This is a genomic window from Cellulomonas sp. HD19AZ1 (assembly GCF_004535805.1).
In the GTDB taxonomy this organism is placed as follows: Bacteria; Actinomycetota; Actinomycetes; order Actinomycetales; family Cellulomonadaceae; genus Cellulomonas; species Cellulomonas iranensis.
Genome location: NZ_SPHX01000005.1, coordinates 57,672 through 288,357, shown reverse-complemented (window position 1 = coordinate 288,357; position 230,686 = coordinate 57,672). Strand labels below are relative to the sequence as shown.

198 protein-coding genes, 3 tRNA genes and 1 pseudogene (2 of these 202 only partly in view) are annotated in these 230,686 nt (G+C 75.1%); 130 read left to right on the top strand and 72 right to left on the bottom strand.

All coding sequences use genetic code 11. The annotated features are described in order from the left end of the window. From E4A51_RS12420 to E4A51_RS12395, 7 genes and pseudogenes are all read left to right on the top strand, one after another. Positions 1-852, top strand: partial view of a 4-(cytidine 5'-diphospho)-2-C-methyl-D-erythritol kinase gene (locus tag E4A51_RS12420; protein ID WP_070320547.1) — the 3' portion only. Its footprint begins 81 nt before the window's first position; 852 of the gene's 933 nt are visible here — the last part of the coding sequence; its start codon lies beyond the left edge, outside the window; it ends in the stop codon at positions 850-852. Further along, positions 849-2,297, top strand: coding sequence for a sensor histidine kinase (locus E4A51_RS12415; protein WP_087510539.1), 1,449 nt, complete (start codon positions 849-851; stop codon positions 2,295-2,297). Before E4A51_RS12420 ends, E4A51_RS12415 begins: the two co-directional genes overlap by 4 nt. After that, a complete protein-coding gene (locus E4A51_RS12410) occupies positions 2,294-2,953 on the top strand; it encodes a response regulator transcription factor (RefSeq protein WP_046530232.1) in 660 nt (219 codons plus the stop codon). Before E4A51_RS12415 ends, E4A51_RS12410 begins: the two co-directional genes overlap by 4 nt. A gap of 142 nt (positions 2,954-3,095) precedes the next feature. Further along, on the top strand, positions 3,096-4,013 hold the full coding sequence (locus E4A51_RS12405) for an ABC transporter ATP-binding protein (RefSeq protein ID WP_134851916.1): 918 nt from the start codon (positions 3,096-3,098) through the stop codon (positions 4,011-4,013). Beyond that, on the top strand, positions 4,010-5,122 hold the full coding sequence (locus E4A51_RS12400; protein ID WP_046530234.1) for an ABC transporter permease: 1,113 nt from the start codon (positions 4,010-4,012) through the stop codon (positions 5,120-5,122). Before E4A51_RS12405 ends, E4A51_RS12400 begins: the two co-directional genes overlap by 4 nt. Before the next feature lie 132 nt (positions 5,123-5,254). Continuing rightward, positions 5,255-5,737: pseudogene (locus tag E4A51_RS18980) on the top strand (ATP-binding cassette domain-containing protein); the annotation flags it as partial. Positions 5,738-5,779: 42 nt separating this feature from the next. After that, entirely contained in the window at positions 5,780-7,069 is a 1,290-nt protein-coding gene (locus E4A51_RS12395) for an ABC-F family ATP-binding cassette domain-containing protein (protein WP_370297503.1), read from the top strand. A gap of 16 nt (positions 7,070-7,085) precedes the next feature. On the opposite strand, the gene E4A51_RS12390 is transcribed toward E4A51_RS12395, so the two are convergent. From E4A51_RS12390 to E4A51_RS12380, 3 genes are all read right to left on the bottom strand, one after another. Then, a complete protein-coding gene (locus E4A51_RS12390; protein WP_134851915.1) occupies positions 7,086-8,330 on the bottom strand; it encodes a CynX/NimT family MFS transporter in 1,245 nt (414 codons plus the stop codon). 70 nt (positions 8,331-8,400) lie between these two features. Further along, complete coding sequence (locus E4A51_RS12385; RefSeq protein WP_046530237.1) at positions 8,401-8,919, bottom strand: MarR family winged helix-turn-helix transcriptional regulator; 519 nt, start codon at positions 8,917-8,919, stop codon at positions 8,401-8,403. Positions 8,920-8,979: 60 nt separating this feature from the next. Beyond that, the gene (locus E4A51_RS12380; protein ID WP_046530238.1) at positions 8,980-9,579 is read right to left on the bottom strand and encodes a TetR/AcrR family transcriptional regulator; all 600 of its coding nucleotides are present in this window, start codon (positions 9,577-9,579) and stop codon (positions 8,980-8,982) included. A gap of 144 nt (positions 9,580-9,723) precedes the next feature. Here E4A51_RS12380 and E4A51_RS12375 point away from each other — a divergent pair. Together E4A51_RS12375 and E4A51_RS12370 are read left to right on the top strand one after the other, a co-directional pair. Next, positions 9,724-9,795 (top strand) — tRNA-Gln (locus tag E4A51_RS12375). A 113-nt stretch (positions 9,796-9,908) separates the two neighbouring features. Next, complete coding sequence (locus tag E4A51_RS12370) at positions 9,909-10,532, top strand: nitroreductase/quinone reductase family protein (protein ID WP_134851914.1); 624 nt, start codon at positions 9,909-9,911, stop codon at positions 10,530-10,532. 28 nt (positions 10,533-10,560) lie between these two features. On the opposite strand, the gene E4A51_RS12365 is transcribed toward E4A51_RS12370, so the two are convergent. Then, on the bottom strand, positions 10,561-11,391 hold the full coding sequence (locus E4A51_RS12365) for a cyclopropane-fatty-acyl-phospholipid synthase family protein (protein ID WP_240696461.1): 831 nt from the start codon (positions 11,389-11,391) through the stop codon (positions 10,561-10,563). A 172-nt stretch (positions 11,392-11,563) separates the two neighbouring features. Here E4A51_RS12365 and E4A51_RS12360 point away from each other — a divergent pair, with 172 nt between their 5' ends. From E4A51_RS12360 to E4A51_RS12350, 3 genes are read left to right on the top strand one after another with little or no spacing between them, the layout of a single operon-like run. Continuing rightward, positions 11,564-12,007, top strand: coding sequence for a GntR family transcriptional regulator (locus E4A51_RS12360; RefSeq protein ID WP_070319695.1), 444 nt, complete (start codon positions 11,564-11,566; stop codon positions 12,005-12,007). Continuing rightward, positions 12,004-12,960, top strand: coding sequence for an ABC transporter ATP-binding protein (locus tag E4A51_RS12355; RefSeq protein WP_134851913.1), 957 nt, complete (start codon positions 12,004-12,006; stop codon positions 12,958-12,960). The genes E4A51_RS12360 and E4A51_RS12355 overlap by 4 nt, the downstream gene beginning before the upstream one ends. Continuing rightward, positions 12,957-13,637, top strand: a complete 681-nt coding sequence (locus E4A51_RS12350; RefSeq protein WP_134851912.1) for an ABC-2 transporter permease — start codon at positions 12,957-12,959, stop codon at positions 13,635-13,637. The genes E4A51_RS12355 and E4A51_RS12350 overlap by 4 nt, the downstream gene beginning before the upstream one ends. Here the strand turns inward: E4A51_RS12350 and E4A51_RS12345 are convergent. Continuing rightward, a complete protein-coding gene (locus E4A51_RS12345; RefSeq protein ID WP_134851911.1) occupies positions 13,625-14,878 on the bottom strand; it encodes a sugar MFS transporter in 1,254 nt (417 codons plus the stop codon). The genes E4A51_RS12350 and E4A51_RS12345 overlap by 13 nt on opposite strands. A gap of 149 nt (positions 14,879-15,027) precedes the next feature. Between E4A51_RS12345 and glmU the strand changes: the two genes are divergently transcribed. The 7 genes from glmU (at position 15,028) to E4A51_RS12310 (ending at position 22,666) form a co-directional block, all read left to right on the top strand. After that, positions 15,028-16,695, top strand: a complete 1,668-nt coding sequence (gene glmU / locus E4A51_RS12340) for a bifunctional UDP-N-acetylglucosamine diphosphorylase/glucosamine-1-phosphate N-acetyltransferase GlmU (RefSeq protein WP_134851910.1) — start codon at positions 15,028-15,030, stop codon at positions 16,693-16,695. Continuing rightward, on the top strand, positions 16,692-17,675 hold the full coding sequence (locus E4A51_RS12335; protein WP_046530244.1) for a ribose-phosphate diphosphokinase: 984 nt from the start codon (positions 16,692-16,694) through the stop codon (positions 17,673-17,675). The genes glmU and E4A51_RS12335 overlap by 4 nt, the downstream gene beginning before the upstream one ends. Position 17,676: 1 nt before the next feature. After that, positions 17,677-18,327 (top strand): SIMPL domain-containing protein, encoded by a 651-nt coding sequence (locus E4A51_RS12330; RefSeq protein WP_134851909.1) that lies wholly within the window; start codon positions 17,677-17,679, stop codon positions 18,325-18,327. A 359-nt stretch (positions 18,328-18,686) separates the two neighbouring features. Further along, complete coding sequence (locus E4A51_RS12325) at positions 18,687-19,304, top strand: 50S ribosomal protein L25/general stress protein Ctc (RefSeq protein WP_087510087.1); 618 nt, start codon at positions 18,687-18,689, stop codon at positions 19,302-19,304. A gap of 88 nt (positions 19,305-19,392) precedes the next feature. Continuing rightward, positions 19,393-20,010: an aminoacyl-tRNA hydrolase gene (gene pth / locus E4A51_RS12320; RefSeq protein ID WP_070319689.1), complete on the top strand. Its 618-nt coding sequence runs from the start codon at positions 19,393-19,395 to the stop codon at positions 20,008-20,010. Between the two features lie 147 nt (positions 20,011-20,157). Next, complete coding sequence (locus E4A51_RS12315; protein ID WP_134851908.1) at positions 20,158-21,684, top strand: sugar transferase; 1,527 nt, start codon at positions 20,158-20,160, stop codon at positions 21,682-21,684. A 16-nt stretch (positions 21,685-21,700) separates the two neighbouring features. Next, positions 21,701-22,666 (top strand): GDP-L-fucose synthase, encoded by a 966-nt coding sequence (locus E4A51_RS12310; RefSeq protein WP_070319687.1) that lies wholly within the window; start codon positions 21,701-21,703, stop codon positions 22,664-22,666. Between the two features lie 18 nt (positions 22,667-22,684). Here the strand turns inward: E4A51_RS12310 and E4A51_RS12305 are convergent, their stop codons facing one another. Beyond that, positions 22,685-23,236, bottom strand: a complete 552-nt coding sequence (locus tag E4A51_RS12305; protein WP_070319686.1) for an acetyltransferase — start codon at positions 23,234-23,236, stop codon at positions 22,685-22,687. Positions 23,237-23,380: 144 nt separating this feature from the next. On the opposite strand from E4A51_RS12305, the gene E4A51_RS12300 reads away from it, so the two are divergent. Beyond that, positions 23,381-27,439: a LamG-like jellyroll fold domain-containing protein gene (locus E4A51_RS12300; protein WP_134851907.1), complete on the top strand. Its 4,059-nt coding sequence runs from the start codon at positions 23,381-23,383 to the stop codon at positions 27,437-27,439. Then, positions 27,436-27,912, top strand: a complete 477-nt coding sequence (locus tag E4A51_RS12295; protein ID WP_134851906.1) for a hypothetical protein — start codon at positions 27,436-27,438, stop codon at positions 27,910-27,912. Before E4A51_RS12300 ends, E4A51_RS12295 begins: the two co-directional genes overlap by 4 nt. A 157-nt stretch (positions 27,913-28,069) precedes the next feature. Here the strand turns inward: E4A51_RS12295 and E4A51_RS12290 are convergent, their stop codons facing one another. Together E4A51_RS12290 and E4A51_RS12285 are read right to left on the bottom strand one after the other, a co-directional pair. Then, complete coding sequence (locus E4A51_RS12290; RefSeq protein WP_134851905.1) at positions 28,070-28,720, bottom strand: hypothetical protein; 651 nt, start codon at positions 28,718-28,720, stop codon at positions 28,070-28,072. Continuing rightward, on the bottom strand, positions 28,717-30,351 hold the full coding sequence (locus tag E4A51_RS12285; protein WP_167748905.1) for a polysaccharide biosynthesis tyrosine autokinase: 1,635 nt from the start codon (positions 30,349-30,351) through the stop codon (positions 28,717-28,719). The genes E4A51_RS12290 and E4A51_RS12285 overlap by 4 nt, the downstream gene beginning before the upstream one ends. 175 nt (positions 30,352-30,526) lie before the next feature. Here E4A51_RS12285 and E4A51_RS12280 point away from each other — a divergent pair, with 175 nt between their 5' ends. After that, on the top strand, positions 30,527-31,384 hold the full coding sequence (locus tag E4A51_RS12280) for a glycosyltransferase family 2 protein (protein ID WP_070319702.1): 858 nt from the start codon (positions 30,527-30,529) through the stop codon (positions 31,382-31,384). Here E4A51_RS12280 and E4A51_RS12275 read toward each other — a convergent pair. Continuing rightward, positions 31,357-32,538, bottom strand: a complete 1,182-nt coding sequence (locus E4A51_RS12275; protein ID WP_206120044.1) for a glycosyltransferase — start codon at positions 32,536-32,538, stop codon at positions 31,357-31,359. The genes E4A51_RS12280 and E4A51_RS12275 overlap by 28 nt on opposite strands. A 110-nt stretch (positions 32,539-32,648) precedes the next feature. Between E4A51_RS12275 and E4A51_RS12270 the strand changes: the two genes are divergently transcribed. Continuing rightward, entirely contained in the window at positions 32,649-34,349 is a 1,701-nt protein-coding gene (locus E4A51_RS12270; RefSeq protein WP_206120042.1) for a hypothetical protein, read from the top strand. 1,096 nt (positions 34,350-35,445) lie between these two features. On the opposite strand, the gene E4A51_RS12260 is transcribed toward E4A51_RS12270, so the two are convergent. Beyond that, positions 35,446-36,171, bottom strand: a complete 726-nt coding sequence (locus E4A51_RS12260) for a CDP-alcohol phosphatidyltransferase family protein (RefSeq protein WP_070319681.1) — start codon at positions 36,169-36,171, stop codon at positions 35,446-35,448. 171 nt (positions 36,172-36,342) lie between these two features. Between E4A51_RS12260 and gmd the strand changes: the two genes are divergently transcribed. The 9 genes from gmd (at position 36,343) to E4A51_RS12215 (ending at position 49,810) form a co-directional block, all read left to right on the top strand. Next, positions 36,343-37,326, top strand: a complete 984-nt coding sequence (gmd, locus tag E4A51_RS12255; RefSeq protein WP_134851903.1) for a GDP-mannose 4,6-dehydratase — start codon at positions 36,343-36,345, stop codon at positions 37,324-37,326. A 1-nt stretch (position 37,327) separates the two neighbouring features. Further along, entirely contained in the window at positions 37,328-38,623 is a 1,296-nt protein-coding gene (locus E4A51_RS12250) for a glycosyltransferase family 4 protein (RefSeq protein ID WP_240696459.1), read from the top strand. Beyond that, on the top strand, positions 38,620-39,063 hold the full coding sequence (locus tag E4A51_RS12245; RefSeq protein WP_087508932.1) for an adenylyltransferase/cytidyltransferase family protein: 444 nt from the start codon (positions 38,620-38,622) through the stop codon (positions 39,061-39,063). Before E4A51_RS12250 ends, E4A51_RS12245 begins: the two co-directional genes overlap by 4 nt. Positions 39,064-39,241: 178 nt before the next feature. Next, on the top strand, positions 39,242-42,904 hold the full coding sequence (gene mfd / locus E4A51_RS12240; protein WP_134851902.1) for a transcription-repair coupling factor: 3,663 nt from the start codon (positions 39,242-39,244) through the stop codon (positions 42,902-42,904). Positions 42,905-43,028: 124 nt separating this feature from the next. Continuing rightward, positions 43,029-43,595, top strand: coding sequence for a hypothetical protein (locus tag E4A51_RS12235; RefSeq protein ID WP_134851901.1), 567 nt, complete (start codon positions 43,029-43,031; stop codon positions 43,593-43,595). Continuing rightward, entirely contained in the window at positions 43,592-44,356 is a 765-nt protein-coding gene (locus E4A51_RS12230; RefSeq protein ID WP_240696458.1) for a MazG nucleotide pyrophosphohydrolase domain-containing protein, read from the top strand. The genes E4A51_RS12235 and E4A51_RS12230 overlap by 4 nt, the downstream gene beginning before the upstream one ends. Positions 44,357-44,578: 222 nt before the next feature. Then, positions 44,579-46,135 (top strand): Re/Si-specific NAD(P)(+) transhydrogenase subunit alpha, encoded by a 1,557-nt coding sequence (locus E4A51_RS12225; protein WP_134851900.1) that lies wholly within the window; start codon positions 44,579-44,581, stop codon positions 46,133-46,135. Positions 46,136-46,140: 5 nt separating this feature from the next. Beyond that, on the top strand, positions 46,141-47,532 hold the full coding sequence (gene pntB / locus E4A51_RS12220) for a Re/Si-specific NAD(P)(+) transhydrogenase subunit beta (RefSeq protein WP_070319699.1): 1,392 nt from the start codon (positions 46,141-46,143) through the stop codon (positions 47,530-47,532). Positions 47,533-47,671: 139 nt separating this feature from the next. Next, entirely contained in the window at positions 47,672-49,810 is a 2,139-nt protein-coding gene (locus E4A51_RS12215) for an endo-1,4-beta-xylanase (protein ID WP_134851899.1), read from the top strand. Positions 49,811-49,906: 96 nt separating this feature from the next. Here the strand turns inward: E4A51_RS12215 and E4A51_RS12210 are convergent, their stop codons facing one another. Next, entirely contained in the window at positions 49,907-50,740 is an 834-nt protein-coding gene (locus tag E4A51_RS12210; RefSeq protein WP_370297499.1) for a putative protein N(5)-glutamine methyltransferase, read from the bottom strand. Between the two features lie 163 nt (positions 50,741-50,903). Here E4A51_RS12210 and eno point away from each other — a divergent pair, with 163 nt between their 5' ends. Further along, positions 50,904-52,184 carry a phosphopyruvate hydratase gene (gene eno / locus E4A51_RS12205; protein WP_134851897.1) on the top strand — a complete coding sequence of 427 codons (1,281 nt, stop codon included), beginning with the start codon at positions 50,904-50,906 and terminating at the stop codon, positions 52,182-52,184. A 71-nt stretch (positions 52,185-52,255) separates the two neighbouring features. On the opposite strand, the gene E4A51_RS12200 is transcribed toward eno, so the two are convergent. Beyond that, on the bottom strand, positions 52,256-52,870 hold the full coding sequence (locus E4A51_RS12200) for a hypothetical protein (RefSeq protein WP_134851896.1): 615 nt from the start codon (positions 52,868-52,870) through the stop codon (positions 52,256-52,258). Further along, a complete protein-coding gene (locus E4A51_RS12195; protein WP_134851895.1) occupies positions 52,867-53,211 on the bottom strand; it encodes a PadR family transcriptional regulator in 345 nt (114 codons plus the stop codon). The genes E4A51_RS12200 and E4A51_RS12195 overlap by 4 nt, the downstream gene beginning before the upstream one ends. 95 nt (positions 53,212-53,306) lie before the next feature. Between E4A51_RS12195 and E4A51_RS18725 the strand changes: the two genes are divergently transcribed. The 10 genes from E4A51_RS18725 (at position 53,307) to E4A51_RS12145 (ending at position 61,984) form a co-directional block, all read left to right on the top strand. Then, complete coding sequence (locus tag E4A51_RS18725; protein ID WP_240696457.1) at positions 53,307-54,092, top strand: septum formation initiator family protein; 786 nt, start codon at positions 53,307-53,309, stop codon at positions 54,090-54,092. A gap of 132 nt (positions 54,093-54,224) precedes the next feature. Then, positions 54,225-54,728: a DUF501 domain-containing protein gene (locus tag E4A51_RS12185; protein ID WP_046531202.1), complete on the top strand. Its 504-nt coding sequence runs from the start codon at positions 54,225-54,227 to the stop codon at positions 54,726-54,728. 59 nt (positions 54,729-54,787) lie between these two features. Then, positions 54,788-55,741, top strand: coding sequence for an exopolyphosphatase (locus E4A51_RS12180; protein WP_134851894.1), 954 nt, complete (start codon positions 54,788-54,790; stop codon positions 55,739-55,741). 256 nt (positions 55,742-55,997) lie between these two features. Then, the gene (locus E4A51_RS12175; RefSeq protein WP_046530264.1) at positions 55,998-56,327 is read left to right on the top strand and encodes a PadR family transcriptional regulator; all 330 of its coding nucleotides are present in this window, start codon (positions 55,998-56,000) and stop codon (positions 56,325-56,327) included. Further along, positions 56,324-57,586: a hypothetical protein gene (locus E4A51_RS12170; protein WP_134851893.1), complete on the top strand. Its 1,263-nt coding sequence runs from the start codon at positions 56,324-56,326 to the stop codon at positions 57,584-57,586. The genes E4A51_RS12175 and E4A51_RS12170 overlap by 4 nt, the downstream gene beginning before the upstream one ends. A gap of 171 nt (positions 57,587-57,757) precedes the next feature. After that, positions 57,758-59,212: a hemolysin family protein gene (locus tag E4A51_RS12165; protein WP_070319590.1), complete on the top strand. Its 1,455-nt coding sequence runs from the start codon at positions 57,758-57,760 to the stop codon at positions 59,210-59,212. Between the two features lie 95 nt (positions 59,213-59,307). Then, entirely contained in the window at positions 59,308-60,831 is a 1,524-nt protein-coding gene (locus E4A51_RS12160; protein ID WP_070319589.1) for an NAD(P)/FAD-dependent oxidoreductase, read from the top strand. 109 nt (positions 60,832-60,940) lie between these two features. Next, a tRNA-Leu gene (locus E4A51_RS12155) sits at positions 60,941-61,014 on the top strand. Between the two features lie 132 nt (positions 61,015-61,146). Next, a complete protein-coding gene (locus E4A51_RS12150) occupies positions 61,147-61,809 on the top strand; it encodes a DsbA family oxidoreductase (RefSeq protein ID WP_134851892.1) in 663 nt (220 codons plus the stop codon). After that, positions 61,802-61,984: a hypothetical protein gene (locus E4A51_RS12145; RefSeq protein ID WP_134851891.1), complete on the top strand. Its 183-nt coding sequence runs from the start codon at positions 61,802-61,804 to the stop codon at positions 61,982-61,984. The genes E4A51_RS12150 and E4A51_RS12145 overlap by 8 nt, the downstream gene beginning before the upstream one ends. On the opposite strand, the gene E4A51_RS12140 is transcribed toward E4A51_RS12145, so the two are convergent. Further along, the gene (locus E4A51_RS12140) at positions 61,968-62,378 is read right to left on the bottom strand and encodes a helix-turn-helix domain-containing protein (RefSeq protein WP_134851890.1); all 411 of its coding nucleotides are present in this window, start codon (positions 62,376-62,378) and stop codon (positions 61,968-61,970) included. The two genes, E4A51_RS12145 and E4A51_RS12140, sit on opposite strands and share 17 nt — an antisense overlap. Positions 62,379-62,453: 75 nt before the next feature. On the opposite strand from E4A51_RS12140, the gene E4A51_RS12135 reads away from it, so the two are divergent. From E4A51_RS12135 to E4A51_RS12125, 3 genes are all read left to right on the top strand, one after another. After that, the gene (locus E4A51_RS12135) at positions 62,454-63,116 is read left to right on the top strand and encodes an NAD(P)-dependent oxidoreductase (RefSeq protein ID WP_134851889.1); all 663 of its coding nucleotides are present in this window, start codon (positions 62,454-62,456) and stop codon (positions 63,114-63,116) included. Positions 63,117-63,213: 97 nt separating this feature from the next. Then, positions 63,214-63,726 carry a helix-turn-helix transcriptional regulator gene (locus E4A51_RS12130; protein WP_134851888.1) on the top strand — a complete coding sequence of 171 codons (513 nt, stop codon included), beginning with the start codon at positions 63,214-63,216 and terminating at the stop codon, positions 63,724-63,726. Continuing rightward, positions 63,723-64,631 carry a M23 family metallopeptidase gene (locus E4A51_RS12125; protein WP_070319584.1) on the top strand — a complete coding sequence of 303 codons (909 nt, stop codon included), beginning with the start codon at positions 63,723-63,725 and terminating at the stop codon, positions 64,629-64,631. The genes E4A51_RS12130 and E4A51_RS12125 overlap by 4 nt, the downstream gene beginning before the upstream one ends. 109 nt (positions 64,632-64,740) lie before the next feature. Here the strand turns inward: E4A51_RS12125 and E4A51_RS12120 are convergent, their stop codons facing one another. Further along, complete coding sequence (locus E4A51_RS12120) at positions 64,741-65,202, bottom strand: PLD nuclease N-terminal domain-containing protein (RefSeq protein ID WP_134851887.1); 462 nt, start codon at positions 65,200-65,202, stop codon at positions 64,741-64,743. Positions 65,203-65,472: 270 nt separating this feature from the next. Beyond that, positions 65,473-66,360, bottom strand: coding sequence for a siderophore-interacting protein (locus E4A51_RS12115; RefSeq protein ID WP_134851886.1), 888 nt, complete (start codon positions 66,358-66,360; stop codon positions 65,473-65,475). A 199-nt stretch (positions 66,361-66,559) separates the two neighbouring features. Between E4A51_RS12115 and E4A51_RS12110 the strand changes: the two genes are divergently transcribed. After that, a complete protein-coding gene (locus E4A51_RS12110; protein WP_134851885.1) occupies positions 66,560-69,709 on the top strand; it encodes an efflux RND transporter permease subunit in 3,150 nt (1,049 codons plus the stop codon). A 106-nt stretch (positions 69,710-69,815) separates the two neighbouring features. Here the strand turns inward: E4A51_RS12110 and E4A51_RS12105 are convergent, their stop codons facing one another. Both E4A51_RS12105 and E4A51_RS12100 read right to left on the bottom strand, forming a co-directional pair. Then, the gene (locus E4A51_RS12105; RefSeq protein WP_134851884.1) at positions 69,816-70,673 is read right to left on the bottom strand and encodes an ABC transporter permease subunit; all 858 of its coding nucleotides are present in this window, start codon (positions 70,671-70,673) and stop codon (positions 69,816-69,818) included. Continuing rightward, a complete protein-coding gene (locus E4A51_RS12100) occupies positions 70,670-71,635 on the bottom strand; it encodes an ABC transporter ATP-binding protein (protein ID WP_134851883.1) in 966 nt (321 codons plus the stop codon). The genes E4A51_RS12105 and E4A51_RS12100 overlap by 4 nt, the downstream gene beginning before the upstream one ends. Positions 71,636-71,883: 248 nt before the next feature. Here E4A51_RS12100 and E4A51_RS12095 point away from each other — a divergent pair, with 248 nt between their 5' ends. Continuing rightward, the gene (locus tag E4A51_RS12095; RefSeq protein ID WP_134851882.1) at positions 71,884-72,714 is read left to right on the top strand and encodes a Bax inhibitor-1/YccA family protein; all 831 of its coding nucleotides are present in this window, start codon (positions 71,884-71,886) and stop codon (positions 72,712-72,714) included. Positions 72,715-72,823: 109 nt separating this feature from the next. Here the strand turns inward: E4A51_RS12095 and E4A51_RS12090 are convergent, their stop codons facing one another. After that, positions 72,824-73,465, bottom strand: coding sequence for a zinc ribbon domain-containing protein (locus E4A51_RS12090; RefSeq protein WP_206120040.1), 642 nt, complete (start codon positions 73,463-73,465; stop codon positions 72,824-72,826). A 121-nt stretch (positions 73,466-73,586) separates the two neighbouring features. Between E4A51_RS12090 and E4A51_RS12085 the strand changes: the two genes are divergently transcribed. From E4A51_RS12085 to E4A51_RS12075, 3 genes are all read left to right on the top strand, one after another. Beyond that, on the top strand, positions 73,587-74,423 hold the full coding sequence (locus E4A51_RS12085; RefSeq protein ID WP_134851881.1) for a hypothetical protein: 837 nt from the start codon (positions 73,587-73,589) through the stop codon (positions 74,421-74,423). Between the two features lie 13 nt (positions 74,424-74,436). After that, positions 74,437-75,843 (top strand): cystathionine beta-synthase, encoded by a 1,407-nt coding sequence (locus tag E4A51_RS12080; RefSeq protein ID WP_134851880.1) that lies wholly within the window; start codon positions 74,437-74,439, stop codon positions 75,841-75,843. A 175-nt stretch (positions 75,844-76,018) separates the two neighbouring features. Next, positions 76,019-77,017: an acetylxylan esterase gene (locus E4A51_RS12075; protein WP_134851879.1), complete on the top strand. Its 999-nt coding sequence runs from the start codon at positions 76,019-76,021 to the stop codon at positions 77,015-77,017. Between the two features lie 22 nt (positions 77,018-77,039). Here the strand turns inward: E4A51_RS12075 and E4A51_RS12070 are convergent, their stop codons facing one another. Together E4A51_RS12070 and E4A51_RS12065 are read right to left on the bottom strand one after the other, a co-directional pair. Beyond that, the gene (locus E4A51_RS12070) at positions 77,040-77,633 is read right to left on the bottom strand and encodes a TetR-like C-terminal domain-containing protein (protein ID WP_206120038.1); all 594 of its coding nucleotides are present in this window, start codon (positions 77,631-77,633) and stop codon (positions 77,040-77,042) included. Beyond that, positions 77,630-78,490, bottom strand: a complete 861-nt coding sequence (locus E4A51_RS12065) for an alpha/beta fold hydrolase (protein ID WP_070319574.1) — start codon at positions 78,488-78,490, stop codon at positions 77,630-77,632. The genes E4A51_RS12070 and E4A51_RS12065 overlap by 4 nt, the downstream gene beginning before the upstream one ends. Before the next feature lie 122 nt (positions 78,491-78,612). On the opposite strand from E4A51_RS12065, the gene E4A51_RS12060 reads away from it, so the two are divergent. Beyond that, on the top strand, positions 78,613-79,017 hold the full coding sequence (locus E4A51_RS12060; protein WP_046530277.1) for an FKBP-type peptidyl-prolyl cis-trans isomerase: 405 nt from the start codon (positions 78,613-78,615) through the stop codon (positions 79,015-79,017). Positions 79,018-79,165: 148 nt separating this feature from the next. Beyond that, positions 79,166-80,101 carry a transglutaminase-like domain-containing protein gene (locus E4A51_RS12055; RefSeq protein WP_134851878.1) on the top strand — a complete coding sequence of 312 codons (936 nt, stop codon included), beginning with the start codon at positions 79,166-79,168 and terminating at the stop codon, positions 80,099-80,101. Positions 80,102-80,111: 10 nt separating this feature from the next. Here E4A51_RS12055 and E4A51_RS12050 read toward each other — a convergent pair whose 3' ends face one another. The 8 genes from E4A51_RS12050 to msrA all read right to left on the bottom strand — a co-directional run bounded on the left by E4A51_RS12050 (position 80,112) and on the right by msrA (position 89,120). Continuing rightward, the gene (locus E4A51_RS12050; RefSeq protein WP_134851877.1) at positions 80,112-80,996 is read right to left on the bottom strand and encodes an FAD:protein FMN transferase; all 885 of its coding nucleotides are present in this window, start codon (positions 80,994-80,996) and stop codon (positions 80,112-80,114) included. Further along, a complete protein-coding gene (locus E4A51_RS12045) occupies positions 80,993-81,550 on the bottom strand; it encodes an FMN-binding protein (RefSeq protein WP_134851876.1) in 558 nt (185 codons plus the stop codon). Before E4A51_RS12045 ends, E4A51_RS12050 begins: the two co-directional genes overlap by 4 nt. A 6-nt stretch (positions 81,551-81,556) precedes the next feature. Beyond that, positions 81,557-83,071 (bottom strand): ferric reductase-like transmembrane domain-containing protein, encoded by a 1,515-nt coding sequence (locus tag E4A51_RS12040; protein ID WP_082739968.1) that lies wholly within the window; start codon positions 83,069-83,071, stop codon positions 81,557-81,559. An 88-nt stretch (positions 83,072-83,159) separates the two neighbouring features. Beyond that, positions 83,160-84,422, bottom strand: a complete 1,263-nt coding sequence (locus tag E4A51_RS12035; RefSeq protein WP_134851875.1) for an FAD-binding protein — start codon at positions 84,420-84,422, stop codon at positions 83,160-83,162. A gap of 36 nt (positions 84,423-84,458) precedes the next feature. Further along, complete coding sequence (locus tag E4A51_RS12030) at positions 84,459-85,202, bottom strand: CPBP family intramembrane metalloprotease (RefSeq protein WP_240696478.1); 744 nt, start codon at positions 85,200-85,202, stop codon at positions 84,459-84,461. A 184-nt stretch (positions 85,203-85,386) separates the two neighbouring features. Continuing rightward, complete coding sequence (locus tag E4A51_RS12025) at positions 85,387-86,433, bottom strand: DUF2776 family protein (RefSeq protein WP_134851874.1); 1,047 nt, start codon at positions 86,431-86,433, stop codon at positions 85,387-85,389. Positions 86,434-86,548: 115 nt separating this feature from the next. After that, on the bottom strand, positions 86,549-88,123 hold the full coding sequence (locus tag E4A51_RS12020; RefSeq protein ID WP_070319570.1) for an ATP-dependent DNA ligase: 1,575 nt from the start codon (positions 88,121-88,123) through the stop codon (positions 86,549-86,551). Between the two features lie 319 nt (positions 88,124-88,442). Further along, positions 88,443-89,120: a peptide-methionine (S)-S-oxide reductase MsrA gene (msrA, locus tag E4A51_RS12015; RefSeq protein WP_070319569.1), complete on the bottom strand. Its 678-nt coding sequence runs from the start codon at positions 89,118-89,120 to the stop codon at positions 88,443-88,445. 127 nt (positions 89,121-89,247) lie between these two features. Between msrA and E4A51_RS12010 the strand changes: the two genes are divergently transcribed. From E4A51_RS12010 to ilvA, 3 genes are read left to right on the top strand one after another with little or no spacing between them, the layout of a single operon-like run. Next, a complete protein-coding gene (locus E4A51_RS12010) occupies positions 89,248-90,483 on the top strand; it encodes a cystathionine gamma-synthase (RefSeq protein ID WP_046530283.1) in 1,236 nt (411 codons plus the stop codon). After that, a complete protein-coding gene (locus E4A51_RS12005; protein ID WP_134851873.1) occupies positions 90,480-91,820 on the top strand; it encodes an AI-2E family transporter in 1,341 nt (446 codons plus the stop codon). The genes E4A51_RS12010 and E4A51_RS12005 overlap by 4 nt, the downstream gene beginning before the upstream one ends. Continuing rightward, positions 91,817-93,028, top strand: a complete 1,212-nt coding sequence (gene ilvA, locus E4A51_RS12000; protein ID WP_134851872.1) for a threonine ammonia-lyase — start codon at positions 91,817-91,819, stop codon at positions 93,026-93,028. The genes E4A51_RS12005 and ilvA overlap by 4 nt, the downstream gene beginning before the upstream one ends. A gap of 61 nt (positions 93,029-93,089) precedes the next feature. On the opposite strand, the gene greA is transcribed toward ilvA, so the two are convergent. Both greA and E4A51_RS11990 read right to left on the bottom strand, forming a co-directional pair. Beyond that, entirely contained in the window at positions 93,090-93,575 is a 486-nt protein-coding gene (gene greA, locus E4A51_RS11995; protein ID WP_046530285.1) for a transcription elongation factor GreA, read from the bottom strand. Positions 93,576-93,791: 216 nt separating this feature from the next. After that, positions 93,792-94,196, bottom strand: coding sequence for a DUF4307 domain-containing protein (locus tag E4A51_RS11990; RefSeq protein WP_070319567.1), 405 nt, complete (start codon positions 94,194-94,196; stop codon positions 93,792-93,794). 129 nt (positions 94,197-94,325) lie between these two features. Here E4A51_RS11990 and mca point away from each other — a divergent pair, with 129 nt between their 5' ends. Genes mca through E4A51_RS11975 form a run of 3 tightly spaced genes read left to right on the top strand, consistent with a single transcriptional unit; the run spans position 94,326 to position 96,378 of the window. Beyond that, entirely contained in the window at positions 94,326-95,213 is an 888-nt protein-coding gene (gene mca / locus E4A51_RS11985; RefSeq protein WP_046530287.1) for a mycothiol conjugate amidase Mca, read from the top strand. Then, on the top strand, positions 95,210-95,536 hold the full coding sequence (locus E4A51_RS11980; RefSeq protein WP_134851871.1) for a hypothetical protein: 327 nt from the start codon (positions 95,210-95,212) through the stop codon (positions 95,534-95,536). Before mca ends, E4A51_RS11980 begins: the two co-directional genes overlap by 4 nt. Continuing rightward, complete coding sequence (locus E4A51_RS11975; RefSeq protein WP_070320787.1) at positions 95,533-96,378, top strand: carbon-nitrogen hydrolase family protein; 846 nt, start codon at positions 95,533-95,535, stop codon at positions 96,376-96,378. Before E4A51_RS11980 ends, E4A51_RS11975 begins: the two co-directional genes overlap by 4 nt. A gap of 27 nt (positions 96,379-96,405) precedes the next feature. Here E4A51_RS11975 and E4A51_RS11970 read toward each other — a convergent pair whose 3' ends face one another. After that, a complete protein-coding gene (locus tag E4A51_RS11970; protein WP_134851870.1) occupies positions 96,406-97,167 on the bottom strand; it encodes a hemolysin III family protein in 762 nt (253 codons plus the stop codon). A gap of 148 nt (positions 97,168-97,315) precedes the next feature. On the opposite strand from E4A51_RS11970, the gene E4A51_RS11965 reads away from it, so the two are divergent. The 4 genes from E4A51_RS11965 to E4A51_RS11950 all read left to right on the top strand — a co-directional run bounded on the left by E4A51_RS11965 (position 97,316) and on the right by E4A51_RS11950 (position 102,234). Next, positions 97,316-98,077, top strand: a complete 762-nt coding sequence (locus tag E4A51_RS11965) for an isoprenyl transferase (protein ID WP_046530288.1) — start codon at positions 97,316-97,318, stop codon at positions 98,075-98,077. A 333-nt stretch (positions 98,078-98,410) separates the two neighbouring features. Further along, a complete protein-coding gene (locus E4A51_RS11960) occupies positions 98,411-99,799 on the top strand; it encodes a PhoH family protein (protein ID WP_046531216.1) in 1,389 nt (462 codons plus the stop codon). Positions 99,800-99,973: 174 nt separating this feature from the next. Further along, complete coding sequence (locus E4A51_RS11955; protein WP_070320789.1) at positions 99,974-100,606, top strand: PadR family transcriptional regulator; 633 nt, start codon at positions 99,974-99,976, stop codon at positions 100,604-100,606. After that, positions 100,603-102,234 carry an MDR family MFS transporter gene (locus E4A51_RS11950; RefSeq protein WP_070320790.1) on the top strand — a complete coding sequence of 544 codons (1,632 nt, stop codon included), beginning with the start codon at positions 100,603-100,605 and terminating at the stop codon, positions 102,232-102,234. The genes E4A51_RS11955 and E4A51_RS11950 overlap by 4 nt, the downstream gene beginning before the upstream one ends. 43 nt (positions 102,235-102,277) lie before the next feature. Here E4A51_RS11950 and E4A51_RS11945 read toward each other — a convergent pair whose 3' ends face one another. From E4A51_RS11945 to E4A51_RS11925, 5 genes are all read right to left on the bottom strand, one after another. Further along, positions 102,278-102,994, bottom strand: coding sequence for an ABC transporter ATP-binding protein (locus E4A51_RS11945; protein WP_070320791.1), 717 nt, complete (start codon positions 102,992-102,994; stop codon positions 102,278-102,280). Continuing rightward, positions 102,991-103,959 carry an ABC transporter ATP-binding protein gene (locus E4A51_RS11940; RefSeq protein ID WP_201775289.1) on the bottom strand — a complete coding sequence of 323 codons (969 nt, stop codon included), beginning with the start codon at positions 103,957-103,959 and terminating at the stop codon, positions 102,991-102,993. The genes E4A51_RS11945 and E4A51_RS11940 overlap by 4 nt, the downstream gene beginning before the upstream one ends. A 20-nt stretch (positions 103,960-103,979) precedes the next feature. Further along, a complete protein-coding gene (locus E4A51_RS11935) occupies positions 103,980-106,745 on the bottom strand; it encodes an FtsX-like permease family protein (protein ID WP_134851869.1) in 2,766 nt (921 codons plus the stop codon). After that, positions 106,742-110,065 (bottom strand): ABC transporter permease, encoded by a 3,324-nt coding sequence (locus E4A51_RS11930; RefSeq protein WP_134851868.1) that lies wholly within the window; start codon positions 110,063-110,065, stop codon positions 106,742-106,744. Before E4A51_RS11930 ends, E4A51_RS11935 begins: the two co-directional genes overlap by 4 nt. A gap of 179 nt (positions 110,066-110,244) precedes the next feature. Next, on the bottom strand, positions 110,245-111,678 hold the full coding sequence (locus E4A51_RS11925; RefSeq protein WP_134851867.1) for a class II fumarate hydratase: 1,434 nt from the start codon (positions 111,676-111,678) through the stop codon (positions 110,245-110,247). Between the two features lie 134 nt (positions 111,679-111,812). Between E4A51_RS11925 and E4A51_RS11920 the strand changes: the two genes are divergently transcribed. Genes E4A51_RS11920 through E4A51_RS11905 form a run of 4 tightly spaced genes read left to right on the top strand, consistent with a single transcriptional unit; the run spans position 111,813 to position 116,194 of the window. Next, complete coding sequence (locus E4A51_RS11920) at positions 111,813-113,069, top strand: extracellular solute-binding protein (protein ID WP_240696456.1); 1,257 nt, start codon at positions 111,813-111,815, stop codon at positions 113,067-113,069. Next, positions 113,066-114,025: a carbohydrate ABC transporter permease gene (locus E4A51_RS11915; protein WP_206120036.1), complete on the top strand. Its 960-nt coding sequence runs from the start codon at positions 113,066-113,068 to the stop codon at positions 114,023-114,025. The genes E4A51_RS11920 and E4A51_RS11915 overlap by 4 nt, the downstream gene beginning before the upstream one ends. Beyond that, a complete protein-coding gene (locus E4A51_RS11910) occupies positions 114,022-114,855 on the top strand; it encodes a carbohydrate ABC transporter permease (protein WP_134851866.1) in 834 nt (277 codons plus the stop codon). The genes E4A51_RS11915 and E4A51_RS11910 overlap by 4 nt, the downstream gene beginning before the upstream one ends. Before the next feature lie 22 nt (positions 114,856-114,877). Continuing rightward, the gene (locus tag E4A51_RS11905; protein ID WP_134851865.1) at positions 114,878-116,194 is read left to right on the top strand and encodes an ABC transporter ATP-binding protein; all 1,317 of its coding nucleotides are present in this window, start codon (positions 114,878-114,880) and stop codon (positions 116,192-116,194) included. A 110-nt stretch (positions 116,195-116,304) separates the two neighbouring features. Here E4A51_RS11905 and E4A51_RS11900 read toward each other — a convergent pair whose 3' ends face one another. The 4 genes from E4A51_RS11900 to xseA all read right to left on the bottom strand — a co-directional run bounded on the left by E4A51_RS11900 (position 116,305) and on the right by xseA (position 119,627). Further along, entirely contained in the window at positions 116,305-116,970 is a 666-nt protein-coding gene (locus E4A51_RS11900) for a carbonic anhydrase (protein WP_134851864.1), read from the bottom strand. Then, positions 116,967-117,917 carry a carbohydrate kinase gene (locus E4A51_RS11895; RefSeq protein WP_070319328.1) on the bottom strand — a complete coding sequence of 317 codons (951 nt, stop codon included), beginning with the start codon at positions 117,915-117,917 and terminating at the stop codon, positions 116,967-116,969. Before E4A51_RS11895 ends, E4A51_RS11900 begins: the two co-directional genes overlap by 4 nt. Further along, on the bottom strand, positions 117,914-118,249 hold the full coding sequence (locus E4A51_RS11890) for an exodeoxyribonuclease VII small subunit (protein ID WP_370297498.1): 336 nt from the start codon (positions 118,247-118,249) through the stop codon (positions 117,914-117,916). The genes E4A51_RS11895 and E4A51_RS11890 overlap by 4 nt, the downstream gene beginning before the upstream one ends. A gap of 124 nt (positions 118,250-118,373) precedes the next feature. Then, positions 118,374-119,627, bottom strand: coding sequence for an exodeoxyribonuclease VII large subunit (gene xseA / locus E4A51_RS11885; RefSeq protein ID WP_134851863.1), 1,254 nt, complete (start codon positions 119,625-119,627; stop codon positions 118,374-118,376). A 226-nt stretch (positions 119,628-119,853) separates the two neighbouring features. Between xseA and E4A51_RS11880 the strand changes: the two genes are divergently transcribed. After that, positions 119,854-120,909 (top strand): 4-hydroxy-3-methylbut-2-enyl diphosphate reductase, encoded by a 1,056-nt coding sequence (locus E4A51_RS11880; RefSeq protein WP_046530300.1) that lies wholly within the window; start codon positions 119,854-119,856, stop codon positions 120,907-120,909. Between the two features lie 43 nt (positions 120,910-120,952). On the opposite strand, the gene E4A51_RS11875 is transcribed toward E4A51_RS11880, so the two are convergent. Further along, a complete protein-coding gene (locus tag E4A51_RS11875) occupies positions 120,953-122,332 on the bottom strand; it encodes a DNA recombination protein RmuC (protein WP_134851862.1) in 1,380 nt (459 codons plus the stop codon). A gap of 137 nt (positions 122,333-122,469) precedes the next feature. Here E4A51_RS11875 and E4A51_RS11870 point away from each other — a divergent pair, with 137 nt between their 5' ends. From E4A51_RS11870 to E4A51_RS11840, 7 genes are all read left to right on the top strand, one after another. Next, complete coding sequence (locus E4A51_RS11870; protein ID WP_370297497.1) at positions 122,470-123,342, top strand: ABC transporter ATP-binding protein; 873 nt, start codon at positions 122,470-122,472, stop codon at positions 123,340-123,342. Beyond that, positions 123,318-124,874, top strand: coding sequence for a hypothetical protein (locus tag E4A51_RS11865; RefSeq protein WP_134851861.1), 1,557 nt, complete (start codon positions 123,318-123,320; stop codon positions 124,872-124,874). Before E4A51_RS11870 ends, E4A51_RS11865 begins: the two co-directional genes overlap by 25 nt. Before the next feature lie 77 nt (positions 124,875-124,951). Then, positions 124,952-126,037: a redox-regulated ATPase YchF gene (gene ychF / locus E4A51_RS11860; RefSeq protein WP_046530303.1), complete on the top strand. Its 1,086-nt coding sequence runs from the start codon at positions 124,952-124,954 to the stop codon at positions 126,035-126,037. 54 nt (positions 126,038-126,091) lie between these two features. Further along, entirely contained in the window at positions 126,092-126,742 is a 651-nt protein-coding gene (locus E4A51_RS11855; protein WP_134851860.1) for a VOC family protein, read from the top strand. Positions 126,743-127,052: 310 nt separating this feature from the next. Continuing rightward, the gene (locus E4A51_RS11850) at positions 127,053-128,849 is read left to right on the top strand and encodes an ABC transporter family substrate-binding protein (protein ID WP_233421087.1); all 1,797 of its coding nucleotides are present in this window, start codon (positions 127,053-127,055) and stop codon (positions 128,847-128,849) included. 212 nt (positions 128,850-129,061) lie between these two features. Then, on the top strand, positions 129,062-130,591 hold the full coding sequence (locus E4A51_RS11845; protein ID WP_046530306.1) for an ABC transporter permease: 1,530 nt from the start codon (positions 129,062-129,064) through the stop codon (positions 130,589-130,591). Then, positions 130,588-131,664, top strand: coding sequence for an ABC transporter permease (locus tag E4A51_RS11840; RefSeq protein ID WP_070319336.1), 1,077 nt, complete (start codon positions 130,588-130,590; stop codon positions 131,662-131,664). Before E4A51_RS11845 ends, E4A51_RS11840 begins: the two co-directional genes overlap by 4 nt. Positions 131,665-131,693: 29 nt before the next feature. Here the strand turns inward: E4A51_RS11840 and E4A51_RS11835 are convergent, their stop codons facing one another. Beyond that, positions 131,694-132,305 carry a PH domain-containing protein gene (locus E4A51_RS11835; RefSeq protein ID WP_070319337.1) on the bottom strand — a complete coding sequence of 204 codons (612 nt, stop codon included), beginning with the start codon at positions 132,303-132,305 and terminating at the stop codon, positions 131,694-131,696. Between the two features lie 26 nt (positions 132,306-132,331). Between E4A51_RS11835 and E4A51_RS11830 the strand changes: the two genes are divergently transcribed. The 8 genes from E4A51_RS11830 to E4A51_RS11795 all read left to right on the top strand — a co-directional run bounded on the left by E4A51_RS11830 (position 132,332) and on the right by E4A51_RS11795 (position 145,042). Next, a complete protein-coding gene (locus E4A51_RS11830; protein WP_070319338.1) occupies positions 132,332-134,122 on the top strand; it encodes an ABC transporter ATP-binding protein in 1,791 nt (596 codons plus the stop codon). Positions 134,123-134,264: 142 nt separating this feature from the next. Continuing rightward, positions 134,265-136,301, top strand: a complete 2,037-nt coding sequence (locus E4A51_RS11825; protein ID WP_167748904.1) for an ABC transporter substrate-binding protein — start codon at positions 134,265-134,267, stop codon at positions 136,299-136,301. A gap of 52 nt (positions 136,302-136,353) precedes the next feature. Further along, positions 136,354-138,291 (top strand): translational GTPase TypA, encoded by a 1,938-nt coding sequence (gene typA / locus E4A51_RS11820; protein ID WP_070319340.1) that lies wholly within the window; start codon positions 136,354-136,356, stop codon positions 138,289-138,291. A gap of 23 nt (positions 138,292-138,314) precedes the next feature. Continuing rightward, positions 138,315-140,069 carry a BCCT family transporter gene (locus E4A51_RS11815; protein ID WP_070319341.1) on the top strand — a complete coding sequence of 585 codons (1,755 nt, stop codon included), beginning with the start codon at positions 138,315-138,317 and terminating at the stop codon, positions 140,067-140,069. Further along, complete coding sequence (locus E4A51_RS11810; protein ID WP_134851858.1) at positions 140,066-141,022, top strand: PIG-L family deacetylase; 957 nt, start codon at positions 140,066-140,068, stop codon at positions 141,020-141,022. The genes E4A51_RS11815 and E4A51_RS11810 overlap by 4 nt, the downstream gene beginning before the upstream one ends. A 5-nt stretch (positions 141,023-141,027) precedes the next feature. After that, on the top strand, positions 141,028-141,399 hold the full coding sequence (locus tag E4A51_RS11805) for a hypothetical protein (protein WP_134851857.1): 372 nt from the start codon (positions 141,028-141,030) through the stop codon (positions 141,397-141,399). After that, positions 141,396-141,887, top strand: coding sequence for a flavin reductase family protein (locus tag E4A51_RS11800; RefSeq protein ID WP_240696455.1), 492 nt, complete (start codon positions 141,396-141,398; stop codon positions 141,885-141,887). The genes E4A51_RS11805 and E4A51_RS11800 overlap by 4 nt, the downstream gene beginning before the upstream one ends. A gap of 140 nt (positions 141,888-142,027) precedes the next feature. Beyond that, positions 142,028-145,042 (top strand): VanW family protein, encoded by a 3,015-nt coding sequence (locus E4A51_RS11795; RefSeq protein ID WP_134851855.1) that lies wholly within the window; start codon positions 142,028-142,030, stop codon positions 145,040-145,042. A gap of 25 nt (positions 145,043-145,067) precedes the next feature. On the opposite strand, the gene E4A51_RS11790 is transcribed toward E4A51_RS11795, so the two are convergent. Then, positions 145,068-145,442: a hypothetical protein gene (locus E4A51_RS11790; RefSeq protein ID WP_233421088.1), complete on the bottom strand. Its 375-nt coding sequence runs from the start codon at positions 145,440-145,442 to the stop codon at positions 145,068-145,070. Between the two features lie 94 nt (positions 145,443-145,536). Between E4A51_RS11790 and fdxA the strand changes: the two genes are divergently transcribed. The 3 genes from fdxA to E4A51_RS11775 all read left to right on the top strand — a co-directional run bounded on the left by fdxA (position 145,537) and on the right by E4A51_RS11775 (position 148,578). Next, the gene (gene fdxA, locus E4A51_RS11785) at positions 145,537-145,863 is read left to right on the top strand and encodes a ferredoxin (protein WP_046530317.1); all 327 of its coding nucleotides are present in this window, start codon (positions 145,537-145,539) and stop codon (positions 145,861-145,863) included. Positions 145,864-145,889: 26 nt separating this feature from the next. After that, a complete protein-coding gene (gene dapC / locus E4A51_RS11780) occupies positions 145,890-147,038 on the top strand; it encodes a succinyldiaminopimelate transaminase (RefSeq protein WP_175578568.1) in 1,149 nt (382 codons plus the stop codon). 229 nt (positions 147,039-147,267) lie between these two features. Next, entirely contained in the window at positions 147,268-148,578 is a 1,311-nt protein-coding gene (locus E4A51_RS11775) for a citrate synthase (protein ID WP_082131647.1), read from the top strand. A 34-nt stretch (positions 148,579-148,612) separates the two neighbouring features. On the opposite strand, the gene E4A51_RS11770 is transcribed toward E4A51_RS11775, so the two are convergent. Both E4A51_RS11770 and dapD read right to left on the bottom strand, forming a co-directional pair. After that, entirely contained in the window at positions 148,613-149,524 is a 912-nt protein-coding gene (locus E4A51_RS11770) for a hypothetical protein (RefSeq protein WP_240696454.1), read from the bottom strand. 4 nt (positions 149,525-149,528) lie between these two features. Beyond that, the gene (dapD, locus tag E4A51_RS11765; RefSeq protein ID WP_046530318.1) at positions 149,529-150,524 is read right to left on the bottom strand and encodes a 2,3,4,5-tetrahydropyridine-2,6-dicarboxylate N-succinyltransferase; all 996 of its coding nucleotides are present in this window, start codon (positions 150,522-150,524) and stop codon (positions 149,529-149,531) included. 81 nt (positions 150,525-150,605) lie between these two features. Between dapD and dapE the strand changes: the two genes are divergently transcribed. The 6 genes from dapE to E4A51_RS11735 all read left to right on the top strand — a co-directional run bounded on the left by dapE (position 150,606) and on the right by E4A51_RS11735 (position 156,798). Continuing rightward, positions 150,606-151,715, top strand: a complete 1,110-nt coding sequence (gene dapE / locus E4A51_RS11760) for a succinyl-diaminopimelate desuccinylase (protein WP_134851854.1) — start codon at positions 150,606-150,608, stop codon at positions 151,713-151,715. Between the two features lie 76 nt (positions 151,716-151,791). Further along, on the top strand, positions 151,792-152,673 hold the full coding sequence (locus tag E4A51_RS11755) for a TIGR00730 family Rossman fold protein (protein WP_134851853.1): 882 nt from the start codon (positions 151,792-151,794) through the stop codon (positions 152,671-152,673). Then, positions 152,670-153,596, top strand: a complete 927-nt coding sequence (gene folP, locus E4A51_RS11750) for a dihydropteroate synthase (RefSeq protein ID WP_134851852.1) — start codon at positions 152,670-152,672, stop codon at positions 153,594-153,596. The genes E4A51_RS11755 and folP overlap by 4 nt, the downstream gene beginning before the upstream one ends. After that, positions 153,593-154,891, top strand: a complete 1,299-nt coding sequence (locus E4A51_RS11745) for a hypothetical protein (protein WP_233421089.1) — start codon at positions 153,593-153,595, stop codon at positions 154,889-154,891. The genes folP and E4A51_RS11745 overlap by 4 nt, the downstream gene beginning before the upstream one ends. Positions 154,892-155,030: 139 nt before the next feature. Beyond that, the gene (locus E4A51_RS11740) at positions 155,031-155,198 is read left to right on the top strand and encodes a DUF3117 domain-containing protein (protein WP_082131650.1); all 168 of its coding nucleotides are present in this window, start codon (positions 155,031-155,033) and stop codon (positions 155,196-155,198) included. 10 nt (positions 155,199-155,208) lie between these two features. Beyond that, entirely contained in the window at positions 155,209-156,798 is a 1,590-nt protein-coding gene (locus tag E4A51_RS11735; protein WP_134851851.1) for a M17 family metallopeptidase, read from the top strand. Between the two features lie 34 nt (positions 156,799-156,832). Here the strand turns inward: E4A51_RS11735 and E4A51_RS11730 are convergent, their stop codons facing one another. After that, a complete protein-coding gene (locus E4A51_RS11730; protein WP_046530321.1) occupies positions 156,833-157,465 on the bottom strand; it encodes an O-methyltransferase in 633 nt (210 codons plus the stop codon). Positions 157,466-157,663: 198 nt separating this feature from the next. On the opposite strand from E4A51_RS11730, the gene sigE reads away from it, so the two are divergent. The 7 genes from sigE (at position 157,664) to E4A51_RS11695 (ending at position 163,932) form a co-directional block, all read left to right on the top strand. Then, a complete protein-coding gene (gene sigE, locus E4A51_RS11725; RefSeq protein ID WP_070319349.1) occupies positions 157,664-158,278 on the top strand; it encodes an RNA polymerase sigma factor SigE in 615 nt (204 codons plus the stop codon). Next, a complete protein-coding gene (locus E4A51_RS11720; protein WP_046530323.1) occupies positions 158,275-159,186 on the top strand; it encodes a zf-HC2 domain-containing protein in 912 nt (303 codons plus the stop codon). Before sigE ends, E4A51_RS11720 begins: the two co-directional genes overlap by 4 nt. Continuing rightward, positions 159,183-160,568, top strand: a complete 1,386-nt coding sequence (locus tag E4A51_RS11715; RefSeq protein WP_240696453.1) for a S1C family serine protease — start codon at positions 159,183-159,185, stop codon at positions 160,566-160,568. The genes E4A51_RS11720 and E4A51_RS11715 overlap by 4 nt, the downstream gene beginning before the upstream one ends. Positions 160,569-160,661: 93 nt before the next feature. Continuing rightward, a complete protein-coding gene (locus E4A51_RS11710) occupies positions 160,662-161,018 on the top strand; it encodes a translocase (protein ID WP_046530324.1) in 357 nt (118 codons plus the stop codon). Between the two features lie 92 nt (positions 161,019-161,110). After that, on the top strand, positions 161,111-162,172 hold the full coding sequence (trpS, locus tag E4A51_RS11705; protein WP_070320356.1) for a tryptophan--tRNA ligase: 1,062 nt from the start codon (positions 161,111-161,113) through the stop codon (positions 162,170-162,172). After that, positions 162,169-162,756, top strand: coding sequence for a 2'-5' RNA ligase family protein (locus E4A51_RS11700; RefSeq protein WP_046530326.1), 588 nt, complete (start codon positions 162,169-162,171; stop codon positions 162,754-162,756). Before trpS ends, E4A51_RS11700 begins: the two co-directional genes overlap by 4 nt. Before the next feature lie 117 nt (positions 162,757-162,873). Beyond that, on the top strand, positions 162,874-163,932 hold the full coding sequence (locus E4A51_RS11695) for a YihY/virulence factor BrkB family protein (protein WP_134851850.1): 1,059 nt from the start codon (positions 162,874-162,876) through the stop codon (positions 163,930-163,932). Between the two features lie 75 nt (positions 163,933-164,007). Here the strand turns inward: E4A51_RS11695 and E4A51_RS11690 are convergent, their stop codons facing one another. Genes E4A51_RS11690 through sdhC form a run of 4 tightly spaced genes read right to left on the bottom strand, consistent with a single transcriptional unit; the run spans position 164,008 to position 167,537 of the window. Continuing rightward, positions 164,008-164,793, bottom strand: a complete 786-nt coding sequence (locus E4A51_RS11690; protein WP_046530327.1) for a succinate dehydrogenase iron-sulfur subunit — start codon at positions 164,791-164,793, stop codon at positions 164,008-164,010. Further along, positions 164,793-166,625, bottom strand: a complete 1,833-nt coding sequence (gene sdhA / locus E4A51_RS11685) for a succinate dehydrogenase flavoprotein subunit (RefSeq protein WP_046530328.1) — start codon at positions 166,623-166,625, stop codon at positions 164,793-164,795. The genes E4A51_RS11690 and sdhA overlap by 1 nt, the downstream gene beginning before the upstream one ends. Before the next feature lie 53 nt (positions 166,626-166,678). Next, positions 166,679-167,137, bottom strand: a complete 459-nt coding sequence (locus E4A51_RS11680; RefSeq protein WP_046530329.1) for a succinate dehydrogenase hydrophobic membrane anchor subunit — start codon at positions 167,135-167,137, stop codon at positions 166,679-166,681. 1 nt (position 167,138) lies between these two features. Next, positions 167,139-167,537 carry a succinate dehydrogenase, cytochrome b556 subunit gene (gene sdhC / locus E4A51_RS11675; RefSeq protein WP_082131651.1) on the bottom strand — a complete coding sequence of 133 codons (399 nt, stop codon included), beginning with the start codon at positions 167,535-167,537 and terminating at the stop codon, positions 167,139-167,141. A 258-nt stretch (positions 167,538-167,795) separates the two neighbouring features. Between sdhC and E4A51_RS11670 the strand changes: the two genes are divergently transcribed. The 12 genes from E4A51_RS11670 (at position 167,796) to E4A51_RS11615 (ending at position 182,397) form a co-directional block, all read left to right on the top strand. After that, complete coding sequence (locus E4A51_RS11670; protein WP_134851849.1) at positions 167,796-168,908, top strand: mannose-1-phosphate guanylyltransferase; 1,113 nt, start codon at positions 167,796-167,798, stop codon at positions 168,906-168,908. A gap of 65 nt (positions 168,909-168,973) precedes the next feature. Then, a complete protein-coding gene (locus tag E4A51_RS11665; protein ID WP_134851848.1) occupies positions 168,974-170,272 on the top strand; it encodes an amidohydrolase in 1,299 nt (432 codons plus the stop codon). A 225-nt stretch (positions 170,273-170,497) separates the two neighbouring features. After that, positions 170,498-171,601: a BMP family protein gene (locus tag E4A51_RS11660; RefSeq protein ID WP_046530332.1), complete on the top strand. Its 1,104-nt coding sequence runs from the start codon at positions 170,498-170,500 to the stop codon at positions 171,599-171,601. 155 nt (positions 171,602-171,756) lie between these two features. Beyond that, entirely contained in the window at positions 171,757-173,274 is a 1,518-nt protein-coding gene (locus tag E4A51_RS11655; protein ID WP_134851847.1) for an ABC transporter ATP-binding protein, read from the top strand. Next, positions 173,271-174,593 carry an ABC transporter permease gene (locus E4A51_RS11650; RefSeq protein ID WP_134851846.1) on the top strand — a complete coding sequence of 441 codons (1,323 nt, stop codon included), beginning with the start codon at positions 173,271-173,273 and terminating at the stop codon, positions 174,591-174,593. Before E4A51_RS11655 ends, E4A51_RS11650 begins: the two co-directional genes overlap by 4 nt. Next, positions 174,590-175,885: an ABC transporter permease gene (locus tag E4A51_RS11645; RefSeq protein WP_046530334.1), complete on the top strand. Its 1,296-nt coding sequence runs from the start codon at positions 174,590-174,592 to the stop codon at positions 175,883-175,885. The genes E4A51_RS11650 and E4A51_RS11645 overlap by 4 nt, the downstream gene beginning before the upstream one ends. Positions 175,886-175,899: 14 nt before the next feature. Next, the gene (locus tag E4A51_RS11640) at positions 175,900-176,337 is read left to right on the top strand and encodes a cytidine deaminase (protein ID WP_070320353.1); all 438 of its coding nucleotides are present in this window, start codon (positions 175,900-175,902) and stop codon (positions 176,335-176,337) included. After that, on the top strand, positions 176,334-177,629 hold the full coding sequence (locus E4A51_RS11635) for a thymidine phosphorylase (RefSeq protein WP_134851845.1): 1,296 nt from the start codon (positions 176,334-176,336) through the stop codon (positions 177,627-177,629). The genes E4A51_RS11640 and E4A51_RS11635 overlap by 4 nt, the downstream gene beginning before the upstream one ends. 133 nt (positions 177,630-177,762) lie before the next feature. Continuing rightward, positions 177,763-177,999 carry a hypothetical protein gene (locus tag E4A51_RS11630; RefSeq protein ID WP_070320351.1) on the top strand — a complete coding sequence of 79 codons (237 nt, stop codon included), beginning with the start codon at positions 177,763-177,765 and terminating at the stop codon, positions 177,997-177,999. Next, a complete protein-coding gene (locus E4A51_RS11625) occupies positions 177,996-179,126 on the top strand; it encodes an adenosine deaminase (RefSeq protein ID WP_370297496.1) in 1,131 nt (376 codons plus the stop codon). The genes E4A51_RS11630 and E4A51_RS11625 overlap by 4 nt, the downstream gene beginning before the upstream one ends. Next, positions 179,123-179,851: a deoxyribose-phosphate aldolase gene (gene deoC / locus E4A51_RS11620; RefSeq protein ID WP_046530339.1), complete on the top strand. Its 729-nt coding sequence runs from the start codon at positions 179,123-179,125 to the stop codon at positions 179,849-179,851. Before E4A51_RS11625 ends, deoC begins: the two co-directional genes overlap by 4 nt. Positions 179,852-180,078: 227 nt before the next feature. Then, entirely contained in the window at positions 180,079-182,397 is a 2,319-nt protein-coding gene (locus tag E4A51_RS11615) for a DUF6055 domain-containing protein (RefSeq protein ID WP_134851844.1), read from the top strand. Positions 182,398-182,451: 54 nt separating this feature from the next. Here the strand turns inward: E4A51_RS11615 and E4A51_RS11610 are convergent, their stop codons facing one another. Further along, positions 182,452-184,272: a phospho-sugar mutase gene (locus E4A51_RS11610; protein ID WP_134852021.1), complete on the bottom strand. Its 1,821-nt coding sequence runs from the start codon at positions 184,270-184,272 to the stop codon at positions 182,452-182,454. 166 nt (positions 184,273-184,438) lie between these two features. Beyond that, a complete protein-coding gene (locus E4A51_RS11605; protein ID WP_046530340.1) occupies positions 184,439-185,314 on the bottom strand; it encodes a purine-nucleoside phosphorylase in 876 nt (291 codons plus the stop codon). A gap of 122 nt (positions 185,315-185,436) precedes the next feature. Between E4A51_RS11605 and E4A51_RS11600 the strand changes: the two genes are divergently transcribed. Then, a complete protein-coding gene (locus E4A51_RS11600) occupies positions 185,437-186,873 on the top strand; it encodes an NAD(P)H-quinone dehydrogenase (protein WP_134852020.1) in 1,437 nt (478 codons plus the stop codon). Between the two features lie 47 nt (positions 186,874-186,920). Here the strand turns inward: E4A51_RS11600 and efeB are convergent, their stop codons facing one another. The 6 genes from efeB to E4A51_RS11570 form a co-directional block, all read right to left on the bottom strand. Next, complete coding sequence (gene efeB / locus E4A51_RS11595) at positions 186,921-188,327, bottom strand: iron uptake transporter deferrochelatase/peroxidase subunit (protein WP_070318797.1); 1,407 nt, start codon at positions 188,325-188,327, stop codon at positions 186,921-186,923. Between the two features lie 4 nt (positions 188,328-188,331). Next, entirely contained in the window at positions 188,332-189,561 is a 1,230-nt protein-coding gene (efeO, locus tag E4A51_RS11590) for an iron uptake system protein EfeO (RefSeq protein ID WP_134852019.1), read from the bottom strand. A gap of 120 nt (positions 189,562-189,681) precedes the next feature. Then, positions 189,682-190,539, bottom strand: a complete 858-nt coding sequence (efeU, locus tag E4A51_RS11585; protein WP_070318798.1) for an iron uptake transporter permease EfeU — start codon at positions 190,537-190,539, stop codon at positions 189,682-189,684. A gap of 131 nt (positions 190,540-190,670) precedes the next feature. After that, positions 190,671-191,159: an NUDIX domain-containing protein gene (locus tag E4A51_RS11580; RefSeq protein ID WP_046527751.1), complete on the bottom strand. Its 489-nt coding sequence runs from the start codon at positions 191,157-191,159 to the stop codon at positions 190,671-190,673. A gap of 7 nt (positions 191,160-191,166) precedes the next feature. Further along, positions 191,167-192,969 carry a biotin carboxylase N-terminal domain-containing protein gene (locus E4A51_RS11575; RefSeq protein ID WP_205601518.1) on the bottom strand — a complete coding sequence of 601 codons (1,803 nt, stop codon included), beginning with the start codon at positions 192,967-192,969 and terminating at the stop codon, positions 191,167-191,169. Positions 192,970-193,203: 234 nt separating this feature from the next. Further along, the gene (locus E4A51_RS11570) at positions 193,204-193,869 is read right to left on the bottom strand and encodes a nucleoside triphosphate pyrophosphatase (RefSeq protein WP_134851843.1); all 666 of its coding nucleotides are present in this window, start codon (positions 193,867-193,869) and stop codon (positions 193,204-193,206) included. A 180-nt stretch (positions 193,870-194,049) separates the two neighbouring features. Here E4A51_RS11570 and E4A51_RS11565 point away from each other — a divergent pair, with 180 nt between their 5' ends. Beyond that, complete coding sequence (locus E4A51_RS11565; protein WP_205601517.1) at positions 194,050-194,733, top strand: vitamin K epoxide reductase family protein; 684 nt, start codon at positions 194,050-194,052, stop codon at positions 194,731-194,733. A gap of 286 nt (positions 194,734-195,019) precedes the next feature. Further along, on the top strand, positions 195,020-196,912 hold the full coding sequence (locus E4A51_RS11560) for a carbohydrate-binding module family 20 domain-containing protein (protein WP_240696452.1): 1,893 nt from the start codon (positions 195,020-195,022) through the stop codon (positions 196,910-196,912). A gap of 135 nt (positions 196,913-197,047) precedes the next feature. On the opposite strand, the gene E4A51_RS11555 is transcribed toward E4A51_RS11560, so the two are convergent. From E4A51_RS11555 to E4A51_RS11545, 4 genes are all read right to left on the bottom strand, one after another. Continuing rightward, on the bottom strand, positions 197,048-198,760 hold the full coding sequence (locus E4A51_RS11555) for a DUF885 domain-containing protein (protein WP_370297495.1): 1,713 nt from the start codon (positions 198,758-198,760) through the stop codon (positions 197,048-197,050). 190 nt (positions 198,761-198,950) lie between these two features. After that, complete coding sequence (locus E4A51_RS18375; protein ID WP_160309381.1) at positions 198,951-199,220, bottom strand: acyl-CoA carboxylase epsilon subunit; 270 nt, start codon at positions 199,218-199,220, stop codon at positions 198,951-198,953. Continuing rightward, positions 199,217-199,783, bottom strand: a complete 567-nt coding sequence (locus tag E4A51_RS18370) for a hypothetical protein (RefSeq protein WP_167748903.1) — start codon at positions 199,781-199,783, stop codon at positions 199,217-199,219. The genes E4A51_RS18375 and E4A51_RS18370 overlap by 4 nt, the downstream gene beginning before the upstream one ends. 31 nt (positions 199,784-199,814) lie before the next feature. Further along, a complete protein-coding gene (locus E4A51_RS11545; RefSeq protein WP_134851841.1) occupies positions 199,815-201,443 on the bottom strand; it encodes an acyl-CoA carboxylase subunit beta in 1,629 nt (542 codons plus the stop codon). Between the two features lie 128 nt (positions 201,444-201,571). Between E4A51_RS11545 and E4A51_RS11540 the strand changes: the two genes are divergently transcribed. Both E4A51_RS11540 and E4A51_RS11535 read left to right on the top strand, forming a co-directional pair. Continuing rightward, positions 201,572-202,444, top strand: coding sequence for a biotin--[acetyl-CoA-carboxylase] ligase (locus tag E4A51_RS11540; RefSeq protein WP_134851840.1), 873 nt, complete (start codon positions 201,572-201,574; stop codon positions 202,442-202,444). A gap of 15 nt (positions 202,445-202,459) precedes the next feature. Continuing rightward, entirely contained in the window at positions 202,460-203,587 is a 1,128-nt protein-coding gene (locus E4A51_RS11535; protein ID WP_240696451.1) for an adenylate/guanylate cyclase domain-containing protein, read from the top strand. Positions 203,588-203,600: 13 nt separating this feature from the next. Here E4A51_RS11535 and E4A51_RS11530 read toward each other — a convergent pair whose 3' ends face one another. After that, positions 203,601-204,365, bottom strand: a complete 765-nt coding sequence (locus E4A51_RS11530) for an SOS response-associated peptidase (RefSeq protein WP_134851839.1) — start codon at positions 204,363-204,365, stop codon at positions 203,601-203,603. A 213-nt stretch (positions 204,366-204,578) separates the two neighbouring features. Here E4A51_RS11530 and E4A51_RS11525 point away from each other — a divergent pair, with 213 nt between their 5' ends. After that, positions 204,579-206,021, top strand: a complete 1,443-nt coding sequence (locus E4A51_RS11525; RefSeq protein ID WP_134851838.1) for a multidrug effflux MFS transporter — start codon at positions 204,579-204,581, stop codon at positions 206,019-206,021. A 21-nt stretch (positions 206,022-206,042) separates the two neighbouring features. Here E4A51_RS11525 and E4A51_RS11520 read toward each other — a convergent pair whose 3' ends face one another. From E4A51_RS11520 to adhE, 4 genes are all read right to left on the bottom strand, one after another. Then, positions 206,043-207,266: a pyridoxal phosphate-dependent aminotransferase gene (locus E4A51_RS11520; protein ID WP_134851837.1), complete on the bottom strand. Its 1,224-nt coding sequence runs from the start codon at positions 207,264-207,266 to the stop codon at positions 206,043-206,045. A gap of 49 nt (positions 207,267-207,315) precedes the next feature. Further along, positions 207,316-207,441, bottom strand: a complete 126-nt coding sequence (locus E4A51_RS11515; RefSeq protein ID WP_046527761.1) for a hypothetical protein — start codon at positions 207,439-207,441, stop codon at positions 207,316-207,318. Between the two features lie 110 nt (positions 207,442-207,551). Next, positions 207,552-208,100 (bottom strand): hypothetical protein, encoded by a 549-nt coding sequence (locus tag E4A51_RS11510; RefSeq protein ID WP_134851836.1) that lies wholly within the window; start codon positions 208,098-208,100, stop codon positions 207,552-207,554. Positions 208,101-208,342: 242 nt separating this feature from the next. Beyond that, on the bottom strand, positions 208,343-211,108 hold the full coding sequence (gene adhE, locus E4A51_RS11505; protein WP_134851835.1) for a bifunctional acetaldehyde-CoA/alcohol dehydrogenase: 2,766 nt from the start codon (positions 211,106-211,108) through the stop codon (positions 208,343-208,345). Between the two features lie 358 nt (positions 211,109-211,466). Between adhE and E4A51_RS11500 the strand changes: the two genes are divergently transcribed. Both E4A51_RS11500 and E4A51_RS11495 read left to right on the top strand, forming a co-directional pair. Beyond that, entirely contained in the window at positions 211,467-212,183 is a 717-nt protein-coding gene (locus tag E4A51_RS11500; protein ID WP_070318808.1) for a LytTR family DNA-binding domain-containing protein, read from the top strand. Then, the gene (locus E4A51_RS11495) at positions 212,180-213,577 is read left to right on the top strand and encodes an ATP-binding protein (RefSeq protein ID WP_070318809.1); all 1,398 of its coding nucleotides are present in this window, start codon (positions 212,180-212,182) and stop codon (positions 213,575-213,577) included. Before E4A51_RS11500 ends, E4A51_RS11495 begins: the two co-directional genes overlap by 4 nt. 11 nt (positions 213,578-213,588) lie before the next feature. Here the strand turns inward: E4A51_RS11495 and glf are convergent, their stop codons facing one another. Continuing rightward, positions 213,589-214,737, bottom strand: coding sequence for a UDP-galactopyranose mutase (gene glf, locus E4A51_RS11490; RefSeq protein ID WP_046527764.1), 1,149 nt, complete (start codon positions 214,735-214,737; stop codon positions 213,589-213,591). 257 nt (positions 214,738-214,994) lie between these two features. On the opposite strand from glf, the gene E4A51_RS11485 reads away from it, so the two are divergent. The 7 genes from E4A51_RS11485 (at position 214,995) to E4A51_RS11455 (ending at position 226,314) form a co-directional block, all read left to right on the top strand. Then, entirely contained in the window at positions 214,995-215,717 is a 723-nt protein-coding gene (locus E4A51_RS11485) for a LytTR family DNA-binding domain-containing protein (RefSeq protein WP_226236571.1), read from the top strand. Between the two features lie 234 nt (positions 215,718-215,951). Then, positions 215,952-218,351 (top strand): glycoside hydrolase family 3 N-terminal domain-containing protein, encoded by a 2,400-nt coding sequence (locus E4A51_RS11480; protein WP_134851834.1) that lies wholly within the window; start codon positions 215,952-215,954, stop codon positions 218,349-218,351. 140 nt (positions 218,352-218,491) lie between these two features. Then, entirely contained in the window at positions 218,492-218,908 is a 417-nt protein-coding gene (locus E4A51_RS11475; protein WP_134851833.1) for a hypothetical protein, read from the top strand. Between the two features lie 199 nt (positions 218,909-219,107). After that, positions 219,108-222,056 carry a glycoside hydrolase family 3 C-terminal domain-containing protein gene (locus E4A51_RS11470; protein ID WP_240696449.1) on the top strand — a complete coding sequence of 983 codons (2,949 nt, stop codon included), beginning with the start codon at positions 219,108-219,110 and terminating at the stop codon, positions 222,054-222,056. Between the two features lie 142 nt (positions 222,057-222,198). Then, a complete protein-coding gene (locus tag E4A51_RS11465) occupies positions 222,199-224,643 on the top strand; it encodes a glycoside hydrolase family 3 C-terminal domain-containing protein (RefSeq protein ID WP_240696448.1) in 2,445 nt (814 codons plus the stop codon). Positions 224,644-224,659: 16 nt separating this feature from the next. Further along, positions 224,660-225,298, top strand: coding sequence for a hypothetical protein (locus tag E4A51_RS11460; protein ID WP_134851832.1), 639 nt, complete (start codon positions 224,660-224,662; stop codon positions 225,296-225,298). Next, a complete protein-coding gene (locus E4A51_RS11455) occupies positions 225,295-226,314 on the top strand; it encodes a glycosyltransferase family 2 protein (RefSeq protein WP_134851831.1) in 1,020 nt (339 codons plus the stop codon). Before E4A51_RS11460 ends, E4A51_RS11455 begins: the two co-directional genes overlap by 4 nt. Before the next feature lie 45 nt (positions 226,315-226,359). On the opposite strand, the gene E4A51_RS11450 is transcribed toward E4A51_RS11455, so the two are convergent. Continuing rightward, positions 226,360-226,839, bottom strand: a complete 480-nt coding sequence (locus tag E4A51_RS11450) for a hypothetical protein (protein WP_134851830.1) — start codon at positions 226,837-226,839, stop codon at positions 226,360-226,362. Between the two features lie 285 nt (positions 226,840-227,124). Here E4A51_RS11450 and E4A51_RS11445 point away from each other — a divergent pair, with 285 nt between their 5' ends. From E4A51_RS11445 to E4A51_RS11435, 3 genes are all read left to right on the top strand, one after another. Then, entirely contained in the window at positions 227,125-227,616 is a 492-nt protein-coding gene (locus E4A51_RS11445; RefSeq protein WP_134851829.1) for a hypothetical protein, read from the top strand. Between the two features lie 69 nt (positions 227,617-227,685). Next, entirely contained in the window at positions 227,686-228,159 is a 474-nt protein-coding gene (locus E4A51_RS11440; RefSeq protein WP_167748902.1) for a papain-like cysteine protease family protein, read from the top strand. Between the two features lie 8 nt (positions 228,160-228,167). Then, complete coding sequence (locus E4A51_RS11435) at positions 228,168-228,959, top strand: hypothetical protein (protein WP_134851827.1); 792 nt, start codon at positions 228,168-228,170, stop codon at positions 228,957-228,959. Positions 228,960-229,073: 114 nt separating this feature from the next. On the opposite strand, the gene E4A51_RS11430 is transcribed toward E4A51_RS11435, so the two are convergent. Together E4A51_RS11430 and E4A51_RS11425 are read right to left on the bottom strand one after the other, a co-directional pair. Next, positions 229,074-229,149 (bottom strand) — tRNA-Arg (locus E4A51_RS11430). Between the two features lie 63 nt (positions 229,150-229,212). After that, positions 229,213-229,866: a FadR/GntR family transcriptional regulator gene (locus E4A51_RS11425; RefSeq protein WP_046527772.1), complete on the bottom strand. Its 654-nt coding sequence runs from the start codon at positions 229,864-229,866 to the stop codon at positions 229,213-229,215. Positions 229,867-230,056: 190 nt separating this feature from the next. Between E4A51_RS11425 and argS the strand changes: the two genes are divergently transcribed. Beyond that, on the top strand, positions 230,057-230,686 hold the 5' portion of the coding sequence (gene argS / locus E4A51_RS11420; protein ID WP_134851826.1) for an arginine--tRNA ligase. Its footprint extends 1,053 nt past the window's final position; the window shows 630 of its 1,683 coding nt (coding positions 1-630); its start codon is at positions 230,057-230,059; its stop codon lies off the right edge, out of view.

The following is a 230,686-nucleotide window of genomic DNA, read 5'->3' as shown; positions in this document are numbered from 1 at the left end:
GTCGGCGGGCGGCAGGCCGACGGCTACCACCCCGTGTCGACCGTGTTCCAGGCGGTGTCGGTGTACGAGGAGGTCGTCGCGACGGCGGCCGAGGACTACACCGTGACGGCCAGCGGTCCGCAGTCCGAGCTCGTGCCGACCGACGGCTCCAACCTCGCGCTGCGCGCCGCGCGCGCCGTCGCCGAGCGCGCGGGTGTCGACGAGGGCGTGCACCTGCACCTGGTCAAGGGCGTGCCGGTCGCGGGCGGCATGGCGGGCGGGTCGGCCGACGCGGCCGCCGCGCTCGTCGCGTGCGACGCGCTGTGGAGCACCGGCCTGTCGCGCGACGAGCTGCTCGAGCTCGCGGCGGACCTGGGCTCGGACGTGCCGTTCTCGCTCGTGGGGCACACCGCCGTGGGGCAGGGGCGCGGTCACCTGCTGACGCCCGCGCTGAGCCGCGGCGAGTTCCACTGGGCGTTCGCCGTGCAGGACCGCGGGCTGTCGACGGCCGCCGTGTACGCCGCGTTCGACGAGCTGCACGCGGGCGCGCAGGACCTCGAGGACCGGGACGTCCCGCTCATGCAGGCCCTGCTCGCGGGCGACGCGACGGCCCTGGGTGCCGCGCTGCACAACGACCTCGAGGCGGCCGCGCTCGAGCTCGACCCGGGCCTGGCCGAGCCGCTCGCGATCGCGACCGACGCGGGGGCGCTGGGCGTCGTCGTGTCCGGGTCCGGGCCGACGGTCGCGGCGCTCGCGCGCAGCCGGCAGCACGCGCTGGCGATCGCCGCGGCGTTCACGGCGTCGGGCGTCGCCGACCGCGTGCTGACCGCGACGGGACCCGTGGCGGGTGCGCGCGTCGTGGCGGGCGAGTGACCGCGCGACCGGACGCGGCGCGCGGCGGCACCGAGACGGCCCTGGTCCGTCCCGCCACCGCGGGCGCCGTCGCACCCGTGCCGCCCGCCGACCCCGACGCCGGGGGGTGGGTCCGTCCCGCACCCGACGCCGACGCGCTGCGCGGCGACGCGCTGCTCGCCGTGGCGCTGTTCTTCGGCGCGCTGCTGTCGATGGTGCTGTTCCGCGTCGCGGGCATGTACGAGCACGTCGCCGACGGCTGGCTCGCGGCCCTGCTGCTCGCGGCGACGACGCTGCCGCTCGCGGTGCGGCGCCGGTGGCCGAGCGCGGTGCTGCTGGTCGTCGCGGCGGCGTTCATCACGGGTCAGGCGCTCTCGGTGCCCGAGACGCTGCTGTCGAACATCGCCCTGTTCTGCGCGATGTACACGGTCGGCGCGTGGGAGACCCACCGCCGCCGCGGCGTGCTCGTGCGCGCGTTCGTCGTGGTCGCGATGATGGTCTGGCTGCTGACGTCGCTGTTCGTCGCCGCGACCGATCCCGAGATGTCCGAGCAGCTGCCGGACCAGGTGGGCGTGTTCTCGCCGTTCGTGTCGTTCACGCTGCTGCAGCTGCTCACGAACGTGCTCTACTTCGCGGGCGCCTGGTGGTTCGGCGAGCACTCGTGGCGGTCGGCGCGCGAGCGTGCGCGCACGCAGTGGCGCACGCACCTGCTCGTGCTCGAGCGGCGGCGCGGCGAGGAGCAGGCGGTCGCGCTGGAGCGGCTGCGGCTCGCGCGCGAGCTGCACGACGCGGTCGCGCACCACGTGTCGCTCATGGGTGTGCAGGCCGCGGCGGCGCGCACGGTGCTGACGTCGGACCCGGACCGCGCGACGGCGGCGCTCGGGCACGTCGAGGAGGCCGCGCGCGACGCGGTGCGCGAGCTGCACGGCATCCTCGGGATGCTGCGCGACAGCGGTGCCCCCGAGCCCGTCGCGGACGACGGGTCGGCGGCCGCGCTCGGGTCCGGCGAGGCGCTCGCGTCGCTCGACGTCGCGCGCGTGCCCGAGCTCGTCGAGCGTGCGCGGGAGGCCGGGCTCGCGGTGACCTTCCAGGAGATCGGCGAACGGCGGCGCCTGCGGCCGCTCGCGTCGCTCAACCTCTACCGCATCGCGCAGGAGGCGCTGACGAACACGCGCAAGCACGCCGGCGACGGCGTGCGCGCGGACGTGCGGCTGCGGTGGCTCGCGGACGAGGTCGAGCTCGAGGTGTCCGACGACGGCGGCACCGGGCGGCGGCTGCGCACCGTGCCGTCGACCGGCATGGGCCTGGTCGGGATGCGTGAGCGGGTCGCCGCCGACGGCGGGACGTTCGAGGCGTCGCGCCGCCGCGGGGGCGGGTTCGTGGTGCGGGTGCGGCTGCCGCTGGGCACGCCGCTGGACGACGTCGTGGCGGGTGCCGCGGCGAGGACGACGGAGGCTGACCGATGACCGGACCCGTGCGGGTCGTGCTCGTGGACGACCAGGCCCTGCTGCGCGCGGGGATCGGGACGATCCTGTCGGCGCACCCCGGCATCGAGGTCGTCGGCGAGGCCGGGACGGGTGCCGAGGCCGTCGACCTCGTGCGGGCCGCGCGCCCCGACGTGGTGTGCATGGACGTGCAGATGCCGGACATGGACGGGCTCGAGGCGACGCGCCGGCTGGTCGCCGACCCGGCCGTGCACGCGGCAGTCGTGGTGCTCACGACGTTCAACCGCGAGGACTACCTCGTCGAGGCGCTGCGCGCGGGCGCCGTGGGGTACCTGCTCAAGACGTCACGGCCCGAGCAGCTCACGGACGCCGTGCTGCGCGCCGCCGCCGGCGAGGGGCTGCTGGCCCCCGAGGTGACGCGCGCGGTGATCGCGCGCGCGGTGCAGGAGCGCCCCGCGGCGCGGCCCGCGCCCGAGCCGGTCGTGCCGCTGACCGAGCGTGAGGGCGAGGTGCTCACGCTCGTCGCCCGCGGGCTGAACAACGACGAGATCGCCGCCGAGCTGGTCGTCAGCCGCGCGACGGTCAAGACGCACGTGTCGAACGTGCTGGCCAAGCTGGGTCTGCGCGACCGCGTGCAGGCCGTCGTGTACGCGCACGAGCACGGCCTGGTGGGCTGAGGGCCGCTCGTCCGCGCGGCGTCTCCGTCCCGGGACGGAGACGCAGGATCGGCCGCCCGCCCGAGGTGCCGGCACCGCCGTCCCGCCTACCGTCGTGCCAGGACGTCCGGGACCGCCGGACGCGTGGACGGCAGGAGGCACGATGCTCGAGCTGCACGGGGTCAGCCGATCGTTCGGCGACCGGCTCGTGCTCGACGACGTGAGCTTCACGGTCGGGCGGGGTCGGCTCACGGGGTTCGTGGGCGGCAACGGGGCCGGCAAGACGACGACGATGCGCATCATCCTGGGCGTGCTCGCACCGCACGCGGGCACGGTGACGCTCGACGGTGCGCCGCTCGCGGGCGCCGCGCGCTCGCGGTTCGGCTACATGCCGGAGGAGCGCGGCCTGTACCCGAAGATGCAGCTCGTCGAGCACCTGACGTACCTCGCACGGCTGCACGGGTTCGACAGGGCCGGCGCGGCGTCCCGCGCGCACGCGCTGGTCGAGCAGCTGGGCCTCGCCGAGCGCGCGAAGGACCCGGTCGAGAGCCTGTCGCTCGGCAACCAGCAGCGCGCGCAGGTCGCGGCCGCGCTCGTGCACGACCCCGAGGTGCTCGTGCTCGACGAGCCGTTCTCGGGCCTGGACCCCATGGCCGTCGACGTCGTGCAGGGCGTGCTCGCCGAGCGTGCCGCGCAGGGCGTGCCGGTGCTGTTCTCGTCGCACCAGCTCGACGTGGTCGAGCGGCTGTGCGACGACCTCGTCATCATCGCCGGCGGGCGCGTGCGGGCCGCCGGCGGCCGCGAGGAGCTGCGCGCGCAGCACGGCACCGCGCGGTTCGAGATCGTCGCCGACGGCGACGTCGCGTGGCTGCGGGACGTCCCCGGCGTGCTGGTCGACGAGCTCGCCGCCGCCACGGCCGTCTTCCGCGCGGACGACGACGTCGCGCAGCAGGTGCTGCGCACGGCGCTCGCCCGGGGCCCGGTGCACGCGTTCACGCCGCTGCGCCCGTCGCTCGCCGAGATCTTCCGCGACGTCGTCATCGACGCGCCCGAGCCCGACCTGCAGGAGGCGGCCCGATGAGCACGACCCCGACCCCCGACCGTCCGTCGCTCGTGCGCGCGAGCATGCTGGTCGCCGAGCGCGAGATCACGTCGCAGGTGCGTTCGAAGTCGTTCCTGGTCTCGACGGCGATCCTGCTGGTCGGGATCCTCGCGGCCATCGTCGTGAGCTCGGTCATGTCGGGCCGCGCGCAGGACGACGTGCCGGTCGCGGTCGTGACGTCCGTCGCGGGCGAGGTCCCGACGACCGACGGCCTGGCCGTCACCGACGTCGCCGACCGGGCCGCGGCCGAGCGGGCCGTGCGGGACGGCGACGTCGAGGCGGCGGTCGTGCCGGCCGACGGCCCGCTGGGCGTCGAGGTGCTCGCGATGGAGTCCGCGCCGGACGCGCTCCTCGACGCGCTCACCCAGCGGCCCGAGGTCGAGCTGCTCGCCCCCGCGAACGCCGACGGCCCCGTGCGCTACGTCGTGACGTTCGGCTTCGGTCTGATCTTCATGATGTCGGCGATCAGCTTCGGCTCGACGATCGCGCAGAACACCGTGACGGAGAAGCAGACCCGCATCGTCGAGATCCTGCTGTCCGCCGTGCCGGCGCGCGCGCTGCTGGCCGGCAAGATCCTCGGGAACTCCGCCCTGGCGCTCGGGCAGACCGCGGCGATCGCGGCGGTGTCGGTGCTCGCGCTGGTCGTCACCGGGCAGGACGACCTGCTGACGCTCATCGGCACGCCCGTGGTGTGGTTCGTCGTGTTCTTCGCGGTCGGGTTCGTGCTGCTGGCGTCGGTGTTCGCGGCGAGCGCGTCGCTCGTGTCGCGCATCGAGGACACCGGCGTCGTGCTGCAGCCCGCGATGTGGCTGGTCATGGCGCCGTACTTCCTCGTGGTGTTCTTCAACGACAACGCGACCGTGCTGTCCGTGATGTCCTACGTGCCGTTCAGCGCTCCCGTGGGCATGCCGGTGCGGCTGTTCCTCGGCGACGCGGCCTGGTGGGAGCCGCTGCTGTCGCTCGCGGTGCTCGCGGCCTCGTGCGTCGTGGTGATCGGCATCGCGGCGCGCATCTACGAGCGGTCGGTGCTGCGGATGGGTGCGCGCGTGCGCGTGCGCGAGGTGCTCGGCAGCCGCGCCGCGCGCTGAGCGCACCCGGAGCGCCGCGGGGCGCCGGACCACCGACCGAGCCGGGCTCGGGGCGCGGTCCGGCGCCCCGCGGCGTGCGCCCGGGTGCCGCGTCGACACCCCGCCCGCGGACCTGGCAGGCTGGACGACCTCATGCCTCACCTGCTCGGCGCTGACCGCGTCCACCTCACCCTCGGCACCCGCACGCTCCTCGACGGCGTGAGCCTCGGCGTCGACGACGGCCAGCGCATCGGCGTCGTCGGGCCCAACGGCGCCGGCAAGTCCACGCTGCTGCGCGTGCTCGCGGGCAGCCAGGCCCCGGACGACGGCCGCGTCACGCGCGCGGGCGGCACCCGGGTCGCGCTGCTCGACCAGCGCGACGACCTGGGCGACGGCACCGTGCGCGACGTCGTGCACGGCGACGCCGACGCGCACGAGTGGGCGTCGGACGCGCGCGTGCGCGCCGTGCACACGGGCCTGCTCGCGGACGTCGCGCTCGACGCGCGCGTCGCACAGCTGTCCGGCGGGCAGCGGCGCCGCGTCGCGCTCGCGGCGCTGCTCGTGCGCGACGACGAGGTGCTGGTGCTCGACGAGCCGACCAACCACCTCGACGTCGAGGGCGTCGCGTGGCTCGCCGGCTACCTGGTCGAGCGCTACGCGCGCGGCAGCGGCGCGCTCGTGGTCGTGACGCACGACCGGTGGTTCCTCGACGCGGTGTGCACGCGCACGTGGGAGGTCCACGACGGCGTCGTCGACCAGTACGACGGCGGGTACGCGGCGTACGTGCTGGCGCGCGCCGAGCGTGCGCAGCAGGCGGCGACGGTCGAGGCGAAGCGGCAGAACCTGCTGCGCAAGGAGCTCGCGTGGCTGCGCCGCGGGGCGCCCGCGCGCACGTCGAAGCCGAAGTTCCGGATCGACGCCGCGACCGCGCTCATCGCGGACGAGCCGCCGCCGCGCGACTCGCTCGCGCTCGCGCGCACCGCGACCGCGCGGCTCGGCAAGGACGTCCTCGACCTGGAGGACGTGACGTTCACGCTGCCCGACGGCCGCGTGCTGCTCGACGACGTGACGTGGCGGCTGGGCCCGGGGGACCGGTACGGCGTGGTCGGGGTCAACGGCGCGGGCAAGACGACGCTGCTGCGGCTGCTCACCGGCCGCGCGCAGCCCACGTCGGGGCGCGTGCGGCGCGGCAAGACCGTGCAGGTCGCCGAGCTGCGGCAGGACGTCGAGGACCTCGACGAGGTCGCGGACCTGCGGGTCGTCGAGGCGGTCGAGCGCGAGAAGCGCTCGGTGGTGGTCGGCGGCAAGGAGCTCACCGCGAGCCAGCTGGTCGAGCGGCTCGGGTTCACGCGCGAGCGCGCCCGCACGCCCGTGCGCGACCTGTCGGGCGGTGAGCGGCGCCGGCTGCAGCTGCTGCGCCTGCTGGTCGCCGAGCCGAACGTGCTGCTGCTCGACGAGCCGACCAACGACCTGGACACCGACACGCTCGCGGCGGTCGAGGACCTGCTCGACGGGTGGCCCGGCACGCTGATCGTGGTGTCGCACGACCGGTACCTGCTCGAGCGCGTGTGCGACCGGCAGGTCGCGCTGCTCGGGGACGGGAAGGTCCGGGACCTGCCGGGCGGGGTCGAGCAGTACCTCGAGCTGCGGGCCGCCGCGCTGGGGGGTGCGCGGTTCGCGCTGCCCGACGACGCGGCCGCGGCCCCCGGGGGCGCGCCCGCGGCGGACGGCCCGTCGGCGCCCGCGCCGTCGGCCGCGGAGGTCCGCGCCGCCCGCAAGGAGGTGCAGCGCATCGAGCGCCGCCTCGAGCGGATCGCGACGCTCGAGGCGGGCCTGCACGCGCGCATGGCCGAGCAGGCCACCGACCACGAGGCGGTCACGGCGCTCGACGCCGAGCTGCGCGCGCTCGCGGCCGAGCGCGACGAGCTCGAGGCCGCGTGGCTCGAGGCCGCCGAGACCGCGGGCTGACCGCGCCGACGCGCCGTCAGCGGTGCGGGAGCCGCCCCGCGGCGAGGGTGTGCGTCGTGGCCGCGAGCCCGAGCAGGCCGACGACCGCGACGAGCGGCGCCGTCCACCCGGCGGTCGCCTCGTGCAGCGCGCCGAGCACGCTGGGCGTCGCCGCGGCGACCGCGTAACCCACGGTCTGGACCGTGGCCGAGAGGCGGCGGACCTCGGCGGGGGAGTCGGCCACGGCGGCGACGACCGTGAACAGCACGACGAAGTTCGCGCCCTGCGCGAGGCCGCCGAGCACCGCCCACGCGACCCAGGCGCCGGGCGCGAGCAGCAGCCCGAGCGGCAGCGACAGCCAGCAGGCCGCGATGCCGAGCACCACCGCGCGCGGCGGCACGCGCCGCGCGAGCGCCGCGGGGGCCAGGACGCTGCCGAGCACGCCGAAGAGCTGGAACAACGACGCCGCGGCCCCGGCGCCGCCGCGGCCGAGCCCCGACGCGTCGTGCAGCACGGACGGCAGCCACGCCGTGACGCCCATGTACGACGAGGCCTGCCCGACGAACGTGAGGCACAGCAGCCAGGTCACCGGACGGTGCACCAGCGGCACGCGGGGCGGCTCCGCCGTCGGCGCGGTCGGCGCCGGGAGCGCGGCGCCCGCCGCGCCGGGCGCGGCGGCCACGGCGGCCGCCCGTGTCGCGGCCCGGCCGGTCGCGCGCCACGGGCCGTCGCCCGCCACGCGCAGCCACACGACGAGCGCGAGCAGCGCCAGCAGGCCCCACGCCGTGAGCGCCCAGCGCCACCCGACGAGCCCGGCGAGGGGTGCCGTGCCGAGCGTCGTGAGCCACGCGCCCGCGTTCATGACGGCCGAGTACAGGCCCATGACGCGCGGCACGCGGGTCGGGAAGTCGCGCGCGACGACCACGGGCACCCCGACGTTCCCCACGGTGATCGCCGCGCCGACGACGACGGTCCCCACGAACGCGCCGGGCACGCCGCCGAACGAGCGCAGCAGCGTGCCGCCGAGGATCGCGAGCAGCGCGAGCGCGAGCATCCGGGTCGTGCCCGCGCGCCCGAGCGCGAGCGCGGCGAGCGGCGTGAGCGTCGCGAAGCACAGCACGCCGAGCCCCGTGAGCAGCCCCGCGGCCGACGACGTGAGGCCGAGCGTCCCGGCGACCTGGTCGATCACGGGGGCGGGCGCCACGAGCGGTCCGCGCAGCGTCAGGGCGACGAGCAGCAGCGCCCCGAGCAGCGCACCGCCCGCGCGGGCGCGGGCGCTCACGGTCGCGGCGCCGCGACGGGCGTGCTCGTGGCGGGGCGGGTCGTGACGCGCGGGCGGCGGCCCTGCGCCGTCACGACGCGTCGAAGAGCGTGAGGACGTCGCGCAGCAGCGACGCGAGCCGCTCGCGGTCCGCCTCGGGCAGGTCGCCGATGAGGCCGCGCTCGACGTCGAGCAGGTCGGCGAACGCCTCGTCGACGCGCCGCAGCCCGGCGGGCGTGAGCTGCACGAGCACGCCGCGCCGGTCGTCGGGCGACGGCTGGCGCTCGACCAGCCCGTGCTGCACGAGCCGGTCGATCCGGTTGGTCATGGTGCCGCTCGTGACGAGCGTCTGCGTGAGCAGCGCCCCCGGCGACAGGCGGTAGGGCGCACCGGCGCGCCGCAGTGCGGCGAGCACGTCGAACTCCCACGTCTCGAGGCCGTGCCGCGCGAACGCGCCGCGCCGCGCGAGGTCGAGGTGCCGCGCGAGGCGGCTGACGCGCGACAGCACGGTGAGGGGCCGCACGTCGAGGTCCGGCCGCTCGTGCTGCCACGCGAGCACGATGCGGTCGACCTCGTCGCGCGGGGTCCCGTCGTCGTGCGGCTCGGCCATGGTCGGAAGATTAGTCGTCGTCGAGAGACCTGCGTCGCGTGCCGCGCCGGGGCGGTCGCGTCAGGGCTGGCGCGTCAGCGCGGGGCGGCGCTCGAGGCCCTCGAGGCCGTTCCACGCGAGGTTGACCAGGTGCGCCGCGACCTCGGCCTTCTTGGGGCTGCGGGCGTCGAGCCACCACTGCCCGGTGAGCGCGACCATGCCGACGAGCATCTGCGCGTACATCGGTGCGGTGCGCGGGTCGAGCGCCTGCTTCTTGAACTGCGCCGCGAGCAGGTGCTCGACCTGGGACGCGACGTCGCCGATGAGCGACGAGAACGTGCCGGTGGCCTGCGCGACGGGCGAGTCGCGCACGAGGATCCGGAACCCGTCCTCGGACTCCTCGATGTACGTCAGCAGCGCGAGCGCGGTGCGCTCGACCATGACCTTGGGGTGGCCGCCCTCCTCGAGCGCGTCCGTGAGCGCGCCGGTGAGCGCCTGGATCTCGCGGTCGACGACGACCGCGTAGATGCCCTCCTTGCCGCCGAAGTGCTCGTACACGACGGGCTTGGAGACCTCGGCGCGGGCCGCGATCTCCTCGACGCTCGTGTTGTCGAACCCCTTCTCGGCGAAGAGCCGCCGTGACACGTCGAGCAGCTGCGCGCGGCGCTGGGTCCCGGTCATGCGCGCGCGTGTCGCTCGCTTGGAGTCGGAGGCCATCGGGCCAGTGTGCCGTGCCGCGCGCCCGCGCGGGGGGACGTCCGTGCGCCACGGTCGCGTCGGGTCCGGCGCACCGGGGCGACCGCGCCTGGCAGACTGGGCCGCCGGTCCGCCCTGGTGTAACGGCAGCACGCAGGCCTTTGGAGCCTTGCGGTCCAGGTTCGAATCCTGGGGGCGGAGCCCGACCCGCAGCGCCGTGCGCGGCTCGGCCCGACCCGTCGGTCCGGACGGGCTCCTGACGGTCGCGACCTTCGTCTCTGCCGCGGTGCCGCACCGGTCCCTAGCGTGGTCGCATGAGCGACCCGCTGCCGTACGGTCCCGTCCTCACCCGCCTGGCCGAGCCGATGCGTCGCGCGTTCCTCGTGGTGAACCGCCGCGTCGCGGCGCCCGCGCTGCGACGCGGCGGCGGCGTGCTGCTCGCGACGCCGCTGGCCGGGTCGATCCTGCTGCTGACCACGACGGGGCGGGTGAGCGGCGAGCGCCGCGAGGTGCCGCTCTGCTACGCCGTGGTCGACGGCGCCGTGGTGGTCGTGGCCGGGTACGGGCACGCGGCGCAGTGGTACCGGAACGCCGTCGCGCACCCCGAGGTCGAGGTCACGCTGCCGGGTGCGGCGTTCGCGGGGCGCGCGGTCGAGGTGGTCGACGACGACGCGCGCGTGCGCGCGATGCGCGTGGTCGCGGCGTCGATGGGCGTGGCGGGCCGCTCGACGCTCGGCGACGTGGCCGCGATGCCGGACGACGAGGTGCTGGCGCTCGCGCGCACGCTGCCGATGCTCGCGATCACGCCGACCGCGGTGCTGCCCGGACCGTTCGACCCGGGCGGCGCGGCGACGCGTGCGGTGCTCGCGGCGTGGCTCGCGCTGCCGCTGGTGCCGCTCGTGGGGCGGGCGGTGCGGGCGTGGCGCCGCCGGGGCTGACGTCACGGCCGCACCGCGAGGAGAGCCGTCAGGCGCGCCGCGCGAGCACGGCGAACGTGGGGGACGTCGGGTCGTGGGGCGCACCCGCGACGTCGCCCAGCACGTCGTGCGCGACGAAGCCGGCGGCCCGCAGCTCGTCGCCGACCTCGTGCGGCGTGAGGCACTGCATCCAGTTCCAGAACACGCGCGTCGTGCGTGCGGCGCGGATCGTGTACCGGTCGAGCACGAGCCGCAGCCCGGGGTACGTGAACGTCTCGTGCGTCCCGTCGTAGGGCTCGGCGGACCAGAAGCCGCCCATGAGCCCGGGCGCGGTGGTGCTGCCCTCGCGCACGGTCGCGAAGCGGGCCGCGCTCGTGACGTCGAGCAGCAGCCGACCGCCGGGCCGCAGCGCGCCGTGGACGCGCGCGAGGAGGGTGGCGCGCTGGTCGGGGCTCAGCACGCTGTAGTCCTCGAAGACCAGGATCGCTGCGTCGTGGCCGTCGCCCAGGTCGGTCCCGGGGTCGAGGTAGCTGCCGTGCCGGAGCTCGACGGGCAGGTCGTCGCGGCGGGCGACGGCGCGCGCGTGCGCGAGCGACCGGGGCGCGACGTCGACGCCGAGCACGCGCACGCCGGCACGGGCGACGCGCTCGGCGTACAGCCCCGGCCCGCAGCCGAGGTCGAGCAGCCGGTCGCCGGGCGAGAGGCCCAGCGCGGGGACGAGCCATGCGGCGGACCGGTCGACGAACGCGTGCGGGCGCGACGCGAGCGGGGACAGCGGGTCGAGGTGCGCGGCGAGCATCTGCGCCGAGACGTGGGGGTCGTCCCACAGCGCGGGGGCGGTGTAGGCGCAGAAGGGGGTGGGGCGGGCAGGGGTGGTCACAGGTGCTCCTGGGGTCGACGACGGTCGCCGCAGCGGGCGGCGGGGCGGGAGGGTCGTCAGGAGCGCACGACGACGACGCTAGCGCGCGGCGGGGGCCGTCGGCCGGGACCGTCCGGCTTGACGCACCACCTCCTACTGTTCATAGTGTCTATACACAGTAGGAGGTGGTGGCGTGCGGATCGTCGTCTCGAACAACGCGGACGTGCCCCTGTACGAGCAGGTCGCGCAGCAGGTCAAGGCCGCGATCCTGCGCGGCGAGCTCGAGGACGGCGCCGCGCTGCCCTCGGTGCGCGGCCTCGCGCGGGACCTGCGGATCTCGGTCATCACGACCACGCGGGCGTACGCCGAGCTCGCCGCCGAGGGGTTCATCACCAACGTGCCCGGCAAGGGCGCGTTCGTGCTCCCCGTCGACTCCGACCTCGTGCGCGAGCAGCTGCTGCGACGCGTCGAGGACGGCCTGGCCACCGCGATCGACGCCGCGCGGCTCGCGCGGCTCGGCCGCGACGACCTCGTCGAGATGCTCGACGCGCTGCTCGCGGGCGACACCGACGCCGCGGGCCCGCCCGCCGGGACCGGGCGACCTGCCGGTGCCGCACGGACGGCGGCCCACCGGTGACCGGCCCCGCGGCGACCCCGGCCCCCGCCGGTGCCGCGCCGCTCGCGCTCGCGCTGCGCGGCGTCACCGTCGACCTCGGCGGCTTCGCGCTGCGCGACGTCGACCTCGCGCTCCCCACCGGCTACGTCATGGGCCTCGTCGGCCCCAACGGCGCCGGCAAGACCACCCTCATCCGCACGCTGCTGGGCATGTGGACCGCGTCCGCCGGCACGGTCGAGGTGCTGGGGCACGCGCTGCCCGCGCCCGTCGCGCTGCGCCAGGAGATCGGCATCGTGCTCGACCGCCCCGCGCTCGTCGAGGACTGGCGCCTCGACGACGTCGCGACGGCGCTGCGCCCGTTCTACGCGCGCTGGGACGACGACCGGTTCGCGACGCTGCTGCGCACGTTCCGGCTCGACCGCCGCGCGCGCGTCAAGGAGCTGTCGCGCGGCATGACGATGAAGCTGCAGATCGCCGTCGCGCTGTCGCACGACGCGCGTCTGCTGCTGCTGGACGAGCCGACCAGCGGCCTCGACCCCGTCGCGCGCGACGAGCTCGTCGGCATCCTCGGCGACTACCTCGTCGACGACGCGCGCAGCGTGCTGTTCTCGACGCACATCACGGCCGACCTCGAGCGGATCGCCGACCACCTCACGGTGCTCAGCGGCGGGCGCGTCGTGCGCAGCGGCACGCGTGACGACGTGCTCGACGCGTACTGCCTGGTCCGCGGCGACGACGACGAGCTCCCGGCCGACGGGATCGTGCCGCTGCACGGCGCGCGCCGCACGGCCGTGGGGGTCGAGGCCCTCGTCGCGACCGACGACGTGCCGCTGCTCGGCCCGGGCGTGCTGGTCGAGCGGCCCACGCTCGACCAGATCGTCGTGCACCTCGGCGGCACGCCGCCGCCCGTCGACCCCGACCCGCCCGCACCCGCCCGCCGCCGCGGCCTGCTCACCTCGCGGGGCCGGTCGTGAGCGCCACGGCCGCCGCGCTGCGGCTCGACGTCATGACGGTGCGCCCCTACACCCGCCAGCTGCTCATGGTGCTGGGCGCGATGGGCGTGCTGGTGGTCATCGGCCCACCGGCGGTCGGCCTCATGGCGGGCGCCGTGTTCGCCGCGGTCGTCGCGGCGTACCCGTTCGCGGTCGAGGACAAGAACGACCTCGGCACGCTGCACGCGTCGCTGCCCGTGCAGCGCGGCACCCTCGTGCTCGCGCGCTACGTGCTGTCGCTGCTGACGTACCTGGTCGCGACGGCGGCGGCCACGGTCCTCGCGGTCGCGTGGTCGACCACGGGGGACGCGGTCGTCACGGCCGGCGAGCTCGGGCTCGTCGCCACGGCGGGGTTCGTCACGTACGCGCTGCTCGTCGGGATCCAGCTGCCCGTCTACTACGCGGTCGGCTACACGCGCGGGCGGCTGCTGGGCTACGTCCCGATCATGCTCCTGTCGGCCGGCGGCGCCGCGCTGGGGGCGTCGGGCGAGCTCGACCTGGGTGGGCTCGTCGAGCCGCTCGAGCGGCAACCCGGCCTCGTCGCCGGCCTCGCGGTCCTGGGCGGCGCGACGGCGCTCGTGCTCTCGGCGCTCGCGTCGTGGCGGCTCGACCGGCGGCGCACCGCGCGCGTGTCCGCGGGCGCGCGTCAGGCCGGCTGACCCTGCCGGTCGCCCGCGGCGGCGCGGCCCGACACCAGCACGGTGACGGCGAACGCCGCGGGCACGACGGCCATGAGCAGCAGACCCGCGCGCAGCCCGCTGCCGGAGTCGGGCGGCAGGGCCGCCGCGAGCCCGCCCAGCGGTCCGTCGGTCAGGCCCGCGAGCACGCCCGCGCCCAGCGGCCCGAGCATGCCGCCCGCGTCGCCCGCGAGCGCGAGCAGCGCGAACATCGCGGCACCGCCGAGCGGGAACCGCGCGGACGTCAGCGAGAACGTGCCGGGCCACAGCAGCGCGACCGCGAGGCCGCACAGCGCGCACGCGACCAGGCTGACGACCGGCACGGTCGCGGTCGCCGCGACGACGTAGCAGACGGCGGCGCCCGCACCCGAGGCGGCGAGCAGCGGGCGCAGCGGCACGCCGTGGCCCCACATCCCGTACGCGAACCGCCCCAGGCCCATCAGCAGCGCGAACAGGCCCGGCCCCAGCAGGTCGCCGACCTCCTTGGGCACGCCCGTGCCCTGCTCGGCGAAGAACGACGACCACTGCGCGATCGTCAGCTCGGCCGCGCCGCCCGTCGTCATGAGCACGAGCGCCGCGAGGAACAGCGGCGTCCCGAGCAGGCGGCGCACGGGCGTGCGGTGCTCGTCGGGGACCGTGGCCGGCATCGGCACGCGCAGCAGCACCACGAGGTTCGCGAGCGGCACGAGCGCCCACAGCACGGGCAGCAGCGCCCACCGGTCCGTGCCCAGCGCGGCGAGCAGCACCGTGGTGCCCACCACGACCGCGAGCTGACCCCAGCAGTAGAACGAGTGCAGCAGCGCCATGCCCGCGGCCTTCGACCCCGGCGGCGACGGCAGGTGCTCGACGACGGGCGACACCAGCACCTCCAGCAGCCCGCCGCCGACGCCGTACACGACGACGGCGACACACAGCCCGAGGAACGGCGACGGCAGCGCCGCCGGCAGCACCGCGAGCAGCACGAGCCCCGCCGCCGCGAGCACGTGCGCGAGGACCAGCGGACGGCGGTACCCGATCCGGTCGACCACCCGCATCGCGACGAGGTCGGTGGCGAGCTGCACGCCGAAGTTCAGCGCCGCGAGCGCCCCCAGCTGCGCGACCGGCACGTCGAACGCGGTGTGGAACACGACGAACAGCAGGGGCGCCAGGTTGTTGACGACCGCCTGCACGACGTACCCCGCGTAGGCGGAGCGGCGGGTGGCGGTGAACGTGAGGGACGGCACGCGGGTCCTCGCAGGCGGCGGCGGCACGGGGCGGGCGTCACTCTGCCACGCGTCGCGAACGGTCGGGTCGCGCACCGCGGCGGCGGTAGAGTCGCTCCACGGCAGACCAAGTGCCCGTCCACCGGGCAGACCCGCGAGGAGCACCCCTGGTGACCGTCCCCCGCCCAGCCGCCGTCGTCGTCCTCGCAGCGGGTGAAGGAACCCGCATGCGGTCCGCGACCCCCAAGGTCCTGCACGAGCTGGGCGGTCGCAGCATGGTCGGGCACGCGCTCGCCGCCGCGCGCGCGCTCGAGCCGGGCCGCGTCGCCGTGGTCGTGCGGCACGAGCGCGAGCGGGTCGCGGCGCACGTGCTCGAGGTCGACGCGGACGCGCTGCTCGTCGACCAGGACGACGTGCCGGGCACGGGTCGTGCGGTGCAGGTCGCGATGACCGCGCTGGACGCGGCCGCGCAGGCCGCGACCGCCGACGTCGTCGCCGCGGGGCACGACGTGGGCGGTGCCGCGGCGGGCTCGGTGCTCGACGGCGCGGTCGTCGTCGTCGCGGGCGACGTGCCGCTGCTGGACGCGGGCACGCTCGAGCAGATGCTCGCGGCGCACGCGGCCGACGGCAACGCGGTCACGGTCCTGACGACCGAGGTGCCGGACCCGACGGGCTACGGCCGGATCCTGCGCGAGCCGGGCACGGGCGACGTGCTCGGGATCGTCGAGGAGAAGGACGCGACCGACGAGCAGCGCGCGGTCGCCGAGATCAACACGTCGGTCTACGTGTTCGACGCGGCCGTGCTGCGCAGCGCGCTCGCGCGGCTGGGCCGCGACAACGCGCAGGGCGAGGTGTACCTGACCGACGTGCTCGCGATCGCGCGCGGCGACGGCGGGCGCGTGCGCGCGCTGCGGACCGACGACCGGCTGAGCGTCGAGGGCGTCAACGACCGCGTGCAGCTCGCGGTGCTGCGGGCCGAGCTCAACCGCCGCCTCCTCGAGGACTGGATGCGTGCGGGCGTCACGGTCGTCGACCCGGCGACCACGTGGGTCGACGTCGACGTCGACCTCGCGCGGGACGTCACGCTGCTGCCCAACGTGCAGCTGCACGGCGCGACGAGCATCGGCGAGGGCGCCACGATCGGCCCCGACACGACGCTCACGGACGTCGAGGTGCGCGCCGGTGCGACCGTCGTGCGCACGCACGGCTCGCTCTCGGTGATCGGCGAGGGCGCCACCGTCGGCCCGTTCGCCTACCTGCGGCCCGGCACCGAGCTCGGCGCCGACGGCAAGATCGGCACGTTCGTCGAGACCAAGAACACGCAGATCGGCACGGGCTCGAAGATCCCGCACCTGTCGTACGTGGGCGACGCGACGATCGGCGAGCACTCCAACATCGGCGCCGCGTCGGTGACGGTCAACTACGACGGCGTCAACAAGCACCGCACGGTGATCGGCTCGCACGCCCGCACCGGCTCGGACAACATGTTCGTCGCGCCCGTGGTCGTGGGCGACGGCGCGTACACGGGCGCAGGCACGGTCGTCCGGCGCGACGTGCCGCCGGGCGCGCTCGCGGTGAGCGCGGGCTCGCAGCGCAACATCGAGGGCTGGGTGCAGCGCTCGCGCGCCGGCACCGCCGCCGCCGAGGCCGCCGCGAAGGCGCGCGGCACGCGCGACGTCGCGGGCCTGTCGCCCCAGGCGCGCGCCGAGCGCGAGCGCGCCGCGACCGCGGCGATCCCCGTGACGCCGCCCCCGCACCTGCCCGGGCAGCCGGCGCAGCTGGACGACCCGACCGACGCACCGGCGGGCGGCACGACGAACGAGGACGGGACGCGATGACCGGCATCATCAGCCACGACGGGGAGAAGCGCCTGGTCCTGGCGTCGGGGCGCGCGCACCCGGAGCTCGCGAAGGACGTGGCCGACCACCTCGGCATCGAGCTGCTCCCGACCGACGCGTACGACTTCGCGAACGGCGAGATCTACGTGCGGTTCGGGGAGTCGGTGCGTGGCGCCGACGCGTTCGTGCTGCAGTCGCACTGCTCGCCGATCAACCAGTGGCTCATGGAGCAGCTGCTCATGATCGACGCGATGAAGCGTGCGTCGGCCAAGACCATCACCGTGATCGCGCCGTTCTACCCGTACGCACGGCAGGACAAGAAGCATCGCGGGCGCGAGCCGATCTCGGCGCGCCTGGTCAGCGACCTGTTCAAGACCGCCGGCGCCGACCGGATCATGAGCGTCGACCTGCACGCCGCGCAGACGCAGGGCTTCTTCGACGGGCCGGTCGACCACCTGTGGGCGCAGCCGATCCTCGTGGAGTACGTGCGCACGCGCGTCGACACCTCGAACGTCACGGTCGTGTCGCCCGACGCCGGGCGCATCCGCGTCGCCGAGCAGTGGGCCGCCAAGCTCGGCGGGGGACCGCTCGCGTTCGTGCACAAGACGCGCGACATCCGCAGCCCCAACAAGGCCGTCGCCAACCGCGTGGTCGGCGACGTCGAGGGCAAGAGCTGCGTGATCGTCGACGACCTCATCGACACCGCGGGCACCATCGCGGGCGCCGTGCGCGTGGTCCTCGAGGCCGGTGCGAAGGACGTCATCGTGGCCGCGACGCACGGCGTGCTGTCCGACCCGGCGGTCGAGCGGCTGCAGGAGTGCGGCGCGCGCGAGGTGATCATCACCGACACGCTGCCGGTCGCCGAGGAGCGCCGCTTCCCGCAGCTCACGGTGCTGTCGATCGCGCCGCTGCTGGCGCGCGCGATCCGCGAGGTCTTCGACGACGGCTCGGTGACGTCGCTGTTCGACGGGAACGCCTGACATGACGGGCCCCGCGCACGGCACCGACGCCCCCGGCGGCGTGACCGTGCGCGGGTCCGGCGCGGCCGACGCCGTGCCGGACGTGGTCCTCGCGGACCTCGCGACCGAGGTCCGCGACCGGGACGTGGCGGTCGCGCTGCGCGACGCGACGACCGCGCTCGCGGCCGTCCGCGCCGCGCTGCGTGCCGCGGGCGTCGACGACCGCGCGGTGCGGACGGGCGACGTCGCGACCTGGACCGAGCAGGACGGTCCGGACGGCGACCTGCGGGTCGTGGCACGGATGGGGGTCGTCGTGACGCTGCGCGACACCGCGACCGCGGGCGACGTCGTGGGTGCGGCGCTGGCCGCGGGCGGACCGGCGGTGCGCCTGGGGGGCCTGCGGCTCGTGGTGGCCGACCCGGCGCCCGCGCACGCCCGCGCGCGCGAGGCCGCGTGGCAGGACGCGCACGAGAAGGCGACGCACCTCGCGGCCCTCGCCGGCCGGCCGCTGGGGGACGTGCGCTGGGTGCACGAGGGCGACCCGGCCGGGGGAGAGGTGCCGCGGTTCGCGCGCGCGCTCGGCGCCGACGCGTTCGCGCTCCCGGTGGACCCCGGCGAGCAGTCCGTGCGCGCCACGGTCACCGTGCGCTGGGACTGGGGCGACGGCACCTGACGGCACGTGGCGGCCCCTGAGGGCACCTGACGGCACCGCTCGGGTGACGGGGCGCACGTCCGCGACCGCCCCGGCGGGGTTCGAGGTCCCGGCCCGCGTCCGCTAGGATCGTCCGGTTGCCTCGGCGAGGGACGACGGACGGTCGACCCGGAAGCACCATCTCCGGAACGGCCCCCGGCTCCGTGATCGACTGGGTGGTCGCCTCCGTGTGCGTCCAGGTCCCCGTCCTGCGCCCCGCGTCGAGGCCACCGGGCCCCGTGCCCGACCACCCGAGGAGCCTCGCTCCTGCGGGTCCACCGACTGCCAGACCCCGCGCCCGCGGCACTCCGCGGCGCCACCGGAACGCCTGAGGAGCAGCAGTGTCCGAGATCAAGCTCGTCGCCACCGCCCGTACCGAGTTCGGCAAGGGTGCGGCGCGCCGCATCCGCCGTGCGCACCAGATCCCCGCGGTGCTCTACGGGCACGGCACCAAGCCGCTGCACGTGACGCTGCCGGGCCACGAGACGATGCTCTCGCTCAAGAACTCGAACGCGCTGTACTCGATCGAGCTCGACGGCAAGGAGACCCTCGCGATCGTCAAGGACGTCCAGCGCGACGTCGTGCGTCAGGTCATCGAGCACGTCGACCTGCTCATCGTGAAGAAGGGCGAGAAGGTCGCCGTCGACGTGCCCGTCACGATCGTCGGCGAGTCGGCGCCCGGCACGATCCACGTCGTCGAGACGCAGAACCTGTCGCTCGAGGCCGAGGCCACCCACCTGCCGCAGCACGTCGAGGTCTCGATCGAGGGCCTCGAGGGTGGCTCGGCCGTCACGGCCGGCGAGGTCACGCTGCCGAAGGGCACGACGCTCGTCACCGACGCCGAGATCGTCGTCGTCACGGTCACCGTGCCGCAGGCGTCGGCCGCCGACGTGGCCGCCGAGGAGGCCGCCGCCGAGCTCGCCGCCGAGCAGTCGGCCGCGTCCGCCAGCGAGGCCTGAGCACCGCAGCTCCCCGCGACGCCCGGCACCGTGCACGGTGCCGGGCGTCGTCGTACCCCCACCACCGGCACCCCTGGAGGACCCCACCGTGAGCGACGGACCCTGGCTCGTCGTCGGCCTCGGCAACCCCGGCGCGCAGTACGCGGGCAACCGGCACAACGTGGGCCAGATGGTGCTCGACGAGCTCGCGCGCCGCACGGGGGCCTCGTTCTCCTCGCGCGGCGGCCTGCTGGGCCGGCGCCCGCAGGCCGTGTCGGCCGACGTGCGCCTCGGCACCCTGCCGGGCGGTGCGCCCGGCCCGCGCGTCGTCCTCGCCAAGCCCACGACGTACATGAACGTGTCGGGCGGCCCCGTGGCGGCGCTCGCGCGCTACCACGACGTGCCGGTCGAGCGGGTCGTCATGGTGCACGACGAGCTCGACATCCCGTTCGCGGACGTCCGCCTCAAGCGCGGCGGCGGTGAGGGCGGCCACAACGGCCTGCGCGACACGTCCAAGGCGCTCGGCTCGAAGGACTACGTGCGCGTGCGGGTGGGCGTCGGGCGCCCTCCGGGCCGGCAGGACCCGGCGGACTTCGTGCTCAAGGACTTCTCCGGCCCCGAGAAGAAGGACCTGCCGTGGCTCGTGGACCGCGCGGCCGACGCCGTCGAGGCGGTCGTGCTCGAGGGCCTCGAGGCGGCGCAGCTGCGGTTCCACACGAAGGTCTGACGGTCGTTCGCCTGCCGGTCACCCGATGCACACCCGCACAAGGGTGACATCACCGCCCGAAGAGGGTGAAATCGGACGTTAACCCCCAATCACCCCGAAAGGGGCGATTAGCCTCTCGTCATCACGCGAGCGGACCACGGGGGAGCCATGACACTGACGGCGGGCGAACGGGTCTGGGGCGACCAGGGGGACGAGCGGCGCGGCCGGGCTCTCGAGCCCCGTCGGTCGTGGGCGTCCTCCGAGCCCTTCGTCCGGCGCCGCACCGTGCTCAACTCCGACCCGCTCGCGCAGGCCGACGGCTGGCGCGCCGTGCGACTGCGGCACGCGCTCGCCGTCGCGGGCGGCGACGCGACCGTCGTCGGTGCGACGACCGCCGTCGTGTACCGCGTGCACTCCGGGCTGCTGGAGTCGCTCGTCGTCGCCGGCGTCGCCGCGGCGGCGTTCGTCCTCCTGGTCGCGGTCGGCGGCGGCTACGGCCGCCGGCAGACGGGCGACGGCCCGGGCGAGTTCCAGGTCGCGCTGCGCGCCGCTCTCGCGTTCGTCGTCGCGCTCATCCTGCTCGGGTACGTGTTCCGGCTCGACGTACCCCGCAGCTACGTGCTCGTCGGCGTGCCGGTCGCGCTCGCGCTCACGTGGAGCGTGCGCCTCGTCGCGCAGCGCCGGCTGCGCCGCCGCCGCGCGCTCGGCCACGCGATGCAGCGCACCGTGGTCGTCGGCGACCCGTTCGCGGCCGGCAGGCTCGTGCGCGACCTCTCGCGCGCGCCGCACCACGGGTACCGCATCGACGGCGTGTGCCTGCCGTCGGTGGACCTCGCGCACCAGGTCGCCGGGGTGCCGGTGCTCGGTGCGGTCGCGGACGTGGTCCAGGTCGTCGCGGACCGCGGCGCCGAGGTCGTGCTCGTGACGGGCTCGTGCCTCTCGGGCGAGGCGCTGCGGCGGCTGTCCTGGGCGCTGTCGCGTGCCGGTGCGCGGCTCGTGGTCGTGCCCGACCTCGTCGAGGTCGCGGGCCCGCGGCTCACGGTCCGCCCGGCCGTCGGGCTCTCGCTGCTCGAGGTCGAGGTCGGTGCGCCCCGCGGGCGGCTGCTGCTCAAGCAGGCCATGGACGCCACGATGGCCGGTGCCGCGCTCGTCGTGCTGTCGCCCGTGCTGCTCGTCGCCGCGGCCGCGGTCGCGCTGACGTCGCCCGGCGGGGCGGTCTACCGTCAGACCCGTGTGGGCCGCGACGGCACGACGTTCACGATGTACAAGCTGCGCACGATGTACCGCGACGCCGACGAGCGGCGCGCCGCGCTGCTCGCGTCGGGCCACCGCGACGGCGTGCTGTTCAAGATGGCCGACGACCCGCGCGTGACCCCGGTGGGGCGCGTGCTGCGCCGGTTCTCGATCGACGAGCTGCCCCAGCTGCTCAACATCGTGCGCGGCGAGATGGCGGTCGTGGGGCCGCGTCCGCCGCTGCTCGAGGAGGTCGCGGTGTACCCCGACGAGGTGCAGCGCCGTCTGCACGTCAAGCCCGGCCTCACGGGGCTGTGGCAGGTCAGCGGGCGCTCCGACCTGTCGTGGGAGGAGTCCGTGCGGCTCGACCTGCGGTACGTCGACAACTGGTCCGTCGCGATGGACATGCTGATCATCTGGAAGACCGCGCGTGCCGTGCTCACGGGCGCCGGCGCGTACTGACACCGACAGGAGCACCATGACGACCTTCACCCCCGGACCGCTCGACCGTGACGACCGGGTGTGGGTCGCGGGTCACCGCGGCCTCGTCGGGTCCGCCGTCTGGCGTCGGCTGCGCGCGGCCGGCTTCACCGACCTCGTCGGTCTGCCCTCCGGCCAGCTCGACCTGCGCGACGCCGCGCGCGTCGAGGAGTTCGTCGACGCGACGCGCCCGCGGCACGTGGTGCTCGCGGCCGCGCGCGTCGGCGGCATCTGGGCCAACGCGCAGCAGCCGGTCGACTTCCTGTCGGACAACGTGCGCATCCAGGTGAACGTGCTCGACGCCGCGCGGCGAGCGGGCGTCGAGCGGCTGCTGCTGCTCGGGTCGTCGTGCATCTACCCGCGGCTCGCGCCGCAGCCGATCCCCGAGGAGGCGCTGCTCACGGGGCCCCTCGAGCGCACCAACGACGCGTACGCCATCGCGAAGATCACGGGGATCCTGCACGTGCAGGCCGTGCGTCGGCAGTACGGCCTGCCGTGGATCAGCGCCATGCCGTCGAACCTGTACGGCCCGGGCGACAACTTCTCGCCGACGGGCTCGCACGTGCTGCCCGCGCTCGTGCGCCGGTACGACGAGGCCGCGCGCACGGGGGCGCCGACGGTCACCAACTGGGGGACGGGCGAACCGCGCCGGGAGATGCTGCACGTCGACGACCTCGCGGACGCCGTCCTGCACCTGCTCGAGCACTACGACGACGACCTGCACGTGAACGTCGGCACGGGGACCGACGTGACGATCCGCGAGCTCGCCGGCCTGGTCGCGAGCAGCACGGGCTTCACCGGCGAGACCCGGTGGGACGACTCGAAGCCCGACGGCACGCCGCGCAAGGTGCTCGACGTGGGTCGGCTGCACGCGACGGGCTGGCGTGCGCGCATCGGCCTCGCCGAGGGCGTCGAGAGCACCGTCGCGTGGTACCGCGAGCAGGCCGGGGCCGTGCGCGTCTGACGTCTCTCGGGTGCCGCGTCAGGGCACCACGTGCCCCCGCGGCGCCAGCACGCGCGCCCCGGGCGGCACGTCCGTCGTCACGAGCGCCGTCGCGCCGACGACCGCGTCGGCGCCGATCGTCACGCCCCGCAGCACCGTCGCGCGCGCGGCGACCCAGGCGCCGTCCTGCACGACGACGGGCGCGTTGTCGTACTCGAACGTGGCCGACCGGGCGTCGTGGCTCCCGGTGCACAGCAGCACGTCCTGCGAGATGCAGACGTCGGAGCCGATCGTCACGGGCTCCAGGTTGAGGATCCAGGCGCCCTCGCCGATCCAGGTGTCGTCGCCGACCGTGAGCTTCCAGGGCCAGTGCACGCGGACCCGGTGGCGGATCACCGTGCCGGTGCCGATGCGCGCGCCGAACGCGCGCAGCAGAGCGGCCCGCAGCGACGCCGGGCACCACCACCGCACGACCACGAGCCCGGAGACGGCGAGCCACAGCGCCTGCACGGCGGCCGGGCGACCCTTGTCGTACCCCGTGCCGCGGAACCCGGCCAGGTGGCGGCGGGCCGGTGGCGGTGCGATCGGCATCGGCCCACGGTAGCGGCGCGTGCTGCTCCCCGCGGGTGGTCATCCGGGTGAAAAGCCCCCAGGAGAGGGCAAAACGGGACATACGCGTCTTAGAGTCGCCACGCCCGGCCGGACCGGGATGGCGCGTTCGTTGCGAGGTGGCCCGTGGTCAGGAAGTCGAAGATCGTCGCCGCCGTGGCGACGGTGGTGCTCGGTGCGGCGGCGCTCGTCGCCGCACCCGTGGGGGCGGCGCCCGCGCAGGCGCTCACGCCCGGGGTCGCCTTCAGCGCCGACAGCCTGCCCACGTGGCAGACCAACGGCGTGGTGTGGTCGCTCGCGGCCGCCGGCGACAAGGTGTTCGCCGGCGGCACGTTCTCGCAGCTGCGCCCGCCGTCCGGCGGGTCCGGCTCCGCGATCCCGGTGACCGGGCTCGTGGCGCTCGACACGACGACGGGCCAGCCCACGTCGTGCCGCCCCCAGCTGAGCGTCGGCAGCGGCATCACGGTCCGTGCCCTCGCGACCTCGCCCGACGGCGCGACGCTCTACGTGGGCGGCCTGTTCGGACGCGTCGACTCGACCTACGCGAACAAGATCGCGGCCGTCGACGTCGCGACCTGCACGGTCCGGTCGACGTTCACCGCGCCGTCGGTCTCCGCGACGGTCCGCGCGCTGGCCGCCACGCCCGACGTGCTGTACGTCGGCGGCGACTTCCGCACCGTCGGCGGCGAGCGGCGCGACTACTTCGCGGCGCTCGACGCCCGGACCGGTGCGCTCCTGCCGTGGCGGGCCGACGCCGACGCGGTCGGCCGCGCGATCGCGGTCTCGCCCGACGGCGGCACGGTCATGCTCGGCGGCGACTTCTTCACGGTCGGGGGCGCCAACTCCCACTCGCTGGCCGCCGTCGACGCGGGCACGGGCGCGGTGACGCGCACCTACCCGCGCGGGTTCATCCCGGACACGTCCGTCACCAAGGCGGTCGACGCCGGCCAGGCGGGCTTCTACGTCGGCAACGAGGGCACGGGCGGCGGCGTGTTCGACGGCCGCCTCGCGCTCGCCTACGGCTCGCTCGACCAGGTGTGGCGCGACACGTGCCTCGGGGCGACGCAGGCCGTGCTCGAGCACGACGGCCTGCTGTACGCGGGCCACCACGCGCACGACTGCGAGTCGATGGGCTGGTTCACCGAGGGCAAGCGGACCCACCTGACGGCGCAGCGCGTGGACGACGCGCAGCTCGCCGGCTGGTACCCCGACACGAACGACGGCATCGGCGAGAGCATCGGGCCGCGCGCGCTGGCCGTCGCCACCGCGGGCTCCCAGCAGTACCTGTGGGTGGGCGGCGAGTTCACGACGACCAACGGCAGCGCGCAGCAGGGCCTCACGCGGTTCGGGCAGGTCGACACGGGCGCCCCGCCGGTCCCCACCGTGACCGTCGAGTCCACCACCACCGGCGCCGTGCACGTGCGCTGGCGCAGCGTCGTCGACCCGGACGACTCCGAGCTCGCCTACGAGGTCTTCCGCAACGGCGGCGCGACGCCGATCGCGACCGTGCGGGTCGCCTCGTCCTTCTGGACGCGCCCCCAGGGCTCGTTCGTCGACACGTCGGTGACCCCCGGGCAGACGTACTCCTACCGCGTCCGCGCGACCGACGGCACGAACGTGAGCGCGCTGTCCGGCGCGGCGTCGGTCGCGGCCCGCTCGTCCGACGTCGCCTACCCGGCGGCGGTCCTCGCCGACCAGCCGTCCCTGTACTGGCGCTACGAGGAGGGCTCCGGCGGCGTCGCGTGGGACTCGGCCGGGCAGGGCCGCAACGGCGTGCTCACCGGCACGCCCGCGTTCCGGTCGACGACGAGCCCCGTCGGCGACGGCGGCTGGGCGATGGGCTTCGGCGACGGGCGGACCGCCCACAGCGACTGGATCGAGCAGGGCCCGTCGACGTACTCGGTCGAGACCTGGTTCCGGACCACGTCCACGCAGGGCGGCAAGATCGTCGGGTTCGGCAACGGCCAGTCCAACCGGATGTCGCCCGCCGCGCTGCGCACGTCGGGGAGCTACGACCGGCACGTCTACATGACCGACGCCGGCAAGCTCGTGTTCGGCGTGTACACCGGCTCGACGCAGACCGTCACGAGCCCGCGCTCGTACAACGACGGCGAGTGGCACCACGTCGTCGCCACGCAGGGCGCCTCCGGCATGACGATGTACGTCGACGGCGTGCCCGTGGGCCGCAACGGGACCACGACGGCGCAGTCCTACAAGGGGAGCTGGCGGGTCGGCGGCGACAACCTCGACGGGTGGCCGTCGCAGCCGTCGTCGCGGTACTTCGGCGGGGACGTCGACGAGACGGCGGTGTACCCGACCGCGCTGACCGCGGCGCAGGTCCAGGCGCATTACACCGCGTCCGGGCGCACGCTGCCCGGGCAGACCCCGCCCCCCGACGCGTACGGCCAGGCCGTGCACGCGCTCGGCCCCGACCTGTTCTGGCGGCTCGGCGAGACCGGCGGCACCACCGCCGCCGACTCCGGGCCGTACGGCGCGACGGGCAGCTACCAGGGCGCGGTCACGCTCGGCGCGGACAGCCCCGTGGTGGGCACCGACGGCCGTGGCGTGCGGTTCCGCAACGGCGGCGGCAACGTCGTGAGCGACCTCAGCACGACGAACCCGTCGACGTACTCCCTCGAGCTGTGGTTCAGCAGCACGACGAACCGCGGCGGCAAGCTCATCGGGTTCGGCGACAACCGCACGGGGCTGTCGGGCAACTACGACCGCCACGTGTACCTGCAGGACGACGGGCGGCTGGTGTTCGGCGTCTGGACGGGGTCCGCGAACACCATCACGACGCCCGCGCCGTACAACGACGGCGCGTGGCACCACGTGGTCGCGACGCAGTCGCCTGCCGACGGCATGCGCCTGTACGTCGACGGCGCGCTCGTGGGCACCAACCCGCAGGGCGCCGCGCAGGCCTACACCGGGTACTGGAAGGTCGGCGGGGACCCGACGTGGGGGTCCACCTCGCCGTACCTGGTGGGCTCGGTCGACGAGGTCGCGGTGTACCCCGCCGTGCTGACGGCCGCGCAGGTCGCGCAGCACCACGCGCTCGGCACCGGCACGCCGCCGCCCGACCTCACGGCGCCCTCGGCGCCGGGGGACCTGGCGGCGACCGCCGGCGAGAGCGACGTGGCCCTCACGTGGTCCGCGGCGACCGACGACGTCGGCGTCGTGTCCTACGAGGTGCACCGGTCGACCGACCCGGCGTTCACGCCCTCGGCCGAGACGCACCTGGGCGACGTCGCGGCACCCGGGTACGCCGACGCCGCGCTCGCGCCGGGCACCTACACCTACCGCGTGCTCGCCCGGGACGCCGCCGGCAACGTCGGCGCCGCGAGCGCACCGGTCACGGTGACGGTGACGGGCCCGGACGCCGCGGCGCCCTCGGCCCCCACGGCCCTGACGGCGGGCGTCACGGGCACGACCGTGCAGCTGTCCTGGACGGCGGCGACCGACGACCGCGGGGTCACCGGGTACGACGTGCACCGCTCGACCGACCCGGGGTTCGTCCCGTCGGAGGCGACGCGCGTCGCCCAGGTCACCGCGACGACGTGGACCGACACCGGGCTCGCGATCGGGTCGTACACGTACCGCGTCGTCGCGCGCGACGCCGCCGGCAACACGGGCCCGCCGTCGGACCCGGCCACGGCCACCGTCGCACCGTCGACGGACCCCGTGACGGTGGTGCTCGCGCCCACCGAGGACACGTGGGTCAACCAGAGCGCGCCCACGACGCCGCAGGGCACCTTCAACCAGCTCAGCGCGCGCGGCGGGACGCCGTTCCAGGCGACCTACCTCAAGTTCGACCTGCCGCCGGCACCCGCCGGGCTGCGCCTGACGGGCGCCGCGCTGCGGGTCCGGACGACCACGGCGGCGAGCGCGGGGTCCGTCGACCCGTACACCTGGCAGTGGGCGGAGTCCGGGTGGTCGCAGGCCACGCTCGTGTACGCCGGGCGGCCGGCGCTCTCGGGCGTCGTCGTGGGGACGTGGCCCGGCGGGTCGGTGCCCAGCACGGTGTACACGACGCCGCTGGACCCGCTCGTGTTCGACGGCCGGCTCGGGGCGACGCAGACGCTCGCGCTGACGTCCACGAGCACGGACAACGTGTGGCTGTGGTCCTCCGAGCACACGACGGCGTCGTACCGTCCGCAGCTCACGCTCACGTTCGAGGCGTCGTGAGCGCCCGGACGCGCCGCGCGCTCGGCGCACCGGTGGCGGTCCTCGCGCTCGCGGGCGGTCTGCTCGCCGGGTGCACCGCGGCCACGCCCGCACCCGGTGCCGGGGGTGCCGGGGACGCGGCGGACGGCGCGTCGGCGTCGGCCGCGCCCTCGGCGTCGCCCACGAGACCGGCCGCCGCACCGTCGGTGGACCCGTCGGCCCCGCCGCCCGACCTCACGTCCGTCGAGCCGCCCGCGCCCGACGACGACCAGGCGGACGCGTACCTCGAGGGGCGCGTGCCCGACGGCGTCGACCCGGCGGCCGTGCTCGAGGCGGGCGTCGAGGTGTGCGCCCGCATGCGCTACCTCGCGGCGGTCGACGCCGACGTGCTCGTCGAGGCGCTGCGCGACGACCCGGACGCGGCGCAGTGGCCGGACGCGGTCGAGCACCTGTGCCCCGACCTGTCGACGTACGTCGACCAGGCCGGCCGCTGACGGACGCGCGCCCGGCGGGCGGGGTCGCGACGGCCCCGCCCGCCGGGCGTCGTCGTGCCGCGGGTCGGCCGGGGACGCGTGCCGGGCCGGGCGCGTGAGGGCAGCGCAGGCCGGGCAGGGCGCGCACGGCGACCGAGGCGCTCGAGGAGGACCCAGGTCAGCTCCGCGCCGCGCTCTCCTCGTCGAGCACGCGGGCGAGGACGTCGACCAGGTCGTGGCACGCCGCGACCACGGCGTCGATCGTGCGCTCGTGGGCGGCGAGGTCCTCGAGGTGCCCGTCGGCCACGTCCCAGCGCGCGCCCTCGGGCTGCGTCGTTCCCGCGCCGCGCCGCCGCCGGCCCGTCGCGCCGGCGACGTCCGCGTGCCAGGCGATCGCGCGTGCCGCGGGCATGCGGCGCACGAGCTCGCGGGCACCCACGGGTCGCGTGGCGTCGCGGGTCGTCCCCAGCGCGATGCGGGCCACGGGGCCGGCCTCGCGCAGCGTGAACACGCGCGGGCGCGCGGCGGGCAGCAGCGCGATGACGTCGGCGCACACGGTCCGGTCGGCTCCCAGCACGAGGTCCGCCGACCGCAGCTCGGCCGCGGTCACGGCGCGCGCGCCGGTGGTGGGCGGGATCCAGGCCTCGGCCTCGACCCGCGCGCGGACCAGGGAGCACGCGGGGCTGCCGACGGGTGCGTGCGTGCCCGCGGCGACCACCTCGACCCCGTCCCCGAGCGTCGACCGGAGCACCGCGCGCGCGAGCGGCGAGCGGCACACGTTGGCACGGCACACCACCAGGACGCGCAGGGGGCCGTCGGCGCGCGTCACGGCCGGGCGGCGCCGGCGGCGGCGCGAGCGGTGCGGTCCGTCGTCGTCGCGGCCCGGGGGGCCTGCTCCTGCTCGGGGTCGTCCGGTGCGTCCGGTGCGGGACCGTCGGCCGCGTCGGTCCGTGCGCGCCGGTCGTCGGCGTCGGTCGGCGCGGGCTGGTCGCTCACGTCGGTCGGCGCCGGGGAGTCGGCCACGTCGGACGTCGAGCCCGCCGCCGCCTGGTCCGTGGCACGGGGCGCGGCGCCGTCGGCCGCGTCGTCGTCCGCGCGTGCGCCGTCCGCGTGCCGTGCGGGGCCGGGGCCCGTCCGCGTGCGCGGCACGTACGAGTACTCGGCGCGGCGCCGCCGCGTGCGCGGCACGCGGTTGAGGACCGTGCCCAGCAGCCGCGCGCCCGCGTCGTCGAGGGTCTCGGCGGCACGCGCGACGGCCGCGGCGTCGGTGCTGCCGTGCCGCACCACCAGGATCGTGCCGTCGGCGAGGGCGCCGAGCACCGCGCCGTCGACGACGGGCGTGAGGGGCGGCGTGTCGAGGATGACGAAGTCGAAGCGCTCGTGCAGCGCGGCGACCGTCGCCGTCATCGCCTGCGAGCCGAGCAGCGCCGCGGGGTCGGGCGGCAGCGTGCCGGCGGGCAGCACCGTGACGCCGTCCTCCCAGTCGACCAGCACGTCGTCCAGCGGGTACTCCCCGATGAGTGTGTCGGAGAGCCCCACGGAGTCGAGGATGCCGATGTGCTGCGACACCCCCGGCCGGCGCAGGTCGGCGTCGACCAGGCACACCGTGCTGCCGCTCGCGGCGAGCGACGCGGCGAGGTTCACCGCCGTCGAGGTCTTGCCCTCGGCGACCACCGCTGACGAGACCGCGATGACGCGGGGCGGGTGGTCGACGTCGACGAAGCGCAGGCTCGCGCGCAGCGTGCGGAACGACTCCGTGACGGACAGCGAGCGCGTCACGCCCGCGATCGACGGGTCGAGGGGCACCTCGGTCAGGACGCCGGCGCCCGTGACCTGCTTGAGGTGCTCGGCGGTGCGCACGGAACGGTCGAGCTGCTGGCGCGCCGCCGCGAGCCCGAGCCCGACGGCGAGCCCGGCCAGCAGCCCCAGCGCGAGCGCGAGCTTGCGCCGCGGCGACGTCGGCGAGGCGGGCGGCTCGGCCTCCCGCACCACCTGCGCCGAGACCTGCGCACCCGCGGACGACGCCTCGAGGTCCTCGATCGCGGTGCCCAGACGCTCGGACACGGCGTTCGCGATCGCGGCGGACGTCGCCGGGTCCCCGGACTGCGCGGTCACCGAGATGATGAACGAGCCGCTGGGGTTGCTCGCCGTGACGGCGTCCCGCAGCGTCGCGACGTCCGTGCCGAGCCCCAGGTCGGCGATGACGGGCCCCAGCACCCCCGGGCTCCCGACGAGCATCGTGTAGGACTTGAGCCGGCTCATGGTGAACTGCGACGACGCGAAGAGCGACGCGTCGGGCGCGGACGCGTCCGCGAGCGTGATGAACGTCTGCGCGCGGGCCTCGTACACGGGGGTCATGGTCAGCGGCAGGGCGAGCCCGGCGCCGGTGCCCAGCGCGACGCACGCGAGGACGGCGAGCCACCGCGCGCGCAGCAGCTGGACGAAGCGTGCGATCTCCACGAGGGTGTCCGTTCTCGTCGGGTTTCGGAGGTTTTGACTGTACAGGCGGCCTCCCGCGGCGTCCGGGTGATGTCGCTCCGCAGGGCCCCGGCGAGCGGGTGATTCTGTCCGCTTTGCGCCGTATGGGGGCCCGCGTCGGGCACGATGGGCGCGCGACGAGAGGCGGGTGGTGGGCATGAGCGGGGACGTCCCGGTGAGCGTGATCGTGCTGACGCGCAACGAGGAGGCGACGCTCGGCAACAGCCTGCGCCGGCTCGAGCGCTTCGACGACGTGGTCGTCGTGGACTCCGGCAGCACGGACCGCACGGCCGAGATCGCGGTCGAGCACGGCGCGCGCGTCGTGCCGTTCACGTGGGACGGCGGCTACCCCAAGAAGAAGCAGTGGTCGCTCGAGCACGCGGGCGTGCGGCACGACTGGGTGCTGCTCCTCGACGCCGACGAGTTCCCGTCACCCGCGCTGGTCGACGAGATCGCGGCGCTCGTGCGGTCCGGGCGCGTCGACGAGCACGGCGCGTACGACGTCGCCCTGCTGTACCGGTTCGCGGGGCGGTACCTGCGGCACGGCCACCGCGTCACGAAGCGCTCGCTGCTCGACCGGCGGCGGTGCGCGTTCCCCGAGGTCGGCGACCTCGACGCGCCCGGCATCCGGGAGGTCGAGGGCCACTACCAGCCCGAGACCACGGGCACGGTCGGCGCTCTGCGGCACCGCGTCGTGCACGACGACCGCGACCCGGTCGCGAGCTGGTTCGACCGGCACAACCGCTACTCCGACTGGGAGGCGTACCTGCGCCGTCACGCCGCCCTCCGCGCGGACGTGGCCGCGCGCCGCACCGCCAAGGGCGCGCTGTTCGACCGCGTGCCGTTCAAGCCGCTCGCGTTCTTCGTGTACGCGTTCGTCGCGCGCCGCGGGTTCCTCGACGGCCGCGCCGGCTTCGACTACGCCGTCGCGCTCGCGACGTACTACTGGCAGATCGGCGTGAAGGTCCGCGAGCTCGAGCGGGCCGATCAGGCCGTCGCGCGGCGCGCGGGATGAGCCGCGCGCGCGTCGGCGTAGGCGTGCGCCAGCTCGTCGACCACCGCGTCGATCGAGTAGCGCGCCGCCACCAGCGCGTGCGCCGCGCGGGACGCCGCGTCGTTCGCGTCGGCGTCGAGGAGCCGCGCGACGGCCGCGGCGAGCGTCGGGACGTCGTCGCCCACGGCGCCCGCGCCCGCCTCGGCGACGTCCGGCGCGAGGCCGTTCGACGACGTGACGACCGCCGGCACGCCGCACGCCATGGCCTCGAGGACCGAGACCGGGAACGTCTCGCCGACGGACGGCAGGACGTAGACGCTCGCGCGCGCGAGCTCGGCGAGCGCCTCGTCGTGCGGCAGGCCGCCCAGCACGTCGAGGGAGTCGCGCACGCCCAGCTCGTCGGCGACCGCGAGCGTGCGTGCCAGCGCCCCGGAGTCCGAGCCGGCGAGCACGAACCGCGCGCCGGGGTGCTGCGCCAGCACGGCCGGCATGCAGCGCACGAAGTCCTCGGGACGCTTGCGGTCCTGCAGCCGGGCCAGGTACAGCACGCGCGGGGCCTGCGGCAGCGGCCGGCGGGGCTGCAGCTCGACCCCGTTGACCAGGCGTCGTGCGTGCGGCAGCGCGGTGCGCGCGGTCGCGCGGACGTCGTCGCGCTCCTCGTCCGTGAGGTGCAGCAGGACGTCCGCGCGGCGGAGCACGCGGCGCACGACGAGCGCGTCGAAGAACCGCGCGAGCGGCTTGCTGCTCGGGTCCACCATGCCGTGCGTCTGCACGACGAGCGGTGCGCCCGCGGCGAGCGCCACCGCGGCGGCGGGCAGCGTCACGAGGTCGCGCATGAGGTGCACGTGCACCACGTCGGCCCGCCGCACCAGGCGCGGCAGGTCCGCGCCCAGCGCGAGCGACGTGATGCCGCTGACCTCCAGGGCGGGCGCGAGGCGCCGGCGCCGGTAGAGCCGCGCCGGCACGTCCTCGACCGCGTCCGGGAGGTCGTCGAAGCCGTCGGCGAGCGCGACCAGCCGCGCACGGCCGCCGCGCGCGTTGAGGCCGCGCGCGAGGTTGAGCGCCACGCGCGTGGGGCCGCCGAACGCGTTCTCCGGCGTGTGCAGCGTGACGACGTGGAGCACCCGCAGCCCCTCGACGGTCGCGGCGGGGTCGGTCGTCCTGGCGGTCGGCACGTCGGCGTCGCTCCTGCTCGAGGGGGGTGCCGAGCACGGGGTCGCGCCGGCCGCGCGTCACGCTACCGCTCGCCGAGCGGCGCCGGGAGCGCCTCGGCGGGTGAGAGACCGTGAGCGCGGGCTCGTCGCAGGCGGGCGACCTGCGGCAGTGGTGGGCGGCCCCGCTGGTGGTCGTGCTGGGCGGCATGCTCCCCGTCGTCGTCGGGCTGCAGCGCGGCACCGGCGAGCGCGACCTCGCGTTCGTCCTGCAGCTGCTCCTCACGGCGTACGCCGGCACGCGTCTGGCGTTCGTGCTGCTGCGCGGGCTCACGCGCCCGCTGCAGGGGGCGTTCTGGCTGTTCGTGTACACCGCGATGGGGATCGCGCCGCTCGCGCAGCTGGTCATCGGGCAGTTCCCCACGCTGTTCGTCGGCACGCGCGACCACCTGACGACCGCGATCCTGCTCGTGCTGGTCGGGTGCGTCGCCTTCGACGTCGCGGAGCTCGTCGTGGCACGTCGTCGCCCGGCCGCGTCCGGTGCACGCGGCTCGACGGACGCGGACGGCGCGGTCGCGGCGCGCGTGGCGCCGGCCGCGCCGTCGTCCCCCCGCGGCCGCGCCGTGACCGGACCGCCGTCGGACCTGCGGCCCTACCGCCTGCTCGTCGCGGGCTCGGCGGTCGCGCTGCTCGTGAGCGTGGCGCTCGTGGTCCGGCTCGGCGGGCCCGCGACCTTCTTCTCGTCGCGGCAGGCGATCAGCGAGAGCATCGGCGCGGCGGGCCTGGCCGACGCGGGCTCGCAGGTGGGGTCTGCGCTGCTGCGGGGCGGCGGCACGATGCCGGTGCTCGTGATGCTCCTGGCGCTGACGCGGGTGCTGCTGACGGTGCGGCCGGCTCGTCGGTCCGTCGTGCTCGTGGGCACCTGGCTCGCGCTGCTCGGCGCGAACGTCGTCGTCAACAACCCCGTCTCGAACCCGCGCTACTGGGCGCTCACCGTGCTGCTGTCGACCGTGTTCGTGCTGGTCGGTGCGCGGCGCGGCTGGTACCGGACCGTCCTGGTCGGCGGCCTGGTCGCGGCGGTCGTCGTCTTCCCCTACGCCGACCGGTTCCGCTACGACGAGGCGGGGTACCGGCCCCTGGAGTCGCAGTCGGTGCTCACGACCATGGCGATGAAGGACTTCGACCAGATGGTCATGGTCGCCAACACCGTGACGTACACGCAGGTCGGCGAGGGTCACACGGGTGGGCGGCAGCTGCTCGGCGCCGTGCTGTTCTTCGTGCCGCGGCAGGTCTGGCCCGGCAAGGCGCAGGACACCGGGGTCCTGGTGGGCGAGTGGATGGGCACGGTCAACACCAACCTGTCGTCGCCGTGGTGGGCGGAGCTGTGGGTCGACGGCGGCTGGGTCGCGGTCGTCCTCGGGTCGGCGGCGCTGGGCCTCGCCGCGGCGCGCGCGGACCGCCGCTACCTCGTGGCGCTCCGGCGCGCGCGCGTGAGCGACCCGGTCCTCGTCGTCGTGCCCGTGGTCGCCGGGTACGCGTTCATCCTGCTGCGGGGGTCGCTGCTGCAGGCCATGGGGCGGCTCGCGATCCTCGCGGCGTGCGGCCTGGTGCTGGTGCTCTGGGACCGTCAGATGCGGCGCTGGTCGGACGCCGACGAGGCCGCGCCGACGGTCGCCGCGCGCGGCGCCGTGCCGTCGCGGTCGGTGGGCGCGGCGAGGTCGTCCGGCAGGGCCGAGCCCCGCAGCCGTGCGGCGCGCACCCACAGCGCGACGGCCTTGAGCGCCGAGCCGAGCGCGAGGCCCCAGGCCGCGCCGAGCACGCCGCCGACGAGGTAGCCGGCGACGACGAGCACGACGGTCGTGGCCGAGAACACGACCTGGATCGCGAGCGTCGCGCGCGGTGCGACGACGCGCAGCGCGAGGATGCCGGCCGAGCCGAGGGCCATCGCGACGTACTGCGCGGTGGTCGCCGGGAACAGCGCGTGCGCGTGCTGCCACGTGTCGCCCAGCACCTGCCGGCCCACGGACGCGGGCAGCAGCTGCACCGTCAGGCCCCACAGCCCGGCGACCACCGCGAGCGCGCCGCCGAGCCGTGCCGCCGCCCGGACCCGGGCGCGGGCGCCGACCAGCCGCCCGACGTAGGGCGGCCCGAACGACGTCGACGCGGTGAGCAGCACGTTGAGCGGCCCGAACACGGTCGACGCGCCCCGCAGGGCGCCGACGGCCGCGGGGGTGCCGAACGTGCCGAGCCCCAGGACGGTCAGCTGGCTCGAGCCGTTGCCGACGGCGAACTCGGTCGCGAAGCGTCGTCCCAGGTGGTCGCGCGCGACCAGGGCCGCGAACGGGCGCCGGGGCCGGGCGACGCGGCGCGCGAGCAGGGCGAGCGCGACGACCAGCGCGGGGACGTACGCCGCGCCCCAGGCGAGCACCGCGGCGGCGGGCGTCGGGGTGGGCACGAGCGCGAGCACGGCGACGAGCACGGCGACCTTGGTGGCGTCGACCGCGAGCGCGAGGTGCGGCTCGCGCGCGGCCGCGAACGCGTACCGCGCGACCTCGACCGTGAGCAGCACGACGAGCACCGCGCCGAGCGCGGCGAACGTGTGCGCGGTGCCGCCCCCGACGGCGAGCCCCGCCGCGACGGCGGCGGCGCCGAGCGCGAGCGCGACGGCGGCGGTGGCGGCGAGCGCGTCGCCCGCGGCCTGGCGCCGCGCGACCGGGTCGCGCACGAGCACGAGCGGCTGGCCGACGTACGCGGCCACGAGGCCCAGGAGCACGGTGAAGACCACGTACGCGAGCGAGAAGACGGCGAAGGACTCGGCGGGGGAGCGGCGCGCGACCAGCACGAGCAGCGCGATGCTGCCGAGGCTCGACAGGCCCTGGTCGGCGACCGCCGCGACCCCGCCGAGCCGTGCGCGCGCTCCCGCGGCCTCCGTCACGGGCGGGCCCCGGCGAGCCGACGCAGGCCCGCGAACCAGCGGCGCAGCAGCGCGACGACCACGAGGGCCGTGAGCAGCACGACCGTCGCGTACGCCCAGCGGAACGCCGTGCCCGCGCCCCACAGCGCGAACGTCCAGCACAGCACGCCGTAGTCGGCGGGGAGCAGGGCGAGCGCGCGCGCCGTGGACGGCGGGCGGGGGGCCGTGGGCCCGTCGTCGCCGTCCGGGGCGCTGCGGGCCAGCAGCTCGGCGAGCGTGCCGCCGGCGAACCCGACGGTCGCGACGAGCTGCGCCGCGAGCGGCACGAGCAGCCACGCGCCGTCGACGACGTCCCAGCGGGCCCAGCCGACGAGCACCGCGGCGTGCACGAGCACCATCTTCCCGGCGTCGACGACGTGGTCGGTCCACTCGCCGGCGAGCGACCCGGTGCCCGTGAGCCGGGCGACCTGCCCGTCGGCCGAGTCGAGCGCGAAGCCGAGCGCGAGCAGCACGGCGACGCCCGCGCCGAGCGCCACCGACGGCGGCACGAGCGCGAGCAGCAGCGCTGCCGTCGCGGTCACGGCGGCGGAGAGGTAGGTCACGGTCTGGGCGGACAGCCCCAGGTGGACGGCCGCGGCCGCGAGCAGACGACCCCACGGGCGGTTGACGTGCCGCGAGTAGAGGGACACGCCCCGTGCGGACTTCTGCGCGGTCGCGAGGCGGCGCACCACCGACACCTCCATGGGGGTCCTCCCTGCCGTCGTGGTGCGCCGGCGCGGGCGCACCCGTCGAACGTACCGACGCGGGGGTCGCCCGTGCCGCGGCGGACGGGTGATTTTCCACCACAAGGTCCCGCGAAAGGGACAAACATGGCTACTTTGACCCAAACGTCGCGAACGGGGAGGGCTGGATCCATGGCCAAGAAGGCGCTGATCACGGGCATCACGGGCCAGGACGGCTCGTACCTGGCGGAGCTGCTGCTCGAGAAGGGCTACGAGGTGCACGGGCTGGTGCGCCGCGCCTCGACGTTCAACACCGAGCGGATCGACCACCTGTACCAGGACCCGCACGACCCCAGCGCCCGCCTGTTCCTGCACTACGCGGACCTCACGGACGGCACGCGGCTCGCGACCCTGCTCGAGAAGGTCCACCCGGACGAGGTCTACAACCTCGCGGCGCAGTCGCACGTGCGCGTCAGCTTCGACGAGCCCGAGTTCACGGGCCAGACGACGGGCATGGGCTCGACGCGCCTGCTCGAGGCGATCCGGGCGACGGGTGTGCAGACGCGCTTCTACCAGGCGTCGAGCTCGGAGATGTTCGGTGCGACGCCGCCGCCGCAGAACGAGCTCACGCCGTTCTGGCCGCGCTCGCCCTACGGCGCCGCGAAGGTCTACTCGTACTGGATGACCCGCAACTACCGCGAGGCCTACGGCATGTACGCGGTCAACGGGATCCTGTTCAACCACGAGTCGCCGCGGCGCGGCGAGACGTTCGTGACCCGCAAGATCGCGGCGGCGGCCGCGCGGATCGCCGCCGGCAAGCAGGACACGCTCTACCTCGGCAACCTCGACGCCGTGCGTGACTGGGGCTACGCGAAGGAGTACGTCGAGGGCATGTGGCGCATGCTGCAGGCCGACGCGCCCTCGGACTACGTGCTCGCGACCGGCGTCGCCTCGACCGTGCGCGACTTCCTCGGTCACTGCTTCGAGCACGTCGGCCTGGACTGGCAGGACCACGTCGAGTTCGACCCGCGCTACCTGCGGCCCACGGAGGTGGACGCGCTGATCGGCGACGCCTCCAAGGCGGCCGACGAGCTGGGCTGGACGGCGAAGGTCCACACGCCCGAGCTCGCGGCGATCATGACCGAGGCCGAGATCCGCGCGCTGGGTGGGAGCTGACGTGGCCACCACCGTCGACCACGTCGCGGCGGACCGCCGCGAGGTCGGGGCGTCCGGCCTGGGCCGCGTGTGCCTCGTCGGCATCAACTACGCGCCCGAGACCACGGGGATCGCGCCGTACACGACCGCGATGGCCCGCGCGTGGGCCGACGCGGGTGCCGTCGTCGACGTCGTCACGGGAGTGCCCCACTACCCGGCCTGGCGCGTCGAGGACGAGCGGTACGCCCGCGGGCGGTCCTGGCACGAGCGCGACGGCGCGGTGGCGCTGCACCGCGTCCGGCACCACGTCCCCGCGTCCGCGGACCTGCGCGGACGCGCGCGCATGGAGGCGTCGTTCCTGCGGCGCGCGACGCCGCTCGTGCGGCGCAGCGCCGCGGGCGTCGTCGTGGCCGTGACGCCGTCGATGTCGGCGCTGGCCGCGGCGGTCACGGGGGCGCGCGGCCGGCCCGTGGGCGTCGTCGTGCAGGACCTCACCGGGCGCGGCGCGCAGGAGTCCGGCTCGACCGGCGGGGCCGCGGCGTCGCTCATCGGCCGCGCCGAGGTCGCGCTGCTGCGGCGGTGCGCCGCGGTCGGCGTCATCACGCCGCAGTTCGGCGCGACCCTCACGGCCGCCGGCGTGCCGGCCGACCGGATCGTCGAGGTCGGCAACTTCACGCATGTGCGTCCCAGCGCGGCCACCCGTGACGAGGCGTGCGCGCGGCTCGGCTGGGACCCGTCGGTGTTCCGTGTCGTCCACACGGGCAACATGGGGCGCAAGCAGGGGCTCGAGCACGTCGTCGAGGCCGCGCTGCTGGCGGCGGCGCGCGGCGTGACGGGGGTCGAGCTCGTGCTCGTGGGCTCGGGCAACTGCCGCGACGAGCTCGTGGCGGCGGCCGCCGGCCTGCCGACGGTCCGCGTCCTGGACCCCGTCGACGCCGAGCGGTACCCGCTCGTGCTGGCCGCGGCCGACGTGCTGCTGCTGCACGAGCGTCCGGGCGTGCGCGAGATGTGCCTGCCGAGCAAGCTCACGAGCTACACCGCGGCCGGGCGCCCGGTGCTCGCCGCGGTCGAGCGCGAGGGGATCGCGGGTCGCCAGCTCGTCGCGGCGGACGCCGCGCTCGTCGTGCCGCCGGGCGACGCCGACGCGCTGCTGGCCGCCGTCGAGCGGCTCCGGGCCGACCGTGGGCTGCGCGACCGGCTGGCCGCCGCGGCGCGCCGGCTCGGCGAGGAGACCTACGGCGAGCCCGCGGCACGCGCGCGCTACGTCGGGCTGCTGCGCGGCCTGGTGGCCCGCACGGGCGCGGGGGTCGCGGCGTGAGCCGCGGCGACGGCGCCCGCGTCGGGTACGCGGCCGGGGCGTTCGACCTCTTCCACGTGGGGCACCTCAACCTGCTGCGGCACGCCAAGGCGCGGTGCGACCACCTGATCGCGGGCGTCGTGGCCGACGAGGTGCTCGAGATCACCAAGGGGCGCCGGCCCGTCGTCCCGCTGGTCGAGCGCGCCGAGATCGTGTCCCACATCTCCTTCGTCGACGAGGTCCACCACGAGGTGCTCCTCGACAAGCTCGACACGTGGCGCGAGCTGCGGTTCGACGTCTTCTTCAAGGGCGACGACTGGCGCGGCACGCCGAAGGGCGAGGAGCTCGAGCGGCGGTTCGCGCGGGTCGGCGTCGAGGTCGTGTACTTCCCGTACACGGTCCACACGTCGAGCACGATCCTGCGGGCGGCGCTCGCGGAGCTGGAGCGACCCGCGGTGTGAGCCGCGGTGCCGACGGGCGGCGTGGCCGCCCGCGCTCGCCCCCGGGGCCCGTGCCCCCCACGGCCCCGGGGGCGGTGTCGGCGGGCGTCCGTAGAATCGTGCACCGACCCCGGTCCCGCGCGGATCCGGGGCTCGCGTGCTGCCGTCGCCGCCCGCCACCCCGCACGAAGGACCCCCGATGGACCTGACCGGCCTCCTGCCCGCCCTGCTCGCCGACCCCGCGGCCGCCGAGGCCGTCGCGTCCGTCCGTGCGCGCGGCGAGCTCGACGTCGTCGGTCCCGCGGGCGTGCGTCCCCCGCTCCTCGCCGCGCTCGCGGGCGCGCACCCGACGACCGGTCCCGCGCCCGACCCCGCCGCGGTGCGTCCGCTGGTCGTCGTCACCGCGACGGGCCGCGACGCCGACGAGCTCGCGGGCGCGCTGCGCTGCTACCTCCCGGACGACGACGTCGCGGTGCTGCCGAGCTGGGAGACCCTGCCGCACGAGCGGCTCAGCCCGCGCGCCGACACGGTCGCGCGGCGGCTCGCGGTGTTCCGCCGCCTCGCGCACCCCGACCCCGAGCCCGGGCCCGCCGGACCGGTCCGCGTCCTGGTCATGCCCGTGCGCGCGCTGCTCCAGCCGGTCGTCGACGGCCTGGGCGAGCTGCGCCCCGTCGAGATCCGCACGGGCGACCGCGTCGACCTCGACGACGTCGCGCAGCGCCTCGTCGACGCCGCGTACGCGCGCGTCGACATGGTCGAGCGGCGCGGCGAGTTCGCCGTGCGCGGCGGCATCCTCGACGTCTTCCCGCCCACCGAGGACCACCCGCTGCGGATCGAGCTGTGGGGCGAGGACGTCGAGGAGATCCGCTGGTTCTCGGTCGCCGACCAGCGCTCGCTCGAGGTCGCCGACCACGGCCTGTGGGCGCCGCCGTGCCGCGAGATCCTGCTCACCGACGACGTGCGCGAGCGCGCCGCCGCGCTGCGCGAGCGCCTGCCCGGTGCGCTCGACATGCTCGACAAGCTCGCCGAGGGCATCGCGGTCGAGGGCATGGAGTCGCTCGCGCCCGCGCTCGTCGAGCGCATGGTCCCCGTGCTCGACCTCGTGCCGGACGCGTCGCTGCTCGTGCTCGTCGACCCCGAGCGCGTGCGGCGCCGCGCGCACGACCTGGTGGCCACGACGCAGGAGTTCCTCGAGGCCGCGTGGACGTCGGCCGCCGCCGGCGCCGCGACGCCGCTCGACCTGTCGGCCGCGTCGTTCGCCTCGTTCGCCGAGGTCCGCGCGCTCGCCGCGGTGCGCGGCCTGGGCTGGTGGACGCTGTCGGGCTTCACTCTCGACGCCGACGCGGTCACGGGCGACGACGCGACGGGCCACGACGACGCGCCGCACGACGCACCCACCGCCGCGCCCGACGCGCGGACGCTCGTGGTCGCGGCGCGCGAGGTCGAGCGGTACCGCGGCGAGGTCGCGCGCGCCGTGTCGGACGTGCGGCGCCTGCAGCAGGACGGCTGGCGGCTCGTGCTCGCGACCGAGGGGCACGGCCCGGCGCAGCGCATGGTCGAGCAGCTGCGGTCCGCCGACGTGCCCGCGCGGCTCGTCGCGACCCTCGACGACGAGCCCGAGGGCGGCGTCGTGCTCGTCGTCCCCGCCCCCGCGGGCCCCGGTTTCGTGCACGAGCAGCTGCGCGTCGCGCTGTTCAGCGAGTCCGACCTCACGGGCCGCGCCGGCTCGAGCACGCGCGACATGCGGCGCATGCCGAGCCGTCGTCGCAACGTCGTGGACCCGCTGCAGCTGCGGCCGGGCGACTTCGTCGTGCACGAGCAGCACGGCGTCGGGCGGTTCGTCGAGCTCGTGCAGCGCACGATCGGCACGGGTGCGAGCGCGGCGACGCGCGAGTACCTGGTCGTCGAGTACGCGTCGTCGAAGCGCGGGCAGCCCGGCGACCGGCTGTTCGTGCCGACCGACCAGCTCGACCAGGTGACGAAGTACGTGGGCGGCGAGGCCCCGTCGCTCAACCGCATGGGCGGGTCCGACTGGCAGAAGACCAAGGGCCGCGCGCGCAAGGCCGTCAAGGAGATCGCGGCCGAGCTCATCCGGCTGTACTCGGCGCGGATGGCCACGCCCGGGCACGCGTTCGCCCCGGACACGCCGTGGCAGCGCGAGCTCGAGGACGCGTTCGCGTACGTCGAGACGCCCGACCAGCTCGCGACGATCGACGAGGTCAAGGCCGACATGGAGAAGACGGTCCCCATGGACCGGCTGATCTGCGGCGACGTCGGCTACGGCAAGACCGAGATCGCGGTGCGGGCGGCGTTCAAGGCCGTGCAGGACGGCAAGCAGGTCGCGGTCCTGGTGCCGACGACCCTGCTGGTCCAGCAGCACTACGACACGTTCGCCGAGCGCTACGCGCCGTACCCGGTGACGGTCAAGGCGCTGTCGCGCTTCCAGACGCCGAAGGAGTCCAAGGAGGTCGTCGAGGGGCTGTCGGACGGGTCCGTCGACGTCGTCATCGGCACGCACCGGCTCCTCACGGGCGAGGTGCGGTTCAAGGACCTCGGCCTGGTCATCATCGACGAGGAGCAGCGGTTCGGCGTCGAGCACAAGGAGACGCTCAAGGCGCTGCGCGCCAACGTCGACGTGCTCGCGATGAGCGCGACGCCGATCCCGCGCACGCTCGAGATGGCGGTCACCGGCATCCGCGAGATGTCGACGCTGGCGACGCCGCCCGAGGAGCGGCACCCCGTGCTGACGTTCGTCGGCCCGTACGAGGAGAAGCAGATCTCCGCGGCGATCCGCCGCGAGCTGCTGCGCGAGGGCCAGGTCTTCTACGTGCACAACAAGGTCGAGTCGATCGAGCGCACCGCGTCGCGGCTCAACGAGCTCGTGCCCGAGGCCCGCGTCGCGGTCGCGCACGGCAAGATGGGCGAGCACCAGCTCGAGCAGGTGATCGTCGACTTCTGGGAGAAGAGGTTCGACGTGCTGGTCTGCACGACCATCGTGGAGACGGGGCTCGACATCTCGAACGCGAACACCCTGATCCTCGAGCGCGCGGACCGGCTGGGGCTGTCGCAGCTGCACCAGCTGCGCGGGCGCGTGGGGCGCGGCCGCGAGCGCGCGTACGCGTACTTCCTGTACCCGCCCGAGGTGCCGCTCACCGAGACCGCGCACGACCGGCTCCAGACCATCGCGGCGCACACCGACCTCGGTGCCGGCATGGCCGTCGCCATGAAGGACCTCGAGATCCGCGGCGCGGGCAACCTGCTGGGTGGCGAGCAGTCGGGCCACATCGAGGGCGTCGGGTTCGACCTGTACGTGCGGATGGTCGGCGAGGCGGTCGCGTCGTTCCGCGGCGAGGAGGCCGAGGAGCAGCCCGACGTCACGATCGAGCTGCCGGTCGACGCGCACATCCCGCACGACTACATCGCGCACGAGCGGCTGCGCCTCGAGGCGTACCGCAAGATCGCCGCGGCGCTCGACGAGACGACGCTCCGCGAGGTCCGCGCCGAGCTCACGGACAGGTACGGGGCCGTGCCGCCGGCGGTCGACAACCTCTTCGAGGTCGCGCAGTTCCGGCTGCACGTGCGGGCCGCGGGCATCGCGGACGTCACCGCCCAGGGCAGGTTCGTGCGGTTCGCGCCGGTCGAGCTGCCCGAGTCGGCGCAGCTGCGGCTCAAGCGGCTGTACCCCGGGTCGGTCGTCAAGCCCGCGGTGCGCACGGTCCTCGTCCCGTTCCCCACGACCGCGCGCATCGGCGGCAAGCCGTTGCACGGCCGCGAGGTCATGACGTGGGCGCGGCAGTTCATCGACGCGGTCGTGCGCGGCGACGTGTCGGTCGCGGCGTCGGTCGGCACGACCGGGCGCTGACGTGCGTGCCGCGCCCGCGGCGCGGCGCGCACGTCGTTCGGGCCTACGATGTCGGGCGACACCCACGGAACGTGAGCGGGAGGCCCTGGTGGCGGTGCGACGGACGCGAGGACGCGGACGGCTGATGGCGGGCACGGTGGCGGCGGTGGCGCTGCTCGCGGGGTGCTCGGGGCAGCCCGGGGCCGCGGCGGTCGTGGACGGGCGGACGATCTCGACCGCCGAGCTCGCGCGGGCGGACGAGGAGCTCAAGCCGATCTTCCAGGGCGCGGGCACCAACGACGTGCTCGGCGTGCTCATCAACGAGACGTTCGCGACCGAGGTCGCGGCCGAGCGGGGCGTCGGGGTGAGCGACGAGCAGGCGCTGGACCTGCTGCGCTCGGTGACCGAGCAGGCCCTCGGTGCGGAGGCCGCGGCCGACGCCGAGTTCGGCGAGGGCGCCCTGGCCGTCGCGCGGTACTCGCTCGCGGTCACCGGGCTGCGGGACGTGCCCGACGCGCAGGACGCGATGCTCGAGTACCAGGAGAAGATCTCGGCCGCCGACGTCGAGGTGAACCCCCGGTTCGGCGACTACACGCCCGAGACCGGGGTCACGGCGCCGGTCGCGCCGTCGTGGATCGTGCCCGAGGGCGGCCGCGACGCCGCCGCGGTGCCGGAGGACGGCAGCACGCCGGCTCCGACGCCCGCGCCGTGACCGTCGACACGGCGCCGCCCGAGGGCGACGCCGTGCGGTCCGTCGGCTCGGCCCGCTCGAGCGCCGCGCAGGTCGAGGCGCTCGAGCGCGTCGTCGCGCTCATGGACCGCCTGCGCTCGCCGGGCGGCTGCCCCTGGGTGGGGGCGCAGACGCACGCGACGCTGCAGCAGTTCGTGGTCGACGAGGCGCACGAGCTGGTCGAGGCCGTCGAGACGGGTGACCGTGCGGGGCTGCGCGAGGAGCTCGGCGACGTGCTGCAGCAGGTGCTGTTCCACGCGCGCGTCGCGGCCGAGCACCCCGACGACCCGTTCGACCTCGCCGACGTCGCGGACGGGCTCGCGGCCAAGCTGGTCCGGCGGCACCCGCACGTGTTCGCGCCCGACGGGTCCGACCTGCCGGACGCGGGCCTCGACGTGGCGGCCGTGCACGACGCGTACGAGCGGCTCAAGCGCGAGGAGAAGGTGACGCGCGCGTCGGCGCTGGACGGCGTGCCGCCGTCGCTCGGCGCGCTGTCCCGCGCCGAGAAGCTCGTGGCTCGCGCCGACCGTGCGGGCCTGCTCGCGGCCGCCCCGCTGCCGCCCGCGGCACCGGACGGGGCCGCCGCCCGCGACGTGCCGCCGCTCGACGACCGGGGGCTGGGGGAGCGGCTGCTCGCGCTCGTCGCCGCCGCGCACCGCGACGGGCTGGACGCCGAGGGTGCGTTGCGGCGCGCGACCGCCGCGTGGGAGTCGTCGGCGCGTTCCGCCGAGGCCTCCGCCTGACGCGTCGGCACCGGCGCCCGGGGGACCGGGCGTGCCCCGGGCGCCGGCCATGTCTCGGGTGGTGAGACGACGGGGCGGGTCGTGGGCCCTCGGTGGCCGCGCCCGCAGGTAGAGAGCGCATTCCGGGCCAAAGGTCCGAGCCTGTCCGCGCCGCGTCCGACCAGGATGGGCGCGTGAGCGGGACCCACGTCCCGCCCCGGTCACCGTCGAAGGAGAGCACGCATGAGGATCGGCGTCCCGCGCGAGCAGCGCCCGGGGGAGCGGCTCGTCGCCGCGACGCCCCGGACCGTCGCCAAGCTCCGCGACCTGGGCTACGAGGTCGTCGTCGAGCGGGACGCGGGCGCGGCCGCGACGTTCACGGACGAGGCGTACGAGGCCGCCGGCGCGCGGGTCGCGGACCGCGAGGAGGTCCTGGCCAGCGACGTCGTCACGGCGGTCCACCTGCCGTCGGACGTCGGGGCTATGCGCGCGGGCGCGACGCTCGTCGCGACCATGGCGCCGTTCGCCGACCCCGACCTGCCCGCGCGGCTCGCCGCGCACGGCGTCACGGCGCTCGCGCTCGACGCCGTGCCGCGCATCTCCCGCGCGCAGGCCCTCGACGTGCTCTCGACGCTCTCGAACGTCGCCGGGTACCGCGCGGTCATCGAGGCCGCCGAGGAGTTCGGCGGCATGTTCACCGGGCAGGTCACGGCCGCCGGCAAGACCCCGCCCGCGAACGTGTTCGTCATCGGCGCGGGCGTCGCGGGCCTCGCGGCCCTCGGCACCGCGAGCAGCCTCGGCGCGCAGGTCCGCGCGTTCGACGTGCGACCCGAGGTCGGCGAGCAGATCGAGTCGATGGGCGCGACGTTCGTGCAGGCCGAGGGCGCGAGCCAGGAGGTCTCGACCGACGGCTACGCGCGCGAGCTCACGGCCGAGCAGGAGCGCCTCACGGCGCAGATGTACGCCGAGCAGACCGCGTGGGCCAACGTCGTCGTCACCACGGCGCTGGTCCGCGGGCAGGCGCCGCGCACCATCACCAAGGAGATGGTCGCCGCGATGGCGCCCGGGTCAGTGATCGTCGACCTCGCGGCGTCCGGCGGCGGCAACTGCGAGCTCACCGTGCCGGGCGAGCGCGTGGTGTCCGACAACGGCGTGGTCGTGCTCGGCTGGACCGACCTGCCGAGCCGCATGCCGCAGCACACGTCGCAGCTGTTCGGCACGAACGTCGTGCACCTGCTCGCGCTGCTCACGCCCGGCAAGGACGGCGAGCTCGTGCTCGACCTCGACGACCCCGTGCAGCGCGGCATGACGGTGACCACGGGCGGCGACGTCATGTGGCCGCCGCCGCCCGTCGCGGTCTCCGCCGCCCCGGCCGCCACCCCGGCCGCCCCGGTCGAGACGCCCGAGGATCTCGCGGCGAAGAAGGCCGCCGCGCAGGCCGCAGCGCAGCGGCGGCAGCGCCGCAACGGCGTGCTCGCGGGGCTCGGCGCGGTGCTCACGGCCGTCGCGCTGACGGCCGCCCCCGCGTCGTTCCTCAGCCACGCGACGGTCTTCGCGCTCGCGGTGGTGGTCGGCTACTACGTCATCTCGAACGTCAGCCACTCGCTGCACACGCCGCTCATGGCCACGACCAACGCCATCAGCGGGATCATCCTGGTCGGCGCGCTGCTGCAGATCGGGCACGAGTCGTGGGTGGTCAGCACGCTCGCGTTCGTGGCGGCGACGGTCGCGGCGATCAACATCTTCGGCGGGTTCCTCGTCGCGTTCCGCATGATCCACATGTTCCGGAAGGAGGCGTGACGGTCGTGCTCACGTCGCTGGCCCAGGCCGTCTACCTCATCGCCGCCATCCTGTTCGTGCTGTCCCTCGCGGGGCTCAGCAAGCAGGAGACCGCGCGGCGCGGCAACCTCTACGGCATGGCGGGCATGGGGCTCGCGCTGCTCGCCACGGTCGCGCTCGCGGCCGACCGCTCGCAGCGGCCCGTCGCCGTCACGCTCCTGCTCATCGCGATGGCGCTGACGCTCGGGGCGGTCGTCGGCACCGCACGCGCACGCCGCGTCGAGATGACGCAGATGCCCGAGATGATCGCGGTGCTGCACTCGTTCGTCGGCCTCGCGGCCGTGCTCGTCGGCTACAACTCGTACCTCACCGAGGCCCCCGACGCGCTGCACCTGGTCGAGGTGTTCCTCGGCGTGCTCATCGGCGCCGTGACGTTCACCGGCTCGGTCGTCGCGTTCCTCAAGCTGTCGGCGCGCATGAAGAGCGCACCGCTCATGCTGCCGGGTCGCAACGCGCTCAACCTCGGTGCGCTCGTCGCGTCCGCGGGGCTCCTCGCGTGGTTCCTCGCGTCGCCCTCGCTGCTGCCGCTCGTGCTCATGACCGTCGTCGCGCTCGCGCTCGGCTGGCACCTCGTCGCCTCGATCGGCGGGGGTGACATGCCGGTCGTCGTGTCGATGCTCAACTCGTACTCGGGCTGGGCGGCCGCGGCCGCGGGCTTCATGCTGAGCAACGACCTGCTGATCGTCGTCGGTGCGCTCGTCGGGTCCTCGGGCGCGATCCTGTCCTTCATCATGTGCACGGCCATGAACCGGTCGTTCGTGTCCGTCATCCTCGGCGGCTTCGGCGCCGAGGGCGGCACCGTGGCGGCGGTGGACCGGGACTACGGCGAGCACCGTGAGGTCAGCGCCGGCGAGGTCGCCGAGATGCTGCGCGAGGCGCGCAGCGTCGTCATCGCCCCCGGGTACGGCATGGCCGTCGCCAAGGCGCAGTACCCGGTGGCCGACCTCGTCGCCAAGCTGCGCGCGCAGGGCACCGACGTGCGGTTCGCCGTCCACCCCGTCGCCGGCCGCCTGCCCGGGCACATGAACGTGCTGCTGGCCGAGGCCAAGGTGCCGTACGACATCGTGCTCGAGATGGACGAGATCAACGACGACTTCGGCGACGTCGACGTCGTCCTCGTGATCGGCGCGAACGACACCGTCAACCCGGCCGCGCTCGACGACCCGTCGTCGCCCATCGCGGGCATGCCGGTGCTCGAGGTGTGGAAGGCCAAGCAGGTGGTCGTGTTCAAGCGGTCGATGGCCACGGGCTACGCGGGCGTGCAGAACCCGCTGTTCTTCCGCGAGAACACCGCGATGCTCTTCGGCGACGCGAAGGACCAGGTCGAGCAGATCGTCGCGCCGCTCGCCGTCGGCTGACGCACGGCGCGGACGCGCACGCGTACGCCGTCGCGGCGGGCCGGGAAACGTTTCACAGGCTGACCCGGCCCGTCGTGCCGCCCTAGCGTCGCGGCGGGCCGCCACCCGGCGCCCCTCCCGCGCGCGAAGGAGCGTCCGCATGCCGTCCGCCGGCCCCGCCGTCCCGAGCCCCGCCGACCCGGGCCCCGCCGTCCGGTCGCTCGCCGTCACGGAGCGGGCCCGCACCGCCCTCGCCGTCGTCCTCGCCGCGGCCCTGGTCGCCGTCGCCGCGGTCGCGGCGGTGGTCGTCCCGGGCGCCGCACCGGCGCGCGCGCTGTCCCCGGCCGTCGTGCTCGACGACGACTTCGAGACCGACGCGGGCGGGTGGGCGGGCCGCGGCGACGCGACCGTGTCGCTCACGGCCGACGGCGCCCGCGGCACCCGCAGCCTGCTGGTGCAGGGGCGCACGCAGTCCTGGAACGGCGCCGCGGTCGACGTCACCGACGTGCTCGTGCCCGGCACGACGTACACGATCGGGCTCTGGCTGCGGCTGCCCACCGGGGCGGGCGAGGCCGGGCTCCGCGTGTCGGTGCAGCGCGACGTCGACGGCGTCGCGTCCTACGAGACCGTGACCACCGTCGAGCGCGTGACGTCGCAGTGGACGCAGGTCGTCGCGTCGTACACGCCCGGCCGGTTCGACACCGCGTCGCTGTACGTCGAGTCCACGGGGTCGCTCACGGACTTCCTGCTCGACGACGTGCTCGTCAGCGGCGTCACGTACACGCCCGACCTGTCGCTGCCGTCGGTGGCCGACGCGCTGGCCGACGACTTCCCGTTCGGCCTCGGCATCGAGCCCGTCGACACGCTCGGCGGCCGCGGCGACCTCGCTGCGCACCACGCCGTGCAGATCACGCCCGGCAACCAGATGAAGCCCGAGTCGGTGCAGCCCGCCGAGGGCACGTTCACGTTCGGCGACGCCGACCTCATGGTGGACTGGGCGCGCGCGCACGACATGCGGGTCTACGGGCACACGCTCGTGTGGCACCAGCAGACCCCCGCGTGGTTCTTCGAGCGTGACGGCGCGCCGCTCACGACGTCGACCGCCGACCGGGCGCTGCTGCGCGACCGCCTGCGGACCCACATCGAGGCGGTCGCGGACCACTTCCGCGACACCTACGGCGAGTACGGCACGCCCGGCAACCCGATCTTCGCGTTCGACGTCGTCAACGAGGTGATCGACGAGAGCCAGCCCGACGGCCTGCGGCGCAGCGAGTGGTACCGCGTCCTGGGGGCGTCGTACGTCGCCGACGCGTTCCGGTACGCGCGCGCCGCGTTCGGCCCCGACGTGCTGCTGTTCATCAACGACTACAACAGCGAGTACCCCGACAAGCGGGCGCCCTACCTGCGCCTCGTCACCGACCTGCTCGCGCAGGGCGTGCCCGTCGACGGGGTCGGCCACCAGCTGCACGTCGAGGTCGGCCGCTCGGTGCCCATGATCGAGGACACGATCGAGGCGTTCGAGGCGCTGCCCGTCACGCAGGCGGTCACCGAGCTCGACGTCTCGACGTACCGGCACGCGGGCGAGCAGTGGGCCACGCCGCCCGCCGACCGGCTGCTCGAGCAGGCGTACTACTACCGCGACGTGCTGGCGATGCTGAAGCGGCACGCGGCGTCGCTCGAGTCGGTCACCGTGTGGGGCCTCGAGGACTCCCGCACGTGGCTGCGCGCCGGGGCCGCGCCGCTGCTGTTCGACGGCGCGCTGCAGGCCAAGCCCGCGTTCTGGGGCGTGGTGGACCCGTCCCGCATCGGGACGACGCCGACGCCCACCCCGACGGTGACGCCGACGCCGACGGCCACGCCCACGCCGACGTCCACCCCGACACCGACGCCCACGGTCACGCCCACCCCGACGGTCACGCCCACCCCGACGGTCACCCCCACCCCGACGGTCACTCCGACACCCACGCCGACCTCCGGCCCGGCGACGTGCCGCGTCCAGTACACGACGCACGACTGGGGCACGGGCTTCACCGCGAACGTCCGCGTGACGAACACGGGCGCGACCGCGCTCACGTCCTGGGCGCTGACGTTCGCGCTCACCGGCGGGCAGCAGGTCACGCAGGGCTGGAGCGCGACGTGGGCGCAGCAGGGCACCGCGGTCACCGCGACCAACGCCGCGTGGAACGGCACGCTCGCGCCCGGCGGCTCGGTGGACGTCGGGTTCAACGGCAGCCACCCGGGCAGCAACCCGCGCCCGGCGTCGTTCGCGCTGAACGGCGCGACCTGCGCGGTCGGCTGACGTCCGCCCTCCGGGACGCGGCCGCCGCGAGACCGGGCGGCGGGCACGCCAGGGTCGGCTGCCGCACGCCCGCCCCGGTCTCGTGGAGCGGCGGTCTCAGCCCGTGGGCGGCGGGCGGTGCGCGACGACGACGGTCCCGTCGACGTCGTCGTCGCGCAGCACCTCCACCGGCCACCCGGGCGGGCACGCGGCCCGCGTGAGCGTGACCTGCGCGCGGCTCGTCTCGACCAGCACGTGCCCGCCGGGCCGCACCCAGGCCGGTGCGGCGGCCAGCAGGCGACGCTGCACGTCGACGCCGTCCGTGCCGCCGTCGAGCGCGACGTGCGGCTCGTGCTCGCGCGCCTCGGGCGGCATGGTCGCGACCGCGTCGTGCGGCACGTAGGGCGCGTTGGCGACGAGCACGGCCACGCGCCCGCGCAGGTCGGCCGGCACCGGGTCGAGCAGGTCGCCGGTCCACGCGGCGCCGCGCCCGGCGAGGTTGCGGGCGGCCCACCCGACGGCCACGGGGTCGAGGTCCGCCGCGTGCAGCACCGCACCGGGGACGTCCCGCGCCACGACCGACGCCACCGGCGCGACGCCGCAGCACGCCTCGACGACCACCGGCGCCGGACCGGCCGCGCGCGCGAGCGCGACCGCGGTGCGGGCCAGCAGCTCGGTGCGGCGCCGCGGCACGAACACGCCCGGACCCACGTGCAGGCGCAGGCCGTCGAACGCGACCCACCCCAGCACGGTCTCGAGCGGCTCGCCCGCGACGCGGCGCGCGACCAGGCGCTCGAGGTCGTCGCCCGTGGCCGCCCCGGTCAGCAGCGCCGCCTCGTCCTCGGCGAACACGCAGCCCGCGGCCCGCAGCCGCAGCACGAGCGCCTCGGGCGCGTGCGGCGGGACCGGCAGCGGCCCGCGCGGCGGGGTCGCGCCCTCGGCGGAGGTCACGTCGCATGCTCGCACGCGCGGCCGCCGCGGGGCGACCCTTCCCGGCGCGGACGCGTCGTCGCAGGTCAGCGCGTCGCCGTCCAGCAGCCGAAGGTCCCTCCGTCACCGCTGACCAGCGGCACTAGGCTGGGTGCGCAAACCCACCGTCTGTCGAAGGAGCACCATGGCCAGCATCGAGGCCGTCGGCGCCCGCGAGATCCTGGACTCGCGCGGCAACCCCACTGTCGAGGTCGAGGTCGCCCTCGACGACGGCACCATCGCGCGTGCCGCCGTCCCGTCGGGTGCGTCCACCGGCGCGTTCGAGGCCGTCGAGCGCCGTGACGGCGACGACCCCCGCTACGGCGGCAAGGGCGTCCAGGGTGCCGTCAACGCCGTGATCGACGACATCGCCCCCGAGCTCATCGGCTTCGAGGCGAGCGAGCAGCGTCTGGTCGACGCCGCGCTCATCGAGCTCGACGGCACGCCCAACAAGGGCAAGCTCGGCGCCAACGCGATCCTGGGCGTCTCGCTCGCGGTCGCCAAGGCCGCGGCCGACTCCGCCGACCTGCCGCTGTTCCGCTACGTCGGCGGCCCCAACGCGCACGTCCTGCCCGTGCCGATGATGAACATCCTCAACGGTGGGTCGCACGCCGACTCCAACGTCGACATCCAGGAGTTCATGGTCGCCCCGATCGGCGCCACGACGTTCCGTGAGGCGCTGCGCACCGGCACCGAGGTCTACCACTCGCTCAAGTCCGTGCTGAAGAGCAAGGGCCTGTCGACGGGTCTCGGCGACGAGGGCGGCTTCGCGCCGAACCTCGAGTCGAACCGCGCCGCGCTCGACCTCATCCTCGTCGCGATCGAGAAGGCCGGCTTCGTGCCCGGCAAGGACGTCGCGCTCGCGCTCGACGTGGCCGCCACCGAGTTCTTCAAGGACGGCGCGTACCAGTTCGAGGGCGTCGCCAAGACGCCCGCCGAGATGATCGCGTTCTACGAGCAGCTCGTCGCGGACTACCCGCTGGTCTCCATCGAGGACCCGCTGTCCGAGGACGAGTGGGCCTCGTGGTCCGAGCTCGTCGGCAAGGTCGGCGGCAAGGTCCAGATCGTCGGCGACGACCTGTTCGTCACCAACCCGGAGCGGCTGGCCAAGGGCATCGCGCTCAAGGCCGCGAACTCGCTGCTGGTCAAGCTCAACCAGATCGGCACGCTCACCGAGACCCTCGACGCGGTCGCCCTCGCGCAGCGCTCGGGCTTCACGACGATGACCTCGCACCGCTCGGGCGAGACCGAGGACACGACGATCGCCGACCTGTCGGTCGCGACGAACGCCGGCCAGATCAAGACCGGTGCGCCCGCCCGCGGCGAGCGCATCAACAAGTACAACCAGCTCCTGCGCATCGAGGAGGAGCTCGACGACGCCGGCATCTACGCCGGTGCGAGCGCCTTCCCGCGCTTCCAGGGCTGATCCAGCGCTGACGACGACGCCCGGCCCACCCTCGCGGTGGGTCGGGCGTCGTCGTGCTCGGTCGTGCGTGCCTACGGGGCGTCCTCGACGACGACCCCGGACTGCTGCACGGTCCCGCCGGTGCTCTCCTCGACGGCCACGAACGGCAGCGTGTACACGGCGAGCAGGACTGTGACGGTCGCCGTCAGGGCCGCCGGGAGCAGGACCGCGAACGCGATCCGCCACCGTCGCCGCGGTCGCGGCGCGCGGCGGGCGAACGCCCGGTACCCGGTCCACGCGACGACGGCCGCGGCGAGCACGAGCGCGCCGACGAGGAGTGCCGGGTGAGCCAGGGCGAGCGCCATCGCGACCGGTGCGGCGAGCGGCCCGAGGACCAGTCCGCCGAGGACGAGGAGGACGACGACCCCGGGCGTGGGGCCGGCGTCGTCGGGCGGGGTCGGTGCGAGCGGCGGGCGCGTCGTGCCGTCGTGCATGGCGGCGGCGACCTGGTCGACGCTGCCGAGCTCGGCGAGCACGCGCCGCACGTCGGCGTCGTCGGCGCGGGGACCGAGCTCGGCGAGCGCGAGGTCGAGGTGCTCGCGGACGGCGTCGAGCACGTCGAGGCGCTCGGTCGCGGGTACGTCCGCGAGGCGGCGCTCGAGGTCGGCGAGGTAGGCCGCGACGAGCGGCGACGAGACGGGAGTCATGCGGTCGGTCCTTCCAGGAGGTGGTCGACGGCGGCCCGGTAGGGGCGCCAGACCTCGACGAACGCGTCGAGCGCGGCGAGTCCCGTGTCGGTGAGCCGGTGGTAGCGGCGTGGCGGCCCCGTGGGGGACTCCTGCCACGTCGTGTCGACCCAGCCGCGGCCGCGCAGGCGCGTGAGCAGCGGGTAGAGCGTGCCCTCGGAGGCGAACAGCACGCGGTCGCGCCCGAGCGCGCGCGCGATGTCCTGCCCGTAGGCGGGGGAGCGGGCGAGGTGTGCGAGCACGCAGAACTCGAGCGTGCCGCGCCGCAGCTGCGTGCGGACGTCGTCCGGCGTCGGTTCCATGCGACGCACGCTACCTTGCCGCACAAGGAAGTGGCGAATGCGACACCCCCCGGTGCGTCCGGCCGATCCGTGGGGAGGAGGGCACAATCGAGCCCATGCCCACGTCGCGTCGTCCGCCCGCACCCGGCGCCGCCCGGCGCCCGGGCCGCGACGACGCCCCCTCGGGCGTGACGCCGCGCGCGCCGCGACCCGCGGGTGCCCGCCCCGGGGGCGCGCCGTCGGCGCCGCGGAGCACGCGTACGCCCCCGCCGCGGTCCGGCGCGGTCCCCAAGGTCGCCCCGTCGTCCTCGCGGCCCGGCGCGGGTCGGGGAGCCGCGGGCCGCTCCGGCCCGGGGCGCACCGGCACGCCGCCGCGCGGCACCGCGCGCGCCGGGACGACGCGGCTGCCCGTGCCGCGACTGTTCACGGTGCGGGCGATGGTGTTCTCGCTCGTGCTGCTGGTCGCGTTCGTGCTCGTGTACCCGACGCTCGGCACGTACCTGCAGACGCGCGCCGAGGTGCAGCAGCTGCGCAGCCAGCGCGACGCGTCCGCGGCCGAGAAGTCCGACCTGGAGGCGGAGCTGCGCCGCTGGGACGACCAGGCGTACGTGGTCGCGCAGGCGCGCGAGCGGCTGTCGTTCGTGATGCCGGGGGAGACGGCGTTCGTCGTCGTCGACCCCGAGACGGTGCCGGACGTGCCCGCGGCCGACGAGGGCCCCGTCCCGACGGCGGCCGACGGCGCGACGCGGCCCTGGTACGCGTCGGTGTGGGACTCGGTCGAGATCGCGGGCGGTCTCGACGTCGACGGCACCGACCCCGCCGCGACCCCCGAGGCGCCGGCGCCGGACGCGCCACCGGCCGACGCGCCGTCCGGCGACGCCCCGGCGGACCCCGCCGGCTGACGGCCCGCGCGGCGCGTGGGGGATGATGGACGTCCCGCACCGACCGACGAACGGACAGCCGTGCCCGCACGACCCGACCCGACCACGCACCGCGACGTGCCCGGCCCCTCGGCCCTCCCCGCGCCCGGACCCGTGGCGCCCGGCGCGACCGACCCGGTGAGCGAGCGCGACGTCGAGGTGCTCACCGAGCAGCTCGGGCGTGCGCCGCGCGGCGTCGTGGGCGTCGCCGCGCGCTGCGTGTGCGGCCGCCCGCTCGTGGTCCGCACGGCGCCTCGGCTCGACGACGGCACGCCGTTCCCCACGACGTACTACCTCACGTCGCCGCAGGCCGTGGCCGCGGTCAGCTCGGTCGAGGCGACGGGCGTGATGAAGGAGATGACGCAGCGGCTCGCGGAGGACGACGAGCTCGCGGCCGCGCACCGGCGCGCGCACGAGGCGTATCTCGCGGACCGCGAGGCGATCGCGCACGTCCCGGAGATCGCCGGGATCTCGGCCGGTGGCATGCCGCAGCGCGTCAAGTGCCTGCACGTGCTGGTGGCGCACGCGCTGGCCGCGGGGCCGGGCGTCAACCCGATCGGCGACGAGGCGCTCGCGATGGTCGCGGACCGCTGGCGCCCCGACCGCTGCACCTGCTGAGCGCGACCGTCGGGCGGTCGCGCGCGGAGCGTGTGGGCGCGCGGTGGCACGATGACCCGGTGACACGCGTGGCAGCCATCGACTGCGGGACCAACTCCATCCGTCTGCTCGTCGCGGACGTCGACCCGGGCGCCGGGACGCTCGTCGACCTGCACCGCAGCAACGAGGTCGTGCGGCTCGGGCAGGGCGTCGACCGCACGGGCGTGCTCGCGCCCGAGGCGCTCGCGCGGACGCTCGCGGCGGCGCGCGGGTACCAGGCGGTGTGCGAGGACCTGGGGGTCGAGGCCGTGCGGTTCGTCGCGACGTCGGCGACGCGCGACGCGCGCAACCGCGAGGAGTTCGTCGCGGGCGTGCGCGACGCGCTCGGCGTGGACCCCGAGGTGATCGCCGGCGACGAGGAGGCGCGGCTGTCGTTCCGCGGTGCGACGGGTGTGCTCGCGAGCCGGTTCGACGGGCCGTTCCTCGTGGTCGACCTCGGTGGCGGCTCGACCGAGCTCGTGCTCGGCACCGACGCGCCCGAGGCCGCGCTGTCGATGGACGTGGGCTCGGTGCGGCTGACCGAGCGGCACCTGCACGACGACCCGCCGACCGCTGCGCAGGTCGCCGCGGCGGGCGCGGACGTGCGCGCCGCGCTCGACGCGGCCGCGGCGGTCGTGCCGCTGGGGCGCACGGTCACGCTCGTCGGCCTCGCGGGGTCGGTCACGACGCTCACGGCCCACGCGCTGCGGCTGGACCGGTACGACCGCGACCGCATCGACGGCGCCGTGCTGGGCGTCGACGACGTGCTCGCGGCGTGCGAGGACGTGCTCGCGCGGACTCGTGACGAGCGGGCGGCGCTGCCGTACCTGCACCCGGGGCGCGTCGACGTCATCGGCGCGGGTGCGCTCGTGTGGCGCGACGTCGTGGCGCGCGTGCGCGACGAGGTCGCGGCGGCCGGGGGAGCGCTGACGCGGGTCGTGACGTCGGAGCACGACATCCTCGACGGGATCGCCTGGAGCGTCGCCGAGCGCTGAGGGCCCGCGCACCGGGTGCGCCGGGCCGGGGCCCCGTGCGCGGGGGGGCGGCGCCACGGGCGGCCGCCGCGGGGGGCTCGTCGGCGTGGGCGCGACGCGGCCGTTCGCGTGAGTCCGTGGCGTGTCGTGGACAGTAGTGCGTACTGCGCACTACTGTGCGACGTGCGGGCTCTGGAGGGACGTCCGCACCACGTTCCGCCCGCCGGCCCCGGCTCCCGGGGCCGGCGGTGCGGACCGTCCGAGCGCAGGAGGGTGCATGGACACGACACAGCTGCTCAAGGGGGTGCTGGACCTCGCCGTGCTCGCGGTCGTCGCCGACGAGGACGGGTACGGCTACGACGTCGTGCGCCGGCTGCGCGCGGCGGGCATCGAGGAGGTCGGCGACGCGTCCGTGTACGGCACGCTCCGCCGTCTGTACTCGTCGGGCGCGCTGACGTCCTACGTCGTGCCGAGCGACGAGGGGCCGCACCGCAAGTACTACGGGATCAACGCGCAGGGCCGCGCCCTGCTGGCCGCGCAGCGCAAGGACTGGCAGGAGTTCGCCGGCACGATGGGGCGCCTGCTCGAGACCGAGGGGGCAGCATGACCGTCATCGACGACGCCGTGGCGCAGGACGTGCGGACGTACGCCGCGCAGGTGCGCGCCGCGCTGGCGGACCTGGGCACCGACCAGGTCGACGACCTCACCGACGGCCTCGAGGCCAACCTGGCCGACGCGCTGGCCGACGAGCGGCGGCCGCACCGCGCGTCGCTCGTCGACGAGTTCGGCTCGCCGCACGCGTACGCGGCCGAGCTGCGCGCGGCGGCGGGCCTCGAGCACGCCGGGACCGGCCGCCGAACGGCCGGCGACGTGCTGCGTGCACCTGGCCGTCGCCTGCGGGCCGCGGCCGACGCGCTGCTGGCACGGCTGCGGATCCACGCGTGGTGGGCGCCGGTCGAGCAGTTCGCCGTGTCGCTGCGCCCGGCGTGGTGGCTCGTGCGCGCCTGGGCCGTCTACCAGCTGGTGGTGCGCGTGCTCGACACGCGACCGACGTGGCTGCCGCAGCACGGCGCCGCGTGGCTGCTGCTGCTCCTCGCCGTCGTCACGAGCGTGCAGGCGGGGCGCGGCCTGTGGTTCACGTCGCGGCCGGCGGTCGCGGCCGTGCGCGCGGCGACCGTCGTGGCGGCCGTCGCCCTGCTCCCGCTGGTGCTGTGGCACAACGGGCAGGACGCGTGGGCGCGCAGCGCCGTTGCCGCCCTCGCGTACCAGCACGGCTCCACCTCGTACCGCGTCGAGGTCCCGCAGGACGGCGTGGTGGTCGACGGCATGCCGGTGAGCAACCTGTTCGTGTACGACGCCGAGGGCAACCCGCTTTCGGACGTGCAGATCTACGACGACCGCGGGCGCCAGGTCCGCACGACGTTCGACGAGGGCACAGAGCCCTGGTTCCGCCCCGACGACGACCGGCCGTGGTACTTCGCGCCGGCCGTCGCGCAGGACGGCCGTCAGCGCTGGAACGTCTATCCGCTGCGCGGCTGGCCGGAGCAGGAGTACGTGAGCCCGGACTCGGGTGTCTACGGGCCGCCGGAGGGCGTCGCGCCGACGACGCCGCCGTTCCCCTTCGCGAAGGCGCCCACGCTGGAGGTCCCTGCCGGGTCGACCGCGGCGCCGGGGGACGGCACGGAACCGGCCGGCGGAGCCGACGGCGCCGCGGACGGGACGAGCCCGGCGCCCGGCGGGGGCGACGGGACCGCGGACGCATCGGTCGACGGTGTCGAGCCCGCGGGTGCTGTCACCGACCGCGGCGACGACCCGGCGACGCGGACGGCCGTGTCCACGACCGTCGCGCGGCGCACGGGTCGCTGACGCGGGCAGGGTCCCGCGCGGGCCCGGCGCGCGACGCGAAGGGCGTCGCGCACCGGGCCGCCGTCCCGCACGCCGCCGCGGAGCCCGCGCGACGGCGACGGCCGGCCTCTACGCTGAGGACGTCCCCGCCGCCGACCCGGACCCGCACATGACCTCGGGCAGACCCACGCCATGACCGCTGACACCTGGGCCGACATCGGCCTCGTCCTGCTGTTCATCCTCGTCGGCGGCGTGTTCGCCGGCACCGAGCTCGCGCTGGTGTCGCTGCGCGAGTCGCAGCTCGGCCAGCTCGAGAAGCAGGGCACCCGTGGCGTGCGCGTCGCGGCGGTCGCGCGGAACCCCAACCGGTTCCTCGCCGCGGTGCAGATCGGCGTGACGGTCGCGGGGTTCTTCTCGGCCGCGTTCGGGGCGTCGTCGCTCGCGCCGGCCGTCGCGCCGGTGCTCGTGTCGCTGGGGCTGCCGCGGGGCACGGCCGAGGGCGTCGCGCTGATCGCCCTCACGCTCGTCATCGCGTACCTGTCGCTCGTGCTGGGCGAGCTGGTGCCCAAGCGCATCGCGATGCAGCAGGCCGCGCGCGTGTCGCTGTGGGTGGGACCGCCGCTCGACCGGTTCGCGGTGCTCATGACGCCGGTGATCTGGCTGCTCTCGAAGTCCACCAACGGTGTCGTCCGGCTGCTCGGCTTCGACCCGGCCGCGACGAGCGACCAGATCACCGACGAGGAGCTGCGCGACCTCGTGCGCTCGCACCCCGACCTGCCGGAGGACGAGCGGCGCCTCATCGACGACGTGTTCGACGTCGGCGACCGCTCGCTCGTCGAGGTCATGCGCCCGCGCGCCGACGTGACGTTCCTCGCCGCCGACGCGCCGATCGCCGAGGCCGCGCGGCTCGTCGGGACGCTGCCGTACTCGCGGTACCCCGTGACGGGCGAGGACTTCGACGACATCGTCGGGTTCGTGCACGTGCGCGACCTGCTCGCGCCCGTCGCGCGTGCCGTGCGCGAGGCCGAGGAGGACCCCGACACGCACGGGCGCGAGGGCGTGGTCGAGGCGATCGTCGAGGTCGCCGGCACGACGGTGGGCGACGTGACGCGGCCGATCGTGTCGCTGCCGGGCACCAACGCGGTCCTGCCGACGCTGTCGACGATGCGTCGCACGGGTGCGCACATCGCGGTCGTCGTGGACGAGTACGGCGGCACCGACGGCATCGTGACGCTCGAGGACCTGCTGGAGGAGCTGGTCGGCGACATCGTCGACGAGTACGACCCCGTGCCGGTGCGCGTGACGGGCGCCGCGGAGGTCGACGCGGGGCTGACGCTCGAGGAGTTCGCGGACCGCACGGGCGTCGCGCTGCCCGAGGGGCCGTACGAGACGGTCGCGGGGTACCTGCTGGCGCGGTTCGGGCGCATCCCGGCCGCCGGCGACGCGGTCGAGGTCGCGCCCGAGGGCGAGGGTGACGACGCGGCGGACGACGCGCCGCCGGTGCTGCTGCGCGTGCGGGTGGTCGACCGGCGCCGCATCACGCGCGTGCGCGTCGAGCGCGGTGCGGCGCCCGTCACCGAGGGCGGGACGGGCGGGGCGGGCGCCGCCGCCGACGACGGCGCCCGCGACCGGCGACCCGGGACCTGAGGCCCATCGCGACGGGCCGCGCGCGTGCTCGGTGTGCGCGGTATCACCGGCCCCGGAGGGCGCGTGGGAGCGCGTGCACGTCTACCGTATGAGGTATGCCTCAGTCGCCCTCCGCGTCCGTCGACGCCGCCCGCCCGTCCGGCGAGCTCATGCCGGCGCCCGCCGGCAAGCCCCGCAAGGTGCCGCGCGTCCTGGTCCTCGGCGGCGGCACGGTGGGCCTGTACTCGGCCCGTCGGCTGCGCCGTCGTCTCGGCAAGCGCGAGGCGGCCATCGTCGTCGTCGACCCGCGCCCGTACATGACGTACGCGCCGTTCCTGCCGGAGGCGGCCGCCGGGTCCATCGACCCCCGCAACGTCGTCGCCCCGCACCGTCGCGCGCTCAAGGGCGTCGACGTGCTGCAGGGTCACGTCACGCACATCGAGCACGCGAACCGCCGCGTGCAGATCACGCCCATCGAGGGCGAGCCGTACTGGGTGACGTACGACCACCTGGTCGTCGGCCTCGGCTCGGTCGCGCGCACGCTGCCGATCCCCGGCCTCGCCGAGGTCGCGATCGGCTTCAAGAACGTCGAGGAGGCCATCGCGGTCCGCAACCACGTGCTGGGCCGCATCGACGTCGCGGCGTCCACGTGGGACCCGGAGCTGCGGCGGCGCATGCTGACCTTCGTGTTCGTCGGCGGCGGCTTCGCGGGCGTCGAGGCGCTCGGCGAGGTCGAGGACATGGCGCGCTACGCGGTGCGCAAGTACAAGCAGATCGAGCAGGACGAGCTGCGCTTCGTGCTCGTCGAGGGCAGCCCGCGCATCCTCCCCGAGGTGAGCGAGGAGCTGGGCGGCTACACGCTCGAGCAGCTCCGCAAGCGCGACATCGAGATCTTCCTGTCGACGTTCCTGTCGTCCTGCGTCGACGGGCACATCGTGCTGTCGAACGGCACCGAGTTCGACGCCGAGACGGTCGTGTGGACGGCGGGCGTCAAGGCCAACCCGGTGCTGCAGGAGTCGGACCTGCCGCTGGACAAGATGGGCCGCGTCATCTGCAACGCCGAGCTGCAGGTGACCACCGAGGACGGCACGGTCGTGGCCGACGCGTGGTCGGCGGGCGACTGCGCCGCGGTGCCCGACCTGTACAACCCGGGCAAGTTCTGCCCGCCCAACGCGCAGCACGCGCTGCGGCAGGGCAACCACATCGGCGACAACCTCGCCGTCGTGCTCCGCTCGGGCCGCCCGACGCCGTACAAGCACAAGAACGTCGGCGCGGTCGCGTCGCTCGGCATGTACAAGGGTGTCGCGCAGATGTTCGGCCGCATCAAGGTCCGCGGCTTCCTGGCGTGGGTCCTGCACCGCACGTACCACGTGTTCGCGATGCCGACGTTCAACCGCAAGCTGCGGATCGCCGCGGGCTGGACCGGGTCGGTGCTGCTGCGCCGCGAGGTCGTCGCGCTGGGGTCGCTGCACGACCCGCGCGCCGAGTTCCGCGCCGCGTCGGTGCCGCCGAAGCCCAAGGTCGAGCAGAGCGCGCAGGGCACGGCCCCGACCGACGGCGCCACCGCGGCGCCCTCGTTGCCGCCGTCCAAGGCCGAGAAGGGCTCCCCGGCGGAGAAGGGCGACGCGCACGCGTCCTGACGCCCGCCCGCCGCCGACGCCCCCGCGACCCGCCGTGGTCGCGGGGGCGTCGTGCGTCCCGGGTCCCGTGCCGCACGTGGGGCCCGCGCGCTGGCAGGATGACGGGCGCGCCCCCGTAGCCCAACCGGCAGAGGCAACCGGCTTAAACCCGGTCCAGTCCGGGTTCGAACCCCGGCGGGGGCACCCGACGCCCGAGGCTCGAGCCGCGCGGAGCCCGCGAGGTGACGCACCTCGAAGTGCCTTTTGTACGCGCCCTCGAACGCACGCATCATGGCGTTACGCACCGACAGTGCGGCATGACGAGGGGAGTGGCAGATGCGTGAGCAGGACCGGCCCGTGGTCGTCGAGGTGTGGACCGACCTGGGGTGCCCGTGGTGCTACGTCGGGAAGCACCGGCTCCAGGCCGCGATCGAGCGACGGCCGGACGCCGACCGCTTCGAGGTCAGGCTCCGGTCGTTCGAGCTGAACCCCGGCTCACCCCGTGAGCCGGAGACCATCGAGAGCGCCTTCATCCGCTCCCACGGCGGTGACGCGACGGTGGTGCGCGACGCCGAGCGGCGCATCCAGGCGCTCGCGCGGAGCGAGGGCCTGGAGTTCTCGCTCGACCGCCTCAACGCCAACACGTTCGACGTCCACCGCGTGCTGCACCTCGCGAACGAGCAGGGCTTGGGGACGGCCTTCTTCTCGGCGCTGCAGGACCGGTTCTTCGCCGGGACGGTCGACCCGTTCGACCCCGACGCGCTCGTGCACGTGGCCGAGTCGGTCGGCCTGGACGGCGACCGCGTGCGGCAGGTCCTCGCGGGTACGGAGTACGCCGCGGACGTGCACGCGGACCGCGCCGAGGGTGCGGCGCTGGGCCTGACGGGCGTGCCGTTCGTGGTCGTCGACCGGCAGGTCGCGGTGCCCGGCGCGCAGTCCGTCGAGACGTACGGGCAGGTCCTCGACCAGGTCGCCGCGAAGGTCGACGTCCGTGGCTGAGCCGGTGCGCCCGCTGCTCGTGGTCGCGGGAGAGCCCGCGGGGATGTGCGACCCCGAGGCGGGCGCCTGCGCGCTCCCGGCCCGGCCGGACGAGCCGTCCGGTGCCGACGCCCCGAGCGGTCCGGGTGCGTCGGCCGGCGGCGAGCGGCCCGTCGGGGTCAACCCGCCCGCGTAGCCGCCCGCCCCACGCCCGTGGTCGCGTGCGCGCGGCGGTGCGCCGCGATCGTGCCGTGGTGCTCGGCGGCCCACCCCGCCAAGGACATGACGGCCGCCAGGAGCGACCGGCCGAGGTCCGTGAGCTCGTAGACCACGCGCGGCGGCACCTCGGGGTACGCGGTCCGGGTCACGAGGCCGTCGCGCTCGAGCTCCTTGAGCGTCACGGTCAGCATCCGCTGCGAGATCCCGGGAACGCTCGCCTGGAGGTCCGAGTACCGCAGCGGGCCCGCGCCCAGCGTGCTGACGACCAGGACCGTCCACTTGTCACCGATCCGGTCCAGCACCTCCCGGATGAAAGCGCTGTCCTCCGGCCACGCCGTGCACGGGCCCGCGATCGTCCGCTGCGTCGCCATCCCCATCCCTACCTACCGATCCGACCGTTACCGCACCAACAGTAACTCTTACGACACCACAGGAGAACCCCCCCCATGAGCACCCTGCTCGTGCTGGGCGGCAGCGGCCGCACCGGCATCCACGTCCTGTCCCACGCCGCCGCCCGCGGGCACCGGGTCCGCGCCCTGGTCCGTGACCCTGCCGCGCTCGACGCACCCGCCGGCGTCGAGCTGGTCGCGGGCACGCCGGCCGACATCGACGACATCCGCCGGGCGGCGGAAGGCGCCGAGGCCGTCATCAGCGTGCTGAACAACGCCCGCGCGTCGGACAACCCGTGGGCCAGGCCCGTGAGCCCGCCGCACTTCATGACCGACGCCGCGCGCGCCACCCTGGCGGTGATGACCGAGCAGGGCATCACGCGCTTCGTGGCGACCTCCACCCAGGGCGTCGCCGAGGACCGCGCGCACCTCAACCCGGTCATGCGGGGGCTCATCGCGATCTCGAACATCAAGGCCGGCTTCGAGGACCACGCCGGCGTCGACGCGCTGCTGCGGGCGTCCGACGTCGACTGGACGCTGGCCCGCGCCGTCGCGCTCTCCGACAAGCCCGCGCGGGGGCCCCTGCGCGCCGCCGTGCGGGGTGCCGAGAAGCCCGCGACGTTCGTCGACCGCCGGGACCTCGCCGGGTTCCTCGTCGACGTCGTCGAGCAGGGCACCTGGGTCCGTCAGGCCCCGCTGGTCTGGAGCGCCCGAGGCTGACCGCTCCGCCGGGGCCGCCGTCCGTGACCACCCGGCGCGGCGGCCGCCCCAGCCCTGGAGGAATTTCGGAATTCCGTGATTCCGGTAGCCTGGGTGCATGGACGACCTGCTCGCGCGCGTGGCCGCGCTCGAGGAGCGCGTCGCCGCGCTCGAAGCCGCGCCCACGACGACGACCCCGCCCCTCGACACCGACGCCGACGACCGGTTCTGGGCGCTCACGGGCCTCACGGCCCGCGTCGACCGCCCCGCGTCGAGCGGCGCGGTCATGATGGTCGGCGACGTCCGCACGCCCGCGGGCGACGAGGCCCGGTGGCAGTACGCGCTGACCACCGACGACCTGCTCGCCGCCGACTGGTCCGACCTCGCGCCCGTGCTCGCGGCGCTCGGGCACCCCGTGCGGCTCGCGCTGCTGCGCGCGGTCCTCGACGGCGCCCGCACGGCGCGCGAGCTCGCCGACGCGGTCGACGTGGGCTCGACCGGTCAGGTGTACCACCACCTGCGCCAGCTCCAGGCGGCCGGCTGGCTGCGCGCGGCGGCCGGCGGCGAGCACGTCGTGCCCGCCGAGCGGCTCGTCCCGCTGCTCACGACCCTGCTGGCGGCGGTCCGATGAGCGCCGCACCGCCGACCGGGGCCGGGTCGCGTCCCGAGCCCCGCTCCGAGTCCCGCACTGCGCCGCTCGACGGGCCTCGACGCGCCGTCGCGGGGCTCATGCCCGTGTGGTTCTGGGGCGTCCTCGCCTGGATCGTCGTCGGCCGCGTGCTCGACCCGCACCCGGTGGTGTGGTTCGCGGGCGCCGCGGTCCTCGTGGGTCTGTCGTTCGTCCGGCCGCCACGCGTCGAGCGCGACCCCGTCGAGGTCGCGTCACCGCTGCGGGGCCGCTGGACCGTCGTCAACAGCCCGGCCGACCAGGTGCCGAGCCACGGCATCCGGGCCTACGGCCAGACGTACGCGATCGACGTGCTGCTGCCCAGCCCGCCGGGGACGCCCGCGACCGTCCCGTGGCGCGGTGGCTTCCCCCGGCCCGAGACGTTCCCCTCGTTCGGCCGTCCCGTGCACGCGGTCGCCGACGGCACGGTCGTGCGCGTGGTCGACGGCCGGCGCGACCACCGGGGCCGCACGTCCTGGCCCGCGCTCGCGTACCTCATGACCGTCGAGGCGACGCGCGACCTCGGCGGCCCCTCGGCCGTCGTCGGCAACCACGTGGTGCTCGACCACGGCGACGGCGTGTTCTCGCTGGTCGCGCACCTGCGACGCGGCAGCGCACGCGTGCGGCCCGGGCAGCGCGTCGCCGCCGGGGACGTGCTGGGCGAGGTCGGCAACTCCGGCAACTCGAGCGAGCCGCACCTGCACGTGCAGCTCATGGACCGCCCCCAGCCGCTGCGCGCGGCCGGCATCCCGTTCCGGTGGCGCGACGCGCGCGTGCTGCCCGACGTCACCGACCCGTCCCGCGCGACGACCGTCCGCACCGAGATCACGCCCGGCCTCCCGGCCGCGGGGCAGGTCGTCGAGATGTGAGGTGCGCCGATCCCGGGGCGGTCACGGGCGGAGGCGGCGCGGCTGCGAGTGACGCGGGTCGGGGTTGACGCGGATCGGACGCGACCCGGCTCGGCCCGGAGGGTCAAGATCAGACGCGACCTGGCCCGGCGCCGTCGTCGCCGGCCGCTCCGTGCGGGCCGGGCGAGCCCTGCTCACCGCCGGTCGTCTCGGACGTGCCGGCCGCGCTCTGCTCGCGGGCGCGCAGCTGCGCCTCCCAGTCGCGCAGCATCTGCTCGTGCAGCTCGTCCGACCGTCGCTCCTCGGCGCGCCGCCGCTCCTCCGCGGCCGCGTCGTCGCCGTACCGGCGGGGCCGCTCGTGCTCCGGGAAGCCGACGGTCGCCGTCGAGGGCCACGGCACGTGCGTGCGCGGGGTGAGCGGCCGTCCCGCGACGAGCCACGCCACGCCCCCGGCGATCGGCAGCACGACGATGAGGACGACCCACCAGCCCTTCGACAGGTTGCGCACGCGGTCGGGGTCGGACTGGAGGCAGTCGATCAGGCAGTACACGAGCAGGGCGACCTGGACGATCACGGGCAGGGCGCGCAGCATCGAGGCCTCCTGGCAGGTGTCACGGGAAGCAGCACCGTAGCGCCCCGGTGGGGGCGGCGTCCGGCGTACGGCGGCTCGCCCGCGCTGCTCGACCGGTGCCCGGCACCGCGAGTGCGGTACTCGTCCGCCGAGCGCGGTGGACACGTGTGCCGCACTCGGGGAACGTGTGCCGCACTCGCGGTCCGGTCCGGTCTTGGCCGATCCGGTCCCGACGGGCGGTGGGTGTACCGCGCTCGGCGGTCCGTTCCCGGTCCGGGTGGGGCGGGTGCCTCAGGCGAGTCCCGCGGCCGCCTCCGCGGCCTCGATCTGCGCGTTCCACGCGCGCTTGCCCGCGCGCCACCCCTCGTCGTCGGCACCGAGGCGCCAGTAGCCGGAGATCGACAGGTCCTCGCGCGCGACGCCGCGCTCGGTGCGCAGGTAGGCGCGCAGGTCCTTGACCGCGCCCGCCTCGCCGTGCACGAACGCGCCGACCCGGCCGGCGGGCCAGGCCCAGGCCCGGACGGCGGCCGGCAGCGTCGAGCCCGCGGGGGCGTCGCCGTGGTGCAGCCACGTGACGGTGACGCCCGCGGGCGCGTCGAGGGCGATCTCGTCGTCCGGGCCGTGCACCTCGACGAACGCGGTGCCGACCGCGTCGCGCGGCAGCCGCTCGAGGCCGACGGCCACGGCCGGCAGCGCGCTCGCGTCGCCGACCAGCAGGTGCGCGTCGACGCCGGGGCGCGGGTCCCAGGCACCCCCAGGGCCGTGGACGAGAACACGGTCGCCGGGGACGGCCGCGGCCGCCCAGGGCCCGGCGAGGCCCTCGTCGCCGTGCACGACGAGGTCGACGGTCAGCTCGTGCGCGGCGGCGTCCCACGCGCGGACCGTGTACGCGCGCTGCCGGGGCTGGACGCCCGCGGGCAGCAGCGCACGCAGCCCCGCGAGGTCGACCCGGCCGTCCGGGGCGAGCGGGCAGTCGTCGAGCACGCCCGCGGGCACGAAGCCGAGCTTGACGTAGGAGTCCGCGCACGTCGGCGCCGTCAGCGGGCGCAGCGACGGCCCGCCGAGCACGACGCGCACGAGGTGCGGCGTGAGCCGTTCCGTCCGCACCACCTCGCCCAGGACGGGCGCGGGGCGCCCGGTCGGGGCGACGGGCAGGGCGGCCAGGCCGGTGGTGCTCATGAGGCGAGCCTAACCTCGGGCGTCGCCCGCACCTGGCGGTCGGCGTCGGGTGTGAGGCGGACCACGTCACCGCGTCAGGAACCCCTCGCCCGGGGCGGCCGTTGCCCAGACTGGTGCCGACGTCCCTGCACCGCCGTACCCTCGACGTGCCCGCGCCGTCGACGTCCCCGCCGGCCCGCCGGCGAGCCCCGGAGGAACCGTGTCCCGCCTCGCCCGGCTGTCCCTGGCCAACCGCTCCGTCGTCGCGCTGGTCACCGTGGCCATCGCGGTGTTCGGGTGGTTCAGCCTCGGCTCCCTCAAGCAGGAGCTCATCCCGTCGCTGCAGATCCCGACCGCCGTGGTCGTCGCGGTCGACCCGGGCTCGTCGCCGGACCTCGTCGAGCAGCAGCTCACGGAGCCGATCGAGCAGGCGCTGTCGTCCGTCGACGACGTCGAGTCGGTGACCTCGACGTCCGCCACCTCGGTGTCCACGACGACCGTGCAGCTCACGTACGGCGTCGACGTCGACGCCCGCGCGCAGGAGATCCAGCGCGCGGTCGACCGCATCCGCTCGTCCCTGCCCGACGGCGTCGAGCCCAGCGTCTTCACGGGGTCGATCGACGACCTCCCGGTCGTGCAGCTCGCGGTCGCCGGCACGCCCGACGACGTGCGCGAGGGCGAGGACCCGCAGGCCGCGCTCGCGCGCGTCGTGCAGGACGTCGTCGCGCCGCGCCTCGAGCAGGTGCCGGGTGTGCGCGACGTCGCCGTGACGGGCGTCGCCGAGCAGGCCGTGACGATCACGCTCGACCTGCCCGCGCTCACCGCCGTGGGGCTGTCGCCCACGGCCGTGCAGACCGTGCTGCAGGACAACGGGGTCGTGCTGCCCACCGGCACGGTCGACGACGGCGACCGCACGCTCTCGGTGCAGGCGGGCTCGCCGATCACGTCGGTCGACGACCTGCGCGCGCTGCCGCTGCTCGGCGCCGCCGGGCCGGTGACCCTGGGCGACGTCGCGGACGTCGTGGTCGCGCCCGTGCCCGCCACGAGCTTCTCGCGCCTCGACGGCGAGCCCGCGCTCGCGGTCGCGCTCACCAAGACCCCGGCCGGCAACACCGTCGACGTGTCGCACGGCGCGCAGCAGGCCGTCGACGACCTGCGCGCGCAGCTCGGCGACGGCGTCGACGTCGCGGTCGTGTTCGACCAGGCGCCGTTCATCGAGGAGTCCATCGAGGGCCTGGCCACCGAGGGCGGGCTCGGGCTGCTGTTCGCGGTCGTCGTCATCCTGCTGTTCCTCGCGTCGCTGCGCTCGACCCTGGTGTCGGCGGTGTCGATCCCGCTGTCGCTGCTCGTCACGTTCATCGGGCTGCGCCTGACCGGCTACTCGCTCAACATCCTCACGCTCGGCGCGATGACCATCGCGATCGGGCGCGTGGTCGACGACTCGATCGTCGTCATCGAGAACATCAAGCGGCACCTGTCGTACGGCGAGCCCAAGCGCGACGCGATCGTCACGGCCGTGCGCGAGGTCGCCGCGGCGATCACGGCCTCGACCGTCGCGACGATCGCCGTCTTCCTGCCGATCGGCCTGGTCGGCGGCATGGTCGGCGAGCTGTTCCGGCCCTTCGCGTTCACCACGGCCATCGCGCTCGCGGCGTCGCTGCTCGTGTCGCTGACGATCGTGCCGGTGCTCGCGTACTGGTTCGTGCGCGCCGACGCGGCCGACCCGGCGCAGGCCGAGCGCGTGCGCGCCGAGGCCGAGGCCAAGGAGCGCCGCTCGTGGATGCAGCGCGGGTACCTCGCGACGCTGCGCGGCGCGCTCGCGCACCCCGTCGTGACGATCGTCGCCGCGCTCGTGGTGTTCGGCGGCACGCTCGGGCTCGCGACCCGGCTCGAGACGAACTTCCTCGGCGACGCCGGGCAGGACACCCTCACGGTCACGCAGACGTTCCCGCCGGCCACGTCGCTCGAGGCGCAGGACGCCGCGGCGCGCGTCGTCGAGGACGCGCTGGCCGACGTCGACGGCGTCGAGACCGTGCAGACCACGGTCGGCTCGGCGGGCGGGATCGAGGCCGCGTTCTCGGGTGGCGGCGCGCTGCGCGCGACGTTCGCGCTGACCCTCGACGCCGGCTCCGACAACGCCGCGGTCACGGACGACGTGCGCGCGGCCGTCGCCGACCTGCCCGACGGCACCCCCGGCGACGTCGTCGTGGCCGGCGCCGACGCGGCGTTCGGGTCCTCGACCGTCGACGTGGTCGTGCAGTCCGACGACCCCGACGAGCTCGCGGGGCTCGCGGACCGCGTGCGGGACGTCGTCGCGGGCGTCGAGGGCACCACCGACGTGACGAACGACCTCGCCGCCGACCAGCCGACCGTGCAGGTCACGGTCGACCGTGCGGCGGCCGCCGCGGCCGGGCTCACGGAGACCCAGGTGGTCGGCACCGTCGCGGGGCTCATGTCGCCGCAGCCCGTCGGCACGGTCGACCTGGGTGCGGGCCCGCTCGACGTCACGGTCGTGACCCTGCCCGCGCCGGCGAGCGTCGCCGAGCTCGAGCAGCTCGTGCTGCCCACGCCCACGGGGGTCGTGCCGCTGACGGCCGTCGCGAGCGTCGCGCAGGTCGAGGTGCCGGTGTCCACGACCCGCATCGACGGCGAGCGCGCCGCGACCGTGTCGGCGACCCCGGCGGACCAGGACCTCGGTGCGCTCACGCAGCGCCTGACCGCCGCGCTCGAGGACGTCGACGTGCCCGCGGGCGCGAGCGTCGAGGTCGGCGGCGTCGCGGCCGACCAGGCCGACGCGTTCTCCGACCTCGGGCTCGCGCTGCTGATCGCGATCGCGATCGTCTACGTGGTCATGGTCGCGACGTTCCGGTCGCTGCTGCAGCCCGTGATCCTCATGGTGTCGGTGCCGTTCGCGGCGACCGGTGCGCTCGTGGGGTTGCTCGTCACGGGCACGCCGCTGGGCGTCCCGGCGCTGATCGGCGTGCTCATGCTCATCGGCGTCGTCGTCACCAACGCGATCGTGCTGGTCGACCTCGTCAACCAGTACCGCGAGCGGGGGCGCGACCTCGACGAGGCCGTGACCGAGGGCGCCCGCAAGCGTCTGCGGCCCATCGTCATGACCGCGGCGGCGACGATCTTCGCGCTCGTGCCGATGGCGCTCGGCCTGACCGGCGGTGGCGTGTTCATCTCGCGGCCGCTCGCGATCGTCGTCATCGGCGGCCTGTTCACCTCGACCCTGCTGACGCTCGTGCTCGTGCCGGTGCTCTACACGCTCGTCGAGCGCGCGCGGCTGCGGGCGGGTGCGCGCCGGGCGGCGCGTCGCGAGGCGCGGGCCGGGGCCGAGGGCACGCACGGCGCGCACGCGGCCTGACGGTCTCGCGGTCCCGACTCAGACGTCCCCGGACGCACGAACGCGGCGCACCGCCGTCCCCCTCCAGGACGGTGGTGCGCCGCGTCGGTGTCGCGCGGACGCCCCCTCAGGCGTCGCGCGTGCGCAGCCGCACGGCCGCCAGGGCGACCAGCAGCACGACCCACCCGACCAGCACCGCGTACCCCTCCCAGGGGCTGAGGTTCACGGCCTGCCGGGACATCTCCCCGGCCATGTCGAGGTACTCCTGGGGCGACGTGACACGCGCGCCGGCCGACGCGGGCAGGAACGGGCGCACCCACTCGAGAGGCTTCCACGGGACGGCGGCGAGCACGTTCTCGATGACGAGGACGAACCCGATGACGATGGTGATCGTCGCCGCGGTGTTGCGCACCAGCGCACCGAGCGCGAACCCGAGCAGCGCGACCGTGGCGATGTAGAGCGGCGTGGCCGCCACGACGCGCAGCATCTCCGGGTCGGACCAGTCGGGCCGCATCGCGGGCTGGATGGCGCCCGCGAGCAGAAGCTGCAGCCCCGTGCCGACAGCCGCGGTGACGAACGAGACGACCAGCACGACGAGCCCCTTGGCCCACAGCACCGGCAGGCGCGTCGGCACCGCCGTGAGCGTCGAGCGGATCTGCCCGGTGCCGTACTCGCCGGTGACCACGAGCGCCGCGACGACCACGAGCGTCAGAGAAGCGAACATCTGCGCGGGTCCGAGGGCAGCGTAGACGACCGAGGCGGAGCCGGCAGCGGGCTCCTCGCCGTTGACGCCCATCATCGAGAAGGCGGCGGCCATGGCCCACGCGAGCAGCAGCATCACGACGAAGGTGATGCCGATGACCCAGTACGTCGAGCGGACCGTCCAGAGCTTGATCCACTCCGAGCGCACGACGCGCGGGAACGACACGCGGGCTGCCGGCGTGCGGGTGCGGGCGGGTGCGGGGGAGGTGGCGGTGGCGCTCATCGCGGGGTCTCCGTGGTCGCGGGGCCGGCGGGGGCGACGGCCGGGGCGGGGGCGCCCTCGACGCCCGAGCGGTACTCGACCGCGTCGGACGTGAGCGCCATGTAGGCCTGCTCGAGCGAGCCGGTGACGGGCGTCAGCTCGTGCAGCACGTAGCGCGAGGCCGCGGCGAGCTCGCCGATCTCGGCCGCGGACGGGCCGTGCACCTCGATGAGGCCGGGCTCGATCGCGTCGACCGTGGCCTGCGGTCCGGACAGCGCGGCGGCCAGCTCGGACGCGTGCGGGCTGCGCACGCGCACGGTCGTCGTCGTGGCACGGGAGACGATCTCGCTCACGGGGCCGGCGGCGACGATCTTGCCGCGGCCGATCACGAGCAGGTCGTCGGCGGTGACCGCGACCTCGCTCATGAGGTGCGACGACAGGAAGACCGTGCGGCCCTCCGAGGCGAGGTGCTTGGCCAGGCCGCGCACCCACGCGACGCCCTCGGGGTCGAGGCCGTTGACGGGCTCGTCGAGGATGAGCGTGTGCGGGTCGCCGAGCAGCGCGGCGGCGATGCCGAGGCGCTGGCCCATGCCGAGCGAGAAGCCCTTGACGCGCTTCTTCGCGACGGCGGACAGGCCGGCGAGCTCGATGACCTCGTCGACGCGCTTGTTCCCGATGCCGTGCGTCGCGCCCAGCGCCCGCAGGTGCTGGCGCGCCGAGCGGCCTGGGTGCACCGCCTTCGCCTCGAGCAGCGCGCCGACCTCGGTCAGCGGCGCGGCCGAGCGCGCGAACGGCTTGCCCTGCACCGTGACGGTGCCGGCCGTCGGCTTGTCGAGCCCGACGATCATGCGCATCGTGGTCGACTTGCCCGCGCCGTTGGGCCCGAGGAAGCCGGTCACGCGGCCGGGCCTCACCGTGAAGCTGATGCCGTCGACGGCGGTCTTGCTGCCGTACCTCTTGGTCAGTCCGTGCGCCTCGATCATCACGTCCCCTGGGTTCGCGTTGTGCTCACGGCGACGACGCTATGCCCGCGAGGGGTCGCGGCGGCACCGTCCGGCGACCGATCTGGGCCCCCGGGCCTCATCCGCGAGAACGAGTCCCGACGTCGCAGGTCGCAGGATCCGCGCGCCGCACGTCCTTCTCCCGCCCGGTGGGGAACGCGCGGGACCCCGGTTACGTTGTGATCCACGTCGACAGAACTTCCCCGGCCGGCCACGACCAGGAGAGCCGCATGACCAACCCCGTCTTCAGCAACAGTCCCGTGTTCGGGGACCCGCGCCAGCAGCGCGGCCGCCAGCAGGGCGGCGTCCAGCAGGCGCCCGCGTGGGGCACGCCCGGCGCGCAGGCCGCCGACGCCGTCACGCTCGAGCAGATGTACGACGCGCCCACCGCGACCCCGCGTGACACGGGCCGCCTCACGTACGACGACGTCATCGTCAAGACGGGCGGGCTGCTCGCGCTGCTCGTCGTGGTCGGCGCCGCGACGTGGACCCTGGCACCCGGTCTGTGGATCGTCGGCGCGCTCGCGGGCCTCGTGCTCGGGCTCGTCAACGCGTTCAAGAAGAACCCGAGCCCGGTGCTCATCACGCTGTACACGGTCGCGCAGGGCATGTTCCTGGGCGGCATCAGCGCCGTCTACGAGACCCGTTACGACGGGATCGTCGGGCAGGCCGTGCTCGCGACGCTGTCGGTGTTCGCGGTGTCGCTGTTCCTGTTCCGCTCGGGCAAGGTGCGCGTCACGCCCAAGTTCCAGCGCGCGGTGCTCATCGGCATCGCGGGGTACCTCGTGTACTCGCTGCTGAACCTCGGCCTCATGCTCTTCGGCGTGGGTGACGGCATGTACGGCCCGCTGCGCTCGGGTTTGCTCGGCGTGGGCATCGGCCTGCTGGCCGTCGGCCTCGCGGCCGCGAGTCTGATCATGGACTTCGACGCGATCAAGCGCGGCGTCGACCAGGGCGCACCCGCGAAGATGGCGTGGTCGGCCGCGTTCGGCCTCATCGTCACGCTCGTCTGGCTGTACCTCGAGCTGCTGCGCCTGCTGGCGATCCTCCGCGGCGACTGACACGCGGACAGCGTGGGTACGACGACGCCCCGACGACTTCCGGGTCGGCGGGGCGTCGTCACGTCGTGGGCACGTCCGTGCGTGCCTCTCCAGGCGCGTCAGGGGTGCGTCAGGGGCCCGAGGGCGTCCCGCACTCGCTGCAGAACTTCGCCGTCACGGGGTTGGTCGCGGAGCACGACGTGCACGTGCGCTCGGCCGCGAGCGACCCGCCGCACTCCTGGCAGAACTTGCCGCCGCCCGACTGCGCGCCGCACGACGGGCAGCGCGCGATCGACTGCGTGCGCAGGTCCATGCCGGCGGTGAGGTCGGTCGTCGCGAGCCGCTCGGTGATCTGCGAGCGACGCGCCTCGGCCTGCAGCTGCGCGAGCTGCTCGGACAGCACGGGCGAGCAGCGCACGCACTGCCCGATCTCGTCGTTCCAGCACACGTCGCCGCACACCCAGTCGCCGCAGCCGCGGCACTGGTGGAAACGGTCCGCGATCTGCCCGACGGCCTGCCGCATCGCACGGTCCTTGGCCGCGGAGTTCGTGCCCCGGTCGAGCAGGCTGTCGGCCGCGCTGCTGAGCTGCGAGAACCGCCCGCCCAGCAGGTTGCCCAGGCCTCGGGCCAGGCTCTGACCCGTCTCGCGCAGGTCGCGCTGGAACGCCGAGCGGTACCCGTTGCCGCAGCGCTCGCAGCGGAACTCGAACTGGTACCCGTCGGCGTTGGACAGGTCCCGCACGTTGTCGGTGAACGGCACTGCCTCGGTCACGTTCGCTCCTCGTCGGCGGTGGACCCGCCCACCCGTTCTTGACGCGCCTACCGCGCTCGGCGAGATTAACCGACGGATCGTCACGTCCCCGCCAGGTCACCCGCACGGAGGAACCTTCCGCATGCGCCCGTCCCGCACGTCCCCCGTGCTCGCCCTCCTGCTGCTGCTCACCGCGTGCGCGAGCGGTGCGCCCGGTGCGTCGCCGAGCACGTCCACGCCCGCCGCCGGCGGCGGGCCCGGGGCCTCGCCCGCGGCGTCCCCCGAGCCGCCCGCCGGGCCCGTCGTGCCCGCGTCGTGCGCCGCGATCACGCTGGAGACGGGGGCGCAGATCGCGAGCGCCGACCTCGCCGCGTGCCTCACGGACTTCGTCCGCGCCGCCGGCAGCGGCCGCTTCGAGATCCACCAGGCCGACCACGTGGCCGACCAGCGCTGGGCGCTCGTCGACGGCGGGCTCTACGCGATCGGGACGCGCGACGGCGCGCCCACCGTCGCCGTCACGCCCGACACCGGGTGGCTGTCGACCGACGGCGCGTGGGTGCAGGCCGACCCGGGCGGGTCGACCGAGCAGATGCTCGCGGCCGACGGCGTCGAGCTCTACCGCGCCACGAGCTCGCCCGAGATGACCTACGCGATGATCACGGCGGCCCCTGGGTTCACCGTGGGGGAGCGCACCGAGGTCGAGCTCGCCGACGGCACGACGACGACGCTGTGGCCGATCCGCGCCGACGCCCCGTTCCAGCCGGTCGCCGCGATCCCCGCGACCACCACCGAGCTCGTCGTCTGGACCGACGTCGCCGGCCCGACCGTCCGCATGGACGTCACGGGCGACGCCGTGGGCGGCGACGGGCAGACGTACTCGGGCACCGCGACGACGTTCTTCTCGCAGTGGGGCCAGGGCGTGGACCTCGCGGAGGTCGAGGAGCTGGTCGGCGCACCCCTGCCGCTCCCGGGACGATGAGAGGATCGGGCGCGTGAAGTACGCCCAGCACATCTCCGAGCTCGTCGGCGGCACCCCGCTCGTGCGGCTCTCGTCCGTGACCACCGGCCTGACCGCCACCATCCTGGCGAAGGTCGAGTACCTGAACCCCGGCGGGTCGGTGAAGGACCGCATCGCGCTGCGCATGATCGAGGCCGCCGAGGCCTCGGGCGAGCTGCAGCCGGGCGGCACGATCGTCGAGCCGACGTCGGGCAACACGGGCGTCGGGCTCGCGCTCGTCGCGCAGCGCAAGGGGTACCGCTGCGTGTTCGTCTGCCCCGACAAGGTCAGCCAGGACAAGCGCGACGTGCTGCGCGCGTACGGCGCCGAGGTCGTCGTGACGCCCACTGCCGTGCCGCCCGACCACCCCGACTCGTACTACTCGGTGTCGGACCGCATCGCTGCGCAGACGCCGGGCGCGTGGAAGCCGAACCAGTACGCCAACCCGAACGGGCCGGCGAGCCACTACGCGAGCACGGGCCCCGAGATCTGGGCCGACACCGAGGGGCGGATCACGCACCTCGTCGCGGGCGTCGGCACGGGCGGCACCATCACGGGCACCGGCCGCTACCTGCACGACGCGTCGGCGGACCGCGCGGAGGCCGACGGCGGGCGCGTCGTCGTGGTCGGCGCCGACCCCGCCGGCTCGGTGTACTCGGGCGGCGACGGGCGGCCCTACCTCGTCGAGGGCGTGGGCGAGGACTTCTGGCCGGCCGCGTACGACCCGTCGGTGCCGGACGAGATCGTCGCGGTGTCGGACGCCGACTCGTTCGCGATGACGCGCCGCCTGGCGCGCGAGGAGGGTCTGCTGGTCGGCGGCTCGTGCGGCATGGCCGTCGAGGCGACGCTGCGGCACGCGCGGGCGCTGCAGGAGCGCAACCCGCAGGCCGCGGCCCGCGCGGTGTACGTCGTGATCCTCCCCGACAGCGGCCGCGGGTACATGTCGAAGATCTTCAACGACTCGTGGATGCGCTCGTACGGCTTCCTCGCGGGCGGCGAGGGCGCGACGGTCGCGGACGTGCTGCGCACCAAGGGCGGCGACCTGCCCGCGCTCGTGCACACGCACCCCACCGAGACGGTGCGCGACGCGATCGAGATCCTGCGCGAGTACGGCGTCTCGCAGATGCCCGTGGTCGGCGCCGAGCCGCCCGTGATGATCGGCGAGGTCGCGGGCGCGGTGAGCGAGCGCGAGCTGCTCGACGCGGTGTTCTCGGGCGCCGCGTCGCTCGCGGACCGCGTCGACGCGCACATGTCCGCGCCGCTGCCGCTCATCGGCTCGGGCGAGCCGGTCGACGCCGCGCGTGCCGCGCTCGAGAAGGCCGACGCGCTCATGGTCGTCGACGACGGCCGACCCGTGGGCGTGCTCACGCGCCACGACCTGCTGGGGTTCCTCGCGCGCTGACCGACGGCGCACGTCGGAACCCCGCCGACCTGCGCGGACGGTGCGTCGCCCGGGTGGCGCACCGTCCGCGGCAGCGTGCCGTGGCGCGGCGGGGAAGCGCTTGCGACCGCGCTAGCATCGCTGCGCCGGTCCCGGGTGCCCCCTTCCCGGGCCACTGCCCGGAGGTGCACCCGCGATGGCGCTGTACGACCTGCCCCTGCCCGAGCTCGAGCGCTACCTGCCCGAGCTCGACGAGCCCGCCGACCTCGACGAGTTCTGGGCGACGACGCTCGCGGAGACGCGCGCGTTCGACCTGGACGTGCGCCGCGAGCCGTACGACGCGGGGCTCGTGCTGGTCGACGTCGAGGACGTGACGTTCGCCGGGTTCGGCGGCCACCCCGTCAAGGCGTGGGTGACGCGCCCCGCGGGTTCGGCCACGGACGGGTCGTCGCTGCCCGCGGTCGTCGAGTTCATCGGCTACGGCGGCGGTCGCGGGCGCCCGCACGAGCGGCTCGCGTGGGCCGCGGCGGGCTACGTGCACCTGCTCATGGACACGCGCGGCCAGGGGTCGCGCTGGGGGAGCGGCGGCGACACCCCCGACCCCGTGGGCGCGGGCCCGCAGGTGCCCGGGTTCATGACGCGCGGGATCCTCGACCCGGCGGACCACTACTACCGGCGCGTGTTCACCGACGGCGTGCGCGCGGTCGAGGCCGTGCGGTCGCTGCCGGGCGTCGACCCCGAGCGCGTGGTCGTCACGGGCGGGTCGCAGGGCGGCGGCATCACGCTCGCGGTCGCCGGGCTCACGGAAGGGCTCGCGGGCGTCATGCCCGACGTGCCGTTCCTGTGCCACGTGCCGCGCGCGATCGCGCTGGTCGACACCGACCCGTACCACGAGGTCGTCACGTACCTCGCGGTGCACCGCGACCACAAGGACGCCGCGATGCGCACGCTGTCGTACCTCGACGGCGTGCACCTGGGCCGTCGTGCGACCGCGCCGACGCTGTTCTCGGTCGCGCTGCGCGACCCGATCTGCCCGCCGTCGACCGTGTTCGCGGCGTACAACCACTACGGCACGCTCGCGCCCGAGCGCCCCGCGCAGGCGATCGAGGTCTACGAGTTCAACGAGCACGAGGGCGGGCAGGGCTTCCAGGTCGACGCGCAGCTGCGCTGGCTGCGGGACGTGCTGGCCCGCTGACGCCCGCGCGCGGCGGGCGGGCTCAGGTGCCGTCCGCCGCGCGGCGCAGCCCCGCGACCAGCCCGTCGACGAGGTACGCGAAGCTCGTCCCGACGTCCTCGGTCATGCCGAAGCCGCCCTCGAGCTCGAGCACGACGAACCCGTGCACGCCGGCGCGCACGGCCCGCACGGCGTCGACGCGCCGCTCGGGCGGCACGCCCAGGTCGGCGACGAGGGTCGCGAGGCGGTCGACCGCGCGCAGGCTCGCGGCGTGCACCTCGCCCGCGTCCGCCTGCGACAGCCAGCCGCCCTGCACGGCCTGGTAGCGGCCGGGGCGCCGGCGCGCCCAGGCGCGGATGGCGTGCGCCACGGCCCGCAGGCGCGCGTCGGGGTCGTCGGTGGTGGCGGCGGCCGCCGCGACGACGTCGTCGAGCTCGGGCACCGCCCGCAGTGCGACCTCGCGCCGCAGCCCCGGCAGGCCGTCGACGTGCTTGTAGAGGCTGGGCACCGCGACGCCCGCGCGCGCCGCGACGGCGGCGAGCGACAGCGCCTGCCACGCCTCGGGCCCGCCGGCGTCGACGACCGCGAGGGCGTGCTCGGTGACGGCGGCCCGGTCGAGCCCGGCGCGCGGGCTCACGCGTCGCCGCCCGTCGCCGGGGCCCCGCTCGTGCGCGGCAGGCCCGCGACGAGGTCGACGAGCGCGGGCGCGACGAGGTCGGCGCGCTGGTGCTGCGGGTAGTGGCCCGCCTCGGGCACGAGCAGCCCGGTGACGGCGTCGTGCGGCACGGTCGCGAGCGTCGCGGCGTGCGTGGCCGCGGGGTCCGGCGTCTCGGGGTCGAGGGCGCCGGTGACGACGAGGACGGGGACGCGCACCTGGTCGAGCAGCGTGCGGTGCCCGCCTGCCGTCAGCGCGAGGGCGAGCCGGCGCAGCTGCCCGAGCGCGCCGGGCGTGCGCAGCGCGCGCCGCAGGTCCGTGAGGTGCGCGTCGGTCCAGGTGGCGCGGCGGCCCTTCAGCAGGCTGCCGTAGAACCACGCCCACGCCGCGGCTCCCCACGGGCGCGCCAGCAGCAGGCGGACCTGCGCGGTGACCGCGCGCCCCGCGGGCGCGTCGTTCGCGGCGTACGCGAGCAGCGCGACGCCCCGGACCCGCGCCGGCTCGAGGGCGGCGACGCGTGCGACCGACCCTGCCGCGAAGGACGAGCCGACGAGCACGGCGGGGTGGTCGGCGTCGACGCCCAGCGCGTCGAGCAGCGCCGACACGTCCTGCGCGGTGGGCTCGACGCCGTGACGGGCGAACGCGTGCGTCCCGTCGCCGTGGCCGCGCACGTCGGTGACGACGACGCGGTGGCCGGCGGTCACGAGCGGGTCGACCAGGTCGCGGTAGGAGGACCGCAGGTCGCCCATGCCGGGCACGAGGACGACGGTCGTGCCGCCGTCGGGGCCGTGGACCTCGTAGGAGACGGTGCCCTCGGGCACGGTGAGGAGGTGCGTCATGCGGTAAAGCTAATGCCATTAGCCAACGGTGTCCATCCGCCGAGGGCGAACGGCGCCGCGCACCCCCACCGTGCGCAGGGCAGGATGGGCGGGCACTGTCACCCACCGAAGGAGAAGTCGACATGGCCGCAGCGCTGCCCGAGGTCTCGGGCGCTCCCGGCACCAAGCCCACGCTCACGTTCCCGGACGCGCAGCCGTCGGGTGAGCTCGAGGTCGTGGTGCTCAGCCGCGGCGACGGCGCGCTCGTCGAGGCGGGTCAGGACATCGAGGTGCACTACCTCGGCCAGTCGTGGCAGGGCGGTGTCTTCGACAACTCGTTCGACCGCGGGTCGTCCATCAGCTTCCCGATCGGCGTCGGCGCCGTCATCGCCGGCTGGGACGAGGGCCTCGTCGGCCAGCAGGTCGGCTCGCGCGTGCTGCTCTCGATCCCGTCGCACCTCGCGTACGGCGACCGCGGCGTGCCGCAGGCCGGCATCAAGGGCGGCGACACGCTGGTCTTCGTCGTCGACATCGTCGGCGTCAGCTGACGCGACGTCACCACCGCGCGGCCGGCCCCCACGGGTGCCGGCCGCGCGTGCGTCCGGGCCCGGCCGCGCGCGACGGCACGTCGCGCGTCCGCGTCTCCCGCCGTGGACGCGCCGTGGCCCCGTGCGGCGCGCGCGGCAGGATGCCGCCGTGAGCAGCACCACGAGCCTCGACGTCGACCCCGCCTGGTGGGCCGCGCACTCGGAGTACAGCGACCCCCGCGAGCACGCTGCCGTCCTCGTGGCCGTCGGCACCCGCCCCGAGGACCTGCACGCCGCGGCCACCGGCCTCATCGGCCACTACCGCGCGTCCGCGCACACGCTCGACCCCGCGCGTCTGCCCACGATCGACCTGCGCTGGCTCGACCGGATCCTGGCCGCCGGCCTCGCGGTCTCGTCCGCGCCGCTCGCGGGCCGCCCGCACGCCGACCGCGTCGCCGGCTGCTGCCGCGACCACACGCTCCTCGTCGTCGGCGCGCTCCGCGCGCACGGCGTCCCGGCGCGCTCGCGCGTCGGCTTCGCGCGCTACCTCGACCCCGCGCTCGCCCTCGACCACGTCGTCGTCGAGCGGTGGGACGGCGCGCGCTGGGTGCGCAGCGACCCCGAGCTCGACGCCGCCTTCGGGGCCGCGCCGCTCGCCGGTGAGCCGTTCGACCCGTTCGACATGCCGACGGGCCCGCACAGCCCGTTCCCCACCGCCGCCGAGCTGTGGGTCGCCCACCGCGCGCACGGCCTCGACCTCGACGCGTACGGCGTGCGGGGCGTGCCCGCGCTGCGCGGCCGCGGCCTGGTCCGCGCGTACCTCACGCTCGAGCTCGCGCACCGGCGGCGCGACGAGCTCCTGCTGTGGGACGTGTGGGGCCCGGCACCCGGCGACGTGCCCGAGGCCGAGCTCGACGCGCTCGCCGACGAGATCGCCGACCTGCTGGTGCGGGCCGACGCGGGCGACGTCGACGCCGAGCGCGAGGCGGCCCGCCGCTACGCCACCGACCCGCGCCTGCACCCCGGCGACCGGGTGCGCACGACGTCGCCCCTCGGACGGTCCGGGTGGACCGACCTGCGCACGCGCACCACCGACTGGGACTGACCCGGCACGCTCAGGGCGTCGCCCAGCGGTGCACGGCGCCGTCGGCCGTGACGAGGACGCCCCGCGTGCCCGGCAGCGCCGCGAGCCGTGCCGGTGCGTCGCCCGGGCCGAGCACCATCGCGGTGGTCGCCCACACGTCGGCGGTCACGACGTCCGCGGCGACGACCGTCGCCGACCGGACGCCCCACACCGGGCCGCCGGTGCGCGGGTCGACGACGTGCCCGCCGTGCGCCGCCGTGCCCGACGTCGCGACGCCGCCGTCCAGCAGGTCGACGTGCGCGAGCAGCCGCCCCCGGTCGGCCGGGTCCTCGACGCCCACGCGCCACGGCAGCCCCGACGCCGAGCGCACGCCGACGTCGCCGCCCGCACCCACCGCGACGTCCGCGTCGAGCACGCCCAGCAGCCCGAGCACGTGGTCGACCGACCAGCCCTTCGACAGGCCCGTCGGGTCGAACCCGTCACGCCAGCCCCACGCGTCGAACGCGCCGTCGGTCGCGTCGCGTGCCGCGAGGCAGCGGGCGTGCACGGCGCGCAGGGCGTCCGGTGCGTCGGCGAGCGCGAGCTCGCCGCGGCGCAGCCGGTTCAGCGCCGATCCCGCGCGGAACGGGCTCAGCTCGGCGTCGAGCGCGGCCACGCGCGCGAACGCGCGCTCGACCGTCGCGGCGGTGCGCGGGTCGTGCGCCGCGTCGCCGCGCACGTGCACGCTCCACGGCATGCCCATGTGGTGCTCGACCCACGCGCGCACCGGCAGCGCCGCCGCCGCGCGCGCGAGGGCGTCGGCGGTGCGGGCCGCAGGGCCGTCCGACGGGTCCGACGGGTCCGCCGGCAGGTCGGTCGGGCGCGCGGCGGCCGCGACGGCGGCGGCGTCCGGGCGGGCGCCCGCGACGGCGTTCACGGGCGTGCCTGGTCGAGCGCGGCCTGCAGCGACTGCGCGTACGCCTCGCTCGTGAACGTCGCGTGCGACACCATCGCGATCGACGCGGTGCCCGCGGTCGTCGCCTCGTCGTCGAGGGTCGGCAGCGCGGCCGACGAGACCTGCCGCGAGTGCCCGTCCTGCGAGTCCTGCGAGCCCGACGCGGCCGTGACCCGGCCGCCGCTCACCGTGACGGTCACGCTCACGGTGCCGTAGCGCATCGACGTCGACGCCGTGTACCGGCCGTCGGTCAGCCCGGTGCCGGCCGACGACCCGCCGGACGAGGTGCCGGACGAGGTGCCCGACGACCCGCCGGACGCCCCGGACGACCCGGACGACGACGCGCTCGCCGACCCCGCACGGTCGGACCCGGCGGAGGACCCCGCCGACGGGGCTCCGCCGGTCGTCCCGGTCGTGGTGGTCCCCGCGGCCGTGACGTCGGTCGTGCCGGCCGAGCGGTCGAGGCTCGTGGGGTACTGCAGGAGCAGCACGACGCCCGAGACGGTCGTGACGATGCTCAGGAGGATGCGGCGCATGACGACCTACCAGACGTAGCTCTCGACGTGGATGGCGGAGCGGGCGACGCCCGCGGTGCGCAGGTCGGCGACGAGCGCGGCGGTCCAGGCGGGCGGCCCGCACACGACGACGTCGTGGTCGAGCAGGTCCGGGACGAGCTGGTGCAGCGCGGCGGGGCCCGCGTGGTGGCCCAGGTGGGCCGGCAGCCACGGCGTGCCGGTGCGCGATCGCGGCCCCGGCAGGTCGAGGAACCGCACGCCCGCGTGCCGCACGAGCGCGTCGACGTCGTCCCGCAGCGGCAGGTCGGCGTCGTCGCGGTGCCGCAGCACGAGCGTGTCGACGCCGGGGTGCGCCGCGCCGTGCTCGAGCAGCCCGACCACCGGCGCGACGCCCGCGCCGGCGGCGAACGCCGCGAGCCGCGCGTGCCGGCGGCTGCTCGGGGTCACGCGCCCGAACGGCCCCTCGACGAGCACGCGCGTGCCGGGCCGGGCCGCGGCCACGCGTGCGCCGTCGTCGCCCGTCACGTCCATGGTCACGCGCAGCCCGTCGGTCCGCGGCACGGCCGACAGGCTCAGCGGGTGCGCGCGCGTCCACCCGGCGCCGGTGCGGAACCGCCACACGAAGAACTGCCCGGCCTCGGCGCGCAGCCGGTGCAGGTCGCGGCCGCGCACCACGACCGAGACCAGCCCCGGCGCGTCGGGCAGCACGGCCGCGACGCGCAGGTCGTGCCGCAGCGACAGCGCGAGCGGCCGGACGAGGCGGAACACGACCACCGAGACGAAGGTGACGCCGTACAGCGCCCACCAGTACGTCGCGGCCCACGGGTGCAGCAGGAAGCTCGTGCCGGTCCACAGCTGGTGCGGCAGCGCGAGGCCCACGCCGAGGTACGCGTACAGGTGCAGCAGGTGCCAGGACTCGTAGCGCAGGCGGCGGCGCGCGGCGCGCACCGACAGCCCCACGACGGCGACGAGCAGCGCGGTGCCCGCGGCCGCCAGCAGCATGCCGGGCAGCGTCAGCACCAGCTGCACGAGCTCGCCGACCACGCCGCGCCCGTCGGACGCCGCGTACCCCACGGTCACGAGCACGAGGTGCGCGACGAGCATCCAGAACGACGTGAAGCCCGCCCACCGGTGCCACGCGCTCAGCCGGTCCTGCCCGACCGCGCGCTCGACCCACGGCACGCGCGCCATGCCGAGCACCTGGACCAGCAGCAGCGCGGACGCCCACAGCCCCAGCAGCCGCCCCGCGGACGTCGCGAGCGCGGCCGTGGTGGACACGTCGAGGCCGTCCGCGGTGGCCCACAGCAGCGTGACGAGCGCGAGGTGCCCGCCGACGAGCGCCGCGACCGCGTCGCGCCACCACGCACGCCGCACGGGCGGCAGCAGCGCGCGGGCGTGCGACCGCCGTGGTGCGGCGGGGGGTGCGCCGGCGGCGGCGGACGGGCCGAGGTGCCCGGCGGGGCCGAGCCTGCCGGCCGGCTCGGCGGTGCGGGCGCCGTCCGGCGGGGTGGCGGTCGGTGCGTCGGTGCGGGTGGCGCTCATGGTGTGCTCCCTGGGGTGTCCCGGTGAGCTCGAGCCTGAGCGGCCCGCCCGCGAAGCCGCTGAGGCGGCCCTGTGCGGTGCCTGTGCGTCAGTGCAGGCCCACGCGCCGCAGGTAGTCGTTCGCGAAGACGCCCGCGGGGTCGCAGCGCTCGATCAGCGCGCGGGCGTCGTCCCACCGCGGGTAGAGGTCCTGCCAGGTCCGCCCGGCGCCCGGGCCGGCGAAGAGCTTGCCCCAGTGCGGGCGCGCGTCGAACGGCGCGAGCGCGGCCTCGATCACGGGCAGCACGGCCTCGACCTCGGCGCGGCGCGGCTGCCAGGTGAAGTGCAGGCCCACGCGGTCGCCGCCGTGCGCGGTCGACAGCCACAGGTCGTCGCCCGCGATCGAGCGGATCTCGCTGATCATCAGCAGCGGCGACACCTGGTCGCTCAGCCCGCGCAGCGCCTCGATCGCGGCGACGGCGTGCGCGCGCGGCACGAGCCACTCGGACTGCAGCTCGGCACCCGCGCTGGGCGTGAACTCGAGCCGGAAGTGCGGCAGGCGCTCGTGCCAGGGGCCGGGCACGCCGCCCTGCTGCGTGCAGGCCGCGGGGTCCTGGCCGGGCACGGGGTGCACGGGGCCCTCGGCGGGGCGCGCGCCCGCGAGCACGGCGTCGTCCCCGAGCGTCCCGGCGTCGACCCGGTGCTTGCGCCACACCTGGCCGACGGCGTCGCCGGTCCAGTCGGTGAACAGGCTCACGGAGTACGCCGAGCCCATGATCGCGTCGAACCGTCCGAGCGCGACGTCCCACGGCAGGTCGAGCCACACCTCCTGCGCGACGTCGTACGTCGGCTGGATCGCGAGCGTCACGCGCGTGACGACGCCCAGCGCGCCGAGGCCCACCACGGACGCCGCGAGCTCGGGGTCGTCGGGGCCCAGGACGCGCACCTCGCCGCCCGCGCCGACGACCTCCAGGCCACGGACCACCGCCGACAGGTTGGGCGACGCGTCGCCCGAACCGTGCGTGGCCGTCGCGACCGTGCCGGCGACCGCGATGTGCGGCAGCGAGGCCATGGTGTGCAGGGCCCAGCCCGCGGCGTGCAGGTCGCGCGCGAGCTCGCCGTACCGCACGCCCGCGCCGACGGTCACGGTGCGGGCGTCGGGGTCGACGACGGTCGGGACCTCGAGCCGGTCGAGCGCGACGAGCGTGCCGGGGGAGTCGGCGAGGTCGTGGAACGAGTGCCGCGAGCCGATCGCGCGCACGTGCTGCGCGCCGGCGACGAGCTCGGCGACCTCGGTGACGCTCGTGGGGTGCACGAGCGGTCCGCCGCGGAACGTGTGGCTGCCGGCCCAGGTGGTGAGCGCGTCGGTCATGGGGGTCCTGCCTCTCGGGTGGTGCGGCGCGACGGTTCAGCGCGCGGGTGCGGTGACGAAGACGTCGAACAGCTCGGGGGTGTGGGCGTGCACGAGCACCATGAAGACGACGGCGTCGAAGAGCAGGTGCACGACCAGCACGTAGGTGAGGGACTTGGTGAGGTTGAACGTGAAGCCCTGGATGAGGGCGAACGGGATCGTCAGGAGCGGGCCCCACTCGCGGTAGCCGAGCTCCCACAGGAACGACACGAAGACGAGCGCCTGCAGCACGTTCGCGGTCCACAGGCCGAAGTGCCGGCGCAGCAGCGCGAAGACGATGCAGATGAAGAACAGCTCGTCCCACGTTCCGACGGCGTTGACGCCGACGAACAGGCGCGCGACCTCGTGCCCCTCCACGACCGTGGGCCAGTTCCGGTACGCGCCCGAGTCGAGGAAGTAGAACGGCAGCACGAGGTACCCGGCGCCCACGACGAACAGCAGGTACGCCCACTGCGTGCGCGTCCACCGCCGCCCGGTGCGCCACGGGAACCGGACGACGTCGTCGCCGTTGACGTGCCGCGACAGCACGTACGGGATCACCACGGCGAGCGACAGCGCGATCGTGAACCGCACCATGCCGAGGTCGGACAGGTCGGCGCCGAGCGGGATGGTCGAGACGATGACCATGCCGGTCGCGACCACGAGCAGGTCGCGCCCCAGCACGCGGTCGACCGCCCACGCGAGCAGCACGCCCAGGACGAGCGGGACGTACGCGAGCGGCCGGACGTGCAGCGCGAACATGAGCACGGCCGAGCCGCACACGAGCGCCGCGGCGACGACGCGCCAGGCGGACGGCGCGGCGACGCGCCGGAGCCCGTCCTCGGGCGCTGCCGGCAGGGTCCCGGCCGTCTCGTCCATCCGGACACCCTGCCTCACGGCGTGCCCGCGTGCAGCCCGTCGTCCGCGGTGCGGGCGCCGTCCGCCGTCACGACGTCGAGGTGCCCGCCTCGAGGATCGACACGATCGAGAACAGCGTGAAGCACACGGCGCCGAGGCCCACCAGCACGTGCGCGCCGACGAAGTAGCCGGGCTGCCGCGTGCTGGCCTCGAAGAGGAACGCCGCGAAGAAGAGGCACGCGAGCGCGGTGCCCACGGGGATCAGCGGGATGCGGTTCGCCAGCGCGAAGACCCGCCGCCACACCAGCGCGAGCAGCAGCACCTTGGACAGGATGCTGAAGCAGACCAGCCCGAGGCCGACGAGCACGGTCCCGGGGGCGAGCCGCGCGGGGTCGTCGGACGCGAGCAGCACCCCGATCCCGAGGCCGACGTTGATGGTCCCCATCGCGACCACCCACCACGACCAGCGGTAGCGCTCGGCGTCGCCGAACTCGTTGCGCACCTGCCGCACGATGCTCGCGACGAGCGCGACGAGCGACGCGCAGACGAGCGACAGCCCGGTGAGCACGTGCGCCGCCACCAGGTGCGGCGTGCCGCCGTGGGCGTAGAGCGTGGCCGACAGCACCAGACCCACGGTCGCGAGCACGGCCGGCACCGCGACGAGCGCCCGGCCGGCGGCCCGCGTGTACGCGCCGTCCGGCGCGCCGCCCCCGGCGCCGAGCGCGGCGGACCGCTGGATGAGGACGAACTTGGTGGACGCCGTCGCGACCGTGCTGACGCACGCGGCGATGAAGCCGATGCCGATGAGGACGTGCCCGGCGACGACGCGCTGCGGCTCGGACCCGCCGGCCGCGACGAGCGCGCCCCAGAGCGTCGTCGCGGCAGCCACCGCGTAGCCGAGGACGGGCAGGACGATCTCCCACACCTCGCCGTAGCGGTGCACGAGCTGGCGGATGATCGTCGCCGCCGTCGTGAACAGCGCGACGCAGATCGCGGTGAGCGCGAGGCAGACGTGCCCGGCGACGAAGTGTCCGGCGTCCGAGCCGCCGGACAGCACGTCCAGGCCGAACGCGAGGCATACGGCGCCCATCGCGAGCGGGATGGCGCGGAACAGGATGCTGATCGAGCGGTTCATGCTCTCCCCCTGGGCAGATCCCTCACCGCCAGCGTAGGGACCTCTCGGGGCGTCGGCGCGCCGGGAGGTGCCGCCCGCCGCCGCCCTGGGCGGCTGCGTCGACCCCGCGGAGCCGTCAGGCCGGCGCGGCGAGCGCGCGCACCGCATCGATGGTGTCCGCCTCGGCGGCGGGCTTGTCCTCGCGGTACCGCAGGACCCGCGCGAACCGCAGCGCGAGCCCGCCCGGGTAGCGTGTCGAGCGCTGCAGCCCGTCGAACGCGACCTCGACGACCTGCTCGGGTCGCAGGGTCACGGTCCAGCCGTCGTCGGCGACCGCCAGCTCGCGGAACCGCGCGGTCTGCCACGCGAGCGTCTCGTCGGTCATGCCCTTGAACGTCTTGCCGAGCATGACGAACCCGCCGGTCGCGGGGTCGCGTGCGCCCAGGTGGATGTTCGACAGCAGCCCGGACCGCCGCCCCGACCCCCGCTCGACGGCCAGCACCACGAGGTCGAGCGTGTGCCGCGGCTTGACCTTGACCCACGCGGCGCCGCGGCGTCCCGCCTCGTACGGGGCGTCGGACGCCTTGACGACCACGCCCTCCTGCCCGGCGGCGACGACGGACCGGAAGTGCTCGGCCGCCACGGCCGGGTCGCTCGTGACCACCCGCTGCACGACGTGCGGCGCCGCGACCCGGTCGAGCACGGCCAGCCGCTCGCGCAGCGGCGCGTCGAGCAGGTCGCGGCCGTCGACGTGCAGCACGTCGAAGAAGAACGGCGTGAGCGTCGTCGCGCCCGCGAGGTCGGCGTCGCGCGTGGCGCTGCGCGAGGCCGTCTCCTGGAACGGGCGCGGGCGGCCGTCGGCGTCGAGCGCGAGCGCCTCGCCGTCCAGCACGAGCGTGCGCGCGGGCAGCGCGCGGACGGCCGCGACGAGCTCGGGCACGCGCGCCGTCACGTCGTCGAGGCTGCGCGTGTACACGCGCACGTCGTCGCCGTCGCGGTGCACCTGGACCCGGATGCCGTCGAGCTTGGTGTCGACGACCACCTCGGCCGCCGGCCCGTCGGAGGTCCCCGCCCGTCCGAGGAGCTGCGCGACCGCCGTCGGCACGTCGGGCGCGGACTGCGCGAGCATCGGGCGCACCGGCCGCCCCACGGCGAGCGTGAACCCCGCGAGGGCGGTCCGGGCGTCCTCGGGGGAGGGTGCGGCGAGCGCGGCGACGGCGACCGCCTCGGTCTCGCCCGCGAGCATCGCGGCGCGCCGCACGACGTCGGCGGGGACGCCCGCGGCCTCGGCGACCGCGTCGAGCAGCAGCGCGTCCAGCGCGCCCTGGCGCAGCTCACCGCTGACGAGCCCCCGCAGCAGGTGCTGCTCGCGCTCGGTCGCGGCGCCGAACAGCGCGCGGGCGGCGTCGGTGCGGGCCGTGGCGGACCCGGGGCCGGACATCTCCGCCATCGTCGCGAACGCGGCGTCGACCTCCGCGACCGTCAGCGTCGGCGCGTCCGCGGGCCCGGGCATCCCGGCCAGCGACCGCCAGCCCAGGCCCGTGCGTCGCTGCCGCAGCTCGCCCGCGAGGTAGCGCGCCACGACCGCGACGTCGTGCGTCCCGTCGGCCCCCGCGCGCCGCAGCACGTCGACCAGCACCGCGCGCTTGGCGAGCCGCGACCGCGTCGCGGCCACGCGGGCGGACGCGTCGGCGACGTCGTCGAGCAGCATGCGCCCATCCTCACCCGCGCCACCCACACCCGCCCGACGGGTGCCGGCCAGCGCCCGTCGTCTCACGGCGAAGCGGCCGTGGCTGGATCGCCCTCTCACCGGGTGGGTAGATGACTGGATCGCACTCTCACCAGGTGGTGAGAGTGCGATCCAGCACCGTCTGGGCCGAGGGACGGGCACTCCGTGCCGGATCTCGCGGTGACGGCGCCGTGACTGAATCGCACTCTCGCGGGTGAGGGTGACTGGATCGCGCTCTCGCGGGTGGGTGGGGTGACTGGATCGCCCTCTCACCGGGTGGTGAGAGGGCGATCCGGCTCGGTCAGGCCGAGGGGACCGGGCAGGCGACGCCGGTGGAGTTCACCGGGCAGTACCCCGCCGGGTTCTTCTCGAGGTACTGCTGGTGGTAGTCCTCGGCGTAGTAGAACGTGCCGGCCTCCTCGACCGGGCGGATCTCCGTCGTCACGTCGCCGTAGCCGCGGGCCTTGAGGACCGGCGCGAACGCGTCGCGCGTCTCCTGCGCGGCCGCGCCCTGCTCGGGCGTCGTGAAGAACACCGCGGAGCGGTACTGCGTGCCCACGTCGTTGCCCTGGCGGAAGCCCTGGGTGGGGTCGTGCTCCTCCCAGAAGTGCCGCAGCAGGTCGACGTCGGACAGCACGGTCGGGTCGTATGCGACCATCACCGTCTCGGTGTGGCCCGTGCGGCCCGTGCACGTCTCCTCGTACGTCGGGTAGGGCGTGAACCCGCCCATGTAGCCGACGGCCGTGGTGACGACGCCGGGCAGCTGCCACGCCTCCTTCTCGGCGCCCCAGAAGCACCCCGAGGCCAGGTACAGCACGCGCGTGCTGTCGGGCCAGGGGCCCTGCAGCGGCGTGCCCAGCACCGCGTGCGTCGACGGGACCGCGTAGGGGTACCCGTCCCGTCCCTTGAGGGCGTGCTCCGCGTCCACCATCGTGGTGCGCAGCGACGAGCCCAGCAGCGTCTCGAACAGCGAGGCCATGACCGTCTCCTTGTCGTCGGGTCCACGACGTGCAACAGGCGCGCCGCGGCCCGTGTTCCGCGTGCCGTGCGCCACCGCCGGCGCGTGGGTCTGCGCCGCACCGCGCACCACCGCCTAGCCTGGGGGCGTGACCCACGACCCGCTCGCGCAGCCCCACGACTGGTCCGCCGCCGGCTTCTCGACCCGCGCCATCCACGCAGGTCAGGACCCGGACCCCCGCACGGGGGCGGTGGTGACGCCGATCCACCAGGTCTCGACGTACAAGCAGGACGGCGTCGGCGGCCTGCGCGACGGCTACGAGTACTCCCGCTCGGCCAACCCGACGCGCGACGCGCTGCAGGAGGCGCTCGCCGCCGTCGAGGGCGGCGCCGCGGGGTTCGCGTTCGCGTCGGGCCTCGCGGCCGAGGACGCGCTGCTGCGCTCGGTGCTGCGCCCCGGCGACCACGTCGTGGTGCCCGACGACGCGTACGGCGGCACGTACCGCCTGATCGCGCGCGTCCTGGGCCCGTGGGGCATCGAGCACACGCCCGTCGACCTGTCCGACCCCGACGCGGTGCTCGCGGCGATCCAGCCGGGCCGCACCAAGGCGATCTGGGTCGAGACGCCCACCAACCCGCTGCTGGGCATCGCCGACGTCGCGGCGATCGCGACGCACGCGCAGTCGCACGGCGCGGTGCTGATCGTCGACAACACGTTCGCGACGCCGTACCTGCAGCAGCCGCTCGCACTGGGCGCCGACGCGGTCGTGCACTCGACCACGAAGTACGTCGGCGGGCACTCCGACGTCGTCGGCGGTGCCGTGGTCGTCGCGGACGGCGCGCAGCTGCCCGCGGGCATGACCGGGCCCACGGGCACGACGTCGCTGCGCGACGCGGTCGGCTTCCTGCAGAACGCGTCGGGCGCGGTCGCGGGCCCGTTCGACGCGTGGCTCACGCTGCGCGGCCTCAAGACCCTCGCGGTGCGCATGGACCGCCACGTGGCCAACGCCGAGGCCGTCGCGCGGTTCCTCGTCGAGCACCCCGGCGTCACCGAGGTGCTGTGGCCCGGCCTGCCCGAGCACCCCGGCCACGAGGTCGCAGCGCGGCAGATGCGCGGGTTCGGCGGCATGGTCGCCTTCCGCACCGGCTCCGCCGACTCCGCGGTCGCGGTGTGCGCCGCGACGCGGGTGTTCACGCTCGCCGAGTCGCTCGGCGGCGTCGAGTCGCTGATCGAGCACCCCGGGCGCATGACGCACGGCTCCGTCGCGGGCACCGCGCTCGAGGTCCCCGACGACCTCGTGCGGCTGTCCGTCGGCATCGAGGACGTCGAGGACCTGCTCGCCGACCTCGGTCAGGCGCTCGCGGCCGCCGGGCTCGGTCGATGAGCACGCCCGGCCGTCGCGACGACGCCACGACGGCCGCCCCGGCGGTCGACGGCGCACCCGGCGCGGCGCAGGAGGGTGCGCCCGCCGAGCCGCTGCCCGCGCCCGGCACCGCCGCGACCCCGCGCCCGGGGCCCGTGCCGCCCGCCGTGCAGGCGGCCGCCGCGTGGTCCTGGCGCCTCATCGTCATCCTCGCGGCCGTCGCGCTCGGCGTGTGGGGCCTGGCGGTCCTCAAGGTCATCGTCGTGCCCGTGGCGATCGCGCTGCTCCTCACGGTGCTGCTCTCGCCGCTGGTGCGCGGGCTGCAGCGGTGGCTGCGGCTGCCGCGCGCCGCGGCGTCGGGGATCGCGGTGGTGCTGCTCCTCGGGCTCGTCGCGGGGCTGCTGACGCTCGCGGGGCAGTCGATCGTCAACGGCGTCACCGAGCTGTGGGACCAGGCCAGCGACGGCGTCACCAAGCTCGTCGACTGGCTGTCGGAGGGGCCGCTGCACCTCGGCACGGCCGACATCGACGAGTGGATCACGCAGCTGCAGGACGCCGCCGCGTCGAGCGCCGACCAGATCGCCTCGGGCGCGCTGTCGGTGGGCGTCACGGTCGGGCACGTCGCGGCCGGCACGCTCATCGCGCTGTTCTGCACGCTGTTCTTCCTCATCGACGGGCGCGGCATCTGGGCGTGGCTCGTCGGGCTGCTGCCGCGGGGCTCGCGCGAGCGCGTCCACCAGGCGGGCCGGCGCGGCTGGGTCACCCTCGGCGCCTACACGCGCACGCAGATCCTCGTCGCGGGCGTCGACGCGATCGGCATCGGCGCCGGTGCGGCGATCCTGCAGCTGCCGCTCGCGATGCCGCTGGCCGTCCTCGTGTTCTTCGGCTCCTTCATCCCCTTCGTGGGCGCGATCGTCACGGGCGCCATCGCGGTGCTCGTCGCGCTCGTCACGCAGGGCTGGGTGTCGGCGCTGATCATGCTCGGCATCGTGCTGCTCGTGCAGCAGCTCGAGGGGCACGTGCTGCAGCCGTTCCTCATGGGGCACGCGGTGTCGCTGCACCCGGTCGCGGTGCTCCTCGTCGTCACGTCCGGCTCGCTGGTCGCCGGGATCGTCGGTGCGCTGTTCGCGGTGCCGATCGCGGCGGTCGTCAACACGGTCGTGCTGTACCTGCACGGGCACGACAAGTTCCCGCAGCTCGGCACGCACGACCACGTGCCCATCCGCGCCAAGGGCCACCCCGTGGTGGACCGCGCGATCGCGGCCGCCGCCGAGGCGGAGTCCGAGGCCGACGCGGCCCGCCACGAGCACGGCCCCGCGCGCGGCACCACGGCGGGCGACCCGCCGGTCGGCCCGTGATCGGGCCGGCCGACGTCCGCGCCGCGGCCGCGCTCCTCGAGGGCGTCGCCGAGCGCACGCCCGTGCAGCGCAGCCGTGCGCTGTCCGAGCTGGCCGGCGCCGACGTGTGGCTCAAGTGCGAGAACCTGCAGCGCGCCGGGTCGTTCAAGATCCGCGGCGCCTACACGCGCATGGCGCGGCTGACGGCCGACGAGCAGGCGCGCGGCGTCGTCGCCGCCAGCGCGGGCAACCACGCGCAGGGCGTCGCGCTCGCGGCGCGCCTGCTGGGCATCGACGCGGTGATCTTCATGCCCGTCGACGCCGCGCTGCCCAAGCTCGCGGCGACCCGCGGCTACGGTGCGCGCGTCGAGCTCGCCGGCACGTCGGTCGACGAGGCGCTCGTGCACGCGCGCGAGCACGCCGCGCGGACCGGGTCCGTGCTCATCCACCCGTTCGACCACCCCGACGTCGACGCCGGGCAGGGCACGGTCGCGCTCGAGGTCCTCGAGCAGGTGCCGGACGTCGGCACGGTCGTCGTGCCCGTGGGCGGCGGCGGCCTGGCCGCCGGCATCGCCGCCGCGCTCGACGAGCGTCCCGACGTGCGCGTGATCGGCGTGCAGGCGGCCCGCGCGGCCGCCTACCCGGTGTCGCTCGCGGCGGGCCGCCCGGTGCCGGCGACCGAGCTGCGGACCATGGCCGACGGCATCGCCGTCGGCACGCCCGGCGACGTGCCGTTCGAGGTGCTCGCGAGCCACCAGGTGCCCGTGCGGACCGTGTCCGAGGAGGACCTGTCGCGCGCGCTGCTGCTCGTCGCGGAGCGCGCCAAGCTCGTCGTCGAGCCGTCCGGCGCCGCGGCCGTCGCGGCCCTCATGGCCGACCCGCGCGGCGTCGCGGGCGACGACGGGCGGCCGGTGGTGTGCGTGCTGTCGGGCGGCAACATCGACCCGCTCGTGCTGCTGCGCGTCGTGCGGCACGGCCTCGCGTCCGCCGGGCGCTACCTGCACCTGCACGTCGTCGTCGAGGACACGCCCGGTGCCCTCGCGGACCTGCTGCACGAGGTCGCCGCGACGGGCGGCAACGTCATGCACGTGTCGCACCTGCGCACGGGCGGCGACCTCGCGTTCAGCGACGTCGCGATCGACCTGCAGATCGAGACCAAGGGCGCCGAGCACTGCGCGACCGTGCTGGCCACGCTGCGCGCCGCGGGCTACCGCATCGGCGACGCCTGAACGCACGCGGGGGACGCCACCGGCTCTCCGGTGCGTCCCCCGCGTGACGGGTCGTGCGCGGTCAGCCGACGAACGGGCTCGCCGCGGTGATCTCGACCGGGATCTGACGGCCGTTCGGCGCCTCGTAGGACGTCGAGTCGCCGACCTTGTGCCCCTGGATGGCGGCGCCCAGCGGCGACGTGGGGGAGAAGACGTCGATCTCCGCGGTGCCCGCGATCTCGCGCGAGCCCAGCAGGAACGTCATCTCGTCGCCCGCGACGACCGCGGTCACGACCATGCCGGGCTCGACGACGCCGTCGTCCGGCGGCGTGCCGATCTGCACGTTGCGCAGCTTGGCCTGCAGCTCGCGGATGCGCGCCTCCTGCTTGGCCTGCTCCTCGCGCGCGGCGTGGTAGCCGCCGTTCTCCTTGAGGTCGCCCTCGTCCCGGGCCGCCGCGATGCGGTCCGCGATCTCCTTGCGACCCACCGACTCGAGGTGCGTGAGCTCCTCCTTGAGGCGGTCGTAGGCCTCCTGCGTCAGCCACGTGGCAGCAGTCGTGTCCGTCACGATCGCTCCTTCCTTGACTCCGGTGGCCGCCTCGTCGGCGGCGTGTGGGCCCCACGTGCCGGCACGCGTCGAGGCCGTGCGGTGCCGGGAGGGAGGGGGTGGTGCCGTCCCGCCGCGGTGTGACGTCGACCTGTGCGTGACGCCGGACCGGGGGCGGCGTAAACGCCTAGCCTACCAAGCGCACCGTGACGCGCTGACCCGGACGGGGGACCGGTGTCACCCGTCGAGGCGGCACCCGTCGACGACGCCGGTCACGGCGAGCTCGACGGTCGGCACCGTGACGGTGACGCGCCGCGTGCGGTGGTCGGCCGGCGGCACGGGCACGTCGAGCACGCCCACCTGCGCGTACGACGACGACAGCGCCTGCACGCGGCACGTGGCCGACCGTCCCACGTCGGTCGTGACGTCGAACGTCACCTCGGTGCGCGTCGGCCCGTCGACGCGGTAGCCCACGTCCTGCCACTGCACGGGGTCGCGCAGCACGCCGCCGCCGACCCAGCCGATCACGAGCATCGCGACCACCACGAGCGCGGCGAGCCCGAGGCGCTGCAGGCGGCGCGTGCCGTCGGTGGGTTCCGGTCCGTAGCGCCCGGCGGGCGGGCGGGGGGCCGGTGCGACCACGGTGGGGCCTCCTGGTGCGGTGTCGGTGGGCGGTCTCGGGTGCCCTGCTCGAGGGCGCACGGACGCGGTGCGCGGCGCGTGAGGGATCATTGTCTCTCGTCCCACGACCTGCCACGGGAGGATCCTCAGGTGAGCACGGACCGGCTACGGCTGATGGCGGTGCACGCGCACCCGGACGACGAGTCCAGCAAGGGTGCCGCGACCACGGCCCGCTACGCGGCGGAGGGCGTCGACGTGCTCGTCGTGACCTGCACCGGCGGCGAGCGCGGGGACGTGCTCAACCCGCACTACGGTCCCGCGCCCGTGGGCCTCGAGGAGATGCGCGCGGTGCGCCGCGAGGAGATGGCCGCCGCGGCGGCGGCGCTCGGCGTGCGGCAGCACTGGCTGGGCTTCGTCGACTCGGGCCTGCCCGAGGGGGACCCGCTGCCCCCCGTGCCGGAGGGCTCGTTCTCGCTCGTGCCGCTCGAGGAGGCCGCCGCGCCGCTCGTCGAGCTGGTCCGCGAGTTCCGGCCGCACGTCATCACGACGTACGACCCCACGGGCGGCTACCCCCACCCGGACCACATCATGTGCCACCGCGTGGGCGTCGAGGCGTTCGCCGCCGCGGGCGACCCCGAGCGCTACCGCGACCGCGGCGAGCCGTGGACCCCGCTGAAGCTGTACTACAACCACGGCTTCTCGCTCGCGCGCATGCGGGCCGTGCACGACGCGATCGTCGCGGCGGGCGGCGAGTCGCCGTTCAGCGACTGGATCGACTCGCGGCAGGCGCGCGAGGTGCCCGAGCGCGAGGTCACGACGCGCGTCGAGTGCGCCGACTACTTCCCGCAGCGCGACGCGGCCCTGCGGGCGCACGCGACGCAGATCGACCCCGAGGGCTGGTTCTTCGCGGTGCCGCGCGAGGTCGAGCTCGCGACGTGGCGCGACGAGGAGTACGAGCTCGCGGAGTCCCGCGTGCCGACGACGCTGCCCGAGGACGACCTGTTCGCGGGGATCCGCGGGACGGAGCACGCACGATGAGCGCGCTGCTGGGCACGGCCCTGCTCACGGGCGTGGTGTGGGCCGAGCGGCTGCCGGGGCCGACGTACGAGAGCCCGCAGGAGGGGTCGCCCGGGTTCGCGGGGTTCGTCGCGACGTTCCTGCTGGCAGTCGCGATCATCGCGCTCGCGGTCTCGTTCACGCGGCGCATGCGACGCGCGACGCACCGCGAGCGCGAGCGGGTCGCCGCCGAGACCGCGGCGGCCGGCCCGACCGACGCGACGGCGCCCGTCGCCGACGCCCCGGCCGACGCGGCCGCGCCGCAGGACGCCGGGGCCGGCGACGCGGCGGACGACCGCCCGTGACCGACCGTCCCGCGCCGCCGCAGCGCCCGGCCGTGCGCGTCACGGTCGCGCAGCTGCAGGTCGGCACGGACCGCGAGGCGAACCTCGTGGCGGCGCGCGACGCGCTGCGCACGGCGGCGCGCGTGCGCGCGGACGTCGCGGTGCTGCCCGAGTACGCGTCGGCGTACGACCCGCGCGGCGTGGGCGTCGACCTCGCGGAGCCGCTCGACGGGCCGTTCGTGACGATGCTGCGCACCGAGGCGCGCCGCGGCGGGTGCGCCGTGCTCGCGGGCACGACGCTGCCGGGCGGCGAGCCCGGGCCCGACGGCCGGCCGCGCGCGGTCAACGCCGTCGTGGGTGTGGACGCGACCGGCGAGGTCGTGGGGGTCTACCGCAAGGTGCACCTGTACGACGCGTTCGGGCACCGGGAGTCGGAGCGGCTCGCGCCGGGGCCGGTGGACGCGGCGCCGCTCGTGCTCGACGTCGCGGGCCTGCGGCTGGGCGTGCTCACCTGCTACGACCTGCGGTTCCCGGAGTCGGCGCGGCGCCTGGTCGACGCGGGCGCCGACGTGCTCGTGGTGCCCGCCGCGTGGGTCGCGGGCGACCTCAAGGCCATGCAGTGGCGCACGCTCGCGGTCGCGCGCGCGATCGAGAGCACGGCGGCCGTGGTCGCGGTCGGCCAGGCCGGCCGGGGCGTGGTCGGGCGGTCGCTCGTCGTCGGGCCGGACGGCGTGGTGGGCCTCGAGCTCGACGAGACGCCGCAGGTGCGGACGGTCGACGTCGACGCGGCGGGGATCGAGGCCGTGCGTGAGCGCGTGCCGTCGTTGGCGCACCGGCGCTACGCGGTGGTGCCGCGCGGCTGAGCCGCCCGCGGGGCGGGGCGCGGGTCGTCAGGCGGCGTGGGCCGTCGCGATCGCGACGGCCACGAAGTGGCACGTGTACCCGACGACCGTGAGCGCGTGGAAGATCTCGTGGAACCCGAACCACCGCGGGCTCGGGTTCGGGCGCTTGAGCCCGTAGACCACGGCGCCGACGGTGTACGCGAGGCCGCCGCCCGCGATGAGCCACACGACCGCCGGGCCGCCCGACGTCCAGAACTGCGGCATGAAGCCGACGGCCACCCAGCCGAGCGCGAGGTAGATCGGCACGTACACCCACCGGGGTGCGCCCAGCCAGAACACGCGCGCGAGCAGCCCGACGAGCGCGCCGGACCACACGACGAGCAGCAGCGTGCGCGCGGTCGGCGGCGGCAGCAGCAGCACCGCGAGCGGCGTGTACGTGCCGGCGATGATGAGGAAGATGTTCGTGTGGTCGAGGCGGCGCAGCACGCCCGCGACCCGCGGCGACCACGTGCCGCGGTGGTAGACGGCGCTGGTCCCGAACAGCATGACCGCCGAGAGCCCGAACACGACGTTGGCCCAGCGGGCGGCCGCGGTGGGCGAGAGCACGACGAGCACGATCGACGCGACGAGCGCGAGCGGCGCGACGCCCGCGTGGATCCAGCCGCGAAGCCGCGGCTTGACCGCGTCGACGACCTGCTCGACCGCGTCGCCGACGGCGTCGGCCGCGCGGGACACGGGGTGGTCGCTGCGGCGGGCCTCGTCGGGGGTGTCGCGTCCGGGGCGCGCGTCGTGGGCCGGGGGAGTGCTCATGCGTCGGGTGCCGCCTTCGTCGCTCGAGACCTACGTGACCGTAGGTTACGCGTCCGTAGGTAGCGGTGTCGACGTGACCCGTGCCCTCGCGAGGTCCTCCGGCGAGTACCGTGGGCGCCGTCGAACGACCGCCACGAGGAGGCTACGCGTGCGCCTGCCGCACCCGCTCTACGGCCTGTACGAGCGACGCCTCGCGGCGTCCCTGCACCCCGACCGGGTGCCGCGGCACATCGGCGTGATCCTCGACGGCAACCGCCGCTGGGCGCGCGACAGCGGCCTGTCGTCCGCCACCGGGCACCGGCGCGGCGCCGACAAGATCAGCGACGTCCTGCAGTGGAGCGAGGACGTGGGCGTCGAGGTCGTGACGCTGTGGATGCTGTCGACCGACAACCTCGCGCGCGACCCCGAGGAGCTCGAGCACCTGCTGCGCGTCATCGAGGACGTCGTCGGCGAGCTCGCGGCGGAGCGGCGCTGGCGCGTGCAGGCCGTCGGCGCGCTCGACATGCTGCCCGACCGCACCGCGTCGGCGCTCAAGGCCGCGCAGGACGCCACGGCCGACGTGCAGGGCCTGCACGTCAACGTCGCCGTCGGCTACGGCGGGCGCCGCGAGATCGCCGACGCCGTGCGCTCGTTCCTGCGCGTGCACGCCGAGGCCGGTGCGAGCCTCGACGAGCTCGCCGAGGCGTTCGACGTCGAGCACATCGCCCAGCACCTCTACACCAAGGGCCAGCCCGACCCCGACCTCGTGATCCGCACGTCGGGCGAGCAGCGGCTCGGCGGGTTCCTCATGTGGCAGTCGGCGCACTCGGAGTTCTACTTCTGCGACGCCTACTGGCCCGACTTCCGGCGTGTCGACTTCCTGCGCGCCGTGCGCGCCTACAGCCAGCGGCAGCGGCGACTCGGGCGCTGACCTGCGCGATCGCCCACGTGCCCGCAGTCGGGCCGTGGGACGTCACGTGAACAGCGCGTGACATCTGCCGCGACGCGCGTGGATGTGCGCGCCGGCGGGTGTGACCGGGGTTACGTTCGCGACCGAGGACGACGCCCGTCGTCCCCGGGAGGCCAGCCCATGGAGCGACCGCTCCGAGACGGAGGGCCGGACCCGGCCCTCGGCCGGCCGACCCGTCCCGCCGCCGTCCGACGACCCGCGGGTGCCCCGGCGCCCCGAGCCGGCGGGCGGCACCCGCACCGGCGCTGACGCGCCCGAGGGGAGCCTGCCGTGGACCGCACCTCGCAGCACGACCTGGGCACCGCACCCGCGACCACCGCCCCGGGGTCGCCCGGGGCCCCCGGCTCCCCGTCCGAACGCCTCACGTACGTGCTCGACACGTCCGTCCTGCTGTCCGACCCGCGTGCGCTCCTGCGGTTCGCCGAGCACGACGTCGTCCTGCCGGTCGTCGTCGTGACCGAGCTCGAGGCCAAGCGCCACCACGCCGAGCTGGGGTACTTCGCACGCAGCGCGCTGCGCCTGCTCGACGACCTGCGCGTCGAGCACGGCCGGCTGGACGCGCCCGTGCCCGTCACCGACGTGGGCGGCACGCTGCGCGTCGAGCTCCACCACGTCGACCCGCAGGTGCTGCCGTCGGGGTTCCGGCTCGGCGACAACGACACCCGGATCCTCGCGGTCGCGGCCAACCTGGCCGCCGAGGGGCGGCGCGTGGTCGTGGTCTCCAAGGACCTGCCGATGCGCGTCAAGGCGTCCGCGGTCGGCCTGGACGCCGAGGAGTACCGCGCCGAGCTCGCGGTCGACTCGGGCTGGACCGGCATGGACGCGCTCGACCTCACCGAGCAGCAGATGGCCGACCTGTGGGAGCACGAGTCGCTCGCGCTCGCGGACGTCGCGCCGCCGGCGGCGGGGTCGACGCTCACGGGCAGCCCGACCGACCTGCGCTGCCACACGGGCCTGGTGCTGCACAGCCCGCGCGGGTCGGCGCTCGGGCGCGTCACGGCCGACAAGCACGTGCAGCTGGTCCGCGGCGACCGGGACGTGTTCGGGCTGCACGGGCGCTCGGCCGAGCAGCGCGTCGCGATCGACCTGCTGCTCGACGAGGAGATCGGCATCGTGTCGCTCGGCGGGCGCGCGGGCACGGGCAAGTCGGCGCTCGCGCTGTGCGCGGGCCTCGAGGCCGTGCTCGAGCGGCGCCAGCACCGCAAGGTCATGGTCTTCCGCCCGCTCTACGCGGTGGGCGGGCAGGACCTGGGCTACCTGCCGGGGGACTCGGCCGAGAAGATGAGCCCGTGGGCGCAGGCCGTGTTCGACACGCTCGGCGCCGTGGTCGGCAAGGAGGTCGTCGAGGAGATCGTCGACCGCGACCTGCTCGAGGTGCTGCCGCTCACGCACATCCGCGGGCGCTCGCTGCACGACGCGTTCGTGATCGTCGACGAGGCGCAGTCGCTCGAGCGCAACGTGCTGCTCACGGTGCTGTCGCGCATCGGGCAGTCGTCGCGCGTGGTCCTCACGCACGACGTCGCGCAGCGCGACAACCTGCGCGTGGGGCGGCACGACGGCGTCGCGGCGGTCATCGAGGCGCTCAAGGGGCACCCGCTGTTCGCGCACGTGACGCTCACGCGCTCCGAGCGCTCGCCGGTCGCGGCGCTGGTCACCGAGCTGTTCGAGGGCATCGACGCCTGACGTCGTCCGGCCCGCCCGCGAGGGGCGTCGACCCGTCGGGGTCGGCGCCCCTCGTGCGTGCGCGACGTCACCCGGTGATCGGCTCGACGTGCTGTTGTTCCAGGCGTAATGTTCCGGCCGGAACAAGGACCGAGGTCCCACGTCCCGACCGTGCACCCCGACCGGAGGACAGACATGTCGCGCACGCCGACCGCCGTCACGGTGGTCGTCCTCGCGCTGCTCGCCGAGCAGCCCCGGCACCCGTACGACGTCTTCCAGACGCTCGTGGAGCGCGGCGACGACCGCCTCGTGCGCGTCAACCCCGGCGCCGTCTACCACGCGGTCGACCGGCTCGAGCGCGACGGCCTCGTCGAGGCCGTCGGCACCGAGCGCGCCGGCAACCGCCCCGAGCGCACCACGTACCGCGCGACGCCCGCCGGCCACGCCGCGCTCGCCCCGGCGATCACCGCCCACCTGGCCGACGAGCGCCCCGCGCTCCCGGACTTCCCCGTCGGCCTGGCGCACGCGTGGCGCCTGCCCGTCGACGACGTCGCCGCCGCCCTCCGGGCGCGGCGCGACCGCGAGGCCGCGCGCCTCGCGGAGCTGCGCGCCCGCATCGACGCCGTCCGCGGCGAGGGCCTGCCGCGCCGCTTCGTGCTCGACGGCGAACGCGAGCTCGTCCTGCTCACGGCGGAGATCGCCTGGCTGGACGACGTCCTGCGCGAGCTCGCCGACGACACCCTCGAGTGGGGCGGGCCCCCGCCCCCCGACTTCCTCGCCGCGCGCGCACGTCGCCTCGCGGCCACCGACACCCGGAGCACCCCGTGACCCAGCCCCTCGTCGACCTGCGCGGCCGCAGCCCCTGGAGCGTGCTGCCGCCCCTGTGCCTCGGCTTCTTCATGATCATGGTCGACACGACCATCGTGAACATCGCCGTCCCCACCCTGCAGGACGCGTTCGGCGCGAGCCTCGTCACCGTCGGGTGGGTCAACAGCGCCTACCTGCTGACGTTCGCCGTCCTCCTGCTCGTCACCGGGCGGCTCGGCGACCGGTTCGGCCCGCGTCCCGTGTTCGTCACCGGACTCGTGATCTTCACGCTCGCGTCGCTCGCGTGCGGCCTGTCCGGCTCGGTCGGGTGGCTCATCGCCGCGCGCGCCGTGCAGGGCGTCGGCGGCGCGCTCATGACGCCGCAGACCATGGCCATGATCACGCGCGTCTTCCCGCCCCAGCAGCGCGGGGCCGCGATGGGCGTGTGGGGCTCGGTCGCGGGCGTCGCGACCATCACCGGCCCGGTGCTCGGCGGCCTGCTCGTCGAGACCGTCGGCTGGGAGTGGATCTTCTACGTCAACGTCCCGGTCGGTGCGGTCGCGCTGTGGCTGTCGTTCCGCCAGCTGCCCGTGCTGCCGACCCACGCGCGCTCGCTCGACGGCGTCGGCGTCGTGCTGTCGGTCGTCGGGCTCACGCTCCTGGTCTTCGGGCTGCAGGAGGGCGAGGCGTACGACTGGGGCACGATCGTCGGTCCCGTGACCGTGTGGGGCGTCGTCGGCGCGGGCGTCCTCGTGTCGGGCGCGTTCTTGCTGTGGCAGCGCCACCGCGGCGACGACGCGCTGCTGCCGCTGCGGCTGTTCGTGCACCGCAACTTCTCGCTCGCGAACGTCGCCGGCGCCGCCGTGACGTTCGCGATGACGGGCATCTTCTTCCCGTTCACGCTGTACCTGCAGCAGGTGCTCGGCCTCTCGCCGCTGCACGCCGCGCTCGTCGGCCTGCCCGGGTCGCTGCTGTCGGGCGTCATCGCACCGTTCGCGGGCCGGCTGTCGGACCGCGTGCCCGGCAAGTGGGTCGCGTTCAGCGGCTTCGCGACCCTCGCGGTCGCGATCGGGATCCTCGCGACGCAGGTGCAGCCGGGCGTCGCCGTGTGGCGCCTCGTGCTGCCGATGGTGCTGTTCGGCGTCGGCACGGGCCTGGTGTTCTCGCCGCTCGCGAGCCTCGCGACCTCGGGCCTCGACCAGCGCACCGCGGGCGCGGGCGCGGGCGCGTTCAACACGACGCGCCAGGTCGGCGGCGTCATCGGCTCGGCCGTCGTCGTCGCGACCCTCACGTCGCGCCTCGCCGCGACCATGCCGGCCGCCGCGCAGGACGCCGCCGCAGGCCTGCCCGAGCAGGTGCGCGGGCCGTTCGTCGAGGGGTTCCGGCAGGCCGCGTCGGCCGGGCTCGGCGCCGGCGGCGGGTTCGACGTGCCCGCGGGCGTGCCCGCCGACGTCGCCGAGCAGCTGCGCGCCGCCGCGCGCACCGCCGTCGACGCCGGGTTCGCGTCGGCCGCCGCGCAGACCCTCGCCGTCACGGTCGGCGTGCTCGTGCTCGGGGCGCTGTGCGCGCTCGCGATGCGCGCGCACCGGCCCGGCACCCCGGCGGACGCCGGACCCGCCGCGCCCGCCGAGCAGGTCGCCGCGCCCTGACGCCCGCCGGTCGGGCGGGACCCCGCGGGTGCCCGCCCGGCCGTCAGCCGTCGAGCAGGCGCCCGTCCGCGAGCCGGATCGTGCGGTCCGCCAGGGCCACCATGACGGGGTCGTGCGTCGAGACGATCGCGGTCATGCCCTCGGCCTCGACGACCGCCCGCAGCAGCGCCATCACCTGCCGGCCGGTCTCGGAGTCGAGCTGACCCGTCGGCTCGTCGGCCACCAGCAGCCGCGGCGACGTCGCGAGCGCGCGCGCGATCGCGACGCGCTGCTGCTGCCCGCCCGACATCTGCCCGGGGCGCTGCCGCGCGTGGTCGCCGAGGCCCACCAGGTCGAGCAGCAGCGCGACGCGCGCCTCGCGCTCGGGGACGGGTGTGCGGCGCATCCGCAACGGCACGCCCACGTTCTCGGCCGCCGTGAGCACGGGCACGAGCCCGAACGTCTGGAAGACGAACGACACGACGTCGCGGCGCAGCCGGACCAGCCCGCGCTCGTCGAGCGCCGACACCTCGTGCCCCGCCACCACGACGCGCCCCTCGTCGGGGCGGTCCAGCCCGCCGATCGCGTTGAGCAGGGTCGTCTTGCCCGACCCGGAGCGGCCCACGAGCGCCACGAGCTCGCCGGGCTGCACCTCCAGGGACACGTCGCGCAGCGCGTGCACGGCCGTGCGGCCGCTGCCGTAGGTGCGGGCGACGTGCTCGACGAGCACCATCGGCCCGCCGGTCGTCGCGTCGCGCGGCGTCGTCGCCGTCGTGGTCATCGGGCGTCCTCCCCGTCGGTGCGCGCGTGCTCGGGGTGCACCGCGATGTGCGACTGCTCGAGCGTGAGCCGCACGCGGCCCACGAGGTCCAGCGCCTCGCGGTACTCGCGCGGCAGCTGCACGCGGCCCGCGCGGTCGAGCACCGCGAGCTCCTCGGCCACGGTGTGCTCGGTGCCGTCGTCGCGCGTCGTGGTGCGGCGCAGCACCTCCGAGCTCGTGCGGCCGTCGCGGATCGCGACCGTGCGCTGCACGTGGTCGCTCACGCCCGGGTCGTGCGTGACGACCACGACGGTCGTGCCCAGGTCGCGGTTGACGTCGCGCAACGCCGCGAGCACGTCGGCCGACGTGGCCGTGTCGAGCTCACCCGTGGGCTCGTCGGCCAGCAGCACCTGCGGCGAGTTCGCGAGCGCCGTCGCGATCGCGACGCGCTGCTGCTCGCCGCCCGACATCTGCCCGGGACGCCGGTCGGCGCAGTACCCGACGCCCAGGACGTCGAGCAGCTCCGCGGCGTCGACCCGCCGTGCCCGCCGCGGCCGCCCGGCCAGCGCCATCGGCAGCGCGACGTTCTCGGCCGCCGTCAGGTACGGCACGAGGTTGCGCGCCGTCTGCTGCCACACGAACCCGACCGTCGAGCGCCGGTAGGCCACGCGCTGGCGCGCGGTCATCGCCATGAGGTCCCACTCGCCGACGCGCACCTGCCCGGCGGTCGGCACGTCCAGGCCCGAGAGCACCGCCAGCAACGTCGACTTGCCCGACCCCGACGCGCCGACCACCGCGACCAGCTCGCCCGTGCGCACCAGCAGGTCCAGACCCTGCAGGGCCTGCACCTCGACGCCCTCGGACTGGTAGATCCGCACGAGCGACTCGCACACGATCAGCGCCCCCGTGCCGAACGCCTCGGGACGCGCACGGGCGCGTTCCTCGAGCGTGGCCAGGCTCGTCGCCGTCCCCGCTGCCTCGGTCACGTCCGTGTCCTCTCGTCGGTTCACCGCTCGCCCACCCGCAGCACCTCGCCCAGGCGCTCGCGGCGCCGCAGGCCCTCCTCGATCCCCACCGCGACCAGCGTGGCGGCGGTCAGCACCGCCGCCGCGACCAGCACGGGCCACGCCACCACGGCCACTGTCGCACCCGCGGCCGACCCCGTCAGCCAGGCGAGCCCGAGCGCGTCCGCGACCAGGTGCGGCACGACGAGCCCGATGACCGACCCGCCGACCAGACCGCCGAGCACGAGCGGCGCGAGCTCGCCGAGCGTCGCCCAGCGGGCCGTGCGCGCGTCGAGGCCCAGCGTGCGCAGCGTCGACAGCGTGCGGCCGCGTTCCTGCGACGTCGCGACCACCACGAGCACGAGCGCGAGGACCGCCAGCACGGCGAGCGCCCCGACGGACGCGAGCTGCAGAGCGGTCAGCGCCCGCGTCAGGGTCTCGCCCGACCACGTGCGCCACCACCCCTGCGCGGTCGTGGCCGTGAGCCCGGAGTACACCGGCTCGGCGAGGTCGAGGGCCGCGATCGCCGCCTCCGTGCCCGGTCCCGACACCCACGCCCGGTCCGCGGCGGGCACGTCGGTCAGCGCGGCCACCACCGAGCGGTCCACGACGACGAGCCCGTCGTCGCCGTCGGACACGTCGCGCAGCACGTCGCGCGCGTCGACCGGGGGCACGCCCGCGTCCGGCGCGAGGGCGGTCGTCCCGCGCACGTCGAGCTCGACGGAGCCGACGAGCACCGACAGCCGGACGCCGTCGGGGTCGAGGCGCGCGAGCAGGCCGGGGGAGACGAGCGCGGGCACGCGCGCGTCCGTGGCGTCGCCCAGCCCCGCGAGCCCGGCGTCGACCGGCAGGCCGCGCGCCGTCCGGACGGCCGCGAGGTCGGCCGCGTCGACGAGCAGCACGGTCGCCTCGAGCCGCGAGCCCTCGCCGTACGCACGCTTGGTGGTCTGCGACCCCGTGGCGACGGCGGTGACGCCCGGGGCGGCGCGCAGCGCGTCGAGCGCCGCCTGCCCCTCGGCGCGGTCGAGGCGCCCGTCGAGGCGTCCGTCCGCGCCGACGAGCACGTCGGCGGTCGTGCGCTGCCCGTCGTCGACCGACTGCACGAGCACGCCCGACAGCACCAGGAGGGCGACCGTGACGGTGACCGTGAGCAGCGGCACGAACGCCGTCGCGCCGCCGTGCGCGCGCGCGACGGCGAGCGGGGCGGCGAGCCCGCGCGAGCGCGACGCCAGGCGGCCCGCGGCGCGGACCAGCGCGGGCGCGACCCGCACGACGACGAGCGCCGCGCACGCCGCGAGCAGCACGGGCGCGGCGGCCAGCAGCGGGTCGGCGTCACCGCCGCCGGACGGCACGAGGCCACGGCCCCGGACGGACACGAGCGCGGCGGCGGCGACCGCGAGCGTCGTCAGCTCGGCGACGAGCCGGCGCGCCTGCCCGACCGCGCGCAGGCGTGCGCGCTCGCGGCGGTCCGCCGGGACGCGACGCCCGTTCCACGCCTGGGCGGCGACGCGACCCGCGAGCACGACGGGTGCCGTGACCGCCACGGCCGCGATGCCGAGGGCCACCGTCACGGTGCCGGTCGCGCCCGGCAGCCACCAGGTGACGGCCGCGAACGCCAGCACGGACGCCACGAGCGTGACCGGCACGGACTCGAGCGCCGCCCGGTACGCCACCGACGCGACGGACGCGCCGCGGGCGCGCTCGGCGGCGAGCGTCGGCCGGCGTCGCGTCGCGAGCAGCCCGCCCGCGAGCACGAGGCACGACGCCGCGGTGGCGGCGATGCCCACGACCACGAGCGCGGCCTGCGCGCGCACCGCCGTCAGGCGCGCGTCGAACGCGTCGAGCACGGCGGGCAGGTTCGTGGCGACCGGCTGCCCGCGCACGCCGAGCGCGACGAGCGCGGCGCTCACCCCGTGCGCCTGCGCGACGCTCAGGCCGTCGGTGCGCAGGAAGGACGTCCCGACCGCGGTCAGCGCGCGGTTGGCGCCCACGACCTGGACGTCCTCGCGCAGCTCGAACGGCACGTACAGCGCGACGCGCAGGTCGCCGAGCGCGTTCGGCGGCGTCGGCACGGGTGCGACGACGTCGGGGACGAGCGACCAGTGCCGCGCGGCCGGGTCCGCCACCTCGTACAGCCCCGTGACGCGCGCGATCCGGCCGCTGCTCTCGGTGTCGAGCCGCAGCGTGACGGGCCCGTCCGTGACGTCCACGCCGAGCGCGCGCGCCGCCGGCACCGACAGCCCGGCCTCGACGACGCGGGGCCGGTCCGGCGCGTCCGTCTGCCACTGCTCGTCCGCGGGCACCGCCGCCGGCTCGCGGCCCTCGACCCAGCGCACCGTCGGGCGGGACTCCTCGACCCCGTCGAGCATGACGAGGCTCGCGATGACGTCGCCGGACGGGGACCCGACGACGAAGGGCCGCGTCGAGACGACCGTCGTCGGTGGCGCGAGCGTCGGGTGCTCCGACCAGACCTGCTCGACGTGGCCGCGGACGAAGTCGATCGCCTCCGCGGGCTGCTGGCCGACGAGCTGCGTCACGACGGCGGCGGCGTCGGTGCCGGCACGGTCGACCGTGCCCTGCAACGCCTCGTCGGCGGTCCGGGCGACCAGCCGGGGCAGCGCGAGCGCGACCAGCAGCGCGCCGAGCAGCAGCAGCGCGGTGCCCAGCAGCAGCCCGGCGTCGCGCCGAGCACGGCGGCGGACGACGAGCGGCCCGACGGCGACGACGGCACGCGCGCGCGTCCGGGTGCGGGCGAGCAGGTCGGTCATCGGTCGTCCCCCAGTCGCAGGAGCGCGCCGGACGCGCGGCGCACGCCCGTCGCGACGAGCAGCGCGACCGCGACGCCCGCGGTCGTGACGAGCGCCCCGACGACCGCGCCCTGCACCGGCCACGGCCAGACCAGCAGCGGCCGGGGGACCGGGGCCAGGCCGTCCGGCGACACCGTGAGCAGCGGACCGAGCAGCGCCGCGAGCCCGTAGCCGATGAGCAGCCCGGCGCCCGCGCCGAGCACGACGAGCGTGAGGTTCTCCGCGAGGACGCCGCGCACGGCCGCGCCGCGCGAGAGCCCGAGGGCCTGCAGGCGGGCCAGCTCGAGACGCCGCGACCGCACCGTCGCGGTCGCGGCCGCGCCCATGCCGACGAGGACGAGCAGCCCCGCGGTGCCCACGACCAGGGTCAGCGCGGCGGGCACGGCCGCGCGCAGCGGACCCTCGAGCGCGTGCATGCGTTCGGCTCGGCGCGTGACGACCGTGGCGTCGACCTCCTGGCGCAGCGCCGCCGCGGCGGCCTCCACGTCGGGGCCCGCCCCCGTGCCCCACCACGCGTCGACCAGCGGGTCGCGCATGCCGGACTCGGTCGCGGCACGCTGGAGCGCCTCGCGGTCGACCATCACCGCCGCACCGCGCGGTGCACCGGGCAGGTAGGGCACGACGGCCTCGACGCGCAGCTGGACGGGCGGCGAGCCGACCCGCAGCGGAAGTACGTCGCCCGGCTGCACGTCGCCCTGCCGGGCCGCGTCCGCCGTGAGCACGGCCGGCACCACGCCCTGCGTCGGCCACGCCGTCGCCGTCAGGCGCACGGGACCCTGCGTCGCGTCGGTGAGGCCGAGCCGGGCGTCGAGGTGCAGCGCGTCGCCGCCCTGGGCGGCGCCGGACGGCGCGTTCGCCTCCTGGCCGGTCCGGGCCGTCAGCAGGGTGCCGCCGATCGGGGCCACCGAGCCCGCGCGCCCGGCGGGGGCCAGGGGCAGGGCGGTCTGCGCGCCCGTGTCGTCGTCGTGGGCGAGGGCGCCGCTCACCGACAGGCCGAGGTCGCCCGTCGTGCCGGCCGCGGACCCCGGGGTCATCTCGGGCGGCAGGTCCTCGAGGGTCATGAGCGCCTGCACCGCGACGAGCCGTCGCGGCTCGACGCCCGGCGGCACCGCGACCTCGAGCCGCGTGGGCGTGTCCAGCCGCACGTCGCCGCCGCCGAGGCCGTCCCGGGCCGACGCCCACGTGCGCACGCCGCGGGCGTCCTCGACCGCGACGGCGAGCGTCGTCGTGCCGGGCGCCGACGGGACCGTGCCGGCGACGGCGTCCAGGCTCAGCCGGTCGGTCCCCTCGGGCAGCGGCACGCCGACGAGCGTGCCCGCGTCGAGCGGTTCGCGGACGCCGCGCTCGGGCAGCGTCGCGAGCAGCTCCGACCAGGGGGTGGCGGTCCGCCCCCGCAGGTCCTGCGGCGCCGCGGTGTCGACCCCGAGGAGCTGCACGGTCGTCAGCGCCCCGGACGACCCGTCCGTGTAGCCGAGGCGCACCGACCGGTCCACGACGGGTCGCACGTCGACGCGCGGCGCCGCCGCGAGCGCGTCGGTCACGGCCCGCGACGAGTCACCGGGCTCGCCGCCGAGCCCCGTCACGCGCAGGTCGGCACCGGTCGCGAGGTCGACCTGCTCGAGCTGCGACAGCCGCCACGTCGCCTGGAACGACTGCCCGAAGGTCGCCGTCGCCACGGCGAGCACGATCACGAGGCACGTGCCGGCCGCCGCCTCGGGGCGGCGCGCGACCTGCCAGGCCGCCATCGGGCCGACGAACGAGCGCGTGCGCCGCGCGAGCGCGTCGCCCAGGCGCCCCAGCGGACCGACCAGGCGCAGCGCGATCACGGCCGCCCCGAGCGTGACGACCGCGGGCCCGGCGACCAGCACGGGGTCGAGGCGCGCACCGCCGCCGCCGGTGACGAGCGGTGCGCCGTAGGTGACGAGCTGCGCGAGCGCCAGGCCCGCGAGCACGACGAGCGCGACGTCGGCGCCCGCGCGGGCCAGGCTCGCGTGCGGTGCGCGCGACGTGGACCCCGCGGTGTGCCACGCGGGCACCACGAGGGCGACGGCCAGCGCGACCGCCACGACGCCCGTGGCGAGCAGCACGGGTCCGGGCGGGGCGTCGGGGACCACGTAGCCGGCGCGCGCCAGCGGCCCGGACGCGGTGAGGCGCCCGAGCGCGAGCAGCGCGGCCCACGGCGCGACCAGCCAGGTGAGGGCCGCGACGGCCGCGGCCTCGAGCACCGCGAGCGAGCGCAGCTGCCGCGCGGACCCGCCGCGCGCGGCCAGGAGCTCGCCCTCGCTCGCCCGGCGCTCGGCGAGGAGCCGTGCCGAGAGCAGCATGACGGTCGTGGCGAGCACGGTCAGCAGGAGCCCGACGACGAGCACGCCGATGCGCGTCACGGCGAGCTCGCGCCACGCGGCGTCGACGGTCGTCGCGACGGGCGCGCTGACGGTGCCGGAGGTGCCCGCGCCCAGCCCCTGCGCGAGGGCGACCTGGGCGTCGTCCAGCGCGGTCCGCAGGTGCGCGACCGCGCCGCGCGGCGCGCCGCCGAGCCGCGGCGTCAGCACGACGTGCGCGGTCTCGACCTGGTTCTCGCCCGCGAGCGCGTCGGGCGCGACCAGGAACGGGCCCCACGCGTCCGTCGTCGACACGCCCAACGCCCCCGGTGCGGGGTACGCGGGGTCGTGCCCGGCGCCGCCGAGCGGGTCGCGGCTCCAGGTGCGGGGCGGGCCGACGAGCTCGTGCGTGCCCACGACGACCCACGCGACGTCGTCTCTGCCCCGCCGCGCGGAGACGACCGAGCCGACGTCCCACCCGTGCGCGGCCGCGGCCACCTCGGGGACGTTGACCTCGACGCGGCCCTGGTCGTCCGTGGCCCGCTCGGGCCACGTGCCGCGCACGAGCCGCGCGGTGTCGTCCGTCCGCGGGTACGACGCGAGGTAGGCGACCGCGGACAGGCCCGTGCGCTCGGGCTCCACCAACCGGTGCGGCACGCCCTCGAGCCACTCGGTGCGGGTGGCGGGCACGTCGCCGACGACCTCGTCGAGCACGCGGTCGGCGGTCGCGACGGCCGGCGCGGCGTCCGCCCCACCGACCCTCAGCAGCACGTCGATCTGCACGTCGGCGGCCGGGGCCCGGTCGAGCGCCTCGTCGACCGCACCGTTCGCGGTGAGGTCGAGCAGCAGGGCGAGGGTCGCGAGCAGGGACGTCGCGACGACCGCGACGAGCGTCACGGTGGCGACCACCGAGGCCTGGTCGCGCAGACGTCCGAGCAGCACGCGGGACCGCCAGGCCACGTGGTTCCCCTTCCGTGGGCGGCACCGTCGCGCACCCGTCGCGGTGATGCTAGGGGACCCCGGGCTGCGGGCGTGGTCGCGCTGCCACCACGGTTGTGCGGGTCGGTGCGCGACGACCCGGTCGGGTGGCCGGTGCGGGCGTCCGGGTGACGTCCCCGGACGCCCGCACCGCGGTGGGATCAGGCCCGCGGCGGGCGCGTCATCGCGAGCACGTCGAGCGCGGTGTCGAGCTGCTCGAGCGTGAGCTCGCCGCGCTCGACGAACCCGAGGTCGAGCGTCGCCTGGCGGATCGTGACGCCCGCCTTCACGGCGTGCTTGGCGATCTTCGCGGCGTTCTCGTACCCGATGACGCGGTTGAGCGGCGTGACGATCGACGGCGACGACTCCGCGAGCGCGCGGGCGCGCTCGACGTTCGGCGTGGTCCCGGCGACCGTGCGGTCGGCGAGCACGCGCGCGCCGTTCGCCAGCAGGCGGATCGACTCGAGCACGGCCGACGCGATGACGGGGATCTGCACGTTGAGCTCGAAGGAGCCCGACGCGCCGGCCCACGCCACGGTCGCGTCGTTGCCGACGACGCGCGAGCACACCATGAGCACGGCCTCGGGCACGACCGGGTTCACCTTGCCGGGCATGATCGACGACCCGGGCTGCAGGTCGGGCAGCGCGATCTCGCCCAGCCCGGTGTTCGGGCCCGAGCCCATCCAGCGCAGGTCGTTGCAGATCTTCGTGAGGCTCACGGCGATCGTGCGCAGCGCGCCCGACAGCTCCACGAGCCCGTCGCGCGAGGACTGCGCCTCGAAGTGGTCGCGCGCCTCGGTGAGCGGCAGGCCCGTGTCCTCCACGAGCAGCGCGATGACGCGCTGCGGGAAGCCGGCCGGCGTGTTGATGCCCGTGCCGACGGCGGTGCCGCCCAGCGGCACCTCGGCCGCGCGGGGGAGCGCCGCGCGCAGCCGCTCGACGCCGTACCGCACGGCCGCGGCGTACCCGCCGAACTCCTGCCCGAGCGTCACGGGGGTCGCGTCCATGAGGTGCGTGCGCCCCGACTTCACGACCTGCGCCCACGCGGTCGCCTTCTCCTCCAGGGCGCCCGCGAGGTGCTCGAGCGCCGGCACGAGGTCGCGCACGACGCCCGCGGTCGCGGCCACGTGCACCGACGTCGGGAACACGTCGTTCGACGACTGCGACGCGTTCACGTGGTCGTTGGGGTGCACGTCGCGCCCCAGCAGGCGCGTCGCGAGCGTCGCGAGCACCTCGTTGGTGTTCATGTTCGAGCTCGTGCCCGAGCCCGTCTGGTAGACGTCGACGGGGAAGTGCGCGTCGTGCACGCCCGTCGCGACCTCGTCGGCCGCCGCGACGATCGCGTCGGCGACGTCCTGCGGCAGCACGCCGAGCTCGGCGTTGGCGCGCGCCGCGGCCTTCTTCACGCGCGCGAGCGCCTCGACGTGCCCGCGCTCGAGCGTGCTGCCCGAGATCGGGAAGTTCTCGACCGCGCGCTGCGTCTGCGCGCGGTACAGCGCGTGCGCGGGGACGCGCACCTCGCCCATGGTGTCGTGCTCGACGCGGTAGGCCTGCTCGCCCGCGGCCGCGCCGTCGGGACCGGTGGTGGAAGTCATGGACCCATCCTTCCACCGCTCCGGTGGCGGGAACCCGCAGGTCGTAGTCGGATGTGGGCACACCCCTTCCCGACGACGTGAGAGGCCAGGCGCCCGTGCGACACCTGAGGCGACGACCCGCGGCTCTCCTCGCCGTGGCGCTCGCGGCCCCGCTCGCCGCCTGCTCCGCCGCCGAGGCCGGACCCCCCGAGCTGCTCTGGTACATCAACCCCGACTCGGGCGGTCAGGAGCGCATCGCGCAGCAGTGCACGCAGGAGTCCGGGGGCGCCTACCGCCTCAGCACCGTGCTGCTGCCGCGCGACGCGCCGAGCCAGCGCGAGCAGCTCGTGCGCCGCCTCGCGGCCAACGACACGTCGATCGACCTCATGAGCATCGACCCGCCGTACATCCCCGAGTTCGCCAACGCCGACTTCCTGGCACCCGTGCCCGACGACGTCGCGCAGGCCGTCACGCAGGACGTCGCCGAGGGCGCCGTCGCGGGCGCGACCTACGACGACGAGCTCGTGACCGTGCCCTTCTGGGCGAACACGCAGCTGCTCTGGTACCGCAAGTCGGTCGCGGAGGCCGCCGGTCTCGACATGACGCAGCCCGTGACGTGGGAGCAGGTCGTGCAGGCGGCGGCCGACCAGGACCGCACGGTCGCCGTGCAGGGCGTGCGCGCCGAGTCCCTCACGGTGTGGATCAACGCGCTCGTGGAGTCCGCCGGCGGGCACGTCCTGGAGAACCCCGAGGCGACGGACCCGCAGGACGTGCGCCCGTCGCTCGACTCCGACGCGGGACGCGCGGCGGCCGAGATCATCCGCGGCCTCGCCGACGCGGGCGTCGGCGGACCGCAGCTGTCCAACGCGACCGAGGACATCAACGCGTCGATGTTCGAGGGCGACACCGCCGGGTTCATGGTCAACTGGCCGTTCGTCTGGCAGCGCGCGCAGTCGGCCGTCGAGGCCGGCACGCTCGACCAGTCGGTCGTCGACGACTTCGGCTGGGCGGTGTACCCGCAGGCCGTCGAGGGCGAGCAGGCCCGGCCCCCGTACGGCGGGATCAACCTCGGCGTCGGCGCGTTCAGCGAGCACGTCGACCTCGCGTTCGAGGCCGCGCGGTGCATCGTCGCGCCCGAGAAGCAGGCCGAGTACTTCCTGTCCGACGGCAACCCGCCGTCGTCGCTCACGGCCTTCGACGACCCCGAGGTCCGCGAGACGTTCCCCATGGCGGACGTCATCCGCGAGTCGCTGCAGAACGCGGCGCCGCGGCCCCAGACGCCGTTCTACAACGAGGTGTCGTCGAGCCTGCAGCGCACGTGGCACCCGCCGCGCGCGGTGTCGCCCGGCACGAGCCCGCAGCGCGCCGACGAGCTGATCACGGCCGTGCTGCAGGGGGAGGCGCTGCTGTGAGCACCACGACCACCGGCGCGAGCGCCGTGCGCTCCGCGCAGCAGCCGCGGCGCAGGCCGCAGCGCTCCGACCGGGCCCGGCAGGAGGCGCGGCTCGGGCTGCTGCTGTCCGCGCCCGCGATCTTCGTGCTCGTCGCCGTCGTCGGCTACCCGATCCTGCAGGCCGTGTGGGACTCGCTGTTCAGCTACAAGCTCACCAACCCCGACGCGCGGCACTTCGTCGGGCTCGGCAACTTCACGCTGATCCTGGGCGACCCGATCTGGTGGCAGGCCCTCGGCGTGACCGTGCTGATCACGGTCGTGACCGTCGCGGTCGAGCTCGTGCTGGGGTTCGGCCTCGCGCTCGTCATGAACAACGCGCTGCAGCGGCTGCGGCCCGCGCTGCGCACCGCGATCCTCATCCCGTACGCGATCATCACGGTCGTCTCGGCGTTCGCGTTCCGGTTCATGTTCGACCTCACCAGCGGGTTCATGAACAGCTGGCTGCCGTTCGTGCCGGCCGACACCGACTGGTTCGCGTCGTTCGGCAGCGCCGTGACGGTCATCGCGCTGTCGGAGATCTGGAAGACCACGCCGTTCATCTCGCTGCTGCTGCTGTCGGGCCTCGCGCAGGTGCCGGGCGAGCTGCAGGAGGCCGCGAAGGTCGACGGCGCGACCGCGTGGCAGCGCATGCGGCGCGTGACGATCCCGAACATGAAGGCCGCGATCATGGTCGCGCTGCTGTTCCGCACGCTCGACGCGTTCCGCATCTTCGACAACATCTTCATCATGACGAACGGTGCCGCGGGCACCGAGTCGGTCGCGTTCCTCGCGTACCGGCAGACCATCCAGCGCCTCGAGATCGGCATCGGCTCGGCGGTGTCCGTGCTGCTGACGATCGCCGTCGCGCTCATCGCCCTGATGTTCGTCAAGGGCTTCAAGGTCAACCTGGCGGCGTCGACGAGGGCGGGACGATGAACGCGCGCGGCAAGCTGTGGTGGTGGGTCGGCGGCCTGGCGATCGTCCTGTACTGCCTGTTCCCGGTGGCGTGGATCGTGTCGTTGTCGCTCAAGGCGCCGTCCGACCTCGACAACGGCTCGTTCCTGCCGTCGTCCGTGACGTGGCAGAACTACCAGCTGATCCTCACGGGCTCGGCGTCGGACCTGTTCCTGCCGGCGCTGCGCAACTCGGTGGGGATCTGCCTCATCGCCACCGCGATCGCCGTCGTCCTCGCGTCGCTGTGCGCCTACGCGGTCGCGCGGCTCGACTTCCCCGGCAAGGCGTTCGTGCTGGGCCTGTCGCTCGCGGTGTCGATGTTCCCCGTGATCTCGATCGTCACGCCCCTGTTCAACATCTGGCGCGCGATCGGGCTGTACGACACGTGGGCCGGCCTCGTGATCCCGTACCTGTCCATCACGCTGCCGCTGTCGATCTGGACCCTGACGGCCTTCTTCCGCGAGATCCCGTGGGAGATGGAGCAGGCCGCGCAGGTCGACGGCGCGACCACCGCGCAGGCGTTCCGCAAGGTCATCGTGCCGCTCGCCGGCCCGGGCGTGGCCACCACCGCGATCATCGCGTTCTTCCTCGCGTGGAACGACTTCGTGTACGGCATCTCGCTCACGTCGACCGAGGCCGCGCGCCCCGTGCCCGCCGCGCTCGCGTTCTTCACCGGCGCCTCGCAGTTCGAGGAGCCGACCGGCGCCATCTCGGCCGCCGCCGTCATCGTCACCATCCCCGTCGTGGTCCTGGTGCTGCTGTTCCAGCGCCAGATCGTCGCCGGGCTCACCCAGGGCGCCGTCAAGGGCTGACCCGGACCGAGGGAGGTTCGCCATGGCCGCGATCACGCTGAGCCACGTCGTGAAGAAGTACGGCGACGGCTACCCGGCCGTGAACGACGTCAGCCTGGACGTCGACGACGGCGAGTTCGTCATCCTCGTCGGGCCGTCGGGATGCGGGAAGTCGACGCTGCTGCGCATGGTCGTGGGGCTCGAGGACATCACCGACGGCGAGATCAGCATCGACGGCGACGTCGTCAACGACAAGGCGCCGCGCGACCGCAAGCTCGCGATGGTGTTCCAGAACTACGCGCTGTACCCGCACCTGAGCGTGTTCGAGAACATCGCGTTCCCGCTGCGCCTCGAGAAGGGCAAGTTCTCGGACGACGAGATCCGCGAGCGCGTCGAGCGGGCCGCGGACACCCTCGAGCTGCGCGAGCACCTCGACCGCAAGCCCGCGAACCTGTCGGGCGGGCAGCGGCAGCGCGTCGCGATGGGACGCGCGATCGTGCGCGACGCGCGCGCGTTCCTGTTCGACGAGCCGCTGTCGAACCTCGACGCCAAGCTCCGCGGGCAGATGCGCACCGAGATCGCGCGCATGCAGCGCCGGCTCGGCACCACGACGCTCTACGTGACGCACGACCAGACCGAGGCGATGACGCTGGGCGACCGGGTCGCGGTGCTCAAGAAGGGCGTGCTCCAGCAGGCGGCGAGCCCGCGCGCGCTCTACGAGCAGCCCGTCAACCTGTTCGTCGCCGGGTTCATCGGCTCGCCGCCCATGAACTTCCTGCCCGGCGAGGTCGACGGCGACACGCTGCGACTGCCGCTGGCCGACGTGCCGCTCGCGCCCGCGCTGCGCGAGCGGATCGGGGACCGTTCGCTCGTGATCGTCGGGCTGCGGCCCGAGCACCTCGAGGACGCCGACACGTTCGACGAGGGCGGCCGCGAGGGCGGCGTGACGTTCGAGGCGGACGTGGACGTCGTCGAGTGGCTGGGCGCCGAGCTGTACGCGTACGTGCCGTTCGAGACGCACGCGGACGTCGCGCAGACGCTCGAGGAGCTCGACCGCGACCTCGACGGCGAGGGCATGCGCACGCAGCTCGTCGCGTCGCTCGGCGCCGAGTCGCGCGTGCGCGACGGCGACGTCGCCGAGCTGTGGTTCGACCCCGCGCGGCTCATGGTCTTCGACCCCGAGACGGGTGAGAACCTCACGTACGACGAGGAGGCGGCGCGCCGGGCCGACGAGGAGAGCGTCGAGGAGCGGCGCCGCGCGACCGAGCGCGCGCAGCGCCGTGCCGCGCGCGCCGAGGAGCGAGCGTCCGGGAGGGGCGACCGCGCGTCGGCGGGTGGGGGGCGGCACACCGCGGCCTGAGGCACGGGCGACGGCCCGATCCGTCGGGCGACCGGGCCCGCTGGCGACGCACCGCACGCGGCCGACGCGGCACGACCGGCCCCGCGCGGAGCCGGTCGTGCCGTACGGGATCAGGCCGCGGTGCCGGGCACGACGCCCGGTCCCGCACCGATGTCGCCGATGACCTGCGCGACCTGGGCGCGCCCGTCGGCGAGCGTGTACTCGACCGCGACGATCGCGGTCCGGCCCGCCGCGACCGACTCGGCGAGCGACACCGAGTAGCCGTGCAGCTGGCGCGAGGTGTGCAGCACGTGCTCGTGCCCGAGGGTCGCGGCGTCGAACGAGTCCAGCGGCCGGCCCGACGCGGTGAGCCCGACGATCGAGGGGATCACGCGGTCGACGACGGCCTGCACGAACCCCGGCGGCACGTTGCCGTTCGTGATCGCGTCCGTCGCGGCCGCGACGGCGCCGCACGAGTCGTGCGCGAGCACGACGACGAGCGGTGCGCCGAGCACCTCGACCCCGTACTCGATGGACCCGATGACGGTCGTGTCGAGCACGTGCCCGGCGGTGCGCACGACGAACAGGTCGCCGAGCCCCTGGTCGAAGATGATCTCGGCCGCGACGCGGCTGTCGGAGCAGCCGAAGACCACCGCGAACGGGTGCTGCTCGACGCTCACCTCGGTGCGGCGGGCGATGCCCTGCGACGGGTGCGCCATGCGGTCCTCGACGAACCGCAGGTTGCCGTCGGCCAGCGCGGCCCAGGCCTGCGCGGGAGTGGTCGGCGTCGTGCTCATGCGGGGGCTCCCTCGGTGTCGAGCTCGGCGGTCGTCGGCGGGTTGGCGCCCGCGCGCGAGACCGTGATGGCGGCGATGCGCGCGCAGCGGGCGAGCACCTGCTCGACCGTGCCCGCGTCGACGTCGTGCAGCGCGGCGCGGCGGTCGGCGCCGAGCAGACCGGCGGACCACAGCCCGTCGACCAGGCCACCCATGAACGAGTCGCCCGCGCCGACGGTGTCGGCGACGGTGACGCGCGGCGCCGGGACCGTGAGGCGCGCGCCGGCGGCGGTGCTCGCGAACGCGCCCTCGCCGCCGTGCGTGACGACCACGAGCGCGGGGCCCGAGCGGCTCCAGTCCTCCGCGACCTCGGCCGGCGCGACGCCGGGCAGCAGCCACGCGAGGTCCTCGTCGCTGACCTTGACCACGTCGGACGCGCGCACGAGCCGCTCGACGACGGGCCGCACGTCGGCCGGGTCTCCCATGAGCGCGGGGCGCAGGTTCGGGTCGTAGGTGATCGTCGACGTCGCGCGGCGGCTCTCGAGCAGGTCGGCGACCTTGGGTCCGCCGGGCGTCAGCACGGCCGCGATCGACCCGGTGTGCACGACGAGCGCGTCGCCCTCGCCCTCGTCCCACGTCGCGGGCAGGTCCCACTCGAGGTCGAAGTCGTACGTCGCGACGCCCGCGGCGTCGAGGTGCGCGGTGGCGACGGGGGTCCGGGCGGGCGCGCGGTCACCGGTCAGCACGTGCACGCCGGAGGCCGCGAGGTGCCGGCGCACGAGGTCGCCGTGCGCGTCGTCGGCCAGCCACGTGAGCAGCTCGGCGCGCCGGCCGAGCCGCGCGAGGCCGATCGCCACGTTGGCCGGGCTGCCGCCCGGGAACTCGTCGTGCGTGCCGTCGGGGCGGCGGACCGCGTCCACCAGCGCCTCGCCGATCACGAGCGCACGGCCCTGCGTGCTGCCGCTCACCGGTCCTCCTCGTCGTCCTCGCCCGCGGCGTGCGCCCGGGCGTCCTCGTCCAGCGTCCCCGCCGTGCCGGTGCGGCCACCGCGCGCGGCGGTCAGCCGCTCGCGCGCGCCGTCGAGCCACTCCTGGCAGCGCGCGGCGAGCGCCTCGCCCCGCTCCCACAGCGCGAGCGACTCCTCGAGCGTGCCCGCGCCCGACTCGAGGCGGCCGACGATCGAGGCGAGCTCGTCGCGGGCCTGCTCGTAGCCGAGCGTCGCGGGGTCGGGCAGACCGGAGCCGGTGCCGGCCGCCCCGTCCGCCGGACCGTCGGGTGCGGTCGTCTCTCGTCGTGCCACGCGCACAGTCAACCAGCCGTCGCCGACGCCGCACGCGCGGGGCCGTGCTGCGGACCACGCCGTGCGTCGGCACGGCGACGTCGATGCCCCCTGAGCGCCGCGCCCTGGTGCCGAGCGATGCGGCTCACGCGTCGACGACGTCCGCCGCGAGCTCGCCCGCCGCGACCCGCACCCGCAGCCGGTCCCCGGTCGCGACCTCGGCGGGGTCGCGCACCACGGCGCCGTCGGCGCGCTGCACGACCGCGTACCCGCGCTCGAGCGTCGCGGCGGGGGACAGCGCACGCACCTGCCCCGCGAGCCGGGCGGTCGCGGTCGCGGCGTGCGCGAGCGCGGCGTCGAGCACCGCGCGACCGCGCGCGGTCTGGTCGCGCAGCGTGCGCTCGTGCGGGTCGACGAGCGTCTCGGGCCGCGCCATGACGGGTCGCGTGCGCCAGTGGTCGAGCGCCGCCTGCTCGCGCGCGAGGCGGTGGGTGAGCGCGGCGCGCGTGCGGGTGCGCGCCTGCGCGATCCGCGCGCGCTCCTCGGTGACGTCGGGCACGACGCGCTTGGCTGCGTCGGTGGGCGTCGACGCCCGCAGGTCCGCGACGAGGTCGAGCAGCGGCGCGTCCATGTGGTGCCCGATCGCGCTGACCAGCGGCGTGCGGCACGCCGCGGCGGCACGCACGAGGGTCTCGTTGCTGAACGGCAGCAGGTCCTCGAAGGACCCGCCGCCGCGCGCGACCACGACGACCTCGACCCGCGGGTCGGCGTCGAGCTCGGCGATCGCCGCGGTCACCGACGGCACCGCCTCGGCGCCCTGCACCGTGACGCGCCGGATCTCGAACTGCACGCCAGGCCAGCGGGCCCGCGCGTTCGAGACGACGTCGTGCTCGGCGTCGCCCTGCTGCGCGCACACCAGCCCGACCACGGCGGGCAGGAACGGCAGCGGGCGCTTGCGCGACTCGTCGAACAGGCCCTCGGCCGCGAGCACGCCCTTGAGGTGCTCGATGCGCGCGAGCAGCTCGCCCAGCCCCACGAGCCGCACGCGGTCCGCGGAGAACCCGAGCGCGCCCTTCTTCACCTGGTACTGCGGCCGCGCGTGCACCACGACGTGAGCGCCGTCGGCGAACCGGTCGCCCAGGCTCATCGCCGCGACCGCGGGCAGCGTGACCGACAGCGACATGTCGAGGTCGGTGTCGCGCAGCGTGAGGAACAGCAGCGAGTTCCAGCGCCGCACGTTGAGCACCTGGCCCTCGACCCACACGGGCGGCATGCGCGCGACGTAGTCCGCGACCTTCGGCGCGAGGTGCCGCACGGGCCACGGACGCTCGGGCGTCGTGTCCGCGGCCTTGAGCGGCAGCGGCAGCGGGGCCGTGGGGGCGGGGGAGTCGTCGGGCACGGCACCAGGGTGCCGCACGCGTGCGACACGGGTCGGGACGGGCGTGGTCGCGGCACCCGTGCCCGTCCCGCGCGGACCGGTGCGCGCGGCACGGACGGGTGCGTCCGGGTGGCGACGGGCCGGTCGCGCGGACGTCCCGTCGCCGGGTCGTGGAGGTCGCGTGAGCGTGGTGGCCGTCACCCGTCCCGCCGGGGGCGCCGCGGGACGTCCCACCTAGACTGAGGGCGTGAACCCTGCTGCCTCCGGTCCCGACGCGGCCGCCGCGCCCGCCGCGCCCCGCAAGCGCGTGCTGCTGGCGGCCCCCCGCGGGTACTGCGCGGGCGTCGACCGCGCGGTCGTCGCGGTCGAGAAGGCCCTCGAGCACTACGGCGCCCCGGTGTACGTCCGCAAGGAGATCGTGCACAACCGGCACGTCGTCGACACGCTGGCCGCGCGCGGCGCGGTGTTCGTCGACGAGACCGACGCGGTCCCCGAGGGTGCGCGCGTCGTGTTCTCGGCGCACGGGGTGTCGCCCGCGGTCAAGGAGGCCGCCGCGGCGCGCAACCTGCAGACCATCGACGCGACGTGCCCGCTGGTCACCAAGGTCCACAAGGAGGCCGTGCGGTTCGCCGCCGACGACTTCGACATCCTGCTCATCGGTCACGACGGGCACGAGGAGGTCGAGGGCACGCAGGGGCACGCCCCCGAGCACATCCAGGTCGTCAACTCGCCGGCCGACGCGGACCACGTCGTGGTCCGCGACCCCGAGCGGGTCATGTGGATCTCGCAGACCACGCTGTCGGTGGACGAGACGATGGAGACGGTCCGCCGCCTGCGCGAGCGGTTCCCGCACCTGCAGGACCCGCCGAGCGACGACATCTGCTACGCGACGCAGAACCGCCAGGTCGCGGTGAAGAAGCTCGCGCCCTCGTGTGACGTGGTCATCACGGTCGGGTCCGCCAACTCGTCGAACTCGGTGCGCCTCGTCGAGGTCGCCCTCGACGCGGGTGCGCGTGCGTCGTACCGCGTCGACAAGGCCGCCGAGATCGACCCGGCGTGGCTCGAGGGTGCGACCACGGTCGGCGTCACCTCGGGGGCGTCCGTCCCGGAGATCCTGGTGTCCGACGTCCTCGCGCTGCTCGCCGAGCACGGCTTCGGCGAGGTCGAGGAGGTGCGCACCGCGACCGAGGACCTCATGTTCTCGCTGCCGCGCGAGCTGCGCGCCGACCTCAAGGCCGCCGGTGCGCCGACCGGCCGCCCGCGTCCCGAGGGGCGTCGCTCGCTGAGCGTCCAGCCCGTCTGACGGACCGTCCCACCGTCGGGGCCGGGCACCGCGGGTCGCGCCGTCAGGCGGTCGACGAGCTCTCGCCGCCGTCCCGCCGAGCTGCCTCGTCCTGCCACGTGCGCGCGTCGCGTCGCGCCGCGTCGCCGCCGAGCGCGAGGTCCTCGAGCGCGACCACCCTCTCGTCGGCGGACGCGACGAGCTCGGGTGCGCTGAGCGCCGACAGCCGGGGGTTCGCGGGTGCGGGCGTCACGAGGTCGTCGTCGACGACGTGCAGGTCGGCGAACCGTCGCGCGCTGACCAGCACGCGCGACTCGAGCGAGCCGACCGTCTGGTTGTAGGCGCCCGCGGCCGCGTCGATCGCGCGGCCGAGTCGCGTGAGGTGTCCGCCCATCGTCGCGAGCCGCCCGTGCAGCTCCTTGCCGAGCGTGAGCACCTGCTGCGCGTTCGCGGCGAGCGCGTCCTGCCGCCACGCGTACGCGACGGTCCGCAGGAGCGTGAGCAGCGTGACGGGCGTCGCGAGCACCACGTTCCGCTCGAACGCGTACTCGACGAGCGTCGGGTCCTGGTCCGCCGCGGCGTGCAGGAACGACTCGGCGGGGACGAACATCACGACGAACTCGGGCGCCGGGGCGAACTGGTCCCAGTACCGCTTGGACGCGAGGTCGTCCACGTGCTTGCGCACGTGCCGCGCGTGCGCCGCGAGCCGCTGCGCGCGCACCGTCTCGTCGTCGGTCTCGGTGGCCTCCAGGAACCCGAGGAACGCGACCTTGGCGTCGACGACCACGTGCTTGCCGCCCGCGAGCCGCACCACCATGTCGGGGCGCAGCAGCCCGTCGTCGGTGCGCACCTGCTCCTGCTCGACGAAGTCGACGTGCGCGAGCATGCCCGCCGCCTCGACCACGCGGCGCAGCTGCACCTCGCCCCAGCGCCCGCGCACCTGCGACGACCGCAGGGCTGTCACGAGCCGCCCGGTCTCGCCGCGCAGCTGCTCGGACGCCGCGCGCATCGCGCGGACCTGCTCGCCGAGCGCCGCGTTGCCCTCGGCCCGTGCGCGCTCGGCGGCCGCGATCTCGGCGCGCACCTGGTCGAGCGTGCGCCCCAGCGGCTCGACCATCGCCCGCACGGCCTGCTCGCGCTGCGCGAGCTCGCCGGCCTGCGTCTGGTGCTCGGCCGCGAGGCGCTGGTGCGCGAGCGCGAGGAACTGCTCGCTCGTCGCGGCGAGCGCCTCGTCCGCGAGCGCACGGAACCGGTCGCCCGCGCCCGCGCGCTCGGCCTCGAGCTGGGCGCGGGCGCGCGCGGCGTCGACCTCGGCCGCGCGCACGCGGTCCTCCGCGGCGCGTGCCGCACGCGACGCCGCGAGCACCCAGGCGACCACGCCGCCGACCAGCATCCCGGCGAGCAGCGCGACGAGGACCGGCCAGGGCGACGCGGGGATCTCCATGCCACGCAGCGTGCCAGCCACCTCCGACACCGGTCCGCGACGCGTCGGCGACCCCTCGTCTGCGTCCCGGGACGGAGGCGCAGGATCGGCCGCGCGACCGATCCGGCGCGACGCGGCCCGTCCCTATCCTCGGTGGCGTGACCACACCACCTCCCGTCCCGCAGCCCGGGCTCGACGCCGGCGCCCCGTCCGGCGGCGGCGTGACGCCGGGTGCCGTCCCGACGCCCGCCCCGGCCCCCGCGACCGCCGCCGCTCCCGCGCTGTCCCTGCACGGCCTGTGGCGCCGCTTCGGCCAGAAGGTCGCCGTCGCGGGCGTCGACCTCGCGATCCCGGCGGGCTCGTTCTACGGGCTCGTCGGCCCCAACGGCGCCGGCAAGACCACCACGCTGTCGATGGCGACGGGCCTGCTGCGCCCCGACGCGGGCACGGTGCTCGTCGGCGGCGTCGACCTGTGGGCGAACCCGGTGGAGGTCAAGCGCAGCCTCGGCGTGCTGCCCGACGGCGTGCGCCTGTTCGATCGCCTCACCGGCGCGCAGCTCGTCACCTACGCGGGCCTCCTGCAGGGCCTCGACCGGCCGACGGTCGAGGGCCGCACGCGCGACCTGCTCGCCGCGGTCGGGCTCACGCAGGACGCCGACACGCTCGTCGTCGACTACTCCGCGGGCATGACCAAGAAGGTCGCGCTCGCGTGCGCGCTGGTGCACGCGCCGCGCGTGCTCGTGCTCGACGAGCCGTTCGAGGCCGTCGACCCCGTGTCGGCCGCGAACATCCGCGAGATCCTGCACCAGTACGTCGACGGCGGCGGCACGGTCGTCGTGTCGTCGCACGTCATGGACCTCGTGCAGCGCATGTGCGACCACGTCGCGGTGATCGCGCAGGGCCACGTGCTCGCGGCCGGCACGGTCGACGAGGTGCGCGCGGGCCGGTCGCTCGAGGAGCGCTTCGTCGACCTCGTCGGCGGGCGGATCAGCGGGGAGGGCATCGCGTGGTTGCGCACCTCGTCCGACTGAAGCTCACGTTGCTGCGCAACGGTCTGCGGCGCAGCGTCTGGCAGGTCCTCGGCATGGTCGTGGGCGCGCTGTACGGACTGTTCCTGCTGGTCGGCGCGGTCGTGGGCCTGTTCGCGCTCGGCTTCGTCGACCTGCAGGCCCGGTCCGACGTCCTGGTCGTCGGGGGCTCGCTGCTGGTGCTCGGCTGGTGGCTGATCCCGCTGGTCGCGTTCGGCGTCGACGCGACGCTCGACCCGCGCCGGTTCCTCACGTTCGGCCTGTCACGGCGCGACCTGCTCGTGGGGCTCACGCTCGCGGGGCTCATCGGCGTGCCGGGCGTCGTCACGGCCCTGGTCGCGCTCGCGACGCCGCTGTCGTGGTGGCGCGAGCCCGCCGCCGCGGTCGCGGCGCTGGTCGGCGCGCTCGTCGGCGTGCTCGCGTGCACGATCGGCTCGCGGGCGACCACCACCGCGCTGGCGCCGTTCATCGGGCGGCGCCGCGTGCGCGAGCTGGTCGCCGCACTGGCGATCGTGCCGATCATGTTCCTCGGCCCGATCATGTCGACGCTCGCCGACTCGGCCGACCGCCTGGCGGGGCTCGTCACGGTGGCGCGCGTGCTGTCGTGGACGCCGGTGGGCGCGCCGTGGGCGGTCGCACCGGCCGTCGCTGCGGGGGACTGGCTCGGCGCGCTCGCGCGGCTCGCGATCGGCGTCGCGACGGTCCTCGTGGCGCTGCGCGTGTGGTCCTGGGCGCTGGATCGCACGCTCACCGACCCGGTGTCGACGGGCGGCGACGCGCGGGCGCGCGGCCTCGGGTGGTTCGGCCGGCTGCCGGCCACGCCCGTCGGCGCGATCGCCGCGCGCGCCGCGACGTACTGGCTCCGCGACCCCCGCTACGCGATCGCCGTGGCGATCGTGCCGGCCATCCCGCTGGTGCTGGCGTTCTCGTCGCCGGGCGGTGCGCTCCTGCTCATCGCGGGTCCGGCGACGGCGTTCGTCGTCGGCTGGAGCATCTCCGCCGACGTCGCGTACGACGGCACCGCGTTCTGGACCCACGTGGCGGCGCCCGTCCGCGGCGTGACCGACCGTTGGGGCCGCGTGCTCGTGGCCGGTGTGCTCGGGCTCGTCGTGACGGTCCTGGTCACGGTCGGGACCGCCTGGTACGCGGACCGGTTCGACGCGCTGCCCGCGCTGCTCGGCGCGAGCCTGGGCCTGCTGCTCACGTCGCTGGGCACCGCGAGCGTCACGTCGGCGCTCGTCGTCTACCCGGTGCAGATGCCGGGCGAGAACCCGTTCGGCACCAAGCAGGGCGCGAACGCGGCGTCGTTCACGTCGCAGCTGGCGGGCTTCACCGCCGTCGGCGTGCTCGGCGCACCGGCCGCCGTGCTCGCGCTGATCGCGGTGCTGCAGCGCTCGGCCGTCCTCGGCTGGGTGGCGCTCGCGGTCGGGGCGGTGCTGGGCGCCGTGCTGCTGGTGGTCGGCGTGCGCATCGGCGGGTCGGTGCTGGAGCGCCGCGGGCCGGAGCTGCTGCAGCGGATGCGCGCGTTCGACTGAGTCCGTGAAGGCCGGTCGGCCGGTCCCCGCCCGCACGGGTCGGGGGCCGGCCGCGGCGCTGCGTAGACTCGTCGCCCGTGGCTCTCACCATCGGCATCGTCGGCCTGCCCAACGTCGGCAAGTCCACCCTCTTCAACGCGCTCACGCGCGCGCAGGTGCTCGCGGCGAACTACCCGTTCGCGACGATCGAGCCCAACGTGGGGGTGGTCCCGCTGCCGGACCCCCGGCTGACGACCCTCGCCGAGATCTTCGGCTCGGAGCGGATCCTGCCGGCGACGGTGTCGTTCGTCGACATCGCGGGCATCGTGCGCGGCGCGAGCGAGGGCGAGGGCATGGGCAACCAGTTCCTCGCCAACATCCGCGAGGCCGACGCCATCTGCGTCGTGACACGCGCGTTCGCGGACCCCGACGTCGTGCACGTCGACGGGCGCGTGTCGCCGAAGGACGACATCGAGACGATCCACACCGAGCTGGTCCTCGCGGACCTGCAGACGCTCGAGAAGGCCGTGCCGCGCCTCGAGAAGGAGGTGCGCGCCAAGAAGACCGACGCGTCGGTGCTCGCGGCCGCGCAGGCCGCGCTCGGCGTGCTCGAGCAGGGCACGGTCCTGTCGCAGGGCGCGCGCGCCGCTGGCATCGACCCGGCGGACCTGGCGCCGTTCCAGCTCATGACGACCAAGCCGTTCATCTATGTGTTCAACACCGACGACGCGGGCCTGGCCGACACGGCCATGCAGGACGACCTGCGCGCGTACGTCGCGCCCGCGGACGCGGTGTTCCTCGACGCGAAGTTCGAGTCGGAGCTCGTCGAGCTCGACGAGGACGAGGCGCGCGAGATGCTCGAGGCCAACGGCCAGGACGAGGCCGGGCTGGACCAGCTCGCGCGCGTCGGCTTCCACACCCTCGGCCTGCAGACGTACCTCACGGCGGGCCCCAAGGAGTCCCGGGCGTGGACGATCCGCCAGGGCTGGACGGCGCCGCAGGCCGCGGGCGTCATCCACACGGACTTCCAGAAGGGCTTCATCAAGGCCGAGGTGATCTCGTTCGCGGACCTCGTCGAGGCGGGGTCCGTCGCGGCCGCGCGCTCGGCGGGCAAGGCGCGCATCGAGGGCAAGGACTACGTGATGGCCGACGGCGACGTCGTGGAGTTCCGCTTCAACGTGTGACCGCCGCGTGCGCCCCGCCGCGCGTCGGCGCGGTGGTGGCGTCACGATGGGCGCATGGCGACGACGCTGAGCGGGCAGGAGGTCGCGGACGCGGGCCTCGCGGGGTGGACGGACCTCGGCGACGGGCTGCGCACGCGCGTCGTGACGGGCGACTTCACGACGGGCCTGGCGCTGGTCGCGGCGATCGGCGCGGCATCCGAGGAGGCGGGGCACCACCCGGACGTCGACCTGCGCCACGGCCGCGTCGACGTGCGCCTCGTGAGCCACGACGCGGGCGGCGTGACCGAGCGGGACGTCGCGCTCGCCCGGACGGTGTCGCGCCTGGCGGCCGACGCCGGTCTGACGTGCGACGGCGCGGGCCTGCAGCGCACCGAGATCGCGCTCGACACGCCCGACGTCGCCGCGGCGCGACGCTGGTGGGCGGCGTTCCTCGCGTACGAGGAGACCCCGGGGTCGGACGACGAGGTGCGCGACCCCGCCGACGCGCAGCCGCCCGTGTGGTTCCAGCGCTCCGGCGCGCAGCAGCCGCGCCAGCGCTGGCACCTGGACGTGTGGGTCGAGCCCGGGCGCCTCGACGAGCGGGTCGCGGCGGCCGTGGCCGCGGGCGGTCGGGTCGTCGACCGCACGCAGGCGCCGAGCTTCGTGGTCGTCGAGGATCCCGAGGGCAACCGGGCGTGCCTGTGCACGTCCCGCGACCGCGACTGACGGCGCCCGCACCTGCGCACGGGCACTGTGACGCGAACCACACCGCCTGTGCGTGTGTCATCCGTGTTACGCGGCTGTTTCCGCTTGGCGCGTCTCGTATGATGGACGGTACTCACCAGTATCAATCAGGTAACGATCGACATCGGTGTCGGTCCATGCCTGATTCGTCCCCTCTTCCGGGGCTAGCGTTGCCCCAATTCCGGCGGGCGAGCGCGCCCCGGCCCCCTGCAGCTGTACCCCGGGGGAGCCGTGCGGCCACGTCCACCACGTCTCAGGAGGAACATTGAAGATCAGGCGGACCAGCCTCGCTGTGGCCCTGTTCGCGACGGGCGCGCTCGTGCTGAGCGCGTGCGCGAACACGCCGCAGGACGAGCCCGACGGTGGCAGCAGCGCCTCGGCGGGCGCCGGCGGCGGCACCCTCACGGTGGCGGAGACGAACCAGTTCTCGTCGTTCAACCCGAACACGTCGAACGGCAACGTCGACATCAACTCGAAGATCACGACGTACCCCACGCGTGCGTGGTTCAACTACGTCGACGGCTCGTCGTTCGCCGCGGGCGACCCGAAGGTGCAGAAGGACGAGTCGTTCGGCACCTACGAGGTCGTCTCCGAGGACCCGTTCTCGGTCAAGTACACCGTCAACGAGGGCGTGACCTGGTCCGACGGCGAGCCCGTCGACGCCGACGACCTGGTGTTCGCGTGGGCCGTGCAGTCGGGCCACTACAACTCCGAGTCGGGCGACGTCACCTACTTCGACTACGCGGGTGACTCCACCACGCTCGGTCTGACGGACTTCCCCGAGATCGGCGAGGACGGCCGCTCGATCACGCTGAACTACAGCGCGCCCGCCGCCGACTGGGAGGTCGCGTTCGCGGCCGAGGCGCCGGCGCACGTCGTCGCCAAGAAGGCGGGCCTCGCCGACGGCCAGGCCCTGCTCGACCTGCTCGAGGCGCAGGCCGACGTCGCGCCCACCGCGACGGCGGACAACGCCGAGCTGCGTGCCGTGGCCGACTTCTGGAACACGGGCTACGACTCGACCGTGCTGCCCTCGGACCCCGAGCTCTACCTGTCCTCGGGCCCGTACATCGTGTCGGACGTCGTCGAGAACCAGTCGGTGACCCTCGTCCCGAACGAGAAGTACACGGGCGACCTGAAGGCGCAGCTCGACACGATCATCATGCGCACCATCCCGGACGCCACGGCGGCCGTGCAGGCGCTCGGCAACGGCGAGGTCGACGTGATCTCCCCGCAGTCGTCGGCCGACACCCTGACGGCGCTCAAGGCGCTCGACGGCGTGACGCTGCACCAGGGCGACCAGCTCGCGTACGACCACATCGACCTGACCTTCAACAACGGCGGCCCGTTCGACCCGGCCACCTACGGCGGCGACGCCGCGAAGGCGCAGAAGGTGCGTGAGGCGTTCCTCAAGACGATCCCGCGCCAGCAGATCCTCGACGCGATCATCACGCCGCAGAAGGACGACGCGCAGATCCTCAACTCGCAGCTCTTCGTGCCGGCGCAGGCCTCGTACGAGGACTCCGTCGCGGCCAACGGCTCGGCCGACTACCCGGGTGAGCCCGACGTCGAGGGCGCCAAGCAGCTGCTCGCCGAGGCCGGTGTCACCAGCCCGACGGTCCGCGTGCTCTACAACGTCAACAACCCGAACCGCGTGAACGCCTACACCCTGATCGCCGCCTCGGCGACGCAGGCCGGCTTCGTCATCGACGACCAGGGTGACGCGGCCTGGGGCTCGCGTCTGTCCGACGGCACGTACGACGCGGCGATCTTCGGCTGGATCAACAGCGGCATCGGCGTGGCCGGCGTCCCGCAGATCTTCTCGACGACCGGTGGCGGCAACTACAACGGCTACTCGAACAGCAAGGTCGACGAGCTGGCCGCGAAGCTCGTGGTCACGCTCGACACCGACCAGCAGGCGCAGATCCAGGAGGAGATCGACCCGCTGATCTTCGCCGACGCGTACGGCCTCCCGCTGTTCCAGTCGGTCGGTCTCGACGCGGTCGGCGACCGCGTCAGCGGCATCGACGACTACAACCCCAACCAGGCCGGTGTCTGGTGGAACGTCTGGGAGTGGACGGTCAACGACTGATCCGTTGACACCTCCGGTGTGACATCGACGGCGCCGGGACTCGCGAGCTCGCAGTCCCGGCGCCGTCGCGCGCGGGCCCGGGAGGGCCCGGCCGGGGGATACAGTTCTGTCCACCCGCGCCCGTGCACAGATCGGGCGTCCCCCTGCACGTCCCGTCTCGACGGCCCGGCGCGACCCCGCGTCGCCGGAGCCGCCGTGCGAGAGCGAGAGTCATGACTTCCTACGTCTTGCGGCGCCTCGGTGTGTCGCTGCTGATCCTGCTCGGTGCGTCGTTCCTCGTGTACCAGCTCGTCGCCCTCTCGGGCGACCCCCTGCAGGAGTTCCGCGAATCGACCCGCCCGAACAAGGAAGCGTTGATGGCGCAGCGCACGGCGCTGCTCAACCTCGACGTCCCCGCGCCGGTGCGGTACTTCCTCTGGCTCGGCGGCGCCGTCAAGTGCGTCATCCCCGGGCAGTGCGACCTGGGCGTCACGCTCCAGGGCCAGCCGGTCACGCAGGCGCTCGGGTCGGCGATCCCGTCCACGCTGCAGCTCGTCGCCGCGGCGACCGTGCTCGCGATCGTCGTCGGCATCGCGATCGGCATCGTCACCGCCCTGCGGCAGTACTCGGCGCTCGACTACGGCGTCACCTTCCTGACGTTCCTGTTCTTCTCGCTCCCGGTCTTCTGGGTCGCCGTCCTCCTCAAGGAGTTCGGTGCGATCCGGTTCAACGACTTCCTCGCGGACCCGAGCGTGCCGATCACCACCGTGGTCGTGGTGGGGCTGGTCTCCGGACTGGTCTGGGCCCTGATCATCGGCGGCGACCTGCGCCGGCGGCTCATCACGTTCGCGGTCGCCGCGGTCGCCGCGGGTGGCGTGCTCTGGTACCTCGGTGCGACCCAGTGGTTCCGGTACCCCGGGCTCGGTCCCGCGCTCGTCGCCGTCACCGGCGTCGGCATCGCGATCGGCCTCTCGGCGCTCATCGCCGGCTCCCAGAACCGTCGGGCGCTCTACGCCTCGCTCGTCACCGTGGCGCTCGCGCTGGTCGCGATGTTCGCGCTGCGCCCGCTGCTCGACCGCGCGACGTTCCCGCTGATCCTGCTGCTGGGGGTCCTCGCGGTCGGCGCCGGCGTGCTGGTGGGCTACCTGTTCGGCGGGTACGACCGCCGCCAGTCGATGCGCGTCGCCGGGCTCACGTCGTTCCTCGTGGCCGGGCTCGTCATGCTCGACCGCTTCATGATCGCGTGGCCCAGCTACTTCACGCAGGTCCGCGGCCGCCCCATCGCGACGATCGGCTCCGAGACCCCGGGCCTGGGTGGCGACTTCTGGGTCTCGGGCCTCGACAAGTACACGCACCTCGTGCTGCCGACGCTCGCCCTGATGCTCATCTCCCTCGCGTCGTACACGCGCTACTCGCGCGCGTCGATGCTCGAGGTCATGGGGCAGGACTACGTCCGCACGGCGCGCGCCAAGGGCCTGCCCGAGCGCGTGGTCGTCGTCCGGCACGCGTTCCGCAACGCGCTGATCCCGCTCGCGACGATCGTCGCGTACGACATCGGCGGCCTGCTGGGCGGCGCCGTCATCACCGAGAACGTGTTCTCGTTCAAGGGCATGGGTGCGTTGTTCATCAACGGGCTCAGCCACCAGGACCCGAACCCGGTCATGGGGACGTTCCTGGTCGTCGGGATCACGGCGGTGGTGTTCAACCTCCTGGCCGACCTGGCGTACTCCGCACTCGACCCGCGCGTGAGGGTGAAGGCATGAGCAGCACGACGCAGACCGACGAGCGCGAGTCCCGGGAGGTGCCCGGCGAGCTCCGCGGCATGAGCCAGGGCGCCCTCGTCCGCAAGAGGTTCCTCGGGCACACGGGGGCGATCGTCTCCCTCGTGCTCCTCGTCCTGGTGGTCCTGCTGGCCCTGACGTCGGTCGGCATCGGCCCGATCAAGGGCTGGTGGCAGTTCCGCTGGACCGACACGCCGCCGCTGCAGAACGGCGGGCGTCCGACGCTCCAGCTGTTCCCGTTCTCGCTCGGCGACCACCCGTTCGGCCAGGACACGGTCGGCCGCGACTACTTCGCCATGACGATGCGCGGGACGCAGATCTCCCTGGCGATCACGTTCATGGTCGGCGCGATCTCCGCGATCATCGGCGTCGTCTTCGGTGCCGCCGCCGGCTACTTCCGTGGCTGGATCGAGGCGGTGCTCATGCGCCTGACCGACATGGTGATCATCATCCCCGTGCTGCTCATCGGCGCGGTCATCGCGTACAACTCGAAGGCCGGCGTGCTCGTGCTGGGCGTGCTGCTCGGGCTCACCACGTGGACCGGCATGGCGCGTCTGGTGCGCGGCGACTTCCTGTCGCTGCGCGAGCGCGAGTTCGTCGACGCGGCCCGGCTCGCCGGGGCGTCCGACGCGCGGATCATCTTCCGGCACATCCTGCCCAACGCGGTCGGCGTCATCACGGTCAACGCGACCCTGCTGATGTCGTCGGCGATCCTGCTCGAGACGGCCCTGTCCTACCTCGGCATGGGTGTCCGCGCGCCGGACACGTCGCTCGGTCTGCTCATCAGCGCGAACCAGGCCGCGTTCTCGACGCGCCCGTGGCTGTTCTGGTTCCCCGGCCTGTTCATCGTGCTGATCTGCCTGTGCATCAACTTCATCGGTGACGGCCTGCGCGACGCGTTCGACCCGCGGCAGCGCAAGATCTCGCTGCGGCGCATGAAGGAGTCCGGCCCGGGCCGGCCCGACGCCGCCGGTGCGGCACCGGCCGTCGCAGCGCCCGCCCGCGCCGACGAGGCGCCGCGGTCGGGACCCGCCGGGTCCGTGGACGGCCCGTGACGGCGGCGACCGCCGTGCGGTCCGCGCGCTCAGCCGAGGTGCGGCACGACCGCGGCGACCAGCAGGACGGCCACGGCCGCCAGCAGTCGCCCGTGCGTCCGTCGTTCGACCGGGGTCTCGTCCGCGAGGCCCGCCTCGAGGCGGCCCGACTCGACGAGCGCGGCCCAGCGCTCACGCACGTGGTGCGCGACGACCGCGGACGGCGAGCCGGGCAGCTCGCCGATGCTCACGGCGCCGCGGCCGTCGGCCGCGCCGCGGGCGACCGCGCGCACGTCCTGCGCGGTCGCCGAGGCGGCGCGGTGGCGGCCGGGACCCGGCGCGGCGAAGACCTCGACCGACGCGTGCGGCGTGACGAGCGTGCACGTGAAGCGTGTGCGCACGTCGATGAGCGCCGCCCAGGGCACGCGGGTCGTGCTCAGCGGGTTCACGACGAGCACACCGGCGTCGTCGACCGCGACGTGCGGGCGGTAGAAGACCGCCCAGCCCAGCAGCGCCACCAGCAGGGCGGCGGGCAGGACGCGCAGCCCCGCGGCCGCGCCACCGGCCAGGACCTCGGCGGTCGTCAGACCGACGGCGACGAGCCAGGTGGCTCCGGTGAGCACGGCCGAGCTGCGCGGCCGGTACGTCCACTGCTGTTCCACCCCGTCATGATCTCAGGAGCACCGCGATGACCACGTCCGACGCGACCACGACCCCGGTCCTGCAGGTCAGCGACCTGTCGGTGGACTTCGCCGTGGACCGACGCTGGGTCCCCGCCGCGATCCGCCTCAACTACGAGGTGCGCGCCGGCGAGGTGCTCGCGATCGTCGGCGAGTCCGGCTCCGGCAAGTCCGTGAGCTCGATGGCGATCCTCGACCTGCTCCCGCGCAACGCGCGCATCTCCGGGTCGATCAAGCTGCGCGGCGAGGAGCTGCGCGGCATCTCGGCGCAGCGCATGCGTCGCGTGCGCGGCGACGACATCGCGATGATCTTCCAGGAGCCGATGACCGCGCTGAACCCCGCGTACACGGTCGGCGCGCAGATCGTCGAGACGCTGCGGCTGCACCGCGCGATCTCGCCGGCCGAGGCGCGCGAGCGTGCGATCGAGCTCCTGCGGATGGTCGAGCTCCCCGACCCCGAGAAGGCGTTCCGCTCGTACCCGCACCAGCTCTCGGGCGGTCAGCGGCAGCGCGCGATGATCGCGCAGTCGCTGTCGTGCGACCCGGCGCTGCTGATCGCCGACGAGCCGACCACCGCGCTCGACGTCACGGTGCAGGCCGAGATCCTCGACCTCATGCGCAACCTGCGCGACCGGCTCGACTCGGCGGTCATCCTCATCACGCACGACATGGGCGTGGTCGCCGACCTCGCCGACCGCATCGCGGTCATGCGCCACGGCGTGATCGTCGAGACCGGCCCGGCGGAGGAGATCTTCGCGCGGCCCCAGCACCCGTACACGCAGGAGCTCCTCGCGGCCGTCCCGCACCTGGGCGGCCCCGAGATCGACCTGACCGCCGCGCTCGCGTCGGTCACGGGTGCCGAGGCGCTCGTCGAGGCGGTGACGCCCGAGGAGCTCGCCGCGCGCGAGGCCGAGAACGCGCGTCGTCTCGCCGAGGCGGCCGAGACCGAGCGGCAGCGTCTGGAGCGCATCGGCGAGCCCGTGCTGTCGCTGCGCGGGGTCGCGATCGAGTACCCCAAGCAGGGGCGCATGCCCGCGTTCCGCGCCGTCTCCGACGCCGACCTCGTCGTGCACGCCGGCGAGGTCGTGGGTCTGGTCGGCGAGTCGGGCTCGGGCAAGACCACGATCGGCCGCGCCGCCGTCGGGCTGCTGCCCGCGGTCGAGGGCGAGCTGACGGTCGCGGGGATCGACGTCCGCGCCGCCAAGCGCAAGGAGATGGCGGCGCTGCGACGCAAGGTCGGCATGGTCTTCCAGGACCCGTCGTCGTCCCTGAACCCGCGCCTGCCCATCGGAGAGAGCATCGGCGAGCCGCTGCGTCTCGCGGGCGAGGCCAAGGGTCAGGCGCTGCAGCGGCGGATCGAGGAGCTGCTCGACCAGGTCGAGCTGCCCCGGGCCTACCGCAACCGCTACCCGCACGAGCTGTCGGGCGGGCAGAAGCAGCGCGTCGGCATCGCGCGGGCGCTGTCGCTCTCGCCCGAGCTGCTCGTCGCGGACGAGCCCACGTCGGCCCTCGACGTGTCGGTGCAGGCGCACGTGCTCGAGCTGCTGCAGGAGCTGCAGCAGCGCCTGCGGTTCGCGTGCCTGTTCGTCACGCACGACCTCGCGGTCGTCGACCTGCTGGCGGACCGGATCGCGGTGATGCGGCGCGGCGAGATCGTCGAGCAGGGCTCGCGCGACGAGATCCTGCGCCGGCCGCAGCACGCGTACACCCAGCGGCTCATCGCCGCGGTTCCGCTGCCGAACCCCGAGAAGCAGCGCGAGCGGCGGCGCCTGCGCGCGCTGCTCGTCGACGCGGGCTGACGCCCCGCGCACCCGCCACGGCGGGTGCCGACGCTGTGCCGCCGTGCCGGGTCCGACCACGTCGGGCCCGGCACGGCGGGTTCCACCGGGCGCGCACGTGCCCGGCCCTGGTAGGTGGTGCACAGCTGCGGGAGGTCGGTCGGTGCTGCGGACACGGGTGGGTGCGACGCGCGGCGTCGCGGCAGGGCTGGTGGTGGTGCTCACGGGTGCGCTCGCCGCGTGCACGTCGGACCCCGTGGACCCGGCACGCGCCGGGACGGTCGCCGTGGGCGTCGACCTCCCGTTCGTGTCGCTCAACGGCGCGACGGCGGCCGGTCGCGCACCGGGCAGCGTGCTGGTCCGCGGGCTCGTGCAGTTCGGGTTCACGACGCTCGCCGCCGACGGCACCGTCGAGCAGGACGCGTCGTTCGGCACGGTCGAGAAGGTCGCCGACGACCCGCTGACCGTGCGGTACACGATCGCCCCGACGGCACGGTGGTCCGACGGCGTCGCGGTCACCCCGGCGGACCTGCTGCTGGAGTGGGCGGCACGGAGCGGGCAGCTCGACGAGGTGGTGCCCGAGCTCGACGCCGACGGCGCACCGGCGGGCGACCTCGACGACGTCGTCGCGTTCGGCGCGACGTCGGCGGCGCTCGCGCACGCGTCCGCGGTGCCGGCGGTGGACGGGGCCACCTTGACGGTCGTCTACGACACCCCCGTCGCGGACTGGCAGGTCGCGCTCGACGTCAACCTTCCCGCGCACGTCGTCGGGCGGCTCGCGCTGGACCCGGCCGCGCCGAGGTTCCCCGCGCAGGAGCCGACCGCGGACGTCACCGCGCAGGCCGAGGCCCCGGCGCCGGGAGCGTCCGGCACCGCGGCGTCGGACGCGACCCCGGCTCCCGGCGCGGCCCCGGACGCCACCACGACCTCCGCGCCCGAGGCGACCTCGACGCCCGGCGCGACCGCCGCACCCGTTCCGGCGCAGGACGCGGAGCGCTGGGCCGCGGCGGTCGTGACGGCGGTGCAGCAGCAGGACCGGGCCGCGCTCGTGCCGCTGTCGCGCGTGTGGCGCGGCGCCGGGCGCGCGGGTGCGGTGGCGGCCGACCCGACGCTCACCACGACGACCGGGCCGTACGTCCTCGAGCGTGTCGACGACGGCGGCGTCGAGGCCGTGCGCAACGAGGCGTATGCGGGCGAGCGTCCGGCCGCGTTCGACCGCGTGCGGCTGCGGACGGACCTCGACCCGCTCGCGCAGGTTGCGGCCGTCGGGTCCGACGAGCTCGACGTCGCGGCGCCGCTGAGCACGGCCGACGTGCTCGCCGCCGCGGTCGACGCCGACGACGTCACGGTCGTCACGGGCGGCGACGCGGTGCTCCAGCTCGTGGTGCAGGAGGCGGCCGGGGGAGCGTTCGACCCGGCCGCGCACGCGTCCGCGGCCGACCCGGCGGCAGCGGCGGCCGAGCTGCGGCGGGCGTTCCTCGCGGGCGTCCCCCGTGAGCAGGCCGTGAACGACGTCGTCGCGCCGCTGTGGGAGGGGGCCGAGGTCTCCGACGTGGTCGCGGCGCAGGTCGGCGCCGAGGCGCCCGCCGCGCCGCAGTCGGGCGACGCGGACGCCGAGGACGCGGACGCCGGGGACGCGCAGGCCGGGGACGGGCGTGCACCTGCCACGACCGACGCGGCGCCGGAGCGCGTGACGGTCCGCGTGCTCGCGAACACCGCCGACCCGGTCCGCGCGGGTGTGGTCGACGCCCTGGTGGAGGCCGGGCGGCGTGCGGGCTTCGACGTCGAGCCGGTCGAGGCGACGGACCCCGCGGGGACCCTGCGCACGCGTCCCGAGGACTGGGACGTGGCCGTCGTGCCGGTCGTGCAGGAGGACCTGCCGGTGGCCGCGCTGGCCGCGCGCTGGCGCACGGGCGGCGCCACCAACGTCACGGGGCACGCCGACGCCGCGCTGGACGCGACGCTCGACGCGCTCGTCGCGCAGCGCGACCCCGCGGTCGTCCCGGCGCAGGTCGCAGAGGTGTCCGCCGCCCTGGTCGCGTCGGGCGCGGTGCTGCCGCTCGTGCGCACCCCGGTCGTGACGCTGACCGCGGAGCGGTCCGCGGACGAGGACCCGGGGCTGCCCGTGCTCGACCCCGTGCCCGCGCTGACGCCGGGAGCGGCGGACCTCACATGGTGGTGGCGCTGGACACGGCGGTAAGATGGACGCCGCGTCGCGCCCGGCGTGCCCCCCTCCTGAGATGAGTACCCGCATGCCCGCCACCGACCAGGCCTCCGGCACGGCCGTCCGTTCCGACCTGCGCAACGTCGCGATCGTCGCGCACGTCGACCACGGCAAGACGACGCTCGTCGACGCGATGCTCTGGCAGTCCGGCGCGTTCGGCGCGCACGACCACGTGGACGAGCGGGCCATGGACTCGGGCGACCTCGAGCGCGAGAAGGGCATCACGATCCTCGCGAAGAACACCGCGGTCCGGTACGCCGGTCCCGCGGCCGCGAAGGTCGGGCAGCCCGACGGCATCACCATCAACGTCATCGACACGCCCGGGCACGCCGACTTCGGCGGCGAGGTCGAGCGCGGCCTGTCGATGGTCGACGGCGTCGTGCTGCTCGTCGACGCGTCCGAGGGGCCGCTGCCGCAGACGCGGTTCGTGCTGCGCAAGGCGCTCGCCGCGAAGCTCCCCGTCATCCTCGTCGTCAACAAGGTCGACCGCCCCGACGCGCGCATCGAGGAGGTCGTGCACGAGGCGACCGACCTGCTGCTCGGCCTGGCGTCCGACCTGCACGAGGAGGTCCCGGACCTCGACCTCGACGCGATCCTCGACGTGCCCGTGGTGTACGCCGCCGCCAAGGTCGGCAAGGCGTCGCTCGAGCAGCCCGCCGACGGCGGGCTGCCGGACAGCCCCGACCTCGAGCCGCTGTTCGCGACGATCCTCGAGAAGATCCCCGCGCCGTCGTACGACCCCACGGCGCCGCTGCAGGCGCACGTGACCAACCTCGACGCGTCGCCGTTCCTCGGGCGTCTCGCGCTGCTGCGCATCCACAACGGCACCCTGCGCAAGGGTCAGACCGTCGCGTGGGCCCGGCACGACGGCACGCTGCAGAACGTGCGCGTCACCGAGCTCCTCGAGACCAAGGCCCTCGACCGCGTGCCGACCGAGCAGGCGGGCCCGGGCGAGATCGTCGCCGTCGCCGGCATCGAGGACATCACGATCGGCGAGACGCTCACCGACCCCGACGACCCGCGCCCGCTGCCGCTCATCCAGGTCGACGACCCGGCGATCTCGATGACCATCGGGATCAACACGTCCCCGCTGGCCGGCAAGGGCGGCAAGGGCCACAAGGTCACGGCCCGCCAGGTGAAGGACCGCCTCGACCGCGAGCTCATCGGCAACGTGTCGCTGCGCGTGCTGCCCACCGAGCGTCCCGACGCGTGGGAGGTGCAGGGCCGCGGCGAGCTCGCGCTCGCGATCCTCGTCGAGCAGATGCGTCGTGAGGGCTTCGAGCTCACGGTCGGCAAGCCGCAGGTCGTCACCCGGACCATCGACGGCAAGGTGCACGAGCCCACCGAGCGCATGACGATCGACGTGCCCGAGGAGTACCTCGGCGCCGTCACGCAGCTCCTCGCGCAGCGCAAGGGCCGCATGGAGACGATGAGCAACCACGGCACCGGCTGGGTGCGCATGGAGTTCGTCGTGCCGGCGCGCGGCCTCATCGGCTTCCGCACGCGGTTCCTCACCGACACGCGCGGCACCGGCATCGCGTCGTCCATCGCCGAGGGCTACGAGCCGTGGGCCGGCCCGATCGAGACCCGCACCAACGGCTCGCTCGTCGCCGACCGTGCGGGCGTCGCGACGCCGTTCGCGATGCTCAACCTGCAGGACCGCGGCGTGTTCTTCGTCGACCCGACGTCCGAGGTGTACGAGGGCATGGTCGTCGGGGAGAACTCCCGCAACGACGACATGGACGTCAACATCACCAAGGAGAAGAAGCTCAACAACATCCGGTCGTCCACGTCGGAGTCGTTCGAGAACCTGGTGCCGCCGCGCAAGCTCACGCTCGAGGAGTCGCTCGAGTTCGCGCGCGAGGACGAGTGCGTCGAGGTCACCCCCGAGGTCGTGCGCATCCGCAAGGTCGTGCTCGACCAGACCGAGCGCGCACGTCAGACCGCACGCAACAAGCGGTCCTGACCCGCAGGGGCGAGGATGACGGCATGACGACGCCGACCGACGAACCCAGCGCCGCCACCCCCGCCCCGTCGCCGGCCACGTCCGGCGTGTCCCGCGTCTCCTGGCGCGTGTTCGCGCCCGCCGCCGCGGTGATCGTGCTGCTCGCGGGCCTGGCGATCCTCTTCCCGGACCGGGCGGAGTCGGTCGTGGAGGCCGTGCAGGCCGACGTCATCGGCGCGTTCGGCTGGTACTACGTGCTGATCGTCGCGGGCTTCGTGCTGTTCGCGCTGTGGATGGGGCTGAGCCGCTTCGGCGACATCATGCTCGGGGACGACGACGACGAGCCCGAGTTCTCGCTCGGGTCGTGGTTCTCGATGCTGTTCGCCGCGGGCATGGGCATCGGCCTGGTGTTCTGGGGCGTCGCCGAGCCGCTCAGCCACTACGCCGAGCCCAAGCCGGGGACGTCGGGCACGCCCGCCCAGCTCGCCGAGACGGCGATGGTGCAGACGTACCTGCACTGGGGCGTGCACGCGTGGTCGGTGTACGTCGTGGTGGGCCTGGCGCTCGCGTACGCGGTGCACCGCCGTGGCCGCCCCGTGTCGATGCGGTGGGCGCTCGAGCCGCTCGTGGGGGAGCGACGCGCCGCCGGGCGCCTGGGCGACGTGGTCGACGTGATCGCGGTCGTGGGCACGGTGTTCGGCCTCGCGACGTCGCTCGGCCTCGGCGTGCTGCAGATCGCCGGCGGCCTCGAGCACCTGGGTGTCGTGACCGCGTCGACCGGGCTCGAGGTCGTGCTCGTCGTCGCGATCATGGCCGTCGCGACGGTGTCGGTCGTGTCGGGCCTCGACAAGGGGCTCAAGTGGCTGTCGAACGTCAACGTCGCGCTCGCCGGGCTCCTCATGGTGTGCGTGCTCGCGCTCGGCCCGACGCTGTTCCTGCTGCGCGAGTTCGTGCAGTCGATCGGCGTGTACCTCGCGCGCGTGGTCCCGATGTCGTTCAACGTCAGCGCGTTCTCGGGCGCCGAGGGCGAGGCATGGCAGGCCGCCTGGACGACGTTCTACTGGGGCTGGTGGATCTCGTGGGCGCCCTTCGTCGGGGTGTTCATCGCGCGGATCTCGCGCGGCCGCACGGTCCGTGAGTTCGTCGTCGGCGTGCTCGGCGTGCCGGTCGTCGCGACGTTCCTGTGGTTCTCGGTGCTGGGCGGCTCCGCGCTGTGGACCGAGCTGTTCGGCGGCGGCGGCCTGGTCGGCGCCGACGGCCAGGTCGACCAGACGAACGCGTTGTTCGACCTGCTCGGGCGGCTGCCCGGCGGGGTCGCGCTGTCGGTGGGCGCGGTCGTGCTCATCGGTCTGTTCTTCGTCACGAGCGCGGACTCGGGCTCGTTCGTCGTCGCGATGCTGACGACCGGCGGCCACCCCTCGCCGCGCACGTGGACGCGCGTCGCGTGGTCGGCCGTGACGGCGCTGCTCGCGGCGTCGCTCCTGGTCGCGGGCGGCCTGGTGACGCTCCAGACGGCCGCCATCCTCATCGCGCTGCCGTTCTCGTTCGTCATGCTCGCGATGGTCGCCGCGACCGTCCGGGCGTTCCGCGCCGAGCACCACGCGCGCCTGGTCGCGGAGCGGCTCGCGCAGCGCGAGCTGCTCGAGGAGGCCATCGGCGAGGGCGTCGCCGCCGAGCGCGGCCGCCTCGTCGCGAGCGGCGCCAACCGCCGTGTCCGGAAGATGCTCGCGCAGCGCCGCGACGCGAGCGCTGCGGGCACCGGCGCGGGCGACGGCGAGAGCACGGAGGCCGACGCGTGAGCGGAGGGCTGCTGGCGGTGCACGCGCACCCCGACGACGAGTCGCTCGCGACCGGTGCGCTGCTCGCCACGTGGGCGGCCGCCGGTCGGCCCGTGACGGTCGTGACCGCCACGCGCGGCGAGCGGGGCGAGGTCATCGGGCAGCGGTGGGCGCACCTGCAGGGCGACGGCCCGGCGCTCGCGGAGCACCGCACGGGCGAGCTGGCGCAGGCGCTCGCGGCGCTCGGCGTGCAGGACCACGGGTTCCTCGACGAGGCCGTCGGCCAGGACGAGCGGTACGAGGACTCGGGCATGGCGTGGGTCGCCGCGGGGCGCGCGGGGGCCGCGGGCGACGCACCGCCCGGCGCGTTCGCGTTCGCGTCGCTCGAGGAGGCCGCGGAAGGGCTCGCACGCGTGCTGCGCTCGCGCCGCCCCGACGTCGTCGTGACGTACGAGCCCGGCGGCGGCTACGGGCACCCGGACCACGTGCGGACGCACGAGGTGACGGTGCGAGCGCTCGAGCTCGCGGCCCGCGGGGACGACCCGCTGTCGCCCGCGCACGTCGTGCCCGTCGCGCTGTGGGCCGTGACGGGCCGGGCGGCGCTGCGCCGCGCGCAGACCGCGCTCGCGGGCGAGGCCGTCCTCGCGGCCCTCGGGCCGGCGATCGAGGGGCTCACCCTGCCGGACCCGGCCGCCGAGCCGCCGTCGGTCGCCGTGCCGGACGACCAGGTCGACCTCGTGGTCGACGTCGCGCCGGTGCGCGCCCGCGTGCTGGCCGCGCTGCGCGCGCACGCGACGCAGGTGCAGGCCGTGCGGGCCGTCGACGGCGACGACGGCCTGGTCGGCTGCTACGCGCTGAGCAACGACGTGCTCGCCGCCGTCCCGACCGTCGAGGGCTACCGCTACGCACCCGGGAGCCTGCGCGCGCACGAGGCGGGGGTCGTCTGGCCCGCCGGTGTGCGGCCGGTAGCCTGAGCGCCGTGCCGCAGCTCACCGCCACCACCCTGGGCCGGACCGCCGCCTCGCTCGGCACGGGCCTGCTCGCCGGCGCCATCGGCACCGTCATGCACCGCTCGATCCGGCCGTGGGGGCTCGTGCTGTGCCTCGCCCTGGTGCTGGCCGTCGCGCTGACGACGCGCGCGTGGGCCGGCTGGCCCGCCTACGTCGCGGCCTCGGTGGGGGTGCTCGTCGCGGTGCAGGTGCTGTCGAGCGAGGGACCCGGGGGCGACGTGCTCGTGCCGGCCGGCGACGGCTGGGGCTGGGCGTGGGTGATCGGCGCGGTGGTCGCGCTGGGGGCGGTCGCGCTCGTGCCGCGGCGATGGGTCGAGGACACGCCGCCGGACGCGCCGTGACGGACCTCGAGCCCGCGGACTACCGCGCGGTCGCGGCCCGGCTCGCGGCCGGCGTCGTCGTGGTGACGGCGGTCCGGCACGGCGTCGCGCACGCCGCGACCGTCTCGTCGGTCGCGTCGGTGTCGCTCGAGCCGCCGATGCTGCTCTTCTGCGTGCACGTCGACGCGCGGCTGCGCGACGTGCTGGACGGCACGGACGCGTGGGCCGTGTCGGTGCTCGCGGACGGTCAGGCGGACGTGGCCGACTGGCTCGCCTCGCCGGGGCGCCCGGCGGTCGGCCAGCTCGACCGGGTCGCGCACGTGCCGGCGCCCGTGTCGGGTGCCCCGTGGCTCGACGGCGCGGCCGCGTGGTTCGACTGCCGCACCGAGGCCGTGCACGGCGCGGGTGACCACGACGTCGTGGTCGGGCGCGTGGTCGCCGCCCGCGAGGGTGCGCCCGACGCCGGGGCCCTGGTCCACCTGCGCGGTCGGCTCCGCGGCGTGCGCTGACCGGCCGACGGGTGGCCGGCGTGGGCCGAGGCGTGCCGCGCGCGGCGCCCGCGCGGGCGAGGGCCCGTGCGCGGGTGCCGCGGCCGTAGAATCGCCGCGCGCGCGGAACGCGCGCGCCCAAGCACCACCTCGGGGGATCGATGACGCACGGGACCGACCGCGACGGACCGGACGAGCGCACGGCGGGCGACACCGCCGTGCCCGGGCCGCGTGAGGACGGGGTCGTGGGCGAGCGCACCGACGGCCTCGACGGCGACGCGCAGGCGGCGGGTACCCCCGGGCGCGACGAGCCCGCGGACGCCACGGTGGCGCATGACGTGCCGGCAGGCGGGACGTCAGCCTCCGTCGAGCCCGCGAACACCACGCCCGCGGACGACGATGGTGAGCGCGCGGCGCCCACCGGCGGAGCGAGCGACCCTGAGCCTGCCGTGCGTCGCAGCCTCGCGCCCGAGCCCGCCGCGCCGCTGACGGCCTGGCCCTCGTGGGACGACGTCGCGGTGACCGCCCCGCCGGCCGACGAGCCGACCGCCGACGGGCCGGCCGCCGACGAGCCGACCGCCGACGCTCCGGAGCGCGACGGGTCTGCCCGGTCCGACGGCGCGGGCACCGGCCCGGACGTCGCCGCGCGCCCCGCCGACGCACCCGACGTCGCGCCCGGCAGCGCGCCGTCCGAGCGGCGGGAGGAGACCGCCGCGCCCGCGCCCGCGGAGCCTGCCCCCGCCGCGGATCCTGACCCCTCCGCGGCGCCCGCCCCCGCCGCGGCGCCCGCCCCCGCCGCCGGTCCGCTGGACCTGTCGGCTCTCGCGTTCGCCGCGCTCAACGCGGCGGCGGTCGGCGTGCCCGCGCACGCGCTGCCCCGCAGCCCGCTGGCCGAGGACGGCTCCCGTGTCACCGTCACGCCCGGGGACCCCACGAGCGCCACGCCCGCCGGACCGGCCACCGACGACGTCGTGCCGGCTGACGACGCCCCCGACGGGACGGTCGCGGACGTGACCTCGCGCAGCGCCGACGTGCCGCGCGAGGGCGCCGCCGCGGAGGACGCCCCCGCTGCCGACGACGCGCCCGCTGCCGCCGTCCCCGTTGCCGACGACGCGCGGGCTGCTTCCGCTTCCGAAGGTGCAGACACGGCCGGCGACGACCCGGCCGGCGACGACCCGGCAGCCGACGACCCGGCCACCGACGACGCGGCAGCCGACGACGCGGCAGCCGACGACCCGGTGGCCGCTGCCGCCGCGACGACGGCGCCCGCGCCCGCCGGCGCGACGAGCCCGCCCGACGCCACCGCGGTGCTGCCGCCGGTCGTGGACGACGACGCGGCGCGCACCACGGCGTGGCCCGCGACCGCCCAGGGCGCGGGCGTCGCGCCGGGATCACCGGGAGGACCCGTCGTGCGCACGTCCGTCACCGAGCGCGAGGGCTCGCCACTCGACGGCTTCGAGGAGGAGACGCGCCGGCGGCGCTGGCCGCGCGCGCTCGCGATCGTCGGCGGCGTCGTCGTGCTGCTCGTCGGCGGCTACGTCGGGGCGTCGTACGCCCTCGCCGACCGGGTGCCGCGGGGTGCGACCGTGGCCGGCGTGGAGATCGGCGGCATGACGGCGGACGAGGCCGAGAAGGCCCTCGTCGACGGTCTCGCGGACCGCACCGCCGGACCGGTGCCGGTCGTCGCGCAGGACGTCCAGGCGGAGCTCGACCCCGCGACGGCCGGTCTCGCGCTCGACGCGCCCGCGACGGTCGCCCGCCTCACGGGCGTGGACCTCACGCAGCCGGTCCGGCTGTGGCGCCAGCTGGTCGGCGTGCGCGAGCAGCCGCCCGTGTCCCGGGTGGACGACACCGCGCTCGAGGGTGCGCTCACCGAGCTGTCCGGGTCGCTCGTCCTCGCGCCCGTCGACGGCACCGTCGTGTTCGCCGACGGCGCCCCGCACGCGACCGAGGCGGTCGACGGCTGGGACCTCGACGTCACCGCCGCGGCCGACGTGCTCGCGGACGGCTGGCTCACGCAGCCGACGCCCGTCGAGCTCCCGACGACGGTCGTCGAGCCCGCCATCACGCAGGCGGAGACCGACCGCGTGCTCACGCAGGTCGCGCAGCCGCTCGCCGCCGCCCCGGTCACGGTGCAGGTGGCGGACCGGCAGGCGACCCTCGACGTCGCGACGCTCACCGCGAACGCGTCCTTCGCGCCGGTGGACGGCACGCTCGAGCTGCAGCTCGACGGCCAGGCGCTGACCGACGCGATGCTGTCCCAGCTGCCGGACCTGCTCACGACGGCGTCCGACGCGCGCTTCGAGTTCCAGGACGGCGCGCCCGTGATCGTCCCGGGCGTCGCCGGCACGACGCTGGACCCGGCGGGCGTGGCGTCGGCCGTCGCGACGGCCGCGACGTCGGGGACGGGCAACCGTCTCGCGACGGTGGACCTGGTCGAGAGCGACCCCGCGGAGACGACGGCCGCGCTCGAGGCGCTCGGCGTCAAGGAGGTCGTGTCGGAGTTCTCGACGCCCCTGACGAGCGAGCCGCGCCGCACGTCGAACATCTCGACGGGGCTGCGCAACATCACCGGGACGCTCGTGCGGCCGGGGGAGACGTTCAGCCTGACGGAGGCGCTCGGCCCGGTGGACGCCGCGCACGGGTTCGTGCAGGCCGGTGCGATCGTCAACGGCGAGCACGCCGACGCGTGGGGCGGCGGCCTGTCGCAGGTGTCGACCACGACGTACAACGCGGCGTACTTCGCGGGCTTCGAGGACGTCGAGCACACGCCGCACTCGGAGTGGTTCCAGCGGTACCCCGAGGGTCGTGAGGCCACGATCTTCACGGGCGTGATCGACATGAAGTGGAAGAACAACACGCCGTACGGCGCACTCGTGCAGGGGTACGTGGCCGACGGTCGCGCGACCGTGCGCATCTGGAGCACCAAGCACTTCACGGTCGAGACCGAGAAGAGCGGCCGCTCGGGCGTCGTCTCGCCGACGACCGTGTACTCGCAGTCGGCGACGTGCCAGCCGCAGAGCGCCGGCAACCCCGGCTTCACGGTGACGAACACGCGCCGCGTGTACCTCGCGGGCGAGCTGGTCGACACCGAGTCGAGGACCTGGCGGTACAAGCCGCAGAACCGCGTGGTGTGCGGCAGCCCGCCGGCGCCGGGGGCGCCCGCGACGCCCTGACGTGCGGACGGCCCGGACCGGCGGCTCAGGCCGAGCGGTCCGGGCCGTCGTCGTCCGCGCGGCCGTGGTCGTGGCCGTCGTCGTGCCGCACGTCCGCGCCGACCTCGTGCCGGGCGTCCGCGCCGCCGGGGGCGGCTGCTCGCGGCGCGCGCCGGGGCGGGGCGGGCGGCACGGTCTTCGCGCGCACGACCGCCGCGGCGGGCACGTGGACGTCGCCGCGGCGCGTGCGCACCGTGAGCCCGGCGTCGTCCACGGCGAGCACGTCGCCGAGGACGTCGGTGAACGGCGGCTCGCCGCCGTGCAGCGTGCCGGTCGGCGCACCGGCGGGCAGGTCGTCCCGCAGCCGACGCACGACGACGCGCGTCCCGGGGGTCCAGTCCCGCCACGTGGCGCGCCTCACGTCGTGCACCGCGTGTCGGGGGTTGGACGGGGGCTCGTCGGGACGGTCACGTGGGGGATACTAGGTCGACCGCTGCACCCGTGGAGGACCCGCCGTGACGTATGTGATCGCCGAACCCTGCGTGGACGTCAAGGACAAGGCGTGCATCGAGGAGTGTCCGGTCGACTGCATCTACGAGGGCAAGCGGTCGCTGTACATCCACCCCGACGAGTGCGTGGACTGCGGCGCCTGCGAGCCGGTGTGCCCGGTCGAGGCCATCTACTACGAGGACGACGTCCCCGAGCAGTGGTCGTCGTACTACGAGGCCAACGTGCACTTCTTCGACGAGATCGGCTCGCCCGGCGGCGCCGCGAAGATGGGTGAGATCGCGCACGACCACCCGATCATCGCCACGCTGCCGCTGCGCGTGCACGGCGACTGACGCCGCGCACCGCGGACGACGCGCACGTGGGACTGCTGACCGGCGCGCTGCCGGACTTCCCGTGGGACTCGCTCGTGCCGCTGGCCGATCTGGCCCGCGCGCACCCCGACGGCATCGTCGACCTGTCGGTCGGCACGCCCGTCGACCCGACGCCCGCGGTCGTGCGCGACGCGCTCGCCGCGGCCGCCGACGCGCCGGGGTACCCGACGACGCACGGCACGCGCGCGCTGCGCGAGGCGGTCGTCGACTGGTTCGCGCGCCGGCGCGGCGTGCCGGGCCTGGACCCGGACGCGGTGCTGCCGACGGTGGGCTCGAAGGAGCTCGTCGCGCTGCTGCCGTCCCTGCTGGGCCTGGGGGCGGGCGACGTCGTGCTGCACCCCGCCACGGCGTACCCGACGTACGACGTCGGTGCGCGGCTGGCGGGCGCGACGCCCGTGCCCGTCGAGGATCCGGCGGCCGTGCTGGCGCAGCGTGACGACGTGCGCCTCGTGTGGCTGAACTCGCCGGGCAACCCGGACGGGTCGGTGCTGGACGTGGCGCAGCTGCGGGCCGTGGTGGACGCGGCGCGGGCCGCGCAGGCGCGCACGGGCCGACCGGTCGTCGTGGCGTCGGACGAGTGCTACGCCGAGCTCGCGTGGGACGCGCCGTGGGCGACGGACGGCGTGCCGAGCGTGCTGGACCCGCGGGTCACGGGCGGCGACACCGCCGGGCTGCTCGCGGTGTACTCGCTGTCCAAGCAGTCGAACCTCGCGGGCTACCGGGCCGCGTTCGTCGCGGGCGACGGCGCGCTGGTCGCGGGTCTGCTCGAGACGCGCAAGCACGCGGGGATGATCGTGCCGGCCCCCGTGCAGGCGGCGATGACGGTCGCGCTCGGGGACGACGCGCACGTCGCGGAGCAGCGCGAGCGCTACCGGCGCCGGCGGGGTGCCCTGCGGGCCGGTCTCGAGGCCGCGGGGTACGTCGTCGACCGCTCGCACGCGGGCCTGTACCTGTGGGTGCGGCCCGACGGCGGGTTCCAGGACTCGTGGACGACGGTGCGGGACCTCGCGTCGCTGGGCGTGCTGGTGGCGCCCGGCGCGTTCTACGGCGCGGCGGCCGCGGGTCACGTGCGGGTCGCGCTGACGGCGTCCGACGAGCGCGTCGCGCAGGCCGCGGCCAGGCTGTCCGGCGCGTGAGCCGGCGGGTCGCGCGTCGCGTGCGCGCGGCGCGCGGCCCGACGCCCTACCCCCTGTGAGGCGTGTCACATACGGACCAAGGTCCGTTCGCACGGTCGTCAGGACGCCGGATTCGCAGGTACCGTCACTGCGGGCCGACGAGGGTCACCACCGCGCGCCGGCCACCGAAGATGGTCGCGGCGCACCCGCCGGGGCCGGTCGCACGCTCGTCGGCGCAGGAAGGAACACCATGTCGGACGTCGTCACCGCACCGGTGCAGGCCCCCGTCCAGCTCGTGGTCGGCGGGGAGGCCCACGACCTGCCCGTGGTCCCCGCGACCGAGGGCAACGACGGCATCGTCGTCTCGTCGCTGCTGCGCGACACCGGCATGGTCACCGTGGACCCCGGGTTCATGAACACCGCGTCCTGCGAGTCGCAGATCACCTACATCGACGGCGACGCGGGCATCCTGCGCTACCGCGGCTACCCGATCGAGCAGCTCGCCGAGCACTCGTCGTTCCTCGAGGTCGCGTACCTGCTCATCAACGGCGAGCTGCCGACGCCCGACGCGCTCAGCTCGTTCGAGGAGCGCGTCAACCGGCACACGCTCGTCCACGAGGACTTCCGCACGTTCCTCGGCTCGTTCCCGCGCGGCGCGCACCCGATGACGGTCATGGCGTCGGCGCTCAACGCGCTGTCGACGTTCTACCCGGAGTCGCTCGACCCGTTCGACCCCGAGACGGTCGAGCTCGCGACGGTCCTCATCCTCGCCAAGACGCGCACGATCACGTCCTACGTGCACCGCACCGCCAAGGGTGAGCCGCTGCTGTACCCGGACTACTCGCGCGGGTACGTCGAGGACTTCCTACGCATGACGTTCGCGGTGCCCTACCAGCAGTGGGACCCGGACCCGGTCGTCGTCAACGCGCTCGACAAGCTGCTGATCCTGCACGCCGACCACGAGCAGAACTGCTCGACGTCGACCGTCCGCATCGTCGGCTCGAGCCACGCCAACGTGTACGCGTCGGTCGCGGCCGGCATCAACGCGCTCTCGGGCCCGCTGCACGGCGGCGCGAACGAGGCCGTGCTGCGCATGCTCGACCAGATCAAGGCGAACGGCGGCGACGCCACCGACTTCATGCGCCGCGTGAAGAACAAGGAGGACGGCGTCCGCCTCATGGGCTTCGGCCACCGGGTCTACAAGAACTACGACCCGCGTGCCGCGATCGTGAAGCAGAGCGCCCACGAGGTGCTGCAGGCGCTCGGCAGCACCGACGAGCTGCTCGACATCGCGATGGGCCTCGAGGAGATCGCGCTGCACGACGACTACTTCGTCTCGCGCAAGCTGTACCCGAACGTCGACTTCTACACGGGTCTGATCTACAAGGCGATGGGCTTCTCGGAGCAGATGTTCACGCCGCTGTTCGCGCTGGGCCGCATGCCCGGCTGGATCGCCCAGTGGCGCGAGATGATGAACGACCCGCAGACCAAGATCGGGCGCCCGCGCCAGGTCTACACGGGCGCCACCGAGCGCGCGTACGTGCCCGTCACCGACCGCTGACGGTGGGCGGCGCCCGCGTGCCGGGCGCCGCGGGTCAGCCCGTGACCGTCACCCGCACCTGACCGGTCGGCAGCGCGGGCGCACCGGTCGGGCGCCACGTCGGGTCCGCGCGCGACCACCGCTGGTCGGCGACGGTCACCGCGTCGGCCCCCGTGTCGCGCGCGACCGCGACGGCCCACTGCGCGAGCCCCCACGCGGCGCGCGGCACGTCCTGCGGCGCGATCGAGGTCGCGTCGAGGTCGACCGTCGACGCCGTGCCCTCCGGTCCGTCCGCGAGCGTCACCACGGCGGGCAGGTCGCCCCAGTCCCGCGCGACGCGGTCGGTGACGGGCCCGGTGCCGGTCGGCGTCGCGACGGGCCGCAGCGTGCAGCGCAGCGCGGCGGGCGAGAAGCCGGTCAGCGCCGAGGCCCACGCGCGCGACCGGGCCTCGTGCTGCGCGTACGCGTCGGGGAAGCCGCTGCGCTGCACGGCCTGCGCGGCCTGCGTGACCGGCATGTCCTGGTAGCCCGCGACCTTCTCGAGCCCGTCGTAGAACTTGGTCGTCGAGTAGACGGGGTCCATGATCTGCTCGACCGTGCCCCAGCCCTGCGACGGGCGCTGCTGGAACAGCCCGATCGAGTCGCGGTCGCCGTAGTCGATGTTCTCGAGGCGCGACTCCTGCAGCGCGGTCGCGAGGCCGATGGTCACGGCGCGCGCGGGCAGGCCGCGCCGCACGGCGAGCGACGAGACGAGCGCGGCGTTCTGCGCCTGGTCGGGGCTCAGGCTCCAGTCGGTGCCGTCGAGGTGCGCCACGCAGCGCTCGGCGACGGGGCGCTCCGGGCGGGCGCGGTCGAGCAGCGCGACGGCCCCCGCGACGCCCAGCCCCACGACGAGCACCGCGAGGACGGCGACGCCGAGCGCGGGCAGGCAGCCGCCACGACGACGGCGCCTGCGGGGTCGGGCCACGGCGTCAGTTCGCGTGCAGGGCCGCGTTGAGGTGCACCCCGGCGCCCGACCGCGCGACGGCCTCGACCTCGCCCGTGCGCGAGTTGCGGCGGAACAGCACGTTGTCGGCCCCGGCCAGCGCACGGGCCTTCACGACGCGCGCGTCGCCGTCGTCGACGGCGCCCTCGACGTCGAACCCGACGAGCCGCACCTTGGTGCCGGCCGTCACGTAGAGCCCCGCCTCGACCACGCAGTCGTCGCCGAGCGGGATGCCGAGGCCCGAGTTGGCGCCCAGCAGCGAGCGCTCACCGATCGACACGACCTCGCGGCCACCGCCGGACAGCGTGCCCATGATCGACGCGCCGCCGCCGACGTCCGACCCGTCGCCGACGACGACGCCGGCCGAGATGCGGCCCTCGACCATCGACGTGCCCAGCGTGCCCGCGTTGAAGTTGACGAACCCCTCGTGCATGACGGTCGTGCCCGGTGCGAGGTGGGCGCCCAGCCGGACGCGGTCGGCGTCCGCCACGCGCACGCCCGACGGCAGCACGTAGTCGACCATGCGCGGGAACTTGTCGACGCCGTACACGGTCGCCGGCGTGCCGGTGGCGGCGCGCAGCCGCAGCCGGGTGGCCTCGAAGTCCTCGACCGCGCACGGGCCCCGGTCGGTCCACACGACGTTCGGCAGCACCGCGAACAGGCCGTCGAGGTTCTGCCCGTGCGGTGCGACGAGCCGGTGCGAGAGCAGGTGCAGGCGCAGGTAGGCGTCGGCCGTGCCGGCGGGGGGCGCGTCGAGGTCGACGACGGTCGCGACGAGGCGCACGTGCACGCGGCGCGCGGCGTCGTGGCGCTCGCACGCCGCGAGGTCGGCCGGCGCGTGCTCGTGCACGGACGCCGCGTCGTCGGCGACGAGGGACGCGGGCGGCTCGCCCAGGGCGGGGGTCGGGTACCAGACGTCGAGGGTCGTGCCGGACTCGGTGACGGTGGCCAGGCCGAGGCCCCAGGCCGTGCGGTCGGTCATGGCGCCAGCCTACGGCGCGGCCCCGTCCGCGCGGCGGCCCGTCCGCGGTGCGGGAGCGGACGGACGCGTAGGGTCGGCGCCGTGGCTGCCGACGACCTGCTCGACCTGTCCGCCGACGTCGTGACGCTCACGCGCCAGGTGTGCGACCTGCCGTCCGTGAGCGGTGACGAGACGCGCCTCGCGGACGCGGTCGAGGCCGCGCTGCGCGCGCACCCGCACCTGGAGGTGCTGCGCGACGGCGACACCGTGGTCGCACGCACGCACCTGGGGCGCGAGCGTCGCGTGGTCGTCGCGGGCCACCTCGACACGGTGCCGCTCGCGGGGAACCTGCCGACGCGCCTCGAGGGTGACGTGCTGTGGGGCCGGGGCACGGTGGACATGAAGGGCGGCGTGGCGGTCGCGCTGTCGCTCGCCGCGTCGCTCACCGCTCCCGTGCACGACGTGACGTGGGTGTTCTACGACCACGAGGAGGTCGCGTCCGAGCTGAACGGCCTGGGCCGCGTCGTGCGGCACCACCCCGAGTGGCTCGCCGCGGACTTCGCGGTGCTCGGCGAGCCCAGCGACGGCGGTCTCGAGGGCGGCTGCAACGGCACGCTGCGCGTCGAGGTGCGGCTGGCGGGCGTCGCGGCGCACTCGGCGCGCGCGTGGGTCGGCGTCAACGCGGTGCACGCCGCGGGCGAGGTGCTGCGCCGGCTCGAGGCGTACGAGCCCGCGACGGTCGAGGTCGACGGGCTCGCGTACCGCGAGAGCCTCAACGCGGTCCTCATCAGCGGCGGCGTCGCGACCAACGTCATCCCCGACGCGTGCGTCGTCACGGTCAACTACCGGTTCGCGCCGTCGCGGTCGGTCGACGAGGCCGTGGCGCACGTGCGCGACCTGTTCGCGGGCTACGACGTCGAGGTCACCGACGCGGCCGCGGGCGCCCGCCCCGGGCTCGACGCGCCTGCCGCGCAGGACTTCGCGGCCGCGGTCCTCGCGGTGACCGGGGGCAGCCCGGCGCCCAAGTACGGCTGGACGGACGTCGCGCGGTTCAGCGAGCTCGGGGTGCCCGCCGTGAACTTCGGGCCCGGCGACCCGCTGCTCGCCCACAAGGACGACGAGCGCGTGCCCGTCGCGCAGATCGAGCTGTGCCACCGCGCGCTGCGCACGTGGCTCACGGGCGAGCAGCCGGACGCCCCCGGCACGGCCTGACGCGGCGTCCCCGGGCCTGCGGCGAGCGGCGCGCTTCCCCCCGCGACGCGTCCCACCTGCACCTAGGCTCGGGGCCATGACCCACGAGACGTCGGCACCCGCACCGGAGTACCGCCGCGGCCCCGTGCTGCTGCGGCGCGACCAGATCCCCGCCACGACCTCCGACCAGCGGCTGCTGTCGCGCGGCGAGGGCGCCTCCTGGCTGCACTCGGACCCCTGGCGCGTCATGCGGATCCAGAGCGAGTTCGTCGAGGGGTTCGGCGCGCTGGCCGAGGTCGGGCCCGCCGTGAGCGTGTTCGGCTCGGCACGCGTCAAGCCGGGCGACCCGTACTACGCGATGGCGCAGGACGTCGCGCGCGGCCTCGTCGACGCGGGGTACGCGGTGATCACGGGCGGCGGCCCCGGGATCATGGAGGCGGCCAACAAGGGTGCCGCCGACGCCGAGGGGCTGTCGATCGGCCTCGGGATCGAGCTGCCGTTCGAGCAGGGCATGAACCGGTGGGTCGACCTCGGCGTCAACTTCCGCTACTTCTTCGCCCGCAAGACGATGTTCGTCAAGTACTCCGAGGGCTTCGTCGTGCTGCCCGGCGGTTTCGGCACGTTCGACGAGCTGTTCGAGGCGCTCACGCTCGTCCAGACCCACAAGGTCACGGGCTTCCCGATCGTGCTGCTCGGCGGCGACTACTGGGACGGGTTGCTCGCGTGGCTGCGGGGACCGGTCCTCGAGAACGGCATGATCGCCGCCGCCGACGTCGACCTGCTGCACGTCGCGTCGACCGCCGAGGAGGCCGTCGACGTCGTCGTGCGGCGCAACGCCGAGATCCGTGCCGAGGAGGCTGCGGCCGCCGAGGCGACCGAACGGGCGAACCACGAGGCGCAGGTCGCCGGCGGCGGCCCGGTCCCGGAGCCCGTCGGCGGCGAGCCGCAGGACGAGCAGCTCGCCGGCGGCGGGTGGTGACGAGCGGCCCGCTGCCCGGCGTCCCCGCCGGTGCGACGCCGCTGCGGCTGCGCGGTCGGACGTTCGCGCCCGACCGGCCCGTCGTCATGGCGGTCGTCAACCGCACGCCGGACTCGTTCTACGCCGCGGCGCGCTACCGCGACGACGACGTCGACGCGGCCGTCGACAGGGCCGTCGAGCAGGGCGCCGACGTGCTGGACGTCGGGGGCGTGCGGGCGGGCCGCGGTCCGGCGGTCGACGAGGCCGAGGAGGTCGCGCGCGTCGTGCCCGTCGTCGAGCGCGTGCACGCGCGGCACCCGGAGCTGCTGGTGAGCGTGGACACGTGGCGCGCGGGCGTCGCGCGCGCGGTCGCCGACGCGGGTGCCGACCTGCTCAACGACACGTGGGCGGGGCACGACCCGGGGCTCGTCGAGGTCGCCGCCGAGCGGGGGCTCGGCGTCGTGTGCTCGCACACCGGCGGCGCGACGCCGCGCACCGACCCGTTCCGCGTCACGTACCCCGCGCCGCCGGGCGTCGACCCGCTCGACGGCGTCGTCGACGACGTGGTCCGCACGCTGACGGCCGCGGCCGCGCGGGCGGTCGCGCTCGGGGTCGACCCCGCCGCGGTGCTCGTCGACGCGACGCTCGACTTCGGCAAGACCACGTGGCACTCGCTGCACCTGCTCAGAAGCACCCCGCAGATCGTGCAGATCGGGCACCCTGTGCTCATGGCGATCTCGCGCAAGGACCTGGTGGGGGAGACGCTCGACCTGCCGCCCGACGAGCGGCTCGAGGGCACGCTCGCCGCGACGGCGGTCGCGGCGTGGCTCGGTGCGCGCGTGTTCCGCGTGCACGACGTCGCGGCGACGCGGCGCACGCTCGACATGGTCGCGGCGATCCGCGCCGAGCGGGCGCCCGCGGTCGCGCTGCGGGGCATGGTGTGAGCGCGGCGCAGGGCGGGCACGGCGACGGCGCCGTGGCCGCCGCGGACGCGACCGGGCACGACGCCGCGCCGGAGCGGCGGCCCGCGGGGTGGTGGGAGCGCGTCCGTGCGTGGCCCTGGTGGGTGCACGTGCTGCTCGTGTTCGCCGCGTCGCGGCTGCTCGCGGGCGTGGTCTTCGTGTGGACGTCGACGGTCCAGGAGGCGAACCTCTGGACCGACGCCAACCCGCCGTACCAGGAGTACGTCGCGCTCATGTACGACGGCGGCTGGTACCGGCAGATCGCCGAGAGCGGCTACCCCGCGGAGCTCCCGCGCGACGCGCAGGGGCTCGTGCAGCAGAACCCCTGGGCCTTCTTCCCGCTCTACCCGATGCTCGTGCGGGGCCTCATGGCGCTCACGGGCGGCTCGTGGGTCGTCGTGGCGCCGACCGTCTCGCTCGTGCTCGCGGCCGCGGCCGCGCTGGTCGTGCACGAGGTGGTCCGGCAGGGTGCGCCTCGCGCGGTCGCGGCGCGGCCCGGGCTGCCGCTCGCGTCGGTCGCGCTGGTCTGCGCGTTCCCGACGGCCGCGGTCCTGCAGGTGGCGTACACCGAGTCCGCCGCGCTGCTGCTGGTCGCGACGTCGCTGCTGCTGATCGTGCGGCGGCAGTACGGCTGGGCCGCGCTCGCGGTCGTGGCGCTCGGCTTCACGCGCGCGGTCGCGCTGCCGATGGCCGTCGTCGTGGTGGTCCACGCGGGTGTGCGCTGGTGGCGTGCGCGCCGCGGCGAGGACACGTTCGGGCGGCGCGACGGCCTCGGCCTCGCCGGGCTCGCGGTCGCGGCGGGGGTGTCGGGCGTCGCGTGGCCGGCCGTCTGCGGCTGGGCGACGGGGGTGCCGGACGGCTACCTGCAGACGCAGGAGGCGTGGCGCGGCATCCGCGAGGTGACGCCGTTCTACGGCTGGACGTACGTGCCGCAGTTCTGGTTCGGCGACGCCGGGCCGTGGCTCGTCGCGGCCGGTGCGGCGCTCGTGCTGGCGGTGCTGCTGGTGCCGGCCGCGTGGCGCGTCGGGCCCGAGCTGCACGCGTGGTCGGCCGCGTACGTGCTGTACATCGTCGCGGTCATCGAGCCGGGCTCGAGCCTCGCGCGGTTCCTGCTGCTCGCGTTCCCGCTGGCAGCGGTGACGGCCGGGGTCGTGACGCGGCCCCCGTGGGCGCGTCGGCTGTGGTTCGGCGCCGTCCTCGTGCTCATGCTGGGGCTGCAGGTGCTGTGGATCCGCCAGATGTGGGAGTTCAACCCGCACGGCGACTGGCCGCCGTGAGCGGTCCGTGGTGCGGGCACCGGGGCGGTGTCCGCCCTCGGTGAACTAGGATGGTCGGCGGACAACCGGCTGACCAGTGAGGTTGCCGGGGCCGCCGACGAACGTCGGACGGCCGTAGACGAGGCGAAGGAGAGGCCGCATGGCCGCGATGAAGCCGAGGACCGGCGACGGACCGCTCGAGGTGACCAAGGAGGGTCGCGGCATCGTCATGCGCGTCCCGCTCGAGGGTGGCGGACGGCTGGTGGTCGAGCTCAACGCGACCGAGGCCGCCGAGCTGGGCGAGGCATTGTCCTCCGTCGTCGGCTGACGACCGCCGCATGAGCCCTCGCTCCACCGGCACCGCCGCCCTGCGCACGCCGCCGCTCGTCACGCTGCACGGCGCCACCGTCGTCGACTCCCCGCTCCTCACGGACGGGTCGGTCGACGCGGTGGCCGTGCAGGTCGCCCCGCCGCGGCCGGGCGACGACGCGCTGCAGCCCCGCTCGGGGACGCCGCAGGCGGCGGCGCGGTACGGCGTCGACCTCGCCGAGCTGGCGGAGCGCGCCGGGCTCACGGGTGCGGCGGGCGAGGCGTTCACGGTGCACCTGCCGCTGCCCGTCGGGTCGTCCGTCGCGCTGCCGTGGGCGGGGCTGCCGCCGCGGCTCGTGCTCGTGGGCGTCGGCGACGAGAGCCCGACGGCGCTGCGCCGTGCGGGTGCGGCGCTCGCACGCGCGACGCGCGACCTGGGCCGGGTCGCGACGACCGTCGGCGCGCAGACCCACCACGACGCCGCCGGCGCCGCACGTGCCGCGCGCGCGGTCGTCGAGGGCTACCTGCTCGCGGCGTACACGACGCCGCGCGTCACGGCCGAGCCGCCGACCGCGCGCGCCGCCGAGCTCGTGCTGCTCGGGCGGGACGGCGACGAGGTGGCGACGGCCGTCGAGGCCGCCCGCACCGGGGCCACCGCGACGTGGCTCGTGCGCGACCTCGCCAACACGCCCTCGAACGTCAAGGACCCGGCGTGGCTCGCGGACCGTGCGCGCCGGCTCGGCACGGACGCGGGGCTCGAGGTCCAGGTGCTCGGCCCGCGCGAGCTCGCCGCGGGCGGGTTCGGCGGGATCCTCGCGGTGGGCGGCGGTTCCGCCTCGCCGCCGCGCCTCGTGCGGCTCACGTACACGCCGGAGGGCGGCGGGGGCCGGCACGTCGTCGTCGTGGGCAAGGGCATCACCTACGACACGGGCGGTCTGTCGATCAAGCCGCGCGAGGCCATGGTGCCCATGAAGACGGACATGGCCGGTGCCGCGGTCGCGCTCGCGACCGTCCTCGGTGCCGCGCGCTCTCGCGTGCCGCACCGCGTGACCGCCGTGCTGCCGCTCGCCGAGAACCACGTCGGCGCCGCCTCCTACCGGCCCGGCGACGTGCTGACGCTGCACGGCGGCACGACCGTCGAGATCGCCAACACCGACGCCGAGGGGCGCCTGGTGCTCGCCGACGCGCTCGCGTGGGCCGACGCGACGCTCGAGCCCGACGTGCTCCTCGACGTCGCGACGCTCACGGGCGCCGCGAGCCTCGGCCTCGGCAAGCAGCACGCCGCGCTGTACGGCACCGACGACGCCCTCGTCGCCGCGCTCGCCGCCGCGGGTGAGCGCACGGGCGAGCTCGCCTGGCCGATGCCGCTCGTCGCGGACTACGCCGAGGCCGTGCACTCGTCCGTCGCCGACCTGCGGCACGTGCCGCAGGACCGCACGATCGGCGGCGGCTCGATCACCGCGGCCCTGTTCCTGCAGCGCTTCGTCGGCGAGCGGACCTGGGCCCACCTCGACATCGCCGGCCCTGCACGGGCGACCGCCGACAAGCACGAGGTCACCGAGGGCGCGACCGGCTACGGCGCCCGGCTGCTCCTGGAGTACCTGGACGCGCTGATCTGACGCGTGCCCGCGCCGCCCCCCGGCGGGGGAGCGGTCAGCGCCGCACGGCCACCAGCAGGCCGTCGCCCGTGGGCAGCAGCGCGGGCACCAGGCGCTCGTCCGCACGGACCTGCCGGCCGACGTCCCGCACGGTCGTCGTGGTCTCGTCGCGGCGCGCCGGGTCGGCGACGCGGTCGTACCAGAGCGCGTCGTCCACGACCAGCACGCCGCCCGGGCGCAGCAGCCGCACGGCCTGCTCGACGTAGCCCGGGTAGCCCTCGACGTCGGCGTCGACGACGACCATGTCGTAGCCGCCGTCGGTCAGGCGCGGCAGCACGTCCAGCGCGCGGCCCGAGATCGCGCGCGTGCGCGTGCTGCGGACGCCCTCCTCGGCGAACGCCTCCTTGGCGGCGCGCTGGTGCTCGAGCTCGATGTCGATCGTCGTGAGCACGCCGTCCGCGGGCATGCCGCGCAGCAGGTAGAGCGAGCCGACGCCGGCACCGGTGCCGACCTCGACGACCGCGCGCGCCTGCACCGCGGCCGCCAGCACGCGCAGCGCCGCACCCGCACCGGGGGCCACGGGGGTGCACCCGAGGTGCGACGCGCGCTCGCGGGCCCGCAGCAGCACGTCGTCCTCGTCGAGGAACTCCTCGCAGTACACCCAGCTCTGGGCCTTGTCGGTGGAGATGTCGGCCTCCTCGTCGTGCGCCCCGGGCGGGGGCGTCCCTGCCGGTCAGCGTAGTCCCGGGTGCGTCGGCCGTCGGTCACCGCGCGCGCGTGGCGGACGGGCGCGCATGGGTTCGCCCACGACGAACACGGGTCGAGGTCCTGGCGTCGACCTGGGACACTGGTGGTCAGCGTCCCGACCCGGAGAGAACCCACGCACATGAGCGATCAGCCCGCCGACTGGCAGGCACCGTCGTGGGAGGAGATCGTCCGCGAGCACTCGGCGCGCGTCTACCGTCTCGCGTACCGCCTGACCGGCAACCGGCACGACGCCGAGGACCTCACGCAGGAGACGTTCGTGCGGGTCTTCCGGTCGCTGCACACGTACAGCCCCGGCACGTTCGAGGGGTGGTTGCACCGCATCACGACCAACCTGTTCCTCGACCAGGCGCGCCGCCGCCAGCGCGTGCGGATCGAGACCATCGGGGACGACACCGAGCGCTGGGCCTCGCCCGACGCGCTCGCGACGCCCGAGCGCGCGTTCGAGAACGGGAACCTCGACCACGACGTGCAGCGCGCGCTCGACGCGCTGCCGCCCGAGTACCGCGCGGCCGTCGTGCTGTGCGACATCGAGGGGCTGTCGTACGAGGAGATCGCCGTCACGCTGGGCATCAAGCTCGGCACCGTGCGCTCGCGGATCCACCGGGCCCGTGCCCGGCTGCGGGTCGCGCTCGAGCACCGGCGGCCGTCCGCCGCGACGTCCGCCGACCCGGACGCGTCCCTGCCGGGGGTCGTGACCGGCACGGCGGACGCCCCCGCGGGGGTGGCCCGATGATGCACCTCGGCTCGCGCATCAGCGCGCTCGTGGACGGGCAGCTCGACCCCGCCGCGACCGAGCGCGCGCTCGCGCACGTCGCGCTGTGCGGTGCGTGCGCGCGCGAGCTGGCCGACGCGCGTGCCGCGCGGCGCGCGCTCGCGGCCGCGGAGCCCGTGCAGCCCACCGAGGACCTCACGGCCCGTCTGCTCTCGCTGTCCGCGCAGGGGGCGCCGCCGGACGCGCCCCGGTGCGACCCGTTCGCCGTCGGCGGCGGCGCCGCGCTGCCCGTCGCGGCCACGCGTGCGCTGCGCGGCGACGTCGTCGCGCGCCGTTCACCCGTGCGCCTCGTGGTGGGCTCGGTGGCGGGGCTGGGCGCGGTCGCCGCGAGCCTGTTCGTCCTCGGCGGCCGTCCCGTCGTGACCCCCACGAGCCACCCCGCGGCGGTGCTCGGGCTCCTCGCGCACCCGTCGGCCGTCGCGGTCGACGGACGCACGCTGCGTGCCGACGACGACACCGTGTCGCGGCTGCGCGGCCAGGGGTGGACGTTCCCGCAGAGCCTGCCCACCGACTGGCGCGTCGCGGGGATCCGCTGGTCGCCCGGCGACGTCGACACGCTCGAGGTCGACGTCGCGGGCCCCGACGGCACGTTCGTGGTGACGGAGCAGCAGGGACGCCTCGACACCGACGCGCTCGCGGGCGCCCCCGTCCGCGAGATCGGCGGTCGCGAGGTCCACGTGCTGTCGTACGAGCCCTGGCACGTCGCGTGGCAGTCCGAGGCGACGGTCGTGCAGGTCGTCGCCGCGCAGGACGACGGCGACGTCGACGCGCTCGTCGCGGCCTTCCCGGCCGGCGGCTACGACGACACCATGACCGGGCGCATCGGCCGCGGCTGGCAGACCGTGTCGACGGTGTGGGAGCGCCCGTGAGCGACGCCGACGGGACGCGTCCCGCCGAGCCGGCGGCCACCGGTCCCGTGCCCGCCCCGGCACCGTCCGCGCCGCTGTTCGCGGCCCCGTCGTCGTACCGGCACGTCGCGCGCCCGGCCGCCGCGGACGCGCCGGTCGCAGACGCCGCACCCGTCCCCGGCGCGCACCCCGGGTACGCCCCCGTGCCGCCCGCGGCGGCCCCGGGGCACGCGTCGCCCGTGCCGCTCAGCCCGCCGACCCCCGGCGCCGCCGCCGCGCCGCAGGTCGTCCGCCGCCGGCGGCGGCGGACGCTGTCGGTCGCGTGGGTCGCGCCGCTGGTCGTGCTCGCCCTCGTCGCGGGCGTCGGGGGCGGCGTGCTCGGCGCGCGCCTGCTGCCGGACGACGCGCGGCCGGCCGACGCGGCGCTGCCCACGGTCGCGGTCCCCGGCGGGACCGGGGCGCCGGTCGACCGCGCGCCCGACTCGGTCGCGGGCATCGCCGCGGGCGTGCTGCCCAGCGTCGTGTCGATCGAGGTCCGCACGCCCGACGGCGAGGGCTCGGGCTCGGGCTTCGTGCTGCGCGAGGACGGCTACGTGCTGACCAACAACCACGTGGTCGCGGGCGCGGACTCCGGCTCGCTCGTGGTCGTGTTCGGCGACGGCTCCGAGCTGCCCGGCACGGTGGTGGGGGCGACCGGCGAGTACGACCTCGCGGTCGTCAAGGTCGAGGCCTCGGGGCTCACGCCGCTCGTGCTGGGCGACTCCGACGCGGTCGTCGTCGGCGACCCGGTGGTCGCGGTCGGCGCGCCGCTCGGGCTCGTCGGGACCGTGACGACGGGGATCGTGAGCGCGCGGAACCGACCCGTCGTCGCGGGGGACTCCAGCGACGCGGCCTTCATCAACGCGATCCAGACCGACGCCGCGATCAACCCCGGGAACTCCGGCGGGCCGCTCGTCAACGCCGCGGGCGAGGTCGTCGGCATCAACTCCGCGATCGCGCAGCTCCCGGGGCGTCTCACGAGCGCCGGCAGCATCGGGCTCGGCTTCGCGATCCCCTCGAACCAGGCGCGCCGCACGGCCGAGCAGCTCATCGAGACGGGCCGCGCGACGTACCCCGTGATCGGCGTGCTGCTCGACAACGAGTACTCCGGCGAGGGCGTGCGGGTCTTCGAGCAGGACCCGGACGGTCAGTCGGCGGTCACGCCCGACGGCCCGGCCGACGCCGCCGGGATCCGGCGCGGCGACGTCATCCTCGCGATCGACGGCCGGCCCGTGACCGCGTCCGAGGAGCTCATCGTCGCCATCCGGGCCCACCGGCCGGGAGACACGGTGGTGCTGCGGGTGCGGACCGGTGAGAGCGAGCGCGACGTGCGCGTGCGCCTCGACGAGGCGCCCTCGGACTGAGCTGTAGCGCCGTCACCGCGGCCCTGACGCGCGGCCTCCCACCGACCGGACGGACCGCCGGGGACGGGGCGCGCCGCGCGGTAGCCTGGTCGCGTGTTCGGGATCAACGGAGGCGAGCTGATCATCCTGCTGCTCGTCGTCGCGCTGGTCGTCGGACCCGAGCGGCTCCCGGGGTACGCCGAGCAGCTCGCGGGCTGGGTGCGCCAGGCGCGGGACGCGGCGCGGGACGCGCGCCGCCGCGTCGACGACGAGCTGGGTGGCACGGACGTCGACTGGGAGGCGCTGGACCCGCGCCGCTACGACCCCCGCCGCATCGTGCGCGACGCCCTGCTCGACGACCCGGGCCCCCGCTCCGCGCGGCCGCCCGGGCCCGCGGGGCCCGTCGCCGCGGCGTCTGTCGCGACGCTCGCCCCGGGCACCCCGGCCCCGTTCGACGACGAGGCCACCTGACCCGTGACGCGCCGCCCGCACGCCCGCCCCGCGCACGCCCGACCCGCCCCCGACCGGCCCGCGCGCCGGTCACCCCTCCAGGAGGCCCACGCATGACCCAGGTGCTGCCCACGGCGCAGCCCGCTGCGACGTCCACGTCCGGCGCCCGGATCTTCTCCGGCATGCAGCCCACGTCGGACTCGTTGCAGCTCGGCAACTACCTCGGGGCGCTCACGCAGTGGGTCGCGCTGCAGGAGACGCACGACGCGATCTACTGCGTCGTCGACCTGCACGCCCTGACCGTCGCGCCCGACCCGAAGGTGCTGCGCGAGCGCACGCGCCGCACGGCCGCGCAGTACCTCGCGGCGGGTGTCGACCCGCAGCGCTCGATCCTGTTCGTGCAGTCGCACGTGCCGGAGCACGCCGAGCTCGCGTGGGTCCTGTCCTGCCACACGGGGTTCGGCGAGGCCGGTCGCATGACGCAGTTCAAGGACAAGTCCGCCAAGCAGGGCACCGAGGGCACGACGGTCGGGCTCTTCACGTACCCCGTGCTCATGGCGGCGGACATCCTGCTCTACGACACGCGGCTCGTGCCGGTGGGGGAGGACCAGCGGCAGCACCTCGAGCTCACGCGCGACCTCGCGCAGCGTCTCAACTCGCGCTTCGGCCGTGGCACGGTCGTGGTCCCCGAGCCGCACATCGTCTCGGCCACGGCCAAGATCTACGACCTGCAGGACCCGACGTCGAAGATGAGCAAGTCCGCCGAGAGCCCCAACGGGCTCATCGAGCTGCTCGACGACCCGAAGGTCGTCGCCAAGCGCATCCGCTCCGCGGTGACGGACGCCGAGCGGGAGATCCGCTACGACGTGGCGGCCAAGCCGGGCGTGTCGAACCTGCTGACGATCTTCTCGGCCCTCACGGGGCGCACGGTCCCGTCGCTCGAGCAGGACTACGCGGGCAAGGGGTACGGCGACCTCAAGAAGGACCTCGCGGACGTCGTGGTGGACTTCCTCACGCCGTTCCAGGAGCGCGTCCGGCACTACCTGTCGGACCCGTCGGCGCTGGACGACGTCCTCGCGGACGGGGCGGACCGGGCACGCGAGCTCGCGACGCCGACGCTCGAGCGGATCTACGACCGCTCGGGCCTGCTCCCGCGTCGCCGGACGCGCGCATGAGGCTGCCCCGGGCGGGTGCCGACGAGACGGTGGTGGGGGTCGCGCTCGCGATCCCCGAGCCGTTCCGCACGCAGCTGCACGACGCCCGGGTGCGCTTCGGCGACCCCGAGGCGCACAACATCGTGCCGCACGTGACGCTCGTCGGGCCCACGCCCGTCGCGCTCGACGCGCTCGACGCGCTCGACGCGCACCTCGCGCGCGTCGCGGGCTCGCACGCGCCGTTCCGGGTGGTGCTGCGCGGCACGCAGACGTTCCGGCCCGTGTCGCCCGTGGTGTTCGTCGCGCTCGAGCGCGGCGGCGACGACTGCGCCGCGCTCGAGCGGGCCCTGCGCGCGGGACCGCTGGACGTGCCGTCGGCGTTCCCGTTCCACCCCCACGTCACGGTCGCGCACGACCTGGACGACGCCGCCCTCGACGGCGCGCAGCGCGACATGGCCGGCTACGAGGCCGCGTTCGACGTCACGCACCTGCACCGGTTCGTGCACGACGGGGCGGCGTGGCGTCCCGTCCGGCAGTTCGCGCTCGGCGGCGACGGCTCGGCCGGCGCCGACCGCGCGGCGTCGACGCCCGCCCGCACCGTCTGAGACGACGGCGCCCCGCCCCGCCCCGCGCCGGGCACGCCGCGGCCGACGTGTCGCGCGGCACGGCCCGCGCCGTCCGCAGCGGATGCCGCGTCGCGGAGGCCCACCTAGATTCGGCGCATGGAGCGCCGCACCCGGTCCGAGCCGTCCGTCGTCCGCCCGCCCGCCGGCGCGGGCGAGGCGCACCGGCACGCCGCCGAGCTGGCCCCCGACCCCGAGGGGCCGCGCCGCAGCGCCGGGTTCGCGGGTCTGGTCGAGCGCGTCCAGGCGCTGCTGGCGTGGTGGCAGCGGACCCGCGCGGCACGGGCCAACGCGCGCTTCGGCGCGGCCGGGGGCGGCCTGCTCACCGGCGGGATCGCGTACGCGACGCTCTTCTCGGTGTTCGCCGGCCTGACGATCGGCTGGACCGTGTTCATGGCGGTGCTCGGCGGCGACGAGGCCCTGCGGCAGCGGGTGCTCGACACCGCCGCGTCCTCGCTGCCCGGGCTCATCGACACGGGCGACGGGCAGGGCATGCTCGACCCGTCGGACCTGCAGATGAGCACGGGGCTGAGCGTCGCGGGCGTCGTCGCGTTCGTCGTGCTGCTCGTGAGCGCGATCTCGGCGGTCGCGGCGCTGCGCACGGCGGTGCGCGCGATGTTCGCGGCGGACGACGCCGTCACCGCGGTCGCGGGCAAGCTGCGCGAGCTCGGCGGCTTCGTCGCGATCGGCGCGGCCGTGCTCGTGTCGGCGCTCCTCGGGCTCGCCGTGACGACGGCCGCGGACTGGCTCATGGGCACGCTCGGGTGGTCCGACGGCACGGGCCTCGTGGTGCGCGTGCTCGGTGTGCTCGTGGCGTTCGTCGTGGACGCGGGCGTCTTCGTCATGGTCGTCCGCGTGCTGGCCGGGCAGCACCCGCCCCGGCGGGACCTCCTGGGTGGCGCCGTGATCGCGGGCGTCGGGCTGGGCGTGGTCCGCGTGCTGGGCACGTCGGTCGTCGCGGGATCGGTCGACCGCAACCCCGTGCTCGCGTCGTTCGCGGTGATCGTCGTGCTGCTGCTGTGGATCAACCTCATCGCGCGGATCGTGCTGCTCGCCGCGGCCTGGACGGCCGACCCGCCGCAGGCGGAGCCGTCCGGCGACCGTGGTGCCGACGACCGCGGGGCCGACCACCACGGGGCGGGCTCCCGCGGGCGCTGAGCCGAGGCGTCCGGGCGTGCGACGGCCCCGCCGGACCGGGGGTCCGACGGGGCCGTCGCGGCGTCCGGGCGGGCGTCAGAAGGCGCGCGTGATCATCGCGCGCTTGACCTCCTGGATCGCCTTGGTGACCTCGATGCCGCGCGGGCACGCCTCGGTGCAGTTGAAGGTCGTGCGGCAGCGCCACACGCCCTCCTTGTCGTTGAGGATCTCGAGGCGCTGCGTGCCGCCCTCGTCGCGGCTGTCGAAGATGAACCGGTGCGCGTTGACGATCGCGGCGGGCCCGAAGTACTGCCCGTCGGTCCAGAACACCGGGCAGGACGACGTGCACGCGGCGCACAGGATGCACTTGGTCGTGTCGTCGAACCGCTCGCGCTGCTTCGGGGACTGCAGGCGCTCCTTGGTGGGCTCCGTCCCCGTGGTGATGAGGAACGGCATGATCTCGCGGTAGGACGCGAAGAACGGCTCCATGTCGACCACGAGGTCCTTGACCACGGGCAGGCCCTTGATGGGCTCGACCACGATCGGCTTGGACGGGTCGAGGTCCTTGAGCAGCGTCTTGCAGGCGAGCCGGTTGCGGCCGTTGATCCGCATCGCGTCCGAGCCGCAGATGCCGTGCGCGCACGACCGGCGGAACGTCAGCGAGCCGTCCTGCTCCCACTTGATCTTGTGCAGCGCGTCGAGCACGCGGTCCGTGCCGTGCACGTCGACCGTGAACTCGTCCCAGCGCGGCTCGGCCTCGAAGGCCTCGCCGAACGTGGGGATCGCGTCGTCCGACGGCAGGAACCGGCGGATCTTCAGCGTGACCTGGAAGGACGGCACGGCGCCGGCCTCGGGTGCGGGGGCGTCCAGGGTGGCGGTCATCAGTACTTGCGCTCCATCGGCTGGTAGCGGGTGACGGTGACGGGCTTGGCGCCGAGGACGAGCTGGTACCCGTCGAACTCCTCGGCCCGGGAGAACGCCCCGTCGTCGTCGCCCACGGTGACGGCACCCGTGGCGAGCGGGCGGCGGTACGCCATGGTGTGCTGCATGAACCTCGCGTCGTCGCGCTGCGGGAAGTCCTCGCGGAAGTGACCGCCGCGGGACTCCTCGCGGTTGAGCGCGCCGACGACGACGGTCTCGGCGATGTCGAGCAGGAAGCCCAGCTCGACGGCCTCGAGCAGGTCGGTGTTGAACGTGCGGGTCTTGTCCTGCACCGACACGGCCTCGTACCGCTTGCGCAGCGCCTTGAGGTCCTCGAGCGCCTGCGTGAGGGACTCCGCGGTGCGGAACACCTGCGCGTTGGCGTCCATCGTCTCCTGCAGCGCGCGCCGGATGTCGGCCACGCGCTCGCCGTCGGGGCGCGTGCGGATCGTCTCGAGCTCGGCCTCGACGGTCGTCGCGGGCGACTCGGGCAGCTCGACGAACGACGCGGTCGCCGCGTACGCGGCGGCCGAGCGGCCGGCGCGCTTGCCGAACACGTTGATGTCCAGCAGCGAGTTGGTGCCGAGGCGGTTGGAGCCGTGCACCGAGACGCACGCGACCTCGCCGGCGGCGTACAGGCCCTTGATGACGTCGTCCGCGTTGCGCAGGACCTCGCCCTCGATGTTGGTCGGGATGCCGCCCATCGCGTAGTGCGCGGTCGGGTAGACGGGCACGGGCTCGGTGTACGGCTCGATGCCGAGGTACGTGCGCGCGAACTCCGTGATGTCGGGGAGCTTGGCGTCGATGTGCGCGGGCTCGAGGTGCGTGAGGTCGAGCAGGACGTAGTCCTTGTTGGGCCCCGCGCCGCGCCCCTCGCGCACCTCGTTGGCCATCGACCGGGCGACGATGTCGCGCGGGGCGAGGTCCTTGATCGTGGGCGCGTAGCGCTCCATGAAGCGCTCGCCGTCCGCGTTGCGCAGGATGCCGCCCTCGCCGCGCGCGGCCTCCGACAGCAGGATCCCCAGGCCCGCGAGGCCGGTCGGGTGGAACTGGAAGAACTCCATGTCCTCGAGCGGGATGCCGCGGCGGTAGGCCAGGGCCATGCCGTCGCCCGTGAGGGTGTGGGCGTTCGACGTGGTCTTGAAGATCTTGCCGGCGCCGCCGGTCGCGAACACGACGGCCTTGGCCTGGAAGACGTGGATCTCGCCGGTCGCGAGCTCGTACGCCACGACGCCCGAGACGTTGACCTCCTCGCCCGCGGGCACGTCGCCCGCCGCGAGGTCGTGGTCGACCAGCAGGTCGAGCACGTAGAACTCGTTGAAGAACTCGACGTCGTTCTTCACGCACTGCTGGTACAGGGTCTGCAGGATCATGTGGCCTGTGCGGTCGGCCGCGTAGCACGACCGCCGCACGGCGGCCTCGCCGTGGTTGCGCGTGTGCCCGCCGAACCGGCGCTGGTCGATGCGGCCCTCGGGCGTGCGGTTGAACGGCAGGCCCATCTTCTCGAGGTCGAGCACCGCGTCGATGGCCTCCTTGGCCATGACCTCGGCGGCGTCCTGGTCGACGAGGTAGTCGCCGCCCTTGACGGTGTCGAACGTGTGCCACTCCCAGTTGTCCTCCTCGACGTTGGCGAGGGCGGCGCACATGCCGCCCTGCGCCGCACCCGTGTGGGAGCGCGTCGGGTAGAGCTTGGAGATGACGGCCGTGCGCACGCGGGTCGAGGACTCGAGGGCCGCGCGCATGCCGGCGCCGCCCGCGCCGACGATGACGACGTCGTACTGGTGGGTCTGCATCGGCTGCGATGCCTTCCTTCGCTGGGGGCGTCCGGTCGGGGGCGTCCGGTGGGTCAGGCCGTGCAGAACGACGGCAGGAGGGAGGCCGGGCTGTTCGGCGGGCACGGGTCGAACGTGAAGATCACGAGCGTGCCGAGCGTCACGACCAGCACGGTCGCGACGTACAGCGCGACCTTGAGCACCATGCGCGTCGTGTCGCGCTCGGCGTAGTCGTTGATGATCGTCCGGACGCCGTTGGTGCCGTGCAGCATCGCGAGCCAGAGCATCAGCAGGTCCCAGACCTGCCAGAACGGCGACGCCCACTTGCCGGCGACGAAGCCGAAGTCGATCGCGCTGATGCCGTCGCCCACCATGAGGTTGACGAACAGGTGGCCGAAGATCAGCACGACGAGGACGACGCCCGACGCGCGCATGAAGACCCAGCCGTACAGCTCGAAGTTGCCGCGGGTCGTGCGGCGCGACGGACCGGGGCGCGAGGCGCGGGGGGCCTTGGGATCGGCGACGGCGCTCATGTCAGTGCCCCCCGAAGACGTTGGAGAGGTGGCGCGGCAGGAACCCGGCCATGGTGACGACGAGCAGCCCCATCACGACCCAGAGCATGACGCGCTGGTAGCGGGGGCCCTTGGCCCAGAAGTCGACCAGGATGATCCGCAGGCCGTTGAACGCGTGGAACACGATCGCGAGCACGAGCCCGGCCTCGCCCAGACCCATGATCGGGTTCTTGTACGTGCCGATGACGTCGTTGTACGCCTCGGGGGACACGCGCACGAGCGCGGTGTCGAGGACGTGCACGAGCAGGAAGAAGAAGATCGCGAAACCGGTGATGCGGTGCGCGACCCACGACCACATGCCTTCGCGCCCGCGGTAGAGCGTTCCGGCCGGCCGCGGTGGCGCGGTGGGCGCTGAGGACACGGTGGGGGCCTCCTGTGGCGAGTCAGCGTGCGGACGTCGGTGTCCTGACGTGCCCCTCACTGTAGTGACCCGTACCCGCGGCCTGCCCCACCTCGGTGGGTCGGAAGGCCCGGCGGGGTGGCGTTTGTGACCAAGCCCACAGGTCGCGCCGTGCCGTGCGGGACGTCGGTCCGTCGCGTCCGTGGCCCGACGGGGTCCGGACGCGCGCGCGGGGCGGAGGGGCTGGGAGCCGCCGCGCGCCGTCGCTACCGTTGCGCCATGCCGGACGCACCCCTCAGCGACTTCCACGCCGTCGTCCCCGCCGGGGGAGCCGGCACCCGCCTGTGGCCGCTCTCGCGCGCCGGGCACCCGAAGTTCCTGCTGGACCTCACCGGCAGCGGGCGCTCGCTGCTGCAGGCGACGGTCGACCGCCTGGTCCCGCTCACCGGCCCGGGCCACGTGCTGGTCGTCACCGGCGCGCGGCACGCCGCGGCGGTCGCCGCGCAGCTGCCCGGGCTCGCGGACGGCGACGTCCTCGCCGAGCCGAGCCCGCGCGACTCGATGGCGGCCATCGGGCTCGCCGCGGCGGTCCTCGCGCACCGGCACGGACCGGACGTCGTGCTCGGGTCGTTCGCGGCCGACCACGTCATCACCGAGCTGCCGGTGTTCGAGGCGACGGTCCGCGAGGCCGTCGCCGTCGCCCGCACGGGCAAGGTCGTCACGGTCGGCATCCGCGCGACCGAGCCGTCGACCGGCTTCGGGTACGTGCGCAGCGGCGCGCCGCTCGACCTCGCCGACGCGCCGCACGCGCACCACGTCGCGGGCTTCACTGAGAAGCCCGACGCGCAGACCGCCGCGGAGTACCTCGCGACCGGTGAGTACAGCTGGAACGCCGGCATGTTCGTCGTGCGCGTCGGCGTGCTGCTCGACCACCTCGCGGCGCAGCTGCCCGCGCTGCACGACGGCCTGCGCGCGATCGCCGAGGTGTGGGACACACCCGAGCGTGCGGCGCGGCTCGCCGACGTCTGGCCCGGCCTCACCCGGATCGCGATCGACCACGCGATCGCCGAGCCGGTCGCCGCCGCGGGAGGCATGGCGGTCGTGCCCGGGGCGTTCGGGTGGGACGACGTCGGCGACTTCGCGTCGCTCGGGACCCTCCTCGACGCCGGCGCGGACGGCGCCACGCTCGGTGAGGCCGCCCACGTGCTGCGGCTCGCCTCCGACGGCGCGGTCGTCGCGACCGGCGGGCGCACCGTGACGGTCGTCGGCGTGCCCGACGCGGTCGTCGTCGACACGCCCGACGCCGTGCTGGTCACCACGCGTGCGCACGCGCAGGACGTCAAGCAGGCCGTCGACGCGTGGCGCGAGCGCGGGCGCGACGACCTGCTCTGACCGTCGGCTGCCGGGTCGGTGGACCTCGCCGGGCGCGTCCGGGCTGCGGCGATACCCTCGGTGACGTGCCCATCCCGTCGTCCGACCACCCGTCCGTGCCGCTCTCGCCGAGCGACGTGCCGCCGCTGAGCACGCTCGCCCCGGAGCCGTCCGACCCGGGGGCGCGCGTGCTCGCGTCCGCCGTCGCCGGGCTGCGCACCGAGCTCGTCGCCTTTCGGCGCGACCTGCACGCGCACCCCGAGCTGGGGCGCACCGAGGAGCGCACGACGCGCGTCGTCGCGGAGCGTCTGCGGGCCGCGGGGCTGACGCCCCACGTGCTGCCCGGGTCCGGGCTGTGGTGCGACGTCGGCCCGACGGTCGCCGCGTCGGGCGCGCGGCTCGTGGCCCTGCGTGCGGACCTCGACGGGCTGCCCGTGCCGGACACGTGCGGCCTGCCGTGGTCGTCGACGCACCGCGGCGTCGCGCACGCGTGCGGGCACGACGTGCACACCACCGCGGTCCTCGGCGCGGGGCTCGCGCTCGCGCGGCTCGCGGACGAGGGCCTGCTCACCACCGGCGTCCGGCTCGTCTTCCAGCCGGCCGAGGAGGTGCAGCCCGGCGGCTCGATCGACGTGATCAACGCCGGCGGTCTCGACGGGGTCGCGCAGATCTTCTCCGTGCACTGCGACCCGAAGCTCGACGTCGGCCTCGTCGGCACGCGCATCGGGCCCATCACGTCGGCCTCCGACGAGGTCACCGTGACGCTGACCGGGCCGGGCGGGCACACGTCGCGGCCGCACCTGACGGGCGACGTGGTGTTCGCGCTCGGTCAGGTCGTCACGCAGGTGCCTGCCGTCCTGGGCCGCCGGCTCGACCCGCGCTCGGGGGTCAACCTCACGTGGGGCGCGGTGCGCGCGGGGACGGTGCACAACGCCATCCCGTCGACGGGCACGGTGATGGGCACGCTGCGGTGCCTCGACGTGCGGGCGTGGGAGCGCGCGTCGGCGGTCTTCGAGCAGGCCGTGCACGACGTCGTGCACCCGCTGGGCGTCGAGGTCGAGGTCAAGCACCAGCGCGGCGTCCCGCCCGTGGAGAACGGCGCGGAGAGCACCGGGGTGCTCGAGGCCGCGGCGCGCGACGTGCTGGGCCCCGAGTCGGTGCACCTGACCGAGCAGTCGCTGGGCGGCGAGGACTTCGCGTGGTACCTCACGAAGGTCCCGGGCGCGATGGCGCGGCTGGGGACGCGCACGCCCGGCGGCCACACCTTCGACATCCACCAGGGCGACCTGCGCGTGGACGAGCGGGCCGTCGAGGCGGGGGCCGTGCTGCTCGCCCGCGCCGCGCAGCTGGCGGGCCGCCGCGCCGCCGCGCCGGCCTCGTCCTGAGCGTCCGTCTCGCGCCTCGGACCGCGCGTCCGAGGTGCGGGAACAGGTTGCGTTTTCATCACAGAACCTGCGCAGATACGGGTCGGTAACAAGAGCGTGACCTGGGGGTGCCTAGGGTCCGCAGTGATCATGCCGACCGGATCCGGGCGGCGCCGGTGCGACGAGGCACCGGCGGCACCGGCCACGCCGCGCGGCGCGACGACGAGAAGCAGGAGACAACCTGTCGTGAAGAAGATCATCCGAGTGGCCGCACTGGGTGGGGCGGTCGCCCTCGCGCTCGCGGCGTGTGGCAGTGCTCCCGAGGCGTCCGAGCCCACGGCCGGCGGCAGCGACAAGGCTGCGTCCGACTTCAAGGCCTGCATCGTCTCCGACGCCGGCGGGTTCGACGACAAGAGCTTCAACCAGCTCAGCTACGAGGGCACCAAGGAGGCGACCGAGGCGCTCGGCGCCGGCTTCGCCGAGGTGCAGTCCGACTCCGAGGCCGACTTCGCGCCGAACCTCGAGAGCCTCGTGGCCGAGAGCTGCAACACGATCGTGTCCGTCGGCTTCGCGCTGTCGGCCGCGACGGTCGAGCAGGCCAACGCCAACCCCGACATCGACTTCATCCTGGTCGACGACGCCGCGGACAACGACTTCGACGGCCAGAAGGACGCCGAGAACATCAAGCCGCTGCTCTACGACACGGCCCAGGCCGCGTTCCTCGCCGGCTACCTGTCGGCCGGCTACTCGGCCGGCAACGGCGTCAACAAGGTCGGCACGTTCGGCGGCCAGCCCTACCCGACCGTGACGATCTTCATGGACGGCTTCAAGCAGGGCGTCGAGTACTACAACAAGGTCAACGGCGCGTCCGTGCAGGTCATCGGCTACCAGGGCGGCGACCAGGGCTCGTTCACCGGCGGCTTCGACGCCAACGACACGGCCAAGCAGGTCGCGGCCGGCATCATCGACCAGGGCGTCGACGTGATCCTCCCCGTCGGTGGTCCGATCTACCAGTCCGCGATGGACGCCATCGCCGACTCGGGTCGCGAGGTCGCGCTGATCGGCGCCGACGCCGACGTCTTCGAGACCGACCCGTCGACGCAGGACCTCGTCCTCACGTCGATCCTCAAGAACATGAAGCTCTCGACGAACGAGGCCGTCACGGCCGCGGGCGAGGGCAAGTTCGACGCCGAGACCTACGTCGGCACGCTCGAGAACGAGGGCGTCGGCATCGCGCCGCTGCACAACTTCGAGTCGAAGGTCGACGCGGGCCTGCTCACCGAGGTCGAGGACCTCAAGCAGCAGATCATCGACGGCGACGTCACGGTCACCTCGTACCTGGCGAAGTGATCGCGTCGTCGCACGCGTGACGCGACGCCCCGGACGGCCGGCGACGGCTCGTCCGGGGCGTCCCCCGTGCGACGATCTCCCGGACGGCTCACCGGCGCGCCACGAGCGCCTCGCCCGAGCCCTCCACCCGCACCGTCCCGAACCCCGAGGACCCCATGAAGCTCGAGCTGCGCGGCATCACCAAGCGCTTCGGCGCCCTGGTCGCCAACGACCACATCGACCTGACGGTCGAGCCCGGCGAGATCCACTGCCTCCTCGGTGAGAACGGCGCCGGGAAGTCGACGCTCATGAACGTGCTGTACGGCCTGTACCAGGCCGACGAGGGCGAGATCCTGCTGGACGACGAGGTCCAGCACTTCGCCGGACCGGGCGACGCGATGACCGCCGGCATCGGCATGGTGCACCAGCACTTCATGCTGATCCCGGTGTTCACGGTCGCCGAGAACGTCATGCTCGGCCACGAGCAGACCCGCGCGGGCGGGCGCCTCGACCTCGAGTCGGCCCGCACCCGCGTGCGCGAGATCGCCGACCGCTTCGGCTTCCACGTGGACCCCGACGCCGTCGTCGAGGACCTCCCCGTGGGCGTGCAGCAGCGCGTCGAGATCATCAAGGCCCTGTCGCGCGACGCGAAGGTGCTCGTGTTCGACGAGCCGACCGCGGTGCTGACGCCGCAGGAGACCGACGAGCTCATGGGCATCATGCGCCAGCTCAAGGAGGGCGGCGCCGCGATCGTCTTCATCACCCACAAGCTGCGTGAGGTGCGTGCCGTCGCGGACCGCATCACGGTCGTGCGCCGCGGTGCGATCGTCGGCGAGGCCGAGCCCACCGCGACCGACGCCCAGCTCGCGTCGCTCATGGTCGGCCGCCCCGTCGAGCTCGTCGTGCACAAGGACGCTCCGCGCCTCGCCGAGGGTGGCCTGAGCGTGCGCAACCTCCAGGTCACCGACGCGCGCGGCGCCGTGCTCGTCGACGACGTGTCGTTCGAGGTCCCGAGCGGCGAGATCCTCGTCGTCGCCGGCGTCCAGGGGAACGGGCAGACCGAGCTGGCCGAGGCGCTCGCGGGCCTGCAGGACCGCGTGACCGGCAGCATCCGCCTCGACGGCACCGAGCTCGTCGGGCGCACCGTGCGCCAGGTGCTCGACGCGGGCGTCGGCTACGTCCCCGAGGACCGCAACGAGGACGGCCTCGTCGGCTCGTTCACCGTCGCCGAGAACCTCGTGCTCGACCGCACCAACGGGCGCCCGTTCGTCCGCGCGGGCGCGTTGCAGCTGCGCGCGCGCGACGCGTTCGCGCGCGAGAAGGTCGAGGAGTACGACATCCGCACGCAGGGCATCGGCTCGCCCGTCGGGCGTCTGTCGGGCGGCAACCAGCAGAAGGTCGTCGTCGCGCGCGAGCTGTCGCGCGACCTGCGCCTGCTCGTCGCCGCGCAGCCGACGCGCGGCGTCGACGTCGGTTCCATCGAGTTCATCCACAAGCGGGTCGTCGAGACCCGGGACGCGGGCGTGCCCGTGATCGTGGTCGCCACCGAGCTCGACGAGGCGGTCGCGCTCGCCGACCGGATCCTCGTCATGTACCGCGGCCGCGTCGTCGGCATCGTCCCGTCCGACACCCCCCGCGACGTCCTCGGCCTCATGATGGCCGGCGTCGCCCCGACCGAGGGAGAGGTCGCGTGAGCGAGCCGCAGCACCCGGCCACGGACGCCACGTCCGTCGCGCCCGGGGTCGTCGCACCGGACGCGGGCGGCGACGACGCCGGACCCCCGGCCGTCGCACGGGACACCCGCTGGAACGACGCGATCGCGCGCGTCGTGTCGGGCGGCTGGGCGGTGTCGCTGGGCGCCGTCGTCCTGGCGGTGCTCGCCGGGTCCGTGATGATCGCGTTCACCGACGAGGGCGTGCAGGAGGCCTCGTCGTACTTCTTCGCGCGGCCCGGTGACACGCTCGCGGCCATCGGCCAGGCGGTCGGCGGCGCGTACTCGGCGCTCTTCCGCGGTGCCGTCTACAACTACACGGCCGACTCGTTCGTGCAGGGCATCCGTCCCCTGACGCAGTCGCTGACCTACGCGACGCCGCTGATCGTCGCCGGTCTCGGCCTCGCGATCGCGTTCCGCTCCGGCCTGTTCAACATCGGTGGCCAGGGCCAGATGCTGATCTCCGCGGCGGCGGCCGGCTGGGTCGGCTTCGCGTTCGACCTGCCGGTCGGGCTGCACGTGGTCGTCGCGGTCGTCGCGGGCGTCGCCGCCGGCGCGCTGTGGGGTGCCCTCGCGGGCCTGCTCAAGGCCACCACGGGCGCGCACGAGGTGATCGTCACGATCATGCTCAACTACGTCGCGTTCTACCTGCTGTCGTACCTGCTGGCCACGCCCGGCCTGCTGCAGGCGCCCGGGTCGGCGAACCCCAAGACGCCGCCCATGGCGGAGACCGCGCTGCTGCCGCGCCTGCTCGGGCCGTCGTTCCGCCTGCACCTGGGCTTCCTGCTCGCGCTCGCCGCGGTGTTCCTCGCCTGGTGGCTGCTCGAGCGCTCGAGCCTCGGCTTCTCGCTGCGCGCCGTGGGCGAGAACCCCCACGCGGCGCGCGTCGCCGGCATCGACGTCTCGCGCTCGACCGTCCTCGCGATGCTCGTCAGCGGTGCGCTCGTCGGGCTCGCGGGCAGCACGCAGGTGCTCGGCCTCATCACCACCGGCTTCAGCTACGACATCGACGCGGGGATCGGGTTCGACGCGATCACGGTCGCGCTGCTCGGGTCGTCCAACCCCGTCGGGGTGCTGTTCGCGGGCCTGCTGTTCGGCGGGTTCAAGGCGGGCGGCTCGGTCATGCAGGCGTCCGAGGGCATCCCGATCGAGATCGTGCTCGTCGTGCAGTCCCTCATCGTCCTGTTCATCGCGGCGCCGCCGCTGGTGCGCGCGGTCTTCCGGCTCCCGCAGCCGGGCCGTCGCACGCCGGCCAAGGGCCGCCGTCTCGGCGCCGCGCGCCGCCAGGAGGTGCAGCGATGAGCACGACGACGGCGCAGCCGGTGCCCGCACCGGACGAGGTCGTCGAGCCGCGGCTCGTGACCGTCGTGTCCCGCAAGGTCCCCGTGGTCCTCGCGGTCGTGACCGCCCTGTTCGCGCTGCTGCTCGCGCTGCGTGCGCGCGAGGGCGACGCGACGTTCCGGCTCTCGAGCTCGGGCGACCTCGTCGCGCTGCCGAGCATCGACGTGCCCGGCACCGCGACCGGCTGGGTCGCGGTGGTCCTCATGGCGCTGCTCGCCGCGTTCGCGTTCCTGCGCGTCGCCGGCCGCCGCAAGGTCCCGGGCTGGGTGTCGGCGGTGTTCGCGGTCCTGTTCCTCGTCGGGTTCCTCGCGTGGGCGGCCGCCGGCAGCCCCAACGACGTGCCGCTCGTGCGCGTGATCGGCGGCTCGGTGCTGCTGGCCGTGCCGATCGTGTTCGGCGCGCTCGGCGGCGTGATCGGCGAGCGCGTCGGCGTCGTCAACATCGCGATCGAGGGCCAGCTGCTGGCGGGGGCGTTCTGCGCGGCCGTCGCGGGCTCGGTCACCGGCAGCCCGTGGGCCGGCGTCGTCGCGGCGGTCGTCGCGGGCGTCCTGGTGTCGCTCGTGCTGGGCGTGTTCACCATCACCTACAAGGTCAACCAGGTGATCGTCGGCGTCGTCCTCAACGTGCTGGTCATCGGCGTGACGAGCTTCCTGTACTCGCAGGTGCTCGTCTCGAACCCCGAGCTCAACAGCACCACGCGGTTCTCCAACGTCGCGATCCCAGGGCTGTCGCACATCCCCGTGATCGGCCCGTCGCTGTTCAACCAGTCGCTGATCGTCTACCTCATGTACCTCGTGGTGCCGGGCGTCTGGTACGCGCTGTACCGCACGCGCTGGGGCCTGCGGGTCCGCGCGGTCGGCGAGCACCCCAAGGCGGCGGACACGGTCGGCATCAAGGTCGAGCGCACGCGCTACCTCGCGCTCATGGTCGCGGGCGCGATCGCCGGCATCGGCGGCGCGTTCTACACGGTCGTCTCGGTCTCGAGCTTCGGCAAGGAGATGACCGCGGGCGCGGGCTTCATCGCGCTCGCCGCCGTGATCTTCGGCAAGTGGGACCCGGTCCGTGCGGCCCTCGCGGCGCTGCTGTTCGGCTTCGCGTCGAACCTCGAGGGGGCGCTCAGCATCGTCGGCGCGCCCGTGCCCAGCCAGTTCATGCTCATGCTGCCGTACGTCGTGACGCTGCTGGCCGTCGCGGGGCTCGTCGGGCGCTCGCGCGCCCCGGCCGCCACCGGCCAGCCGTACGTCAAGGAGTGAACCGAGGAGTGGACATGGCGAGCACGACGCAGGCCGTCGACTGGGACGGCCTGCGGGCCGCGGCACGCGACGCGATGACCCGGGCGTACGCCCCCTACTCCCGGTTCCCGGTGGGGGTCGCGGCCCTCGTGGACGACGGCCGGGTGGTCGTGGGCTGCAACGTCGAGAACGCGTCGTACGGGGTCGGCCTGTGCGCCGAGTGCAGCCTCGTGTCGATGCTGCACGTCACCGGCGGCGGCCGGCTCGTGGCCTTCACGTGCGTCGACCAGCACGGCAACGTGCTGGCGCCGTGCGGCCGCTGCCGGCAGCTGCTGTTCGAGCACGGCGGACCCGACCTGCTGGTCGAGACCGTGCGTGGCGTCCGCCCCATGAGCGAGGTGCTGCCCGACGCGTTCGGGCCCGTCGACCTCGTCGAGCGCGGCGCCGACCAGGACCAGGAGGAGAAGTCATGACCGAGGCGTTCGACGCCGTCGACGTGATCGTCGCCAAGCGCGACGGCCACCGGCTCACCGACCCGCAGATCGACTGGGTGATCGACGCGTACACGCGCGGCGTCGTCGCCGACGAGCAGATGTCCGCGCTCGCGATGGCGATCCTGCTCAACGGCATGGACCGCGCCGAGATCGCCCGGTGGACGGCGGCGATGATCGCGAGCGGCGAGCGGATGGACTTCTCCGGGCTGTCGCGCCCGACGTCCGACAAGCACTCGACCGGCGGCGTGGGCGACAAGATCACGCTGCCGCTCGCGCCGCTCGTCGCGGTGTTCGGCGTGGCCGTCCCGCAGCTGTCGGGCCGCGGCCTGGGCCACACCGGCGGCACGCTCGACAAGCTCGAGTCGATCCCCGGCTGGCGCGCCGCGCTCAGCAACGACGAGATGATGCGGCAGCTCGAGGACGTCGGCGCGGTCATCTGCGCCGCCGGCTCGGGCCTGGCGCCCGCCGACCGCAAGCTGTACTCGCTGCGCGACGTCACCGGGACCGTCGAGGCGATCCCGCTCATCGCGAGCTCGATCATGAGCAAGAAGATCGCCGAGGGCACGGGCTCGCTCGTGCTCGACGTCAAGGTCGGCTCGGGCGCGTTCATGAAGGACGCGGACCGGGCGGGCGAGCTCGCGCGGACGATGGTCGAGCTCGGCACCGACGCGGGCGTGCGCACGGTCGCGCTGCTCACCGACATGTCGACGCCGCTCGGCCTCACCGCGGGCAACGCCCTCGAGGTGCGCGAGTCGGTCGAGGTGCTCGCGGGCGGCGGACCCGCCGACGTGGTCGAGCTGACCGTCGCGCTCGCGCGCGAGATGCTCGACGCCGCCGGGCGCCCCGACGCCGACCCCGAGGCGGCGCTGGCCGACGGCCGCGCGATGGACGTGTGGCGCCGCATGATCGCCGCGCAGGGCGGCGACCCCGACGCGACGCTGCCCGCCGCGCGCGAGAGCGAGCAGGTCCTCGCGGAGCGCGACGGCGTCCTGACGACGCTCGACGCGTACGCCGTGGGCGTCGCGGCGTGGCGCCTGGGCGCGGGCCGCGCGCGCAAGGAGGACCCGGTGCAGGCCGGCGCGGGCGTCGAGATCCACGCGCGCCCCGGGGACACGGTCCGGGCCGGGCAGCCGCTGCTCACGCTGCACACCGACACCCCCGAGCGCTTCGGGCGCGCGCGCGAGGCGCTCGCGGGCGGCGTGGTCGTCGACCCCGACGGCGTCGCGGGTGCGCGCACGTCGCTCGTGCTCGACCGGGTCGCCGCGGGCTGAGCCCCGGCACCACCCCGGGGCCGGCCGGCCCCGGGGTGGTGCGGTGCGGCGCCCGCGGCGCCCCGAGGTCGCGGTGGCCGCGCGGGCGAGCCACGATGAGGACGTCCGCCGCCCACGACCACGAGGAGGAGCCATGAGCACCGTGCCCGGACCGCAGTCCTGGAGCGACGCGGGGCTGGTCCCCGTCGACCCCGAGGAGCCGCTGCGGCTGACCGACGCCGACGAGGGCGACGCGCCGGACGAGCGCGACGCCGAGGAGTACGCACCCGCCGTGCCGCGCGCCGACCTCGAGGGGGAGGCCGACGAGGCCGACGTGGTGGACCAGGCGGCCGAGGTGCCGCTCGACGAGGACGAGGAACCCGACGCGTGACATCGCTGGACAGGCCGGACGGCCCCGAGCAGGACCTGGACGCGACGCTGCGCGCGCTGCCGAAGGTGCTGCTGCACGACCACCTGGACGGCGGTGTGCGACCCGCGACGGTCGTCGAGCTGTCCGCCGAGGTCGGGCACGCGCTGCCCACCACGGACCCCGACGCGCTCGCGCGATGGTTCGTCGACGCCGCGGCGTCGGGCTCGCTGCCGCGCTACCTCGAGACGTTCGAGCACACGCTCGCCGTCATGCAGACGGCGGACGGCCTGCGTCGCGTCGCCCGGGAGGCCGCGCTCGACCTCGCCGCCGACGGCGTCGTGCACGCCGAGCAGCGGTACGCGCCCGAGCAGCACCAGCGCGCCGGGCTGACGCTCCAGCAGGTCGTCGACGCGGTGCGCGAGGGGTTCGCCGAGGGCGAGGCGCAGGCGCGCGAGCAGGGTCACGAGATCCGGGTCGTGCAGGTGCTGTCCGCGATGCGGCAGGCCGACCGCGCGGACGAGATCGCGGCGCTCGCCCTGGCGAACCGGGACGCGGGCGTCGTCGGCTTCGACATCGCGGGCCCGGAGGACGGGTTCCCGCCGTCGCGGCACGCGTCGGCGTTCCGCACGGTGCGGGAGGCGAGCTTCCCGGCCACCGTGCACGCGGGTGAGGACGGCGGGCTCGACTCGATGGCCGAGGCGCTGCACGTCGCGGGCGCGCTGCGGCTGGGGCACGGCGTGCGCATCGCGGACGACGTGCGGGTCGAGCCCGACGGCACGTACCGCCTGGGCACGCTCGCGCACTGGGTGCGCGACCGCCGGGTGCCGCTCGAGGTGTGCCCGTCGTCGAACCTGCAGACCGGCGCTGCCGCGTCGGTCGCCACGCACCCCGTGACGACGCTGCTGCGCGCGGGGTTCGAGGTGACGGTCAACACCGACAACCGGCTGCAGTCCGGCACGAGCCTGTCGCGCGAGCTCGGCCTGCTGGTCCGCGAGGCCGGCTGGACGCTCGACGACGTCCTCGCGGTCACCGTGGCTGCGGCCCGCCACACGTTCCTGCACGAGGACGAGCGCCGCGCGCTCGTCGACCGCATCGTCCGCCCGGCACGCACGCCGGGGACCGCACGCCCCGGGAGGCACCGCGCATGACCACCGACCCGACCCTCGACCCCGCCGCCGCACGGCAGCCGCTGGACGCCGTCGCGCTCGCGCGCCTCGTCGACCACACCCTGCTCAAGCCCGAGGCGACGCGCGCGGACGTCGAGGCGCTCATCGCCGAGGGCATCCGCCTGGGCGTGTACTCGGTGTGCATCTCGCCGTCGTTCCTGCCCGTCGAGGTGCCGGTGGGGATCGACGGCGCGCCGGACCTCCAGGTGGCGACGGTCTGCGGGTTCCCGTCCGGGAAGCACCACAGCGACGTCAAGGCCGCCGAGGCCGCGCGTGCGGTGCGTGACGGCGCGCACGAGGTCGACATGGTGATCGACGTGGGCGCCGCCAAGGAGGGCCGCTTCGCGGACGTCGAGGCCGACGTGCGCGCGGTCCGGGACGCCGCCCCGGCGCCCACGGTGCTCAAGGTCATCATCGAGTCGGCCGCGCTGACCGACGACGAGATCGTCGCGGTGTGCCGCGCGGCCGAGGCCGCGGGTGCGGACTTCGTCAAGACGTCGACCGGGTTCCACCCCGCGGGCGGTGCGAGCGTGCACGCCGTGCGGCTCATGGCGCAGACCGTCGGCGGCCGGCTGGGCGTCAAGGCCTCGGGCGGCATCCGCTCGGCGGCCGACGCGCTCGCGATGGTCGAGGCGGGCGCCACGCGCCTGGGGCTGTCGGGCACGGCCGCGGTGCTGGCGGGCGTCACGGCCGACGGCGACTACTGACGGCGACGACCCGGTCACCACGCATGAGAGGCGCGTGAGAGTTCGACTCTCGCGCGGGTGAAATACTCCCGAGACGGACGAATCGGGCGTTGACTTCGTCGTCGACGCCGGACGATGGTGGACGGTCGTCCGACAGGCGCAGGCCCGTCGGACGCCCGTCACGTCCGCAGCAGCACCCGGTCGCAGGACGCTCGGCGTGCACGACCGGGAGGGGAGACGCACGCGGCATGGGCCGTATCACGCGCGGCGTGCTCGTCGTCGTCCTCGTCGTCGCGTTCGGGCTCGGGGCGGCGCTGGCCACGGGGCTGGGCGCCGCCGACGACGGGCAGCGCGCGCTCGTCGTGCCGGCCGGCTGGCGCGACGCGTGGGCGGACGCCCACGTGGTCGAGGGCGACGCGGTCGCGCTCGCGTGGGGCGACCGCGCCGGCGAGGACCCGACGACCGCACCGCCCGACCTGCGCTTCGACCCCGACCGCACGCTCGCGCAGCTCGAGGCCCTGCTCGCCTTCGACGTCGAGGCGCTCGGACCCGCCGCGCAGGACGGCCCGCTGACGGGTCGCAAGGTGCTCGTCGTCGTCGACGGCACGTGGTCGCACGGTCCCGGCGCGGCGCGGCCGGGGGTCGACGCGTCGGTCGACGGCGGCCTGTCGGTGGCCGCGGACGCGACACCGGTGACGTCCGGCGCGGTCGTCGACGGCGTCGGCCTGCTGCGGGTCGACCCCGCGGTGCTCGCCCCGCGGGCCGCGGCGGACGGCGCGACCGCGCCGGGGACGCCCGAGGCCGGCTCGGCCGTCCCCGCGGGCACGCCCTGGGAGCTCGCGCGCGGCGTCGCCGAGACCGTGCAGCACCTCGTCGCGGCGGCGCACCCGGGTCGTGGCCTCACGCCCGAGTCGGCCGCGACGCTCCGGGCCGCCGGGTCGGCCTACCTCGCGACGCTGGCCGTGCCCGGGCGGTACGCCGACGTGTCGGACCAGGTGCACGCGCCGCAGCTCGCGTGGGGCAGCCCGCGGCACGGCGACGCGGGCTGGCTGCTGCTGCAGCAGCTCGTCTCGCGGTCCCACCCCACGCTGCTCGGCGACCTGTGGTCGAGGTCCCTCGACACCGAGGACGTGCTCGACGCGTACGCGCGGCTCACGTCGTCGGACGCGTCGGCGCTCAACCGTCGCATCGCCCAGTACGCGCTGCGCGCCGCCGTCGCCGACCTGCCCGGTGCGGGCGCGCCCGGCGACGTGCTCGCCGAGGTCGACCCCGTGCTCCGCGCGCAGCGGACGACCCCCGTCGACGCGGTCCCCGACGACCCGGGCCACCACCGCGTGCTCGGGACGTTCGCGCCGGGCGCCTACGGGTACACGGTCGTGCGCCTCGCGCCCGACGGCACCGGCGAGATCACCGTGCGGGTGCGGGGGCACGCCGACGGTCTCGGGGAGAGCGCGGGGTGGAGCTTCGGCATGGTGGCGCTCGGCCCGACCGGGCCCCGGTACAGCCCCGTCACCGAGGCGGACGACGCGCAGCTGACGCTCGCGCTGCGACCCGGCGAGGAGGAGGTCTACCTGGTCGTGACCGCGACCCCCGGGGTGATCGCGCCGACCCCGCCGGTCGGCTTCGCGGCGACGCCGCGGTACCCCTACGAGTTCCGGGTCGCCGGGGCGGCCGTCGTGGCCGACGCGGCCCAGGACGTCACCGGCGGGCACCGGCACGCCCACGGCGGCGGGTGGGTCGACGACCGGGCGACGGTCGACCCGACCGCGTGGGTCGGTCCCGACGCCGTGGTGCGCGGCGACGCGGTCGTCGGGCCCGGCGTCCGGATCGAGGGGCGGGCGTGGGTGCAGGGCGGCGCCCGGCTGGCCGACCGGGTCGTGGTGCGTGACGTCGCGGTCGTGCGCGGGACCGCGCGCCTGTCGGGTGACGTCGTGGTCGGCGGTGACGCGGTCGTGGGCTTCACGTGCGACGCGGGCACCTACACGACCTACCGCGCCCGTGCGACCTGCGACCCGGCGAGCGTCGACAGCGACGTCAACGCGACGGTCACGCCGTTCGCCGCCGGGGAGGTCGTGATCGAGGCCGCCGCGGCGACGAGCGCGCCGACGACGTCGCCGGACTCGCAGGGCACGCCGGCGGACCCGCCGCCGACCGCCGCGTCGCCGCCGCCCGCCGCGCCGCCGCCGAGCGCGGCGCCCACCGCCCCGCCGACCTCCGGCGCGCCCGGCGTCGCCGCGCCGCCCGCGGCCGTGCCGGCCGGCGCCTGCACGGCGACCTACGAGCTCCTCAACGCCTGGCCGGGCGGGTTCCAGGGGCAGGTCCGCGTCACGGCGTCCGCCCCCGACCTGCGGGGGTGGACCGTGTCCTGGACGCGGCCGGACGGCGTCGAGATGAGCGACGACACGTGGGGCGCGGCGTTCACCTACAGCGGTGACGTCGTGACGGCCGAGAGCCTGTCCTGGAACGGGACCGTCGCGCAGGGGGAGTCCGTGGTCGTCGGGTTCAACGCCGGCGCGCAGCAGGCGCCCACGACCCTGCCCGGGCTGCGCTGCGCGCGCACCGGCTGACCGTGCCGTCGGTGGTGCGGTGCCGCGAGGCGCGCCGCACCACCGACGTCGACGTCAGGCGGCGTCGAGGCCCAGTGCGGCCCGCACGTCGTGCGCGACGTGCGCGAGCCGCTCGCGGGCGCTGCCGTGCGCGGCGTCCAGGGTCTCCCGGTCCGCGTCGTGCGGCACCGGCACGATCACCTCGAGGTACGCCTTCACCTTGGGCTCCGTGCCCGACGGCCGCACGACGACGCGCGTGCCGTCGGACGTGAGCAGGCGGATGCCGTCGGTGGGCGGCAGGCCGCCGCGCTCGTCGTCGGTGCCGGCCGCGAGGTCGACGACCTCGGTCACCGGCGAGCCCGCGAGCGTCGCGGGCGGGGCCTCGCGCAGCGTCGTCATGGTCGCGCCGATCCGGCTCAGGTCGGAGAACCGGGCGCTGACCTGGCTGGTCGCGTGCAGGCCGTGCGCGCGCGCGAGGTCGTCGAGCGCGTCGACGAGCGTGCGCCCCTCCGCGGTGAGGCGAGCGGCCAGGTCGCACACCCGCACCGCGGCCGAGATGCCGTCCTTGTCGCGCACGTGCGCCGGGTCGACGCAGTAGCCCAGCGCCTCCTCGTAGCCGAACACCAGGCCCTCGGCGCGCGAGATCCACTTGAAGCCCGTCAGGGTCGACGCGAACCGCAGCCCGGCGTCGCGCGCGACGGCCGCCAGCAGGCGCGACGACACGATCGAGCAGGCGAGCGTCGCGTCGTCGGCGGCCCCGCCGTCCCGTGCGCGGGCCGCGGCGTCCGCGCCCAGCAGCGCGCCCACCTCGTCGCCCGTGAGCATGCGCCAGCCGTCGGCCTGCGGCGTCTCGGGCCCGAGGGACCGGACGTGCGCGCGCCGGTCGCGCACCGCGACCGCGCAGCGGTCCGCGTCGGGGTCGACCGCGACGACCAGGTCGGCCCGGGTCGCGGCGGCGAGCGCGAGCGCGAGGTCGGTCGCACCCGGCTCCTCGGGGTTCGGGAACGCGACGGTCGGGAAGTCGGGGTCCGGCTCGGCCTGCTCCGGCACGAGCGTGACGTCGGGGAAGCCGGCCCGCGCGAGCACGTCGACCGCGACGGCCCCGCCGACGCCGTGCAACGGCGTCAGCACGACCGTCAGCCGCTCGCGCCCGGCCGGGTCACCGCCGGGCGCGACCGCCGCCGCGTCCGCGACGTACGCGTCGACGACGTCCTCGCCGAGCGTCGTCCAGCCGGACGCCGCGCGCGGCACCGACGCGACCGACCGGACCCGCGCGATCGCGGCGGCGATCGCCGCGTCCGCGGGCGGCACGATCTGCGCGCCCTGGCCCGCGCCCGTGACGACCCGGCCGCCCAGGTACACCTTGTAGCCGTTGTCACGCGGCGGGTTGTGGGACGCGGTCACCATGACCCCCGCGTCGGCGTCGAACCGGCGCACGGCCGACGCCAGCACGGGCGTCGGCAGGGGACGCGGCAGCAGCAGCACCTCGATGCCGACGGCCGTCATGACCTCGGCCGTGTCGAGCGCGAACCGGTGCGAGTTGTGGCGGGCGTCGTACCCGACGACCACGCGCGGCGCGGGCGACGCGCCCTCGAGCTCGCCGACCAGGAAGTCCGCGAGCCCCGCGGCCGCGCGGATCACCACGGCGCGGTTCATGCGGTGCGGACCGCCCGCGAGCTCGCCGCGCAGCCCGGCGGTGCCGAACTGCAGCAGCCCGGAGAACCGGTCCGCGAGCTCGGTGCGCGCGGCCTCGGCGTCCGCGCGGACCAGGTCGGCGGCGGTCTCGGTGGCGGCGCTGCGCGGGTCCTCGCGCGCGGTGCGCAGCAGGTCCGCGAGCTCGTCGGCGGTCTGCGGGTCGGGGTCGTCCGCGATCCAGGCCTCGACCTCCTCGACCAGACGCGTCCACGCGTCGTGCTCGTCGGTGCCGGGTCGGTCGTCCGCGGGTGCCGCCGGCGCGTCGCCGCGCAGCACGTCGTCGTGGTCGGAGCTGCTCACCCCTCCAACCTACTGGCCGGTACCGCTGCGTCGCGCCGGACGGCGACGTCCGGCGCGACGCGTCGCGTCACACGCGCCGCACGACCTCCGCGAGGAGCGCGCTGATGCGCGGCCCGGCCGCGCGGCCGGCCTCGAGCACCTCGGCGTGGTCGAGCGGCTCGGGGCTGATGCCCGCGCCGAGGTTCGTGACGAGCGAGATGCCGAGCACCTCCAGGCCCGCGTGACGCGCGGCGATCGCCTCGAGCGTCGTCGACATGCCGACGAGGTCGCCGCCGATGCGGCCCGCCATCGCGACCTCCGCGGGCGTCTCGTAGTGCGGCCCGGGGAACTGCACGTACACGCCCTCGTCGAGGCTCGCGTCGACCTCGCGCGCGACCGCGCGCAGACGCGGCGAGTACAGGTCGGTGAGGTCGACGAACGTCGCGCCCTCGAGCGGCGACGTCGCCGTGAGGTTGATGTGGTCGCGGATCAGGACGGGCGTGCCCGGCCCCCACGCGAGGTTGAGCCCGCCGCAGCCGTTGGTGAGGACGATCGTCGAGGCACCCGTCGCGGCCGCCGTGCGCACGCCGTGCACGACGCGCCGCACGCCGCGGCCCTCGTACAGGTGCGTGCGCGAGCCCAGCACGAGCGCGAACCGGTCGGGGCGACCGTCGGCCCCCGCGATGCGGATCGAGCGCAGCGTGCCCACGTGCCCCTGCACGGCCGGGCGCGAGAAGCCCGGGACCTCGTGGCTCGGCAGCTCGGCGACCGTCTCGCCCAGCAGGTCGGCCGCGCCGCCCCAGCCGGAGCCGAGCACGAGCGCGACGTCGTGGCGCTCGACGCCCGTGCGGGCGGCGATCACCTCCGCCGCGCGGCGGGCGACCTCGAACGGGTCGGTCGTGGGGTCGTCGAGGTCGGGGACAGCGCCGCCGGTGAGGTCGTGCGCGGGGGAGACGTCGGTCATGGGCCCAGGCTAGTCGCGGGGCCCGGCGGCGGTCCGTCGGGCAGGATGGGACGGTGACCAGCCACGCGCCCGCCGCCGCCCCCGACGAGCCGACCGCTCCCGCCACGACCGCCGCGTCGACCGTGCGTCCCGCCCCCGACGCGCCGTCCGCGGGCCGGGTCGTGGTCGTCGGCGGCGGGCCCGGCGGGTACGAGGCCGCACTGGTCGCGCGGCGCCTCGGGGCGCACGTCACGGTCGTCGAGCGCGCCGGCCTCGGCGGGTCCGCCGTGCTGACCGACGTCGTCCCGTCGAAGACCCTCATCGCGACGGCCGAGTGGATGACCATCGCCGACCGCGCACCCGAGCTGGGCATCCGCACCGACGCGGTCGGGACCGACTCGCCCGCCGACCTGCTGCGGCACCGCATCGACCTCGGCGCCGTCAACGCGCGCGTGCGGACGCTCGCGGCCGCGCAGTCCGACGACATCCGCGCGCGCCTCGCGCGCGAGGGCGTCGACATCGTCGCGGGCACCGGCCGGCTGCTCGACCCCGAGCACGTCGCGGTGACCGAGGGCGACGGCCGCGAGCGCGTGCTCGACGCCGACGTCGTGCTCGTCGCGACGGGCGCGACGCCGCGCGTGCTGCCCGACGCGCGGCCCGACGGCGAGCGCATCCTCACCTGGACGCAGCTCTACGACCTCACCGAGCTGCCCGAGCGGCTCGTCGTCGTGGGGTCCGGCGTCACGGGCGCCGAGTTCGCGGGCGCGTACACGTCGCTCGGTGCGGACGTCGTGCTCGTGTCGAGCCGCGACCGCGTGCTGCCCGGCGAGGACGCCGACGCGGCCGAGCTGATCGAGCGGGTGTTCCGGCAGCGCGGCATGACGGTGATGTCGCGCTCGCGGGCGTCGTCCGCGCGGCGCACGGCCGACGGCGTGGTCGTGACGCTCGAGGACGGGCGCACGGTCGAGGGCTCGCACGTGCTGTTCGCGGTCGGCTCGGTGCCGACCACGCGCGGGATCGGCCTCGAGGAGGCAGGCGTGCGGCTCACGCCGTCGGGGCACGTCGAGGTCGACAAGGTCTCGCGCACCAACGTGCGGGGCGTGTACGCCGCGGGGGACTGCACGGGCGTGCTGCCGCTCGCGTCGGTCGCCGCGACGCAGGGCCGCATCGCGATGTCGCACGCGCTCGGCGACGCCGTGCGGCCGCTGCAGCTGCGCGGCATCTCCGCCAACATCTTCACGGCGCCCGAGATCGCGACCGTCGGGGTCCCCGAGTCGGTGCTCCAGGAGCGCGGCACGCACTACCGCACGAGCATGCTGCCGCTGTCGCGCAACCCGCGCGCCAAGATGCTCGGCGTCCGCGACGGGTTCATCAAGCTGTTCGCGCACGCGGGCACGGGCACCGTGCTGGGCGGCGTCGTGGTCGGGCCGCGTGCGAGCGAGTCCGTGTTCCCGCTGACGCTCGCCGTCACGCACCGGCTCACGGCCGACCAGGTGGCCGACGCGTCGACCGTGTACCCGTCGATGTCGGGGACGATCGGCGAGGTCGCGCGCATGCTGCACCAGCGCACCGAGGACTGAGCGGCGGGCTTCCGCGCGCCGGCCGGGCGTCCCGCGGCGGCACCGGGTCAGCCCAGCAGCGTGTCGCCCCAGAACGCGCCGTCCGCCATCATGACGGCCCCGCCGTCGGCGCCGGTCGGCAGCGACGCGACGCCCGGCGGCACCGCGTACAGCCCGGACCCGGTGTGCTGCAGGTACTCCTGCAGCCGGTCCTCGCGCGACATGCGCGCCTGCATCGGCACGTACTGCGTGCGCGGGTCGCGCACGAACGCGAGGAAGAACAGTCCCGCGTCGAGGCGGCCGAGCGCGTCGTTGCCGTCGGTGAAGTTGTAGCCGCGGCGCAGCATGCGCGCGCCGCCGTTGCGGGTCGGGTGCGCGAGCGCGACGTGCGAGTCCACGGGGATGAGCGGCCGACCGCCGCGGCCCTCGCGTGCGAAGTCGGGCTCGGAGTGCTCCGCGCCGCCCGACAGCGGCGCACCCTCGGCCTTGGTGCGGCCGACGACGGCCTCCTGCTCGCGCAGCGAGGACCGGTCCCAGGTCTCGATGGTCATGCGGATGCGCCGCGCGACGAGGTAGCTGCCGCCCGCGAGCCAGTCCGCCGCCGCGTCGTCGCCCGGCTGGACCCACACGTGCTCGTCGAGCGCGGCGGTCTCCTCGGCCATGACGTTCGCGGTGCCGTCCTTGAAGCCGAACAGGTTGCGCGGCGTGCGCTGCGCGGTGCTGGTCGACGACGTGCGGCCGTACCCGAGCTGCGCCCACCGCAGCGTCGCGGTGCCGAACGCCGCGCGCGACAGGTTGCGGATCGCGTGCACCGCGACCTGCGGGTCGTCGGCGCAGGCCTGCACCACGAGGTCGCCGTCGCACCGCGCGGGGTCGAGCGCGTCGCCCGCGAACTGCGGCAGCGCGACGAGCGCGGCGGGCAGCCGGTCGGCGAGGCCGAACCGGTCGACGCCCGGCGTGCCGTCGGGGCCCGGTGTCCCGACGAACAGCGACCGGCCGAACCCGACCGTGACCGTCAGGCCCGCGGGCGGCAGGTCGAGCGCCTCGCCCGTGTCGTCCGGCGGTGCGTCGTACGGGCCCGACGTAGGGCCGAGCGGGCCGGCGGGCAGACCCTGCGTGAGCCGCGCCGCCATGACGGTCCAGCGCCGCAGCAGGTCGACGAGCTCGCCGCGGTCGGTCGTCGTGAGGTCGAACGCCGCGGCGTACAGGCGGTCCTGCGCGGGCGTCACGACGCCGGCCTGGTGACGGCCGGTGAACGCGTACGTGCGTGCCGCGGCGGTCGGCGCGGCGGCGGGCGCGGGTGCCGGTGCGGTCGCGCGGCCCGCGCCGAGCCCCGCGAGGCCCGCACCGACCGCGACCGCACCGCCCCAGCCCAGCAGCGCGCGGCGGCTCACGCCGCGCGGGGACGGCCCCGGGGCCGGTGCCGTCCCCGCCGGCGCGTCCGGGTCGGGTGCGGGTGCGGTCGCGTCGGTCACGGGGTCACGCGCTCGTCACGGTGGTGGTCAGACGCGACAGCGGCTCCGACAGCGCGTCGACCGCGGCCGCGAGCTCGCGGACCTGCGGCTCGGTGAGCGTGTCGTAGCCGACGAAGCCGGCCTCGACCGAACCGTGCTGCGCGAGGAGCTGCTCGAGGGCGGCGAACCGCTCGTCGAGCTGCGTCGCGAGGTCGGGGTCCTGCTCGCGCACGACGTCCTGCACGACCTCGTAGGCGACGCGCGCGCCGTCGACGTTGGCCGCGAAGTCCCACAGGTCGGTGTGGGACCAGATCTCCTCCTCGCCCGTGACCTTGCCGGTCGCGACCTCGTCGAGCAGCTCCTTCGCGCCGTTGGTGATCTGGAACGCCTCGAACGTGAACGACGGGTCGGTCACGGCGTCGACGAGCTTCTGCGTGTTCGCGACGAGGTCCTGGGCGGCGGCCGCGCGCTCCTCGGGCGTCAGGGGCACGTACGCGGCGCCGCCGTTCGCCTCGGGCGTCGGCTGCCACAGGTCCTTCTCGATCAGGTGCCAGCCGCTCCACGTGTCGCCGTCCACGAGGTCGGCCTCGCGCAGGTCGAGCAGCGGGTCGAGGTCGCCGAACGACTCGGCGACGGGCTCGACGCGCTCCCAGTGCACGCGCGTCGGCGCGTAGAGCTCGCGCGCGCGGGCGTCGTCGCCGGCCGCGTACGCGTCGGCGAGCTCCTGCGTGCCGGCGACGAGCGTGCCGACCTGGTCCTTGACGTACGCGACGTAGGACGCCTCGGCGGCCGCGAGCTGCTCGGCGACGTCACCGGTGGGCCCGGCGTCGGCGCCCGAGTCGGTCACGGTGAACGCCGCGCGGATGCCCTCGCCGACCATGCCGGGCTTGCAGGCGGTGAAGTAGTCGCCCGGGCGGGCCTGGATCACGAGGTCGCGCGAGATGCCGGGGCCGATGTTCTCGACCTCGGAGACCACCCGCAGCCCGTCCTCGCCCAGGAGGTAGAACTCGGTGACGTCGTCACCCGTGTTGGTGACCCGGAACGTGAGCGTGCCGGACGGCGCCGACGTGGTGGAGACGTCGCACGCGTCGGCGCTGGACGACACCGTGATCGGGCCGCCGTCCCCGGACGTGCCGGTCGCCGCGCCGGTGGGCGTGTTGGCGACGCACGCGGCCAGCAGCGGCAGCGCGAGGGCGGCCGTGAGGCCGCCGCGCAGGTGGGACGCGCGGACGGTGGTCCGCGGGGCAGGGCGCAGGGGTGCGGGGCGCGGGGTCGGGGACACGGGACTCCTCGGGAGCGGGCGCGGGTGCGCGGGCGTCGGTGCGGGTGGGGCACGCGGTGTCGCGCGCCGGGTGGGACGGCGGTGGGGCGCGGCTCAGGCGGGAGGAGCGCCGGCCGCGACGGGCGTCGGGGTCGCACGGCGCGGCGCGCCGCCGCGCACGGTGCGCAGGAAGACGGCGCCGGTCGGCACGACGTAGCAGGTCCACGCGATCGCCTGCAGCCACGTCGTGGCGGGCGAGAAGTTGAGGACGCCCTTGAGCAGCGCGCCGTACCAGCTGGACGGCGGCACGGCGGCGGAGACGTCGAACGCGAGGTCGTGCAGCCCGGGCAGGAGGCCGGCCTCCTGCAGGTCGTGCACGCCGTAGGCGAGCACGCCGCCCGCGACGACGACGAGGAAGGCGCCGGTCCACGCGAAGAAGCGCCGCAGGTCGAGGCGGACGGCGCCGCGGTAGAGGGCCCAGCCGAGCGCGATCGCGACGACGAGGCCGAGCAGGGCCCCGAGCAGCGGTGCGGCGCTCGTGCTGCCGGCGGCGCGTGCCCCGGCCCACAGGAAGAGCGCGGTCTCGAGGCCCTCGCGACCGACCGCGAGCAGCGCGACGACGGCGACCGCGCGGCGCCCGGACGCGACCGCGCCGTCGAGCTTGTGCTCGAGGTCGCCGCGCAGCGTGCGCGCGGTGCGCGCCATCCAGAAGATCATCCACGTGAGCAGGCCCACGGCGACGATGGACAGCGAGCCGCCGATGGCCTCCTGCGCCTCGAACGTCAGCCCCTGCGGACCGAACGTGAGGAGCGCGCCGAACGCCAGGGACGCGAGCGCGGCGACGCCGACGCCCGCCCAGACGGCGGGCAGCTGGTCGCGGCGTCCGGTGCGCACGAGGTACGCGACGAGGATGCTGACGACGAGGGCGGCCTCGAGGCCCTCGCGCAGGCCGATGAGGAAGTTCGCGAGCACGGGCGTCCCTGGTGGTGCGGGGGACGGCGGGCGGGGGACCCCGGACGCCGGGTGAGGTAAGGCTCACCTCATCGGTCGGGAGCGTACTCCTGCTCCGCGCGTGCGCACACCCCCCGGCGACGTGGCGCGGCTCACGCCGCCAGGCGCTCCAGCAGCGTGGGCCACGCGTCGGCGAACGCGGGCAGCAGCGGGCGGTCGGGCACCTCCGCGAGGGGCACCCACGCGACCGCGAGGCTCTCGGCGTCCGTCACCGCGGGCTCGAACGGCGTCAGCGCCTCCGCGAGCACGGTCGTGTACGACCAGTCGGGGTGCGTCAGCACGTGCTCGCCGCGCACCGCGACCGTCGCGGGGTCGACCCCGGCCTCCTCGTGCGCCTCGCGCAGCGCCGCGTCGACGGCCGTCTCCTGCGGCTCGCGCGCACCGCCGGGCAGCCCCCAGGTGCCGCCCTGGTCGCTCCACGGCGCACGGTGCTGCAGCACGACGTCGGTCGCCGCACCGGTCGCGTCGCGCCGCACGAGCAGCAGCCCGGCCGCGCCGTGCAGGCCCCAGTGGCGCCGCCCGCACGCGCACTCGACCCAGCCGTCGCCCGGACGGCGGTGGGTCGGGCGCGGCGCGCTCACGCGGACGTCAGCCGACGATCTCGCAGATCGCGGTGCCCGCGCTCACGCTCGAGCCGACGCCCGCCGTGAGCGACTGCACCGTGCCCGCGCGGTGCGCGACGAGCGGCTGCTCCATCTTCATGGCCTCGAGCACCACGACGAGGTCGCCCTCGGCGACCTGCGCGCCCTCGGCGACCGCGACCTTGACGATCGTGCCCTGCATGGGCGACGCGAGCGTCGTGCCGTTGCCGGCCGCGCGCGTGCTGCGTGCGCGCGGCGAGCGGCGCGGACCGGCGCCGGGACGCGCGCGCCCGGGCCCGGTGCCCGGCACGCGGCCCAGGCCGAGCGCGGCGGGCAGCACGACCTCGAGCCGCTTGCCGCCGACCTCGACCACGACGCGCTCGAGCGCCGCGTCGGGCTCGTCCTCGGTCTCCTGCGCCGGGGCGGGCGTGCGGCCGAGCGCCGCGACGGTCTCGGCGAACTCGGTCTCGATCCAGCGCGTGTGCACCGAGAACGGCTGCGCGTCGTCGGCGGGCACGAACGCCTCCGACTCCAGCACGGCGCGGTGGAACGGCACGACCGTCGGGATGCCGACGACCTCGAGCTCGGCCAGCGCGCGGCGCGCCCGCTCGACCGCCTGGCGGCGCGTCGCGCCCGTGACGATGACCTTGGCGATCATCGAGTCGAACAGTCCCGACACGGTGTCGCCCTCGGCGACGCCCGAGTCGACGCGCACGCCCGGCCCGGACGGGTAGCGCAGCCGCGTGATGCGGCCCGGTGCGGGCAGGAAGCCGGCGGCCGGGTCCTCGCCGTTGAGGCGGAACTCGATCGAGTGCCCGCGCGTCTCGACCTCGGTGTAGCCCAGCGGCTCGCCCGCGGCGATGCGCAGCTGCTCGCGCACGAGGTCGATGCCGCTGATCTCCTCGGTCACGGGGTGCTCGACCTGCAGACGCGTGTTGACCTCGAGGAACGACACCGTCCCGTCGACGCCCACGAGGAACTCGCACGTGCCCGCGCCGACGTACCCGGCCTCGCGCAGGATCGCCTGCGACGCCGTGACGAGCGTCGCGCGCTGCTCGTCGGTGAGGAACGGCGCGGGCGCCTCCTCGACGAGCTTCTGGTGGCGGCGCTGCAGCGAGCAGTCGCGCGTCGAGACGACGACGACCGTGCCGTGCTGGTCCGCGAGGCACTGCGTCTCGACGTGCCGCGGCCGGTCGAGGTACCGCTCGACGAAGCACTCGCCGCGCCCGAACGACGCCACGGCCTCGCGGACCGCCGACTCGTACAGCTCGTCGATCTCGTCGGCCGTGCGCGCGACCTTGAGGCCGCGCCCGCCGCCGCCGAACGCCGCCTTGATGGCGATCGGCAGGCCGTGCTCGGCGACGAACGCGTGGATCTGCGAGGCGTCCGCGACCGGGTCGGGCGTGCCCGCGACGAGCGGCGCACCGGCGCGCTGCGCGATGTGCCGCGCGCTGACCTTGTCGCCGAGGCCCTCGATCGCGGCCGGCGGCGGGCCGACCCACACGAGGCCGGCGTCCATGACGGCCTGCGCGAAGTGCGCGTTCTCGGACAGGAAGCCGTAGCCGGGGTGCACGGCGTCGGCGCCCGAGCGGCGCGCGACGTCGAGCAGCTTGGCGACGTCGAGGTACGTCTCGGCGGCGCGGGCGCCGTCGAGCGCGTACGCCTCGTCGGCGACGCGCACGTGCAGGGCCTCGCGGTCGGTGTCCGAGTACACGGCGACCGACGCGATCCCGGCGTCACGGCAGGCACGGGCGATGCGGACGGCGATCTCGCCGCGGTTGGCGACGAGGACCTTGGTGATGGCGGGCACGGCTCACGGTAGCGCGCGATCCGTCCCGGTCCGCGGTGCCGTCCGGGCGTCGTCGCAAGATTGCCGCATCCCCCCAGCCGCGCGCGGTTCGTTTTGGAGGAACCCACCACTGCGCGTCGCCCAGGGCTCCTGCTGCCCGGCGCGGTTGTGGCGACTGCACAACCCGCGCCTCGTCGGGGAGGGGGCCGCGGGGCGGGGAGGGGAGCGGCGGGTGTCGTGCGACGTCGTGGCGGCTCAGCGGCGCCAGAGGGCGGGGACCGTGAGGTCCACGTCGGCCAGCAGGTGGCGCAGCAGCGGCAGGCTCACGCCGACGACGGCGTGGTGGTCGCCCTCGATCCGCTCGACGAACGGCCCGCCCAGCCCGTCGATCGTGAACGCACCCGCGACGGCGAGCGGCTCGCGCGTCGCGACGTAGGCCGTGACCTCGTCGTCGGACAGGTCCGCGAAGTGCACGACCGTCGACGCGGTCGCCCCGAGCGTCGCGCGCGTGCCGCCGTTCTCCGGGTCGCGCTCGTCGACGAGCCAGTGGCCCGTGTGCAGCACGCCCGAGCGGCCGCGCATCGCGTGCCACCGTGCGACCGCGTCGTCGGCGTCGCGCGGCTTGCCGAGGACCTCGCCGTCGAGCTCGAGCATCGAGTCGCAGCCCAGCACCACGACGTCCTCGTCGTCGTCCCAGCCCGCGACGTCGAGCTCGTCGAGCCGGCGGGCGACGTCCTCCGCCTTGGCCTGCGCGAGCACGAGGACGGCGTCGGCCGGGTCGAGCGCGCCGAAGCGCTCGCGGGCCGCGGCGAGCACCGCGTCCTCGTCGACGCCGGAGACCGCGACGAGCGGGTCGAGGCCGGCGGACGCGAGGGTCGAGCGGCGGGCGGGGGAGGCGGAGGCGAGCAGCAGCCGGGTCACGTGCCGACCCTAGCCGCCGGTGGAGCCCGTCCGGGCCGTCGGACGGGGTGCGTGCGGACGGTCCGGACGTCGTCGCGGGGGCGCAGGTGGTCGCCGCGCGTCGGGACGTCCGACCCCTGCCGGACGCACAGGCGGGCAGGGCAGAATGACGCACCGGACCGCAGGGGCGAGGAGACCACGGTGAACGACACGACGCAGGTGCACGAGCACGACGACGAGCTCGACGAGATCGACGACCACCTGGTCGAGGACGACCCCGACCTGCTGCGGCCGGCCGCCCTGCCGTGGCGGCGACGCACCGCGATCGAGATGGTCGTGTCGGGGCTCATCGGCCTGTACACGTCGTTCGTGCTGTCGATCGAGGCGCTGACCCTCGCCGCGGACAAGGACGCGAAGCTCAGCTGCGACCTCAACTCGTTCATCAGCTGCGGCACGGTCGCGAAGTCGTGGCAGGCCGAGCTGTTCGGCTTCCCCAACGCGTTCCTCGGGATCGCCGCCGAGGCGGTGGTCATCACCCTGGCGGTCGCGCTGATCGGGGGCGTGGTGTTCCCGCGCTGGTTCATGCTCAGCGCGCAGGCGATCTACACCGCCGGCCTGGTGTTCGCGTGGTGGCTGTTCCAGCAGTCGTTCTTCGAGATCGGCGCGCTGTGCCCGTGGTGCCTGCTGATCACCGTGACGACGACGCTCGTCTGGGCGGGGTTGACCCGCATCAACATCCGGGACGGGCACATGTCGTTGCCGGGTCGCGCGGGTCCGTGGGGTCGGCGCTTCGTCGCGTCGGGCAACGACTGGTTCATCACCGCGGCCGTGCTCGTGCTGTTCGGCGCCGTGATCTTCGCGAAGTACGGCTGGACGCTGCTCTGACCCGTCCCGACGGCCCGGTCGCGTCCTGGACGTGACCGGGCCGTCGCGCGTCCCCGGCCGGTGACGGCACGCGTGACGGGCGGCGTGGCACGGGTTGACGGGCCGATCGACCCTCCGTAGTCTCCCGTTTCAGCAAGATTTCAGGCTCATCGCAATTCGTTGCAGCCTGTGCGCCCCGGGTTCGCCCGGGTCACCTCCTCCACGCGGCGCGCGCCGCACCGGTCGGCGCACCGACGCGCCGACCTCCCGCCCGACACCGTCGTCGAGCCCGACCGAGGAGAGTCCCGTGCCCCGACCCTCACCGCGCCCCGCCAGCGGCGCACCCGTCCCGCCCGTGGCCCCGGCGCCCGCCCTCGGTGGTGCGGCCGCCCGGCGCGCCGCCACCGACACCGCCACGGTGCGTCGTCTCACCGCCGCGGCCCTCGCGCTCGTGCTCACGGCCGCGGCCCTCGTGGTCGCCGCCGCGCGCCCCGCCGCGGCCGGCCCGCCCGACGACCGCCCCGGCGTCACCCTCTTCCAGTGGACGTGGACGTCGATCGCGCGCGAGTGCACCGACGTCCTCGGCCCCGCCGGCTACGGCTGGGTCCAGACGTCCCCGCCGCAGGAGCACGCCGTGGTCGGCGGGCAGTGGTGGACGTCCTACCAGCCCGTGAGCTACCGCATCGAGTCCAAGCTCGGCACGCGCGCCGAGTACGCCGCCATGGTGTCGGCGTGCCGCGGCGCGGGCGTCGAGGTGATCGCCGACGCCGTCGTCAACCACATGAGCGGCCAGACCGGCGGCACCGGCTGGGCCGGCACGCAGTTCTCCACCGAGCGGTACCCCGGCCCGGCCGGCGGCTACGGCCCGCAGGACTTCAACGACTGCCGCGCCAACATCGCGAGCTACCAGGACCGCTACCAGGTGCAGCACTGCCGCCTCGTGGGCCTGCAGGACCTGCGCACCGGCTCGGAGTACGTCCGCCAGGAGATCGCGGACTACCTGCTGGACCTCGTGTCCCTGGGCGTGCGCGGCTTCCGCGTCGACGCCGCCAAGCACGTCCCCGCGGCCGACCTCGAGGCGATCCTCGGCAAGGTGCGCGAGACGCCCCAGGGGCGCGACGTCTACGTCGTGCACGAGGTCATCGGCGCCGGCGGCGAGCCGATCCAGCCGGCCGAGTACCTCGGCTCGGGCGACTCGCACGAGTTCTCCTACGCGCGCCACCTCAAGGGTCAGGTGCAGTCCGGCCGGCTCGCGTCGCTGCGCGACCTGCGCACGCAGCCCTGGCTGCTGCCGTCGGACCGCGCGGGCGTGTTCGTCGACAACCACGACACCGAGCGCAACGGCGAGACCCTCAGCTACAAGGACGGCACCGACTACCGGCTCGCGAACGTCTTCATGCTCGCGTACCCGTACGGGTGGCCCACCGTCCACTCCGGGTACGCGTTCAGCGACCACGACGCCGGCGCGCCGCAGTCCGGCAGCGGCGAGGTGCTCGACGCCGCGTGCGGGCAGGGCACCTTCACGTGCGCGCACCGCTGGAACGAGACCGCGCACATGGTCGGGTTCCGCAACGCGGTGGCGGGCACGGACCTCACGCAGTGGTGGGACGACGGCGGCAGCCGCATCGCGTTCGGTCGCGGCGACCGCGGGTACGTCGCGCTGAACGCCGGGTCGTCCGCGCTGACGCGCACGTTCGCGACGTCGCTGCCCGCGGGGGCCTACTGCGACGTGATCAGCGGGCAGGCGGCCGGCGGCGCGTGCACCGGGACGACCGTCACGGTCGACGCCGCGGGCCGCGCGACGTTCACCGTCCCCGCCGAGGGATCCGTCGCGCTGCACGTCGGCCAGCGACCGTCCGGGACGACGGCGCCCACGCCCACCCCGACGCCCGCACCCAGCCCGACGGGCGCCGCGCAGGTCGCGTTCGGCGTCACCGCGACGACCGTGTGGGGGCAGGACCTGTACGTCGTCGGCGACCACGCGGCCCTCGGCGGCTGGGACCCGGCGCGCGCCGTGCCCCTGTCGTCCGCGACCTACCCGGTGTGGCGCGCGACCGTGACGCTCCCGCCGGGCACGGCCGTGCAGTACAAGTACGTCCGCAAGCAGGGCGCGACCGTCACGTGGGAGTCGGGGGCGAACCGCACGCTCACGGTGCCCGCGAGCGGCACCCTCACGACGACGGACACGTGGCGCCCCTGACCGGGGACCGGACGACGTCCGCCCGCCCGGCCCTCCGTGCGGAGGTCCGGGCGGGCGGCTGAGACGGGGGCGGCGCCGGGCGCGTGGAGGTGACCGGCGCCGCCCCTCCCGTCGTGCGAGGGGCGGCGGCCGGCGTCAGCCCGCGAGCGCGCCCGGCAGCACGGCCAGCGGCACGGACCCGAGCCGCAGCGCCCGCGCGTGGAAGTCGCGCAGGTCGAACACCTGGCCGCGCGCCTGCGCGGTCGCGCGCGCGGTGTCCCGCGCCTGCTCCCACAGGCGCTGCCCGACCTTGTACGACGGCGCCTGCCCCGGCCAGCCGAGGTAGCGCGTGTACTCGAAGCGCACGAACGACTCGGGCATGTTGACGTTGGCGCGCAGGAAGTCCCACCCGGTGTCGGGCGTCCACGCCGCACCCATCTCGGCGGGGGCCGGCAGGCCCAGGTGCATGCCGAGGTCGAACACGACGCGCGCGGCCCGCAGCCGCTGGCCGTCGAGCATGCCCAGGCGGTCGCCCGGGTCGTCGAGGAACCCGAGGTCGGCCATGAGCCGCTCGGCGTACAGCGCCCAGCCCTCGCCGTGGCCGGACGTCCACGACACGAGGCGCCGCCACGAGTTCAGCGTCGCGCGCTCGTGCACGGCCTGCGCGATCTGCAGGTGGTGCCCCGGGACGCCCTCGTGGTAGACGGTCGTGCGCTCGCGCCACGTCGCGAACGACGTGACCTCCGGCGGCACCGACCACCACATGCGCCCGGGGCGGCTGAAGTCGTCGCTGGGGCCCGTGTAGTAGATCGCGCCCGTGCGGGACGGTGCGATGCGGCACTCGAGCGTGCGCACCGGCACCGGGATGTCGAAGTGCGTGCCGTCGAGCGCCTCGATCGCCGCGTCGGACGTCGCCTGCATCCACGCGCGCAGCGCGTCGGTGTCGCCCAGCCGGCGCGCCGGGTCCGCGTCGAGCAGCGCGACGGCCTGCTCGACGGTCGCGCCCGGTCCGGCGATCTGCTCGGCGACCTGCTGCTGCTCGGCCTGCACGCGGGCGAGCTCCTCGAGGCCCCACGCGTACGTCTCGTCGAGGTCGACCTCGGCGCCCAGCGCCTGCCGCGACCACAGCGCGTAGCGCTCGCGGCCGACCGCGTCCTGCTCGGGGGCGAGCGGTGCGATCTCCTCGGTCAGCACCTGCGCGAGGCGCGCGTACGCGTCGCGCGCGCCCGCGGCCGCGCGCTCCAGGTCGGCACGCAGCGCGTGGTCGTCGCCCAGCACGCGGCGCGCGTCGTCGCCGCGCACGAGCCGCGTGAACGCGGACTCCTCGGGGTCCGCGACCTCGCGGGCCTGCGCGACGACGGCCTCGACCTGGCGGCGGGCGGCGACGTCGCCGCGCGCGGCGGCCGCGCGCAGCGACGCGACGTACGAGTCCAGCGCCGCGGGCACGGCCGCGAGCCGCGCGGCGACGTCGTCCCACGCCTGCTCGGTGTCGGTCGCCATGAGGTCGAAGACCTCGACGACCTCCTGCGACGGCGACGCGATGTTGTTGAGCTCGCGCTGGCGCTCGCCCGCGTCGAGCAGGTCGAGCTCGGTGCGCAGCGCGTAGCCCATGGCCGCGACCGTGACCTCGTCGACCGCGTCGGCCGGGGCGAGGCCCTCGAGCGCGAGCAGCGTCGAGCGGGACTGGTCGGCCCGCTCGGCCCACGCGTCGGGCGAGTAGTCGGTGAGCTCGCGCTCGTGGCCGGGCACGCCGAGGTGGGTCGCGTGGATCGGGTGCAGGCGGGCGAGCGTCGCGACGAACGCGTCGGCGACCGCGTCGACCGGGCTGGCGGGGCGGGGATCGGTGGCGGGGGTGGTCACGCGCAGCACCCTACGACGACGCCGCGCGCGGCCGCCGCCGCCCGAGGCCGCGCGGCGCGCACCGCGGGATGGCTGCCCGACCCTCGTCCGGCCCGCCGACCGCGTCCTCCGTCGCGGGTCGGACGCGCGACGCGCGACCGATGACGGCCCCGCACCGCACCGGCGCGGCCCGCACGGCCGTCGCCCGCGTGCGCGACCGTCAGGGGTGCAGGCTCCACCGCCACGCGTCGGGCCCGCGCACCGGACCCGTGGCGCCGCGCAGCCGCCCCGGCGCGGTCCAGCGGGCGCGCGCCGCGCGCGCCACGGCCTCGGTGTCGTCGCCGACCGGCTCGTGCCCGCTCGCCGCGGCGACCAGCCCCGCGACGAGCGCCGCGAGCTCGACGTCGTCCGGCGTGCCGCGCACGACCTGCACGTGCGGGTCGACGCGCGGCGCCACGCCCCCCGACGAGCCGTCCGCCGGCGCGCTCACGCGTCGCCCTCGTCGTCGTCCTCGTCGTCGTCCTCGTCGAGCAGGACCGGGCCGCCGCGCCCCGCGCCCCACTCGCCGACCACGTAGCCGCGGTCGCCCAGGGTCCGCGCGATCTGCGCACCGCCGTCGTCGACGATGTCGATCACCGCGTCGAGCGTGAGGTCGGTGACCGTCGGGGGCAGCTCGACCACGAAGCCGAGGTGGAACGTGTCGTGGTCCCCGGGCGCCACCGGCACGTCGGCGTCCCCCTCGGTCTCGTCCCACGTCATGCCCGTGAGGTCCGCGTGCAGACCCAGCCGGTCGTGCAGCAGGTCGTACAGGCGCGCGTTGAGCGTGCCGACGCGGGACTCCAGCGCGAGCACGCGCGGGTCCTCGTCCGCCTCGCGCGCACCGAACTCGGCGCGCACGCCCACGGCCGTCTCGACGTACGCGTGCAGCGCCGCCGACAGCTCGTCGACCGTCGCGTGCAGGTCGCGCGCGTCGACCCCCGTGAGCGGCTCGCCGCCGTGCGACGCGGGGTCGTGCTCGTCGTCGTGGCCGTGGCCGTCGTGCTCGTCGGTCATGCGGGGCTCCGGTCGTCGCTCCGGTCGTGGGTCACAGCGGGATGTTCCCGTGCTTCTTGGGGGGCAGGCTCGCGCGCTTGGTGCGCAGCAGGCGCAGCGCGCGCACCACCTGCGACCGCGTCTGCGACGGTGCGATCACGTCGTCGACGTACCCGCGGTCCGCGGCGTCCCACGGGTTGACGATCGCGTCCTCGTACTCGTCGGTGAGGCGACGGCGCTCGGCCTCGACGTCGCCGCCCGCGTCCGCGACCTTCTTCAGCGCGCCGCGCTGCAGGATGTTCACGGCGCCACCCGCACCCATGACCGCGATCTGCGCGGTCGGCCACGCGAGGTTCACGTCGGCGCCGAGCTGCTTGGAGCCCATGACGATGTACGCGCCGCCGTAGGCCTTGCGCGTGATGACCGTGACGAGCGGGACCGTCGCCTCGGCGTACGCGTAGATGAGCTTCGCGCCGCGGCGGATGATGCCGTTCCACTCCTGGTCGGTGCCCGGCAGGAAGCCCGGCACGTCCACGAACGTCAGCACCGGCATGCCGAACGCGTCGCACGTGCGCACGAACCGCGCGGCCTTCTCGGCGGCGTTGATGTCGAGCGTGCCGGCCATCTGCATCGGCTGGTTCGCGACGACCCCGACGGGGTGCCCCTCGACGTGGCCGAACCCGACCACGACGTTCTGCGCGTACAGCGCCTGCACCTCGAGGAAGCTGCCGTCGTCCAGGACGGTCTCGAGCACCGTGTGCATGTCGTACGGCTGGTTGTCGGAGTCCGGCACGAGCGTGTCGAGCACGAGGTCGTCGTCGGTGACCTCGAGGTCGGCGTCGTGCGCGAACGCGGGCGGCTCGGCGAGGTTGTTGGTCGGCAGGTACGCGAGGAGCGTGCGGACCCAGTCGATCGCGTCGTCCTCGTCGGAGGCCATGTAGTGCGCGACGCCCGAGCGCGTCGAGTGCGTCGTCGCGCCGCCCAGCTCCTCGAAGCCGACGTCCTCGCCGGTCACCGAGCGGATCACGTCGGGGCCCGTGATGAACATGTTCGACGTGCCGTCGGCCATGACGATGAAGTCGGTGAGCGCGGGGGAGTACACCGCGCCACCCGCCGACGGCCCGAGGATGAGGCTGATCTGCGGGATCACGCCCGAGGCGGCGACGTTGCGGCGGAAGATCTCCGCGAACTGCGTGAGCCCCGCGACGCCCTCCTGGATGCGCGCGCCGCCGCCGTCGCTGATGCCGACCAGCGGCACGCCCGTGCGCAGCGCGAGGTCCATGACCTTCGTGATCTTCTGGCCGTGGACCTCGCCCAGCGAGCCGCCGAAGACCGTGAAGTCCTGCGAGTACACGCACACCGGCCGGCCGTCGACCGTGCCGTGCCCGACGACCACGCCGTCGCCCTCGACGCGCCGCTTCTCGAGCCCGAAGTTCGTGGACCGGTGCCGCACGAACGCGTCGATCTCGGTGAACGAGCCCGGGTCGAGCAGCGCCTCGACGCGCTCGCGGGCGGTCTTCTTGCCGCGCGCGTGCTGCTTGGCGGCCGCGTTCTCCTCGGCCGCGTCGACGGCCGCCGCGCGGCGCGCGCGCAGGTCGTCGAGGAGGGCCGCGGTGGTGCGGGGCGGGCGGGCCGGCTGCGGCGTCGCGGGCGTCGGCGCGGTGGGGTCGGTCTGCGTCACCCGACCGAGGCTAGTTGTCGCAGGGCCACCACGGGCGTGCACCGGCTCGACCGTGTTGTCGCGACCGCGCTGTGGAGACCCCACAACTCGTCCTGCCCGGGCGGCGGGCCGTGCGCCATCATGGGCGGATGACGAGCGCGCGACCGCCCCTCGACGTCGGCACGCTGCGCGAGCTGCTGCTCGCTCCGGCCGGGCCGCTCGCACGGCTCGACGTCGTGCCGGCCTCGGCGTCGACCAACGACGACGTCGTCGCGGGGCTGCGCGCCGAGCCCGACGCGTGGCCGCACGCGAGCCTGCTGGTCGCCGAGCACCAGACCGCGGGCCACGGGCGCGCCGGGCGCACCTGGAGCACGCCCGCCAGGGCCGCGCTGACCTGCACGTTCGTCGCCCGTCCGCGGTCGGCGCCCGCGACGTACGGCTGGTTGCCGCTGCTGGCGGGCCTCGGCACCGTGCGCGCCCTGCGCGCGACCGCGGGCGTGCGCGCGGTCCTCAAGTGGCCCAACGACGTGCTCGTCGAGCTCGACGGCACGGTCGAGCCGCTCGACGGCTGGGGCACCGCGCGCAAGGTCGCCGGAATCCTCGCGTCGGCCGTGCCGCAGGTGCCCGCCGTCGCGGTGGGGATCGGCGTCAACGTCGACCAGTCCGCCGACGAGCTGCCCGTGCCGTGGGCGACGTCGCTCGCGCTCGCGGGTGCGCGCGCGGCCGACCGGGCGACCGTGCTCGTCGCGCTCGTCGCGTCGCTCGACGAGGTCGCGCGCCGGTGGGCCGAGCACGACGGCGACGCCGTCGCCGCGGGCCTGCTCGACGAGGTCGCGTCGGTGTGCGCGACGCTCGGGCAGGACGTGCGCGTCGAGCTGCCCGGCGGCGGGGCCCTCGCGGGCACCGCGCGGGGCCTGGCCGCCGACGGTGCGCTCGAGGTCCGGGACGCGGCGGGCGTCGTGCACCGCGTGCTCGCGGGCGACGTCGCGCACGTGCGCGTGACGGGGACCACAGGGGCGTGAACTAGGCTCGGACCCGTGCAGGACGGCGTCGCAGGACCGGGTGACGCACCCGGGGACGTGCCCGCGGCGACCGTCGCGGGCGCCGCGGAGGTACCCCCGCGCACCGGCCGCACGACCGATCAGCTCGACGAGCTCCTGCTCGGCGGGCCGCGCACGCTGACGGCGCGCGACCTCGCACGGATCGCGCACGTCGACCTCGAGATGGTCCGCACGTTCTGGCGCACGCTGGGCCTGCCGAGCCACGGCGACGACGAGGTGATGTTCACCGAGGCCGACGCGCGCGCCCTGTCGATGGCCGCGTCGCTCGTCGCCGAGCACGGTCTGGACCTGCGCACGGTCGTCACGGTCATCCGGTCGCTCGGGCACACCTCCGACCGGCTCGCGCTGTGGCAGGTCGAGGCGCTCGTCGAGGACATGTCGACGCGGTACGAGCTCGACGACACGTCGGCGCGCCTGCTCGTGCTCGACCGGTTGCGCGACCTCGCGCCGGTGCTCGAGCAGCAGCTCCTGCACTCGTACCGGCGCCAGCTCGCGGCGGTCGCCGACCGCTACGCCGCGGAGTTCGGCGACGCGCGCGGCCGCGCGGCCGACGCGGGGGCGCTGCCGCTCGCCCGGGCGGTGGGGTTCGCGGACATGGTGTCGTTCACGCGACGCACCGCGGGCCTGGGCTCGACCGACCTGTCGTCCTTCGTGCAGCGCTTCGAGACGGCGGCGCGCGACGTCGTCGTCGGTGCCGGCGGGCGCGTCGTGAAGACGATCGGCGACGCCGTGCTGTTCATCGCGGACACCCCCGGTGCGGGGGCCGCCGTCGCGGTGGGCCTGGCGGACGCGTTCGGCGACTCGCTCGACGTCGCGGCCGCGCGCGGCACGGGCGGTCTCGCCGAGGGCGCGCGGGGCGTCACGCCCGTGCGCGTGGGCCTCGTGTGGGGGCGCGTGCTGTCGCGGTTCGGCGACGTGTTCGGCCCGAGCGTCAACCTCGCGGCGCGGCTGACCGACGTCGCCGAGCCGTCCACCGTGCTCGTCGACGCCGCGACCGCGCAGGTGCTCGGCGGCGACCCGCGGTTCCGCCTCGCCGAGCAGCCGGTGCGCGACCTCCCGGGCCTCGGCCCGACCGCGTCGTTCCGGCTGTCGCGCGCGAACTGACGATCGCCTCGGATCAGGCCGGGGACTGCGACCCGTCCACGTCGACCGGGTCCAGCAGGGCGGGGGAGTTGTTCGCGACCGCGTTGACGCGCGTCGAGACGGGGACCGCCGTGAGCCGCGGGGGTGCGACCGTGAGCAGGGCGCGCGCCTCGTCGGCGCCGACCGCGGGGTCGAGCCACGCCGACCACGCGTCGCGCGGCAGGATCACCGGTTGGCGGTCGTGGATCGGGGCCATCGCCTCGGTCGCGGGCCGCGTCACGACCGTGACGGTGACGAGCCAGCGGTCGGGCGCGTCGTCCGCCTTGCCCGGGTCCCGCCAGAACTCGTAGAGCCCCGCGAGCGCCGCGAGGTCGTCGTCGGCGGGGTGGATCCAGAACGGCTGCTTCGGGGCCCGGCGTGAGCGGGGAGCCCCGGCGGGCGCGTCCGGCGGGGCCTGCCACTCGTAGTAGCCGTCGGCCGGGAGCAGCGCGCGGCGCGCGGCGAACGCGCGCGCGAACGCGGGCTTGTCGGCGACGGTCTCGACGCGCGCGTTGATCATGCGGCTGCCGACCGACGGGTCCTTCGCCCACGACGGCACGAGCCCCCACCGCGCGACCCGCAGCTGGCGCGTGATCTCGCCGGTCGCGCGGTCGGCACGCTCGACGACCGTGCGGACGCCGTCGGTCGGGGCGACGTTCCACGACGGCGGCAGCAGCCGGACGTCGTCGGCGACGGTCGCGACCGCGAACTCGTCGGCGATCGCCTGGTCCTCCCGGAACGACGCGTACCTCCCGCACATGCGCGCCAGCCTCCCACCGCCCACCGACACGCGCCGTCCGGGCGCCGAGGTGCGCGTCGACCCGCACGACGTGCGTCGCCCGCGTGCGCGCCCGGGGCGGGCGTCGGGCGTCGGGGGCGTGACGAGGCCCACGCCCCGTGCGGCGTGACGCTGCGCACGAGTTCGTCGAATCGATTCGTGGACGCCCTGGCGCGGTGCGACCATGGAAGGACCATGCGCGAGCCCGACCCGCAGGTGCCCGTCCCCGACGCCCCCGCCGTCCCGGCCCCCGGCACCGTCACGCCCTCCGTCCCCGCACCCTCCACCGCCGCCTCCGCCGCGCCCGCACCCTCCACCGCCGCCTCCGCCGCGCCCGCGACCGCCGCCGCAGCCGCCGCGGACGCCGCCGCGCCCGGCCCCGCCGTGCCGGGCGCCCCCGGGACCGCCGGCACCGCCGACGCGCCCGACTCCCCGCGGTACCGCCCCGACGCCAAGCACGTGCTGCTGCTGGGCACCATGGCCGCGCTGCCCGCGGTCTCGACCGACATCTACCTGCCGTCGCTGCCCGAGGTCGCGCGCGACCTCGGCACCACGGCCGCGGCCGCGCAGCTGACGATCGCGGGGATGATGGTCGGCGGCGCGCTGGGGCAGCTCGTCATCGGGCCGGTGTCGGACCGGTTCGGGCGGCGGCTGCCGGTGCTCGTCGGGGTCGCGCTGCACGTCGTGACGTCGCTGCTGTGCGCGATCGCGCCGGCGATCGTGCCGCTCGTCGCGCTGCGCGTCGCGCAGGGGTTCTTCAACGCCGCCGCCACCGTGGTGGCGATGGCGCTCATCCGCGACCGGTTCGTCGGGTCGGACGCGTCGCGGCTGATGTCGCGGCTCATGCTCGTGATCGGCGTCGCGCCGCTGTTCGCGCCGTCGGTCGGCGGGCTCATCGCCGGCGAGCTGGGGTGGCGCGCGGTGTTCGTGGCGCTCGCGCTGTTCGGTGCGTCGGTGTGGGTGCTGGTGCTGCTCAAGATGCCCGAGACGCTGCCCGCCGAGCGACGCCGCCCGGGCGGCGTGCGCACGGCGCTCGCGGGGTACGCGCACCTGCTGCGCGACCGGCACTTCGTCGCGCTCGCGGTGCTGCCGGGCCTCATGATGGCCGTCCTCATGACGTACGTCGTCGCGTCGCCGTTCGTGCTGCAGGAGGGCTACGGGCTCACCGAGCACCAGTTCGCGCTGCTGTTCGCCGTCAACGGCCTCGGGCTCGTGCTGGGCGCCCAGGTGAACGCCGCGATCGTGCGGCGCGTGTCGCCCATCCGGATCCTGCGCGTGGTCCAGGTCGCGACGGTCGTGCTCACGGGCCTGCTCCTGGTCGTCGCGCTCACCGGCGCGGGCGGCCTGTGGGGGCTGCTCGTCGTGCTGTGGCTCGTGCTCGCGCTGGTGAACTTCGCGCCGCCCAACGCGTCGGCGATCGCGCTGGGGCGGCACGGCGCCATCGCGGGCACGGCCGCGGCCTTCATCGGCGCGTGCCAGGCGGGCCTGGGCGGCCTGGTGAGCAACCTGTCGGGCCTGTTCGGCGGCGACGCGGTCGCGATGGCCGCGGTCATGACGGGCACGAGCGTCCTCGCGCTCGCGATCCTCGCCTTCGCGACGCCCGCGTTCCGCCGCGGCGGGGCCTGGTCGCTGGGCTGACGCCCGGCGGGACGCCCCGGGTCAGGCGCCGAACGCCACCCGCAGGCGCGCCACCGCGTCCTCCAGCACGTCCCGGCGCTTGACGAACGTGAACCGCACCCACGTGCGCAGCGCGTCGTGCGCCGCGGTGCCCGGGCGCGTGAAGGCGCTGACGGGCACGCCGACGACACCGGCCCGCGCGGGCAGGTCGCGGCAGAACGCGACGCCGTCGCGTGCGCCGAGCGGCGCGGCGTCGGCGAGCACGAAGTAGGTGCCGTCGGGCCGCACGACGTCGAAGCCGGCGTCGCGCAGGCCCGCGAGCAGCAGGTCGCGGCGCTGCGTGAGCGACACGACGAGGTCGTCGACCCACGCGAGCGCGGCGGGGTCGGTGAGCGCGTGCGCGACCGCGGGCTGGAACGGTGCGCCCGACACGTACGTGAGGAACTGCTTGACCGTGCGCACCGCCGTCACGAGCTCGGCCGGGCCGGTGACCCAGCCGATCTTCCAGCCGGTGAACGAGAACGTCTTGCCGCTCGACGACACCGTGAGCGTCCGGTCCGCCATGCCGGGCAGCGTCGCGAGCGGCACGTGCCGCACGCCGAACACCAGGTGCTCGTAGACCTCGTCGGTCACGACCAGCAGGTCGTGCGCGACCGCGAGGCGCGTGACCGCGGCGAGCTCGTCGGGCCGCAGCACCGCGCCCGTGGGGTTGTGCGGCGAGTTGAGCAGCAGCAGCCGCGTGCGGGGCGTCACGGCGGCGGTGAGCGCGTCGACGTCGAGCCGGAACCCGTCGGGCGTCGCGCGCAGCGGCGCCGTGGTGTGCGTGGCGCCGGCCATCGCGACGACCGCCGCGTACGAGTCGTAGTACGGCTCGAGCGTCAGCACCTCGTCGCCCGGGCCGACCAGCGCGAGGACGGCGGCCGCGAGCGCCTCGGTCGCACCGGTCGTGACGAGCACCTGCGTCTCGGGGTCCACGACGAGGCCGTACCGGGCGCGCTGGTGCGCGGCGACCGCCGCGCGCAGCGGCGCGATCCCGGGGCCGGGCGGGTACTGGTTGACGCCCGCGAGGATCGCGTCCGCCGCCGCGCGCGCGACGGGCGCGGGGCCGTCGACGTCGGGGAACCCCTGGCCGAGGTTGAGCGCGCCGGTGCGCGCGGCGAGCGCGGACATCTCCGCGAACACGGTCGCGCGGACCGTGCCGTCGGCGTCGAGGAGCCCCGACGCAGACGCGACCTGCTGCCACCGGCTGCTCACGCCCGCGAGCATAGGGCGGAGCGCCTCGGCCCGGTCCGACCGGTCGCGCGTCCGGCCCGGCTCAGAGCAGCCCGGCCGCCGCGAGCAGCCCGCTGACCACCAGCAGGGCGAGCGACGCCCACGCGGTCACCACCCACCACTCGGCGCGGTGGTGTCGCATCTCGCGGCTCTGCGTGCGGACGGCCATACCCCCACGATCGGCAGGTCCGGGCCGCTCGACAACGTCTGCGCCGGTGGGTCGTGAAGTTCACCCGGTCGGCCGCGACGCGGCGGTCCGCCACCCGCCACCCGCGCGGGTCAGCGCGTCGCGGTCTCCAGGTCCTGACCGAGGCTCGCGAGCTGCTCGCCGAGCCGCTGCAGCGCGCCGCCGGCCTCCGACTGCGCGCCGGAGGTCACGGCGTCGAGCTCGGTGCGCGCGGCCTCGACCTTGTCGCGCGCGGTCTGCAGCGCGTCGGCGGAGGCCGCCTCGCCGTCGGCCTTCGCCTGCTCGAGCGCGGTCCGGGCGTCGTCGACCGCCGACTGCGCCGACGTCACGGCCGCGTCGGCGCGCGTGCGGCTCTGCTCGTCGAGCGACGCGAGCGCCGCGCGGGCCTCCTCGACGCGCGCGGCCGCGGCGTCGGCGTGCGTCCGGGCCTCGGCGAGGGCCTCGCGCACCGAGTCCCCGGCCTCCGAGATGCCGGCCGCGGCGTCCTGCGCGGCGGTCGCGACCTCGTCGGCGATGTCCCGCGGGTCGCCGTCCGCGCACGCGCTCAGGCCCAGGGCCAGCGCGCCCGCGGTGGCGAGCCCGAGCAGGAGTCGCGCGGGGCGGTGACCGACGGCGCGGAGGGCGGGCGTGGGGGCGGTCACGGTGGCTCCTTCTCGACGGGGGCCGGGACCGTCGTGGTCCCGGGAGGCGACAGTCTGCCGCGCGACGGGTGCCGCCGCGCGCCGTCTCACGAGGTCCTCACACGGCGGCCGTCGACCCCGCCCGGCCGGCCGTCGTGGGCCCGGGCAGGGCGACGCCCCCGCCGGCGTGGCCGGCGGGGGCGTCGGGAGCGGTGACGAGGGGGCGCCCCGTGGGGAGGGACGCCGGACCGTCGGGGAGTCGGTCAGGCCCCCGCCCGCTCGCGGCGGCCACGGACGTCCTCCAGCGACGTGCCGTAGTAGGCCGCGGTCATGATGTCCTTCATGTCGTCGATCATCGGCATGCGCGGGTTGGCCGGTGCGCACTGGTCCTCGTAGGCGCCCATGGCGACCTCGTCGAGGCGCGACATGAACTCCTGCTCGTCGACGCCCTGCGCCTGGAACGACGCCGGGATCCCGACCTTGGCGCGCAGCGCCTCGACCGCGATCGCGAACGACTCGACGCCCTCCTCGGGGGTCGACGCCGGCAGGCCGAGCATCTGCGCGATCGCCGCGAACCGCTCGGGAGCCACGTAGGACTCGTACTTCGGCCAGCTCGTGAGCTTGGTCGGGACGGTGCCGTTGTAGCGGATCACGTGCGGCAGCAGCGTCGCGTTCGTGCGGCCGTGCACCAGGTGGTACGTCGAGCCGACGACGTGCGCCATGGCGTGCACGATCCCGAGGAACGCGTTGCCGAACGCCATGCCGGCGATCGTGCCGGCGTTGTGCATCTTGGCGCGCGCGTCCTTGGTGGCCGGGTCGGCCGGGTCGCCGTTCACCGACTGCGCGAGGTTGTCGAAGATCAGGCGGATCGCCTGCAGCGCCATGCCGTCGGTGAAGTCGTTCGCGTAGACCGCGACGTACGCCTCGATCGCGTGCGTCAGGGCGTCGAAGCCCGAGTCGGCGGCGAGCGAGCGCGGCATCTTCGACGTGAGCACCGGGTCGATGATCGCGACGGTCGGCGTCAGCGCGTAGTCCGCGAGCGGGTACTTCTTGCCCGCGTCGGGGTCGGAGATGACGGCGAACGGCGTGACCTCGGCGCCCGTGCCCGACGTGGTCGGGATGCAGACGAGCTTGGCCTGCTCGCCCAGCGTCGGGAACTTGAACGCGCGCTTGCGGACGTCGAAGAACTTCTGCTTGAGGTCCGAGAACACGATCTCGGGGTGCTCGTACAGCAGCCACATGACCTTGGCGGCGTCCATCGGCGAGCCGCCGCCGAGCGCGATGATCGTGTCGGGGCGGAAGTGCCGCATGTTCGCGGCGCCCTTCTGCACGGTCTGCACGGACGGCTCGGGCTCGACCTCGTCGATGATCTGCACGGCCACGTTGTTCGAGCGGCGGCGCAGCACGTCGAGGACCTTGTCGACGAACCCGAGGGTCGTCATGGTCGTGTCGGTGACGATGGTGACGCGCTCGACGTCCGCCATGTCCGCGAGGTAGCGGATGGCGTTCGGCTCGAAGTACGTCTTGGCGGGGACCTTGAACCACTGCAAGTTGTTGTTCCTCCGGCCCACGCGCTTGACGTTGATGAGGTTCACCGCCGACACGTTGTTCGACACCGAGTTGTGGCCGTAGGAGCCGCAGCCCAGGGTCAGCGACGGGATGAAGGCGTTGTAGATGTCGCCGATGCCGCCGAGCGACGACGGCGCGTTGCAGATCACGCGGATGGCCTTGACGCGCTTGCCGTACTCGATCGTGAGCGCGTCGTCCTGCGTGTGGATCGCGGCCGAGTGGCCGAGGCCGTCGAACTCGACCATCTTCTCGGCGAGGGTCATGCCCTCCTCGGTGGTGCCGGCGCGCAGCACCGCGAGGACGGGGCACAGCTTCTCGCGCGTGAGGGGCTCGAACGGTCCGACGCCCGAGACCTCGGCGAGGATGATCGACGTGTCCGCCGGGACCGTGAAGCCGGCCTGCTCGGCGATCCAGACGGGCGACTTGCCGACGACCGCGGGGTTGAGCTTGGCGCCCGCGCAGTTCTCGCCGCCGGCCTCGACGCCGAAGATGAACTGCTCGAGCTTGGCCTTCTCGGCGGGCGTCGCGCGGTACGCGTGCAGCCGGGCGAACTCGGCCACGGCGGGGTCGTAGATCTCGTCGTCCAGGATCACGGCCTGCTCGGACGCGCAGATCACGCCGTTGTCGAACGCCTTGCTGAGCACGATGTCGTTGATCGCGCGGGCCAGCTTGGCGGTCTTCTCGACGTACGCCGGGACGTTGCCGGCGCCGACGCCCAGGGCGGGCTTGCCGCACGAGTACGCGGCCTTGACCATGGCGTTGCCGCCGGTCGCGAGGATCGTGGCGACGCCCGGGTGGTTCATGAGGGCGCCGGTCGCGGCGAGCGACGGCAGCTCGACCCACTGGATGCAGTGCTCGGGGGCGCCCGCGGCGACCGCGGCGTCGCGCACGATGCGCGCGGCGGCGACCGACGACCGCTGCGCGTTCGGGTGGAACGCGAAGATGATCGGGTTGCGGGTCTTGAGCGAGATGAGCGACTTGAAGATCGCCGTCGAGGTCGGGTTCGTCACGGGCGTGATGCCGGCGATGACGCCGACGGGCTCGGCGATCTCGGTGATGCCGTTGAGCTCGTCGACGTTGATGACGCCGACGGTCTTGAGGTTGGCCATCGAGTTGGTGACGTGCTCGCACGCGAAGATGTTCTTCACGGCCTTGTCCTCGAAGACGCCGCGCCCGGTCTCCTCGACCGCGAGCTTGGCGAGCTGGCCGTGCTGGTCGAGCGCCGCGACCGCACCCTTCTTGACGAAGCGGTCGACGTCCTCCTGCGTCATGGACTCGAACTGCGCGAGCGCCTTGGTGGCGTTGGCGACGAGCTCGTCGATCGCGAGCGCGACCGCGTCGGCCTCGCTGACGCCGAGGGCGGTGCCGGCGGGCTCCGCGACGGCGGTGGCCGAGGTCGCCTCGGCGGGCGCGTCGGCGGGGGCCTTCGCGCGGGTGCTCTTCTTGGTGGTCTCGGACACCTTCGACTCCCCTGGTAGTGGTGAGAAGGGGCGGACGCTGGAGTCGTCCGTCGCTGTCTCCGACGCTAGGGAGAGGGGGTCCCAGATACGTGGGATGAAAGTCCCCGGGGCCTGTGGACAACTCTCCCGACGGGCCTCCGTCGCGGGTGCGCCGGGACCTGGGTCCCGCCCGGCGCCGCGGGCCTCGGCGCGCGTGCCGCGGGCCCGCACGCTGCACGGATGACACGTGCGCGACGCCTCGCCTAGCATCGGCCCGACTCGCCGGGGCCGTGCGCGCGACAGGGGACCTCGCCCCGCACCCGGGCTCCGGCAGTCCGACGCGCCCCGTGCGGGGCGCGCGGGACCCCGGGGACGCACTGTGATCAGGATCGGCATCGTCGAGGACGACAACGCGTGCGCGACGCGTCTCGTCGAGCACCTGCGACGGTACGAGCGCGAGCACGGCCACCGGTTCGCCGTCGCGCGCTTCACCGACGGCGCGCAGGCCGTCGCGGCGCACCGCCCGGGTGCGGTCGACGTGCTGCTGCTCGACGTCGAGATGCCCGCGCTCGACGGCTTCTCCGCGGCCCGCGCGATCCGCGCCGTCGACCCCGACGTGCCGATCGTGTTCGTCACGCACCTCGCGCAGGCCGCCGCGCGCGGCTACGAGGTCGAGGCCCTGGGCTACGTCGTCAAGCCCGTGCCGTACTTCGCGTTCGCGCAGCAGGTGACGCGTGCGCTCGCGCGCGTGCGGCGCGACCACGAGGACGCGCTGCTGCTGGCGGTCGACGGCGGCCTCGAACGGGTCCCCGTCGCGGACGTCGTGAGCCTCGAGAGCGCCCGCAACCGCACGACGGTGCACACGCTCACGGCGCAGCACTCGGTCGTGCGGCCGCTCAAGGCGCTCGAGGCCGCGCTGCCGGGCGCGGGCTTCGCGCGCGCGGGGGCCGGTGCGGTCGTGCACCTGCGGCACGTGCTGGCCGTGCGCGACGGCGAGGCCGTGCTCGTCGACGGCCGGCGCGTGGCCATCAGCCGGGCCCGGCGCAAGGCGTTCCTCGCCGCGCTGACCGACCACCTCGGGGCGCGGGCGTCGTGATCCTCGCCCCCCTGGTCGACGCCCTCGCGGACGTCCCTCCCGACATCCCGCGCGTCCTCACCGGTCTCGCCGAGTGGCTCGCGTGCGTCGTGTACGTGCTGCTGCGCCGGCGCCGCTGGCCGTGGTCGCGGTTCGTGGTGCTCGCCGTCGCGGCGCTCGCGGTGCAGGTCGGCGTGCAGGTCGGCGCCGGGCGCCTGCCGCTCGGTCTGTGGACCGTGGGCATGGCCGCCGCGGTCGCCGCGATGTACGGGTTCATCGTGTCGGCCGCGAAGGTGTCGGCGCGCGACGCCGGGTACTTCACGGCACGCGCGCTCGTGCTCGCCGAGCTCGTGGCGGCGCTGCACTGGCAGATGCACGTGTTCTTCTTCGTGCCCGAGGGGCGCGACGGCAGCGTGTGGTCCACGGGGTTCTTCGTGCTGGTGTACGCGGCGGCGTTCGCGGGCGCCTACGTCGCGGAGGCGCGGCACTTCCGGTCGCGGCAGTCGCTCGACGTCACGTCGGGCGAGCTCGCGTCGACCGTCGCGATCGCGCTCGTGACGTTCTTCATGAGCAACATCAGCTTCCTCAACGCGAACACGCCGTTCTCGGGCCGCCTCGGCCCCGAGATCTCGTACATCCGTACGCTCGTCGACCTGTGCGGCTTCGTCGCGCTGTACGCGCAGCAGGGGCAGCGGCTGCAGCAGCGGGCGCGCGCCGAGGTGCGCGCGGTCGACGAGATGCTGCGCCGCCAGCACGAGCAGTACCTGCAGTCCAAGCGCAGCATCGAGGTCGTCAACCGCAAGTACCACGACCTCAAGCACCAGATCGCGGTGATCCGCGCCGAGGACGACGACGACCGGCGCAGGTCCTACCTCGACGACCTCGACGCGAGCATCTCGGGCTACGCGCGGCAGGCGGACACGGGCAACGGCGTGCTCGACGTCGTGCTGACGACCAAGAGCCTGGAGTGCGCCGAGCGCGGCATCACGCTCACGTACGTCGTGGACGGCGCGGCGCTCGACTTCGTCTCGACCATGGACCTCGCGGCGCTGTTCGGCAACGCGCTCGACAACGCGATCGACGGGGCCGCGGCCGTGCCCGCGACCGACCAGCGCCTGGTGAAGGTCGCGGTGTACGCGCGCGACCGGTTCGTGCTGCTGTCGTTCGAGAACTACTTCACCGGCGAGCTGCGCACCGAGGACGGCGACATCGTCACGCGCCGCGCCGACCGCACGCGCCACGGCTACGGCCTGAAGTCGATCCGGCACACGGCCGAGAAGTACGACGGCTCCATGACGGTCAACACCGAGGGCGGCTGGTTCGTGCTGCGCATCCTGCTGCCCGTGCCGCAGGACGCACCCGCGCGACGCCCCTCGCGCCCCCGCCCGCGCGCCGCGGTCGAGCCGACCCCGTGAGGGCGGCGCGCTCAGCGCGCGTCGACCACCACGCCCGAGTCCCACAGGGACAGCGCGGACGCGATCGCCATGTGCATGTCGAGGTACAGGTACGACCCGAGGCGGCCGCCGAAGTGCACGCCGGGCTCGTCGGCGGCGAGCGCGCGGTACTCCTGCAGGCGGGCGCGGTCGTGCGGCGTCGCGACCGGGTAGTACGGCTCGTCGTCGGGCCCGGCCGCGCGCGACGTCTCGCGCATGACGACCGTGCGGTCCTGCGCGTGGCGGTCCTCGCGCTCGGGGTGGAAGTGCCGGAACTCGTGGACCCGGGTCCACGGCACGTCGAGGTCGGCGTAGTTCATGACGCTCGTGCCCTGGAAGTCCCGCACGGGCAGCACCTCGGTCTCGAGGTCGAGCGTGCGCCAGCCCAGCGGCCCGTGGTGGTGGTCGAAGTAGCGGTCGACGGGCCCGGTGTAGACGATCGGCACCTGCCCGCGCGCGGCGGCCTTCGACAGCGGCTGCGCGGGGTCGAGGAAGTCGACCCCCAGGCGCACGTCGATGCGGGGGTGCGACGCCATGGCCTCGAACCACGGCCCGTACCCGTCGGCGGGCAGACCCTCGTAGGTGTCGGAGAAGTAGCGCGCGTCGTACGTGTAGCGCACCGGCAGCCGCGAGATGACCGACGCGGGCAGCTCGCGCGGGTCGGTCTGCCACTGCTTGGCGGTGTAGCCGCGCACGAACGCCTCGTACAGCGGGCGCCCGATGAGCGAGACGGCCTTCTCCTCGAGGTTCGCGGCCGTGGCGGCGTCGACCTCGGCGGCGTGCTCGGCCACCAGGGCGCGCGCGGCGTCGGGGCCCATCGCGGTGCCGAAGAACTGGTTGAGCGTGCCGAGGTTGATCGGCAGCGGGTAGACCGTGCCGGCGTGCGTCGAGAAGACGTGGTGCCGGTAGTCGGTGAACGCGGTGAACCGGCGCACGTACCGCCACACGCGCTCGTTCGACGTGTGGAAGATGTGCGACCCGTAGCGGTGCACCTCGATGCCGGTGGCCTCGTCGACGCTCGACCACGCGTTGCCGCCCAGGTGGTCGCGCCGGTCGACGACCGTGACGCGCAGCCCCGCCTCCGCGGCGCGCTCGGCGACCGTGAGGCCGAACAGGCCGGCGCCGACGACGAGCAGGTCCATGCGACGACCCTCCGGTGCGGGGGAGCGCCGGGCCGGACGGCCCGGGCGGCTCGCAGTCTAGGCCGGGGTCGCGGCTGCCCCGGGCGCGCCCGGCGCGGGCGACCGAACGGCCACGGGATCCGACGGATCGTGCGACCCGGGCACCCCGGTGCGGCGTGCGGTGGTTGCGTGGTGGACGCCCGCGCCGAGCGCCGCCGCGGGCCGGCGGGACCCCGGCAGGCGGGTGCGGCCGCGACCGGCGAGGGAGGACCCCACCCGTGGACGGCGTGACCTACATCGGCGTGGTCGACGACGACCCGCACTCGCGCGCGACGGTCGTCGCGCACCTCCAGCGGTACGAGGAGGAGCACGGCGTCGAGTTCTCGGTGCGCACGTTCTCGGACGGCGCGCAGCTCACGCGCGGCTACCGCGCCGACTTCGACGTGCTGTTCCTCGACGTCGAGATGGCGCGCATGGACGGGTTCGAGACCGCGCACGCGGTGCGCGCGCTCGACGACCGCGTCGTCATCGTGTTCATCACGCGCATGGCGCAGATGGCGATCAAGGGCTACGAGGTCGACGCGCTGAGCTACCTCGTCAAGCCCGTGCCGTACTTCGCGTTCTCGCAGGAGCTCGCGAGGTCCCTGCAGCGCGTGCGGCGCACGCAGTCGGAGGGCGTCATGCTCCCGGTCGCGGGCGGCACGGCGCGCGTCGACGTCGCGGACATCGTGTACGTCGAGAGCATCAAGCACCGCATCGTCGTGCACGCGATCGGGCGGAAGTACGCGTTCACGGGGACCCTCAAGGCGATCGAGGAGCAGCTCGCGGGGCAGGGGTTCTTCCGCAGCAACAACTGCTACCTGGTGAACCTGCGGCACGTGCACGCCGTGCGGCAGTCGACGTCGGTGATGCTCGGCGGCGACGAGCTGCAGATCAGCCGCGCCCGCAAGCGCGCGTTCCTCGACGCGATGGCGGACCACCTCGGCGGCCGCGTGCCGTGACCTGCCCGTGACCTGAGGGACTGTTCGTGCACGCAAAGCGACGGTCCGTGTAGGGGCACGGTCCGTCGCCACGGTCGCTGCCTAGCGTGAACGCGCCGGCCAAGGGACCACGACGTCCCGGGCGGCGACGGGTTCGCGAGTGCGCCGCGCGTGCACCGGCTCAGCGGTCCCACCCCGACGACGGGGCGGTGACGACGGGCGCGGGCGGGGCCACGAGACGACAAGGGAAGGTCGATGAAGACAACGAGTACGGCGCGGGTCGCCGCCAGCCGGTCGGCACGCCTCACGAGCGCCGCGCTGGTCGCGGGCCTCACGCTCACGGGCCTGGCGGCGTGCACCGCCGGCGACAACGACGACAAGGGCGCGTCCGCCGACGAGTTCACGACGCGCGAGGTGTCGGACGGCAAGACGACGTTCGTCGTCGTCGACAACCCGGGCGACGCCCCGACGCTCTCCTACGGCGCGGACAGCGACGTCGAGCTCCTCTCGGAGGACGTCGACGGCGCGAAGGTCGCGTTCAAGGACATGAACGGCAACGGCGAGCTGGACGCGTGGGAGGACTGGCGCAAGTCCCCGCAGGAGCGCGCCGCCGCCCTCGCCGAGGACCTGACGATCGAGCAGATCGCCGGCCTCATGCTCTTCAGCTCGCACGAGCGCTCGCAGGCCGACGGCCTCACCGACGCGCAGAAGGAGTACCTGACGGACTCCCACCTGCGCAACGTGCTGCACGCGGGCCCGAGCGACGTCACGGCGACCGTCACGTGGGCGAACCAGATGCAGGCGTTCGCCGAGTCGCTCGCGTCCGAGGGCGAGCCGTACGTGCCCGTCAACTTCGCGTCCGACCCGCGCTCGACCGCCGGCTCCGGCGGTTACAACGCCGAGGGTGACGACATCTCCCGCTGGCCGTCGAACCTGGGCCTCGCGGCCACGTTCGACGTCGAGCACATGGACGAGTTCGCGCAGATGTCGTCCGCGGAGTACCGCGCGCTCGGCATCACCACGGCCCTGAGCCCGCAGATCGACCTCGCGACCGAGCCGCGCTGGCTGCGCGTCGGCGGCACGTTCGGCGAGGACGTCGACCAGAACACCGAGCTGGCCGCGGCCTACGTCGACGGCTACCAGAGCACGCGCGGCCAGGACGGCTGGGGCTTCGAGTCCGTCAACGCGATGATCAAGCACTGGGCTGGCGACGGTCCGGGCGAGGGTGGCCGCGAGGCCCACACCAACGCCGGCAAGTACGGCGTCTACCCGGGCGGCAACTTCGAGGCGCACACCAAGGCGTTCCTCGGGTCGCTCGACTCGGCCGCCGTCATGACGGCGTACTCGATCGCGCTGGACGGCGACGGCGAGCCGCTGTTCGGCGAGCGCCTGGGCACGGCGTACGACCACGGCCGCATGGACCTGCTCCGCAAGGACAACGGGTACGAGGGCGTCGTCGTCACCGACTGGGGCGTCACGTCGAGCTACCTCGACCCCGAGAAGCCGTTCGGCATGGGCTGGGGCGCCGAGGACCTCACCGACGAGCAGCGTCACTACGAGGTGCTGCGCACGGGCCACGACATGTTCGGCGGCAACAACAAGGTCGAGCCGGTGCTGGCCGCGCACGAGATGTGGCAGAAGGACTTCGAGGCCGGCACCAACGACGTGGACGCGGACACCCGCTTCCGCGAGTCGGGCAAGCGCATCCTCACGATGTTCTTCCAGCCGGGCCTGTACGAGAACGCGTACCTCGACCTCGACGAGTCCAAGAAGGTCCTCGCGAGCGACGACAAGGTCGAGGCCGGCTACGCCGCGCAGCTCGACTCGGTGGTCATGCTGAAGAACGACGGCAGCACGATCGCGAAGTCCGACGCCGCCGCGTGGAAGGACAAGAAGGTCTACATCCCGCGGTCGTACAACATCGGCTTCGCGGGCGCGTTCGGCCCGGCCGAGTACAAGGAGGCCCCCGGGCTCACGCTCGAGGTCGCCGAGGAGATGTTCGGCGAGGTCGTCACCGACGAGGCCGAGCTCGACGCCGACGGCAAGGTCGTGAGCTACACCGCGCCCGACCTGTCCGACGTGGACCTCGTCCTGGTCGGCATGGCCAGCCCCGACAACGGCGGCAACTTCTCGAACATCGGCCACGACGTCGAGAACGACACGTGGTACCCGCTGTCGCTGCAGTACCGCCCGTACACGGCCGACGGCCCGCACGTCCGCCAGACGTCGATCGGCGGCGACATCCTGCCCGACGGCACGAAGCAGAACCGCTCGTACTTCGGCAACACCTCGAAGATCGCGAACGAGTCCGACCTCGACGCGTTCGAGCGCGCCACGGCCGCCGTCGCGGCGTCCGGCAAGGAGATCCCCGTGATCACCGTGCTCAAGGCGATCAACCCGGTCGTCCCGGCCGAGTTCGAGGCCGCGTCCGACGCGATCGTCGTCGGGTTCGGCACGAGCGACAAGGCGCTCCTCGAGGTCGCCCTCGGGCTCCACGAGCCCGCCGGCCGCCTGCCGATCCAGTTCCCGAAGGACATGGACACGGTCGAGGCGCAGCAGGAGGACGTCAGCAAGGACATGACGCCCTACACCGACGCGTCCGGCAACACGTACGACTACGGCTTCGGCCTGAACTTCGCGGGCCCGATCGGCTGACCCGCGCACCGTCCGGGCCGGTCGGCGACCACGTCGTCGACCGGCCCGGGCACCGCAGCGGCGGGCGTCCTGGGGACACCGACCGGTGCGGACCTGGGCCGCGGGGTGGGCTCGCGGCCGGAAACCACGAAGGAGCAGAAGTGAAGCGGAACAAGGTGCTGCACACCGGGCTCGGCCTGCTGGTCGCCGCGACGGGCGTCTTCGGCCTCGCGGCCTGCGGCAACGACGACGGCGGCAGCCAGGACTCCGGCACGTCGGACAGCGCCGCGGCCGAGGTCGACGTCAAGGACGACCTCGAGAACGCGCGCAAGGCCGTCGCCGACGCGCTCGCCGAGGACGACTCGTGGGCGCAGATCATGCTCGCGAGCGACGTCGACTCGCCGACCGTGAAGTACGGCCTGCTGGTCGTGCCCTACTCCTACTCGGACGCCGCCTCGCGCGTGCAGGGCACCATCACGATCACCGACGGCAAGTACACGATCGACGCCGACTCGGCCGCGACGGGCGACACCTGGCGCATCGACCAGGACGGCAAGATCACCGAGGTCTCGGAGTAAGGACCCCCGCCGGCCCGCCCACCGGGCGGGCCGGCCTCCGTGCGCGCGCCAGGACGGCGCCGCACCCCGCGCACGAGCACGCCGACGGCCCCGTGGACGACGGTCCGTGCCCCGGAACCGACCGATCGTGCGGCCGCGGCGGGCGCTCACGACACCGCTCCTAGCCTGATTCGTGAGCCCGCACTCGAGGAGGAATGCAGTGAACGCCAGGTCGAAGAACGACCGCGCCAAGGCGCCGATGTCCAACAAGAAGTTCCTGTGGATCTGGGTCCCCGTGCTCGCCACGGTGACCGTGCTGACGGTGGTCGCGAACATCGCCCTGAGCGTCGCGGGTGGCTGGGTCGCCTCGCAGCTGGGCACCGGCACGTACACGTTCACCAACTCGGACGAGTCGAAGGACTGGGACACCGAGTACTACACGCCCGAGCTCGCGTCGATGGAGGACGTCGACGTCGCGGCGAAGGACCTCGTCGAGGAGATCGCCGGCTCCGGCATCGTCCTGGCGAAGAACGAGACCGCCGCGCTGCCGCTGGCGCCCGGCGGCCGCGTGACGCTCCTCGGCCGCGCCGCCGCCGACCCGGTGTTCGGCGGCTCGGGCTCCGGCTCGGTCGACACGAACTCGGCCGTCACGCCGCGCGCGGGCCTCGAGAACGCGGGCTTCCAGGTCAACGAGACCGTGCTCACCGCGATCGAGGAGTACGCCGCGGAGAACAAGCGCGGGCACATCGAGATGGACCGCCCCGACATCTCGACCTACGACATCGGCGAGCTGCCGGTCGCCGACTACCAGGCCGTCGCGTCGTCGTTCGCGGACTACGCGGACGCCGCGGTGGTCGTCATCGGCCGCCCGGGCGGCGAGGGCGGCGACCTCACGCAGGACATGTCCGGCTGGGACGACGACGCGGCCCCCGGGCAGCACCAGCTCGAGCTGAACACGGCCGAGCGCGACCTGATCGAGCTCGCGAAGGCGAGCTTCGAGACCGTCGTCGTCGTCGTGAACGCGTCGACCACGATCGAGATGGGCGACCTGCAGGCCGACCCGGGCGTCGACGCGATCCTGCTCGCGGGCTCGCCGGGCGCCACCGGCTTCAACGCGCTGGGCGGCATCCTGTCCGGTGACGTGAACCCGTCGGGCCGCACGGCCGACGTGTGGGCCGCCGACTTCACGGCCGACCCGACGTTCGTCAACTTCGGCGCGTTCCTCTACGACGGCATCGAGGTCTCGTACCCGCAGTCGGCGGTCGAGCGCGCGACGTCGAACGCGACCGTCACCGACGAGGCGCCGTTCGTCAACTACGCCGAGGGCATCTACGTCGGCTACCGCTACTACGAGACCGCCGCCGCCGAGGGCTTCCTCGACTACGACTCCGCGGTCGTCTACCCGTTCGGCTACGGCCTGAGCTACACCGACTTCGCGTGGCGCCTGGTCGACCAGCAGCTCGGTGACGTGGACGGCACGGTCGCGCTCACGGTCGAGGTGACCAACACCGGCTCGGTCCCGGGCCGCGACGTCGTCGAGCTCTACTACACCGCGCCCTACACGCCCGGCGGCATCGAGAAGCCCGAGGTCGTGCTGGGCGGCTTCGCCAAGACCGGCGTGGTCGCGCCGGGTGCGAGCGAGACCGTGACGATCGAGCTCGACGTCGAGGACATGGCGTCGTACGACCACCTGGGCGAGCGCGCGTACGTGCTCGAGGCCGGCGACTACGTGCTGTCGCTGCGCACGGACTCGCACACGGTCGCCGAGGGCGTCGCGCCCGTCACCTACACGGTCGACTCCGACGTCGTGTACTCGGGCGAGAACCACCGTGCGTCCGACCGTACCGAGGTCACCAACCTGTTCGACGACGTGTCGGACCGATTCAGCACGACGCCGCAGGACGGCAAGGTCCTGTCGATGTCGCGCGCCGACTTCGCGGGCACGTTCCCGACGGCGCCGACGGCCGACCTGCTCGCGGCGGACGACGCGATCCGCGAGGGCTTCGCCGCGTGGGACGCGCAGGCGCAGGCCGACGCGTTCGACGGCCCGAAGCCGGCGACCGGCAAGAGCACCGACCTGACGCTCGCCGACCTGCGCGGCCTGCCCAAGGACGACCCGAAGTGGGACGAGCTGCTCGACTCGCTGTCGGTCGGCGACATGACGGACATGCTGCTCAACGGCGCGTACCAGACGGCCGCGATCGCCTCGATCGCCAAGCCGCAGACGCTCGAGCCGGACGGCCCCGCGGGCTTCTCGTCCTTCATCAACCAGTCGATCAACGGCGTGGCCTACCCGTCGCAGTTCCTCATCGCGCAGACGTGGGACACGCAGATCGGCGAGCGCATGGGCCGCATGCTCGGCGAGGAGGCCCTGCACAAGGGCATCAACGGCTGGTACGCGCCCGCCGTGAACCTGCACCGCTCGCCGTTCGGCGGCCGCAACTTCGAGTACTACTCGGAGGACCCGCTGCTGTCGGGCGCGATGCTCACGTCCGTCGCGAACGGCGTGGCCGAGAAGGGCGTCTACACGCTCATCAAGCACTTCGCGATGAACGAGCAGGAGACCAACCGCGTCAACAACGGCATCGCGACGTGGGCGACCGAGCAGACGATCCGCGAGCTCTACCTCAAGCCGTTCGAGATGGCCGTCAAGGACATCACGATGGACGTGCGGTACGTCGCGGACGACAAGGGCACGGTCGAGCAGACCACCGTCGGGTCGACGGGCGTCATGAGCTCGTTCAACCGCATCGGCGCGACGTGGGCCGGCGGCTCGCCCGCCCTCATGGACGGCGTGCTGCGCGGGGAGTGGGGCTTCGAGGGCTTCGCGATCTCGGACTTCAACCTCTACCCGTACATGAACCCGAACGAGGGCATCGCGGCGGGCACCGACCTGCAGCTCACGTTCCAGCCGTCGAAGTCCTTCAACGACACGTCGTCCGCGAAGGCCCTGACGGACATCCGCGACGCGACCCACAACATCCTGTTCACGGTCGCGAACTCGAACGCGATGAACGGGCTCGCACCCGGCGCGACGGTCACCTACACGCCGCCCACCTGGGTGTACGTGCAGATCGGCGTGTCGGTCCTGCTCGGCCTGCTCGTCGTGGCCGGCGGCGTGCTGGTCACACGCCGCGTGCTGCGGCACCGCGGCACCACGGCGGCCTGATCGCCGGGCCGGGCCCCGCCCTCGCGGCGGGGCCCGGCGCCCGGGCCCCCGTCGGGTCGGCGGCGCCCACCACCGTCGACCCGACGGCGAGGCCGCGCGCCCGCACCGCCCCGCCACACCCCTGAACCACCGAGGAGACACCGTGCGAACCGAGGACGCCGCCACCGCGTCGCCGCGCGCGACCGTGACGACCGACGACCTGACGCTGCTGGAGAAGGCGGCGCTGCTGACGGGTGCGTCGGTGTGGCAGACGCACGCGCTGCCGCGGCACGGCGTGCGTGCGCTGTGGCTGGCGGACGGCCCGCACGGCGTGCGCAAGCAGGTCGGCTCGGCCGACCACCTCGGCCTCAACGCGTCGGAGCCCGCGACGTGCTTCCCGACGGCCGCGACGGTCGCCAACACGTGGGACGTCGACCTCGCGGAGCGGGTCGGCGAGGCGCTGGGGACCGAGGCCGCGGCGCAGGGCGTCGACGTGCTGCTCGGCCCCGGCCTCAACGTCAAGCGCTCGCCGCTGGGCGGCCGGTCGTTCGAGTACTTCTCGGAGGACCCGCTGCTGTCCGGGCGGCTGGCCGCGGGCTACGTGCGCGGCATCCAGGCGCAGGGTGTCGCGGCGTGCCCCAAGCACTACGCGGCGAACTCGCAGGAGCTGCGGCGCATGGTGTCCGACTCCGTGGTCGACGAGCGCACGCTGCGCGAGATCTACCTGACGGCGTTCGGGATCGTCGTCACCGAAGCACGCCCGCGCTCGATCATGTCGGCGTACAACCTGGTCAACGGGGTCTACGCCAACGAGCACCCGTTCCTGCTGACGACGGTCCTGCGCGACGAGTGGGGCTTCGACGGCGCGGTCGTCACGGACTGGGGCGGCTCGAACGACATCGTGGCCGGCACGGCGGCGGGCTCGTCGCTCGAGATGCCGGCCGCCGGGCTGGACTCGGCGCGCCAGGTCGTCGCCGCGGTGCGCGACGGGCGCCTGCTCGGCTCCGACGTCGACGCGCGCGCGGCCGAGATCCTGCGGCTCGTCGCCGAGGCGCGCGACCCCGGGACCGCTCCCACCGTGGACGCCGACGCGCACCACGCGCTGGCCCGGGACGTCGCGGCGCGCAGCGCCGTGCTGCTGAAGAACGACGACGCGATCCTGCCGCTCGCGGCGGGCACGCGCGTCGCGGTGGTCGGCGACTTCGCGCGCACCCCGCGCTACCAGGGCTCGGGCTCGTCGGTCGTCAACCCGACGCGGCTCGAGTCGGTGCTCGACGTCATCGGCGCCTCGGGCCTGGAGATGACGGCCTTCGCTCCCGGGTTCACGCGCAACGGCTCGCCCGACCCGGCGCTGCGCGCGCAGGCCGTCGAGGCCGCGCGCGACGCCGACGTGGTCCTGCTGTTCCTGGGCCTCGACGAGATCGCCGAGTCCGAGGGCCTCGACCGCTCGACGCTCGCGCTGCACCAGGCGCAGGTCGAGGTGCTCGACGCGGTCGCGGCCGTCAACCCGCGCACCGTCGTCGTGCTGTCGGGCGGCGGGGTCGTCGAGACGCCGTGGCTCGGGCAGGCGCGCGCGCTCGTGCACGGCTACCTCGCCGGGCAGGCGGGTGCCAGCGGGCTGCTCGACGTGCTCACGGGTGCGGTGAACCCGTCGGGACACCTCGCCGAGACCATGCCGCTCGCGCTCGCCGACACCCCGACCGCGGGGATCTTCCCCGCGACGGGCCGCACGGCCGAGTACCGCGAGGGCCTGTACGTCGGCTACCGCTACTACACGTCGGCCGGCGTGCCCGTCGCGTTCCCGTTCGGGTACGGCCTGTCGTACACGACGTTCGAGCACCGCGACCTCGTCGCGACGCCCGAGAAGGCGACCGTGACGGTGACGAACACGGGCGACCGGTCCGGCGCCGACGTCGTGCAGGTGTACGTCGCGCGCACGTCGTCGGGCGTGCACCGCCCCGTGCGGACCCTCGCCGGGTTCTCGCGCGTCGAGCTCGCTCCGGGCGAGTCCGCGACGGTCGAGGTGCCGCTCGGCGACGCCGCGTTCCGGCACTGGGACACGGCCACGGGTGCGTGGCAGGTCGAGCAGGGCACGTGGGACGTGCTCGCGGGCCACCACGTCGACGACCTGCCGCTGCGCGCCGCGGTCGAGCTCACGGGCACCGTCCCGCCGCGCACGCAGGACGTCACCGGGCCGTACCGCACGGGCCACGTCAAGGACGTCACGGACGCCGACTTCGCGGCGCTGCTGGGGCGGCAGGTCCCCGCGGGCGACTGGTCGGGGCCGCTCGGCGTCAACGACCCGCTGTCGCGCCTGGCCGACGCGCGCTCGCCGCTCGCGCGGGGCGCGTACCGCCTGCTCGCGTCGCGGCGCGACGCCGCGGCCCGCAAGGGCACGCCGGACCTCAACGTCCTGTTCCTGCTCAACATGCCGTTCCGCGCCATCGGGAAGATGACGAACGGCATGGTCAGCGCCGAGATGGTCGACGGGATCCTCCGCATCGTCAACGGCCACTTCTTCTCCGGCGCGGGCTTCACGCTGCGCGCCTACGTCCGCAACGTGCGCGCGAACCGCCGCACCGCCCGCGCGCTGCGCGGCGACTCCTGACCCCGGAGGCACCCCCATGCTCACGCGCCTGAAGTCCGCCTGGCACTCCTTCGAGGAGCGGCGCCCGGGAGTCGCGCAGTTCGCCGTGTTCCTCGTGCTCAGCAACGGCATCACCGCGCTGCAGCTCGCGCTCATGCCGCTCATCAAGTGGCTGTTCGGCATGACGGCGCTCGTCGACACCGCGTTCCAGGTGTGGCCGGTCGGGTCGAACCCCGACGGGTCGCAGTACTTCGTGTTCGACTACGCGGCCGGTGCGCTGCCGATGGGCGGCGGCGGCCTCGCGTACTTCCTCGCGGTGCAGATCACGCTGCTCGTGGCGCAGGTCATCAACTTCTTCGCGCAGCGCAGCATCACGTTCAAGTCGAACTCGTCGATCGCCAAGGCCGCGTTCTGGTACGCGGTGGCGTACGTCGTCATCACGATCCTCGCCGCGGCGGCGCAGGGCTGGTACAAGGCGCCCATCTACGATCTGTTCATCGACACCTGGGGTCTGGGTGGCACCGGCGAGACGCTCGCCGACTTCGTCACCATGATCATCAACGCGGCGATCTCGTTCTGGGTGTTCTTCCCGATCTTCAAGGTCATCTTCAAGCAGGTTCCCGCCGAGGCGGGCGCGCAGGGGGCTGCGTCCGACTCGGAGGTACGTACGTCGTGAACCCGTTGCTGTCCGTCGTCATCCCGGCGTACCAGGCGCAGGACTGCCTGGCGCGGGCGCTGGACTCGGTGGTGGGCTTCGGCGACGAGGTCGAGGTGATCGTGGTCGACGACGGGTCGACCGACGGCACGGCCGACCTCGCGCGCCGCTACGTCGAGCGGTTCGCGGGGCAGGTGCACCTGCTGAGCAAGCCGAACGGTGGGCACGGCTCGGCGATCAACGCCGGGCTCGAGCGCGCGACGGGCACGTACCTCAAGGTCGTCGACGCCGACGACTGGCTGGACCGCGACGCGCTCGCGCAGGTCCTGGTGACGCTGCGGGCGCAGGTGGCCGACGGCGGCGGGGTCGACCTGCTGGTGTCGAACTTCGTCTACGAGAAGGTCGGCAAGCGTCGCAAGACCGCGGTGCGCTACCGCGGTGCGCTGCGCCGCGGCCGCGTCTCGACGTGGGCGCAGACCCGGCACTTCGGCAAGCGGCAGTACCTCATGATGCACGCGCTGACGTACCGCACCGACGTGCTGCGTCGCTCGGGCCTGCGTCTGCCGGAGCACACGTTCTACGTCGACAACCTGTACGCCCTGGTGCCGCTGTCGCACGTGCACACGCTGTACTACCTGGACGTCGACCTGTACCGGTACTTCATCGGCCGCCCCGACCAGTCGGTGCAGGAGTCGGTCATGCTGCGCCGCCTGGACCAGCAGCTGCGCGTCAACTGGCTCATGCTCGACCACGTCACCGGCACGCTCGCGCACGACCGCCGGCTGCGGCGCTACCAGCTGCACTACGTCGAGATCATCTGCGCCGTCACGTCGATCCTGCTGCTGCGGGCCGGCACCGCGCAGGCCCTGGCGGAGAAGGAGGCCCTGTGGTCGCAGATGCGCGCGCAGGACCCCGAGCTGTACCGCAAGGTCCGCTGGTCGGGCCTGGGGCAGATGTGCAACCTGCCCGGTGCGACGGGGCGGCGCGTGTCGGTGCTGGCGTACCGGGTCGCGCAGCGGGCGATCGGGTTCAGCTGACGGGTCGGCTCGGCTGGCGGGTCGGCCTCGGCTGACGGGTCGGCGTCAGCTTGCCCGTCGCCGCGCGTGGCGGTCGAGCTCGCGCGCGAGCTGCGGCCGCACGACGCGTCCGCGAGCCCACGCCGTCCACCCGCGCGCCGAGATCTGCACCCACCGGTAGTTGACGACCTCGACGACCGTGAACGCGGCCGTGCCCGCGGCGACCGCCGCGGTGCGCGCGCCGACGTCGGGTCCGGCGCCCGTCACCGCGCCGAGCGCGAGCGTCGCGAGCACCGCGAGCGCGACGACCCCGCACGCGAGCAGCGTCGCCTCGGTGACCCGCAGCCACCGCAGCGGCACGTGACCGCGCGCCCGGCGCCACCAGAACGCCGCGGCGACCAGCAGCGCGACGCCCAGCGCGCCCGCCGCGGGCAGCAGCACCACCAGGTCGCCCGCCTTCGGGCGCGCGAACCACACGAGCAGCGGCGGCAGCAGCAGCCCGCTCACTGCCTCGCCCGACGCGAGCTGCCCGAGCTCGCGGCGCACCGCCGCGGGGGAGCGGCGGACGCCGCGGCGCGCTGCGCGAGGGTGCGAGGGAAGCGCAGGATGTCTGGACACCCGACCACCTTGCCACCCGGGCCGTGTCGTGCCCGACGCGGCGGGGCACGACACACGTGGTCGGCCGGTGCGTCCAGTCAGGGGTCGACGGCGAGCGGCTGGGGGCACCGCCGCGTGCGCTGAAACGGCTCTTCGCTCTGTGCACTATGCCGCACGGAAATCGACGACCAAAACGCCCGCGCGCGAGCCGCGGTCTCCGCTACCGTGGCCAGCATGACGCCGACGTCAAGGATTCCTGCATCGGTGGCGGTTATCGGCATCGGCGTGATGTGGATCGTCGCAGGGTGCTCGCAGCCCGCAGACGGTGTCGGCTACGCCCAGGTGTCGGACCTTTCAGACGCGCAGATGGCCACGCACTTTACGGCCGCGCCGGAGAGGATCAAGGCGCGACTCGGGGTCACGCCTTCTGGGTGCGTGACGATCCGAATGGACGGCGTCGAGCATGTGCCGTTGTGGCCAGAGGGCACTCGTGTGACGGAGGACCGGGCTGAGCCCGGGGCCTACGTCGTCGAACTACCTGGTGGGTCGACGCTGCGCACGGGCGAGCGCGTCGAGGCGCTGGGTGTCGTCGACGACAGCGCGCTGTCGTTCGACGACGAGGACGCGCCGGTGAGCAAGGTCGGCGGTGTTATCGACTTCTGCGCGCCAGAGGCGGTACCCGTGGCGTTCTTCGACGCGACCGCGATCAAACCCCTCGTCGACTGACGCGGGTCTCTTCGTCGGAGTGGGGCCAGAGTGAGAAAGCGAAGCTCTTCGATCCGCACGCTGCTCTCGGTGGTTGCTGTGGCCGTGGGTCTGGTGTTGATCGGTCCAGGTGTTGCGCACGATGCCGAGAAGGTGCTGAGCGTCACGCCGTACGCGCAGGAGAAGTCCAACTGGTGCTGGGCGGCGGCATCGAAGATGATCGTGAAGTTTCAAACAGGCAAGGTCGTCCCCCAGTGCACGCTGGTGAAGAACGGCAAGGGCACGTCCGCGTGCGCCAACGTGACGGGGACGAAATCGAACGTGATGAACGCTCTGTCGAAGAACGGGGTGAACCCTGGTGTCGAGCGCCAGCTCGACTGGGGGACCGTCGTCGGCGAGATGAACTCGAGTCGCCCCGTGTACAGCTCGATCATCTGGTCCGGCGGTGGCGGGCATGCTCATGTCATCCGGGGCTACGACGACACCGGGTACTCCTACGGCGTCTCGTACGTGGACCCGCAGTCGGGGACCACCACGTCGAGGGAGTGGGGCAGCTACGTGTAGAACTCGTCGTGGAAGACGGGCACCGGCTTGATCCACCTGACGAAGAAGTGAGGGAGACCATGTCGTCCCGTGTTCGCGTGTTGCCGGTCGCAGTCACGGCGCTGATCCTCGGACTGGCGGTTGCACCCCCGGCCGCGGCTGAAGGTGCGCCTGACGAGGTCGTCACATGGTTCGCCCACGAGGCTCCGGGGGTGGCGGCGGACGTGCTGGAGGAGCGTGCCGTCGACATCGATCCGTCGGCTGCGCGGACGAGTGTCTTCGCCGTCGGTGAGCCCGTCGTGCTGCATCGATGGAGCCAGGAGTTCTTCGAAGGCGAGTCCCTTGAGCCGCTGGTGGTCAGCGGTGAATGGGCAGCCCCTCTGTACCGTGACGGGTCGGTCGTGGGCACCATCGCCGCGACGCTGGAGACGGGCTCAGTCCGGTTCTCCTACGTCGACGACGACGCGGACGCGGGGCGCGCTCTGGCAGCTCACCCCTCGGCGCCCGTCGTGCAGGACCTGCAGCTCGGCGGTCTCCTCGCGGTCGAGCAGAACGGAGCGGTCGAGGATCTGTCGCGCGGTGCAGGTGCAGCCCTGGAAGAGGTCGGGGACATCCAGGAGCTGCGGTCCGCCGTGCTTGAGGCTCACGAACCGGACCTTCAGGCCTTCCCGGCTGACGGTGGCTCCGGTGGCGCCCGTGACGATGGCGGCCTGAGGGCTGCGGCCAGTCTCGCGCTAGTCGTCGGCGGCCTTGCGGCGCTGACGCGTCAGCGGTCCCTCGGGTCCGTTGCCCGACGATCGAAGGGTCGACCCGTGATGTGACCCGCGTGGACGTCGGCGCGGGGACGAGCCGATGATCCATCACGCGTCCGCGGTTCTCGTGCCCCGGAACGCCGCGAGCCGCCCCGCCGGTGACGGCGGGACGGCTCGTGGTGGTGGTGCGCCCGAAAGGATTCGAACCTTCGACCTTCTGCTCCGGAGGCAGACGCTCTATCCGCTGAGCTACGGGCGCGCAGCGAGCACCGAGACTACCAGCCCGCGGGCGGGTGCTCCGACCCGCGCAGGGGTGCGTGCGTCAGGCGTCCTCGAGCAGCCCCGACAGGTACGCGCTGGTCTCGCTCGCGGCGCGCTCGGGGTTGCCCGCGACGATCGCCTCGACCAGCGAGTCGTGCGCGTCGTCGGCGTGCGAGTCGGTGACGAAGTTGAAGCGGATGTTGTCGCCGATCGCCTCGAGCAGGTTGTCGTAGAGCGACTGCAGCACCGGGTTGCCGGAGGTCCGCACGATGGACCGGTGCAGCTCGAGGTCGGTCGCGACCATCGCGTCGAGGTCGCCGCCCTCGTACGCGCGGGCGCGCGCGTCGCGCTTGGCCAGCAGGTCGGACGCGTCGGTCGCGGTGCGGCGGCGGGCCGCGAGGCGCGCGGCCTCCATCTCGAGCGCGCGGCGCACCGACACGACGTCGCGCTGCCGGGCGTCGGCGATCTGCCGGCCCATCGTCACGGCCATCTCGGAGCGCGACAGCACGTACGTGCCCGAGCCCTGGCGGCGCTCCACGAGGCCGGCGTGCACGAGCGACTGCACGGCCTCGCGCACGGTGTTGCGGCCCACGCCCAGCAGCTCGACGAGCGCCGGCTCGGGCGGGATGCGCGAGCCCACGGCCCACTCGCCCGAGCTGATGCGCGACCGCAGCGCCTCGACGGCGGTGTCGATCAGTCCCGTGCGTCGTGCCATGGGCGGTGTCTCCTCGTGTCCAGGGGGGTGCCGCCGGCTGCGACGACCGCGGCGCCCCTGCCCGAGTCAACACGTCCGACGACCGGGGGACCAGTCCCGCGGCCCCGGGGTGTCGGCGGCGCGTCGCGGACGGGGGTCGACGGGCGGAATGCCGGGCTGTGCGCCCCGGCGGTTCCCCTACCCTGGGAGGGTGACTCCCGACCAGCTTGCCGACGCACTGCGCGGCGCTCTCGTGCATGCCGTCGACGACGGCACGTTCGCCCTCGACCCGGCCGCGATCCCGGCCCGTGTGCACATCGAGCGACCCCGGCAGCGCGAGCACGGCGACTGGTCGACGAACGTCGCGCTGCAGCTCGCCAAGAAGGCCGGCAGCAACCCGCGCGCGTTCGCCGAGGAGCTCGCGCGTCGCCTCGCCGACGTGCCCGGCATCGCGGCCGTCGAGATCGCGGGACCGGGGTTCCTCAACATCCGCCTCGACGCGGCCGCCGCCGGCGAGCTCGCGCGCGGCATCGTCGAGCAGGGCGAGGCGTACGGGCGCAACGACACGTTCGCGGGCGTGCGCGTCAACCTCGAGTTCGTGTCCGCGAACCCGACGGGCCCGATCCACATCGGCGGCGTGCGCTGGGCGGCGGTCGGCGACGCGCTCGCGCGCGTGCTGCAGGCGTCGGGCGCCGACGTGGCCCGCGAGTACTACTTCAACGACCACGGCGTGCAGATCGACAAGTTCGCGCGCTCGCTCGTGGCCCGCGCGCGGGGCCTCGAGGCGCCCGAGGACGGGTACGGCGGCCAATACATCACCGAGATCGCCGACCAGGTCGTG

Coding starts and splice junctions, on each gene's coding strand:
- E4A51_RS12125 (WP_070319584.1), top strand. CDS start 63,723: ATGAGCGCCGCACCGCCGACCGGGGCCGGGTCGCGTCCCGAGCCCCGC.
- E4A51_RS12035 (WP_134851875.1), bottom strand. CDS start 84,422: ATGACCGACGCGCTCACCACCTGGGCCGGCAGCCACACGTTCCGCGGC.
- E4A51_RS11615 (WP_134851844.1), top strand. CDS start 180,079: ATGGGCCGTATCACGCGCGGCGTGCTCGTCGTCGTCCTCGTCGTCGCG.
- E4A51_RS11525 (WP_134851838.1), top strand. CDS start 204,579: ATGCGCGAGCCCGACCCGCAGGTGCCCGTCCCCGACGCCCCCGCCGTC.
- E4A51_RS12030 (WP_240696478.1), bottom strand. CDS start 85,202: ATGTTCGCGCTGCACGTCCGGCCGCTCGCGTACGTCCCGCTCGTCCTG.
- glf (WP_046527764.1), bottom strand. CDS start 214,737: ATGGACCTGCTCGTCGTCGGCGCCGGCCTGTTCGGCCTCACGGTCGCC.
- E4A51_RS11840 (WP_070319336.1), top strand. CDS start 130,588: ATGAGCAGCACGACGCAGACCGACGAGCGCGAGTCCCGGGAGGTGCCC.
- trpS (WP_070320356.1), top strand. CDS start 161,111: ATGACCCAGGTGCTGCCCACGGCGCAGCCCGCTGCGACGTCCACGTCC.
- E4A51_RS11795 (WP_134851855.1), top strand. CDS start 142,028: ATGACGCACGGGACCGACCGCGACGGACCGGACGAGCGCACGGCGGGC.
- E4A51_RS12150 (WP_134851892.1), top strand. CDS start 61,147: ATGCGTGAGCAGGACCGGCCCGTGGTCGTCGAGGTGTGGACCGACCTG.
- E4A51_RS18370 (WP_167748903.1), bottom strand. CDS start 199,783: ATGACCGACGAGCACGACGGCCACGGCCACGACGACGAGCACGACCCC.
- E4A51_RS12225 (WP_134851900.1), top strand. CDS start 44,579: ATGAGGATCGGCGTCCCGCGCGAGCAGCGCCCGGGGGAGCGGCTCGTC.
- E4A51_RS12095 (WP_134851882.1), top strand. CDS start 71,884: ATGACCAACCCCGTCTTCAGCAACAGTCCCGTGTTCGGGGACCCGCGC.
- E4A51_RS12385 (WP_046530237.1), bottom strand. CDS start 8,919: ATGGCCGAGCCGCACGACGACGGGACCCCGCGCGACGAGGTCGACCGC.
- E4A51_RS12135 (WP_134851889.1), top strand. CDS start 62,454: ATGAGCACCCTGCTCGTGCTGGGCGGCAGCGGCCGCACCGGCATCCAC.
- E4A51_RS12175 (WP_046530264.1), top strand. CDS start 55,998: ATGGACACGACACAGCTGCTCAAGGGGGTGCTGGACCTCGCCGTGCTC.
- E4A51_RS11520 (WP_134851837.1), bottom strand. CDS start 207,266: ATGCTCGCGGGCGTGAGCAGCCGGTGGCAGCAGGTCGCGTCTGCGTCG.
- E4A51_RS12380 (WP_046530238.1), bottom strand. CDS start 9,579: ATGACCGGGACCCAGCGCCGCGCGCAGCTGCTCGACGTGTCACGGCGG.
- E4A51_RS12170 (WP_134851893.1), top strand. CDS start 56,324: ATGACCGTCATCGACGACGCCGTGGCGCAGGACGTGCGGACGTACGCC.
- E4A51_RS12115 (WP_134851886.1), bottom strand. CDS start 66,360: ATGAGCACCACCGGCCTGGCCGCCCTGCCCGTCGCCCCGACCGGGCGC.
- E4A51_RS12085 (WP_134851881.1), top strand. CDS start 73,587: ATGCGCCCGTCCCGCACGTCCCCCGTGCTCGCCCTCCTGCTGCTGCTC.
- E4A51_RS12045 (WP_134851876.1), bottom strand. CDS start 81,550: ATGCGCCGCATCCTCCTGAGCATCGTCACGACCGTCTCGGGCGTCGTG.
- E4A51_RS11645 (WP_046530334.1), top strand. CDS start 174,590: ATGAGCACGACGACGGCGCAGCCGGTGCCCGCACCGGACGAGGTCGTC.
- E4A51_RS11855 (WP_134851860.1), top strand. CDS start 126,092: ATGGCGACGACGCTGAGCGGGCAGGAGGTCGCGGACGCGGGCCTCGCG.
- E4A51_RS11640 (WP_070320353.1), top strand. CDS start 175,900: ATGGCGAGCACGACGCAGGCCGTCGACTGGGACGGCCTGCGGGCCGCG.
- E4A51_RS12195 (WP_134851895.1), bottom strand. CDS start 53,211: ATGGAACCGACGCCGGACGACGTCCGCACGCAGCTGCGGCGCGGCACG.
- E4A51_RS12405 (WP_134851916.1), top strand. CDS start 3,096: ATGCTCGAGCTGCACGGGGTCAGCCGATCGTTCGGCGACCGGCTCGTG.
- E4A51_RS11910 (WP_134851866.1), top strand. CDS start 114,022: ATGAACGCGCGCGGCAAGCTGTGGTGGTGGGTCGGCGGCCTGGCGATC.
- E4A51_RS11970 (WP_134851870.1), bottom strand. CDS start 97,167: ATGAGCACTCCCCCGGCCCACGACGCGCGCCCCGGACGCGACACCCCC.
- E4A51_RS12105 (WP_134851884.1), bottom strand. CDS start 70,673: ATGAGCGCCACCGCCACCTCCCCCGCACCCGCCCGCACCCGCACGCCG.
- E4A51_RS12100 (WP_134851883.1), bottom strand. CDS start 71,635: ATGATCGAGGCGCACGGACTGACCAAGAGGTACGGCAGCAAGACCGCC.
- msrA (WP_070319569.1), bottom strand. CDS start 89,120: ATGGCCTCGCTGTTCGAGACGCTGCTGGGCTCGTCGCTGCGCACCACG.
- E4A51_RS12025 (WP_134851874.1), bottom strand. CDS start 86,433: ATGAACCGCTCGATCAGCATCCTGTTCCGCGCCATCCCGCTCGCGATG.
- E4A51_RS12020 (WP_070319570.1), bottom strand. CDS start 88,123: ATGCTGCTCGACGACGTCGCCGACGCGTCCGCCCGCGTGGCCGCGACG.
- gmd (WP_134851903.1), top strand. CDS start 36,343: ATGGCCAAGAAGGCGCTGATCACGGGCATCACGGGCCAGGACGGCTCG.
- dapD (WP_046530318.1), bottom strand. CDS start 150,524: ATGACCGACCGCACGGCCTGGGGCCTCGGCCTGGCCACCGTCACCGAG.
- E4A51_RS12330 (WP_134851909.1), top strand. CDS start 17,677: ATGACGGGCCCCGCGCACGGCACCGACGCCCCCGGCGGCGTGACCGTG.
- E4A51_RS12165 (WP_070319590.1), top strand. CDS start 57,758: ATGACCGCTGACACCTGGGCCGACATCGGCCTCGTCCTGCTGTTCATC.
- E4A51_RS11830 (WP_070319338.1), top strand. CDS start 132,332: ATGACCACGTCCGACGCGACCACGACCCCGGTCCTGCAGGTCAGCGAC.
- E4A51_RS11635 (WP_134851845.1), top strand. CDS start 176,334: ATGACCGAGGCGTTCGACGCCGTCGACGTGATCGTCGCCAAGCGCGAC.
- E4A51_RS12400 (WP_046530234.1), top strand. CDS start 4,010: ATGAGCACGACCCCGACCCCCGACCGTCCGTCGCTCGTGCGCGCGAGC.
- E4A51_RS11980 (WP_134851871.1), top strand. CDS start 95,210: ATGAGCGCGCTGCTGGGCACGGCCCTGCTCACGGGCGTGGTGTGGGCC.
- E4A51_RS11655 (WP_134851847.1), top strand. CDS start 171,757: ATGAAGCTCGAGCTGCGCGGCATCACCAAGCGCTTCGGCGCCCTGGTC.
- E4A51_RS11845 (WP_046530306.1), top strand. CDS start 129,062: ATGACTTCCTACGTCTTGCGGCGCCTCGGTGTGTCGCTGCTGATCCTG.
- E4A51_RS11720 (WP_046530323.1), top strand. CDS start 158,275: ATGATGCACCTCGGCTCGCGCATCAGCGCGCTCGTGGACGGGCAGCTC.
- E4A51_RS12310 (WP_070319687.1), top strand. CDS start 21,701: ATGACGACCTTCACCCCCGGACCGCTCGACCGTGACGACCGGGTGTGG.
- E4A51_RS11955 (WP_070320789.1), top strand. CDS start 99,974: ATGTCGCGCACGCCGACCGCCGTCACGGTGGTCGTCCTCGCGCTGCTC.
- E4A51_RS12370 (WP_134851914.1), top strand. CDS start 9,909: ATGAGCGACCCGCTGCCGTACGGTCCCGTCCTCACCCGCCTGGCCGAG.
- E4A51_RS11935 (WP_134851869.1), bottom strand. CDS start 106,745: ATGACCGACCTGCTCGCCCGCACCCGGACGCGCGCGCGTGCCGTCGTC.
- E4A51_RS11445 (WP_134851829.1), top strand. CDS start 227,125: ATGACGCCGACGTCAAGGATTCCTGCATCGGTGGCGGTTATCGGCATC.
- sdhA (WP_046530328.1), bottom strand. CDS start 166,625: ATGCAGACCCACCAGTACGACGTCGTCATCGTCGGCGCGGGCGGCGCC.
- E4A51_RS18725 (WP_240696457.1), top strand. CDS start 53,307: ATGCCCACGTCGCGTCGTCCGCCCGCACCCGGCGCCGCCCGGCGCCCG.
- E4A51_RS12040 (WP_082739968.1), bottom strand. CDS start 83,071: ATGAGCGCCACCCGCACCGACGCACCGACCGCCACCCCGCCGGACGGC.
- E4A51_RS11740 (WP_082131650.1), top strand. CDS start 155,031: ATGGCCGCGATGAAGCCGAGGACCGGCGACGGACCGCTCGAGGTGACC.
- E4A51_RS12160 (WP_070319589.1), top strand. CDS start 59,308: ATGCCTCAGTCGCCCTCCGCGTCCGTCGACGCCGCCCGCCCGTCCGGC.
- E4A51_RS12140 (WP_134851890.1), bottom strand. CDS start 62,378: ATGGCGACGCAGCGGACGATCGCGGGCCCGTGCACGGCGTGGCCGGAG.
- E4A51_RS12075 (WP_134851879.1), top strand. CDS start 76,019: ATGGCGCTGTACGACCTGCCCCTGCCCGAGCTCGAGCGCTACCTGCCC.
- E4A51_RS12200 (WP_134851896.1), bottom strand. CDS start 52,870: ATGACTCCCGTCTCGTCGCCGCTCGTCGCGGCCTACCTCGCCGACCTC.
- E4A51_RS11690 (WP_046530327.1), bottom strand. CDS start 164,793: ATGACCGCCACCCTGGACGCCCCCGCACCCGAGGCCGGCGCCGTGCCG.
- typA (WP_070319340.1), top strand. CDS start 136,354: ATGCCCGCCACCGACCAGGCCTCCGGCACGGCCGTCCGTTCCGACCTG.
- E4A51_RS11900 (WP_134851864.1), bottom strand. CDS start 116,970: ATGAGCACGACGCCGACCACTCCCGCGCAGGCCTGGGCCGCGCTGGCC.
- E4A51_RS11775 (WP_082131647.1), top strand. CDS start 147,268: ATGTCGGACGTCGTCACCGCACCGGTGCAGGCCCCCGTCCAGCTCGTG.
- sigE (WP_070319349.1), top strand. CDS start 157,664: ATGAGCGATCAGCCCGCCGACTGGCAGGCACCGTCGTGGGAGGAGATC.
- E4A51_RS12280 (WP_070319702.1), top strand. CDS start 30,527: ATGAGCGGGGACGTCCCGGTGAGCGTGATCGTGCTGACGCGCAACGAG.
- E4A51_RS12305 (WP_070319686.1), bottom strand. CDS start 23,236: ATGCCGATCGCACCGCCACCGGCCCGCCGCCACCTGGCCGGGTTCCGC.
- E4A51_RS12005 (WP_134851873.1), top strand. CDS start 90,480: ATGAGCACGCCCGGCCGTCGCGACGACGCCACGACGGCCGCCCCGGCG.
- E4A51_RS11480 (WP_134851834.1), top strand. CDS start 215,952: ATGAAGACAACGAGTACGGCGCGGGTCGCCGCCAGCCGGTCGGCACGC.
- mfd (WP_134851902.1), top strand. CDS start 39,242: ATGGACCTGACCGGCCTCCTGCCCGCCCTGCTCGCCGACCCCGCGGCC.
- E4A51_RS12260 (WP_070319681.1), bottom strand. CDS start 36,171: ATGGAGGTGTCGGTGGTGCGCCGCCTCGCGACCGCGCAGAAGTCCGCA.
- deoC (WP_046530339.1), top strand. CDS start 179,123: ATGACCACCGACCCGACCCTCGACCCCGCCGCCGCACGGCAGCCGCTG.
- E4A51_RS12060 (WP_046530277.1), top strand. CDS start 78,613: ATGGCCGCAGCGCTGCCCGAGGTCTCGGGCGCTCCCGGCACCAAGCCC.
- E4A51_RS11515 (WP_046527761.1), bottom strand. CDS start 207,441: ATGGCCGTCCGCACGCAGAGCCGCGAGATGCGACACCACCGCGCCGAG.
- E4A51_RS11815 (WP_070319341.1), top strand. CDS start 138,315: ATGACGACGCCGACCGACGAACCCAGCGCCGCCACCCCCGCCCCGTCG.
- E4A51_RS11460 (WP_134851832.1), top strand. CDS start 224,660: ATGCTCACGCGCCTGAAGTCCGCCTGGCACTCCTTCGAGGAGCGGCGC.
- E4A51_RS11735 (WP_134851851.1), top strand. CDS start 155,209: ATGAGCCCTCGCTCCACCGGCACCGCCGCCCTGCGCACGCCGCCGCTC.
- E4A51_RS11925 (WP_134851867.1), bottom strand. CDS start 111,678: ATGACTTCCACCACCGGTCCCGACGGCGCGGCCGCGGGCGAGCAGGCC.
- E4A51_RS11905 (WP_134851865.1), top strand. CDS start 114,878: ATGGCCGCGATCACGCTGAGCCACGTCGTGAAGAAGTACGGCGACGGC.
- E4A51_RS11425 (WP_046527772.1), bottom strand. CDS start 229,866: ATGGCACGACGCACGGGACTGATCGACACCGCCGTCGAGGCGCTGCGG.
- E4A51_RS11540 (WP_134851840.1), top strand. CDS start 201,572: ATGACGAGCGCGCGACCGCCCCTCGACGTCGGCACGCTGCGCGAGCTG.
- E4A51_RS11630 (WP_070320351.1), top strand. CDS start 177,763: ATGAGCACCGTGCCCGGACCGCAGTCCTGGAGCGACGCGGGGCTGGTC.
- E4A51_RS11605 (WP_046530340.1), bottom strand. CDS start 185,314: ATGACCGACGTCTCCCCCGCGCACGACCTCACCGGCGGCGCTGTCCCC.
- E4A51_RS11875 (WP_134851862.1), bottom strand. CDS start 122,332: ATGGAGATCCCCGCGTCGCCCTGGCCGGTCCTCGTCGCGCTGCTCGCC.
- E4A51_RS11695 (WP_134851850.1), top strand. CDS start 162,874: ATGGAGCGCCGCACCCGGTCCGAGCCGTCCGTCGTCCGCCCGCCCGCC.
- E4A51_RS11945 (WP_070320791.1), bottom strand. CDS start 102,994: ATGACCACGACGGCGACGACGCCGCGCGACGCGACGACCGGCGGGCCG.
- E4A51_RS11755 (WP_134851853.1), top strand. CDS start 151,792: ATGACCCACGAGACGTCGGCACCCGCACCGGAGTACCGCCGCGGCCCC.
- E4A51_RS12315 (WP_134851908.1), top strand. CDS start 20,158: ATGACACTGACGGCGGGCGAACGGGTCTGGGGCGACCAGGGGGACGAG.
- E4A51_RS11700 (WP_046530326.1), top strand. CDS start 162,169: ATGAGGCTGCCCCGGGCGGGTGCCGACGAGACGGTGGTGGGGGTCGCG.
- E4A51_RS11530 (WP_134851839.1), bottom strand. CDS start 204,365: ATGTGCGGGAGGTACGCGTCGTTCCGGGAGGACCAGGCGATCGCCGAC.
- E4A51_RS12215 (WP_134851899.1), top strand. CDS start 47,672: ATGCCGTCCGCCGGCCCCGCCGTCCCGAGCCCCGCCGACCCGGGCCCC.
- E4A51_RS11670 (WP_134851849.1), top strand. CDS start 167,796: ATGCCGGACGCACCCCTCAGCGACTTCCACGCCGTCGTCCCCGCCGGG.
- E4A51_RS12235 (WP_134851901.1), top strand. CDS start 43,029: ATGGCGGGCACGGTGGCGGCGGTGGCGCTGCTCGCGGGGTGCTCGGGG.
- E4A51_RS12130 (WP_134851888.1), top strand. CDS start 63,214: ATGGACGACCTGCTCGCGCGCGTGGCCGCGCTCGAGGAGCGCGTCGCC.
- E4A51_RS12065 (WP_070319574.1), bottom strand. CDS start 78,490: ATGACGCACCTCCTCACCGTGCCCGAGGGCACCGTCTCCTACGAGGTC.
- eno (WP_134851897.1), top strand. CDS start 50,904: ATGGCCAGCATCGAGGCCGTCGGCGCCCGCGAGATCCTGGACTCGCGC.
- E4A51_RS11680 (WP_046530329.1), bottom strand. CDS start 167,137: ATGAGCGCCGTCGCCGATCCCAAGGCCCCCCGCGCCTCGCGCCCCGGT.
- E4A51_RS12120 (WP_134851887.1), bottom strand. CDS start 65,202: ATGCTGCGCGCCCTGCCCGTGATCGTCCAGGTCGCCCTGCTCGTGTAC.
- E4A51_RS12410 (WP_046530232.1), top strand. CDS start 2,294: ATGACCGGACCCGTGCGGGTCGTGCTCGTGGACGACCAGGCCCTGCTG.
- E4A51_RS12335 (WP_046530244.1), top strand. CDS start 16,692: ATGACCGGCATCATCAGCCACGACGGGGAGAAGCGCCTGGTCCTGGCG.